This is a genomic window from Arthrobacter sp. Soil_C_60 (genome assembly GCF_057656375.1).
The window spans coordinates 621,609-800,710 of the sequence record NZ_JBDGKM010000001.1 but is presented as its reverse complement, the minus strand read 5'-3'; the positions used below and the strand labels follow the sequence as shown (position 1 = coordinate 800,710).

Annotated in this window: 166 protein-coding genes and 4 tRNA genes (1 of these 170 only partly in view); 73 read left to right on the top strand and 97 right to left on the bottom strand. The window is 64.9% G+C overall.

What is annotated here, in order from left to right:
- The coding region (locus AC3A4M_RS03845; protein ID WP_498734060.1) for an HNH endonuclease at positions 1-659 on the top strand (659 nt) is incomplete at its 5' end.
- Positions 660-790: 131 nt separating this feature from the next.
- On the opposite strand, the gene ftsY is transcribed toward AC3A4M_RS03845, so the two are convergent.
- Complete coding sequence (gene ftsY / locus AC3A4M_RS03840; RefSeq protein WP_498734059.1) at positions 791-1,996, bottom strand: signal recognition particle-docking protein FtsY; 1,206 nt, start codon at positions 1,994-1,996, stop codon at positions 791-793.
- Positions 1,997-2,175: 179 nt separating this feature from the next.
- On the opposite strand from ftsY, the gene AC3A4M_RS03835 reads away from it, so the two are divergent.
- Both AC3A4M_RS03835 and AC3A4M_RS03830 read left to right on the top strand, forming a co-directional pair.
- On the top strand, positions 2,176-3,696 hold the full coding sequence (locus AC3A4M_RS03835; protein WP_498734058.1) for a CYTH and CHAD domain-containing protein: 1,521 nt from the start codon (positions 2,176-2,178) through the stop codon (positions 3,694-3,696).
- Entirely contained in the window at positions 3,693-4,427 is a 735-nt protein-coding gene (locus tag AC3A4M_RS03830) for a glutamine amidotransferase (protein ID WP_498734057.1), read from the top strand. Before AC3A4M_RS03835 ends, AC3A4M_RS03830 begins: the two co-directional genes overlap by 4 nt.
- 56 nt (positions 4,428-4,483) lie before the next feature.
- Here the strand turns inward: AC3A4M_RS03830 and smc are convergent, their stop codons facing one another.
- On the bottom strand, positions 4,484-8,092 hold the full coding sequence (smc, locus tag AC3A4M_RS03825) for a chromosome segregation protein SMC (RefSeq protein WP_498734056.1): 3,609 nt from the start codon (positions 8,090-8,092) through the stop codon (positions 4,484-4,486).
- A gap of 248 nt (positions 8,093-8,340) precedes the next feature.
- Between smc and AC3A4M_RS03820 the strand changes: the two genes are divergently transcribed.
- From AC3A4M_RS03820 to AC3A4M_RS03805, 4 genes are read left to right on the top strand one after another with little or no spacing between them, the layout of a single operon-like run.
- Positions 8,341-9,366, top strand: coding sequence for a 3-oxoacyl-ACP synthase III (locus tag AC3A4M_RS03820; protein ID WP_498734055.1), 1,026 nt, complete (start codon positions 8,341-8,343; stop codon positions 9,364-9,366).
- Positions 9,360-12,059, top strand: a complete 2,700-nt coding sequence (locus AC3A4M_RS03815; RefSeq protein WP_498734054.1) for an alpha/beta fold hydrolase — start codon at positions 9,360-9,362, stop codon at positions 12,057-12,059. The genes AC3A4M_RS03820 and AC3A4M_RS03815 overlap by 7 nt, the downstream gene beginning before the upstream one ends.
- Complete coding sequence (locus tag AC3A4M_RS03810; RefSeq protein ID WP_498734053.1) at positions 12,056-13,084, top strand: NAD-dependent epimerase/dehydratase family protein; 1,029 nt, start codon at positions 12,056-12,058, stop codon at positions 13,082-13,084. Before AC3A4M_RS03815 ends, AC3A4M_RS03810 begins: the two co-directional genes overlap by 4 nt.
- A gap of 23 nt (positions 13,085-13,107) precedes the next feature.
- A complete protein-coding gene (locus AC3A4M_RS03805; RefSeq protein ID WP_498734052.1) occupies positions 13,108-13,923 on the top strand; it encodes a serine hydrolase domain-containing protein in 816 nt (271 codons plus the stop codon).
- Positions 13,924-13,989: 66 nt separating this feature from the next.
- On the opposite strand, the gene fmdA is transcribed toward AC3A4M_RS03805, so the two are convergent.
- From fmdA to coaD, 8 genes are all read right to left on the bottom strand, one after another.
- Positions 13,990-15,246, bottom strand: coding sequence for a formamidase (gene fmdA / locus AC3A4M_RS03800; RefSeq protein ID WP_498734051.1), 1,257 nt, complete (start codon positions 15,244-15,246; stop codon positions 13,990-13,992).
- A gap of 40 nt (positions 15,247-15,286) precedes the next feature.
- Positions 15,287-15,571: an FmdB family zinc ribbon protein gene (locus tag AC3A4M_RS03795; protein WP_139006516.1), complete on the bottom strand. Its 285-nt coding sequence runs from the start codon at positions 15,569-15,571 to the stop codon at positions 15,287-15,289.
- Positions 15,568-16,209 carry an AmiS/UreI family transporter gene (locus tag AC3A4M_RS03790; RefSeq protein WP_498734050.1) on the bottom strand — a complete coding sequence of 214 codons (642 nt, stop codon included), beginning with the start codon at positions 16,207-16,209 and terminating at the stop codon, positions 15,568-15,570. The genes AC3A4M_RS03795 and AC3A4M_RS03790 overlap by 4 nt, the downstream gene beginning before the upstream one ends.
- A gap of 150 nt (positions 16,210-16,359) precedes the next feature.
- Entirely contained in the window at positions 16,360-17,325 is a 966-nt protein-coding gene (gene mutM, locus AC3A4M_RS03785; protein ID WP_498734049.1) for a bifunctional DNA-formamidopyrimidine glycosylase/DNA-(apurinic or apyrimidinic site) lyase, read from the bottom strand.
- On the bottom strand, positions 17,318-18,013 hold the full coding sequence (gene rnc, locus AC3A4M_RS03780; protein WP_498732745.1) for a ribonuclease III: 696 nt from the start codon (positions 18,011-18,013) through the stop codon (positions 17,318-17,320). Before rnc ends, mutM begins: the two co-directional genes overlap by 8 nt.
- A gap of 11 nt (positions 18,014-18,024) precedes the next feature.
- Positions 18,025-18,228: a 50S ribosomal protein L32 gene (gene rpmF, locus AC3A4M_RS03775; RefSeq protein ID WP_055240805.1), complete on the bottom strand. Its 204-nt coding sequence runs from the start codon at positions 18,226-18,228 to the stop codon at positions 18,025-18,027.
- Positions 18,229-18,230: 2 nt separating this feature from the next.
- On the bottom strand, positions 18,231-18,806 hold the full coding sequence (locus tag AC3A4M_RS03770) for a YceD family protein (protein WP_498734098.1): 576 nt from the start codon (positions 18,804-18,806) through the stop codon (positions 18,231-18,233).
- Positions 18,807-18,921: 115 nt separating this feature from the next.
- Positions 18,922-19,404, bottom strand: coding sequence for a pantetheine-phosphate adenylyltransferase (coaD, locus tag AC3A4M_RS03765; RefSeq protein ID WP_498734048.1), 483 nt, complete (start codon positions 19,402-19,404; stop codon positions 18,922-18,924).
- Between the two features lie 75 nt (positions 19,405-19,479).
- Between coaD and AC3A4M_RS03760 the strand changes: the two genes are divergently transcribed.
- Both AC3A4M_RS03760 and AC3A4M_RS03755 read left to right on the top strand, forming a co-directional pair.
- Positions 19,480-20,721: an aminotransferase class I/II-fold pyridoxal phosphate-dependent enzyme gene (locus AC3A4M_RS03760; RefSeq protein WP_498732743.1), complete on the top strand. Its 1,242-nt coding sequence runs from the start codon at positions 19,480-19,482 to the stop codon at positions 20,719-20,721.
- Positions 20,722-20,723: 2 nt separating this feature from the next.
- A complete protein-coding gene (locus AC3A4M_RS03755; RefSeq protein WP_498734047.1) occupies positions 20,724-21,494 on the top strand; it encodes a spermidine synthase in 771 nt (256 codons plus the stop codon).
- Here the strand turns inward: AC3A4M_RS03755 and rsmD are convergent.
- The 4 genes from rsmD to AC3A4M_RS03735 form a co-directional block, all read right to left on the bottom strand.
- Positions 21,491-22,057: a 16S rRNA (guanine(966)-N(2))-methyltransferase RsmD gene (rsmD, locus tag AC3A4M_RS03750; protein ID WP_498734046.1), complete on the bottom strand. Its 567-nt coding sequence runs from the start codon at positions 22,055-22,057 to the stop codon at positions 21,491-21,493. The two genes, AC3A4M_RS03755 and rsmD, sit on opposite strands and share 4 nt — an antisense overlap.
- Positions 22,058-22,060: 3 nt before the next feature.
- Entirely contained in the window at positions 22,061-24,268 is a 2,208-nt protein-coding gene (locus tag AC3A4M_RS03745) for an ATP-dependent DNA helicase RecG (RefSeq protein ID WP_498734045.1), read from the bottom strand.
- On the bottom strand, positions 24,261-25,229 hold the full coding sequence (locus tag AC3A4M_RS03740; RefSeq protein ID WP_498734044.1) for a DAK2 domain-containing protein: 969 nt from the start codon (positions 25,227-25,229) through the stop codon (positions 24,261-24,263). Before AC3A4M_RS03740 ends, AC3A4M_RS03745 begins: the two co-directional genes overlap by 8 nt.
- 145 nt (positions 25,230-25,374) lie before the next feature.
- Positions 25,375-26,400 carry an LCP family protein gene (locus AC3A4M_RS03735; RefSeq protein WP_498734043.1) on the bottom strand — a complete coding sequence of 342 codons (1,026 nt, stop codon included), beginning with the start codon at positions 26,398-26,400 and terminating at the stop codon, positions 25,375-25,377.
- 143 nt (positions 26,401-26,543) lie between these two features.
- Here AC3A4M_RS03735 and AC3A4M_RS03730 point away from each other — a divergent pair, with 143 nt between their 5' ends.
- Positions 26,544-27,032, top strand: a complete 489-nt coding sequence (locus tag AC3A4M_RS03730; RefSeq protein WP_498734042.1) for a DUF3515 domain-containing protein — start codon at positions 26,544-26,546, stop codon at positions 27,030-27,032.
- 54 nt (positions 27,033-27,086) lie between these two features.
- Here the strand turns inward: AC3A4M_RS03730 and AC3A4M_RS03725 are convergent, their stop codons facing one another.
- The 6 genes from AC3A4M_RS03725 to leuC all read right to left on the bottom strand — a co-directional run bounded on the left by AC3A4M_RS03725 (position 27,087) and on the right by leuC (position 33,597).
- A complete protein-coding gene (locus tag AC3A4M_RS03725; RefSeq protein ID WP_498734041.1) occupies positions 27,087-28,235 on the bottom strand; it encodes a D-alanine--D-alanine ligase family protein in 1,149 nt (382 codons plus the stop codon).
- Positions 28,232-29,269 carry an NAD(P)H-dependent glycerol-3-phosphate dehydrogenase gene (locus tag AC3A4M_RS03720; RefSeq protein ID WP_498734040.1) on the bottom strand — a complete coding sequence of 346 codons (1,038 nt, stop codon included), beginning with the start codon at positions 29,267-29,269 and terminating at the stop codon, positions 28,232-28,234. Before AC3A4M_RS03720 ends, AC3A4M_RS03725 begins: the two co-directional genes overlap by 4 nt.
- Positions 29,266-30,051: a lysophospholipid acyltransferase family protein gene (locus tag AC3A4M_RS03715; RefSeq protein ID WP_498734039.1), complete on the bottom strand. Its 786-nt coding sequence runs from the start codon at positions 30,049-30,051 to the stop codon at positions 29,266-29,268. The genes AC3A4M_RS03720 and AC3A4M_RS03715 overlap by 4 nt, the downstream gene beginning before the upstream one ends.
- A gap of 16 nt (positions 30,052-30,067) precedes the next feature.
- Positions 30,068-31,384 carry a UDP-N-acetylglucosamine 1-carboxyvinyltransferase gene (gene murA, locus AC3A4M_RS03710; protein ID WP_074701999.1) on the bottom strand — a complete coding sequence of 439 codons (1,317 nt, stop codon included), beginning with the start codon at positions 31,382-31,384 and terminating at the stop codon, positions 30,068-30,070.
- Between the two features lie 110 nt (positions 31,385-31,494).
- A complete protein-coding gene (leuD, locus tag AC3A4M_RS03705; protein WP_074703369.1) occupies positions 31,495-32,094 on the bottom strand; it encodes a 3-isopropylmalate dehydratase small subunit in 600 nt (199 codons plus the stop codon).
- Positions 32,095-32,118: 24 nt separating this feature from the next.
- Positions 32,119-33,597, bottom strand: a complete 1,479-nt coding sequence (gene leuC / locus AC3A4M_RS03700) for a 3-isopropylmalate dehydratase large subunit (RefSeq protein WP_498734038.1) — start codon at positions 33,595-33,597, stop codon at positions 32,119-32,121.
- 158 nt (positions 33,598-33,755) lie between these two features.
- On the opposite strand from leuC, the gene AC3A4M_RS03695 reads away from it, so the two are divergent.
- Positions 33,756-34,475 carry an IclR family transcriptional regulator gene (locus AC3A4M_RS03695; protein ID WP_139006532.1) on the top strand — a complete coding sequence of 240 codons (720 nt, stop codon included), beginning with the start codon at positions 33,756-33,758 and terminating at the stop codon, positions 34,473-34,475.
- Positions 34,476-34,485: 10 nt separating this feature from the next.
- Here the strand turns inward: AC3A4M_RS03695 and AC3A4M_RS03690 are convergent, their stop codons facing one another.
- A complete protein-coding gene (locus AC3A4M_RS03690) occupies positions 34,486-35,472 on the bottom strand; it encodes a thiamine-phosphate kinase (RefSeq protein WP_498734037.1) in 987 nt (328 codons plus the stop codon).
- Positions 35,473-35,596: 124 nt separating this feature from the next.
- Between AC3A4M_RS03690 and AC3A4M_RS03685 the strand changes: the two genes are divergently transcribed.
- Positions 35,597-36,124, top strand: a complete 528-nt coding sequence (locus tag AC3A4M_RS03685) for a DUF1697 domain-containing protein (RefSeq protein WP_498734036.1) — start codon at positions 35,597-35,599, stop codon at positions 36,122-36,124.
- A gap of 35 nt (positions 36,125-36,159) precedes the next feature.
- On the opposite strand, the gene AC3A4M_RS03680 is transcribed toward AC3A4M_RS03685, so the two are convergent.
- From AC3A4M_RS03680 to AC3A4M_RS03630, 11 genes are all read right to left on the bottom strand, one after another.
- The gene (locus AC3A4M_RS03680) at positions 36,160-37,809 is read right to left on the bottom strand and encodes a GTPase (protein WP_498734035.1); all 1,650 of its coding nucleotides are present in this window, start codon (positions 37,807-37,809) and stop codon (positions 36,160-36,162) included.
- Positions 37,806-39,599, bottom strand: a complete 1,794-nt coding sequence (locus AC3A4M_RS03675) for a dynamin family protein (protein ID WP_498734097.1) — start codon at positions 39,597-39,599, stop codon at positions 37,806-37,808. The genes AC3A4M_RS03680 and AC3A4M_RS03675 overlap by 4 nt, the downstream gene beginning before the upstream one ends.
- A gap of 126 nt (positions 39,600-39,725) precedes the next feature.
- Positions 39,726-39,798: transfer RNA gene (locus AC3A4M_RS03670), tRNA-Glu, on the bottom strand.
- 116 nt (positions 39,799-39,914) lie between these two features.
- Positions 39,915-39,986, bottom strand: a tRNA-Gln gene (locus AC3A4M_RS03665).
- A gap of 150 nt (positions 39,987-40,136) precedes the next feature.
- The gene (gene gltX / locus AC3A4M_RS03660) at positions 40,137-41,651 is read right to left on the bottom strand and encodes a glutamate--tRNA ligase (protein WP_498732731.1); all 1,515 of its coding nucleotides are present in this window, start codon (positions 41,649-41,651) and stop codon (positions 40,137-40,139) included.
- 53 nt (positions 41,652-41,704) lie between these two features.
- A complete protein-coding gene (locus AC3A4M_RS03655) occupies positions 41,705-42,301 on the bottom strand; it encodes a hypothetical protein (protein WP_498734034.1) in 597 nt (198 codons plus the stop codon).
- 12 nt (positions 42,302-42,313) lie between these two features.
- A complete protein-coding gene (locus AC3A4M_RS03650) occupies positions 42,314-43,087 on the bottom strand; it encodes a fumarylacetoacetate hydrolase family protein (protein ID WP_498732729.1) in 774 nt (257 codons plus the stop codon).
- Positions 43,088-43,097: 10 nt separating this feature from the next.
- Positions 43,098-43,901 (bottom strand): MBL fold metallo-hydrolase, encoded by an 804-nt coding sequence (locus AC3A4M_RS03645; protein WP_498734033.1) that lies wholly within the window; start codon positions 43,899-43,901, stop codon positions 43,098-43,100.
- A gap of 140 nt (positions 43,902-44,041) precedes the next feature.
- A complete protein-coding gene (locus AC3A4M_RS03640) occupies positions 44,042-45,070 on the bottom strand; it encodes a M14 family zinc carboxypeptidase (protein WP_498734032.1) in 1,029 nt (342 codons plus the stop codon).
- A 198-nt stretch (positions 45,071-45,268) separates the two neighbouring features.
- Entirely contained in the window at positions 45,269-46,372 is a 1,104-nt protein-coding gene (locus tag AC3A4M_RS03635) for a branched-chain amino acid aminotransferase (protein WP_498734031.1), read from the bottom strand.
- Positions 46,373-46,426: 54 nt separating this feature from the next.
- Positions 46,427-47,494, bottom strand: coding sequence for a 3-isopropylmalate dehydrogenase (locus tag AC3A4M_RS03630; RefSeq protein ID WP_498734030.1), 1,068 nt, complete (start codon positions 47,492-47,494; stop codon positions 46,427-46,429).
- 117 nt (positions 47,495-47,611) lie between these two features.
- On the opposite strand from AC3A4M_RS03630, the gene AC3A4M_RS03625 reads away from it, so the two are divergent.
- The 6 genes from AC3A4M_RS03625 to AC3A4M_RS03600 all read left to right on the top strand — a co-directional run bounded on the left by AC3A4M_RS03625 (position 47,612) and on the right by AC3A4M_RS03600 (position 55,145).
- Positions 47,612-48,793 carry a sensor histidine kinase gene (locus AC3A4M_RS03625; protein ID WP_498734029.1) on the top strand — a complete coding sequence of 394 codons (1,182 nt, stop codon included), beginning with the start codon at positions 47,612-47,614 and terminating at the stop codon, positions 48,791-48,793.
- Positions 48,794-48,853: 60 nt separating this feature from the next.
- Positions 48,854-49,531 (top strand): response regulator, encoded by a 678-nt coding sequence (locus AC3A4M_RS03620; RefSeq protein WP_498734096.1) that lies wholly within the window; start codon positions 48,854-48,856, stop codon positions 49,529-49,531.
- An 87-nt stretch (positions 49,532-49,618) separates the two neighbouring features.
- A complete protein-coding gene (locus tag AC3A4M_RS03615; RefSeq protein WP_498734028.1) occupies positions 49,619-50,401 on the top strand; it encodes an ABC transporter ATP-binding protein in 783 nt (260 codons plus the stop codon).
- Between the two features lie 3 nt (positions 50,402-50,404).
- Positions 50,405-52,924: an FtsX-like permease family protein gene (locus AC3A4M_RS03610; protein ID WP_498734027.1), complete on the top strand. Its 2,520-nt coding sequence runs from the start codon at positions 50,405-50,407 to the stop codon at positions 52,922-52,924.
- A 197-nt stretch (positions 52,925-53,121) separates the two neighbouring features.
- On the top strand, positions 53,122-54,528 hold the full coding sequence (locus tag AC3A4M_RS03605) for an APC family permease (RefSeq protein WP_498734026.1): 1,407 nt from the start codon (positions 53,122-53,124) through the stop codon (positions 54,526-54,528).
- Between the two features lie 89 nt (positions 54,529-54,617).
- Positions 54,618-55,145 (top strand): hypothetical protein, encoded by a 528-nt coding sequence (locus AC3A4M_RS03600; protein ID WP_498734025.1) that lies wholly within the window; start codon positions 54,618-54,620, stop codon positions 55,143-55,145.
- Positions 55,146-55,152: 7 nt separating this feature from the next.
- Here AC3A4M_RS03600 and metG read toward each other — a convergent pair whose 3' ends face one another.
- The 8 genes from metG to ilvD form a co-directional block, all read right to left on the bottom strand.
- Positions 55,153-56,712: a methionine--tRNA ligase gene (gene metG / locus AC3A4M_RS03595; RefSeq protein ID WP_498734024.1), complete on the bottom strand. Its 1,560-nt coding sequence runs from the start codon at positions 56,710-56,712 to the stop codon at positions 55,153-55,155.
- A 122-nt stretch (positions 56,713-56,834) separates the two neighbouring features.
- Positions 56,835-57,539 carry an ABC transporter ATP-binding protein gene (locus AC3A4M_RS03590; protein WP_498734023.1) on the bottom strand — a complete coding sequence of 235 codons (705 nt, stop codon included), beginning with the start codon at positions 57,537-57,539 and terminating at the stop codon, positions 56,835-56,837.
- Complete coding sequence (locus AC3A4M_RS03585) at positions 57,536-60,343, bottom strand: ABC transporter permease (RefSeq protein ID WP_498734022.1); 2,808 nt, start codon at positions 60,341-60,343, stop codon at positions 57,536-57,538. Before AC3A4M_RS03585 ends, AC3A4M_RS03590 begins: the two co-directional genes overlap by 4 nt.
- A gap of 113 nt (positions 60,344-60,456) precedes the next feature.
- Positions 60,457-62,046, bottom strand: coding sequence for a phosphoglycerate dehydrogenase (gene serA / locus AC3A4M_RS03580; RefSeq protein ID WP_498734021.1), 1,590 nt, complete (start codon positions 62,044-62,046; stop codon positions 60,457-60,459).
- Between the two features lie 152 nt (positions 62,047-62,198).
- Entirely contained in the window at positions 62,199-63,224 is a 1,026-nt protein-coding gene (ilvC, locus tag AC3A4M_RS03575) for a ketol-acid reductoisomerase (protein WP_074701972.1), read from the bottom strand.
- Between the two features lie 36 nt (positions 63,225-63,260).
- Entirely contained in the window at positions 63,261-63,773 is a 513-nt protein-coding gene (gene ilvN, locus AC3A4M_RS03570; RefSeq protein ID WP_074701971.1) for an acetolactate synthase small subunit, read from the bottom strand.
- 3 nt (positions 63,774-63,776) lie between these two features.
- Entirely contained in the window at positions 63,777-65,678 is a 1,902-nt protein-coding gene (locus AC3A4M_RS03565) for an acetolactate synthase large subunit (RefSeq protein ID WP_498734020.1), read from the bottom strand.
- 352 nt (positions 65,679-66,030) lie between these two features.
- A complete protein-coding gene (gene ilvD / locus AC3A4M_RS03560) occupies positions 66,031-67,734 on the bottom strand; it encodes a dihydroxy-acid dehydratase (RefSeq protein ID WP_074701968.1) in 1,704 nt (567 codons plus the stop codon).
- Positions 67,735-67,822: 88 nt separating this feature from the next.
- Here ilvD and AC3A4M_RS03555 point away from each other — a divergent pair, with 88 nt between their 5' ends.
- Positions 67,823-68,266 (top strand): hypothetical protein, encoded by a 444-nt coding sequence (locus tag AC3A4M_RS03555; protein ID WP_498734019.1) that lies wholly within the window; start codon positions 67,823-67,825, stop codon positions 68,264-68,266.
- Positions 68,267-68,288: 22 nt separating this feature from the next.
- On the opposite strand, the gene AC3A4M_RS03550 is transcribed toward AC3A4M_RS03555, so the two are convergent.
- The gene (locus AC3A4M_RS03550) at positions 68,289-69,239 is read right to left on the bottom strand and encodes a 2-hydroxyacid dehydrogenase (RefSeq protein ID WP_498734018.1); all 951 of its coding nucleotides are present in this window, start codon (positions 69,237-69,239) and stop codon (positions 68,289-68,291) included.
- Positions 69,240-69,380: 141 nt separating this feature from the next.
- Here AC3A4M_RS03550 and AC3A4M_RS03545 point away from each other — a divergent pair, with 141 nt between their 5' ends.
- The 3 genes from AC3A4M_RS03545 (at position 69,381) to AC3A4M_RS03535 (ending at position 71,386) form a co-directional block, all read left to right on the top strand.
- Complete coding sequence (locus AC3A4M_RS03545; protein ID WP_498732713.1) at positions 69,381-70,094, top strand: hypothetical protein; 714 nt, start codon at positions 69,381-69,383, stop codon at positions 70,092-70,094.
- Positions 69,994-71,202, top strand: a complete 1,209-nt coding sequence (locus AC3A4M_RS03540; protein WP_498734017.1) for a PQQ-dependent sugar dehydrogenase — start codon at positions 69,994-69,996, stop codon at positions 71,200-71,202. The genes AC3A4M_RS03545 and AC3A4M_RS03540 overlap by 101 nt, the downstream gene beginning before the upstream one ends.
- Positions 71,203-71,313: 111 nt before the next feature.
- Positions 71,314-71,386 (top strand) — tRNA-Lys (locus AC3A4M_RS03535).
- 748 nt (positions 71,387-72,134) lie between these two features.
- On the opposite strand, the gene AC3A4M_RS03530 is transcribed toward AC3A4M_RS03535, so the two are convergent.
- Complete coding sequence (locus AC3A4M_RS03530) at positions 72,135-72,482, bottom strand: UBP-type zinc finger domain-containing protein (protein ID WP_498734095.1); 348 nt, start codon at positions 72,480-72,482, stop codon at positions 72,135-72,137.
- A gap of 260 nt (positions 72,483-72,742) precedes the next feature.
- Here AC3A4M_RS03530 and AC3A4M_RS03525 point away from each other — a divergent pair, with 260 nt between their 5' ends.
- The 7 genes from AC3A4M_RS03525 to AC3A4M_RS03495 all read left to right on the top strand — a co-directional run bounded on the left by AC3A4M_RS03525 (position 72,743) and on the right by AC3A4M_RS03495 (position 77,828).
- Positions 72,743-74,509, top strand: coding sequence for an NAD(P)/FAD-dependent oxidoreductase (locus AC3A4M_RS03525; RefSeq protein WP_498734016.1), 1,767 nt, complete (start codon positions 72,743-72,745; stop codon positions 74,507-74,509).
- Positions 74,493-75,380: a hypothetical protein gene (locus AC3A4M_RS03520; RefSeq protein WP_498734015.1), complete on the top strand. Its 888-nt coding sequence runs from the start codon at positions 74,493-74,495 to the stop codon at positions 75,378-75,380. Before AC3A4M_RS03525 ends, AC3A4M_RS03520 begins: the two co-directional genes overlap by 17 nt.
- 244 nt (positions 75,381-75,624) lie before the next feature.
- Complete coding sequence (locus AC3A4M_RS03515) at positions 75,625-75,768, top strand: hypothetical protein (RefSeq protein ID WP_498734014.1); 144 nt, start codon at positions 75,625-75,627, stop codon at positions 75,766-75,768.
- 121 nt (positions 75,769-75,889) lie between these two features.
- A complete protein-coding gene (locus AC3A4M_RS03510) occupies positions 75,890-76,141 on the top strand; it encodes a hypothetical protein (protein ID WP_498734013.1) in 252 nt (83 codons plus the stop codon).
- Complete coding sequence (locus AC3A4M_RS03505; RefSeq protein ID WP_498734012.1) at positions 76,141-76,485, top strand: hypothetical protein; 345 nt, start codon at positions 76,141-76,143, stop codon at positions 76,483-76,485. The genes AC3A4M_RS03510 and AC3A4M_RS03505 overlap by 1 nt, the downstream gene beginning before the upstream one ends.
- A 173-nt stretch (positions 76,486-76,658) precedes the next feature.
- Entirely contained in the window at positions 76,659-76,862 is a 204-nt protein-coding gene (locus tag AC3A4M_RS03500) for a cold-shock protein (protein ID WP_498732707.1), read from the top strand.
- Positions 76,863-77,060: 198 nt separating this feature from the next.
- Positions 77,061-77,828: a cyclase family protein gene (locus tag AC3A4M_RS03495; RefSeq protein ID WP_498734011.1), complete on the top strand. Its 768-nt coding sequence runs from the start codon at positions 77,061-77,063 to the stop codon at positions 77,826-77,828.
- Between the two features lie 265 nt (positions 77,829-78,093).
- Here the strand turns inward: AC3A4M_RS03495 and AC3A4M_RS03490 are convergent, their stop codons facing one another.
- The 3 genes from AC3A4M_RS03490 to AC3A4M_RS03480 all read right to left on the bottom strand — a co-directional run bounded on the left by AC3A4M_RS03490 (position 78,094) and on the right by AC3A4M_RS03480 (position 79,543).
- Positions 78,094-78,309 carry a hypothetical protein gene (locus tag AC3A4M_RS03490; RefSeq protein ID WP_498734010.1) on the bottom strand — a complete coding sequence of 72 codons (216 nt, stop codon included), beginning with the start codon at positions 78,307-78,309 and terminating at the stop codon, positions 78,094-78,096.
- A gap of 117 nt (positions 78,310-78,426) precedes the next feature.
- Complete coding sequence (locus AC3A4M_RS03485) at positions 78,427-78,840, bottom strand: hypothetical protein (protein WP_498734009.1); 414 nt, start codon at positions 78,838-78,840, stop codon at positions 78,427-78,429.
- 55 nt (positions 78,841-78,895) lie between these two features.
- Entirely contained in the window at positions 78,896-79,543 is a 648-nt protein-coding gene (locus AC3A4M_RS03480; RefSeq protein WP_498734008.1) for an HNH endonuclease family protein, read from the bottom strand.
- A gap of 532 nt (positions 79,544-80,075) precedes the next feature.
- Here AC3A4M_RS03480 and AC3A4M_RS03475 point away from each other — a divergent pair.
- Positions 80,076-80,930, top strand: coding sequence for an alpha/beta fold hydrolase (locus AC3A4M_RS03475; RefSeq protein WP_498734007.1), 855 nt, complete (start codon positions 80,076-80,078; stop codon positions 80,928-80,930).
- A 167-nt stretch (positions 80,931-81,097) separates the two neighbouring features.
- On the opposite strand, the gene AC3A4M_RS03470 is transcribed toward AC3A4M_RS03475, so the two are convergent.
- The 3 genes from AC3A4M_RS03470 to AC3A4M_RS03460 form a co-directional block, all read right to left on the bottom strand.
- Positions 81,098-81,463, bottom strand: a complete 366-nt coding sequence (locus AC3A4M_RS03470) for a VOC family protein (protein WP_498734006.1) — start codon at positions 81,461-81,463, stop codon at positions 81,098-81,100.
- Positions 81,464-81,909: 446 nt separating this feature from the next.
- Positions 81,910-82,290 carry an SdpI family protein gene (locus tag AC3A4M_RS03465; RefSeq protein ID WP_498734005.1) on the bottom strand — a complete coding sequence of 127 codons (381 nt, stop codon included), beginning with the start codon at positions 82,288-82,290 and terminating at the stop codon, positions 81,910-81,912.
- A 51-nt stretch (positions 82,291-82,341) separates the two neighbouring features.
- On the bottom strand, positions 82,342-82,566 hold the full coding sequence (locus AC3A4M_RS03460; RefSeq protein ID WP_498734004.1) for a hypothetical protein: 225 nt from the start codon (positions 82,564-82,566) through the stop codon (positions 82,342-82,344).
- Between the two features lie 20 nt (positions 82,567-82,586).
- Between AC3A4M_RS03460 and AC3A4M_RS03455 the strand changes: the two genes are divergently transcribed.
- Entirely contained in the window at positions 82,587-83,033 is a 447-nt protein-coding gene (locus AC3A4M_RS03455) for a hypothetical protein (protein WP_498734003.1), read from the top strand.
- A gap of 153 nt (positions 83,034-83,186) precedes the next feature.
- On the opposite strand, the gene AC3A4M_RS03450 is transcribed toward AC3A4M_RS03455, so the two are convergent.
- Both AC3A4M_RS03450 and AC3A4M_RS03445 read right to left on the bottom strand, forming a co-directional pair.
- Positions 83,187-84,005 (bottom strand): alpha/beta fold hydrolase, encoded by an 819-nt coding sequence (locus tag AC3A4M_RS03450; protein WP_498734002.1) that lies wholly within the window; start codon positions 84,003-84,005, stop codon positions 83,187-83,189.
- An 11-nt stretch (positions 84,006-84,016) separates the two neighbouring features.
- A complete protein-coding gene (locus tag AC3A4M_RS03445) occupies positions 84,017-85,468 on the bottom strand; it encodes an FAD-binding oxidoreductase (protein ID WP_498734001.1) in 1,452 nt (483 codons plus the stop codon).
- 431 nt (positions 85,469-85,899) lie between these two features.
- On the opposite strand from AC3A4M_RS03445, the gene AC3A4M_RS03440 reads away from it, so the two are divergent.
- A complete protein-coding gene (locus AC3A4M_RS03440; RefSeq protein ID WP_498734000.1) occupies positions 85,900-86,727 on the top strand; it encodes an alpha/beta fold hydrolase in 828 nt (275 codons plus the stop codon).
- Positions 86,728-86,778: 51 nt separating this feature from the next.
- Positions 86,779-86,994 (top strand): hypothetical protein, encoded by a 216-nt coding sequence (locus tag AC3A4M_RS03435; RefSeq protein ID WP_498733999.1) that lies wholly within the window; start codon positions 86,779-86,781, stop codon positions 86,992-86,994.
- 81 nt (positions 86,995-87,075) lie between these two features.
- Here AC3A4M_RS03435 and AC3A4M_RS03430 read toward each other — a convergent pair whose 3' ends face one another.
- Together AC3A4M_RS03430 and AC3A4M_RS03425 are read right to left on the bottom strand one after the other, a co-directional pair.
- Entirely contained in the window at positions 87,076-88,659 is a 1,584-nt protein-coding gene (locus AC3A4M_RS03430) for a nitrilase-related carbon-nitrogen hydrolase (RefSeq protein ID WP_498733998.1), read from the bottom strand.
- Positions 88,660-89,082: 423 nt separating this feature from the next.
- Positions 89,083-89,328 (bottom strand): hypothetical protein, encoded by a 246-nt coding sequence (locus AC3A4M_RS03425; RefSeq protein WP_498733997.1) that lies wholly within the window; start codon positions 89,326-89,328, stop codon positions 89,083-89,085.
- A gap of 280 nt (positions 89,329-89,608) precedes the next feature.
- Here AC3A4M_RS03425 and AC3A4M_RS03420 point away from each other — a divergent pair, with 280 nt between their 5' ends.
- Positions 89,609-90,025: a hypothetical protein gene (locus tag AC3A4M_RS03420; protein ID WP_498733996.1), complete on the top strand. Its 417-nt coding sequence runs from the start codon at positions 89,609-89,611 to the stop codon at positions 90,023-90,025.
- A 39-nt stretch (positions 90,026-90,064) separates the two neighbouring features.
- Here the strand turns inward: AC3A4M_RS03420 and AC3A4M_RS03415 are convergent, their stop codons facing one another.
- Complete coding sequence (locus tag AC3A4M_RS03415; protein ID WP_498733995.1) at positions 90,065-90,319, bottom strand: LuxR C-terminal-related transcriptional regulator; 255 nt, start codon at positions 90,317-90,319, stop codon at positions 90,065-90,067.
- A gap of 519 nt (positions 90,320-90,838) precedes the next feature.
- Positions 90,839-91,024 (bottom strand): hypothetical protein, encoded by a 186-nt coding sequence (locus AC3A4M_RS03410; RefSeq protein ID WP_498733994.1) that lies wholly within the window; start codon positions 91,022-91,024, stop codon positions 90,839-90,841.
- Between the two features lie 127 nt (positions 91,025-91,151).
- Here AC3A4M_RS03410 and AC3A4M_RS03405 point away from each other — a divergent pair, with 127 nt between their 5' ends.
- From AC3A4M_RS03405 to AC3A4M_RS03395, 3 genes are all read left to right on the top strand, one after another.
- Positions 91,152-91,778: a hypothetical protein gene (locus AC3A4M_RS03405; RefSeq protein WP_498733993.1), complete on the top strand. Its 627-nt coding sequence runs from the start codon at positions 91,152-91,154 to the stop codon at positions 91,776-91,778.
- A 326-nt stretch (positions 91,779-92,104) separates the two neighbouring features.
- Positions 92,105-92,341 carry a GIY-YIG nuclease family protein gene (locus tag AC3A4M_RS03400; RefSeq protein WP_498733992.1) on the top strand — a complete coding sequence of 79 codons (237 nt, stop codon included), beginning with the start codon at positions 92,105-92,107 and terminating at the stop codon, positions 92,339-92,341.
- A gap of 569 nt (positions 92,342-92,910) precedes the next feature.
- Positions 92,911-93,162: a hypothetical protein gene (locus tag AC3A4M_RS03395; protein WP_498733991.1), complete on the top strand. Its 252-nt coding sequence runs from the start codon at positions 92,911-92,913 to the stop codon at positions 93,160-93,162.
- Between the two features lie 408 nt (positions 93,163-93,570).
- Here AC3A4M_RS03395 and AC3A4M_RS03390 read toward each other — a convergent pair whose 3' ends face one another.
- Positions 93,571-94,944: an FAD-binding oxidoreductase gene (locus AC3A4M_RS03390; RefSeq protein ID WP_498733990.1), complete on the bottom strand. Its 1,374-nt coding sequence runs from the start codon at positions 94,942-94,944 to the stop codon at positions 93,571-93,573.
- A gap of 431 nt (positions 94,945-95,375) precedes the next feature.
- Between AC3A4M_RS03390 and AC3A4M_RS03385 the strand changes: the two genes are divergently transcribed.
- On the top strand, positions 95,376-95,552 hold the full coding sequence (locus tag AC3A4M_RS03385) for a hypothetical protein (RefSeq protein ID WP_498733989.1): 177 nt from the start codon (positions 95,376-95,378) through the stop codon (positions 95,550-95,552).
- Positions 95,553-95,642: 90 nt separating this feature from the next.
- On the opposite strand, the gene AC3A4M_RS03380 is transcribed toward AC3A4M_RS03385, so the two are convergent.
- Together AC3A4M_RS03380 and AC3A4M_RS03375 are read right to left on the bottom strand one after the other, a co-directional pair.
- A complete protein-coding gene (locus AC3A4M_RS03380) occupies positions 95,643-95,969 on the bottom strand; it encodes a hypothetical protein (RefSeq protein WP_498733988.1) in 327 nt (108 codons plus the stop codon).
- Positions 95,970-96,187: 218 nt separating this feature from the next.
- Positions 96,188-96,709, bottom strand: coding sequence for a DUF8548 family protein (locus AC3A4M_RS03375; RefSeq protein WP_498733987.1), 522 nt, complete (start codon positions 96,707-96,709; stop codon positions 96,188-96,190).
- Positions 96,710-96,878: 169 nt separating this feature from the next.
- Here AC3A4M_RS03375 and AC3A4M_RS03370 point away from each other — a divergent pair, with 169 nt between their 5' ends.
- Complete coding sequence (locus AC3A4M_RS03370) at positions 96,879-97,610, top strand: DUF72 domain-containing protein (RefSeq protein WP_498734094.1); 732 nt, start codon at positions 96,879-96,881, stop codon at positions 97,608-97,610.
- A 155-nt stretch (positions 97,611-97,765) separates the two neighbouring features.
- Here the strand turns inward: AC3A4M_RS03370 and AC3A4M_RS03365 are convergent, their stop codons facing one another.
- On the bottom strand, positions 97,766-98,248 hold the full coding sequence (locus AC3A4M_RS03365; protein WP_498732679.1) for a MarR family winged helix-turn-helix transcriptional regulator: 483 nt from the start codon (positions 98,246-98,248) through the stop codon (positions 97,766-97,768).
- A 96-nt stretch (positions 98,249-98,344) separates the two neighbouring features.
- Between AC3A4M_RS03365 and bcp the strand changes: the two genes are divergently transcribed.
- From bcp to AC3A4M_RS03340, 5 genes are all read left to right on the top strand, one after another.
- Positions 98,345-98,815 carry a thioredoxin-dependent thiol peroxidase gene (gene bcp, locus AC3A4M_RS03360; protein WP_498733986.1) on the top strand — a complete coding sequence of 157 codons (471 nt, stop codon included), beginning with the start codon at positions 98,345-98,347 and terminating at the stop codon, positions 98,813-98,815.
- A gap of 114 nt (positions 98,816-98,929) precedes the next feature.
- Positions 98,930-99,014: transfer RNA gene (locus AC3A4M_RS03355), tRNA-Leu, on the top strand.
- Between the two features lie 282 nt (positions 99,015-99,296).
- The gene (locus tag AC3A4M_RS03350) at positions 99,297-100,994 is read left to right on the top strand and encodes an ABC transporter substrate-binding protein (RefSeq protein ID WP_498733985.1); all 1,698 of its coding nucleotides are present in this window, start codon (positions 99,297-99,299) and stop codon (positions 100,992-100,994) included.
- Positions 100,995-101,118: 124 nt separating this feature from the next.
- Complete coding sequence (locus AC3A4M_RS03345; RefSeq protein ID WP_498733984.1) at positions 101,119-102,123, top strand: ABC transporter permease; 1,005 nt, start codon at positions 101,119-101,121, stop codon at positions 102,121-102,123.
- Positions 102,120-103,064 carry an ABC transporter permease gene (locus AC3A4M_RS03340; RefSeq protein WP_169998041.1) on the top strand — a complete coding sequence of 315 codons (945 nt, stop codon included), beginning with the start codon at positions 102,120-102,122 and terminating at the stop codon, positions 103,062-103,064. Before AC3A4M_RS03345 ends, AC3A4M_RS03340 begins: the two co-directional genes overlap by 4 nt.
- An 11-nt stretch (positions 103,065-103,075) precedes the next feature.
- On the opposite strand, the gene AC3A4M_RS03335 is transcribed toward AC3A4M_RS03340, so the two are convergent.
- Both AC3A4M_RS03335 and AC3A4M_RS03330 read right to left on the bottom strand, forming a co-directional pair.
- Entirely contained in the window at positions 103,076-103,348 is a 273-nt protein-coding gene (locus tag AC3A4M_RS03335; RefSeq protein WP_498733983.1) for a hypothetical protein, read from the bottom strand.
- Complete coding sequence (locus AC3A4M_RS03330; protein WP_498733982.1) at positions 103,323-105,044, bottom strand: ABC transporter ATP-binding protein; 1,722 nt, start codon at positions 105,042-105,044, stop codon at positions 103,323-103,325. Before AC3A4M_RS03330 ends, AC3A4M_RS03335 begins: the two co-directional genes overlap by 26 nt.
- Positions 105,045-105,169: 125 nt before the next feature.
- Here AC3A4M_RS03330 and AC3A4M_RS03325 point away from each other — a divergent pair, with 125 nt between their 5' ends.
- The 5 genes from AC3A4M_RS03325 (at position 105,170) to AC3A4M_RS03305 (ending at position 113,483) form a co-directional block, all read left to right on the top strand.
- Positions 105,170-106,849: an ABC transporter substrate-binding protein gene (locus AC3A4M_RS03325; protein WP_498733981.1), complete on the top strand. Its 1,680-nt coding sequence runs from the start codon at positions 105,170-105,172 to the stop codon at positions 106,847-106,849.
- Between the two features lie 138 nt (positions 106,850-106,987).
- A complete protein-coding gene (locus AC3A4M_RS03320; RefSeq protein ID WP_498733980.1) occupies positions 106,988-108,481 on the top strand; it encodes a malate:quinone oxidoreductase in 1,494 nt (497 codons plus the stop codon).
- A gap of 9 nt (positions 108,482-108,490) precedes the next feature.
- Positions 108,491-111,787, top strand: a complete 3,297-nt coding sequence (locus AC3A4M_RS03315; protein ID WP_498733979.1) for an efflux RND transporter permease subunit — start codon at positions 108,491-108,493, stop codon at positions 111,785-111,787.
- Between the two features lie 135 nt (positions 111,788-111,922).
- Complete coding sequence (locus AC3A4M_RS03310; RefSeq protein WP_498733978.1) at positions 111,923-113,029, top strand: LLM class flavin-dependent oxidoreductase; 1,107 nt, start codon at positions 111,923-111,925, stop codon at positions 113,027-113,029.
- Positions 113,022-113,483, top strand: coding sequence for a MarR family winged helix-turn-helix transcriptional regulator (locus AC3A4M_RS03305; protein ID WP_498733977.1), 462 nt, complete (start codon positions 113,022-113,024; stop codon positions 113,481-113,483). The genes AC3A4M_RS03310 and AC3A4M_RS03305 overlap by 8 nt, the downstream gene beginning before the upstream one ends.
- Positions 113,484-113,504: 21 nt before the next feature.
- Here AC3A4M_RS03305 and AC3A4M_RS03300 read toward each other — a convergent pair whose 3' ends face one another.
- The 8 genes from AC3A4M_RS03300 to AC3A4M_RS03265 form a co-directional block, all read right to left on the bottom strand.
- Complete coding sequence (locus AC3A4M_RS03300) at positions 113,505-114,311, bottom strand: transglutaminase-like domain-containing protein (RefSeq protein WP_498733976.1); 807 nt, start codon at positions 114,309-114,311, stop codon at positions 113,505-113,507.
- Positions 114,308-115,117 (bottom strand): hypothetical protein, encoded by an 810-nt coding sequence (locus AC3A4M_RS03295; RefSeq protein ID WP_498733975.1) that lies wholly within the window; start codon positions 115,115-115,117, stop codon positions 114,308-114,310. Before AC3A4M_RS03295 ends, AC3A4M_RS03300 begins: the two co-directional genes overlap by 4 nt.
- Before the next feature lie 107 nt (positions 115,118-115,224).
- Positions 115,225-116,367 carry a cysteine desulfurase family protein gene (locus AC3A4M_RS03290; RefSeq protein ID WP_498733974.1) on the bottom strand — a complete coding sequence of 381 codons (1,143 nt, stop codon included), beginning with the start codon at positions 116,365-116,367 and terminating at the stop codon, positions 115,225-115,227.
- A 20-nt stretch (positions 116,368-116,387) separates the two neighbouring features.
- Complete coding sequence (nadC, locus tag AC3A4M_RS03285) at positions 116,388-117,260, bottom strand: carboxylating nicotinate-nucleotide diphosphorylase (protein WP_498733973.1); 873 nt, start codon at positions 117,258-117,260, stop codon at positions 116,388-116,390.
- Entirely contained in the window at positions 117,257-118,885 is a 1,629-nt protein-coding gene (gene nadB, locus AC3A4M_RS03280; RefSeq protein WP_498733972.1) for an L-aspartate oxidase, read from the bottom strand. Before nadB ends, nadC begins: the two co-directional genes overlap by 4 nt.
- On the bottom strand, positions 118,882-120,174 hold the full coding sequence (gene nadA, locus AC3A4M_RS03275) for a quinolinate synthase NadA (RefSeq protein ID WP_498733971.1): 1,293 nt from the start codon (positions 120,172-120,174) through the stop codon (positions 118,882-118,884). The genes nadB and nadA overlap by 4 nt, the downstream gene beginning before the upstream one ends.
- A gap of 44 nt (positions 120,175-120,218) precedes the next feature.
- Positions 120,219-120,953, bottom strand: a complete 735-nt coding sequence (locus tag AC3A4M_RS03270) for an NUDIX hydrolase (RefSeq protein WP_498733970.1) — start codon at positions 120,951-120,953, stop codon at positions 120,219-120,221.
- A gap of 105 nt (positions 120,954-121,058) precedes the next feature.
- Entirely contained in the window at positions 121,059-121,550 is a 492-nt protein-coding gene (locus AC3A4M_RS03265) for an Lrp/AsnC family transcriptional regulator (RefSeq protein ID WP_498733969.1), read from the bottom strand.
- A 190-nt stretch (positions 121,551-121,740) separates the two neighbouring features.
- On the opposite strand from AC3A4M_RS03265, the gene AC3A4M_RS03260 reads away from it, so the two are divergent.
- From AC3A4M_RS03260 to hpaD, 11 genes are all read left to right on the top strand, one after another.
- Entirely contained in the window at positions 121,741-123,120 is a 1,380-nt protein-coding gene (locus tag AC3A4M_RS03260; protein ID WP_498734093.1) for an amino acid permease, read from the top strand.
- 207 nt (positions 123,121-123,327) lie between these two features.
- The gene (locus tag AC3A4M_RS03255) at positions 123,328-124,374 is read left to right on the top strand and encodes a thiamine pyrophosphate-dependent enzyme (protein WP_498733968.1); all 1,047 of its coding nucleotides are present in this window, start codon (positions 123,328-123,330) and stop codon (positions 124,372-124,374) included.
- Positions 124,375-124,489: 115 nt separating this feature from the next.
- Positions 124,490-125,470, top strand: coding sequence for an alpha-ketoacid dehydrogenase subunit beta (locus tag AC3A4M_RS03250; protein WP_498734092.1), 981 nt, complete (start codon positions 124,490-124,492; stop codon positions 125,468-125,470).
- Positions 125,463-125,792: a biotin/lipoyl-containing protein gene (locus AC3A4M_RS03245; RefSeq protein ID WP_074701752.1), complete on the top strand. Its 330-nt coding sequence runs from the start codon at positions 125,463-125,465 to the stop codon at positions 125,790-125,792. The genes AC3A4M_RS03250 and AC3A4M_RS03245 overlap by 8 nt, the downstream gene beginning before the upstream one ends.
- A 4-nt stretch (positions 125,793-125,796) precedes the next feature.
- Complete coding sequence (locus AC3A4M_RS03240; RefSeq protein ID WP_498733967.1) at positions 125,797-126,603, top strand: alpha/beta fold hydrolase; 807 nt, start codon at positions 125,797-125,799, stop codon at positions 126,601-126,603.
- Between the two features lie 144 nt (positions 126,604-126,747).
- Positions 126,748-127,704, top strand: coding sequence for a serine/threonine-protein kinase (locus tag AC3A4M_RS03235; protein ID WP_498733966.1), 957 nt, complete (start codon positions 126,748-126,750; stop codon positions 127,702-127,704).
- A 146-nt stretch (positions 127,705-127,850) separates the two neighbouring features.
- Positions 127,851-128,879, top strand: a complete 1,029-nt coding sequence (locus AC3A4M_RS03230; protein ID WP_498733965.1) for a GmrSD restriction endonuclease domain-containing protein — start codon at positions 127,851-127,853, stop codon at positions 128,877-128,879.
- 163 nt (positions 128,880-129,042) lie between these two features.
- Positions 129,043-130,509 (top strand): fumarylacetoacetate hydrolase family protein, encoded by a 1,467-nt coding sequence (locus tag AC3A4M_RS03225; RefSeq protein ID WP_498734091.1) that lies wholly within the window; start codon positions 129,043-129,045, stop codon positions 130,507-130,509.
- A gap of 10 nt (positions 130,510-130,519) precedes the next feature.
- Positions 130,520-131,209 carry a GntR family transcriptional regulator gene (locus tag AC3A4M_RS03220; RefSeq protein WP_498732655.1) on the top strand — a complete coding sequence of 230 codons (690 nt, stop codon included), beginning with the start codon at positions 130,520-130,522 and terminating at the stop codon, positions 131,207-131,209.
- 40 nt (positions 131,210-131,249) lie between these two features.
- A complete protein-coding gene (gene hpaE / locus AC3A4M_RS03215) occupies positions 131,250-132,767 on the top strand; it encodes a 5-carboxymethyl-2-hydroxymuconate semialdehyde dehydrogenase (protein ID WP_498733964.1) in 1,518 nt (505 codons plus the stop codon).
- A gap of 29 nt (positions 132,768-132,796) precedes the next feature.
- The gene (gene hpaD, locus AC3A4M_RS03210; RefSeq protein WP_498733963.1) at positions 132,797-133,870 is read left to right on the top strand and encodes a 3,4-dihydroxyphenylacetate 2,3-dioxygenase; all 1,074 of its coding nucleotides are present in this window, start codon (positions 132,797-132,799) and stop codon (positions 133,868-133,870) included.
- Positions 133,871-134,003: 133 nt separating this feature from the next.
- Here the strand turns inward: hpaD and AC3A4M_RS03205 are convergent, their stop codons facing one another.
- The 3 genes from AC3A4M_RS03205 to AC3A4M_RS03195 are packed head-to-tail and all read right to left on the bottom strand — an operon-like array spanning position 134,004 to position 138,008.
- Positions 134,004-135,548 (bottom strand): MFS transporter, encoded by a 1,545-nt coding sequence (locus tag AC3A4M_RS03205; protein WP_498733962.1) that lies wholly within the window; start codon positions 135,546-135,548, stop codon positions 134,004-134,006.
- A 30-nt stretch (positions 135,549-135,578) separates the two neighbouring features.
- The gene (locus tag AC3A4M_RS03200; protein WP_498733960.1) at positions 135,579-136,061 is read right to left on the bottom strand and encodes a hypothetical protein; all 483 of its coding nucleotides are present in this window, start codon (positions 136,059-136,061) and stop codon (positions 135,579-135,581) included.
- Between the two features lie 36 nt (positions 136,062-136,097).
- Complete coding sequence (locus tag AC3A4M_RS03195) at positions 136,098-138,008, bottom strand: primary-amine oxidase (RefSeq protein WP_498733958.1); 1,911 nt, start codon at positions 138,006-138,008, stop codon at positions 136,098-136,100.
- Positions 138,009-138,160: 152 nt separating this feature from the next.
- On the opposite strand from AC3A4M_RS03195, the gene AC3A4M_RS03190 reads away from it, so the two are divergent.
- From AC3A4M_RS03190 to AC3A4M_RS03175, 4 genes are all read left to right on the top strand, one after another.
- Positions 138,161-138,757 (top strand): TetR/AcrR family transcriptional regulator, encoded by a 597-nt coding sequence (locus AC3A4M_RS03190; RefSeq protein ID WP_498733956.1) that lies wholly within the window; start codon positions 138,161-138,163, stop codon positions 138,755-138,757.
- Positions 138,758-138,904: 147 nt separating this feature from the next.
- Entirely contained in the window at positions 138,905-139,852 is a 948-nt protein-coding gene (locus tag AC3A4M_RS03185) for an AraC-like ligand-binding domain-containing protein (protein ID WP_498734090.1), read from the top strand.
- A 178-nt stretch (positions 139,853-140,030) separates the two neighbouring features.
- Entirely contained in the window at positions 140,031-141,518 is a 1,488-nt protein-coding gene (locus AC3A4M_RS03180; protein ID WP_498733955.1) for an APC family permease, read from the top strand.
- Positions 141,519-141,809: 291 nt separating this feature from the next.
- Positions 141,810-142,685, top strand: a complete 876-nt coding sequence (locus AC3A4M_RS03175; protein ID WP_498733953.1) for an endonuclease/exonuclease/phosphatase family protein — start codon at positions 141,810-141,812, stop codon at positions 142,683-142,685.
- Positions 142,686-142,810: 125 nt separating this feature from the next.
- On the opposite strand, the gene AC3A4M_RS03170 is transcribed toward AC3A4M_RS03175, so the two are convergent.
- Positions 142,811-144,199 carry an MFS transporter gene (locus AC3A4M_RS03170; protein ID WP_498733951.1) on the bottom strand — a complete coding sequence of 463 codons (1,389 nt, stop codon included), beginning with the start codon at positions 144,197-144,199 and terminating at the stop codon, positions 142,811-142,813.
- A 557-nt stretch (positions 144,200-144,756) separates the two neighbouring features.
- Here AC3A4M_RS03170 and AC3A4M_RS03165 point away from each other — a divergent pair.
- Entirely contained in the window at positions 144,757-145,521 is a 765-nt protein-coding gene (locus AC3A4M_RS03165; RefSeq protein WP_498732644.1) for an IclR family transcriptional regulator, read from the top strand.
- Here AC3A4M_RS03165 and AC3A4M_RS03160 read toward each other — a convergent pair whose 3' ends face one another.
- From AC3A4M_RS03160 to AC3A4M_RS03145, 4 genes are all read right to left on the bottom strand, one after another.
- Positions 145,522-146,841 carry an MFS transporter gene (locus AC3A4M_RS03160; protein ID WP_498733948.1) on the bottom strand — a complete coding sequence of 440 codons (1,320 nt, stop codon included), beginning with the start codon at positions 146,839-146,841 and terminating at the stop codon, positions 145,522-145,524.
- 72 nt (positions 146,842-146,913) lie between these two features.
- A complete protein-coding gene (locus AC3A4M_RS03155) occupies positions 146,914-149,991 on the bottom strand; it encodes an AAA family ATPase (protein WP_498733947.1) in 3,078 nt (1,025 codons plus the stop codon).
- Positions 149,988-151,148 carry an exonuclease SbcCD subunit D gene (locus tag AC3A4M_RS03150; protein ID WP_498733944.1) on the bottom strand — a complete coding sequence of 387 codons (1,161 nt, stop codon included), beginning with the start codon at positions 151,146-151,148 and terminating at the stop codon, positions 149,988-149,990. Before AC3A4M_RS03150 ends, AC3A4M_RS03155 begins: the two co-directional genes overlap by 4 nt.
- 136 nt (positions 151,149-151,284) lie before the next feature.
- Positions 151,285-152,325, bottom strand: a complete 1,041-nt coding sequence (locus AC3A4M_RS03145) for an MIP/aquaporin family protein (RefSeq protein ID WP_498733942.1) — start codon at positions 152,323-152,325, stop codon at positions 151,285-151,287.
- Positions 152,326-152,499: 174 nt separating this feature from the next.
- Between AC3A4M_RS03145 and AC3A4M_RS03140 the strand changes: the two genes are divergently transcribed.
- Positions 152,500-153,552: an ADP-ribosylglycohydrolase family protein gene (locus AC3A4M_RS03140; protein ID WP_498733940.1), complete on the top strand. Its 1,053-nt coding sequence runs from the start codon at positions 152,500-152,502 to the stop codon at positions 153,550-153,552.
- 29 nt (positions 153,553-153,581) lie between these two features.
- Positions 153,582-154,508, top strand: a complete 927-nt coding sequence (locus AC3A4M_RS03135; protein WP_498733938.1) for an SDR family NAD(P)-dependent oxidoreductase — start codon at positions 153,582-153,584, stop codon at positions 154,506-154,508.
- Positions 154,509-154,513: 5 nt separating this feature from the next.
- Here AC3A4M_RS03135 and AC3A4M_RS03130 read toward each other — a convergent pair whose 3' ends face one another.
- The 4 genes from AC3A4M_RS03130 to AC3A4M_RS03115 all read right to left on the bottom strand — a co-directional run bounded on the left by AC3A4M_RS03130 (position 154,514) and on the right by AC3A4M_RS03115 (position 157,661).
- The gene (locus tag AC3A4M_RS03130; protein ID WP_498733936.1) at positions 154,514-155,533 is read right to left on the bottom strand and encodes a 3'-5' exonuclease; all 1,020 of its coding nucleotides are present in this window, start codon (positions 155,531-155,533) and stop codon (positions 154,514-154,516) included.
- Positions 155,534-155,653: 120 nt separating this feature from the next.
- Positions 155,654-156,343, bottom strand: coding sequence for a hypothetical protein (locus tag AC3A4M_RS03125; RefSeq protein ID WP_498733934.1), 690 nt, complete (start codon positions 156,341-156,343; stop codon positions 155,654-155,656).
- Complete coding sequence (locus tag AC3A4M_RS03120; RefSeq protein ID WP_498733932.1) at positions 156,340-157,275, bottom strand: ABC transporter ATP-binding protein; 936 nt, start codon at positions 157,273-157,275, stop codon at positions 156,340-156,342. Before AC3A4M_RS03120 ends, AC3A4M_RS03125 begins: the two co-directional genes overlap by 4 nt.
- The gene (locus AC3A4M_RS03115) at positions 157,272-157,661 is read right to left on the bottom strand and encodes a GntR family transcriptional regulator (RefSeq protein ID WP_498733931.1); all 390 of its coding nucleotides are present in this window, start codon (positions 157,659-157,661) and stop codon (positions 157,272-157,274) included. The genes AC3A4M_RS03120 and AC3A4M_RS03115 overlap by 4 nt, the downstream gene beginning before the upstream one ends.
- A 191-nt stretch (positions 157,662-157,852) precedes the next feature.
- On the opposite strand from AC3A4M_RS03115, the gene AC3A4M_RS03110 reads away from it, so the two are divergent.
- A complete protein-coding gene (locus AC3A4M_RS03110; RefSeq protein ID WP_498733930.1) occupies positions 157,853-158,455 on the top strand; it encodes an HAD family hydrolase in 603 nt (200 codons plus the stop codon).
- 16 nt (positions 158,456-158,471) lie between these two features.
- Here the strand turns inward: AC3A4M_RS03110 and AC3A4M_RS03105 are convergent, their stop codons facing one another.
- The 7 genes from AC3A4M_RS03105 to clpS form a co-directional block, all read right to left on the bottom strand.
- Positions 158,472-159,152 carry a DedA family protein gene (locus AC3A4M_RS03105; RefSeq protein ID WP_498732632.1) on the bottom strand — a complete coding sequence of 227 codons (681 nt, stop codon included), beginning with the start codon at positions 159,150-159,152 and terminating at the stop codon, positions 158,472-158,474.
- A gap of 74 nt (positions 159,153-159,226) precedes the next feature.
- On the bottom strand, positions 159,227-159,862 hold the full coding sequence (rdgB, locus tag AC3A4M_RS03100; RefSeq protein ID WP_498733927.1) for an RdgB/HAM1 family non-canonical purine NTP pyrophosphatase: 636 nt from the start codon (positions 159,860-159,862) through the stop codon (positions 159,227-159,229).
- Positions 159,859-160,629: a ribonuclease PH gene (gene rph, locus AC3A4M_RS03095; protein WP_074701717.1), complete on the bottom strand. Its 771-nt coding sequence runs from the start codon at positions 160,627-160,629 to the stop codon at positions 159,859-159,861. Before rph ends, rdgB begins: the two co-directional genes overlap by 4 nt.
- 28 nt (positions 160,630-160,657) lie before the next feature.
- On the bottom strand, positions 160,658-161,452 hold the full coding sequence (locus AC3A4M_RS03090; protein ID WP_498732630.1) for an MBL fold metallo-hydrolase: 795 nt from the start codon (positions 161,450-161,452) through the stop codon (positions 160,658-160,660).
- On the bottom strand, positions 161,449-162,417 hold the full coding sequence (murI, locus tag AC3A4M_RS03085; protein ID WP_498733924.1) for a glutamate racemase: 969 nt from the start codon (positions 162,415-162,417) through the stop codon (positions 161,449-161,451). The genes AC3A4M_RS03090 and murI overlap by 4 nt, the downstream gene beginning before the upstream one ends.
- A gap of 117 nt (positions 162,418-162,534) precedes the next feature.
- Positions 162,535-163,110, bottom strand: coding sequence for a DUF2017 domain-containing protein (locus tag AC3A4M_RS03080; protein WP_498733922.1), 576 nt, complete (start codon positions 163,108-163,110; stop codon positions 162,535-162,537).
- 2 nt (positions 163,111-163,112) lie between these two features.
- On the bottom strand, positions 163,113-163,463 hold the full coding sequence (gene clpS / locus AC3A4M_RS03075; RefSeq protein ID WP_498734089.1) for an ATP-dependent Clp protease adapter ClpS: 351 nt from the start codon (positions 163,461-163,463) through the stop codon (positions 163,113-163,115).
- Positions 163,464-163,553: 90 nt separating this feature from the next.
- Here clpS and AC3A4M_RS03070 point away from each other — a divergent pair, with 90 nt between their 5' ends.
- Positions 163,554-164,894 (top strand): nicotinate phosphoribosyltransferase, encoded by a 1,341-nt coding sequence (locus AC3A4M_RS03070; RefSeq protein WP_498733920.1) that lies wholly within the window; start codon positions 163,554-163,556, stop codon positions 164,892-164,894.
- A complete protein-coding gene (locus tag AC3A4M_RS03065; protein ID WP_498733918.1) occupies positions 164,891-165,523 on the top strand; it encodes an isochorismatase family protein in 633 nt (210 codons plus the stop codon). Before AC3A4M_RS03070 ends, AC3A4M_RS03065 begins: the two co-directional genes overlap by 4 nt.
- Positions 165,524-165,550: 27 nt before the next feature.
- Here AC3A4M_RS03065 and AC3A4M_RS03060 read toward each other — a convergent pair whose 3' ends face one another.
- From AC3A4M_RS03060 to AC3A4M_RS03025, 8 genes are all read right to left on the bottom strand, one after another.
- Complete coding sequence (locus AC3A4M_RS03060; RefSeq protein ID WP_498733916.1) at positions 165,551-167,332, bottom strand: DEAD/DEAH box helicase; 1,782 nt, start codon at positions 167,330-167,332, stop codon at positions 165,551-165,553.
- Positions 167,329-168,762 (bottom strand): MFS transporter, encoded by a 1,434-nt coding sequence (locus tag AC3A4M_RS03055; RefSeq protein WP_498733914.1) that lies wholly within the window; start codon positions 168,760-168,762, stop codon positions 167,329-167,331. The genes AC3A4M_RS03060 and AC3A4M_RS03055 overlap by 4 nt, the downstream gene beginning before the upstream one ends.
- An 84-nt stretch (positions 168,763-168,846) precedes the next feature.
- Positions 168,847-169,155, bottom strand: coding sequence for a DUF3039 domain-containing protein (locus tag AC3A4M_RS03050; protein WP_074701707.1), 309 nt, complete (start codon positions 169,153-169,155; stop codon positions 168,847-168,849).
- A gap of 99 nt (positions 169,156-169,254) precedes the next feature.
- Positions 169,255-170,826, bottom strand: coding sequence for a transporter (locus tag AC3A4M_RS03045; protein ID WP_498733912.1), 1,572 nt, complete (start codon positions 170,824-170,826; stop codon positions 169,255-169,257).
- Positions 170,808-171,671, bottom strand: a complete 864-nt coding sequence (locus AC3A4M_RS03040; RefSeq protein ID WP_498733910.1) for an ABC transporter ATP-binding protein — start codon at positions 171,669-171,671, stop codon at positions 170,808-170,810. Before AC3A4M_RS03040 ends, AC3A4M_RS03045 begins: the two co-directional genes overlap by 19 nt.
- A gap of 48 nt (positions 171,672-171,719) precedes the next feature.
- On the bottom strand, positions 171,720-172,832 hold the full coding sequence (locus AC3A4M_RS03035) for an NADH:flavin oxidoreductase/NADH oxidase (protein WP_498733908.1): 1,113 nt from the start codon (positions 172,830-172,832) through the stop codon (positions 171,720-171,722).
- 11 nt (positions 172,833-172,843) lie between these two features.
- Positions 172,844-173,812, bottom strand: a complete 969-nt coding sequence (locus AC3A4M_RS03030) for a co-chaperone YbbN (RefSeq protein ID WP_498732619.1) — start codon at positions 173,810-173,812, stop codon at positions 172,844-172,846.
- A gap of 59 nt (positions 173,813-173,871) precedes the next feature.
- Positions 173,872-175,593 (bottom strand): DUF8094 domain-containing protein, encoded by a 1,722-nt coding sequence (locus tag AC3A4M_RS03025; protein ID WP_498733905.1) that lies wholly within the window; start codon positions 175,591-175,593, stop codon positions 173,872-173,874.
- Between the two features lie 281 nt (positions 175,594-175,874).
- On the opposite strand from AC3A4M_RS03025, the gene AC3A4M_RS03020 reads away from it, so the two are divergent.
- On the top strand, positions 175,875-177,161 hold the full coding sequence (locus AC3A4M_RS03020) for an AI-2E family transporter (RefSeq protein ID WP_498733902.1): 1,287 nt from the start codon (positions 175,875-175,877) through the stop codon (positions 177,159-177,161).
- 21 nt (positions 177,162-177,182) lie between these two features.
- Here the strand turns inward: AC3A4M_RS03020 and AC3A4M_RS03015 are convergent, their stop codons facing one another.
- Positions 177,183-177,509 (bottom strand): Rv1322 family protein, encoded by a 327-nt coding sequence (locus tag AC3A4M_RS03015; RefSeq protein ID WP_498733898.1) that lies wholly within the window; start codon positions 177,507-177,509, stop codon positions 177,183-177,185.
- Between the two features lie 58 nt (positions 177,510-177,567).
- Here AC3A4M_RS03015 and nucS point away from each other — a divergent pair, with 58 nt between their 5' ends.
- Entirely contained in the window at positions 177,568-178,263 is a 696-nt protein-coding gene (gene nucS / locus AC3A4M_RS03010; RefSeq protein WP_139004891.1) for an endonuclease NucS, read from the top strand.
- 287 nt (positions 178,264-178,550) lie between these two features.
- Positions 178,551-178,754 carry a cold-shock protein gene (locus AC3A4M_RS03005; RefSeq protein ID WP_074701697.1) on the top strand — a complete coding sequence of 68 codons (204 nt, stop codon included), beginning with the start codon at positions 178,551-178,553 and terminating at the stop codon, positions 178,752-178,754.
- Positions 178,755-178,830: 76 nt separating this feature from the next.
- Here the strand turns inward: AC3A4M_RS03005 and murA (AC3A4M_RS03000) are convergent, their stop codons facing one another.
- On the bottom strand, positions 178,831-179,102 hold the 3' end of the coding sequence (gene murA / locus AC3A4M_RS03000; protein WP_498733894.1) for a UDP-N-acetylglucosamine 1-carboxyvinyltransferase. The gene runs 1,030 nt beyond the window's last position; the window shows 272 of its 1,302 coding nt (coding positions 1,031-1,302); its start codon lies beyond the right edge, outside the window — the gene reads right to left on this strand; its stop codon occupies positions 178,831-178,833.

Below are 179,102 nucleotides of genomic sequence, written 5' to 3'. Positions count from 1 at the left end.
GGAACGGCAGCGCCGATCACCCCGCGGCCAGTAATCCGGTACCGGGCGCCGCGGAAGACAAGATCGTTGCCGGCGCCGCGGATGCCGGCGCTGGGAATGGCGCTACCGGCGCCGGCCCGCCAGACACAGGCGAACCGATACCGGCGACAGGGCCTCCCGGTTCGAAGCGAAGAGACCCCGGCGATGCAGCCGTTGCTGGCGAGGTGGAGGTGTGGGTGCGCCGGCTTTACACCGCGCCGGGTACCGGGCAGTTACTCGGAATGGATTCGCGGGCGCGTTTGATGCCCGCCGGAATGCAGCGGGTCATCCAGGCCAGGGACCAGCTCTGCCGTACCCCGTGGTGCGACGCACCCATCCGCCACCACGACCACGTCGTGCCCTGGCGCGACGCCGGAAAGACAAACGAGGTCAACGGACAAGGCCTGTGTGAAGCGTGTAACCTCGCGAAAGAAGCCGACGGCTGGCACGCCCGAACAATCCCCGGACCCCGGCACACCGTCGAAACGACAACGCCGACCGGGCACACCTACCAATCCACCGCACCGGCACTGCCCGGCACACCACCGGCAACAGAACAACCGGACGAGACGCCGGAGCCGGTGTCAATCTTCGAACAGGCACTCGGCCGCATCGACTTCCTCTACCGCCCCGCCGCCTAACGAAATTTGAGGCCCGGCCAAAGCAGCTGCTCTAAATATGCCGAAGGGCGGACGTACTATCACGTCCGCCCTTCGGCATTGGTCATCGAAAACGTCCCGCCGGCAAGTGCCCGCAGGACGGTAGAACGCCCTTAGTTCAGGAGTGCATCCACAAAACCTTCGGCTTCGAACGGAGCCAGATCGTCCGCACCTTCACCGAGGCCAATCAGCTTGACCGGAACGCCGAGGCTACGCTGAATAGCTACAACGATTCCGCCCTTGGCAGTTCCATCCAGTTTGGTCAGCACAATGCCCGTGATATTGACGACCTCGGAGAAGACCTTGGCCTGGTTCAGTCCGTTCTGTCCGGTGGTGGCGTCCAGAACCAGCAGGACCTCGTCAACCATCGCCTGCTTCTCGATGACGCGCTTGACCTTCCCAAGCTCGTCCATCAGGCCCACTTTGTTCTGCAGGCGGCCGGCCGTATCAATCATGACGACGTCGACTTCCTGGTCAATGCCGGCCTTCACTGCTTCAAAAGCGACGGACGCCGGGTCCGCACCATCGACGTCGGACTTTACGGTAGGCACACCCACGCGCTGGCCCCAGGTTGCCAGCTGCTCTGCTGCCGCGGCGCGGAAGGTATCCGCCGCGCCCAGCAGCACATCCTTGTCTTCGGCCACCAGTACGCGGGCGAGCTTACCAACGGTGGTGGTCTTGCCCACGCCGTTGACGCCTACCACCATGACGATAGACGGGCGATCCGCATGGCGCTCGACTGCCAGCGAACGGTCCATGCCGGGATCAACAAGCTTGATGAGTTCTTCACGCAGCATCGCCTTGACGTGTTCCGGGTCCTGGCTGCCGGCGACCTTGACCCGGTCGCGCAGGGCGTCGACGAGCTCCATCGTTGGCTCGGTGCCGAGGTCCGCCATCAGGAGCGTTTCCTCGATTTCGTCCCAGACATCTTCGTCGATCTTGTCCCGGGAGAGCAGCGCCAGCAGGCCCTTGCCCATGGCGTTGTTGGACTTGATCAGGCGGGCGCGCAGGCGGGCCAGCCGGCCCTCAACCGGAGCAGGGGTCTCGACCGGTACGGTCTCGATGCCCGCCACATCGTCGGCAACTTCGACCTCGGTCGCGGGCAGTTCCTCTTCGGGAACGGCAACACGGGGTTCGGCCGGCGCGGGTGGCGCTTCCAAAGTATCGGTACCGCCGCCGCGCACCGGGTCGTTGGCGTCCCGAGTGGTGGTGTAGGTTCCCGGAGGAGTCTTGCGACCCTTAACCAAGAGGATGGCAACCGTACCGATCACGGCGATCGCGATGACAGCGTATATAAGGATCATGGTTACGTCGTTCACAATCCCTAGCTTCTCACAGCCCCTGCCACCTTCGGACGCACCGCCGCCGTTGGGACAGGAACCGGGAGGTGGGCGAATCCGGCGTGCGGGCTTATTATGGCGTCACCTCCCCTGCTGTGCCGGGCCGGTGGCCGCACCGCGCTCCGTAGCGGATTCAGGGCGAAAGCGAAAGGCCGGATATGGCCAGTGACTATGGGTACGGCACAAAGCCTGGACGTGCCTACGACGTCGACGAGTCGGCGCCGCTGCCCGCTCTGCATACTCTGCCGGGCGTTAGCCGTGTGGAGCAAGGCGTGGAAGCCGAGTTCGAGGCGGTGTACTTCGATACCGAGGATCTCGTGCTGGCCGCACGGGGCATCACGCTTGAACGTCGCACCGGCGCTCAAGCCGGTTGGCACCTGGAGCAGCCAACTAACGACGGCGAGCGCCCGGTCAGCTCTTCACCTCCCGGCCGCGGCACGGACGGGGTGCCGAAGATCCTACTGCAGTTGGTGCGTGTGCATGTGCGGGACAAGCCGTTGGTTCCTGTTGCCCGGGTCCTGACCAGACGAGTTTCGCACCGGCTCCGGGGTTCCGGGGATGAGGTGCTGGCCGACGTGCTGGATGACCATCTGCGGTCCGAGCAGGAGGGAAGTCCGTCCGGGGGCAGCCGGTGGCGGGAATGGGCGATTGAGCTGGTCGAGGGCAATCAGGACTTGCTGGACGCTTGTGACGCCCTGTGCGCCGGCTCCGGCGCACAGCGCGGATCCCGCGGATCCGCGCCGTTGTCGGAATTGGCTGGCCGTTCCCGCCAGCCGGAGCCGGCTGCGCCCCGTCCGAAGCGCAAAGGTGACGCGGCCGCCGTCGTACTCTTCTTTCTGGGTCAGCAGGTCCGCAGCCTGAAGGAACAGGATCCGCTGGTGCGGTCGGGTGAGCCTGAAGGGGTACACAAAATGCGCGTGGCTTCCCGGCGGCTGCGCTCGTGCCTGGCCACCTACCGCAAACTGCTGGCCGGCGATACAGCAGGTGAGCTGCGGGGTGAGCTGAAGTGGCTTGCGGGCCTGCTGGGCGAGGCCCGTGACGCTCAGGTCATGCAGGACCGGCTCCGGGACATACTTGCCGGGGAGCCCCCGGAACTGGTGCTGGGACCCGTTGCCCGCAGGATCGATGAGCAGCTCACCGCCGATCTGAAGGCAGCGCGGGCCAAGACCTTGCGGGCGCTCGATACGAAACGGTACTTCCGCCTGCTCGATGCCCTGGATGCGCTGCTGTCCGATCCCGCGCTGACGGCGGTGGCATCGGAGCCGGCGCGCGAGGTGATCGGCAGGCGCGTCAAGCGGGAGGCCAAACGGCTGCGCAAGTCGGTCACGGCGGTGGAGCGAGTTCCCGGCCAGGGCATCGATGCAGGCGCCCTGCACGAGGTCCGCATCCGTGCCAAACGGCTGCGGTATGCGGCGGAAGCTGCGGTCCCGGTAGGCGGAAAGCGCGCACAGCGGCTCGCCGATGCGGCGCACCGGGTGCAGCAGTCGCTCGGCGTGCACCAGGACACCGTCCTGACTCGCGACCTGCTGCGCCGTTTGGGGGCCGGGGCCGCCCTGCAGAATGAGAACGGCTTCACCTACGGCCGTCTGCACGCGCTGGAACAGTTTGCGGCCGAGAACGCGGAAGCGGCCTTCCGCCGTGAATGGAAACGGTTCCCTTCCACTAGCATCAACCCATGAAGCCGTTCCTGCTCCTGGCTACCCGGGCCCAAGACAAAGCAGCCGACGAAGAGTATGCGGCGTTCATGCGCTTCGGCGGCCTCGTGGAGGGGGAACTCCACCGGGTGCGGCTGGAGGCCACCCCGCTGCCGGACATTGATCTGGATGCCTACAGCGGGATTATTCTGGGCGGCAGTCCGTTCAACTCCAGCGATGCGCCCGCGGATAAATCGGCGGTGCAGCACCGGGTTGAACGCGAGCTCGGCCGCCTGCTCGATCAGGTCATCGCCACGGATTTCCCGTTTTTCGGTGCCTGCTACGGCGTCGGCACGCTGGGCCTGCATCAAGGCGGCGTAGTGGACAGGACCCATGGCGAGCCGATCGGCGAAGTAGAGATAGTCCTGACCGACGATGGCAGAAAGGATCCGTTGCTGGCGGGCGTGCCGGACCGGTTCCAGGCTTTTGTGGGACACAAGGAAGCGTGTTCGACACTGCCGGCCGGTGCCGTGCGGCTGGCCGGCTCCGCTACCTGCCCGGTCCAGATGTTCCGGCTGAAATCGAACCTGTACGCCACACAGTTCCACCCTGAACTCGACATCGACGGGCTGCTGACCCGGATCTCCATCTACCGTTTTGCCGGGTACTTTCCGCCGGCCGAAGCGTCGAGGGTCATGGAAAGTGTCCGTGGAAGCGTGGTCACCGATCCCCAACACGTGCTGCGCAACTTCGTGCGGCGCTACCGGCGGGACTAAACACCGCAGGCGGGACCGGCGCGGCCACGGGGCCGCCGCCGTCGTGCCTCGGATCGTTAGACCTCTGCCGCGGCAAGGCGCTGGGATATCACGGTGGAGACGCCGTCCCCCCGCATCGTCACGCCGTAGAGTGCGTCGGCGACTTCCATCGTGCGCTTCTGGTGCGTGATGACGATGAGCTGGCTGGATTCGCGCAGCTCTTCGAAAATGGTGATCAGCCGCCCCAGGTTCGTGTCATCCAGGGCCGCCTCAACCTCATCCATCACGTAAAAGGGCGATGGCCGCGCCTTGAAGATCGCCACCAGCAGGGCCACCGCGGTCAATGAGCGCTCGCCGCCGGAGAGCAGCGAGAGGCGCTTGATTTTCTTGCCGGCCGGGCGTGCCTCAACCTCGATACCCGTGGTGAGCATGTCGTCCGGGTCCGTGAGCACCAGGCGTCCTTCCCCACCGGGGAACAGCCGGCCGAAGACGCGTTCGAACTGTGCCGCAGTGTCATGGTATGCCTCGGTGAAGACGCGTTCCACCCGCTCATCGACTTCCCTAATGATGTCCAGCAGGTCCTTGCGCGTGGCCTTGAGATCCTCCAGCTGGCCGCTGAGGTACTGATGGCGTTCCTCCAGCGCCGCAAACTCTTCCAACGCCAGCGGGTTCACCTTGCCTAGGGAGGTCAAGTCCCGTTGGGCCTTCTTCAGCCGCTTCTCCTGTTCCGCCCGGACGAACGGCACTCCCTCGACCACGGGGTTACCGTCTTCGTCCACCTCCGCGCGCAGGGCCGCCCACTTGTCATTCGACGCTGCCGTGGCCACCGGAACCGGTTGGTCCGGCCCGTATTCAGCCACGAGATGGTCCGGGGTCAGGCCCAGTTCGTCGATCGCCTTTGTTTCCAGGGCCTCGATGCGCAGCCGCTGCTGGGCCCGCGCCATCTCATCGCGGTGTACGGAATCCGTCAGCTCCCGCAGCTCGTTGGCGAGCGCGTCGGTCGAGGTGCGGACGGTGGCCAGTTCGCGCTCCCGTGCTGCCCGGACCTCCTCGGCAGCATCAAGTTCGCGTACGGCCAGGTCCACTGAGACGTCCAGCCAGGCAAGCACCTGCTTGACGCCGCGTGCGACGGCGGCGGCTTTGGCCGCCTGCACCTGACGCTGACGTGCCCGCTCTGCTGCCTGCGCCCGGGCGTGCCGTTCCGTTGCCGCTGCCCGTTCCAGCGATGCGGCGCGGTTGCCAATGGCGTTCAGCTGCTCCTCGCCCGAGCGCAGGGCAAGTCTGGCTTCCATCTCGATCTGGCGCGCCCTGGTAGCGGCGGCTGCGAGCGCGTCGCGTTCTTCGGTTGAGGGCTCGGATTCTGCAGGAGCTTCCTGGGCGGCACCGAGCCGCTGGGTGATCTCCGCCAGTTTCTGCTGCTCAGTGGCAACGTTCGCTTCGGCAGCCTCAACCAGCCTGGCAATCCGCTCACTCTCCCCCACGGCCGAGCGCAGCGTCGAGCCAAGATGGCCCAGCCGTTCAGCCACAGCCGCCAGCCGGGCGTCCGATTCGTTCAGCTGTTCCAGCGCCGCCTCTGCCCGGGCGCCGGTTTCTGCACGCCGCGCCGTTGCGGCTGCGATTGCAAACTTGGCCCGTTCTGCCCTGGCTGTGGCCTGCGCCAAGCGTTGGCCCGTCTCCTCCACCGCAGCCTGCACCTCCAGCAGGCTTGGCCGGCCGGCCGATCCGCCGCGGGCACTATAGGCACTGAAGACCTCGCCGGCCCTAGTGACCGCGGTCAGCTCCGGACGGGCGGAAACAGCTTCCGCAGCCCCGGCAAGATCCTCAACAACGACGACGGAAGCCAGCAAGGCGCGTACCGCCGCGGCTTCTTCCTTCAACGTGACCAGGGAAAGGGCACGGACCGCACCACCCGGAAGGGCCAGGTCCGCCGAGGCCTGATCCGCGGAAGCCTGATTTGTCTGGGCCTGATCCGCAGTCCATGCGAAGACTAGCTCAATCCGTCCGGCGTCCTCGCTCTTCATCAGCTCCAACGCCTGCACCCCGGCATCCCGGTCTGCGATGACCACAGCTTCGGCGCTGCTGCCCAGTGCCGCGGCTATCGCGGGCTCGTAGCCGGGCTCCACCGAGATCAGCTCTGCCAGCGGCCCCAAGACGCCCTCTGAACCGGAGGCCAGCAGAGCCTCGCTGGCGTCCCGGCGGTCGAGGCCTACTTCCAGTGCTTCCTTTCGCGCGGACAGTGCATCGCGCTCACGTTCAGCTTCGCGTTCCTCCGCGACGAGGGCTTCGAGTTCTTCCTCGATGGCATCCAGCTCCTGCGATGCCTGCTCGTATTCGGCGTCGAGGCCCTCCTCCCCTTCCTCCACTCCGGCGACCTGGGATTCCAGGGCGCTGAATTCGGTCTGCGCTTTGCGGCGGCGTTCCTCGCCCTCACCGATCGAGGCACGCAGGCGTCCCAGCTCCGCTTCCGCTGCCTCCGCCCGCGAGCGGGCCGCAGCCACCTGTCCGGCGAGTTTCGCAAGACCTTCACGGCGGTCTGCGGCCGCCCGCAGGATGGCGGTCAGGCGTTGGTCTTCGGCGGCGGCGCCGGCTTCCGCATCGGCGCGGGCCTGCACCGCGTCCTCCAGGGCTTCCCTGCGGTCCTCCAGCTCGAACTCGAGCTCCGCCTGCTCTTCGCGTACCTGTGCGGCCTGCTGTTCCAGCTGGTCCGGATCCCGTCCGGTTTCCGGTTCCGCATCCGCATTGCCGAGCAGCCGCCGTCGTTCATTGGCTAGGTTGCCGAGTGATCTGAACCGTTCGCGGGCGGAAGAAAGCTGGTACCAGGCATCCCGGGCGGCATTCAGCCTCGGTGTGGCCTCTGCCGCCAGCCGTTCCAGTTCCGCGAGCCGCTGCCGTCCGGCCTCCAGCGTCCGTTCCACCTCGGCCTGCCTGGCTTTCATCGCGGCCTCGTCCGCCACTTCCTGTGCCAGCGCAGCGGACAGCTGGACCAAGTCATCTGCCAGCAGGCGCGCCCGCGCATCCCGGACCTCGAACTGCACCTGCTGGGCGCGGCGGGCCACCTCGGCCTGTTTGCCCAGCGGGGTCAGTTGCCGGCGGAGCTCCCCGGTGAGATCCGTCAGGCGGGCGAGATTGGCCTGCATCGACTCAAGCTTCCGGACCGTCTTTTCCTTGCGCCGCCGGTGCTTGAGGATTCCCGCGGCTTCCTCAACGAACCCCCTGCGGTCATCCGGAGTGGCATGCAGAATCCGGTCCAGCTGGCCCTGGCCCACGATCACGTGCATTTCGCGGCCGAGGCCGGAATCGCTGAGCAGTTCCTGGATGTCCAGCAGGCGGCAGTTGCTGCCGTTGATGGCGTATTCGGAGCCGCCCGTGCGGAAAAGCGTGCGCGAAATGGTGACTTCGGCATATTCGATGGGCAACGCGCCGTCGGCGTTATCGATGGTCAAGGAGACGTGGGCGCGGCCCAACGGCGAACGGCCGGAGGTCCCTGCGAAGATGACGTCTTCCATCTTGCCGCCGCGCAGAGTCTTGGCACCTTGTTCGCCCATGACCCAGGCCAATGCGTCGACGACGTTGGACTTGCCGGACCCGTTGGGGCCGACGACGGCCGTGACACCGGGCTCGAAATCGAAGGTCGTGGCAGACGCAAAAGACTTGAAGCCGCGCACAGTCAGAGATTTCAGATGCAAATTGTGTCTCCCGCAGCACTTTTTCCTTGAAACAATCTATCGTGTTTCCTATGCAGGCCGCGGCACAATGGGGCGCTAGTGTGCGCAACCCGGCCTCCCGGGTCTGCTGTGGAGGAGCGGTTAATCACATATGCATGCCGCAGGGTGCATGTGCAGGAACGGCCGCATTAGGTGCATAGTTAAGGTTTCGGGGTGCATCACAGGCGCGGACCGGTGCCGCGGACAGAAACACGAATAAAGGCTGGATATTGATCGGTAACGCGACGTTTCGACATGACAACACGGCACTGCTGGCCGTCACGAGTGTGGAGGCGCCGGTAGTCGTCAGTTCCGCGGAGTTCGACGAGCGCCTGGCCCCCAGCCTCAAGCGTCTGCGCCTTTCCAAGCGTCTGCTTGAGCGTGTTGCCGGAGTATCCGAACGCCGCTGGTGGTCGCCGGGCACAAGTTTCGACGACGCCGCCATCGAAGCCGGCGCCAAAGCCATGGCCGAAGCCGGGATCGAGCCGGACGAAATCGGCCTGTTGATCAATACCTCGGTGACCCGCAAGAACCTCGAGCCATCCGTGGCGGTGAAGATCCACCACAGCTTGGGTTTGCCGTCGTCGGCCATTAACTTTGACCTGGCCAATGCCTGCCTCGGGTTCGTCAACGGGATCACTTTGGCGGCCAACATGATCGACTCCGGCCAGATCAAGTACGCACTCATCGTCGCCGGGGAAGATGCGCAGCAAACCCAGGAAACCACCTTCAGACGGCTGAACGACCCGGAGTCCTCCCGGGAAGACTACCTGCGCGAATTCGCCACCCTGACGCTAGGCTCCGGTGCCGCCGCCGCCGTGATCGGCCCGGCGGACCTGCACCCCGGCTCGCACCGGATCATCGGCGGCGTCTCGCGCGCCGGAACGGAACACCACGGACTGTGCGTGGGCGGCCAGGACGGGATGTTCACCGATACCAAGGGGCTGCTGGAGGGCGGACTTGAACTAGTGGTCACAGCGTGGCATGAGGCGCATGACCACGGCTGGAACTGGGGGTCCATGGACCGCTACGTCACCCACCAGGTCTCCAATTCGTACACCAACGCCATCATCAAGGCGGTCAACCTCGTGAAGGAGAGAGTGCCGATCACCTTCCCGAAGTGGGGCAATGTGGGCCCGGCGTCGCTGCCGATGACCCTGGCCCAGGAGGCGCAGAGCCTCAACGCCGGCGACCGCGTCCTGTGCATGGGCGTGGGCTCCGGGCTGAACACGGCCATGATGGAGATTGCGTGGTAACTGAGCTGTGGCCCGGTGTCCGGGCTGTCTGGTCGCGCCGCGTCAACGTACCTTCGACGGCGGCAGCGGACCCGGACGGCAGCACGCACACCTGGCATCTGCTCGACAACGGCCCTCAGCTGGAAGAGCGAGGAATCACGCCCGTCGGCACGTTGCTCTGCGTGCACGGCAACCCAACGTGGTCCTACCTCTGGCGCAGCCTGCTGGCCGCAGCAACCGAGGCGGACCGGCCCTGGCGGGTTGTCGCCGTCGACCAGCTGGACATGGGCTTCTCCGCCCGCACGGGTACGTTCCGCCGACTTGAGGACCGCATCACCGATCTGGGCGACCTGACCCGGGAGCTGGACCTCACGGGCCCGGTCGTCACCGTCGGCCACGACTGGGGCGGCCTGATCTCCCTCGGCTGGGCAACACGCCACCGTCAGCAGCTCGCCGCCGTCGTCCTGACAAACACGGCCGTTCATCCGGCCGGCTACTCCGTCCCCGCCCCGCTGCAGCTCGCGCTGCACCCGGCCGTGCACAGCTGGGGAACGACGACGTCGGCCGCTTTCCTCCGCGTGACACATGCATTGGCGCATCCCTCGCTGGCCAAGGACGTCCGCGAAGCATTCATGGCACCGTACCGCAGCGCCGGACGCAGGTCCGGGGTGGGCAACTTCGTCGCCGACATCCCCGCGGATCCGTCCGCCCCCAGCTGGCGCACGCTCACCGGGGTAGCCGACGGCATCCGTTCGCTGGATGTTCCGGCTCTGGTCCTGTGGGGGCCGAAGGATCCGATCTTCTCCGACCGCTACCTGCGTGATCTGCTGCAGCGCCTGCCGCAGGCCGACGTGCACCGGTTCGAAGGTGCCGGCCATCTGCTCCCCGAAGACGCAGACATCTCCACCCCCGTCTTCAACTGGCTGGACAGATTGACGCCCGGCCTGGACCTGGACGGCGGCGGAAGCGGGCTGGCCCAGGCAGTGGCGCATGCCAGCGCTTCCGAAAGCGGCACCCTTGAAGCTGCACCGACGGTGCCCGCAGCAGGCACGGGCTCGTTCCGTCCCATGCTGGCCGAACTGGCGGAGCGCGCCGGGGACAGTTCGCCGGCCGTGGTGGACATGGCCCCGCTCGACGCCGAGCCGGGAACCGGCCCGCGGACGTTGTCGTGGGCCGAACTGGCCGCCGTAGTGGACCGTCTGGCGGCAGGCTTGTCGTCCATCGGTGTCAAGGCCGGAGACCGGGTCAACCTGCTGGTTCCGCCCGGCATCGAGCTGACCAGCCTGATCTACGCGTGCCTGAAGCTCGGCGCCGTCATCGTGGTAGCCGACGCCGGCTTGGGCGCCACCGGCCTCAGCCGTGCCATCAAGGGCGCCGGCCCTAAGTACATCATCGGAATTGAACGCGCCTTCGTTGCCGCCCGCCTCTTCCAATGGCCTGGGGTGAAGATCAGCGCCACAGCCATGAGCGCACCCAAACGCGCGCTGTACGGCGTCAGCCACACAGTGGAAGACCTGCTGCAGTCGGTCCCGGACACGCGCGGTACCGAGGCCGCCGCAACGGATCCGGAACCGGACGCGGATGCCGCTATCCTCTTCACTTCCGGCTCCACCGGACCGGCGAAGGGCGTGGTCTACACGCACCGGCAGCTGGCCGCCATGCGGGATACCTTGAAGGATACGTACAAGCTGCAGGCCGGCACCGCGCTGGTTGCCGGTTTCGCCCCCTTCGCCCTGCTGGGGCCCGCGCTGGGAGCCACCTCGGTCACCCCCGACATGGACGTCACGGCGCCCAAGACCCTGACCGCGGCGGCACTGGCCGAAGCTGCGGCCGCCGTGCAGGCGACGGCCGTCTTCGCGTCCCCGGCGGCGCTGAACAACGTCGTGGCCACCGCCGCCGAGCTGTCCGGCCCGCAGCGCGGCGCTTTGGGCGAGGTTGAACTGCTCCTCTCCGCCGGCGCGCCGATCCCGGAGCCGCTGCTAGCCAAAGTCCAGCGGCTCGTCCCCAACGCATCCCTCCACACGCCGTACGGGATGACCGAGGCCTTGCCCGTCACCGACATCAGCCTCGAGGAAATCCGGGCAGCAGGTAAGGGCAATGGCGTCTGCGTCGGCACTCCCGTGTCCGGTGCCAGGGTCGCCGTCACCGCCCTGAACCCGGACGGCAGCAGCACGGATGAACCCGTCACCCGGCCCGGTGTCACAGGCGAGATCCTGGTCAGTGCCCCACACGTCAAGGACCGCTATGACCGGTTGTGGATCACCGAATCGCGCAGCAGATCCGTTCCCGGCTGGCACCGCACCGGCGACGTGGGGCATCTTGACGACGCCGGACGCCTCTGGGTCGAGGGACGGCTGGCACACATCCTGACCACTGCCCACGGCGTCAGAACGCCCGTGGCCGCCGAGCAGGCAGCCGAATCGGTCCCCCAGGTGGCGCGGGCGGCCGTGGTGGGCGTCGGCCCCCACGGTGCCCAGGTTGCGGTCGCCGTCGTCGAAACGCAGCCGAAGGCACGGAAACCCGCGCCGGCCGCCTGGAAGCTCAGTGCCGAGGTGCGCGAGAGAGTCGCAGCAGAAACCGGTCTGGATCTTGCTTCCGTCCTGCTGGTGCCCGGGCTGCCTACCGATATCCGGCACAATTCCAAGATCGACCGGGCCGCATTGGCACAATGGGCTGCGAAGTCGCTGGCCGGAGGACGGATGGGCCAGCCATGAGCCCCGGAACCGCCCGGAACATCCTGGTCACTGGCGCCAGCGGCATGCTTGGCGGTGCCGTCGCCCGGCTGCTGATGGAGCAAGGCCACCGCGTGCGCACCTTCCAGCGGCGCCCGGCTGCCTTGGCCCGGAATGCGGCACAGGCAGAAACGGTTCGAGGGTCGCTGACCGACGAGCTGTCCGTGGCCCGCGCAGTTGCGGGCGTTGACGCCGTCGTGCATTTGGCTGCAAAGGTTTCCTTCACCGGCGAGTGGAACGACTTTGTCGCCACCAATATCGAAGGTACCCGGAGTCTGCTCAAGGCCGCCCGTGGCGCCGGCGTGCGCGACTTTGTGTTCGTCTCGTCGCCGTCAGTCGCCCATTTCGGTACGGCCATTGCCGGCGCCGGCGAGGGAACTGCGGATCCCGAACGCGCGCACGGAAACTATGCCAGATCCAAGGCTGCCGCCGAGCTGCTCGCCTTGGCAGAAGACTCCCCCGGTTTCCGGGTGGCCGCCGTCCGTCCGCACGTCGTTTGGGGTCCCGGGGACACCCAACTGGTCGAGCGGGTCGTGGCGCGGGCACGTGCTGGCCGGCTGCCCCTGCTGGACCATGGCAGCGCGCTGATCGACAGCACCTACGTCGACAACGCCGCCGCAGCCATAGCTCGGACGCTGGAGCGGATGGACCACGCCCACGGACAGGCGCTGGTGGTCACCAACGGCCAGCCGCGGCCGGTAGGCGAACTGTTGGCTGGCATCTGCGCGGCCGCCGGGGTGAGACCTCCTGTCTGGAATGTGCCGGGCTGGCTGGCCAGGGGTGCCGGCAGCGTGATCGAGCGCGCATGGACTGCAGCCGGCAAACGCGGCCTGGTCCACGACGAACCGCCGATGACAAGGTTCCTGGCCGAACAGCTCTCCACCGCGCACTGGTTCGACCAGCGCCGCACGCGCGAGGTCCTGGACTGGTCCCCTGCGGTCAGCATCGAAGAGGGCCTGGACCGGCTCGCGGAGCACTACCTCGGCCGGTCCGGCCGGCACGCCTAACTACCACCCGCAGGAGAATCAGCATGCAGAGTCTGAAACATATCGCCGACTGGCCGGTCCCGAATGCCTCCACCGCGGTAATCGGAAAGGACGGCGGATTGCTGGGCTCCCATGGAGACCAGGACCGCCATTACGCCCTGGCCTCCGTCACCAAACTGCTCAGCGCCTATGCTGTGTTGCTGGCAGTGGAGGAAGGCGCCTTGGAACTGGACCAGCCCGCAGGACCGGAAGGTTCGACGGTCCGTCATCTGCTGGCACACAGCGGCGGTTACGACTTCGGTGACCGCTCCGTGCGCTATCCTCCCGGCGAACGCCGGCTGTACTCCAACGCCGGCTTCGAGGTCCTCGGCGAAACAGTGGAACACGCAACCGGGATGGCCTTCGCCGACTATCTGCGCGACGGCGTCCTGCTGCCCCTGGGCATGCAGCGGACTTCGCTGGAGGGTTCCCCCGCCGCCGGAGCCACCTCCACCGTCGCCGATTTGTCGCGCTTCGCGGCGGAGCTGCAGCAGCCCCGGTTGCTGGATTCTTCCACGTTGTCCGAAGCCACCTCCGTGGTTTTCCCCGGGTTGGCAGGCGTGCTGCCCGGCTTCGGGCGCCAGAAGGATAATGACTGGGGCCTGGGCTTCGAAATCCGCAACGGCAAGCAGCCTCACTGGACGGGTGCAAACAGTTCACCGCGCACTTTCGGCCATTTCGGCCAGTCCGGCACGTTCCTCTGGGTGGACCCGGAAGCCGGCGCCGCCTGCGTCACGCTCACGGACCGGGACTTCGGCCCCTGGGCGGCCGAGGCCTGGCCGGCGTTCACCGATGCGGCGCTGGCCGACTTGGCCGGCTGAAGTTCCTCCAAGCGTGCGGTGCCGTGGACGTCGGTTTGGATGGACGTCCACAGCACCAATCCGGTATCAGCCCGCTGACGCCTTGGGGGCGCCGATGCCGGGATCTATCTGGAACGGTCCGGACGCCGATGGCCGCACATCGAAATCGAAGATCGACGTCGGCAGGTACACCGTCGAGCATGAGTTGGGGATGTCCACCACTCCGGACAACCGGCCCTCGATCGGCGCCGCGCCCAGAAGCAGGTAGGCCTGCTCGGGGCTGTAGCCAAACTTCGTCAGGTAATCGATAGCATGCAGGCAGGCGCGCTGGTAGGACAAGTGCGAGTCCAAATAGTGCTGCTTGCCATCCAATGTGACCGACGTGCCGGAGAAAGCCAGCCACTCGGAGAACTGCGGGTCCACGGTGCCGGGCATGAAGATGGCGTTCTCTCTGACGCCGTAGGTGTCCATTCCGCCCTTGATCACTTCGAAACGCAGGTCGATGAACCCGCCCATTTCGATGGCCCCGCAGAAGGTGATTTCGCCGTCGCCTTGGGAGAAATGCAGGTCTCCGAGCGAGAAGTTGGCGCCGTCCACGAACACCGGGTAGAAGACCCGCGATCCCTTGGTCAGATTCTTGATGTCCTGGTTTCCGCCGTTTTCCCGCGGCGGCGCTGTACGCGCGGCCTCGCCGGCAACCCGGTCAAAATCGGATTCCGGTACACCGCCAAGCAGCGCGGACCGCGGCTCCGGAGGCAGCGCCAGCGGCGGCACCCTATCCGGATCAGTCGCGATCAGATCGCCCTCGCGCTTGTTCCACTTGGCCAGCAGCTCCGCCGAAGGGGCGGTTCCCATCAGCCCCGGATGGATGATGCCGTTGAAGGACACATTCGGCACGTGTCGTGAGGTCGCTTTCTGGCCCGTGAAGTCCCAAATGGCCTTGTACGCATCCGGAAACTGCTCCGTGAGGAAACCGCCGCCGTTGGTCTTGGCGAAAATCCCGGTGTAGCCCCAGCCCTGGCCGGCCAGCGGCCCCGAATCCTCCTGCGGGATCGGTCCTACATCCAGAATGTCGACGACGAGCAGGTCGCCCGGCTGGGCTCCCTCGATGGCAAACGGACCGCTGAGTTTGTGCACGGTCAACAGCGGAGCATTGCGGATATCTTCCGCGGAGTCATCATTGACGATGGCCCCGTCGAACCATTCACGGCAGTCGATCCGGACGGACACACCTTGTTTAACCGTCGCCACCGGCGGGATCTCCGGGTGGTAGCGGTTGTGTCCAACTTTTTCCTGGTCTTCGAATTTCTTGCTCGAGTCGAGCGGGAAAATGACTTCTGGCATTAATCTCTACTCCCCTTATTGATGTTCTGCGTCCTGCGGATCAGGGCCGCGGAAGCTTCCGGTGCAGCGGATTGTGCGTATAACGTTGCTTGGGCGCCTTCCTGCCGGGCAGCCCGGAGACTACCTCAGGTTCGTGGGCGCTCTTGGCCGTGCTGTCCAGCAGTTTGTAGGCGCTGGTCCCGGCGATGGACAGTCTCGGCGGGCTGAAGACTCTGCGGACCTGACGTCCGCAGCCAGGACATTCGGCGCTCTGCGGTGCCTGTCCGATGGCGAAATTCAGCTCCACCGCATCGCACGCGGCACAGCGGTACTCGTAAAGGGTCATGAAGCCGCTCCTTGTGTTGTTGCCGGCCCTACCTGGTCCGCGTTGCTCTTTTGTCGCGGCCGCCCCAGGAACAGTGAGGCAGCAAAGGATGCGGCGAAAATCAGCGCACCGGTCCAGGCGGTGGTGGCCGTCGAGACAAAGCTGCCGCTGAGCAACAGCAGGGCGGGAATGGTACAGGTCAACCAGCCACAGAAGATTGCGAACCATCCAGTGGCGGCCGTGATCGAGTCCTTGCCCAGGGCCATGAGGAGGAAGAACATGAACCACAGCACGGCCCACGTAATCCAGATGACGCCGAACAGCGGATCCGAGATCAGGGTGAAACTGAGGACGCCGATAACTATCGCGACGACAGCCACGAAGAGGCTAAACCAGCCGAGTCCCTCGGCACTGATGCCGGTCAGCTGCAGGATGCCGACGTAGAGGTAGGTAAAGCCGAACAGGAACAGACCGGCTGCCGCAAACGTCGGGGCCAATTCGCCTTGGGCCTGGGACAGCAGTACAAGCGGCACCACGGTCTGCAGGGCGCCCACGAAGAGATTGAGTATTGCGGCTGATTTTCCGGGAATCCGGCCGAGCAGCATCAGCCCATTGATGAAAAGAATTGCTCCTACGTATAACAGTCCTGCACTAGCCATATTTGCCTCATCGCAAAGGAAGTGGAACTAACGAACGGGTATGGGCCGAACCTAACAACCCATGGTTGCCCAGGTCAATGGGAGACGTTGGGAAAACCCTATGGCATGGGCTTATTGCCGCTTTCGGGCGGGACAGGGGCGACGGCCAGGCTACCAGCGGCCGTTGCGCGGCCTCGGCTGGCACACCGGGCAGGAGTAGGAGGAACGGTTCATGAAGACATCCCGCCGGATCTTGGTCTCCAGTCCCAGCGCGGCGCAACGGTTGCAGTTTTCCCGCTCGCGCCCGTAGGCGTTCAGCGACCGGGCGAAGTACCCTGAGGCACCGTTGACGTTCACGTACAGGGAGTCAAAGCTGGTTCCCCCGGCGTCCAGTGCGCGGTTCATGACGTCGCGGCAGGCTTCGACCAGCCTTTCCGCTTCCTTGCGCCGCATCGTGTCGGTGGGCCGGGCATAGTGCAGCTTGGCTGCCCAGAGGGCTTCGTCGGCGTAGATGTTGCCGATCCCTGAGACCAGACCCTGGTCCAGGATGGCGCGTTTGATTCCGGTGCGGCGGGCACGCAGGCGGCGGTAAAAGACATCGAACGAGAAGGCAGGATCCAGCGGATCACGGGCGATGTGCGCGGCCTCCACCGGCACCAGCGGCATGCCGGTTTCCGACAGCCCTCCCGCGTGCCCGTCAGCCGTCGGCACCAGGTCCGACAGGAAAACCCCGCCGAAGATCCGCTGGTCGACGAAGCGCAGTTCGGCCGGCATGGGCGTGCCGTCGGCATTCGCGGCAGGGCTCAGGATGAGGCGGACCTTCAAGTGCTTTTCGTCAGGCTGGACGGAATCCTCGACCAGCAGTTGCCCGCTCATCCCGAGGTGGGCCATCAGCGCAAGCTGCGGCGCACCGCCGTCGTTGTTGGTTTGTTCGCGCAGCGGCAGCCAAAGGAACTTGCCGCGGCGCACCACGTCTTCCACCCTGGCGCCTTCGAGGTTGCCGCGCAGGTCCTCGGCGCCGAGCGCATGGCGGCGGATGGAACGTTCGTCCAGGATCTCGACGCCGGTAATGGTGCGGCCGCGAACCCACTGGGCCAGGCCGCGGCGGACTACCTCGACTTCAGGCAGTTCAGGCATCTGCGGGTTCGACGGAACGCAGCTGGCGCCACGAGACGGCGGCAGCTTCCTGCTCGGCTTCCTTCTTGGAGTGGCCGGTGCCCTGGCCATAAGCGGTGCCGCCGATGCGCAGCGTTGCCACGAACGTCCTGGCGTGGTCCGGACCGGAGCCCTGGACGGCATATTCGACGCTGCCCATTTTGCGGGCGGCGGCCAGTTCCTGGATGCTCGTTTTCCAGTCCGTGCCCGCGCCTAGAGCCTCGGCATCCGCGAGCAGCGGGGAAATGAGGCGCATGACCATCCCGCGCGCGGTTTCGATGCCGCTGACGAGGTAGGTAGCGCCGATCAGCGCTTCGACCGTGTCCGCCAGGATGGAAGACTTGTCTGCGCCGTTGGTCAGCTTTTCGCCCTGGCCGAGCAGAATGTACTGGCCCAGATCCAGGTCGCGGGCAACCCCTGCCAGTGCACGGGTGCTGACGACGGCGGAACGGCGTTTGGCCAGCTCGCCCTCGGGCAGATCCGGATTGTCGCGGTACAGCGCATCAGTGACGGAGAAGCCGAGAATGGAGTCGCCCAGGAATTCGAGGCGCTCATTGGTCGGCAGGCCGCCGTGTTCATATGCGTAGGAACGATGTGTCAGAGCAAGACGAAGCGTCTCGGCGTCGATTTCGACGCCGAGACGCTTCAAAAGCTCTTCAGTTGAAGGCATGCGGACGCTATTTAAACGTCGGCTACCTTGCGGCCCTTGTACTCAAGGAACAGCGCGGTGCCTGCCGAGTCGGTGACGACCTTGGCCTGGTGAGGCAGGCTGTAGGTGACACGGCCGTTCTCAACGGTCTTCACCAGGTTGGGCGCAGTTGCCTTCCACTGGGACCGGCGTGCGCGCGTATTCGAGCGGGACATTTTCCGCTTGGGAACAGCCACGACTAACTCTCTTCTCTCTCGTCTGACTCTGTACGTGTTGCTGCCTCATCGGCAGCTGTGCCAGCCAACCCGGCGAGGGCTGCCCAGCGAGGATCCAAAACCTCATGTTGGTGGCCCGGATCCTCTTCAAGGCGCATCCCGCATTCAGGACAAAGGCCTTTACAGTCTTCCCGGCACACCGGCTGGAACGGCAGGGCGGTTACCACTGCGTCCCGCAACACCGGTTCGAGATCGATTGAATCGCGCTCTACCCGCCGCTGCTCTTCAGCCTCTTCATCATCCGGGCCCTGATCCTGCGGATCGAAGCCCTCGTAGTAGAAGAGTTCCTGCACCCTGACGGAGAGATCATACTCGATTGCATCCAGACAGCGCCCGCACTCCCCCGTTACATCAACGGTGCAAGTGCCGGAAACCAGAATACCTTCGTGTACGGACTCAAGCCGCAGATCCAACTCCATATCGGAGCCTTCCTGCACGCCAATGAGTGCTGCACCGAACTGATCCGGTGCAGGTACATGCTCGTTCAGGGTCCGCATAGTACCCGGGCTGCGCCCGAGATCCTTGACCGAAATGGCCAGGGGCGAATTTTGATCATGATTCATGATCACAACGATGAGAACTCCTATAGAACATAGACCGACGTATTATCTTAGCGCGAAGATGCCCATACTCTCAAATGGACGCTCCGCAGGACTATTGTCCTTGTTCGTCCTGCTGGAAACGTTGCAGCACGGCCTTGGGAACAAAGTCCGCGATATCACCACCGAGCGCCGCCACTTCCTTGATCAAAGTGGATGAGAGGTGTGTGTAATTGTTCTCCGCCGGCAGGAACACGGTTTCGACGCCAGTGAGATGGCGGTTCATCCGGGCCATGGGCAGTTCGTACTGGTAATCCTGCGTGGAACGCAGTCCCTTGATGATGACACCTGCACCATGGCTGCGGCAAAATTCCGCCAGCAGCCCGTCACCCATCGGCTCCACGGTGATCCCGCGCAGGTACGACAGGGTCTGGCGCGCCATGCCCAGGCGCACGTCGAGAGAGAACCTGTATTTCTTCGCATAGTTGGTGGAGACGGCGACGATCACTTCGTCGTACATGCTGGCGGCACGGGCAATAATTTCCACGTGCCCGTTGTGCAGCGGGTCATAGGATCCAGGGCAGACGGCTCGGCGCATATCTATGAATCTAATCCATTCACTGCACAAGTCACAGCACGTGAGCCCGCGGTTGTAGTGATATTACTGGGAGACATGAGCAGAACGGACGAAAACCTGGCCCAAGGATCCGCCTCCGGGAAGCGCGCACCGTGGCTACGCACGGCCGAAGGCGCCAACCTCCTGGGTGCGGACGGCCATTTGGGCGTGACCATCTTCGAGGAGATCACCACGCTGGCCGTCCGCGTCGGTGCGATCAACCTTGGCCAGGGGTTTCCTGACGAGGACGGTCCGGAGCTGATGCGGGAGGCTGCCCGTGACGCCATCTCGGCGGGCGCAAACCAGTATGCCCCGGGCAAGGGAATCCCCGCGCTGCGCGAAGCGATCTCCGAGCATCAGCGGCGTTTCTATGGGCTGACGCCGGATCCGGAGACGGAAATCATCGTGACCACCGGGGCTACGGAAGCCTTGGCCGCCGCTCTGCTGGCCCTGACCGGGCCCGGCGACGAGGTCCTGACCTTCGAGCCGTTCTACGACTCCTACGGTGCTGTGATCGCGCTCAGCGGCGCAACCCACGTCACCTCACCGTTGCTGGCGCCCCGGTTCCAGCCGGACTTGGCCGCGCTTGAGGCCGCTTTTTCCGACCGGACGCGCGTCATCCTGGTCAACAACCCGCACAATCCGATGGGCAGTGTCTTCACGCGGGAGGCGCTCACACGCATCGTGGAGCTGGCCAACCGCCACGACGCCATCATCATCACGGATGAAGTCTACGAACACCTCACCTTCGGAGTAGCCCACATACCCGTGGCCACGCTGCCCGGCGCATCGGAGCGCACCCTGACCATTTCCTCCGCGGGTAAGACGTTCTCGCTCACCGGATGGAAAATCGGCTGGATGAGCGGACCGGCCGAGCTTGTGGCGGCGGCGCGGACCGTCAAGCAATTCCTCAGTTATTCCTCCGGCACCCCCTTCCAGGCGGCCGTGGCAGCCGGTCTCGCGCTGGACGGATCGTTCTACGAGGACCTAGCGGGCACACTGCAGCGCAAGCGGGACATCCTGAGCGAAGGCTTGCGGGCGGCGGGTCTGGACGTCTTCACCCCGCAGGGCACCTACTTCATCAATGTGGACGCGGCGCCGCTGGGCGTTACCGACGCAACCGCTTTGGCCCGCCGGCTCCCGGAGCTGGTCGGCGTGGCAGCCATACCGGTTCCCGTGTTCTGCCACCCGGCAGGTGCGGAACGGACCAAGTCGCTGCTGCGCTTCGCCTTCTGCAAGCGTGTGGATGTGCTGGAGGAAGCGGCGTCGAGGATCGCCACCTTGAAGGACAGGCTCTAGCGGTGCCGAATCGTTTTCTGCGCGGCAGCGGCCTGCATGCCTCCATTGACCCGGACAGCAGGGTGCCGGGAGCATACGTCCTGAGTATCGGCGGAGCCGAGCAGTCACATGTCGATCTGAAGCACCCGGAGCATGTCTTCTATGAGTACCTGCGCCGGATTGCCAACGTCGTGGACCTTGCCGGCGAACCGGGGCAGCCTCTGCGCTCGTTGCATCTGGGTGCCGGCGCACTCACGCTGGCGCGCTACCTCCAGGCCACCAGGCCCGGCTCCGAGCAGCATGCTGTGGAGCTGGAACGTGAGCTGCTGGACTACGTCATCGACCAACTGCCGCTACCCGAGGGAACCGATCTGACGGTTTATATCGGGGATGCCCGCCAGGAACTGACCTTTGGCGATATCGACGGCGAGTTCGACGTCGTCGTGCTCGATGTCTTCGCCGGCGAGGATGCCCCGGAGCATCTGGCCACGGGCGGTTTCTACAGCGAGCTGCTCGAACTGCTGGCGCCCGGCGGAGTGCTGCTGGTCAACGTTGGCGACGACCCTCCGCTGGCCTTTGCCAAACGTCAGATCGCGGAGCTGGCGGACTGCACGCCAGCGGTGGCCGTACTGGGCGAAGCGGGCATGTTCACCAGCCGCTATGCTGGCAATTTGGTGCTCGCGGCCAGACGGGATTCGTGGCCGGAGGACTGGACGCAGTCTTTGCTGGCTGCCGGTCCGCACCCGGGGAATGTGCTCACGGGCGCCGAGCTTGAATCATTCGTGCTGGCTTAGGCCGGCTCCGCGAACCACAACTGCGTCTCACCGTACTTACGGCCGGAAAAACACTCCAGCCCGGCTGGCCAACATGGTTCCGGCGAACGCGAGGAACGTTCGACGACGACCACGGAACCCTCCGCCAGGAACGGCTCCAGCAGGGCCAGGATCTCCGCCAGCTTGTCTTCGGCGAGCGGGTACGGCGGATCGATCAGCACCAGGTTGTAATGCCTGCCCTCCTGCAGCCTGCCCAGGTATCCCTCGGCGCCGGTACGGTGGACCTGCACGACGGCCCGGCGCAGCACGGAGTTGATCATCTCGGCGTTGCGCCGGCACACAGCCGCGGCCTTTTCCGCCAGCTCGACCAGTTCGACGCGGGCTGCTCCCCTGCTGGCGCATTCGGCCCCCAGGGCACCCGAACCCGCAAAGAGGTCCAGAACGACGGCGTCATGGATGATGTCGTACGACTCGAGGCGTGAGAACAAGGCCTCCTTGACCCGATCCGTCGTCGGCCTCGTCGCGGTGCCCGGCACGTTGGCCAGCGTCATGCCGCCGGCGGCCCCGGCCACCACCCGGCTCATTGCTTACCCCCGTTCAAGGAAAGCCTCTTTCTCCGGGTTGAGATACAGTTCGATGGCCTCGGCCAATTCCGGGTAGTCCGCCAGCTGCGCGTCGTGTTCGATGATCGCCGCGGCGTCCATGCGGGCGTGTTCGATCACGGCTTCGTCTTTGATGACGCGCAGCAGCTTCAGCGTGGACTTGCCACCGGACTGGGATGACCCCAGAATGTCGCCTTCGCGCCGCAGCTTGAGGTCGTCCTGTGCCAGCCGGAATCCGTCAGTGGTCGCCTCCACCGCTTGCAGCCGCTCCCGGCTGGGGTGGCCCGGCTCCAGGCTTGTGACCAGCAGGCAGGTGCCCAGCAGCGAGCCGCGGCCCACCCGTCCCCGCAGCTGATGCAGCTGGGAAATGCCGAACCGGTCCGCATCAAGGATCACCATCATCGTGGCATTCGGCACGTCCACACCGACTTCGATGACGGTGGTGGAAACAAGCAGGTCCAGCTGTCCCTCGGTGAAAGCAGCCATGGTGGCGTTCTTTTCCGTCGAGTCCAGCCTGCCGTGAAGCACACCGATGCGCACTCCGGACAAGACCGGCAGCTCCCCGAGAAACTCGGCAATCCGTTGGACGGAAGCCAGCGGGCGGCCTTCCTCTCCGGCATCGGCAGTCGGCTCAAAACTGGCCGGATCCTCACCTTCGTCGTCGCCGATCTTGGGACAGACCACGTACACCTGCCTACCGGCGTCGACCTCCTCGCGCGCCCTGGCCCAGATCCGGTCTGCCCACCCAGGGTTCTCCACGAGTCCCACCAGATAGGTACGGATCGGGGCGCGTCCGGCCGGCAGTTCCCGCAGTACCGATGTTTCCAAATCGCCGAAAACAGTCATGGCTACGGTGCGCGGGATCGGTGTGGCGGTCATGACCAGCAGGTGCGGCGGCTTGATGGCCTGTGCGCGCAACTGGTCGCGCTGCTCGACGCCGAAGCGGTGCTGCTCATCCACGACGATCAGGCCGAGATCGTTGTACTCGACCTCTTTGGAGAGCAGGGCATGCGTGCCGATGACAATGCCCGCCTGACCGCTCCCGATATCCAGCAAAATACGACGCCGGGCAGCGCCCGCCACGGAACCGGTCAGCAGTACGACCTGGGTCCCGTTTTCATCGCCGCCAAGCATGCCGCCCTCGGCCAGGGGCCCCAGCATCCGCCGGATCGATTCGTAGTGCTGGCCGGCCAACACCTCCGTTGGCGCCATCAGGACGGCCTGGCCGCCGGCGTCGATGACCTGGAGCATGGCGCGCAGGGCAACGAGCGTTTTGCCGGACCCCACTTCCCCCTGCAGAAGCCGGTTCATCGGGTGGTTCTCCGCGAGCTCCGCGGCAATGGTGGCTCCGACTTCCTGCTGGCCACCGGTGAGGGTGAAGGGCAGCGAGGCATCGAAACGCTCCAGCAATCCAGCACGGCGGTGCGGCCTGGCGGTTGCTTCCTCGGCGGCCGCTTGTGCCCTGCGCCGAGCCAGCGCGGTCTGCAGGATCAGCGCTTCCTGGTACCTGAACCTCTCCTGGGCTTTAGCCACCGATTCCAAGTCCTGGGGGCGGTGGATCTGCTGGTAGGCGTCCTCCAGCGAATATAGCCGGTCGCGGATGGCGATATCGGCCGGCACCGGATCCTCGACCCGGCTGAAGTCCACGACGTCGAGCAGAGCTTCGACGGCGGCCTTGATCCGCCAGCTGCTTAGCTTGGCGGTGGCCGGATACAGCGGGACGGGGCGCCGGGCTTCCTCGGCGTCAAAACCGCTCTCGTCCTCAAGCAGCACGTAGTCCGGATTGGTCAGCGTCAGCTGGCTTTGGTAAGTGGTGACCTTGCCGGCAAACATGGCCAGCGTGCCCGGCAGCAGTTCCTTGTCCGCACGGTACGCATTGAAGAATGTCAGATGCACCTGGTTCAATCCGCGGACGGAATCATCGCTGACGACGACGTCGGTCAGGGTACCTTTCCGTGCACGCATCCGGCGTGTAGTGCAACTGACAACGCGGGCCACCAAGGTCACGTTTTCATCCCGCGGGAGCTCGGCAATACTGGTCAGCTCACCGCGCTTCAGGTAGCGGCGCGGGAAATAATTCAGCAGTTCGCCGACGGTGGTCAGGCCAAGGTGCTTCTCCAGCGCCGAAGCGCTGCGTTGGCCGAGCCGCCGCTTCAGTTCGAGTTCGACTTCTGCCGGCAGATGTTCAGTCATGGGCCTCGTACACCGGGGCGGAAAGATCGGTCACGGACAAATTGGATGGTTCGGCGAAGGCCCGGATCGCGGCCAAGGCGGGCTCCGCTGCCGGGACATGGGCGTGGACCCGCCAGCGGTAGCCGGCCTCCGACTCGGTCACCGCACTCAGGATCACGGAATCGCCCAGCTCGTCCAACTGCAGTCGCAGGGTGGCCGCATCCAGCGGACTCAAGTTGATGGTGCACATGACTTCCACGCCTTCGTGCGCCTGGCCGAGGTGGATGTGCGGATCCTGCAGGTTGTAGCCGTGCAGCCCGTCCAGCAGTTCCGGCTGCAGTTCCACCCCGAGGGCGCTGGAGCGCAACGTGTCCATGATGAGCAGGAAGCCGACTGCTCCAGCGTCCACCACCTGTGCGGCAGCCAGCGCGCCGAGCTGGTCTTCGGTCTGCACGACGGCGTCGAGGGCGGCCTCCACCACTGCTTCAAGCGTGACTGCCAGACCGTGGTTCGAATCGTCCCCGTTGTGGGCGGCTCCCTGGGAATTAGCAGCGCGTGAGACTGCTTCCATGGCCGAGAGCATGGTCCCGGGCACCGGATCGCTTAACGCCGACCAGCAGCGGATTTCCGCCCGCTGGAGCGCCGCGGCAAGCAACGGCCCGGTCATCCTGGTGGTGCCTTTCAACGGTTCCGCCATCGCGGAGAGGAAGACCGCGAACAAGGTGCCGGAGTTTCCGCGCGCTTCTTCCATGGCTGCCTGCCCGCTGGCCGCCAGCAGTTCGCCCACATCCGCGGTATCCGTCTCGGCGGCCGCCAGGGAAGCTGTCCTCACCGTCAGGTACAGGTTGGTGCCCGTGTCCCCGTCCGCAACGGGAAAGATGTTGATGGCATTGAGCCGGTCGCTGTGGTTGCCGAGCACCTCTTCCGCTTTCGCCAGCCAGCGCTTGAGCGCCTGTGTGTTCGCGGCTATCTTTGCGTGCAAGGTGTTCCAATCCCGCTGCCGCCGGCGCAAAAAGGCCAACGGACTCTTTCAGTTCTCCGGCGTTAACCGAGCCTACCGTAGCCGGAGCCCGACAGTGCGTAACGTTTCGGGCATGGCTGCAAAACAGGTGCAGTTCTCCGAGCTTCTAGCCGGTCGAGGCGAGATAGTCAGCCATCGACCCATTGCTCATTGCCTCGGATATTTCGGCGATGGCGGCTTCATCCTTGAGCACAATGGACTGGCCGTCGGCAGACATGCCGGTACCCAATGACGGAAGCGTAAACATCTCGATGTCATTACCGCGTACCTTCCACAGACTGGCGCCAAGGAAGGCTGCCGCCGGGCCGCTGAATTCCGAATCAACGCTGATATAAGGGGAGAACTCGGAGACGACTCCGCTCATCCGCAGCGGATTGGCCAGTGTGGCCGGTGAGAGGATTTCGGATACCAGGGCTTTCACGAACAACTGCTGGTTGGCCACACGCTGGTAGTCGCCGTTAGTGAACGACTTGCGCTCCCGGACGAAATTCAGGGCGGACTCGCCGTCGAGGGTCTGCACACCTTCCGGGAACGATTCGCCGTTTCCGCCGGTGATCTGGAAGGCGGCAGGATTATCGATCTCCACCCCGCCAAGAGCGTCCGTCAGCGACCGGAAGCCAGCAAAATCAACAGAGGCCACATGGTCGATGCGCGCGTTGAACAACGTCTCCACCGTTTCGACGACCAAGGGGGTACCCCCGAACGCCATGGCGGAGTTGATCTTGTGCTCTCCGTAACCGGGGATCGTGGTCCAGGTGTCGCGCATGATCGACATGACGTAGACCTTGTCGCGGTTTTCCGGAACATGCACGAGCATCATCGTGTCCGTCCGGCCGCCATTGGGCACCCCGGCCAGGTTTTCACCCTCGCCGCTTCCGCCGTCAGCGTCAGTTCCCATCAGCAGGATGTTCTTGGAGCCATCACCGGCTGCCTTGCTGACACGGTTCTCCGGGAACGCATGCTCAATTTTCTGCGAATTGTTGTCGAAGACGTTAGCCAGGTAAAAGACATAGCTGCCGCCGATGACGATGGCCACGGCCAACAGTGCCGCCAGCACGGCGAGCAGCTTGCGCACGGGTCGGCGCTTGGGGCGGCGGGGAGGGGCGTAGTCATAGTCGTAGTCAGACGTCATTCATTCACTTTCTTGATACGGGCCACGGACGAGCATAGTGGCCGAAACTGGACGGTTCCTGCAAAGCCCGCGTTCAGCAGCGAGCACGGGGGCTGGGAGGCGTCCCGTTACTGTCCGTCCCGGCAAGCGGATAGGCTGGATTCATGTCCCGGATGAACACCCTGCGCCGAAACCTGCCTGCCTTGTTGCTGGGGGCAGGGATAGTTTTCACAGCAACGGCCTGCTCTCCCATCGTGCAGGTTGATGCCGCCGAAGACGCCGCCAATCCCGCCTGTGCTCCGATGATGGTGATCCTGCCGGAGTTCGTTGCTGACGGTGAGCGCCGCGAGACCTCCAGCCAGGCCACCGCTGCCTGGGGCGACCCGTCCAAAGTCATCCTGCGCTGCGGCGTCCCGGTCCCCGGACCGACCACGGACCGGTGTGTCACGGTCAACGGCATCGATTGGGTCCTGCACGAGGGCGGAGAGACCTGGACTGCCACTACTTACGGCCGTGAGCCGGCAACGGAACTTATTTTCAATCCTGACGAGGTGGCCGAATCCACCATTCTGGTGGATCTGGCCGACGCGGCCGCGGAGATTCCGCAGACGAACAAGTGCATCAACCCGACGGACACGCTCGACGCCTCGTAGCCACGGGACGCCGAGCGGGAGCCGCACCTGTGGTTAGTGCGTCCGCTCTAGCGGTTAGCGCAGTCCCGTTTTGCGGTTGAGGGCGAGATAGATCAGTTCGTCGATCAGTTCGGTGTAGGGCAGGCCTGACTTGGCCCACATCTGCGGGTACATGCTGATCGGGGTGAACCCGGGCATCGTGTTGATCTCATTGATGATGAGATTGCCGTCCGGCGTGTAGAAGAAGTCCACACGGGACAGGCCCTCTCCCGCGACGGCGTCGAATGCCTTGCCGGCAAGTTCGCGGACACGGTCCGTGGCTTCCGAGGGCAGGTCCGCCGGGCAGCTGAGTGCCGCAGCCGCACCGTCTACATACTTGGCTTCGAAATCGTAGAAGTCATGGACGCCGGGCTGCACTGCAATCTCACCTGGGAGGCTGGTGCGCGGATCGTCGCAGCCGCGCCCCTGCAGGACGGCAACTTCGATTTCACGGCCGGCGATCCCCGCTTCGACGACGATCTTCGGATCGTGCTCCCGTGCGGCGTCGATGGCGGTACGCAGTCCGGCTGCGTCGGAAACCTTGCTGATACCCATCGAGGAACCGGCGCGGGCCGGTTTCACGAAGACCGGGAAGCCCAGTCCCGCCACACGTGCCAAGGCCGAGTCCGGGTCCTGCTGCCACTGGCGGTCGGTAATGACTTCGTAGGGTCCGACTTCGAGCCCGGCGGCTTCGAAGACCACCTTCATGTAGTGCTTGTCCATCCCGACGGCGGATGCCAGGACGCCCGCGCCCACGTAGCGTACGTCGGCCATTTCCAGCAGGCCCTGCAGGGTCCCGTCTTCACCGAAAGGCCCATGCAGCAGCGGCAGCACCACGTCGACCTGTCCCAGGTTCCGGATGGCGTCAGAGGCAGAACGGACAACCAGTTCGGTGCCGGAATTCCCTGCGGCCAGCAGCACCGATTCCGCCGCCGGGGCGACCTCCGGCCGGGTCTCCGAGGTCAAGGTCCAGCGGGCGGGATCCTCGGAGACCAAGGTCCACTGGCCGTTGGGAGCAATGCCGATCGGAACGACGTCGTACTTTTCCTGGTCGATGGCGGCCAGAACGCCTGCCGCCGTCACACAGCTGACCGAGTGCTCGCTGGAACGGCCGCCGAAGAGGACGGCGACACGCGGCTTCCGCGCGCTTGCCGGGGAATTCGGGCTGTTCGCTTCTTTGTTCACTGTTCCTGTTCGCCTTCGGATTTGAGCTCACGGGTGAGCAGTCGCGGGGCCAGGTCCTCGACGGAGATTTCTCCTTCGAGGACGGCGACCACGCTTTCGGTAATCGGCATTTCCACACCTACCTGGGTGGCCAGGTCGAGCACCGCGCGCCCGGACTTGATACCCTCCGCGGTCTGGGTCATGCGCTGGTTGACCTCGTCCAGTGTCAGGCCTTCGCCCAGCAGTCGGCCTGCAGTGTGGTTGCGCGAGAGCGGGGACGAGCACGTCGCCACCAGATCCCCCAGTCCGGCCAGGCCCGCCATCGTTTCCAGCTCGCCGCCCAGCGCCAGCGTGAGCCGCGTGGTCTCCGCCAGCCCGCGGGTGATCACGGAAGCCTTGGTGTTGTCGCCCATGTGCTTGCCGTCGCAGATGCCCACGCACAAGGCGATCACATTCTTGACGATCCCGCCGATCTCCACGCCCACAACGTCCGTGTTCGTATACGGGCGGAAGTACCGGGCGGTGCACGTGTTGGCGATCCATTGCGCCACATCGCGGTCGGTACAGGCCACTACCGAGGCAGTGGGTTCCTTGCGCGCAATCTCCATGGCCAAGTTGGGGCCGGAAATCACTGCGATCCGCGAATCGGGCAGCGAAAGTTCTTCCTTGATGACTTCGCTCATCCGCGAGTCAGTGCCGCGCTCCAGGCCCTTCATGAGGGAAACAACGACGGCGGTGTCCCCCAGCAACGGCTTCAAGGCCGCCAGCTGCGGACGCAGCGTCTGCGCGGGAACGGCAAGAACCACCAGCTCCGCCCCGTCCATGACCTCGGCCACCTCGCCGGAGGCGGTCAGGTTGTCCGGCAGGCGGATGTCGTTGAGGTACTGGCTGTTCAGGTGGCGGTTGTTGATTTCCTCCGCCACTTCCGGCCGCCGTGCCCACAGCCGCACCTGGATGCCCGGATGGGCGTCCGCCACGACTTTGGCAAATGTTGTACCCCAGCTGCCGGCGCCCAGAACAGCCACTACAGCGGGCAGATCCTGGTGGTTGCTCACGGTTTTTCCTCCGGTGGTGTGGGTGGCAGGTCGGCAGGCGGGGACACTTCGAAGTTCCGGCCGGTGGCGCTTTGGCCGCGCATGGCCGGGTCCCAGCGCTGGGCCGGGGGCTGCTCGCCGCGGAGTCCGGCCAGCAATTCCGTCACGGCGTCCAGGATCCTGGTCGTCGCCTCCTCGAGCACGGTTTTCGTCAGCGGCTGGCCGATGAATTCGCTCAGATCCACCGGCGGTCCGGCCACCACTCTTGCCGTCTTGCGCGGAAAGATATGGAGCTTCTTTGCGTAGCGCGGGAACAGTTCGTTGGCGCCCCAATGGGCAACCGGCACAACCGGGGCCCCGGTCTGGAGCGCCAGTCTGGCCGCGCCGGTCCGGCCGCGCATGGGCCACAGATCCGGATCCCGGGTCAGAGTGCCTTCCGGGTAGATGATCACGGCACCGCCCTGATCCATCACCTCCCGGGCCACGCTGAGGGAACGGTTTGCGCCGGCGCTGCTGCGCTCCACGGGGATCTGCTTGGCGGCCGACAGGATGGCGCCGACCACGGGGACCTTGAACAGGGAGGCCTTGGCCAGGAAGTGCGGAAAGAAGCCCTGGTTGTAGACGAAGTGGCCCACCACCAGGGGGTCTATTTCCGTATTGTGGTTGGGGCAGACGATGATCCCGCTGCCTTGCGGCAGGTTCTCCGTCCCCTCCCACTTACGCCTGAGGACCAGGTTCAGCACCGGGCGCACCAAGGCGGCCAAGGTGCTGAGCGTGGCCCGTTCCTTCATGGCCGGCCTCATCCTTCGTCCTGCCGCTTCAGGCAATGTCGAAGTCCGCGCCGAGGTTTTCCAGTTTGGACTGGAACCGCTCGTAACCCCGGTTGATCAGCTCAATCCCGGTTACCCGGGACGTGCCGTTGGCTGCCAGCGCCGCAATCAGGTGGCTGAAGCCGCCGCGCAGATCCGGAATGTCGATGTCTGTGCCCTGCAGCTGGGTGGGGCCCGAGATGACGGCCGAATGCAGGAAATTGCGCTGGCCGAAGCGGCACGGGATGCTGCCCAGGCACTCGCGGTGCACCTGGATGCTGGCGCCCATCCGGATCAGGGCCTGGGTGAAGCCGAAGCGGTTTTCGTAGACCGTTTCGTGGACGATGGACACGCCGGCTGCCTGGGTCAGTGCAACCACCAGGGGCTGCTGCCAGTCCGTCATGAAGCCGGGATGCACGTCCGTTTCGAGGACAAGCGGCGAGAGCTTCCCGCCGGTGTGGTAGAACCGGATGCCTTCGTCGTCGATATCGAAGGCGCCGCCGATTCTGCGGTAGGTATTCAGGAACGCGGTCAGATCCGGCTGCATCGCGCCCTCGACATAGATGTCACCCTGGGTGACCAGCGCGGCCGAAGCCCAGGATGCGGCCTCGTTGCGGTCCGGCAGTGCGCGGTGGTTGAAGCCGCTGAGGTGCGGAACGCCCTCGATCCGGATGACCCGGTCCGTCTGGACGGAGATGATGGCGCCCATTTTCTGCAGGACCGCGATCAGGTCCATGATTTCCGGCTCGATCGCCGCCCCGCTGAGTTCGGTGATGCCCTCGGCTCGGGTGGCGGTCAGCAGCACCTGCTCGGTGGCGCCGACGCTGGGGTAGGGCAGCGAGAGCTTGGCGCCCTTCAGGCCCTTGGGAGCGGAAATGGAGATACCGCCCTCGCGCTTCTCCACCACGGCGCCGAACTGGCGCAGCACATCCAGGTGGTAATCGATCGGGCGGTCGCCGATCTTGCAGCCACCCAGGTCAGGGATAAAAGCTTCCCCGATGGCATGGATCAGCGGCCCGCAGAACAGGATCGGGATGCGGGAGTCACCGGCATGCGCGTCGATGTCCTTCATCTGGGCCGTCTTGACCTTGGTGGGGTCCAGGGACAGGTCACCGGTGACAGGATCCTTGGTGACCTCGACTCCGTGCAGGCGCAGCAGGCTCGTCACTACCTCGACGTCCTTGATCTCCGGAACGTTGCGCAGCAGTGAAGGATCGTTGCCCAGCAGGGAGGCAACCATGGCTTTTGGTACGAGGTTCTTGGCTCCCCGGACGGACACCTTTCCCCTAAGAGGGACTCCTCCGCGGATGGTCAGAACGCTTGCCATATACACCTGTTTCCTCGATCTGCAACGCCTCCATACTTCGCGAAGGCCTCAGCTAAGCATAGAAGCTACCGTGACCATCCCGAAATAAAGTGCGATTAGCCACGCCGATGTTAGGACCGCGCCGGAAGAGTTTTCGGCTTCCAGGACGGACGGGTTGCCTCGTAGCTGGTGATGTCCTCTTCGTGCTGGAGCGTCAGCCCGATGTCGTCCAGCCCTTCGAGCAGGCGCCAGCGCGTGTAGTCATCGATCTCGAACGGCGCCGTGAGGGTTCCGCAGACCACCGTCTTTGAGTTCAGGTCCACCGTGATTTCGGTGCCCGGATGGTTCTCCAGTTCTTTCCAGATCAACTCGATGTCGTCCTGGGCGACCTGCGCGGCGAGCAGGCCCTGCTTGCCCGAGTTGCCCCGGAAGATGTCCGCGAAGCGCGACGAGAGGACCACCCTGAAGCCGTAATCCTTCAGCGCCCACACCGCGTGCTCGCGGGAGGAGCCGGTGCCGAAGTCGGACCCGGCCACTAGCACCGAGCCGCGGTTGAACGGCTCCTGGTTCAAGATGAAGTCTTCCTTCTTGCGCCAGGCCGAAAACAGCGCGTCTTCGAATCCGGTACGGGTGATGCGCTTGAGGTACACCGCAGGAATGATCTGGTCCGTGTCGACATTGGACTGCCGCAGCGGAACGCCGATGCCGGTGTGGGTGGTGAATTTTTCCATAGTCATTGTTTCCCCTAATCCGCGTTAAGCTGCGCTGGTTTCGCTCAGGCGGCGAGCCTGGCCCTCGTCAACAGGATCCAAGTCCGACGGCGAACTCAAGGTGCCGCGTACTGCGGTCGCCGCTGCGACCACAGGCGACACGAGGTGCGTGCGGCCACCTTTGCCCTGGCGCCCCTCGAAGTTGCGGTTGGACGTGGAGGCGCAGCGTTCGCCCGGCGCCAGCTGGTCCGGGTTCATGCCCAGGCACATGGAGCAGCCGGCAAAGCGCCACTCGGCACCGAAGTCCTTGAAGACCTGGTCCAGTCCCTCGGCCTCGGCTTCCAACCGGACGCGGGCAGAACCGGGCACCACCATCATGCGGATGTTCGGGTCCTTGCTGCGGCCGCGGATGATGTCTGCGGCGATGCGCAGGTCCTCGATGCGGCTGTTGGTGCAAGAGCCGAGAAAAACGGTATCCACCCGGATGTCCTTCATCGGCGTGCCGGCCTTCAGGTCCATGTAGGCCAGGGCGCGTTCGGCCGATGCCTTTGCATTCTCGTCCGCGAAGTCCTCCGGCGAAGGGACCGACTCGGAGAGGGAGACGCCCTGTCCCGGGTTGGTGCCCCACGTGACGAACGGTTCCAGCGTGTCCGCGTCGAGGAACACCTCGGCGTCGAATTCGGCGTCGTCCTCGGTGCGCAGCGTCTGCCAGTACTCGACGGCGGCGTCCCAGTCCGCACCCTCGGGTGCGTGCGGCCGGCCCTTGAGGTATTCGAAGGTGGTCTCGTCCGGCGCCACCATGCCGGCGCGGGCACCGGCTTCGATGGACATGTTGCAGATGGTCATCCGCGCTTCCATCGACAGGTCCCGGATGGCCGAGCCGCGGTATTCCAGCACGTAGCCCTGTCCCCCGCCGGTGCCGATCTTGGCGATGACGGCCAGGATGATGTCCTTCGAGGTCACGCCCGGGCGCAGGGTGCCTTCGACGTTGATCGCCATGGTCTTGAACGGCTTCAGCGACAAGGTCTGCGTGGCCATAACGTGCTCGACCTCGGAGGTGCCGATGCCGAAGGCCAGCGCACCGAAGGCGCCGTGCGTGGACGTGTGCGAGTCGCCGCAGACCACGGTGAGGCCCGGCTGGGTCAGGCCCAGCTGGGGACCGACAACGTGCACAATGCCCTGCTCGGCGTCGCCCAAGGAGTGCAGCCGGACGCCGAACTCCTTGCAGTTGGCCCGCAGCGTCTCGATCTGGGTGCGGCTGGTCGGATCCGCGATCGGCTTGTCGATGTCCAGTGTCGGAGTGTTGTGGTCCTCCGTGGCGATGGTCAGATCCGGGCGGCGCAGCGGGCGGCCGGCCAGGCGTAGGCCTTCGAACGCCTGCGGGGACGTGACTTCGTGAACAAGATGGAGATCGATGTAGAGCAGGTCAGGCTGCTGCGCGGCTCCTTCGCCGTCGCCCTTGCGCACCACGTGTGCATTCCACACCTTTTCAGCGAGCGTCTTGCCCGCAGTTGTACCGGCCATAGCCAGCTCCCTCCATCAGTGACAGCGCGGGCCGTTTCAACCGGTATTCAGCTGCCATCGGCGCCCGCAGAAGTATGTACTTCAACTCTCCCAGCCCGTATCGTCGCCCGCTACTTTTTCGACTTGCATCTCAGATAATGAGACGGCAATATCATGTTATGGACAAATCAAGCGGCGTCGGAGTCATCGATAAGGCAGCCATGGTGCTGGATACACTGGAGGCCGGGCCCACAACATTGGCCCAACTGGTAGCCGCTACCGGGCTCGCGCGGCCTACTGTCCATCGTCTGGCGCTGGCCCTGGTCCACCACCGGTTGGTCAGCCGCGACATTCAGGGCCGGTTTGTCCTGGGCAGCCGGCTGGTCGAGCTGGCTTCGGCCGCCGGCGAAGACCGCCTGATCGCCTCCGCCGGCCCGGTGCTGCTTGCGCTGCGCGATGCCACCGGCGAGAGCGCGCAGGTCTTCCGCCGGCAGGGCGAATGGCGTGTGTGCGTGGCCTCGGCGGAGCGGCCGATCGGCCTGCGCGACACCATCCCGGTGGGCACCCAGCTCTCCATGAAGGCCGGCTCAGCCGCCCAGGTCCTGCTGGCGTGGGAGGACCATGAGCGCCTGCTGGAGGGGTTGAAGAACGCCCGCTTTACGCCGACGGTACTCGCAGGGGTCCGGCGCCGCGGTTGGGGCCAGAGTCTGGGCGAGCGGGAACCCGGCGTCGCGTCCGTTTCCGCGCCCGTGCGCGGACCTTCCGGCCGGGTGATCGCGGCCGTCTCTATTTCCGGACCGATCGAGCGGCTCAGCCGCCAGCCCGGCCGCATCCATGCAGAAGTGGTGGTCCAGGCCGCACAGCAGTTGACCGACGCGCTGCGCAAGACCACAGACTGAACGCCGCAGGTCAGCCCTTGAAGTGGTCCCAGCCGAGCACGTCCGGGACCTCGCCGTCCACGGTCACCTCGGCGGCACCGGCCGCCGCTTCGGCGACGCTCCCGATGTGCACGAACCCCTCGGGCAGCTCCGCGCCGGGCGGGAAAACCGCCAGCAATCCATGGTCCTCTCCCCCGCCCAGCACCCAGTGCCGCGGGTTCGCGTCCAGCATGCGGGCCGCCTGCCGAAGCGGAATCTCGAAACAGTCCAGCCGCTGGTAATCAAGGGCCAAGGCGGCGCCGCTCGCACGGGCCAGCCTTCCGGCATCGCGGATCAGTCCATCGGAGATGTCCATCATGGCGTGCGCTCCGGCCTGCGCAGCCCGCGGCCCCAGTGCCAGCGGCGGCAGCGGCCGCGACTGCGCGGTGGCCAGAGCCTGCAGCTCGGGCGGCATTCCGCCGTAACCCGAAGTTCCCTCGAGCAACGCCAGCCCGGCGGCCGCCCTGCCCAACGATCCGCCGACCGCCACTAGGTCTCCCGGGCGCGCCCCGGACCGCAGGACCGGTGCCCTGCCCTGCAGATCCCCGGTAACCGCTGCCGTCACCACCAGGACGGCGCCCCGTCCCAGGTCCCCGCCCACCACGGCGCACCGCTCCGCCTCCAGTTCGTGCAGCGCCGTGCGGAGTCCGTCCGCCATGTCCTCCACCCAGCGCACCGGAGTGTCCGCGGGGAGGGTCAGGCTGATGACCAGCGACGTGGGCACGGCACCCATGGCATTGATGTCCGATACGTTCTGCGCGGCGCATTTCCACCCGACGTCGAACCCTGAGCTCCGGTATCCGCTGGCCCACTCGAGCCGGAAGTCCTGATCTTGGACCAGCGTGTCGATGGAGATCACGGTACGCCCGTCGGGAGCTTCGATCACGGCGGCATCGTCCCCGGGGCCCACCGGCACGTCGGCCGTACCCAGCCGCGGGAAAATCCGCTCCAGCAGTGCCCGCTCGTCCAGTTGAGCCACCGTGAGATGTTCCGCCACTTCTCCGCTTCCCCGTTCCGGCCCCGGAAATTCCTGCGCGGCCTTGTTTGCGTTTGGTCCTGACTAGATCATTCACTACCGCCGCGCCAACCGGTAATCTGCCCCCATGACCACCTATGCCATCTTCCTGCGCGGGATCAACGTCGGCGGCATCAACATCAAGATGGCGGAGCTGAAGGCGGCCCTGGCCGAGCTGCCCCTCTACGATGTCAGGACGCTGCTGGCCAGCGGCAACATTGTGTGCGCCAGCGATGGCTCAGCCAATGAGGTGAAGCAACTGGTTGAGGCGAAACTGCGCGAGCGCTTCGGCTACGACGCCTGGGTGGTGGTGCTCACTGCTGAACGGCTGGACGAACTGGTGGCGGCGTGCCCCTACCCGGCCGACAACGCCGGCATCCACGCCTACGTCACCGTCACATCGGATCCGGCCGAGTTGCAGGAACTGCACGAGGCAGCCGCTGCCGCGGACGGGGACGGCATTCTGTTGGGACCCGAAGCGATGGCCTGGACGGCGGCCAAGGGCGGCACGCTGGACAGCCCGGTGAACAAGCTGGTGGCACACAAGAGATTCAAAAGTACGACGACGACACGCAACCTCCGTACGATGCTGAAGGTCCTGGCTGCCGCCGGTTAAGACGCCGCCACAGGCCTCGCTGGTCCCTGCCGCCCCTATCCCGTGCCCCCGCGCGCGGCCGCCAGGGCCTCCCGGAAGCTGTTGTACCGGCGGATCTCTTCCTCCACCGGAGCCACCACTTTCCTCTCCGCCACCTGCGCCACCGCGGACCTAAGCCGCCGTCGTGCTTTAGCCGCCCTTGATGCCGCTGCCACGCGGGCCACCAATCCCGATGCCAGCCCCAGCACAATGCCCAGCAGGACGCCGGCCACCAGCAGCAGCGTGGGCACCGGGAAGCCCTCGACCCGCGGCGCCGGAGGTACTTCGAACTGGAAGTAGCCCAGGACGGCCAGTCCCAGAAGCCAGAGGGCGCCGGCGGCCGCGGCGGCCAGGGCGATCCACTGGAGAATGCCGATCACCGGCCACCACCACGACTTCCGGTTTGAGCCCAGGTCCGTCCCGGCCATGGCTTGGTCGAGGGCATCGGGCAGCTCGGGTGCGCTGGCGCGTGCAGCCCTGCGGATGGAGCCGCGCCATAGGTCCGGTGCCTGGCTGCCGGCCGCATCGGCGAAGGCCCGGACCGCGGAATCCGCTTGCGCCCGCTGCGCGGGGCCCGGCTCAGGCAGGGAAGACCGGTTCACCGCAGGGTTGACGTCCCGGCGGTCGAGGTTGAGCCGCTTCAAGGGATCGCGGCGGAGTTTGCCCAGCCACCGGGTGACCGGCCAGCCGGTGTTGGCGTGCGACTGCCTGCGGTAGGACTTGCGCACCGCTTCCGCCACCACGTCCACGCTCGCCGACTGGGCGAGGTGCTCGGACAGCATCTGCTTGGCTTCCTTCGGCACGGCCGGAAGCGCCGGGCCGGACGCGCCGTCCGCCAGCGCGGCGGCAGAAGCGTCGATATCGGCCAGCAGGCGTTCCGTGCTGGCGCGGCGCCGGTCGACCACGGTACGGATGGCCGTGCGCAGCTCCTTGACTCCCGCGCCGGTCTTCGCAGAGGCCGGGTAGACCGCCACGCCATCGAGTCCGTCCTGCGCCAGGATCTGCTTCAGCGAGTCCAGCACCGGCCGCACCTCGCGCGTAGCCAGCCGGTCGATCTGGTTGAGCACCACCATGGTGACGGCTCCGTACGAGGCAAGCGGACGCAGGAAACCCTGGTGCAGGGCAGCATCGGCGTATTTCTGCGGGTCTAGCACCCAGACGAGGACGTCCACCTGGCCCGCAAGCCGTTCCACGATCTGCCGGTGTTCGACGGCGGTGGAGTCGAAATCAGGAAGATCGAGCAGGATCAGTCCGCCGTAACCATCCTCGTCGGCACCATGATCCTGGCGGCCGCTGGCCGGCGGACCGTCCATTAGATGCCGTTGCTTGACCTGGAGCCAATCGAGCAGTGGCTCGCTTCCGACAGGATTCCAGACGCCTGCCAACGGCTCGGAAGTCGTCGGCCGGCGGGCGGCAGCGGTCGCTACTTCCTGTCCGGCAACCGCGTTGAACAGGGATGACTTGCCGCTGCCCGTGGCGCCGAAGAAACCGACAACGGTATGTTCGGCCGACAACGAGCGCCGTGTGCCGGCCCGGTTCAATACCTCCGTGACGGGTGCCAGGGTTTCATCCGGCAGGCGTTCTTCGGCAAGTTCGCGCGCTGTGTTCAGGGCCTCCAGCCGGCTGCGCAGCGGCGAGCGTTCATTCTCTCCCCGGTGCCGGCTCATGCGGCGCCCCCCGCTCCGGTCCGTCGGGCCAGTGCGGACAGCTGGGCCGCCTGGCCGCGCAGTCCGGCGGCCAGCGCCGCGGCGTCCTGGTCGTCGATCAGGGACAGGAAACGTGTTGCTTCCTCCCGCATCAGGTTTTTGGTGCGTTCCTTCAGCCCTTCCCGGGCCTTGCGGGCGAGGCGGCGGACCGCATCCTCGCCGAAAACGGCCTCCAGCAGTTTTTGGCCGACCACCGCGGTTCCGCCGGCAACGCCGATCTCGATACCGGTCAGGCCACCGGTGGCGGCGAAGACCACAACCATCAACGCCACGCCCAGACCGTTCACCCCGAAGGAAAGCATCCTGGCCGTAAGCCTCTTGCTGGCGCCCTCCGTCTGGATCATCGCCAGCAGGTCACCCTGCCAGGCGCGGATTTCGGCCGAAGCCTTGTCGCTGAAACCGTCGCTGACGGTAGACAGATCCTTGCTGCCCAGCAGCTGCCGCCCGGCCGGATCGTTGCGCCACCGTGCATCGGCGTCCTCGGCGCCCTTGGCTGCCTCGTCCACAATCACGGCCTGCAGCCCCGTTTCGATTGCCGCCTCGACGTTGACGGAGGGTGCGGGCTTACCGCTGAAGAAGGCGCCGATCCGGTCCCGCAATCGGCCTACCCCGCTCTCGATCGAGCGGAAGAACTCACCCGTTCCCACGAAGTCCTGCCACCGGGCCAGCACCTCGCCGCGCAGCAGCGTGCCGTCCTGGGTGGAGTCGAGCGTCCGCCGGGCTGCATTGTTATAGGCGTCCAGCACGTCGTCACGCAGTCTGGCCGCCGCGACGGACTGGGCGTCCAGCGCATCCGCCACCGACGCGGTCGTGGCGGCCAGCGATGCCACTGCCCCGCTGAGGGTCCTGCGCGCGATGGCGGCCCTGCCCGCGGCATCTGCGGAAATCTCCAGCAGCCAGCCGCGGATGTCCGCCACTGCAGCGTGCGGCAGCATGCCCATCTCGTCCAGGGGCGACTCGGGGACGACGAAGAGCCGCGCGTTGCCCAGTCCTTCGCGGTTCAGGAGTCCGGCGAGGTCCGCCCGGACCTCGTCCTCCACGCCGGCCGGAACACGGTCCAGCACGACGGCGACGAGGATGTCCCGCCCGGCGGCTTCCAGCAGCAGCTTCCACGGCACGGCGTCCGCATAGCGGTTTGCAGTGGTCACAAACAGCCACAGGTCTGCTGCCGACAGCAGCTGGCCGGCCAGCTTGCGGTTATCGTCCGAAATAGAGTCAACGTCGGGTGCGTCCAGCAGGGCGATGCCGGGCGGGATCGTGGTTTCTGAGACGAGGACAAGGGAGGACATGGCCCGAGGATCCGGGTCGGCGCCGGCCCGTTCCGCCGGCAGTGCACCAGCAGGCTCCGCGGCCGAAGTGATGCGGCTCAGGGCGGGCAGGACGCGCTGGTCCGCAAACCAGGAACGGTCCCGCGGATTGTGCAGCAGGATAGGTTGGCGCGTCGTCGGCCTGATCGCGCCTGTGCGGGTGACCGGGCGTCCGGCCAGCGCGTTGACCAGCGTTGATTTGCCGGCGCCGGTGGATCCGCCCACGACGGCCAGCAGCGGAGCGTCGAGGCTCCGGTAGCGCGGCAGGACATAGTCCTCCAGCTGGTCCAGCGCTGCATGGATGTCCTGGCGGGCTTGCGCGGCTCCCGGCAGATGCAGCGGAAGCGTCAGCTCACTGAGCGCATCGCGGACCGCCTCCGCCAGCGCCAGCCCGTCGGAGGCCTGCTCCGGGCGGCTGTCTGTTGTACCTGTCACAGATTCCATCATGCCAGCACTCAAGGCATTCACCGCTGACATGGGAATACTGCCACAAAAGCGTTGGCGGAACAGGACCGGAACGTGCACACGAAAAAACCGGTCCCAGACAAAATGTCCGGGACCGGTTATCGGTGACCCCAGCGGGATTCGAACCCGCGTTACCGCCGTGAGAGGGCGGCGTACTAGGCCGCTATACGATGGGGCCTTGCACTTTTTACCGGCTTTCGCCGATCGAGCTTCATGAGTATTTCACACACTTTGCCCGGCTGCCAAATTCATTATTTGGCCGGAACTACACTCTAAACAGCGCAATTCCCAGCGCTGGGATACCAGGACTCGAACCTAGAATGACGGTACCAGAAACCGTTGTGTTGCCAATTACACCATATCCCAAAGGTACTTTCGGGCCCTGCTGGAAGCTTCTTGTTTGCTTCCTCAGCGCCTCAGCACGAGTAATTACTTTACCGGAGGTCTCCCGTTTACACAAAACGGTTAGCCGGTTACCCGCTGAGGCGTCCGTCACATCGCCCGAAAGCCCCTGTTCTAGGCGTTCTGGAAAGCCTTGATGCGGGCCAGCGAGGAGTTCTTGCCAAGGATGACCATGGACTCGAACAGCGGCGGAGAGATCCGGCGGCCGGAGACGGCGGTCCGGACCGGGCCGAAGGCCAGCCGCGGCTTAAGCCCGAGTTCTTCCACCAGCGCCGTACGCAGGGCAGTCTGGATGTTCTCCGCGGTCCACTCCTCGATCGGCTCCAAGGCAGCCAGGGCCGCGTCCAGGACTTCCGCCAGATTTTCCGGCAGTCCCTTGCGGGCATCGTCCGCGATGTCGATCTCGTCGTCCTTCTTGAACAGGAAAGCGATCATTTCCGGCGCTTCCCCCAGCAAGGTGATGCGTTCCTGGATCAGCGGGGCGGCTTCGGCCAGCACCATGTGGTCCCGCTCGGTGAGGGTCTCCCCTACCAAGGAGGCATGCTGCAGGTATGGGACCAGGCGCAGCCTGAAGTCCCCCGGTTCCAGCAGCCGCACGTGGGTTCCATTGATGGCCTCGGCCTTCTTCAGGTCGAAGCGCGCGGGGTTGGAGAGCACATCGTGGATGTCGAAGTTCTCCACCAGTTGGTCCACCGTGAAGATGTCTTCGTCCGCGGACAGGCTCCAGCCCAGCAGCGACAGGTAGTTCAGCAGCCCCTCGCGGATGAAGCCGCGTTCGCGATGCAGGAAGAGGTTGGACTCCGGATCTCGCTTGGACAGCTTCTTGTTGCCCTGGCCCATGACATAGGGCAGGTGGCCGAACAGCGGCATGTAGCGCGCCACGCCGATGTCCACCAGCGCCCGGTACAGGGCGATCTGGCGGGGTGTGGAGGAGAGCAGATCCTCGCCGCGCAGGACGTGGGTGATGCCCATCAGCGCATCATCCACCGGGTTCACCAGCGTGTAGAGGGGTTTGCCGTTGGCGCGGACGACGACGAAGTCCGGTACGGTCCCGGCCTTGAACGTGATTTCGCCCCGGACCAGATCGTTGAAGGTCAAGTCCTCGTCCGGCATCCGAACGCGCAGTACGGGCTCGCGTCCCTCTGCCTTGAAGGCGGCAATCTGTTCCTCGGTCAGGTCCCGGTCGAAGTTGTCGTAACCGAGTTTGGCGTCGCGGCCGGCTGCCTTGTGGCGGGCCTCGACCTCTTCCGGCGTCGAGTAGGACTCGTAAACGTGGCCGGCTTCCTTCAGCTTGGTGATGACATCCTGGTAGATGTCGGCGCGCTGGGACTGGCGGTAGGGTTCGTGCGGACCGCCGACTTCGACGCCCTCGTCCCAGGTGATGCCGAGCCACTTCATCGCTTCCAGCAACTGCTGGTAGCTTTCCTCGCTATCGCGGGCGGCGTCCGTGTCTTCGATCCGGAAGACCATGGTGCCGCCGGTGTGCCGGGCATAGGCCCAGTTGAACAGGGCGGTCCGGATGAGGCCGACGTGCGGAGTTCCCGTGGGCGACGGGCAGAACCGTACCCGGACGGGTGTTTCGGCATCGACAGTGGGCAGGTCAGCGGGAAGCGCAGATGCATTAGTCATGATGGACACCAGTTTAGCCCGTGCCTCAACGTCTTCCCCCGGTGTACGGGACGCTACCGCACCGCCTGCTCCAGGAGCGCGTAAATCCCGCCGCAGGCCGCAGCCCCGGCCAGCGCCGAAACCACCAAACGCCCGGCCCTTGGAGGCTGCAGAAGCGCCTGGGCCCAGACGCCGAGGGCGAGCAGCATCGCGCCGATCAGTCCGGGCATTCCTGCCATCAGGACGAGGATGACCGAGGCTCCGCCATAGGTCATGCAGGTCCAATCCGGGCCGAAACGGCGGAAGATCAACAGCAGGGCAAAGCCGCCGTAGATGGCGAAGATTACGGCGGCAAGACCCAACGGACCATTGAGCCACTGGATGGCACGCAGTGTCCCGTACATCAACACCCCGGTACAGATCATCAGCGGGCTGAAGCCGAGCCGTTGAATGCCGCGGCGCAGGTCCCCGCGCTTATCCAGCCAAGTAACGATGGCCCACGGCACGAAGCACAGCAGGAATGCCGCCCCGGCTCCCCACCAGGCCAGCCGGCCGAGACCGTACTCGAGCACAGGGCTCAAGATCAGGACCACGGCCCAGACGACGGCGGGCGGCAGCACCGCTGTGATGGTGCGGGCCGCAGCCGGACCGCGTGGCGCCGTCGTCGTCATCTTTCGTCCAGGCTAGCGGCGGGCGGTGTTGGACAGCCGTCCGATGCCCTCGATCTCAACCTCGTAGCGCTGTCCTGCCTCGATCGTCCCCACGCCGGCCGGAGTGCCGGTCATGATGATGTCGCCGGGCAGCAGGGTGAAGGCCTGGGAGACATAGGCCACGAGTTCCTTGACACTCCAGATCATCTGGGCCGTGTTGCCGTCCTGCTTCAGTTCTCCGTCGAGCCAGCCCTTAACCGCCAGGTCTTCGGTGTCCAGCTCGGTTTCGATCCAAGGTCCGATCGGTGCCGAGCCGTCGAAGCCCTTGGCGCGAGCCCATTGGTTGTCCGTGCGCTGGGCATCGCGGGCGGTCAGGTCATTGCCGCAGGTGTAGCCGAAGATGACTTCGTGGACCCGCTCGGCCGGGACGTCCTTGCAGATGCGGCCGATGACCACGCACAGCTCCGCCTCGTACGACACCTCTTCGGAGAACTCCGGCAGCACCATCGGCTCGTTCGGACCGATGACGGAGGTGTTGGGCTTCAGGAACATCAGCGGCGCGGCCGGGGTTTCGTTGCCCATTTCCTTGATGTGCTCGGCGTAGTTGCGGCCGATGCCGACCACCTTGCTGCGGGGAATGATGGGGGCCAGCAGCCGCACGTCCTCCAGCTTGTGGCGGGCGCCGGTGAGCTGGATACCGGAGAAGAACGGGTCACCGGCGATGACCGCGACCTCTTCATTTCCTTCGTCACCTTCGACGATGCCGAAAGCTGGGTCAGAGTCAAGTACAAATCGGGCGATACGCATGGGAACTACCCTATCGGCTCGGGCGCTGGTTTCCGGAGCGCAGGTAATCCAGCTGTGCCGCGACGGACGCTTCGGCGGCCCCGCGCACGGACGGATCGACGTCGTTGTAGACATGGTCGGTGACTGCGTCGACGCCGGCCTGCTCGCCGAGCTCTTTCAGAGCGGCGCGGATCTGGTCCAGCCGCAGCTGGCGGTGCTCCGCGTATTCGCGGCAGATGGCTGAAAGATCAGGAAGGAGGGGGCCGTGGGCCGGCAGGACTTTCGCCGGCCCGAGCGCGGCCAGTTTCTCCAGCGATTCCAGATACGGCCCCAGCCGCCCGTCCGGGTAGGCGATGATGGTGGTCCCCCGGCCCAAAATGGTGTCGCCGGTGAGCACGGAGCCATCCGGCCCGTCGTCGGGAAGGTGGAAGGACGCGGAGTCCGCCGTGTGTCCGGGAGTCGCCAGGACCGAGATGTCCACGCCGGCGGCGCGGATGGTTTCGCCGTCGGTGAGCGGGTCGCCGCCGTGGCACTGGGCCCGGTCCAAGGCACGCACGGGTGCTCCCGTCAGCGCATGGAACCGGGCACTGGCCTCGGTGTGGTCGATGTGGTGGTGCGTAATCAGCACCAGCTCGACTTTGCCGGCGGCGGCCAGTTCCTGCAGGTGCGTCTCGTGCAGCGGCCCCGGGTCCACGACGACGACGCCGGGCTCGCCGGGAGCGCTGATCAGGTAGGACTGGGTCCCCTCCAGGCTCATCGCCCCGGGATTCGGCGCCAGCCGGTAGCGGGTGAGCGTGCTGCTGCGGACCAGGTTCGGATTCGATGCTGCGTTCACGTCCCTATCCTTGCATCCCGGGCACACGAACCGGGATTTCTGGCGGGGTCAAGGAACGAGGAGCGACGACGGCGGTGACCGGCTCTCCCAAGCCGGGCATCGCCGTCGGACTTAAAATGTTGCCTACGTGCCGGCCAGGGTTACTCGCTGCGGGTGTTCTGCTCGGCGAGCGAATCCCAGAAGGAGGTGTCGGCGTCGTCGATGGAGCGGTCCGAAATGGCCCGGACAGCGGCGTCGAGCGTGGTGACGGTTTGCTTGATCAGGTAGCCGTTGGATTTCTGTCCCAGTACATAGTCCTCGTAGAAGTGGTCGCTCATGCCGCGCATCTCGAACAGCAGTGTCGAGATGCCGTATTCGACGGCGATGCCGTTGCGGCTGATCGTTTCGGCGGTCCCTCCGACGTACTTGCCCAAATGGCCCCAGCCCGTGGAGTCGATGGCGTTGAAGACGACGGCGCCGAGCTTCTTCGAGCCTTCCAGCACATCCGCTTCCACGTTCTCCGTGGTCGGGTACAGGATGGAGCCGGAGACGAGCTGGCCGTCCCGTTCGCTTTGGGCGCCCTGGTGGTGCAGGTCGATCATGTAGTCGATGTTGTACTTGCCCAGGACATTGTCATGCAGCGCCTGGGTTTCCGGCTGGATCCTGGTGATGTGGTCCCGGTTGATGTCCGCTTCATTTGCGTTGTACCGGGTCAAGTGCCGGTCACCGGCGGCAACGTAATCGTCCAGCGGAAAGTTGACGTCCCCCATGGCACCGTCCGCGTTGAGCATCGGCACAATCAGGACGTTGACCCCGTCCAGCACGCCCTTGGTCTTGGCCGTGCCCAGGTGCTTGATGAATTCCAGGGCGCCTTCCGTGGTCAGCTGCTCGTTGCCATGCTGCTGCGTAAGGAAGAGGACCGTGGGGTCCTCCGGATTGCTGATGTACTTCGCCAGGAAGATGTCGCGGCCCTTGACGGTCTGGCCGATGACGTCAACGTCCAGCCGCGGCTGTTTGGCGTCCTGCACCTTTAGCTCAGCCGCCAGTTCCTCATAGGTATGGAGAATCGAGGTGTTGACGGTTTCGTTGCCGCCGTAGTTGGGGCCTTCGCCGGCTACGGCGGCGGGTGCCGTGACGGCGGTCAGGGCGAGGGCTCCGGCAAGGGCTGCTGCGGCAAGTGGTTTTCTCATGGACGAGGTTCCTCCTGGTGCGATGTGCGGGTGATCTTTGCAAGCTATCCGCCCAAGCGCGGCGGCGATAGGTTAAACGATCAAATCCACACTCCAGACTCCAAACTTTCCTTCCAGGGGCCTACGTACCAACGGCAAAAGGCCCCGTCCGCGTTGTGCGAACGGGGCCCTTGCCAACCTGATCCGGCCTGGCTGTGCCTAGGCCAGGCGGGTCAGCCAGCCGTGGGTGTCCTCCACAGCGCCGGTCTGGATGCCCAGCAGCTGCTTGCGGATGGACATCGACACTTCACCGGCGTTGCTGCCCGGAGAGCCGATGGAGCCGTCCTTGGTCTTCAGTTCCCCGATGGGCGTGATGACTGCCGCCGTACCGCAGGCGAAAGCCTCCGTGATGTCGCCGGAAGCGACCCCATCACGCCACTCGTCAATGGTGATCTTGCGTTCCTGCACGTCGAGGCCGCGGTCCTTGGCCAGCTGGATGATCGAAGAGCGTGTGACGCCGTGCAGGATGTTCCCGTTGAGCTCGGGCGTGACCAGCGTGCCCTCCTTGAACACGAAGAAAATGTTCATTCCGCCGAGTTCTTCCACGGCATTGTCATTGAACGGGTCCAGGAACAGCACCTGCTTGCAGCCGTGCGCCTCGGCTTCCATCTGCGGGGCCAGCGAGGCTGCATAGTTGCCGCCGCATTTGGCTTCCCCCGTACCGCCGCGGCCGGCCCGGGCATACTGTTCGGACAACCAGATCGACACCGGCTTCAGCTCGCCGCCGAAGTAGTTGCCGACCGGCGAGGCGATGACGCGGAAGGAAACTTCCCGCGCCGGCCGCACGCCGAGGAACGCCTCGGTGGCGATCATGAACGGGCGCAGGTACAGCGCTTCGCCGTCGCCGTTGGGCACCCAGTCCTTGTCCACCTCCACCAGTTGCCGCAGGGACTCCAGGAACGTCTCCTCCGGAATCTCCGGCAGCGCCAACCGGCGGGCGGAGCGGTTCATCCGTTTCGCGTTGGCCTCGGGGCGGAAGGTCCAGACCGAGCCGTCCGCGTGCTTGTAGGCCTTCATCCCCTCGAAGATTTCCTGGCCGTAGTGGAGCACGGCGGCGGAGGGATCGAGGGCGATGGGACCGTAGGGCTCGATCCGTGCGCCGGACCAGCCGCCGTTCCCTTCTGCGTCGACCTTGTAATCGACGACGGCCGTGTGGTCCGTGAAGTAGTTGCCGAAGCCCGGGTCGGCCAGAATGGCAGAACGTTCTTCGGCGCTCTTCGGGTGGTCCGAGAGCTGCTGGGTGAATTCCAGCGTTTGGGTCATGGTTCCTCCACGGTCTTAGGGCACGACGTTGTGATTCGAGTTAAGGGCTGCTAACTAGCCTACTGCCAAAAGTGAGGCAATAGCATCGCCGATCTCCGACGTCGTACGCGGCTCGGTGCCGCGGCCGGCAATGTCCTTCTCCACCGCATCCTGCACCCGGGCGGCGGCAGCGTCCAGGCCAAGGTGCTCCAGCAGCAGGGCAACAGACAGGATGGCCGCGGTGGGATCGGCCTTCTGCTGGCCGGCAATGTCCGGGGCGGAGCCGTGGACCGGTTCGAACATGGACGGGGCGGTGCGGTCCATGTTGATGTTGCCCGAGGCGGCCAGGCCGATGCCGCCGGTGATGGCGGCGGCCAGATCGGTGATGATGTCGCCGAAGAGGTTGTCCGTGACGATGACGTCGAAGCGGGCCGGGTCGGTGACCATGAAGATGGTGGCCGCATCGATGTGCAGGTAGTCGACGGCGACCTCGGGGAATTCGCGACCCACTGCCTCGACCTGGCGGCGCCACAGATGGCCGGCATGGACGAGCACATTGTGCTTGTGGACCAGCGTTAGCTTCTTGCGGCGGGCCGACGCGCGGCGGAAGGCATCGCGGACCACGCGCTCCACGCCGTGTGCGGTGTTGACCGAGACCTCGGTAGCGATCTCGTGCGGCGTGCCCACGCGAAGCGCGCCGCCATTGCCGACGTACGGGCCTTCGGTGCCTTCACGCACGACGACGAAATCCACCTCGCCGGGGTTGGCCAGCGGGCTGGGCACGCCGGGGAAGAGCTTGGACGGGCGCAGGTTGACGAAGTGGTCCAGGCTGAAGCGCAGCTTAAGCAGCATCTCGCGTTCGATGATGCCGGAGGGAATGCGGGTGTCCCCCGGGGCGGCACCGACGGCACCGAACAGAATGGCGTCGTGGCTGCGCAGTTTGTCCAGCGTGTCTTCGGGCAGGGTCTCCCCCGTGGCCAGCCAGTGCTCGGCACCGAGCTTGTACTCCGTCAGCTCAAAGGTAGCGTCTTCGTTGGCGGTCGCCGCCTTGAGAACCTTGACTCCTTCGGCCACCACCTCCGGACCGATTCCGTCTCCGGGGATGATTGCCAGTGAAAATGCCTGTGCCTCTGCTGCGTTCATGCCTCCAGTCTAGGGAACAATCCCACATCCTGAGCAAGCCATCTCACTTTATGAACACAGGAAATCAGACCTGGGCATGACGCGGGCAGCCCCGGCCGCGGCATAGAGTTTTGAATCATGCGCGTGCACCACAGGATCTACAACTGGTTCCAGGAGAATCCCGGCAAGGTAGACCTCATCATCATGCTGTCGGCCTTCGCCGTCTCCGCCCTGCCTTACGTTGCCGCCGCCGACCTGCCGGCTTTTGCACTCTCGGCCCTGCTGATCATCCCGCTGGCATGGCGGCGCACGTATCCGTGGCAGTCCGGCGCGGCGATGGCAATGGCGGCACTGCTCAATGTCGCCTTCCTGTCCGTGCCCGTCCCCGCGCAGACCCTGGTGCTGGTCATGGTGTTTTCGCTGGCGGCCTATGCCCCGCGCTGGGCCAGCCTGGGCGGTCTGGTGCTGGCGCTGCTCGGCGGCGCCATGTTCGTTGTCCGCTTCTCGTTCATTGCCAACGGGTCTACCGGCAGCATCCCCACCTTCCTGATTACGTTTGTGGCGATCGACGCCGTGGTGCTGGTTTCCTGGACCCTGGGCGACCTGGTGCGCAACCGCCGGCTGACCGTGCAGGCGCTGCAGGACCGGGCGCACCGGCTGGAGATCGAGCGGCAGCAGGAGCGCGATCTGGCTGCGGCGGACGAGCGCAGCCACATCGCCCGCGAGATGCATGACATCGTGGCGCACTCGCTCTCGGTCATCATCACGCAGGCCGACGGCGCCCGGTATGCGAGCGCGCAGGACCCGGCGGTGGCGACCGAGACGCTGGGCACCATCGCGGAAACCGGACGCGCCTCGCTGCGGGACATGCGACGTCTGCTCGGTGTGCTGCGCGGCGACGACGTCGCTTCCGTCCGGCCGCTCCCTACGCTGACGGACGTGGAGACGCTGGTGGATACGGTCCGCCGTTCCGGCCTGGAAGTTGCGCTGGAGCGGGCGGGCGAGCCGCGGCGTGCGATGCCAAGCGGCGCGGAACTCACCGGCTACCGCGTGGTGCAAGAGGGCCTGACCAATGTCCTCAAACATGCCGGCCCGAACGCCTCGGCACAGGTGCTGCTGGAATGGACCGGACGCGGCCTGCAGATCCGGATTGACGACGACGGCCGCGGCGCCGGTGCGGATCCTGCCACCGCGGGCAGCGGGCAGGGCATCACCGGCATGGCCGAACGCCTGTCGCTCTACGATGGGACGGTGGAAGCCGCCCCGAAACCCGGCGGCGGATTCCGCGTCCGCGCATTCATCCCCTACACGGAGGCCTAAAGAGTGAGCTTTCCAGCTGCCGAAGCCGAATCCAGCCGCGCCGCCCAGGAACCGATCCGCGTGGCCCTCGTCGATGACCAGCAGCTGGTCCGCGGCGGCTTCAAAATGCTGATCAATTCCCAGCCCGACCTTGAGGTGGTGGCCGAAGCCGGCAACGGACAGGAAGCGGTGAACGCACTCGCGGTGGTTCGTGCCGACGTCGTTCTTATGGACGTCCGGATGCCGGGCATGGACGGCATCGAGGCGACCGGCAAACTCCTGGCGCGGGCAGCCCGGAACGGTGGACCCGAGGGGCAGGATTTGAAGGTCGTGGTGCTCACCACCTTCGACCTGGATGAGTACGCCCTGTCGGCGATCCAGGCCGGGGCCAGCGGTTTCCTGCTCAAGGACGCGCCGCCGGAGGAGCTCCTCGAGGCCATCCGGACCGTGTACCGGGGCGACGCCGTGATCGCGCCGTCCACCACCCGCCGGCTGCTGGACCATGTGGCCCCGCTGCTGCGCGCGCCGAGTCCCGAGGTCAGCCGCCATGCCGCCGCGGTGGACACGCTTACGGCCCGCGAGCGCGAGGTGTTCACGCTGATTGCCCAGGGACTGTCCAACCCGGAGATCGCCACTACTTTATTCCTCTCCGAGGCCACGGTGAAGACGCACGTGGGGCATATCCTGGCCAAGCTCAATGCTCGGGACAGGGTGCAGGCTGTGGTCATCGCCTACGAAACCGGGATTGTCACACCCTGACTTCTCAACCCTGGGTATGAGACGGGGCTGCAGAACACCAGACCGGGGGCCGATCCGCCGGGCGTCCTTGGTTCGTAACGTTGGAGTATGAAAACCAGCACTGAGCAATCACTCGCGTCCGCGGCCTCGAACGGCTCCGGGAATTCCACCGCTGCGGCAGCCACGCAGGCCCTCAACAAGACCTACGGCACGGGAGATACCCGCGTCCACGCGTTGAAGAATGTCGATGTGGCGTTCCAGACCGGCAAGTTCACGGCCATCATGGGCCCCTCCGGCTCCGGCAAGTCCACCCTGATGCACTGCCTGGCCGGTCTGGACACCGCCGATTCGGGAAAGATCTGGATCGGCGGCACCGAGATCACCGCCCTGAACGACAACCAGCTGACCAAGCTGCGCCGCGAGCGCGTGGGCTTCGTGTTCCAGGCCTTCAATCTGGTCTCCACCCTGACGGCCGAACAGAACATCACGCTGCCGATCGCGCTGGCCGGCGGCACCGTGGACAAGGATTGGTTCCGGTACGTGACCTCCACCCTGGGGCTGGCGGAGCGGCTGACGCACCGACCGCACGAGCTCTCCGGCGGGCAGCAGCAGCGCGTCGCGGTGGCCCGGGCGTTGCTCACCCGGCCGGATGTGATCTTCGGTGACGAGCCCACCGGCAACCTCGACTCCAAGGTCGGTGCCGAAGTGCTCTCGCTGCTGCGCCGCTCCGCCACGGAGATGGGCCAAAGCATCATCATGGTTACCCACGATCCCGTCGCCGCCTCCTATGCCGACCGCGTGGTCCTGATGAACGACGGCGCGCTGGTAGGCGAGCTCGAGCGCCCGGACACCGAGCACATCCTGGCCGCACTGGCGAAGCTGGGGGCCTGAGCCATGCTGCAGGTAGCACTCGCACAGGTGAAGCAGCATGCGCGCCGGTTCATCGCCGTCGCACTCGCCGTGGTGATGGCCGTCGGCTTCCTCACGGCCACGCTGATGGTCAACGCCTCCACCGAAGCCTCGCTGGGCAACAGCGTCGGCGCCGGTTTCCGCAACGCGGACCTGGTGGTCGGCGCCGGTCCGGAAAAGCCGCTGGATGAACAGGCCGCCGAAGCCGTGGCGGACGCTGACGGCGTAGCAGAGGTTTTTGTCCAGCAGCAGACCCACATCGCCTTCGGCACGGCTGGTGAGACCGGTTACGGCGCGCTGCAGAACACTGCGCCGTCGGCCGGTCTGGACAATCTGGAACTGATCGAAGGTACGCTGCCCGGCAGTGGCGAAGTGGCGGTGGACGATGCCACCGCCGAGCGCCTCGCCCTGACTGTCGGCAGCAAGCTCGAACTTGCACCGGGCGCCGGGCCGGGGGCCGCCGAGGACGTAGCCGCCGGCGGCGTCCCCGCGACCGTCTCCGCCATCGTGAAGGCGTCGAAGGACCCGCTGATGATGGGCCAGCCGCAGTTCTTCGGCACAAGCGGACTCATCACGCTCGCCAGCGAGCAAGCTCCGGTCCAGGTACGCAGCATCCAGCTGGATCTGGCCGCCGGCACCGACGTTGCAGCAGCCAAGGACGCCGTCGCCGCTGCCCTGGCCGGCGCCGGCTTTGCGGACTCGACCGTGAACACCGCGTCCGAGCAGACCAAGGAAGTCGTGGCCAGCTTCACCGGGGGAACCGACCAGCTGACCATAGTGCTGCTGGCGTTCGCCTTGGTGGCGGTCCTGGTGTCCGCCCTCGTAGTCGCCAACACCTTCTCCGTGCTGATCGCGCAGCGCACGCGGGAGCTGGCGCTGCTGCGCTGCATCGGTGCCGATCGCGGGCAGATCCGCCGCTCGGTGCTGGTGGAGGCACTGCTGGTGGGCGTTGTGGCCTCTGTCATCGGCGTGCTCGGAGCCGTGGGCCTGATGGCCGGCATCATTGCCGTGCTGCAGGGCCGTCCGGACACCGAGTTCGCTGCCCTGGCTGTCCCGCCGCTCGCCGTTGCGGTCGGCCTGGTCACCGGAGTAGTGATGACGGTCCTCGCCGCGCTCGCCCCGGCCCGCGCCGCAACAGCCGTCGCACCGCTGGCGGCCCTGCGCCCGGCCGAGGATGTCCGCGTAGGCAACCGGAAAGGCAAGATCAGGCTCGGGTTCGGCATCGCGCTCGTGGTGGGTGGCGCCGTCGTACTTGGCTTGGGTGCACTCAGCGCCAACCTGCTCATCGCCCTGCCCGGTGGCGCCATGTCCTTCATCGGCCTGCTGCTGTGCGCCACGCTCTTTGTGCCGCCGCTGGTCACCGCCGTCGGTGCCTTGGCCAAGCCCCTGGGCGTGCCCGGCAAGCTGGCCGCCGTCAACGCGGTGCGCAACCCCGGCCGCACCTCAGCCACCGCCACCGCACTGCTGATCGGCGTGACGCTGGTGGTCATGATGATGACCGGCGCGCAGACCGCCCGCACGGCGTTCGAATCCGAGCTCAGCGCGCAGTACCCGGTGGACATCAGCATCGGTGACCTCGACGAAGACGGCGGGCCGCTCGATGAGGCAGCCGCGCAAACCGCCCTGACATACGACGGCGTGGCTGCCGCCGGCTTGGTCACGACCGGCGGCTACGCCACGGTGAACGGCCAGCGGACGGGCGTCTACCAGCTGGAACCGGCACAGCGGGAGCTGTTGCAGGACCAGTCCCTGCCGCTGGACGCCGATACTGTGCTGCTGGCCGAAGGCTCGGGCCTGGACACGCTTACCGTCACCGGCAGCAGCGGCGCCAAGGAGCTGCAGGTGGTGGAGGTCAGCAGTTATTCCTTCCCGCCGCTGATGTCCTCCGCCGTGGCCGAAGAGATCGGCGTGCCCGCGCCCGCTGCCGCCGACAGCGAGGAGTACTATTCGTCCCTGCCGCAGCTGTGGCTGTCCGTGGACCGGGATCTCGACGCCACGGCGCTGATGGAACTGCGCAGCGGACTGGCCGCCGGGCTGAACGTGCAGGACTACCAGATCTCCGGGGCAGCCATTGAGCGGGCGGCGTTCAACCAGATCATCGACGTGCTGCTGCTGGTGGTCACCGGGCTGCTGGCCGTGGCGGTGCTGATCGCGCTGGTGGGCGTGGCGAACACGCTCTCGCTCTCGGTGCTGGAACGGACGCAGGAGTCATCGCTGCTGCGGGCGCTGGGCCTGACCCGGAACCAGCTGCGCGGCATGCTTGCCCTGGAGGCAGTCCTGATCGCGGGCGTGGCGGCGTTGATCGGGTCCGGGCTGGGCATCCTGTACGGCTGGCTCGGCGCACAGTCCGCGCTGGGCACGTTCACCGCCGTCGTGCCGGACGTACCGTGGCTGCAGCTGGCCGCTGTGCTGGCGGTCGCCGTGGTGGCCGGCTTGCTGGCCTCCGTTATGCCGGCCCGCCGCGCGGCACGGCTCTCCCCCGTCGAGGGGCTGGCCACCGTCTGACATGCCCGGCACGGCAGCATCGTGGCGGCGCTTCCCTCAACGGAAGCGCCGCCATATCCTTGTCCGGCTGGTTCTCCGGCGGGAAAGCCCGCTCGGTTCACCGGTCACCGCTGACCCCGCGACACGGCAGTGGCAGCGTGCTACGTTGACTGTGAAGTCTCTGACCGTAGGCACCACGCTTGGACGGGAGTTCAACGATGAGCAGCACCACCGAAACCCATGAGCAACCGGAACTCAAACGGGCCATAGGTCCGAAGCTCCTGCTGTTGTTCATCGTCGGGGACATCCTCGGCACGGGCGTTTATGCGCTGACCGGGCGGATTGCCGGCGAGGTAGGCGGCGCCGCGTGGGCGCCGATCCTCCTGGCCTTCGTCGTTGCCACCATCACGGCTTTTTCCTATCTGGAACTCGTCACCAAGTATCCGCAGGCCGCCGGCGCGGCCCTCTACACGCACAAAGCCTTCGGTATCCATTTCCTGACCTTCCTGGTCACTTTCGCGGTCCTCAGTTCCGGCATAACGTCTGCTTCCACCGCGTCCAAGTTCCTGGCGGAGAACTTCATTGTGGGGTTCAACCTTGACTGGGACCAGGACGGAGTCACGTGGGTCGCGGTGATCTTCATGGTCGTGCTGGCGCTGATCAACCTGCGCGGCGTCGCCGAGAGCATCAAGTTCAATGTGGTCCTGACCCTGGTTGAGTTCACCGGCCTGATGATCGTGATCTTCATCGGGTTCTGGGCCATGTCCCAGGGCAACGTGGACTTCAGCCGGGTGCTGATCTTCGAAACGTCGGCGGACAAGGGCGCTTTCCTGTCCATCACGGCGGCCACGTCGCTCGCCTTCTTCTCGATGGTGGGGTTCGAGGACTCGGTCAACATGGCGGAGGAAACCAAGGATCCGGTCAAGATTTTCCCCAAGGTCATGCTGACGGGCCTGGGCATCACCGTCCTGATCTACATCCTGGTATCCATCGCCGCAGTGGCGATTGTCCCCATCGGCGTCCTCTCCGAAAGCACCACGCCGCTGCTCGAAGTGGTGCAGGCCGGGGCGCCGGGCCTGCCGGTGGACGTCATTTACCCGTTCCTGTCCATGTTCGCGGTGGCCAACACCGCGCTGATCAACATGTTGATGGCCAGCCGCCTGCTCTACGGCATGGCCAAACAGGACGTGCTGCCCCGTTCGCTGGGCAAAGTGCTGCCGAACCGCCGCTCGCCGTGGGCCTCTATCATTTTCACCACGCTGATCGCCGTGGGGCTGATCATCACGGTCACCAATTTCATGGGCACCGACACGGTGAGCGCGCTGGGCGGCACCACGGCACTGCTGCTGTTGTGCGTTTTCACCGTGGTGAACGTCGCCGTCCTCGTCCTGCGCCGGCGGCCGATCGACCGGGAACACTTCCGCGCACCGAAGATCCTCCCGTACCTGGGCGTCCTGACCTGCGGGTTCCTGGTGGGGCCGTGGGCGCAGGATCCCGTCGAATACCAGATCGCCGGCGTGATGATCGGCGTAGGCCTCGTGCTGTGGCTGCTGACCTGGCTTTGGAACCGGGGTGTGCGCGCGAAGAAGACCCGCATCAGGCATCCCGAGGACCTGGCCGGCTAAGCCCTTCCGCCACCGGGTCCACGACAACCCGATCAGGATCTGCAAAAATAGCAAGCATGCTGATGACCGACGATCGGGAGGATCATACGATGGACCAGGACCACAAGCAGCCCGTCCGCATGGACAATGACGAGTTCGCCGCTTATCTGGACGATCATCTGCTGGGCGCCAAGACCGGCATCAAACTCTTCGGCTCGGCGCGGGAATCCTGGGCCGGAACCGAGTTCGAGGCCGATCTCCAGCGCCTGCGCAACGAGGTCATCGCCGAACGCCGCGAGGTCAAGGAACTGATGGGACAGTTCGGCTACCGGCGGAGCACCTTCAAGAAAGTCGCTGCCGCCGGCGGCGCCGTGATGGGCAAGATCAATCCGCTCAATCCGCTGCGCAACGGCGGCGGCGCAGGAGCGCAGCTGGAACTCGAAACGCTCCAGTCCGCGCTCCGCGGCAAGGAATGCCTGTGGCGGACGCTGATCGTGCTGGCCGAAGCTGAGCCGCGGCTCGATGCCCAGCGTTTCCGACAGTTGCTGGACCAGACCCACCGCCAGCTGGACACGATGGCCCGCATCATGGAGCAGACGGCCAAGGACCGCTTCCTGGCCAGGCCGGAAGCTACCTAGGCAACCGTTATCCGGCCGGCTCTTCGTACTTCGGGAAGATCGGCGTGGGCGCCGGCAGATCCGTACCCGGCACCAAAGCCTTGGCGATGGCTGCGAAGTCGCGGGCGCCGTCGTCGTTCTGCCCCAGTACCTCGAGCAGCTTGGCGGCCGAACCGGGCATCACCGGCTGGACCAGGATGGAGACGATCCGCAGCACTTCCAGCGTGACGTAGAGCACGGTGTTCATCCGCTCCACGTCGGTCTTGCGCAGCACCCAGGGGGCCTGCTCGGCGAAGTAGGCGTTGGTGTCCCCGAGCACGGTCCAGATCGCCTCGAGCGATGCGTGGAAATCCTGCACCTTGTAGGCCGCACGGGACTTCTCCAGCAGCCGCTCGGCCTGGGCCAGCAGTTCATGGTCTTCGGCGGCGAGCGTGCCGGGCTGCGGGACCTTGCCCTCGCAGTTCTTGGCCACCATGGACAGGGAGCGCTGGGCCAGGTTGCCCAGGTTGTTCGCCAGATCCGCGTTCATCCGGCCGACGATGGCCTCGTGGCTGTAGGAGCCGTCCGCACCGAACGGCACTTCGCGCAGCAGGAAGAAGCGCATCTGGTCCAGACCGTACTGCTCCACCCAGTCCGACGGCGCAATCACGTTGCCCAGCGACTTGGACATCTTCACGCCCTGGTTGTACAGGTGGCCGTGGATCATCACGCGCTTGGGCAGTTCCAGCCCGGCGGACATCAGGAACGCCGGCCAGTAGATGGCATGGAAGCGGGAGATGTCCTTGCCGATCACGTGCACGTCGGCCGGCCACCACTTGCGGAACGCGTCCGCCTCGGTGTCCGGGAAACCGACGCCGGTGAGGTAGTTGGTCAGTGCGTCCACCCACACGTACATCACGTGCTTGGGGTTGCCCGGCACCGGAATACCCCAGTCGAAGGTGGTGCGGGAGATGGACAGGTCCATCAGGCCGTGCTTGACGAAGCTGATGACCTCGTTGAAACGGGTCCGCGGGGCGGCGAATTCCGGCTGGTCTTCGTAGAGCTTGAGCAGCTTGTCCTGATAGGCCGACAGGCGGAAGAAGTAGGACTCTTCTTCGGTCCAGGTGACTTCGGTGTCGGTCTGGATCGAGTAGCGCTTGCCGTCCTCGCGGACCTCGGTCTCGTCTTCGCCGTAGTACGCCTCGTCGCGGACGGAGTACCAGCCCTCGTACTTGTCGAGGTAGATGTCCCCGGCCTCTTCCATCCGCTTCCAGATGGCCTGCGCGGCGGCGTAGTGGTCTTCGTCCGTGGTGCGGATAAAGCGGTCGTAGCTGATGCCCAGGCCGTCCTGGGTAGCCTGGAAGACGTCCGAGTTGCGCTTGGCCAGGGCCAGCGGGGTGATGCCTTCCTTCTCCGCGGTGTGCAGCATCTTCTGCCCGTGCTCGTCCGTCCCGGTCAGGAAACAGACGTCGTAGCCGTCCAGCCGCTTGAACCGCGCCATGGCATCCGTGGCAATGAACTCGTAGGCATGTCCGATGTGGGGCACGCCGTTGGGGTACGAAATAGCCGTGGTGATGTAGTACGGGGGCTTATCAGCTGAAGAGGTCACCTATAGAAATTACCGCGTGTGCTCCGCGCTTGTCGAAAGCGGCCGGCCACCGCCGTCTTCGTGACAACGACGGCGGCACCCGGCTCCTCCGGTTGGGGCGCCTTCGGCGGTGGTTGGCCGCCTCAGTACATGTGGGTGCGGCTGTCCGCCACCTTGATCAGTTCCTCGTCGTGGGACGCCACCAGGACCGCAATCCCGTCCTTGGTGGTGTCCTTGAGGATGCCGATGATCTGGTTGGCATGCTCGCGGTCCAGGCTGGCCGTCGGCTCATCCACCACGAGCACCCGTGTGCCCAGGATCAGCGCGCGCGCAATCGCCACCCGCTGCCGCTCGCCGCCGGACAGCTGCGCCGGGTAGTGCCGCATCCGGCGTCCCAGCCCCACCAGGTCCAGCAGATCCTTGGCCATCTCGGTTTTCGCTTCAACCTGCTTGTCCGGCACCGCGGGCAGCAGCACGTTTTCCAGCGCGCTCATCCCGTCGATCAGCGCCCCGCCCTGATCCACATAACCAATGAGGGCGCGGCGGCGGTCGGAGATTTCGTCGTCGTCCATCTCATCGAGCGAATCGCCCTGCCAGAACACCTCTCCCGAGGTCGGCAGCGTCAGGCCGGCCGCCACGGTCAGGATGCTGGTCTTGCCCGAGCCGCTTCGTCCGGCCAGGCAGTGCATGCTCCCCGCCTCGAGGCCAAGGTCGAAGTCCTCCGCGACCACCAGCGGCTCGCCGCCGCCGCCGTCGTAGCGGATGGTGATGCGACGCAGCTCCAGCGGCATCGCATGGTCCGCGGTACGCCCGATCTTCTCGGCACGCGTCTGCGGTTGTTCAATCATTTCCGTGTCCTTGTCATCAGGATGAACCAGAGAATCACTGCCAGCACACCGGCGGCCACCGCACGCAGTGCGGCATGCGGCGCCACGGCCAGGGAAACGCCGACGGCGCCGAGGACGGCCAGCGGCAGGGCCATCACCGCCAGCAGCCCCGTTTCGCTGCGCCGCAGCGAGAGCAGCAGCGTGGGAGTCCAGCCCATCGCCTCGAGAATGTCCCACTGCTCGCGTTTGCGGGCCAGGTCGAAACGGCCGGTCATCAGCGTCAGCACCAGTGCCGTCACCACGCCGAGCACCGCCAGCGCGATGTTCACGCCGCCGGTCTCGCTGAGCGCCAGCGAGCCGAGCGCCGTGCTGCCGGCCGCACGCGGAAGGTCAAGGATAACCGCCGCCAGCGCGCCGGCCGCCGCACCGAGCACACCCACGCCCACAACAACAGCTCCAGCGTTGAACCGGTTGGTGTTCACCTGCCGCAGCGCGAATTTCAGCGGCGTATCGACCATGGGCGCGGTGCCCGAAGACGACGGCGCATCCCCGGCGGGCGGCACCGGCTTCAGCAAGGCGGCGGAGATGAAGGACGCCGCCACATAGACCAGGAGTACGACGCCGGAAACCACCAGCGTGGTCAGCGTCCGGCTGAAGGCGTTGACCACTACCGCCACGGCCAGCAGCGCCGCGGCGCCGACGAGCAGTTCGGCCAGGAACCACGAACGGATCCTGGGCCGTGTCCAGCCCATGGCGCGCAGGGTCACCGCTTCGGTACGGCGCGAACGGGTGAACGCAACAGTGCTAGCTGCGGTCAGCAGCGCGGCCCCGCCCAAGGTCAGGAAGAGCAGTGCGGAGCTGGCCTGGCCCAGTGAGCTCTGGACGGCCGAGGCAGCGCCCTGGCGGACCCAGGACTGGCTGACCGTGCCCAGGTCGGAAACCGTACCGTCAGCCTCCTGGTGGTACTCGGGGACATAGATGGAAACGTCCTCGCGGGCGGAACCGGCAACAACCTGGACATCCAGGCCCAAGTCACCGATGGCGGCCGCGACGGCATCGATGTTCGGTGCGGCGTCGGCCCAGCTGCCGCCGGCATCCACCCGTACGCGCACGGCGTCAATGACCGGATCGGTGTCCGAAGTTCCGCGCACGGCGGCCAGCCCGTTGAAGTCCGTGATGGCACCGGCGGACTGTACCGCCAGTCCCGCACCGCTGAGGCCCGGCTTGAGCTCGGTGTCGTCGACGTCGTTGCCTTCGGCGTCTTCCGTCAGTGTCACCGGCGCCGGGTCGTAGCCGCCCAGCGGCAGGTAGTTCACGTCTCCGGCAGCATCGCGCACGGCATTGGCGTCGAAGGTGCCGTAGACAAACGGAAGAGGTGCGGCGGCGTCGGCCGGATCGTCGAGGCTGGTCCGGTAGGACTGCTCGTTGACCGGCTCGCGCTGGCTCTGGTCCGGCTCCAGTTGCCACTGCAGCGTCTTTTCCGGCAGCTCGTTCACGGTGACCCAGCCCTGCGGGGTCACCGTCTGCTCCACGCTGCCGTCGGGGTTAGCTTCGCCGGCCACGTACTCGGGGGTTGAGAGGAAGTCGGTGGTCCATTCGGCCGGCTGGTGCAGACCCGCGACCACCTGGACCCCGCCGGAACCCAGCAAGTAGTTGTAGTCCTCGCCACCGGGCCAGCGCAGCTGGAAGGGCTTGGAGGAGGCAAACGGGAGGTACTCCTCCCCCAGCTCCTTGCTGACGGTACCCACCTGCGCAACGGTATTGCCGGCGTCGTCAATCTCTTCGATGTCAACGGAGTACGTCAGATCAAGATCGGTGCCGGAGCGGACCACCAGCGGGATCACCTTCGAATCCTCGGTCAATGTTCCCGCTTCCACCGCCGCCCGGTACTGCGTCAGGAAGGGACTCCAGAACCTGAACGGGTGCCCATCGATTTCGGCAGAGTCGGTGCCTTCAGCGAAGAGACCCGGCGTCATCTGCTGCGAAAACTTATCCCCCAGTTCCATGGCGCTGCGGCCTGACGGCGCTGGGGCCTTGGCCAGGGGCGCGAGGAAGCCGCCGGCCTCGCCCAGCAGTGCCTGCTCGGCGGCGGGGTCAACGGCTACAACGGTCTCGGTGATCTGGGGCAGCATCGGCAAGGCAACGGTGAGGTCGAAATCGCCGTGGGCACTGCCGCCGGCGGGGTCCGGGAACTTGATGCCCGTCTCCCCCTCCGGGGCCACGGTGCGCAGGCTGCTGCCGCCCGGAACCTTCAGTTCCTCCAGCTTGGCCTGGCCCAGTGAGCCTTCCGCCGCGGTTTCGAACAGGACAGTGTCGCTGACGCCGTTGGAGGTGACGGCCTTGGCCGTGATCCGGTAGTTCTTTGGTTCCTCGCTGAGCACGGAATCCGGCTCAGGCCATTCCTCGGCCGGCACCGCGTCGGTAATGTTCTGCTGTTCGAGGTAGCCTTCGATGTTTTCGTTGTAGCCCACGTAGTCCGTGGCCTTCAGCTGGGGAAACTCGATGTCCTGGACAACCTTGGAGACCAGGCTGATCGGCGCGGCGACACCAACATCGGCGAGGCCGCGGATCTGCCCGAGCTGTTCCTGGGTGATGCCGCCGGTGCCGGAAACGTAGTCCGGCTGTTTCAGCGTGTCCGCGTCCGGGCCCTTGCCTTCGGGGAGTACCAGGATGTCGTAGAGTCCCCGGGAGTTGGTATCCACTACTTGTCCCAGGGATGACTGGGCGCGGTCCTGGATGAACACCGATAGCAGCATGGCCGCGACCAGGACCACTACCGTGACTACGAGCGAGCGGCTACGCAAGAATCGTGCTGCTGCGTTCAACTGTATTCCCCCACATAAGGACTGGACGGTACGAAAAAGAGAGGAGATAAGCGCAAAGGCCCGTTGAGCCGACGCGAAAGCCAACCGCTCAACGGGCCTGCACTACGGCTGGATCAGTCTTGCAGGTCGACTACCCGGGCCAGGGTTGCGCCGATGGTCTGGCGCAGTTCCTCCAGCAGATCCTGCGGCACCGAGCTGTCCACAGCCAGCAGTGCCAGGGCCTGCTTTTTGTCTTCGTTGCGGGATACCTGCATGCCGGCGATGTTGATGTCGTGGGTGCCCAGCAGCTGGCCGAGGGTGCCGATGACACCGGGGCGGTCTTCGTAGGTGAAGACCAGCAGGTGCTCGCTGATCGGGATTTCAACTTCGTAGCCGTTGACGCCCACGAGCTTCTGGATCTGCTTGGGCCCGGTCAGCGTGCCGGCAACCGAGATCCGGCTGCCGTCGGAGAGCGCACCGCGGACGGTCAGGACGTTCCGGTACTCCTCGGATTCAGTGGTCGTGATCAAGCGGGTGCTGATGCCGCGCTGTTCGGCCAGCACCGGCGCGTTGACATAGGAGACCTGTTCCGAAACGACGTCCTGGAAGACACCCTTCAGCGCGGCCAGTTCCAGTGCCTTGACATCCAGCTCGGCGATTTCGCCGGCAACTTCGACATCGATCTGGGTGACCGAGTCATGCGTCAGCGCAGTGAAGATGCGGCCGATCTTCTCGATCAGCGGGATGCCTGGGCGGACCTCGGGAGCAATAACGCCGCCGGCAACGTTGACCGCGTCGGGGACGAGCTCACCGGCGAGGGCCAGGCGCACGGACTTGGCCACGGAGACGCCGGCCTTTTCCTGTGCCTCCTCCGTGGACGCGCCCAGGTGCGGGGTGACCACAACGTTGTCGAGGGCGAAGAACGGCAGGTCCGTGCTGGGCTCCTTGACGAAGACGTCAATGGCGGCGCCGGCGATCTTACCTTCCTTCAAGGCCGTGTACAGCTCGTCCTCGTCGATCAGACCGCCGCGGGCGACGTTGACGATGTAGGCGGAAGGCTTCATCTTCTCGAAAGCCTCGGCGCCGATCATGCCGATGGTTTCGGGCGTCTTGGGCATATGGATGGAGATGAAGTCGGACTGTTCAAGCAGTTCGTCCAGGCTCACCAGCTGGACGCCGAGCTGGGCGGCACGTGCGCTCGTGACGTACGGGTCGTAAGCGAGAATCTGGGTTTCGAACGCTTGGAGGCGCGCAGCGATCAGGGCACCGATCCGGCCCAGGCCGATGATACCGACCTTCTTTTCGTAGAGCTCGGCACCGGTGTACTTCGAGCGCTTCCACTCACCGTTCTTGAGGGCAGCATTGGCAGCCGGAATGTGGCGTGCCAGCGAGAGGATGTGCCCGACGGTCAGTTCCGCCGCGGAAACAATGTTCGACGTCGGCGCGTTGACCACCATGACGCCCGCCTGCGTCGCCGCCTTGATGTCCACGTTGTCCAGGCCGACGCCGGCACGGGCGATGACCTTCAGGTTCTTGGCCGCAGCGATGGCTTCCTCATCCACTTTGGTGGCGGAACGGACCAGGATGGCGTCAACATCTGCAATGGCGGCGAGCAGCTGGGAGCGGTCCGCCCCGTCTGTCTGGCGGATCTCGAAGTCGGGACCCAGTGCCTCGACGGTGGCTGGCGACAGTTCTTCGGCAAGGAGAACTACAGGTTTTTCCACAGGGGTGTTCCTTCGCTGCGTTGCATGGTGGGGTGAGTACAGTCTAAGACCGACAAGGGGGCCGGACGCGCATTGTTAAGGATACCAATGTGCGTCCGGCCCCGATGCCGGTTAATTCAGGTTGCGAGCGGCGCGCAACGCCGCGATCTTCCTTAGCGGGCTACGGAGCCCTCGGTGTAGTCATCGTTGGTCTTGATCCACGAGAACAACTTGCGCAGTTCGCGGCCGGTGGCCTCGATCGGGTGGTCCTCGCCCTTCTTGCGCAGCGCGGCGAATTCCGGCGCGCCGGCATCCTGGTCGTCGATGAAGCGCTTGGCGAAGGCACCGGACTGGATGTCGGCCAGCACGGCCTTCATGTTTTCCTTCACGTGCTCGTCGATGACGCGCGGCCCGGAAACGTAGTCGCCGTACTCGGCGGTGTCCGAAACGGACCAGCGCTGCTTGGCGATGCCGCCTTCAACCATCAGGTCAACGATGAGCTTGAGCTCGTGCAGCACCTCGAAGTACGCAACCTCCGGCTTGTAGCCGGCCTCGGTCAGGGTTTCGAAGCCGTACTGGATCAGCTGCGACGCACCGCCGCAGAGGACAGCCTGCTCGCCGAACAGGTCGGTTTCGGTCTCTTCGGTGAAGGTGGTTTCGATGACGCCCGCACGGGTGCCGCCGATGGCCTTCGCGTAGGACAGTGCCAGTTCCTTGGCCTTGCCAGAGGCGTTCTGCTCCACGGCGATCAGGTCCGGCACGCCGCGTCCTGCTTCGAACTCGCGGCGGACAATGTGGCCCGGTCCCTTGGGGGCAACGAGGGCAACGTCAACGTCTGCCGGCGGCTTGATGTAGCCGTAGCGGATGTTGAAGCCGTGGCCGAAGAACAGGGCATCGCCGGACTGCAGGTTCGGTGCGATGTCCTCGGCGTAGACGTGGCGCTGGACCTGGTCCGGGGTCAGCACCATGATCAGGTCGGCTTCGGCAACTGCCTCGGCAACGCCGAGCACGCGCAGGCCCTCGGCCTCCGCCTTCTCGCGGGACTTGGAACCTTCCTTGAGTCCAACGCGTACGTCCACGCCCGAGTCGCGCAGGCTCAGCGCGTGGGCGTGGCCCTGGCTGCCGTAACCGATGACGGCAACGGTGCGCCCCTGGATGATCGAGAGGTCGGCGTCGTCGTCGTAGTAGAGCTCAGTCACTTGTATTTCTCCTGTTTGAGGTTTCTTGATAAGGGTCTAGGCGGAACGCAGGGCGCGGTCGCTCATGGACCGGGAGCCGCGGCCGATGGCCAGCGTTCCTGATTGAACAATTTCGCGGATGCCAAACGGCTCAAGCACCGACAGCAGTGCGTTGAGCTTTTCGGCGGTGCCAGTGGCTTCCAGGACCAACGAGTCGGTAGACACGTCGACCACGGAAGCGCGGAATAGATCTGCTGCCTGGGTTACTTGCAGCCGAGTCGCGGCATCCGCACGAACCTTGACCAAGATGTGGTCGCGTTGCACGGAGGATTCGGGAACCAGCTCGACAATCTTGATGACATTGATGAGCTTGTTCAGTTGCTTGGTGACCTGCTCCAGCAGATCACCTTCGGCTTCAACCACCACGGTAATGCGGGAGAACCCGGACGTTTCCGTGGGGCCTACGGCCAAAGAATGGATGTTGAACGCCCGGCGGGCAAAGAGGCTGGCGACACGGGTCAGGACACCCGGAACGTCTTCAACCAGCACTGAAAGGGTATGGCGTGCCATTGACTAGTCCTCTTCTTCCCATTCCGGGGTCATGTCGCGGGCGATCTGGATCAGGTCGTTGCTGACGCCCGAGGGCACCATCGGCCAGACCATGGAGTTGGGGCTGACGACGAAGTCGATCACCACCGGACGGTCGTTGATCTCCAGCGCCTGCTTGATCGTCGCGTCGATGTCCTCGGCGCGTTCGCAACGCAGTCCGACGCAGCCGTAGGCATCGGCCATCTTGACGAAGTCCGGAATCCGGACCGTCTCGTGGCCGGTGTGCAGGTCGGTGTTGGAGTAGCGGCCGTCGTAGAACAGCGTCTGCCACTGCCGGACCATCCCGAGCGAGGAGTTGTTGATGACAGCAACCTTGATCGGGATGTTGTTCAGCGCGCAGGTGGCCAGTTCCTGGTTGGTCATCTGGAAGCAGCCGTCGCCGTCGATCGACCAGACCACCCGGTCCGGGTTGCCGACCTTGGCGCCCATGGCGGCAGGCACGGAGTAGCCCATGGTGCCCAGGCCGCCGGAGTTCAGCCAGGCCTGCGGCCGCTCGTACTTGATGAACTGGGCGCTCCACATCTGGTGCTGGCCCACGCCGGCAACGTACACGCCCTCCGGACCGGTGAGTTCGCCGATGCGCTCGATGACCTGCTGGGGCGCCATCAGGCCGTCGTCGGGCTCGGTGAAGCCCAGCGGGTAGGTGTTCTTGAGCCGGTTCAGCTGGGTCCACCACTCGGTTAGATCCGGGGCACCCTCGGCGGCAAACCGTTCCCGGCAGGCCTGGGCGAGCTCCGGAATGATCTCCTTGACCGAACCGACGATCGGCACATCGGCGGTGCGGTTCTTTGAGATTTCGGCCGGGTCGATGTCCGCATGGATGACCTTGGCGTCCGGTGCGAAGGTGCTCAGGACACCGGTCACCCGGTCATCGAACCGGGCGCCCAGGGTGATGAGCAGGTCCGACTGCTGCAGCGCCGTGACGGCCGAGACCGCGCCGTGCATACCCGGCATGCCGACGTGCTGCGGGTGGGAGTCGGGGAACACGCCGCGGGCCATCAGCGTGGTGGCCACCGGTGCGCCGACCAGTTCCGCCAGTTCGAGCAGCTCCGGGGACGCATTGCCCTTGAGCACGCCGCCGCCGACGTAAAAGACGGGACGTTCCGCGGCGGCAATCAGCTTGGCTGCCTCGCGGACCTGCTTGGAGTGTCCGCGGACCACCGTACGGTAGCCGGGAATGTCGATCTTCGGCGGCCAGGAGAACGTCATCTTGGCCTGCTGGGCATCCTTGGGGATGTCCACCAGGACTGGGCCGGGACGGCCGGTGGTGGCGATGTGGAATGCCTCGGCCAGCACCCGCGGAATGTCTTCCGGGTTCGTGACCAGGTAGGAGTGCTTGGTGATCGGCATGGTTATGCCGACAATGTCCGCTTCCTGGAAGGCATCCGAGCCGATAACGCTGGTGGCTACCTGGCCGGTAATTGCCACCATCGGGACGGAGTCCATGTGGGCGTCCGCGATGGCCGTCACCAGGTTCGTGGCGCCGGGGCCGGAGGTGGCGATGCAGACGCCTGCCTTGCCGGTGACCATGGCATAGCCTTGGGCGGCATGGCCTGCTCCCTGTTCATGGCGGACCAGGATGTGGTTAATCTTGGTCGAGTCCATGAGCGGGTCGTAGGTGGGGAGGATGGCCCCGCCCGGCAACCCGAAGACGTCATCGACGCCCAGTTCTTCCAGTGAACGGACAACGGCTTGTGAGCCGGTCATTTCTGTGGGCGGCACGATGTTGTTGGGCCCCTGCACGGGGTTGACCGCATCCACGATGGAAGAGACAGAAGCAGCATCTTTGTTCTTGACAGCGTCGCCGGCCGCGGCCGGCGCTTTTTGGGCCATCAGCGAGGGGCTGATTGGCGATCCCTTACTCATCGGATTTCCTTTGCGGATCTTCTGTAATTTCGGATGTGCCTGCCGGTTCCCTATGTCGGGAGAGCCGGCTCTGTTCTCTTCTGCAAATAAAAAAACCCCGTCGAGCCGGTTGGCTCCGATGGGGTTTCGCGCGTGACGTGGTCTTACCAGCCGGGGCTTACGCCACGCGCTTGATAAGGACGACCACGGATACGTTCTGCATGACTTCAGTGTTCTACCACACAGATATCAGTGTCAACCGGAGACTACGTTGTCTCATTATACGGACATTGCTGTCCAGTTAGTGGACTCTAACCCGGTCCACCGGAAGGTGGACGACGGCGGGTGGTTACCCGCCGCCGTCGTCCTTTGGTTAGCCGCAGTAAGCCCCGGTGGAGGCCGAGTGCACAAGCTTCGCGTACTTGGCCAGCACGCCGGTAGTGAACTTGGCCGGCAGCGGCTCCCAGCCGATCTTGCGGCCTTCGAGCTCGGCCTCGTCGACCAGCAGGTCGAAGCTGCGGGCGGCAATGTCCACGCGGATCCGGTCGCCGTCCTTGACGAACGCGATCGGACCGCCGTCCACCGCTTCCGGCGCCACGTGGCCGATGCACAGGCCGGTGGTGCCGCCGGAGAAACGGCCGTCGGTCAGCAGGAGGACGTCCTTGCCCAGGCCGGCACCCTTGATGGCGCCGGTGATGGCCAGCATTTCGCGCATGCCCGGACCGCCCTTAGGGCCCTCGTAGCGGATAACGACGACGTCGCCCGCCTTGATTTCGCCTCGGTCCAGCGCTTCGAGCGCACCCTGCTCGCGTTCGAAAACGCGGGCGTTGCCTTCGAAGACGTCGGCATCGAAGCCGGCGCTCTTGACGACGGCGCCTTCGGGAGCCAACGAGCCGTGCAGCACCGTGATGCCGCCGGTCTTGTGGATCGGGTTGTCCAGCGCGCGCAGGATCTTGCCGTCCAGGTCCGGCGGATTGATCTCCGCGAGGTTCTCCGCAACGGTCTTGCCCGTCACGGTCAGGCAGTCGCCGTGCAGCAGGCCGGCGTCCAGCAGGGCCTTCATGATGACCGGCACGCCGCCCATCTTGTCCACGTCGAACATGACGTAGCGGCCGAACGGCTTCAGGTCGCCCAGGTGCGGGATCTTGTCGCCGATGCGGTTGAAGTCCTCGAGCGTCAGGTCCACCTGCGCTTCGCGGGCGATCGCCAGCAGGTGCAGCACGGCGTTGGTGGAGCCGCCGAAAGCCATGGTGACGGCAATGGCGTTCTCGAAGGCCTTCTTGGTCATGATGTCGCGCGCGGTGATGCCCAGGCGCAGCAGGTTGACCACGGCCTCGCCGGACTGCCGGGCGAACATGTCGCGGCGGCGGTCGGCCGAGGGCGGGGCGGCGGAGCCCGGCAGGGACATGCCGAGGGCTTCGCCGATGCAAGCCATGGTGTTGGCGGTGTACATGCCGCCGCAGGCGCCTTCGCCCGGGCAGATCGCCCGCTCGATGGCGTCCAGGTCCTTCAAGCTCATCTTGCCTGCAGCGCAGGCGCCAACGGCCTCGAAGGCGTCGATCAGCGTGACTTCCTTCTCCGAGCCGTCCTCCAGCTTGGCGAAGCCGGGCATGATCGAGCCCGCGTAGAGGAAGACGCTGGCGAGGTCCAGGCGCGCGGCAGCCATGAGCATGCCCGGCAGGGACTTGTCGCAGCCGGCCAGCAGCACCGAGCCGTCGATCCGTTCGGCCTGCATCACCGTCTCCACCGAGTCGGCGATGACCTCGCGGGACACCAGCGAGAAGTGCATTCCCTCGTGTCCCATCGAAATGCCGTCCGAAACGGAGATGGTGCCGAACTGCATCGGGAACCCGCCGCCGGAGTGGACGCCTTCCTTGGCGCCCTGGGCCAGCCGGTTCAGCGACAGGTTGCAGGGGGTGATTTCGTTCCAGGAACTGGCGACGCCGATCTGCGGCTTGGCAAAGTCGTCATCCCCCATTCCCACTGCTCGGAACATTCCGCGTGCCGGTGCTGCGTGAATGCCGTCGGTGACTACCCGGCTACGGGGCTTGATATCAGGAGTTACGTCCGCGCTCATGACTTCGATTCTATGGCCAGCCCCGCTGCGCTCATGACCATGTGACACGCAGGCGCAACACAATGGAGCGGTTCCCTAGGATGGAAACATGCACCCCACCACGCCCAGCAGCGACGAACTCAAGGACATACTGAGCGGCATTTTCGACGCCCAGATCCCCAACCACGGCGACTACAACTTGGTTTTCGGCAGCGCAGGGGCGGACCGGACGGCACAATTGCCGACGGGTTCGAGGAAGGGCCGGTATTACGTCATCGGTTATCGCTGGCGTCCGCAGGAGCTGATCATCGCTCCATTCAACGGGCCCACGCTCACGGCAGGAAGCACCCCCGTGGCGATCAACATGACCAACCTCTCCCACGCCGTCCGGCTGGCGGAGGGTGACTACGAAGTCGGCACGAGCACGGGGAAAACCTTCCGGTTCACCGTCCAAGGCCGTGGCCTGCTGCCGATTCCAGGGCACGTTATCGAGCAGGAAGAGGACGAAGCGGATTTCCGCAGCTTCATGGCTGGCCTGCTCGAAGTCGCCTGAGTACTCGAGGTCGCCGACATATTTAGGCGAAGGGTCCGGGCTGAACCAGGTTTTCCGGCAACTCCCCCTCGGACAGCCGCTGCAGCTGGCCCTGCAGCAGCTTGACGATCCGGGGCCAGAACGCCGTGGTGTTGCCGCCCACATGCGGGGCGATAATGATGTTTTCGGACTGCCAGAGCGGGTGGTCGCGCGGGATCGGTTCCGGGTCGAAAACATCGACGGCGGCTTTGAGCCTGCCGCTGAGAATCTCCGCCGTCAGTGCCTCCGAATCGACCACAGCTCCCCGCGCAACATTGACCAGCAGGGCGCCGTCAGGCATGGCGGCGAGGACGTCGGCGTCGATCAGCTGATGGGTGGAATCATTGAGCGGGGTGATGACGATCATCACGTCGCACTTTGCGGCCAAGGCGGTGAGTTCGTCCGCGCCGTGCACCCGGCCCTCGCCATCGACCCGGGCGGTGTTTCCCACGCGCGTGAGTTCAACCTCGAAAGGCTGGAGCCGGCTGGCAATTTCCCTGCCGATACCGCCGACCCCAACCAGCAGGACCCGGCTGTCGGCCAGGGATTGGCGCCGTACCGAATTCCACACGGCCTTGGACTGGTCCCGGACCATCTGGTCCACGCCGCGCAGCGACGCCAGCGTCAGCCCTACCGCCAGTTCCGCCGTGGCGGCCGCGTGGACACCGGCCGCACTTACCACGGCGACATCCGGTCCCACCAGTTCCGGCAGGCCGTCATAACCCGTTGACTGGGTGTGGACCAGCTTCAGCCGAGGCAGGTCCTTCAACGCATCCCAATCGGTGCCTGCGGCATACGGCAGGATCACGGCTTCGATGTCGGCGGCTGCAATCCCCTGCGGCGGCCCCTGCAGGTCCCACACTCCGGCCTGCAGTCCGGAAGGCAGCGGCCCCACCGCCTCCAAGAGGGATGCATCCGGAAAGGTAACCGTGTTAATCAAAGTCTGCTGAGCCATGTTCGGAACTTTAGCCCGGCTGCCGTGGCCGGCCCAAAGCAGCCGGCCTGCCGGCCCGGCACCTGGCTATGGACATGCTCTGGGGCGGGAACTAACGTACGCATCAGACGCTCCACGCCGCCAACCGAAGAAGGTCCCGTCATGGAATGGTTCATTTGGGTACTGATTGTCGTCATCGTCGCTGCGCTGTTGTGGTGGCTTTTCACCCGGGGCTCCTCCGCGGGACAGGTGCCGGCATCGAGCGGCCCGCTGGGCCACGCACCGACCAACATGGCGCACGGGCCCTCCGATGCGGCCGCACAGGCTCCTACCGTCGGCAGGATGGGCGTGACGGATGATGACCCGAAGCCGCGGCAAGGCAATGTAGCGCATCGGTCCGAACCGGCGGCCGGCGGCGTCGCCGCCGGCGCGGCCACAGGCGGACTCATTGCGGGGCACACCAATCAGACGGGCTCGAACGACAAGGGCCCGGAACCCATCGACGGCTGGACCGAGAGCGCCGCGGAAACAGCGCACTCCGAACCCGCCGTCGAGGACGAATACATTGAAGACTCCGACGCCCCGCCACCTACGCACGGCAAACATGCCGCACCGGTGGAGCCGGATGCGCCCGCCGGCTCCCTCACCGGAGCCATCGGAGACCAGGCGAAGGATCAGGCTCCATCGCAGGCAAGCCCGGGCGCTCCGGAGACCGGGGCCGAGCGGAAGCCGCAGGAACGCGGCAGCACCGCGGACAGTCAGGACCCGCTTTACGATGAAACGCAGTGGCCCGCGCACGATGGCGAAACCGTCATCGAGCCGCGGGTGGACAAAGTTCAGGACAACGACGGCGGCCGCGGCACGAATGCCACCTAAGCCGCTGCCTCCTGCTGACACCTCCGGCCGCGGCGACCGGCGGCGCAGGCGCATTCTTCGGCGCAACCAGCTCCCAGCCACCGCTGCGGTCTTGGCGCTGGGCCTGGCGGCTTGCACCGGTCCACCCGAAAGCCCCGCACCAGACGCCGGCAGCACCTCGTCATCAGGGGGCCGGGTCACAACGGCAGCCACGGACTTGGAGACGCCTTGGTCCATTGCCGTCCTTCCGGATGGGAGTGTACTCATCTCAGAGAACGACACCGGGCTGATCAAACACGTCAGGGACGGACGCACCGTGGCTTCGGTGCCAATTGACTCCCCGCTTGAAACAACGGGAGAGGGCGGCCTGATGGGTCTGGCCATAGGCCCGGACTTCGCCGACCACCAGCGCCTCTTTGTCTATCTGACGTCGCCTCAGGACAACAGGGTCATCAGCTACCGCTGGGACAACGGCGCCCTGTCGGACGTACAGGAAGTTGTCACCGGGATCCCCAAATCGCGGATCCACAACGGCGGTCGGCTGGAGTTTGGCCCGGACGGCCACCTCTATATCTCTACCGGCGACGCGAGCAATTCCGACACGGCACAGAACCTGGATTCCCTGGGCGGCAAGATTCTCCGGGTCACTACGGATGGGGAGCCCGCGCCGGGCAATCCCTTCCCGGACAGTCCCGTGTACAGCTATGGCCACAGAAACGTGCAGGGAATGGACTGGGATTCGCAGGGCCGGATGTGGGCAACCGAATTCGGCCCCACCGAGGACGACGAACTCAACCTCATCGAGCCGGGGCAAAACTACGGCTGGCCCGCCGTCACCGGCGCCCCCGGCGACGAAAGGTTTGTGGACGCCGTCGTTGTTTGGCCTTCGACGGCGGAGGCCTCCCCCAGCGGCATGGCGATTGCGGATGATGTGGCCTGGATAGCGGCGCTGCGGGGCGAGCGCCTGTGGCGCGTAGAACTGACGGAGGAAGGCGCAGGTGAACCTACGGCGCTCTTGACGGACAAGTACGGCAGGCTCCGCGACGTGACGCTGTCACCGGAAGGAGACCTGTGGGTACTGACGAATGGAGGCAATCCGGACCGCATGCTGACCGTTTCTGTGAAGTAGCCAACAATCGCCCGCTGGATTTCGCATTCCCCAAAAAGTCCTGCTAGAGTTACATGTCGTTGCGAGGGAGAAAACGGAAACGAAAAAGTCCGAAACTCTTCCAAACACACTGCACCTCTAGCTCAACTGGCAGAGCAATTGACTCTTAATCAATGGGTTCCGGGTTCGAGTCCCGGGGGGTGCACACATAAACCCCGTCTGACTAGGCAAATGCTAGTCAGGCGGGGTTTTCTCTTTGCTCAAAAGCGGATAGGGCTACGTGAAAGACTAGCGGGCAGCTTCCATAACCGAGTCTGGGGCTTCCTCAAGTAGATCCACCGGCCCGGCACCATCAAGGTTAGCCCGCGAGAGTGTTCAGCCATGGGGTAAAGCTGGCGTCGCTGCGACATGCTTTGCGAGCCGTGCATATCAGATCCTTCGTATCAGGGCGGACCGTCCTGTTGACCGGATCACATTGGCAGCCGGGGAAGCGCAGTCCCTCCGGACGCGAGACCGCTATCAGTCTTCCTGCCATCCTCTGGTAGTAGGCGAAGCTGCGGTTCGGTGTTGAGCAGCCTACAGCGGTCGATACTGCTAACACGGCAACGCCATCGAAGGCTGGCAGAGCCGCCAGTCTCCGCTCTTGGAGGAGGCGCTGCCCCGGGAAACCGCCCCCAACCCCCTGGGCAGTGCCCTGTTCCTAGACGCATATGGTTTCTCCAAGGTCTCCCGAATAACGTTTGCTGACCAAGGGGCAGTCGGTGCCAAGCGGGAGGGGAGCCCTGCTCAAGGAGGAGCAGGGCTTTCTGCATGCTGGCGACCAGATTTCTCGGGTCAGGTCCGACTTGCCGGCCCAGCCGATTTTGCCACCGAAGGCCGTGATGTTGCCGAGCGCGAGCGCGGCGTCTTCCTTTGTCTCATCCCGGCGTCAGTGCTTGGTTCGGCTTCCGGGGCTATCGGTGTATGCGCTCTCGCCAGTCTGTCGGTACCTTTTCTACCGGTGCTGGTACCGGCTGTTCCGGTGGTCGGGACTGAGGATCCGGAAGTCGCGGGCCGCGGAAGAACTTCTTCGTGTTCGTCTCGTAGAACCAGTCCTCCTCCGGTTCATAGGACGTGATGACAGGGTGGCCGAGGGCGCGGGCGTGGGCACTGGCATGCTGTGAGGGTGATGAATCGCAGCATCCAATATGGCCGCATTGGGCGCAGCGGCGAAGATGTACCCACCATCCCGGCTCAGCACCGCTGAGGCACTCCAGACAACCGGTTCCACTCGGTACGGCGGATAGGCTGATTCCCGCCATGGGGCGATCATTCGAGCGGTTCTCCATTTCCATCCCTCCGTTTTCTGAGCAGACCATCCTGTGTGTCCTGCTGACGGGGACCATTCTGGCAGAATCCCTGCCCTCTGGGAATGAGAGAAACCGAGGCAAAACCCGGTCCGCCGATGCAGTTCCGGCGCCGCGCTGAAGGCCTTCCCTGAGACGACGAGCACCCCTTGTCTCCCATGTCCCTGCGCGAGTATCGTGAGCGCCACCGAACCTTAACCAGAAAGACTGCGGCCATGGATCAATCGGTTCCGGTCATGCTGCTGGCTACCACAGACCCGACCTCTCGGCGCATTCTGGGAGATGAACTGCGGCGACGCTACGGCGCCGACTATGAGGTAGTGGACTGCGTCGACCGCGCCCACGGACGAGCGGTGCTCGAGGGGCTCCGGCGCTGGGGTCGCCCGGTCGCACTTATCCTCGGGTGCTACGGGCCTGATGATCGCGGTGGACTCGATTTTCTGCGGCGCGCCTACGGCTATCACCCGGCCGCCAAGCGAGGCGTTGTGGTGACATGGGGTGACTTCTCCAGCGCCCCCACCGTATTCCGGGCGGTCGCCCAGGGGCACGCCGACTTGGTGATCATACGTCCCGAGCGGTTGCGCGATGAAGAGTTCCATGGAGCTATTACCGATGCCCTCGATGACTGGCATCTGGCCCAGGGAGGCGGCTTCGAGGCGGTCCGGCTGATCGGTAAGACCGGCGACTCAAGGACTCACGCATTGCGCGACTCCTTGAGTCGAAACCATATCCCCGTGAGTTTCCACCCGGTCGGGTCAGAGGCCGCAGAGCGGACGCTGGCAAGTCTAAACCTGCGCGACCCCGTCCTGCCGGTCCTGGTGCTGGAATTTACCGCTTCCCCAACTGTCCTCGAGAACCCCAGTGACCTGGAGATCGCCGAAGCCCTCGGGGTGACACGCCCTCCTCCGGCGGACAAGATCTTCGATGTGGTGGTCGTGGGGGCCGGCCCCTCCGGTCTCGCTACAGCGGTTTACGCAGCCTCCGAGGGCCTCTCCACCATGGTGGTGGAGGGGGAAGCCGTGGGAGGCCAGGCCGGCACCAGTTCCCTGATCCGCAATTACCCGGGCTTTTCCCGCGGTGTCAGCGGTGCCCACCTGGCCTACCGCTCATTCCACCAAGCCTGGATTTTCGGCACCGACTTCCTCTTCATGCGGAAGGTGGAGACGCTCGGCGTTGATGGGGCCCTGCGTACTGTGTCAATTTCCGACGGCACCACCGTGCGGGGCCGCACGGTGGTGGTGGCCACCGGGGTGGACTACCGGCGCCTCGGCATACCGCAACTCGAGGAGTTGGTCGGCAGGGGCGTCTTCTACGGGGCCACGGTTTCCGAGGCCCCGTCGATGGCCGGGAAGCACGTGTGTGTCGTGGGTGGAGGCAACTCGGCAGGGCAGGCGGCCCTGCACCTGGCGAAGTACGCGAAGAAGGTGTCGCTGCTGGTGCGTGGCCCCACGCTGGCTGTCAGTATGTCTGACTACCTCATCGCCCAGCTTGAGGCCACCCGGAATGTAGCGATCCGTTATGGCACCGAGGTCGTGGGAGTCCGCGATCTGGACGGATTCCTTGCGGCCGTCGAGGTCTCGTGGCGCGGGGCTGCAGGTGCAGCATCGACTGAGGAGATTGAGGCGGGCGGCTTGTTCGTGCTAATCGGTTCGGTGCCGCGGACCTCCTGGCTGCCCGACACAGTCCAGCGGGACCCCTCAGGTTTTCTACGCACGGGCGCCGCCCAGGAAGTCAGTGATGCCGAATCCGCCAGGCCGGGCAAGTCGCCCCTGGCGCTGGAAACCAGCATGTCGGGCGTTTTTGCGATCGGCGACGTGCGCGCCGGTTCCATCAAAAGAGTCGCGACCGCGGTCGGTGACGGCGCCACCGTAGTCTCGATGCTCCACGCCTACCTGGCCGAGCATCCCCTACCTGCGTCGATGGCGGCCACTGGTGGAGCGGCCGCCCCCGAGGAGCCGTCCGGTGATGTCCGCTTCAGTTGAGGTCACACCCTTGATTCCACCGATGCGGTGGTTGCTCTACATCGCGGCATTCCTCGTGTTTCTTGCCGGCTTGGTGCTGTTCGTCTTTCCGCTCCGTACCGACGATTGGTTCGCCTGGACGGTCAACCCGCCCATGACCGCCGTGTTCCTCGGGGCTGCATACTGGTCGAGCGCCGGACTGGAGGTCGCCGGAGCCCGCGCAGCGAACTGGGGTCTGGCGAAGCTGGCAGTCTGGCCTGTATTCGTCTTCACCTCTTTAACCCTCGTGGTCACCCTCATCCACATCGACCGCTTCCACCTGTCAGCAGACGCTCCGCCGCTAGCCCGGGTAGCCACCTGGATGTGGCTGGCCATCTATGCCATGGTGCCCGCGGCCATGCTCATCATCAGCTGGTTGCAGACCCGGTCCCGGCGTCCAGGCTCAAAAACCGTAACGGCGGAACGCCCGGCGCTACCGCTTTCGCTCAGGCTACTTCTGGTGGGAATCGCCGGAGTGCTGCTGATATTTGGCACAGCGCTGCTGGTGCTGCCCATACCTACCGCGATGCTCTGGCCATGGCCACTGACCGAGCTCACAGCGAGGGCGATCGGTGCGTGGCTGGTCGGTCTCGGGTGGGCGGCGATGCAAGGCCAGCTGAGTGGGGATGCCCGGGCCGTCCGCTCCGTCGCGCTAACCTCCGTCATCTTCGTACTCCTGCAGTCGTTTGCCCTGCTGCGGTATGGCGACGGTTTGACATGGCCGAGCGCGCCGGCGATCGGCTTCGTAACCGTCCTACTTGCCATCGGAGTGGCCGGAGGATGGGCACTCGCATTGTCCCCTTCGCCGATCGCCCGGACAGCCCGACCGGGTCGTTGTCCGCCTCCGTTTTAGGTCGAAGCATTGACCGACAACCCACCAGGCGATGTGTTTTCCCGCAGATTACGCTCCGGAAATGTGTAGGCAATATGCAATCGCGAGAATTAAGGCACGGTCAAAGACGACTCCAGCAGCTATCAACCTGGAGGTGATCGTGCAGCACTCAAGAAATCTCACACCTGTCCGGGACGTCTCACTCATCCGCCGCGGAGACTGGATCGAGGCCTGCCGCGGCGGTCAGACTTGCTATCGGGGAGACGTGACAGAAACAGCACCGGCGCTGGGCATCATTTGGATTCGCGAAGACGGCAGGCACGGCCGCCGGGCGGTCTCCCTGAACGACTTCACTGTCCTGAGGTCTCCGCGGCAATCAGTTGGCTTCCAAGGGCAGGACCATCTTTAGAAACTCCGGTGCGCCGACGGTCGTGGGGGTGCAGCCGGCGCACCGGTTCAACTCGCTTTGGGCTAGGAACTCAACGTGCACCAATACCGAGTGCGGCAAGTCCATGCGACCCAAGGACACTTTGAAGACCGACTACCCGGGGACCGTCGCGTCCGGGCGCTCCGGCGCGTGCAAGACCTGCGTGAAGCCCGTCGTGGACAAGCCCAAGGAGCGCAAGCCCCGCAAAGTCCGTACCGACGAACAGAAGGACGTCCGGTTCGAGAACACCGTCGACGGCCTGGATCGTTTCCTGTCCCGCCGGTTCGCCCGCGGCGTCAAGCCCGAAGACATCCACTACTTCGACAGCCGCCCGCTCGGTCGCAAGGCCGCCTGATGACTGAAATTACAGGCCCAGGGAAAGGCGCACCTGCGTACAAACGTATCGATGCAACGATCCTTCCCATCTGGGACTCGCTGGGCACCCTCTACGCCGACAACCCGGAAGACCCGCTTCGACCGCTCAACATCGGATACGAAGTCCTCCGCCGCCGGTTCTCCGATGCCGAGTTAGCCGCCCAGTACTGGATGGCCAACGGCTCCTCCAGCATCCGCGCATACAAGCGCGACGAAAAAGGGAACATCATCGACATCCACGGCGAGGGGTGGGAGTACGAATGCGAAGTGATGCTCCGCTTCGCGACAACACCGGATGCCTTCGATCCCCTGAAACCCCGATAATCAGATCCAGATCGGGACGGACTCGAACTCTCGGTGCTTACCGGCGCCCAAAGCTCGAATGAGTTAGCGGTTTATCCTTGCAGCGAGGCCCCGTTTCCGCTTAGCGTTTCACCTAGGCAGCGGGAACGGTGTTTGCATATGGAACACGCGAAGCATGCCTAGAAGGAAGCAACATGGCAACTGGCACTGTGAAATGGTTCAACTCGGAAAAGGGCTTCGGCTTCATCGCCCCGGATAACGGAGGCGAGGACGTCTTCGCGCACTTCTCCGGTATCAGCGGAGGCGGCTACAAATCTCTCGATGAAGGCCAGAAGGTCGAATTCGAAGTCACCCAGGGTCAGAAGGGCCTGCAGGCGGTCGACATCCGTCCGCTCTAGGACAAAGCACTGAGAGGTGCCCGGGCGCAGCTGGCGGCAGTCGGCGGACGTCCGCGTATTCTCTTTGTCTCGCGACTGCTATCCGGCCGTTACAGACCGAGGTGTTCGCCGACCTGCATCATGGTTCGGGGCGCCTTGGTTCTCCAGCGGGCAGGCACGGCCTTGATTCCCGGCCCGTACGGCCGCACTGTTGTTTTCATGGCACGGAACAATGAACGGGACCTTGACCAGAAGTCGGCCGAAGCGCTGCGGGATACCCTGAGTGCCTACCGGATCATTGACCTCAGCCGAGAGCTGACTCAGGGCATCCCGACCATCCCCGCCCATCCGAAGTTTTTCCTGCTGCCGTTCCCCTCGATGACGGACCCAGCGGAATTCAACCAGCTCGTCATGGGAGACCATTCCGGCACCCACATGGATGCGCCGGCGCATTTCGTGCCCGATCCCAACGACGAGCGGCGCGTCTACACCCACGAGATCCCGTTGACCGGATTGATGGGCCGCGCGGTCAAACTCACCTTCGGCCCTTATGATCCCGTCAGCTACAGCATCGGCCGCGACGAGATCATCGAGTGGGAAACCCAAAACGCTGCCATCGAACGTGATGACATCGTCTTGTTGCACACGCAATGGGAACACCGCTGGTCGCTCGTTCCCGAAGGGTTCGACTACCTGCGCGGCTGGCCCGGACTCACCGGTGAAGCAGCGCAGTACCTTCGTGACAAGGATGTAAAGGCCGTCGGCATTGACTGCATCAGCATCGACCCGGGGGACAAATCCGGATCCGACCTCCGCGCACATTACGAGCTGCTCGCCGCAGGGGTGATCGTCGTGGAGAATCTGTGCAATCTCTCCGAGGTCCCCCGGATCAGTTATTTCATGGCACTCCCGCTCCGACTCACGGGAGCCACCGGATCTCCCATTCGCGCGATCAGCCTGGTCCCAAACACGAGCGGCAGCCGGTGACATGGGACGCTTTGTCCTGCCAGGTCCTACTACCGGCTTTGGCGCGTGCCGCGGCTGCTTACTTGCGCGGCGCAGGGGTCCGACGGCGGGCGAACACCGGCTTCACCGCCCTTCAGCTGGACATCACCCTCGTACTGGGCCTGGTGTTCACCGCGCTCTTGACTGTGCTGTGTTCTGGTTCGCGTTTGCCTACGGGCTGCTGGTCAACGCGTGGCTGCGGTAGCCTCGGTCAGCCAAAACTGCATCGGCGAATGCGATGCCGCCTTTAGCTGCGACGCACCTTCAAATGCGCTGGCGGATCAACAGCTAGAGGAACTTCTGCCTCGATCGTCACGACTCCCTCTTCTTTCAAGCCGTAGAGGTTGAAGTGAATAATTCCATCCTTGATGAAGACGGCGTCAGGGTCCGCCACGCCCTCCGGTACTTTGATCCCGTTTTTCGATAGCCAGTCGATTATGGCCTGCTGAAAGTTGTCTTCCATGAAAATCACCATAGAGGGACGGGGAACCCGGTTCCCCGTCCCCAAACCGATGAGGGTTCCTTCGAGGTACCCGGTGCGGCCCGGAACCATCAGCTGACCTGCAGCTAAGGGCTAGGCTCAGCTTGCGGAGGAAGCTAGTCCGGGCTGATGCGTGAGCTGTCCCAGGGCAAGCACCGCAGCAGACAACGCGAGACCGGCGGCGCCCCACAGATTCGGGGCAACACCGATGAAGAACAGAGCCGTCACGATGAGGCTGAGGACGCCGTGTGTCATGAGCAGGGTCAGTCCCGGCTGCCATCCGGTGGCGGCGATTGCGATGACTCCGCTGGCGAGGGAAATCGTCCCGACGGTGAGTAAGGCGATGAGCAGCAGGGCCAACGGGTCGCTTGGATGGGGCATGACCGCGTTGAGGCCGGCAAGCGAGGTCAGCAGGGACCAGACAGCCAGGACGAGCGCGGCGACACCCGCGCCAATCCTGAAACCGGTACGCACGGTATGCGTCTCAGTGGCAGCCGTTCCGCCGTCAGTCATACTGCCCTCTCCTTCACCGGGTTCTCGTGCGGATGATGCTACCCGGCTGGAACGGTCAGCTTTCGCAGCCGACCCCGTCGCCGTCGCCGTCGCGGTCGAACTTCTGATCCCAGCCAAGGTCGCCGACCTTGATCGGGGCGGCGCCGTTGGTCTTCACGTCGGTGCAGTTCTCGTACACGGTGGTCGCCTCGTCCGAGCCGGGTGCTTCCTGCTGAGCCTGCTTGGCCGGGGCCTGTTGCTTCGGTGCTGACTGTTTCGCGGGAGCCTTCTTAGCCGGGGCTTCCTTCGCGGCGACCGACGGCCACACCCCCGTTGTCGGCGGGGACGGTTGGTCCGGGCAGGACGAGGTGGGGATGTTCTCGATGGCGTTGTGCTCGGCCTGGGTCATCCAGAGGTCGTATTTTGCCTTCACCGCGGTCTGCAGCGCCATGTACTCGCGGCGGAACGCCTTGTTCGGCGGCAGCCAGCTCGTAGCATCCGAGTCGGACTTGGCGCCATTGGTGGGGCCGTCGACGGCCATCAGGTTCAGCGGATCATTGACGAATGCTTCACGCTGCTTGGCCGTGAGCTGTTGGGCGCCTTTCTGCCAGCCGTCGGAGAGGGCGACGACGTGGTCGATCTGGACGAGCGTGCTGGTCTTGTTGCCGCGGACGAAGTCGATGCTGGTGGCCGTGAAGGGGTCGGCCAGGGTGCCGGTCAGCACCACGCAGTTGCTGGCCGGGCTTGAAGGTCTCGTTGGTCAGGTCGCGCTTGAGGATGTCGTTGCGCGCATCGCACCCGTTGCGGTCCGGGTCCAACCAGCCGTCGCCGAACTGATCGCGGTCGTAGCCGGTCTTCGGGGCGCGGCCCTTGATATCGATGGTGGCCAGCTGCTCCAGCCCGGTTCCGGCGGCAGCCGGCGCCACAACCTTGTCCTTCTCGGATTCCTTGGCCGGCTCCTTGGCCAGTGCCGGGGTTTTCGTAGCCGGCGATGTAGTGGTCTCGGCGGGCTGGCCGGCGCGGGGAGCTCGGTCTCGGAAGGAGTGCATGCTGCCAGCTATATAGCTGCGAGCAGGGCGGCAGTCAGCGACAGGGTGCGGGTGCGGTTCTTCTGCATGGTCCTCATGTGTACGGGAGACCGGGGCGGATCTCACCGATCAAGCCTAGTAGCGGGACGTCCGGCGGGAGTGAAGGCTCGCGGCGGCAGCATCGTGGTCGTACTCTGGCTGTACCGGTTGGAGGCAAGGAGGCAGCCGATGGAAGAGGAACGTCGCACCGTGATCCGGCCGGGCGCCACGCTGGCCGTCTATAGCTACGGCCCGGCTCCAGCCCCCGGAATACCAATCATCCTGTTCGTTCACGGTTACCCGGATGACCATACGCTCTTCGAATATGCCGTACCGGCTTTGAGCACTGACTGCCGTGTCATCACCTACGACACCCGCAATGCCGGTGCGTCCCGCACCACTAGTAAGAACCTCGACTACTACCGGCTGCCGGCCCTGGTCGATGACCTCTTCGCCGTGATCGACACAGCGGGGGCAGGACCGGTCCATCTGGTCGGCCACGACTGGGGATCCATCCAGGGCTGGGCGGCGGTCCAGGATCCCCGAGCCGAGGATCGGATCCTGAGCTTCACTAGCGTCTCCGGTCCGGACCTTGAACATCTTCGCCGCTGGTTCAGCCACCGGCTGCGCCGGCCAATGCTGTGGCCGCAGGCTCTGGGACAGCTGCTGCGCAGCTCCTATGTCGCCTTCTTCCAGGTGCCGGTGCTGCCCGAACTTCTCTGGAGGAAAATCCTCACACGCCGCTTCGAGAAGTTTGCCGGCCGGAGCATCAGCGACAACGGGGCCCGCGGCCTGGTTCTCTACCGGGCGAACTGGTTCCGCCGTCAGCAGCTGTCAGGCCGGTGCAGTATGCCTGTGCAGGTTGTCGTGCCGCGACACGACCCATTCCTGTCGCCGCGCCTGGTGGACGGGCTGGAGGAATGGGTCCCCCAGCTGGAAGTCGTGGAGGTGGACGCCGGGCACTGGTGGCCGCCCGAGCATGTGCGGTCCTTTGTCCAGCACCTGCGGAAGTGGATAGCAGCGCCGGGGAGTTCATTGGAGTGAGGTGCTTGCGCTCTGCCCCTACCCGAACGTGCACCGCAGGTGGGGGTGAGACGTGGATCCGGTGGTCGCTGCAGCGAATTGGGTCAAAACCGAACGAACCATCAAAGGTGACCCGTCCACACGCACTTCGGTGGCAACAGGGCATTCCAACCGCGTTTCCCGGGACTTCAAGCTTCGGGACTGGCCTTCCTTGCTCCCAGGATGCAGAATTCGTTACCCTCCGGGTCAGCGAGCACAACCCACGGCTGCTCGCCTTGACCGATGTCGACCTTGCTGGCGCCGAGAGCCAGCATGCGTTCGACCTCGGCCCCTTGGTCGTCGGGGCGGAAGTCCAAGTGCAGGCGATTCTTGGCGTTCTTCGAGTCGGGCACTGGTGCAAAGAGTATCCCCGGCATCCGGTCAGGGGCGGGTCGAATCTCGTACTCGTCGTCAGACTCAATCGTCACTACCCAGCCCAAGGCGTTGGCCCACCACCGACCGAGTTCGGCCGGCCGTGCCGTGTCGACAACCACTTGTTCCCATTCAAGACTCATGAACTCACTATACGGAGAGGCGGCCAGCTGACCGCTCAACGATCCTCTACCGAAGATCGTGCCCGCCATGGACAGCTCACCGAAAGTCGCCAGACCGCATCAAATCCACACCTCTTGGGCCTTTTGCAAGGCGGCCCGTCTTCGGCCAGACTTGGGTTGGCCATGAGCCTTCATTCCTGCGTGCCCTTCGACGTCGAAGAAGAACAAGCAAACCTACTAGGTTTGACAGAGCCAAACCGAAGCACGCGACAACGAGTACAACCTTTAGTGTCACCCAGCCAGGTTCGGAAGCAGGTGTGAAGAGTGCAGACGCTCCTATGGCACTTCCTAATACGAAGTACCAGACACGGGGGAAATCATTCTTAAAGAACGTCTGCCTCGACATGATCGGAGCGTACATCCAGCCAGGCGAATTGCGCCGAAGCCGCGAGTTCTCTGGAACGATGTCAGGCGTCTGCCTTGGCGGCCACGGCCTTTGCCGCCCTGTCCGCCCGCTTTGCCCCGATGAAGATCCAGACGAACAGCCATGAGGCGCCGGCGAGTACCGAAGCCAACGAAACCGACGTTGTTTCCTTGAAGCAGGACGGCCAGCACGCCTGACAGCCCATGCCGACGGCGCCAATATCCGTGGGACGGCGGGCCGCCTGGTGCCCGGCAAGCCATGCCTCATCGCTGGCCAGCGTAGACCGAATCCTGATGCCCATCGTGTAGTTGCGGGCCAGCTTTCCCTCCGCGGCCCGTTTTCCCAGCACAAGCAGAAGCAGTGCGGCAGCGACCAGGGTGACAGCGACGGCCAGAACCGCCGCCAGTGGTACCTGTTCTTCCAAGAATTTCTCCATCATCCATCGTTTGCTGCCGCAGCCAGTATCCCATTTGACCTAGCGCATCAGGCAGCCGAGGTGCGGCGAGACGTGGATTCGGTGATGGCTGCAGCAGTAGTTCACGTAGTCGCAGCCAGCGAAGTCGTAGTCGTCCTCAAGTCCGTCGGCTGGCGTATAGTCGCGCACCTCGCACCCCGGACCGTCGGCGTCATGAAGCAGGCAGACCCGACGCTTGGAGCGCAGGCCGGCCAGGATCCAGGTCTTGCCCGTGGACGCAGACATCCCTCACCCATAATGACTGCATGACGAACGATGTCCTGGCCTTGAAGGAACAGCTTGTGCCGACAACAAGCTGGCAGCGCCGGTTCATCTTCTTCCGGCGGGAAATGAAACGCGTCGATGTCCATCTGGACTTCGTCATCAACGGCATGCCACTCCGCACCTGGATCCAGGAATGGGAGGGCGAGGACACGCCACCTGGGGAAGTCTCGCTGATGATGGCGGACCGGCCCGACCTGGCCGTTCAACAGATCGAGCGGCTACTGGGGCTCCGGCCCCCACCAGTACTGGAACCGGGGCTGTCTCCTGTTCTGCAAAGCGTGCTGGGACGAAGGATGCGGCGGAGTAACCGCGGACATCCGGAGGGAGAACCGAAAGGTGTACTGGTCGCACATCGGCTGGGATGTCTCGTACGAGGAAAACACCGGCCGGATCGAGAACGCAGTAGATTTCATTTTCGACGAGACTGAATACGAGCGGGTTCTGCTGGAGGCCCGAGAACGGTTCACTGACAAATAAACGGGCATCCGCCTGCTCACAGATCGAGAACGACCGGGCCTGCCCTTCCCGGCCCGCCGCACCGTTCACTGCCACCGACCCGCAGGCAGGTTTGGATAGCAGGATCACGTGGCCTGTTGGCCTTTCAGGAATGCGACGAGATCGCGTGCCACCAACTCCGGACACTCCCAGTGGGGGGTGTGTCCGGTTTCCGGGTAGATCATTAGTTGGGCGCCCGGGATCCTTGCCAGCAGTGCCTCTTGCTCCGGCTGGGAGAAGAACTCGTCCCGCTCACCCCCAAGGAGGAGCGTGGGCACGGCGATGTCACGGAGCTCGGCCGCATCGTCCACCGCGAGAAGGCCATCCAGCGCGCTCTTCCAGACGTGGGCCGGCACCTTGAGACTCTCCGTGACGGCCCTCTCGAAGAACTCCTGCGGCAGAGGCAAGTACGCGTTGGCTGACTGGAACTCGCGCACGAACTCGTCCGGCACCGGGTCCTCCAGGTCGTGCACCGCCTGCTGCAGTTCCCTGGTCCCGTCATTGAGCGGGGTGATTGCCGAGCCGATAAGGGTCAGGCCTGTAACCCGCTCTGGGTAGGACAGCGCCACCCGCCGGGCCGTGTAGCTGCCGCCGGAATGCCCAACAACCGCGGCCCGTTCGATCCCGACGGCGTCCAGGAAAGCGACGACGTCGGCCGCGGTATCTGCCACCGTGTAGCCGTGGCTGGGCCGTTCGGAGTCCCCATGGCCGCGCAGGTCGGGTGCGACTATGCGGTAGCGGGGCGGCAGCAGGGGCATGAGCCTGCTGAAAGAGAACCAGGAGTCGGTGTACCCGTGAAGGAGGAGAAGTGCCGCCTCGCCGTCCAGGGGTCCCTGCTCGGCGTAGTGCAGGCGCGGACCCGACTCGAGGAACGTCATCGAGTCGCGGGGCGCACTCGATGCCATCTCGCCCCGGTTCATGGCGACGTAGACGGCCGGGACCCCGCCGTTGAGGCGATCGGCACGATGTTGTGGTTGAGGCGGAACAGGTTCTGCGGGTCGAAGCGGTTCTTCAGGGCCACCAGCCGATCGTACGTTTTCGGCCCGTAGACCTGGCGTGCGGCTTCTGCGGTGCCGTAACCGAGTTCTGCACCGAGGAAGTTGACGTACTGGCCGTGCTCGGCAAGCGGCTGCATGTCGGCGTAGGCCTTCCGGGCGAACCCGCTGAGCCGCTCGTCCTCCGCTGGGTCTTTCCAGAAGCCGTAGACGTTCAGCCAGTACTTCGCCGAGCGGTTGGGAAACGCGGTCGCGTCCTCGGGCACACGCCCGAAGGCCCCTTGCATGTGGTGGATGTCGATCCCCGTTCCGAACCACGTCACCTCGGAGGCGAATCCGACCAGGACGTCGACGGCCTCGTCATCCATCCGGGAAAATGACACGTTCTTCCAGTATCCGCGGGCGCCCTTGGGAAAGAGGCTGTCCATGGCGGTCTGCCACTCCAGCCAGGCCGTGGGTCCGACTTCCTCTTCGTCCGGGGGAGCCGCTTCCCGCAGCTGTTCGATCAGCTCGAGCCCTGGCTGGTGGTTCTCGGAGGCCCAGGCAAAGCCGATGATCATCCACGGCTCCTCCCCCATCTCGAAGTCGGGCGGCAGCACCAGGATGGAGATGATCGGATTCATCTCCACGGGCAGGTCCTGCGTCCAGCGGTCAAAGGCGCGAAGGGCGTCCTTCCATTGCTCCGGGCGGTAGAAGAAGTTTCCACCCAGTACGGCAGCCGGCAACGGACGGGCCCGGAAGGTGAAGGATGAGACCACTCCGAAGTTCCCGCCCCCGCCACGCAGACCCCAGAACAGCTCGGGGTTTTGCTCCCCGCTGGCCTGCAAGTGCTCGCCTGTGGCGGTGACGACGTCGGCGGAGACGAGATTGTCCAGGCTCAGCCCGTTGGACCGGGTCAGCCAGCCCACACCGCCGCCAAGGGTCAGCCCCGCGACCCCCGTCGCGCTGATCACCCCGAGCGGTACGGCAAGTCCGTGCGGCACAGTGGCATGGTCGACGTCTGCCAAAGTCGCCCCGGGTCCGACGGTCACAAGACGGTGCTCCACGTCAACCTCCACACCGCGCAACTGCCCCAAATCCATCACCAGACCGCCTTCGACCGTGCCATGGCCGGCGATGTTATGCCCGCCCCCGCGCACAGCCAGCGGCAGGCCGGTGCTCCGTGCCGTATCCAGGACGTGGTCGATGTCCGCAACCGTGCCCGCCCGGATGACCGCCCTCGGGTGCACGTCGATCATGCCGTTCCACACTGCACGGGCTGCATCAAAGAGCGGATCCTGCGGTTCAATCACCGACCCCGCCAGATGGCTGCGCAGCTCCTGCAGTGCGCGGTCCGTTTCGCCGTCCTGGTCGCCATGATGCATTGTGTTCATCGGTCTGTCGCTTCCCTGACGCGGGGATTGGATGTCCCCTAATCCAGCAGCGGATTTAATTTCGCCGGTGTCGGCAATGCCGGGCGGTGGTGCCCAGGACGCGCCCTGAGGTGTCCCGGCCCGGGAATACGGTCCAGCCGACAAAGCACTGGAACAGCTCGTGGTTGCCCCAAGTATAGATTCGCCCGAGTCACCGAACAACGGACCCATCGGAGTGCCTACTTTCAAAAAAGTGCGCTTCTCAGACAAGCTGAGGGTGGCCGGGGAAGCCGCCGTCTGCCGTCATGATGCAGGAACGACAGCCCCTAGGCAGCCCGGACAGCGCGGAGTAGCATACCGAAAATGGGTTACCTGGGAGATGCCGGGCAAGGGCTGGCGCCGCCACTGCCAGGGGCCGTCCAGCCGGCAACTGCACTAGCTTGGAGGGTCGTATGGGACAGCATGTGAAGGCCGGGGAGCTGGAGATCTGGACGGAGCAGGTCGGCGAGGGGCCCGACGTGCTGCTGGTTGGCGGGCTCGGGGACACGGTGGAGTCCTGGCAGTTCCAGCTGGACGGGCTGGCGGACCGTTACCGGATGACGGCGTTCGACAACCGCGGGGCGGGCCGGACGGCCATGCCGGAGGGGCAGCCGACCGTGGAGGCGATGGCTGATGACGCTGCCGCGGTGCTGCGCTCGTTGGGAGTTTCCTCGGCCCATGTGGCCGGGTTCTCCGGCGGCAGCATCATTGCCCAGGAGCTCGCGCTGCGCCACCCAGATGCCGTCCGCAGCCTGGTCCTGCAGAGCAGTTGGTCAGCGATGGACGACTTCATGAAGACGATGATCCGAGCCTTCCACTGGCAGGCCGAGCTGGCGCCCAGCGAGCGTGACTTCCTTGAAGGGTTTTTCATTTGGGTCTACACCGCCAGGGCCCACAATGACGGGACGGTCGACCGGTTCATCGAGGACGCCATGGCGTTCCCGCACAAGCAAAGCACAGAGGACTTCCTCGCCTTCGCCGACGCCTGCATGCGGCACGTGACGGCTGGTCGGCTGGATGGCATTAAGGTTCCAGTGCTGGTGCTCGCCGGCGGCGCGGACAGGATGAGCCGCCCTGAGCTCGGCAAGGCGGTGGCCGATGAGATCCCCGGCGCCCGGTTCGAAGTGATGGAGGAGGAAGCGCATCAGCCCTTCCAAGAGGTCCCGGACGCATGGAACGCGCGGGTGGATGAGTTCTGGCAGGAGGCCGAGAGGCTCCGCTCGGGTACGACGTCGGGCTGAACCGAGCACCCGGTGTCCTCCTTATTGTCAGAACGCCAACAATCCCCCGCAATGTCGCCGTCCGACCTGCCGGTTTCGGAGGTGTTCGACCGTGCCACGGTGCCTCGGCGAGCCGAGGCAGACGAACTGGTCGCTGTCCACGGCGGGATCAGCGAGCAGCCGGTCGTGTGGGCGGGCCGCATCGTTGGCTTCGGAGAGTACGAGTGCCGCTACGTCGGCGCAGCCGACAAGGCGAAATTGCCGGATCGGCTGCGAGTCACAGGCTGAGGGGGCGTCCGAAGGTGTTGACCATTTCGGCGCGCCTCGGGGGCCGAAGAGCTCCTGACTGGGCCAATCCCGCCCGCCGCATCAACGGTCCCGGTGCCGTCTTGGTCGCAAGCCTGCGGCGATGAGGACCAGAAGGCCTGCGGTACAGGCCCAAGCAAATGCGTCGCCGCCCACCGAGTACCAGGTGCTGGCGCCCTCCACCGGCACCGATGCCACCAGCGTCTGCTCCTCGGCGACGAAGTAGTCGGGTTTGTAGCCTAGGAGACGTCCCTGCGAGTCGGTTGCCAGGGAGGTGCCCTGGCGGGTGGGGCGGACGACGCTGGCGCCGTTCTCGATGGCACGGAATGGTGTCTGTTGCGCGTGCCATTCGGCGACGCTGTCCCAGTCGCTTGAGGGCAGCAGGAGGATGTCGACCTGCGCGGCTCCTGCCTGGCGGACCAGATCGGGGAAGAAGTCGTCCTGGCAGATGATCGTGGCCAGGCGGCCGTAGGGCGTGTCGACGGTCGGGATGATGCCTGGGCCAGGGTCGTGTCCGTCGCCGGGTGTGGGCTTGGCCTTCTGGTAGTCCCATACGACTGCACCGCTCGGGTCGAGGAGGACGGCGTGGTTCTCGTTCTCCGGGCCGCCGCCGTCATTGGGGCGATCCTCGGCAAGTTGCATGATCATCGAGACCTGCAGGTAGACACCGTGTTCGCGGGCAAGGTCAGCTGCCCGGGCGACGACGTTCGCCTGGTCCTCTTCCAGCGTCCGTGCTGCAGCCTCCGACCACGCGATGATCTTCGCGCCGCCGATCGCTTCTTGCTCCGACCGGTCGAACAGCTCGTCGAGCACGGGTGTGAAGTGTTCGTCCCCTATCGAGACTCGTTCCGCCGGACTCGCCCCTGCGAGGTCAGGCGCGGAGTAGGCGAGCTCGGACAGGTGCCGGTCGGGTGCCAGCGCGGCAACGCGGACTGTTTCCGCGTCCGGCGCGCCGAAGGCCAGCCGGACCCCGCCGAAGAGCAGCGCCGAAACAGTGACGGCCGCGAACAGGCCAATCGCAGAAATCGCCCCGGCGCTTGACGGCCCTCTCTCCCAGGCCTCGTTGACCACCGGCGCGAACCAGCTGACCAGAAAGGTCAGTCCCCAAATACCCGTGACGGACACCAGTTGCAGGAGCGGCAGCCCGGCATACTGCGAGTACGCCGTGCTGCCCGCGGCCCCGAAGGGGTTACCGATGGTGCCCAGGAACTCAACGGTTGTCACCGCCGCGGGGAACACCAACGTGCGGGGGATGCCGGCCAGTCGTGGTGCCAGGACGCGGTCGACGGCGAACGGCAGCGCACCGCCGATCCCGAGTGTTGCGACGAAAAGGTAGTACCCGGGCCCGTCGAGAACCGGGAAGAAGCCATTCCGCAGTGCAACGAACAGGGCACCTGACATTGCCAGAACCAGGACCGGATACCCCACAAGCAGCCGCTGGTCGCGGGTGAAGCGCAGCAGGAAGACGGGCGCAAGCCAGGCCGTCAGCGGGATGAGGGTCTGGAGGTTCGCGAAGGGCAGCAGTGCGGTACCGATGGCAAGCCAGACCCAAGGCCATTGTCCGCGGCGGAGGGGCCCAGGTGCACGCTGCCAGCGGCGCTTTGAGCCAACGCGAGGCGTGATGCTCTCAGCAGCGGCCTTGTTCATGGTAGCTCCAAGGGATGGTGTTCGGCGGCGCGCAACGGTCACGAGCTTCCCGGGACAAGGAACCTCCTTCACCGTGGACGCTTCCGGACGGCCCGTCTTGAGAACATCATCGCGGCAGCATCGCCCGCTGCCAATAGCTAGGTTTCCCACCGCGAGGTGAGTAGAGAAGAGACGATGGATGAGGCGCTGTAGTCAAGCAGCCGGCTGCGGCGCTTCACAGGCTGCCCTCGGAGCTTGCAGTTTCGGCCGGCATCGGCCGGACGGTGAAATCGGTTATCTTCGCGGACCGGCGTCGAGCTCGTGCACAAGGCGCCGGCCCGACCGGAAAAGTTCCAAGGCCGCGGGCTCGGCCAGGCAGTCGGCGCCGCCGGGAAGGCCAAGCTCCCGGACAGGCTGCGCCTAACCGGCTAATAGAACCGGGACCTAATTCTTCCAGCCTGCGGTCCTCGGCCCCTGGACTGCGGGCGGGGCCTCCACACGAGGCAGGACGACGATAAGGAACGTCGCGACAGGTCCCAGGAACAACGACAAGAGCCACCACCCGAGTCCGCTTCGGCCCTTGCCTTGAGCCAGTCCGGCATTGACGAGGGAAAGCGACCCGCATCCGGCGACGTAGTTTCCGGATTCCTCCACGATGCTCCCCGTGGGTTTCTTGAAGTTTGCTGGCACGTACACCCAGCCTACTTGCGGCAAATATGAACCCCGAGGTCTCGGATACCGTGCTTGCTGATCCGAGTCACCGGCTCGCAGGTCCAGCACTAGGTTGAAGTGTCGGATGATGAGTTCAGCGGTGAGGCTGTTGGACCGGCCGATGGCCGGGCACGCAACGGGCAAGCACCCGTGAGGGTTGCAGCCAACATCACGACGGGGGTAACCGCCGTCTCCGCATGGGAACAGCCTCCCGAACTTACAGCTGTCCGGGATCAGTAGTGTCGGCTAGGCTGCCGTTATGACTCTTCGACCTGCGCTCGGCGCCTTGGCCGCGGCGCTGCTCCTGTCTGTGACAGCCTGCGGGCCGAGTCCCGACCCGGGTGAGTGGGCCAAACAGCAGTTCAGCGAGAAGCGCTGGGGAGCGCCCGGAGTTCTCAGCGCAGCCGGCGGCATTGGGCCCGGCGCGGGAATGGACTTCACGCCCGGGAACGCAGGCTGGTACGACATCGGGATGGCCTGCGAGGGAACCAACTCCATGACCGTGACCGTAACAGCGGCGGATGGTGAACTCGGAACCGGAAACACGGACTGTGGCTCCTCGGTGACAACCACCATGGAACTTCCCGCCAGTCACATCACTATTGCCGTCGAGGGCACGGAAACACAAGGCCAGTGGGCTATCGCCATCGCACCGGCGGAGGCACCCAAGCTATAACACGGCGCCCCGACGGCTTGGCCAACCCTGTGGTGGCCGTCAGGCAAGCAGCTGCAGCCGACGGGCAGAGGCTACGATCTGCAGCTGGGAGTGTGCGCCGAGCTTAGCCAGGATTGATTTCACGTAGCCCCGGCAGGTGTTCTGGGTGATGCTGGGCTTTCTGGCCGTGGTCGGCACGTCGCTGCCTTCAGCCAGGAAAGTCAGCACGTGCTTCTCCCGCCGGTTGAGCACGGGGACCTGCTCTGAGCTGACCGGCTCAACCACGGGCACCAGCAGGGAAGGATGAACGGTCATTGCTCCCGGACGTGCACGGCGGATCGCGTCCAGCAACCCGCCTAACGGTCCGTTCATCGGGAGCAGCCCGCTGACGCCTGCGTCAGCGGCACGCGACAGGACGTCACGTGCAGGGCCCGTTGTCAGCAGAATGATTCTCGCCGACGGAACGACAGCAAGGATCCGCTCGCCTGCATCAAGTCCATCTCCGTCAGGAAGCGTAGAGAGCAGCCCCGGCACACAGCACGACAGCTTTCGATAGTCACGGCGAACCCGGCCTGGTTCAGATCCTCTTGACCGTCGACGGTCTCGCATAGCAGCTCCGCAAACATTGTTTGGCCGCTGACCACTAATACATCCGAAGCTGTATTCCCCCGAGTGCTCATCGCGACTGTCCCGTCCCCGGCAACGACCCCGCTTACGGCTTCCGCGCCGTACTTACGTGACCCTGCTTCTTCTGCAGCAAAGCATCAGTATTGCTCCCCCGGTGCTGGACCTTCACCTGCTTTTCCTCAGAATTTGCTCAAGAATCAAGTCTGCCTAGGCGCCGAGTAGAAGCGCCGCTCCCACAATCACGAGCAGCAGCCCGATCAAGCTCAGGCTCAGCAGAACCGTCCGCACATGTCCGAACGGTTCGCCTGGCCGGCGCGGCCGCGAGTACCGGTAAGCGATGGTCGGAAGTCCCAGAATCAATCCGACCACGATGAGCACTACCGACAGCTGCATGAACCAAGACTAGGACAAGCTCTGGAACATGGGTTGGCTCGAGGCCAGAAGGTACTTATCGGTTGCCGGCGGCCTCCAGCTTCATAGACTGGTCGCACCAGTCGGCACTCCACAGGACGGGACAACAATGATCGACATTGATCCTGAATACCTGATCCTGACCTACCGGTTGACATACCTGGGCGTACCTGACCCTCACGAGTCCCCTGAGACTTACCCGCTGGCGTGGCATGTCGACATTCGAGCCACGGTCTTTCCGGATGACGAGGAAGACGGGGAAGAACACAGCGTCGGTTCCGCCCTGGTCTACACGGTCCTTGACGCCGGGCTCATTGATCTGTTCAATACTCTGAAAGTCCATCGGAGGCTTGCATCGTTCGGAGAGGTCCTCGGGGTCTTGCGCCCCGATCTTTTGGACGAGGCCGGCATGCGGGATTTCGGCGGGGATCTGATGATCCTGGCCAGCCTGCTGATCAAACCGGAGTACCGGGGACAATGGCTCGGTCATCACGTGTTGTGGGCGGTACTGGACACCATAGGGCGCAGCGTCGCCCTCGTCGTCCTGCGCGTTGCGCCCCGGATCAAAGATGATGGACCACAGGAGGGAACCCCGGAACATGATGCTGCCGAGGCAGCCCTGCGGTTGTACTGGGAGTCCTTCGGGTTTATCCCGGTGCTAGATGGCGAGTTCGGTGACTACATGGCCTACTTCACCGGTCCTCGAGCGCTTTCAGATGAGGTACTGCCTCCTTGACGCGTTTCCGCCAATCGGACTGTCCGCCTAGGCCGGGCAACGTCGACGCTGTCCATAAGGAGTCCATGTATGCGAGATCCGGCCCGCCCTTATCGCCTGGGCGGCGAGCACTTCGGTGAGCAGCTTCGCGGACCGCAGATCGGCCATAAAATGATCCGCGACCTGTACACGTTCCCCAGCCGTTCCCAGAAGCGAAAGCCCAATCGAGCGGACTTCAGCGACAAGTCATGGGAGGACGAAGCCTGGAGGTATAGGGACGAGGAGCACACCCGGCACTCGGACGCATATCTGCTGGTACAGCGCGACAAAGCCCTGAGGAACTCGACTTGTCCATGCGGTATTTCGAGTCCCTGGACGCGGACGAATTCGAGGCTGCGTTGGAGCATGTCCTGACCAAGGGTCGGACGTTCAAGCCCGTCGAGTCGCTGCCCGATTGGGACGACGTTGAGGGCGCATACGTGATGGTCTTCGACAAGTACAAGCAGTTCTATATCGGTCAGTCGAACAACGTCGGCAAGCGGATCAAGCAGCATTGGGTCGGCAGTAAACCGTCGACCGGCTGATCAATGGCGACGTGTACAACTCGATCTTCCCCGTGCACGAGCTCCGGGCCCTGGACACCACCAGGACCTACGCTGCCCGAAGCACCAACCCGTATGCCCCTGAAGAACGCGCGGAAAAGCTGCCGACCAGCGCTTTTGCCTTAACCGGATGGCAGGCGGCGAGGTTGATCCGTTGGGGCAGATGCTCACGGCCTTTAATCCGCGCAGCCGGAGGCACGGAGTAGTCCACATGATCGCGCAGACAAAGCCACCGCTCAGGGCACGTTGATAGCGGACCTCGCCGGCATGGATATGACGATCTATTCAGTAAAACCTGAGACCGGGGCGCCGTTCATGTGGTCAAGGCGGGACGGCGCAGCCAGTGCTGTCACCCGCGATGAGCTGGGCGTGGAGGAATTCACCTCGTTCCTGGAACTGATGGGAAGAAAGTTACCTGGCCTAAAAAATGAACCAGCCCCCCCCCGGATCCAGGACTGCGTTCAGTGAGGGAGCATCCTGCTGGACGTCTCCCCCCCTATTGTCCGCCGCATGGATTCTCCCTACGCTGAGGTCAACGACAGGAGTTCAACATGGGATTCGCCATCGTCATGATCGTCCTCGTAGTGGCCGCCATAGTTTGGCTGGTGCTGTCCACCCGTGCTGACCGCCGGCCGGCCACGCACGTCCAGCCCTGGCAACGTTCGGACTGGTCCTCCCCAGGTGCCCACACCATGGGCCCGTTTGGCGGGCATGTCGACTCAAGCGGCAGCTCCGGCGGTGACTCTGGCGGGGCGGCGGCGCATAGTAAGCTCAGCGCTCGGGATTGCCTGGACCGGATGTAAATAAGTACCCCTGACTTGTGCGTTACGGCATAGTGGCTGCCATGGAATCATCCGTCACCGCGATCCTCACAATTTCTTTGGGCGGCGTTTTCGCAGCCGTCATCGTATCCATGCTCGTCCATGGCCAAGCGAAAGAAAAGCAGCTACCGACAGACGACTGGACGGCGGGCCCATCTAGCATAGCGATGCCTTCGCATGCGCAGTGGCGCCGACCTTCCTGGCCTCAGGCTTCATGACCGACGACGCGTACTCGGATGCCGGATCATCCTCCTCCCTCAGACGGCGGTGGCGGCGGCGGAGGCTGCGACAAAGAGCTCCTGTTGAATCCGGGTCTCCCAGGAGTTGTCCTTCGTCGTGGCTCAGCAGCCAAGCGGTTTCCGATGCACAGCGCTCAGCTGGGTTGATTTTCTACGGCTTCGGCAGAATGTTCTGATTGGACCGAAAGAGGTTTGTTGGGTCGTAGGAAGCCTTAATTGCCGCCAGTCGGTCATAGTTCTCCCCATATGCGGCCCTCACCCGATCCTGCCCTTCTTCGCCCAGGTCGTTGACATAAACCCCGCCTGCCGCGAACGGCTGCATCGACTGGAAGAAGTTGCGGGTCCAGGAGACATTCTGCTCGGTCCCGGACGGGTCACTCCATTGAGACAGGATGAGCAATTCGTTCTGAGGCCGGCGATGCCGGAACGCCGTGGCATCGGGCGACACCCGAGCGGCCGCCCCGTGCACTTGCTGCATCCCGATGCCAGTATCCGGTGACGGCAATTCAGCTGCGTAGTGGAGCATGACGTCAAGGGCGTCTTCGGGAAGATCGGTGATAAAGCTAGATTTCCAATAGTGGTACTGGCCAGGTGGAAAGCCCCAATCGTGGGCTCTTTGCCACACGTCATAATCCATCGAAGCCACCTCATCAGATACTGGACCGAATTCGCGCAACGGCGCCAATGCCGCATCAACATCGTCGCCGATGCCGCACCAGCAAACAGCAACACCGAAAATGGGGCGACCCAAGCCGTCAAGCGACAGACTGGCTGACATCGAGAGGTCATCTGGGCAAGAGGCAGCGAACCCGGGATAGAACTGCAGGACCTCCCTGGTCCCTTCGGCCGGAAACGAGATTGCGCCGGCTAGGACCCTTCCGACGGGATGCAGGCGGTATGTGAACGCGGTAACCACTCCGAAGTTGCCGCCTCCTCCACGGATCGCCCAGTACAGGTCTGCGTGCTCGTCAGGGCTTGCCGTCAAAAGGTCGCCTTCCGAGGTCACGATCTCGGCGGAAATCAAGTTGTCACAGGCGAGGCCGTGCCTGCCGCTGAGCCAACCGATGCCACCGCCGAGGGTTAGTCCGCCGACGCCCGTTACCGAGACAACTCCCAGCGGCGTAGCCAAGCCGTACACCTGTGTCGCTCCGTCGAGGTCGGCCAGAAGCGCGCCAGCCTCGACCTGCGCAACTTGCCGAACTGGATCAATTCTGGCTGCCCTCATGCTCGAGCAATCCAGCATGAGGCCACCGGCTCCGACGGCGCTTCCCGCTACGTTGTGACCGCCGCCCTTAACGGAGACGGGGATATGGTTTTCACGGGCAAAGACCACCGCACGGCGGACGTCGTCGGCGTCAACGGGGCGTACGATCACGGCCGGACGCCTATCGATCATGGCGTTGAAGACTTTCCGGGCATCGTCGTAGCTGCTTTCACCAGGACGAAGCATGGGGCCAGCAAGTGCCGTACTTAAGTCGTTCAGGGCGGCGGGATCGAGCGAAGGTGAAGGGGTCTGGATAGCCACGGGCACGCACCTTTCACGAAGCGGAGCGGCTGCTATCAGCAGGCGCCCTGCACGGCCATGCTTACTGTTGGTGGATCGAGCGTACGCCCTATCTCCGGGCTGTCAAGAAGGACAGGAAAGGCATACTCGCCGGGGCACTGTTTGGCGGATGGCTGCCAGGGGAGGTGCGTAGTACAGGAGCTGCACTTCGCCGTGGACTCCACAGTCCGAAGACTGGCCCGAGAACTGGGCCTCGTGACTGCAGTCAGGGGAAAGTCAAGATCGGCGCCGTACACACGGCGTTCATGGGAAACGCCGTCACCTACTCCGCCCTCACCGCCGCCTCAGCGGTGCCGTTGTCTGGGCCGGCCAATACGTCCACAGCCACATCCTGTCGGCGTTCGCCACGGTCACCGCAGTGCTCGACGGCATAGGCTGATCTCACGGAGAGCATGAAGCTAGGCCTGATGCTCGCCCTCTGGCTGCTGGTCGCCTCCATGGCGGTGCCAATGCTTGAGAGCGCCGGCGTCCTCGACGGCAGCTTCCTCAACGGACTCCTCGGCACCGCCTTCAATTACCTGGGCATGGACGAGCAGGCTACGCATTTCTTCGAGCTTTACAGGCAGTGATCATATCTGGACGGCCGATTTGAATTTTCGGCACCATTTCCCGCTCGGCTTCCCGTAGACCGGGGCCGCCCAACCGCAGCTATGGATCCGCTACGCGGCGGCCTGGCTTGACCCCGAGGGATGGGCAACTTCCATGGGTGGGACTACGACAAGTCTGCAGCCGGCCTGCTTTGCTCCTACGGACTGAGGCAGGTGGCAGGACGCCGAGCCTCGCGTAAGCTGCTCCAGAGCCTCCGGTGTCACGCGTGAGCCGCCGAGGTCTAGGACAACCTCCAGGCTAGGGATGATGGAGCTGGCGCGCTTGGCGAGAATGAAAAGAGCCTGAACATTTCCGGCGTTCACCAAACCGATGACTTCGATGCGTGCCGACTTGCATTTCAAGTCGACTTGTATGAGCACTTTGAGCTTGTCGCTCATTCCAAACCTTTCCTTCGCTGACCGCGGCGCTGCGGCCGCTGACAAGCGTATGAAGGATGGCGGGTCCGCACAATAACTCTGCCCATAGTGGGAGCCGCAGGAACCAGCCGTACAATCGGCGTGGTTCGGCAGAGCCACGCCCGCGCAAGCACCCGGCACTGCCTTTGGGCATGGACGAGCAGGCCACTCACCTCTTCGAGCTCTACCGGCAGTAGCTCCTACTGCCGCTCCCCCACCCGCCAAGGAGCGGCATCAAGATCACCGGGACGCCAGCCGCGTTCGGCCGCCGCAGCGCGGATGACGGCAGCAAGGTGGTCATAATCCGTCCGCTCGATACCGGCACCCTTGGTGACCCGGGCCAGGCGGCTGTCCACCGCCACCGATGAGATGCCCACGATGATCTCCAGGTAGTCCAGCGTCTTGGGGCCGACGTTCCTCACCCGGTCCAGGTCCTTCCGCAGCACCGGTCCGCGATCCCTGTCTTCAAGCGCCTCGCCGAAGTCGCCGACCGTTTCAACCCCGTGGAGCTCCAGTACAGCGGCCATCTCGTCGACCTGCAGGGTGCGCGCCTGCTCGTCGTACTTGATCACCTCTGCGAGGTCGTGCTCTTTCAGCCGCTTCCGCAGCCCCGACGTGGTTTCAGCGTCCGGCCAAACTGCCTTCACCCTGCGTGCCGCCGGCAGGACAACCCGCTCGTGGTGCCGCTGCCGCTGCAGCGCGGCCGTCGTTCCCCCGGCCATCTGCCACGTACTCGATTGTGGCGAAGGACCGTTACTCCCCCGTCATCAGGGCCTCCGACCCGCAGGCAGGCGAAGGCTGGCACAAGGTGGATCGAGCGGCACAGTAAGCTCACCGTGTGAAGAGCGTGAAGACTCCGAAAAATGTGACGCGCAGCGGAGGTGGCAGCGACTGAGCATCCGGATCGGCACCTCCGGTTGGAGCTATGCCCACTGGGACCACGTCCTGTACCCGGGCGGCACCTTATCCGGGGACCGGCTGGGCCATTACGTGCGCCGGTTCGACACCGTTGAGCTGAACGCCAGCTTCTACCGTTGGCCGCGCGATGGCACGTTCGCCGGTTGGCGCCGGCGGCTACCCAATGGATTCGCCCTTTCGGTCAAGGCACCCCGTGGGCTCACCCACGCCAAGAAGCTCTATGCGCCGGAGCTTTGGATTCAGCGGCTCATGTCCTCCTGGCACGAACTGGCCGACAAGCGCGCCGTCCTGCTGGTGCAGCTGCCGCCGGGCATGGAACGAGACGATGCCCGGCTCGGCTACTTTCTGGACCGGCTACCGGAATGGATCCGGGTCACTGTCGAGTTCCGGCACCCCAGCTGGCACCACCCGGACGTATACGCGCTGCTGGCACGCCACGGCGCCGCTTACTGCATCATGAGTGGTGCCAACCTGCCGTGCGTCATGGAAGCCACGGCGCCTTTCGTCTACGTGCGCTTGCACGGCCCCGACCACAACCATCTCTATGCCGGGTCCTACTCCGATCAGGACCTAGGCTGGTGGGCGGACAGAATCCGCGAATGGGAAGCCGACGGGAAGGACGTCTTCGTGTACTTTAACAACGACGGCCACGGGCACGCCGTCCGCAACGCAGCCACGCTGCGCCACTTCCTCGGCCAAGACTGAGACGATGTGGGCAATCCCGGCGAATCGTCATGATGCGAAGCCCTTCGTCGGGCCGAGTGCGGCTGAGAAAACGGGAACGCCCCGCGGCCGGAACCTGTCCGGCTCGGTGCGTTCCCGCCTCGAAAAATCCTGCAAGCTACAACTAGCCTGGCGCGTTAACTCTTGTCGGGCAGACGCTCGTCAGCCGCCATCGGCATGGTGTCCGGCAAATCCCCGCCCCATCGCGTGGAACCAAGCCGTCGGATCACGGCCGCCAGCCGGTCCCGCAGTTCCTCAACTCCAATTTCTCCGCCGGGAGTCAGGTTCCGTTCAAGCTCCCGAGCCTGTTGAAGCGCCGTCTGGCCCAGTTCGGAAACAGCTACCTGCTGCGACCGCCTGTCAGCTTGGTTGCGAACGCGGGTAATGTGCCCGTGCGCCTCCAGCCTGGACAGCGTCTTCCCCATCGTCTGCGCCTGCACCCGGACTTTGGCGGCCAGTTGGGCCTGCGCCAGGGGCCCTTCACCGTCCAGGACTTCCAGCGCGATGACCCCCGCGTGGGTCAGGCCCAGGGAGGCGAGCTTTTCATTCCAAGCATGCTCGACCAATCGCGCGGCAGTTGACAGCAACCGTGGCGTCGGCCAGTTGTTTAAATCCGGCATTATCCGATTATAGCCAGCCTGCTTCTCTCTTGAGGGCCCATGTGCAGAATTGGCTAAGCTGGGTGCGACGCACGAACCTACAAAGGAGCTGCCGGAATGGCCGAACGATTGACCTCAGGCGACGACGCCCCCGCTTTTACATTGCAGGATTCCACCGGGAGCAATGTCTCCCTGGCTGATTTCCGCGGCCGCAACGTCGTCGTCTATTTTTACCCTGCGGCGTCCACGCCGGGCTGCACCAAGGAAGCCTGCGATTTCCGCGACAACATCGCGTCTCTGCAGGGAGCCGGTTACGACGTGGTCGGCATCTCCCCCGATCCGCTGCCGAAACTCGTGAAGTTCGCGGAAAAGGAAGAACTGAACTTCCCGCTGCTCTCTGACGAAGACCATTCCGTTGCCGAGTCCTACGGCGCCTGGGGTGAAAAGAAGAACTACGGGAAGACCTATGAGGGGCTGATCCGCTCCACTATTGTGGTGGACCCCGAGGGCAGGGTCTCGGTGGCGCAGTACAACGTTCGGGCTACGGGACACGTAGCCAAACTGCGCCGGGACCTTGGGCTCGACTAACCCGGATCGCATGACCCCGGCGTCCGGCTTCAGTGGTATGTGACCAACCTGCACAAGCCGGATGCCGGGAGCAGGTACAATTGATGCTGGCTTGCGGCTACACCGCACAGCACTGCGCGAGTGGCGAAATTGGCAGACGCGCTGGATTTAGGTTCCAGTGTCTTCGGACGTGCGGGTTCAAGTCCCGCCTTGCGCACCAGATGAAGAAACGGTTCCCGTTCTGACGGGAACCGTTTCGTGGTTCAAGCTGCGACCCGGCGTCGTCGTTCGCTTTGCCGGCACCCAGGCTTATGGTCGGCAGCCAACCCGGGCCGCGTGACCAAATTGTGATGGTATTTGGGCCGAACCAAAGTGTGAAAGCGATGCTTTCCTTTGAACTTGTGACTAGGCTCTCAACAAGCAGACCCGCGTACAACACGGGAGGCCCGGGCGCGCAGACATCCGCGCTGTCCAGACATCACTCGTTGACGAGGAGAAATTCATGTCGTTCAGGGGCACAATACCGGGCAGATGGCTGCGCGCACGCAGGCGCCCGGCCGCGATCACAGCAGGGCTTGCCGCCAGCGCCCTCATACTGACCGGCTGCGCCGAAAGCGAGCGCGGCGCTACGGGAGGAACCGGGGAGGACACGGGCGTCAACTCCACGTTCATTTTTGCCGCCTCATCCGATCCGAAGTCCCTCGACCCGGCCTTCGCCAGCGACGGTGAGTCCTTCCGCGTCAGCCGCCAAATCTTTGAAGGCCTCGTGGGAGTGGAACCAGGCACCGCGGATCCGGCTCCCTTGCTGGCCGAATCGTGGGACAGTTCCGACGACGGCCTCTCCTACACCTTCCAGCTCAAGGAAGGCGTTAAGTTCCACGATGACACCGCGTTCAATGCCGAAGCGGTCTGCTTCAACTTTGACCGTTGGTACAACTTCGAGGGGCTGCAGCAGTCCGAATCGGTCAGCTACTACTACAACTCGCTGTTCCGGGGCTTTTCGGACAGCCCGGACACCGCCGTTTATGATTCCTGCGAAGCGGTGAGCGAGACGGAAGTAACCGTCAATCTGGCACAGCCATTTGCCGGCTTCATCGCAGCCCTGTCCCTCCCGGCCTTCGCGATGCAGAGTCCGGCGGCCCTCGAGGAATTCAACGCCGACGACATCGGCGGGTCGGCCGAAGCCCCGGTCCTGAGCGAGTATGCCAAGGCGCACCCCGTGGGCACGGGGCCGTTCAAGTTCGACAGCTGGGACGTCGGCCAGCAGGTCGAAGTTTCCGCGTTCGACGGCTACTGGGGAGAACAAGGCCAGGTCCAGAAGGTCGTCTTCCGGGTCCTGGATGATCCGCAGGCTCGCCGCCAGTCCCTCGAAGCCGGGACTATTGACGGCTATGACCTCGTGGCTCCTGCCGACACGAAGGCGCTGGCGGATGCCGGTTTCAAAATCATCAACCGCGACCCCTTCACGATTCTCTACCTTGGCATCAACCAGGAAGTAGAGGCGCTGGCAGATCCTTTGGTCCGCCAGGCACTGTCGCACGCGATCGACAAGGAAGCCTTGGTGCGGCAGACGCTGCCCGAAGGGACGCAGGTTGCCAGCCAGTTCATCCCCCCGATCGTCAACGGTTACAACGAAGACGTGCCCACGTACGAATACAACCCGGAACGCGCCAAGGAGCTGTTGGCAGAAGCAGGTTATGGCGACGGCTTGACCTTGGAATTCAACTACCCCACGGGTGTCTCCCGGCCCTACATGCCTACTCCGGAACAGGTCTTCACCAACCTCAGTGCCCAGCTTGAAGAAGTGGGAATCACCATCGAAGCGGCCCCGGACAAGTGGTCTCCCGATTATCTCGACCGGGTGCAGGGCAGTTCCGACCATGGGATCCATCTGCTGGGCTGGACCGGGGACTACAACGACACGGACAACTTTGTGGGTGTATTCTTCGGCCGCGAAAAGCCGGAATTCGGTTTCAGCAATCCGGACCTCTTCAATGCCTTGGACGAAGCGCGTCAGGTCAGCAAGCTGGAAGAGCAGACGCCGCTGTACGAAGAGATCAATGCGGACATCGCGGAATACATCCCGGCGATCCCGCTGGCACACCCGGCTCCGTCCCTGGGCTTCGCTCCGCGGGTGGAATCCTACCCGGCCAGCCCCGTCAACGACGAGGTCTTCAACATGATCAAGCTCAGCGAATAGCGCCGGCGCAACCAGTCAGAAACGTGCTGCTCCGCATTCGTCCGGCCCGGGCCTAACGTGCCCGGGCCGGACGAGCGGGTCTGTTCAAAAGTCCACACCGTAAACAGCCGGGCGAAAGGACACAGTGTTAAGAGTTATCGGCAAACGTCTGGCGTTGCTCGTTCCGACCCTGCTGGGGTTATCGATCCTGTTGTTCCTCTGGGTGCGGAGCCTTCCCGGCGGACCCGCCACTGCCCTGCTTGGTGACCGCGCAACACCGGAAGCCGTCGAAAGAATCAATGAGCTGTACGGCTTCAACCGCCCGCTCATCGAGCAGTACTTCATCTACATGGGCAAGCTCCTCCAGGGAGACTTCGGCACGTCTCTGCTGACCGGCCGTCCGGTCCTGGAAGAATTCGCCACGCGTTTTCCCGCGACTTTGGAACTAACGATCGTGGCGCTCATCTTCGCCATCGGGATCGGCATTCCGCTCGGCTACCTTGCCGCGAAGCACTACGGCCGCTGGCCGGACCACGGCTCCGTTGTCCTGAGCCTGATCGGCATCACGATCCCGGTGTTCTTCCTGGCCTTCATCCTGAAATGGCTCTTCGCCATCAAGATCCCCATCTTCCCCACGGATGGGCGGCAGAACGCCCGGATCAATGCCACCCATGTGACGGACTTCTATGTACTCGACGGCCTCCTGACCCGGGAATGGGATGCCTCCTGGGACGCCTTCATGCACCTGATCCTGCCTGGCGTTGCCTTGGGAACCATCCCGCTGGCTATCATCGTGCGCATTACCCGCGCCTCGGTTCTGGAGGTCCAGAACGCCGACTATGTGAGGACAGCAAAGGCCAAAGGATTGCTCGAAAGAACCATCCGCAACCGGTTCATTCTGCGCAACGCGATGCTGCCGGTCACCACCACCATCGGCCTGCAGTTGGGTCTGCTGATATCCGGTGCCGTTCTGACCGAAACAGTCTTTGCTTTCAGCGGCATCGGCCGTTTCCTCCGAGATGCCATCTTCAACCTCGATTACCCGGTTCTCCAGGGGTTCATCATCTTTATTGCCATCCTCTACTCACTCATCAACCTCGTTGTCGATATTTCCTACAGCATCATTGACCCGAGGGTGCGTGTCCAATGAGCACAACTCTTCCCCCAGCTCCCGGCGGGAACGACTCCGCCAGCAAAGATCCGGCGTTACCTGACTCCGGCGGGACGAGCCTCTGGAAGGACGCGTTCTACCGGCTGCGCCGCAATCCGCAAGCCATTGCCGGAGCCATCATCGTCATGGCGTTCCTGCTCGTCGCTGCGCTGGCACCGGTGCTGGCTCCGTACGGCGGCGAGGACCTACCGGGACGGACCCACATCACACCGACCCATATCCCAGGGCCGGGTGAAGTTCCCGGATTTGTGCTCGGGTTGGACCGCTTCGGCGGAGATCTGCTCAGCAAGCTCATCTGGGGTGCGCAGTCGTCGCTGCTGATCGGTGTTGTTTCCACCGCCCTGGGCCTAGCCGGGGGCATGCTGCTGGGAGTGCTCGCGGGCGGCTTCGGCGGCTGGGTGGACAACGTGATCATGCGGCTGGTGGATATCCTGCTGTCGGTCCCGAACCTGCTGCTTGCCGTGTCCATTGCCGCTGCCCTCGGACAGGGAGCCTACGCGATCATGATCGCCATCGGGGTGTCCCAGGTTCCGATTTTCGCCAGATTGCTCCGATCTTCCATGATTTCCCAGCGCGGCGCGGACTACATCCTGGCAGCACAGACGCTCGGTCTGAGCCGCGGCACCATCACCATGAGCCATCTGCTGCCCAACAGCGTGGGCCCTGTCATTGTCCAGGCCACCCTGACCTTGGCCACCGCAGTCATCGACGCGGCTGCGCTGTCCTTTCTCGGTTTGGGCGGCGGCCGGCCGCAGACAGCCGAGTGGGGCCGCATGCTGACCTATGCCCAGGACGAGCTCGGCATTGCACCTCAGCTGGCCTTCCTGCCAGGTCTCTGCATAGCCATCACGGCCTTGGGCTTCACTCTCCTCGGCGAGTCTTTGCGGGAAGCACTGGATCCCAAGTCACGCCAGAAATAAACGCCGACCGGTCAGTCGCGGCGCGGCCGGTGGCGTTGTTTAGCCATATGCAGCATTGCAACGAACCCGGCGATGAACAACAGCTCCAGGACCGCCAGCCCGAGCACAAAGCCCCACTGCCCCTCCCCGGCGAAAATCACGGCGCCGATAATCAGCAGGACCGTGCCGAGGACGAGGACGAACACGGCACACCCGACAGCAACGGCCTCACTGCGGACTCCGGTCCTGAAACCAAAACCCTCCGGACGGTGCTCGTCGTCAGGAGGCAATGCCGGCGTCGTCACCGTAGATCTCCAACTCATTGCCCGGGATGGAGGCAAGCAGCTGCCGTGTGTAAGGGTGGCGGGGATTCGTAAAGACCTCCTCCGACGTGTCGGACTCGACGATTTCGCCGTCCTTCATCACGCAGACATAGTCTGAAATCAACCGGACCACGGCCAGATCGTGTGAAATGAAGAGGTAGCTGAGGCCCATTTCGGCTTGCAGGTCGCCCAGCAGCTTAAGGATCTGGGCCTGGACCAAGACGTCCAGGGCCGAGACGGGTTCATCACAAATCAACAGTTCCGGCTTCAACGCCAAGGCACGGGCGATGGCCACGCGCTGGCGTTGGCCGCCGGAGAGTTCGGAAGGGTAGCGGCGAAGCATGCTGTGCGGCAGGGCCACCTGGTCCATCAGCTCACGCACGCGCACCGCACGCTGCTGGGCGTTACCTCTTTTATAGGTGTTCAGGGGTTCCTCGACGATGCGGCCGACGGTGAACATCGGATTCAGCGAAGAATACGGATCCTGGAATACCGGTTGGACGCGCTGCCGGAAATCACGCAGCTGGACCTTGGTCAGTCTGGCCACGTCCATCCCGTCAAACATCATGGTGCCGCTGGAAGGCTCGATCAGCTTCAGCAGCATCCGTGCCGTGGTCGTCTTCCCGGATCCGGACTCCCCCACGATGGCCACAGTCCGTCCCCGCGGCACATCCAGCGTGACGTTTCTGGCCGCGTAGAAGTCCTCCGATTTGCCGCGGATCTTGTAGATCTTGGTGAGGTCGCGCAGCTGCACGATGTTGTCGGTCCGCTGCGGTTCGGTGGCGGTTGCCGCGTGCTCGGAGAACGTTTCTTCCGCATGCCGGATCCGTTCGTCTGCACTTGCCGTGTAGGCGCCAGGCTGCAGCCGCACGGCGGCCACGCTCGGTGCGGCCTTCACCAGAGACTGGGTGTAGGGGTGCTGCGGGTCATTCAGCAGCTGTTCGGCGGGCCCGGTCTCCACAACCTTGCCGCGGTGCATCACCACAAGATCGGATGCGCGTTCCGCAGCTAGGCCCAGGTCGTGGGTGATGAGCAGGACGGATGTACCCAATTCCTCGGTCATCCGGTCGATCTGGTCCAGAATGGTCCGCTGCACCGTCACGTCCAGCGCCGAGGTCGGCTCGTCGGCAATCAGCAGCCGTGGCCGGCAGGCCATGCCGATCGCGATCAAGGCCCGCTGTCGCATTCCGCCGGAGAATTCGTGCGGATACTGTTTGGCCCGTTCGGCCGCGTCCGGCAAGCCGGCGGCCTGCAGTACTTCCACCACCCGTGCGTCGACATTCCTGCCCGTTGCCATTCCGTGAACCAGCAGGGTTTCGGCCACCTGGGTGCCGATTTTCGTGACCGGATTAAGGTTGGACATTGGATCCTGCGGCACCAATCCGATCTGGCGGCCCCGGATCCTGCGCATTTTATCCTCGGGCAGGCCCACAAGTTCCTGGCCGTCGAAGACGATGCTGCCTGCCGTGATGCGTCCGTTTTTCGGCAACAGCCCGATGACCGCCATGGCCGTAGTCGATTTGCCCGAACCGGACTCGCCAACGATGGCCAGCGTCCTGCCCGCGTGCAGGCGAAGACTCGCATCCTGGACGGCGGACACGTCACCGTAGGTGGTCCGGAAATCAACGGCCAGATTTCTGACCTCGAGCAGCGGCGCGGCCTCGGCAGATTCGCTCATTGCTCTATCGTGCCCCATCTACGCTGGATGTGGCCTGCATCTCGCTAAGGTTTTACGGCTTCTTTATCTCACCGCATGTCAATTAGACTGGGAATTCCGCAAATTCGGCCACGAGGAGCTCACGAGTGTCACACCTGCCCGCGCGCCGCAGCTTTCTGAAGGCTGGCGCGGCGGCAGCTGTTGTCCTGCTCACCGGCTGTACGGGCGAGCCCGGTTCGCCGTCGACGGGCACGGCCATACCCTCAGGGACACCCGTACCGGCCGCTAATCTGACTTTCACCATGGGTACAGCAGCCAATCCCGCCGGCCTCGACCCCGCGCTGCTGCTGGACTCGGAATCGTTCCGGGTGACCCGGCAGATTATGGAAACGCTGATCGGCGTCGACCCCGACACGGGAGTCCCCAAGCCCCTGCTCGCTACCGAGTGGGAAGAGCTCGACGACGGCCGGGCCTACCGCTTCACGCTGCGCGAAGGCGTCGTGTTCCACGACGGCACGCCGTTCGATGCCGAAGCTGTGAAAGCCAATTTTGAACGCTGGTACAGGCTGCCCCGGGATGCCCGGCCGGCTGAAGGGGCCTTGTCCTTCGCATCGGTGTTCGAGGCCTTCGCTGATGAAGATGAAACCTCCCTGTACAAGGATTGCGAGGTACTGGCACCGAACGAACTGCGGCTGAACCTCAACCGCAGGTTCTCCGGGCTGGTTGCAGCCATGTCCACGCCGGCCTTCGCCATAGCGTCGCCGGCTGCTCTCGCAGAGGGAAATGCCGACGAGCTGAATCAGGAGCGCGGAGGAATCAGGCTCTCCTCGTTCGCGCAGCACCCCGTTGGGACCGGTCCGTTCCGATTCAAAGCCTGGTCCGACGAACAGGTCAGCCTCACCGCCTTCGAGAACTACTGGGGCCCGGCAGCACAGGTAGGAATGGTTGTCTTCCAGACATTGCCCCATCCGGCTGCCCGGTTGCGGGCGCTGCAGTCCGGCAGGATTGACGGCTATGACCTAGTCACCCCGGAAACGTATGCGGGGCTGGCCCGCAGCGGGATGCAGATTCTGCAGCGGGATCCCTTCTCCGTGTCCTATCTGGGCATGAACCAGGAATTCGGCCTGCTCGCGGATCTGCGGATGCGCCAGGCGATCGCCCATGCCATCGACCGCTCGGTGCTGATCGAGGACTTCTTCCTGCAGGGGACCACGGAGGCCAAGCAGTTTGTGCCCCGCAGCCTGGGCGTGACCAGTGAAGACATCCCTTACTTCGAGTACAACCCTGAGCGCGCCCGGGAACTGTTGGAAGAAGCCGGTTACGACGGCGAAGAAATCCCTTTCTACTACCCGCTGAACGTGACGCGGGCCTATCTGCCGACACCGGAGAAAATCTATGCCGAGCTCAGCCGCCAGCTGACCGCCGTCGGCATCAATATCCAGCCCAAACCCCTGGCCTGGGAAGACGGCTATCTGGACCGGGTGCAGACGTCCTCGGACCATGCTCTCCATCTCGGCGGGTGGAGTGGCAGCTACCGGGATCCGGACAACTTCCTGGGCCCATTGTTCGGTGCGCCCAGCCCCGAGTTCGGTTTCAGGAATGCCCAGCTGTTCAACCGGATTGCCCGTGCCCGGACCCTGCCCGCCGGCGAGGAACGCAACCAGGCGTACCTGACCATCAATAACCAGGTGGCCCGGCTGGTACCGGCCGTCCCGCTGGCGTTCCCGGTTTCCGCCCTTGCCATGGGGTCCAGGGTGGTCAGCTATCCGGCCAGTCCCATGCTGGACGAGGTCTACAATCTGGTCAGGCTGCGGACGGACGCCTAAGAGCGGTGCGGCGCATATTAACGGTACAGCGCCGAAACGTCTGTCTATTGGGTCACAATGAGCTCGGGCAATTTTAGTCTCGCCACAGGGGCGCGGTAGTCTTCTAAGCGCTGGCAAAGCTGCTATGGGAGATGGAAGTTGACTGCTAATACCCCTTCGGGATCATCCAAGAACATCGACGTTGCCCTGATCGGCGGCGGCATTATGAGCACCACGCTCGGCTCCTTGATCAAGCAGCTGCAGCCCGAGTGGAGCATCAATCTTTACGAGAACCTGGCGCAGGCCGGGCTGGAGAGTTCCGACCCGTGGAACAACGCGGGAACAGGACACGCTGCACTCTGCGAGTTGAACTACACCCCGGCCGCTGCGGACGGCTCCGTGGCGACGGCCAAAGCGGTGGGCATCAACGAGCAGTTCCACGTTTCGCGCCAGTTCTGGTCGCATATGGTTTCCCAGGGACACATCGGATCCCCGAAGGGATTCATCAACCCCCTGCCGCACATGAGCTTCGTTTGGGGCAACGACCACGCGGACTACCTCAAGCGCCGCTACGAAGCGCTCCGCGCCGAGCCGCTGTTCCAGGAGATTGAGTTCTCCGAAGACCACGCCGAGCTGGAAAAGTGGATTCCGCTGGTCATGCAGGGCCGCGATCCGCAGCAGCGTGTGGCCGGCTCCCGCGTAGCTGGCGGCACTGACGTCGACTTCGGGGCACTGACCCGCGAACTGGCCGGGTTCATGGACGCCCAGGGCGCTGAACTGCACTACGGACACAAGGTGCTCGACGTCTCCCGGGCCACCGACGGCCGCTGGGACGTGAAGGTCAAGAACAACTCCACCGGCGAGGTCTCCACGGTCTCCGCTCGTTTCGTCTTCGTCGGCGCCGGCGGCGGAGCGCTGCACCTGCTCCAGCGCTCCGGCATTCCCGAGGCCAAGGGCTTCGGCGGCTTCCCGGTCTCCGGGCAATTCCTGCGCTCCACCGATGACGCGGTCATCGCCCAGCACAACGCCAAGGTCTACGGCCAAGCATCCGTGGGTGCCCCGCCCATGTCCGTGCCGCACCTCGACACCCGTTTCGTCAACGGCAAGCGCTCCCTATTGTTCGGCCCGTACGGCGGCTTCTCCCCGAACTTCCTGAAGTCCGGCTCGTTCCTGGACCTGCCGCTGTCCGTGCGCCCCCACAACCTGATCCCCATGCTGGCCGTCGGCAAGGACAACCTCGGCCTGGTCAAGTACCTGATCACCGAGGTCCTCAAGAGCAGGCCGAAGAAGGTCGCCGCCCTGCGGGACTTCTACCCTGAGGCCAACGGCGATTCGTGGGAGCTCATCACGGCGGGCCAGCGCGTCCAGGTCATCAAGAAGGATGCCAAGAAGGGCGGCGTCCTGCAGTTCGGCACGGAGGTCATCACTTCCGCCGACGGCAGCATCAGCGGCCTGCTCGGCGCTTCGCCGGGCGCGTCCACGGCAGCACCGATCATGATCCAGGTGCTCCAGCGCTGCTTCCCCAGCGAGTTCAAGGGCTGGGAGCCGAAGCTCAAGGAAATGATCCCGGGCTACGGCGCCAAGCTGAACGAGAACCAGTCCCTGCTGGCGGATATCACCGCGGATACCAACCGGGTCCTCGAACTCGGTTAAGCTTCAGCCATGCATAAGCTGGCCACGCTGTCCCTGGCCAACAGGGCCCTGATCGCTCTGATCACGGTGTTTGTGGCCGTCTTCGGTGTCATCACCATGGGTTCGCTCAAACAGGAGCTGATCCCGTCGCTGGAGTTCCCCCGGGTCACGGTAGTCACCGCCATGCCGGGGGCGTCTCCGGAGGTAGTGGACAAGCAGGTCAGCGAACCGCTGGAAAACGCGCTGAATGCGGTCGAGGGGCTTGAATCCTCGGCCGCAACGTCGCGGACCGGTCTCTCCACCGTGAACCTGACGTTCGTTTATGGCACCAACCTGGACCGGGCGCGCAGCCAGGTGGACCGGGCCATCTCGAATGCGCAGCAACTGCTGCCCGAGGATGTCTCCCCGCAATCGGTGGCCGGCAGCATCAACGACTTCCCGATCGTCTTCATGGCGGTCTCCTCCGACCTGCCGCTGAGCGAACTCAATACGGAACTGCAGCGGCTCACCGTCCCCCGGCTGCAGAAGCTGGAGGGCGTCCGCAGCGCCGAAGTCACCGGCGGTGCCGGCCAGCACATCGCCATCCTTCCCGATGATGACGCCTTGGCCGAACGCAATGTCAATGTGTCATCCATCGTCGACAGCCTGCGGAACAGCGGCGGCCTCGTGCCCGCCGGCACGGTCCAGCAGGATGAGAAGACCCTTTCCGTCCAGATCGGCAGCCCGCTGGACAGCTTGGAAACCATCGAGAACCTCCCCCTGGCGCCCGCTCAAACAACGACGGCGGAGCCCGCCCGGCCGTCGTCGGTTTCCGAAATACCGGGACGGGTTCCCGGCCAGTTCCCCGGCGAATCCCAGCCCGCACCGCCTGCCCCGGTGAATCCAACTCCGGTGGATCCCGGCCCGGAACCTTCCGGGGCCCAGGAGCCCGGTGCCGAGGCTGCAACCGGAGATCCGGTGACCATTGGCGAGGTCGCGACAGTCCGGATCGTCGACGACGAGCGGACCTCGATTACCCGCACGAACGGCGAAGAAACCCTGGCCCTGGCCGTGACGAAGACGCCGGACGGGGATACGGTGGCCATTTCCCATGCCATCAACGACCTGCTCCCCGAGCTTGAAGCGCAGCTGGGCAACGGGGCAGCTTTCACCACCATCTTCGACCAGGCGCCCTTCATCGAGGAGTCCATCAAGAACCTGACCACCGAGGGGCTGCTGGGACTCGGCTTCGCCGTGCTGGTCATCCTGGTCTTCCTGCTCTCGGCCCGCTCCACCCTGATCACCGCCATCTCCATTCCGCTCTCCCTGCTGGTCACGTTCATCGGTCTCAGCGCGCTCGGCTATTCGCTGAACATCCTGACACTGGGCGCACTGACCATCGCCATCGGCCGGGTCGTCGATGACTCGATCGTCGTCGTCGAAAACATCAAGCGGCATCTGGGCTACGGCGAGGATAAGCGCACCGCCATCGTGACGGCCGTCCGGGAAGTGGCCGGTGCCGTGACCGCCTCCACCCTCACGACCGTCGCGGTGTTCCTGCCGATCGCGTTTGTCGCCGACCTGGCCGGCGAGCTCTTCCGGCCCTTTGCCATCACCACGGCCCTGGCCCTGCTGGCGTCCCTGGCCGTGTCCCTGACCATCGTCCCGGTGCTGGCCTACTGGTTCGTCAAGTCCCCCTCGCAGCGGGAGGATCCGGCCGAGGTACGTGCCGCCGCTGATGCCAAGGAACGTGCCTCGCGGCTCCAGCGCGGGTACCTGCCGGTGCTGTCCTCCACGCAGCGGCACCCCGTCATCACGTTGGGTGCGGCGGCCCTGGTTTTGCTGGGCACGGTGGCCATGGTGCCGCTGATGCAGACCAACCTGCTCGGCGATACCGGGCAGAACAGCTTCAGCCTGCGGCAGGAACTGCCCGCCGGCACCAGCCTGGAAGTCACCGACGAGGCAGCGTCCCAGGTCGAGGATCTGCTGGCCGGCACCAAAGGTATCGACGACGTTCAGGTCACCATGGGCAATTCCACGTCAGGGCTCGGCACGTTCCTTTCCGCCGGTGCCTCCGTCGCCCAGTTCACGGTCATCACCGAAGAGGGCGCAGACCAGGTGGCCTTGCGCGAACGGGTACGCACCGACGTCGAAAAGCTGCCGGATGCCGGAACCATCACGCTCAGCACGCGGGGCGGCGGCTTCGGCACCTCCAGCTCGGTGGACATCGACATCTCCGCCAGCAACTCCGACGAACTGCAGTCGGCCTCCGACACGCTGGTAGAAGAGCTGCAGGAGGTGCAGGGGGCGGCCGAGGTGTCCAGCAATCTTGCCGCCGCCGAACCGGTGGTCCAGGTCTCCATCGACCGGGCCAAGGCCGTGGCGGCCGGGCTCAACGAGGAAGAAATTGCCGGCCTGCTGGCCTCCACCATCAGTCCGCTCCCCGGCGGCACGGTCCGGATCGATACCACGGACTATCCGGTGTTCATCGGTGCAGGGACGGACTTCGCCAGCGTGGATGAACTGCGCGACGTCGAAGTGCCCACGGCTTCCGGCCCGGTGCCGCTGACCGAGGTGGCCACGGTGGAGGAAACCGAGATTCCGACGTCGATCACCAGCTCCGGCGGCGAGCGGACCGCCGTTGTCTCCATCACCCCTGCCGGCGACAACCTCGGCGCGCTGAGCAGCGAGGTCCAGACGGTGCTGGACTCCGTCGAACTGCCGGCCGGCGTCGCGGCATCCCTGGGCGGGGCGGCGACCCAGCAGGCCGAGTCTTTCGAGCAGCTCGGCCTGGCGCTGCTCGCGGCGGTGGCGATCGTGTACGTCATCATGGTGGCGACATTCAAGAGCCTCGTCCAGCCGCTGATTCTGCTGGTGTCCATCCCCTTCGCCGCTACCGGCGCCATCGCATTGCTGGTCATCACCGGGATTCCGCTGGGACTGCCCTCCCTGATCGGCATGCTGATGCTGGTGGGCATCGTCGTGACCAATGCGATTGTCCTGATCGACCTGATCAACCAGTACCGGCGGCCCCGCGGCGGCCGCCCCGCTATGAACGTTGCGGACGCCATCCGGCATGGCGCGCGCCAGCGGCTCCGGCCCATCCTGATGACTGCGTTGGCGACAGTCTTCGCGCTGACGCCGATGGCGCTGGGACTCACCGGTGAAGGCGGCTTCATCTCGCAGCCGCTCGCCGTCGTCGTTGTTGGCGGTTTGATTTCGTCGACGGCGCTGACGCTGGTTCTCGTGCCCGTGTTGTATCGGCTGGTCGAGGGCCGCCGCGAACGCCGCGCCCTGGCCAAAGTCGAGGAGCTTCAGATCCGTGAGCCGGCCGCCGTGGGAAGCTGACGTCTCGGTCCTGCCTGCGTGTGGTGGGCCCCACGCTGCCGCCGCGGAATGATTTCCGCAGGCCGTCGGTTGTGTCAGTAGATGCAAAAGTATGTAAACTGATTCGAGACTTTGCAGCAGAGAAAGAGGCACAGCATGGAAATCGGCGTATTCAGCGTTTCTGATATCACCCAGGACCCGACCACCGGCCGGACCCCAACCGAACGCGAACGCATCAAGGCAGCGGTCAGCATCGCCAAGAAGGTCGAAGAGATCGGGATGGATGTCTACGCCACCGGCGAGCACCATAACCCGCCGTTCTATGCCAGTTCGCCGACAACCCTGCTCGGCTACATCGCTGCCCAGACGGAGCGGATCACCCTCTCCACCGCGACCACGCTGATCACCACCAATGATCCGGTCAAGCTCGCCGAGGACTACGCCATGCTGCAGCAGCTGGCGGACGGCCGGGTGGACCTGGTGCTGGGCCGCGGCAACACGGCTCCGGTCTACCCGTGGTTCGGACGCAACATCCAGGATTCGCTGGAGCTGACGGTGGAGAACTATGCCCTACTGCGTAAGCTCTGGGACGAGGACGTGGTGAACTGGCAGGGCAAGCACCGCACCCCGCTGCAGAACTTCACCGCCACGCCCCGCCCGCTGGACGGCGTTGCGCCCTTCGTCTGGCACGGCTCCATCCGCACCCCGCAGATTGCCGAGCTGGCCGCGTACTACGGTGACGGGTTCTTTGCCAACAACATTTTCTGGCCCAAGGAGCACTACATGCAGCTCATCGGCCTTTACCGTGAACGCTACGAGCACTACGGCCACGGCACGGCGGACCAGGCGATCGTGGGCCTCGGCGGACAGTTCTTCATGCGCAAGAACTCGCAGGACGCGGTGAACGAGTTCCGCCCGTACTTCGACAACGCCCCGGTCTACGGCCACGGGCCGTCGATGGAAGACTTCACCGCGCAGACCCCGCTGACGGTGGGCAGCCCGCAGGAGGTCATCGAAAAGACCCTCAGCTTCGCCGACGCCTTCGGCCACTACCAGCGACAGCTATTCCTGATCGACCACGCCGGCCTGCCGCTGAAGACCGTGCTCGAGCAGCTGGACCTTTTCGGTGAAGAGGTGCTGCCGGTGCTCAAGCGCGAGTTCGCCGCCCGCAAACCTGCCCATGTTCCGGACGCGCCGACCCACGCCAGCCGCAAGGCAGCACGGGATGCGGCCTTGGCCGGGGAGACGGTGTCCAATGGCTGATCAGGAATCCCAGCCGCAAATCAGGACCACGTCGGAAGCCTGGGAGTCGCTCTTCCGCACCCAGGTGGCAGTGATGCGCCGGATGCAGCAGTTGCCGGAGTTCAAGAAGCTGGCCATGCGCGAATACGATGTGCTGTTCAACCTCAGCCACTGCCCTACCGGGTGGACCAGGCTCAATGAACTCAACGAGGCCCTGCTGATCAGCCAGCCGAGCCTGAGCCGGATGGTCGAACGGCTGGAAGCCAAAGGCCTAGTGCAGCGCCGAACGGCGGAGCGGGACCAACGTGGCATCGAGATCGCCCTGACCGAAGAAGGCCGCGCCCTGCAGCAGGAGATCGGCCGCGTGCACGTCCGCCATCTGCACGAGATGCTCGCGCCGGCCCTCAGCGAGGAGGAGTTCAAGCAGCTCCAGTTCCTCACGGACAAGCTCCGCACCGGGCTCAAAGACCGCTGACTCCTTGCCGGCGGCCGGCTCTCAGCGCAGCTGCACGGCCGCCGCGGGGTCCGATTCGGGCACGAAGTCATCCACCACGGCGGTCACTTTCAGCTCCTTCAGGGAGAGGCTGCCGCCCACGGTGGACAGGAAGGCCGTATCCGAGGCATCCCGCCCGGTCGCGATGCGCAGCAGGCTCTGCCGCGGGGCCATGCCGGTGGCGTCCACCACGTGCCAGGCGCCGTCGATGTAGGCCTCGGCAACGGCGTGGAAGTCCATCGGGTCCAGTCCCGGGGCGTACACCGCGGCGAGCCGCGCCGGGACGTCCTTGGCCCGCAGCAGCGAGACCACCAGGTGCGCGAAGTCGCGGCAGACTCCCCGGCGTTCCAACAGGGTTTCCACTGCTCCGTCCGTGGGCCGGGAGGATCCGCTGACGTAGCGCAGCTCCCGCCCCACCCAGGTGCGCACGGCGTTGAGCAGTTCGATCCCGTGCAGCGACCCGAATTCGGCGTACGACGTCGGCAGTAGTTTGTCGGACTCGCAGTAGCGGCTGGGGCGCACGTACCGGATCAGTTCGGTCCGGTCGATGCGTTCCGGCCCCGCCAGGCCTTCCACGGTGACCGAGTAGTCCACCTCAACCGTGGACGGTTCATCCACGTGCAGGGTGTGCAGCCGGCCGGAATGGTTATCGGCCAGTTCCTCCAGCTGTACCGGAGCGCCGTCCACCGTCACGGTGAAGGTCTCGTCGAAGGCGGTGTAGCCGGAGTTCCGGGCGGCCGCAATGGCAAAGACCATGGACGTGTTGGCTGTGGTCCTGGCGACGAGACGGGCCGAGGCGGCTCGTTTCATGAACTCTCCCTTTGGCTGGATGGGGCGGAGGCCTGCTCTGCGATCCGCAGGGAGGTGATCATCTCCCGCAGCTGCACAAAACGGTCTGTCTCCAGATACTCCAGCGCTTCCTGCACGCTGTTGTAGCTCTTCAGCTCCCCGGCGGGCTCGTCCGCCGATGGGACGCCGTGCACGGGGGTATCCGAAAACGAGTAAAGGCCCACATTATCCGGTCCCGCGACCGCGTTCTGAATGGCGCAGGCCTTGTTGTCCACACCGCCAACCTTATTCGTGATGCCCATCGAGGCGAAGAACTTATAGCCGCGCAGCATGCGGAACACGAACCGCGGTTCGATGTTGCCGGCTCCGTCCACGGCCGCCACATCGAGGGGTTCGCTGGCCAGCACCACATAGTCGGTCACGTTACCGGGCGTGCACTGGGTTTCCGCCAGGATCAACCGGGTATGCAGCTGGGCCGCCGGCCTGCCCCCGCCGTCGCGAATGTCCAGATGGATGCCGCCGTCCGATGGCTGCGTCGGCTCGCGCTGGTGCTGCACCGTCCAGTCTTCGGGCAGGTCGAAGCTCAGGGTGCCGGCCGGGTCCGTGTAGGTCTTCCAGCCTTCCCTGGCTGTCCCGGACGGTTCGGCAGAAGGGCGCGGCATGGTCATTGACGACGGCGGCGCGGCCTGCGCCGGTGGACCTGCGGCTCCCGCGGCGGCTCCTGCATCCGGGGCAAGGTCCAGCAGGCCGCAGCCGGAGAGTGTTACGCCGACGACGGCCAGGGCGGCAACTGACCGCAGGCGGCGGATGCGTCGCGCTGCAGGCAAGGGATCACGTTCCTTCGGTCGCGGCAAGGGGTATCCTTCCACGGTACCGATCCCCCGCCGCCAAACTGCCGTACCACGGGGCGTGTCTGCGAAGTCCGGCAGACCGGCTAGGGCGCCAGGTTCCGGACGTCTTTCACCGCGCTCACCACAGCCCGTGCGGCCAGCGCGATCTCGGCCTCCTTGACCGCTGCAGTGAAGGTCAGCCGCACCGCGGTCTGGGCCACCGCCGGATCAATTCCCATGGCCAGCAGCACCGGGGACGGCTCATCCGAACCGGCCGCACAGGCCGAGCCGCTGGAACACACCACGCCCCGTCGCTCGAGCTCGAGGAGAACGGCTTCTCCCGAAGTGCCCGGAAAACAAAAGGAGGCACTGGCCGGCAGCCGCCCCGTCCGGTGCCCGGTCAGCTGGGCCTCCGGCAGCGCCTTCAGCACCTGCTCGATCAAGTAGTCGCGGTAACCGGTAACCCGCGGCACCGTCTCGGCCCGCTCCTTCTCGGCCAGGGACAAGGCAGTGGCGACGGCGACCGCGCCGGCGACGTTTTCGGTGCCGGACCGGCGCCCGTTCTCCTGGCCGCCGCCATGGACCAGCGGCTCCAGCGGCCGCCGGCCGGAGACGTACAGCAGCCCGCAGCCCTTGGGTGCACCGAGTTTGTGCCCCGAAATACTCAGCGCGTCGACGCCAAGGCGGCCAACGTCCAGGTCCAGCCAGCCTGCGGCCTGCACCGCGTCGGTATGGAAAGGAACCTTCGCCTCGCGGCACAGCCTGGCAATCTCTTCGACCGGCTGGATGGTGCCCACCTCATTATTGGCATACATCACCGTGCACAAGGTGGTCTCCGGCGTGAGCTCGGCAGCCAGGGCTCCAAGATCGACGACGCCGTCCGGGCCCACCGGAACGCGGACGAGCGTAAAGCCGTGCAACCGTTCCAGGTACTCCACGGCCTCCAGAACAGACGGATGCTCCACTGCACTGGCTACGATGCGCTTGCCGCGGGGCGTTGCCAGTGCCAGCCCTTTGATGGCGAGGTTGTTGGCTTCGGTGCCCCCGGAGGTGAAGATGATCTCCCCGGGCCGGCAGCCGAGGACCTGCGCCGCGGTTCTGCGTGCATAATCCAGGGCCCGCCCTGCTGCTTCGCCGACCGTGTGGTGGCTGGAGGGGTTGCCGAAGTCCTGCGTCAAGGCAGGCCACATCGCTTCCAGCACCTCCTGGCGCACGGGAGCAGTGGCGGCGGCATCCAGGTAAATCATGGGGTCAGGTACTGCTTTCGTCAGTGGGAGATGTGGATGTCCAGCCCCAGGTCCAGGGACCTGACGCTGTGGGTGAGTGCGCCGGAAGAGATTACGTCCACTCCGGTGCGGGCGATCTCCCCCACCGTTTCCAGCCGGACATTGCCGCTGGCTTCCACCAGGGCACGTCCTGCCACCTGGGCCACGCCGGCGCGGAGCCCCTCAAGCGGGAAGTTGTCCAGCATGATCGTATCCACCCCGGCTGCCAGCACGGGTTCGATCTGCTCGGCCCGGTCCACTTCGACTTCAAAGTGGACCGTGTGCGGCAGCCGCGACTTCGCCTCCCGCAAGGCCTCGGTCAAATCCTTGCGGCCGCCGTCGGTAATCACGGCGAGGTGGTTGTCTTTGGCCATCACGGCATCGGAGAGCGAATAGCGGTGGTTGTGCCCGCCGCCGCACCTCACAGCGTAGCGCTCCAGCGCGCGCAGCCCGGGGGTGGTCTTGCGGGTATCGACCACCCGGGCCGCCGTTCCGGCTACCGCCGCGACGAAGGCAGCCGTCTGGGTGGCAATGCCGCTCAGTCGCTGCAGCAGGTTCAGTCCCACGCGTTCGGCCAGCAGGATGGAGCGGGCGTTGCCGCTGATCACCGCCAGTACCTGGCCGGCGTCGAACGTGTCCCCGTCCTGGACCTTGAGCTGTACGGACACGGACGCGTCGACCTGCCGCAGGACGGTTTCCAGCACGGGAACGCCGGCGAACACGCCCGGCTCGCGGGCTGCCAGCTCCGCGGTCGCCGTGGCGTCCGCCGGGATCAGGGCGTTCGAGGTGATGTCGCCCCACGGGGCGTCTTCTGCGAGCGCAGCGGCGACAATGCGCTCAAGCGTCGGCTGGTCGGGCGGAAGAATGTGGTTCATGGCTGCTCCTGGCTGGCGCTGCGGCCGGGGACACCGGCACGGGGATTGACAAAACTGAGGCGGCCGTTGCCCGCCGGACGGTTTTCGAAATCGGTGCGGTAATGGGCTCCGATGGAGTTCTCTCGGGCGCGGGCCGCGGCAACCACCAGACGGGCGGCGGTGAGCAGGTTTGCGTCTTCGGCCCTCGCCTGGTCCGCCGGCTCCGCGGCCCACTCTCCGAGCTGCTTGGCGGCGAGCTCCAGGGTTGCTCCGTCCCGTGCCACGCCCGCTGCCGAGGACATTAGGCGCTGCAGGTCGGCACGGGTGCAGGGCACGGTGCCTTCCGAAAGCTCCAGCGGGAGCGCCTCGAACGCCGGGGTCCGCTCCCCGGCGGCGAGCGCCCGGACAGCCCGGCGGGCAAAGACCAGCCCTTCCAGCAGCGAGTTCGATGCCAGCCGGTTGGCCCCGTGCACTCCGGTGCACGCGGCCTCCCCCACGGCGAACAGGCCCGGCACGGAGGTCCGCCCGGCGAGGTCCGTACGGATCCCGCCCATCCAGTAATGCGAGGCGGGCACCACCGGCAGCGGCTGGGTGTTCCAGTCCAGGCCCAGCGCGGTCACCGTGTTGTGGATGGTGGGGAAACGCCGCGCCAGGAAGTCCGTCCCTTTGGGCCGGCTGATGCCGGTGGCGTCCAGGTAGACCCGGGGCGCTTCGCCGCGGGACTCAAGCAGCAGCCGTTGCCGGCAGATTGCGCGCGAGACGACGTCCCGGGGCGCGAGCTCGGCATCCGGGTGGTAATCCGGCATAAAGCGGTGCCCGGTGGAATCCACCAGCAGGGCGCCCTCCCCGCGGACCGCCTCGGAAATCATGAAGGCCGTTCCGTTGGCGGCGGCCGGATCTAGCAACGTGGGATGGAACTGGATGAATTCCAGGTCTGTCAGGACCGCCCCGGCTGCCCACGCGAGCGCGACGCCGTCACCGGTGGCAGCGTCCGGATTGGTGGTTGCTTCGTAAAGCTGCCCGGCCCCGCCCGTGGCGAGAACAACGACGTCGGCCGGCAGCTGCGTGCGCAGCGCGCCTTCGGGCGCGTCGAAGAGTTCAACGCCGGTGACTTGGCCGCCGGTTTCCAGCAGGCGGGTCACGAAGCTGTGCTCGCGGAGCTCCAGCCGTCCGGCGCCGGCCAGGGACACTACCCGGCGGATCAGCACCTCGGCAATGGCGGCACCGGTGCGGTCACCGCCGGCATGCAGGATGCGCGCCGCCGAATGGGCGCCCTCGAGTCCCAGCGCCAGCAGTGTCCCCTTCCGGTCGAAGGGCACTCCCCACCGGAGCAGGGTGTCGATCTCGGCGCCGGCAGCTTCGCACAGAAGCCGCACCGCGGCGTCGTCGTTCATTTCCGCACCCGCACGGAGCGTGTCCGCCACGTGTGCATCGACCGAATCGCCCGCGGCCTCGCCCTGCCCGGTCACGGCGGTGATCCCGCCCTGCGCGAACCACGTGTTGCTCTGCGCGAGTGCCCCCTTGGTCACCAGCGTCACCTGGTGCCCGTCCGGTTCCTCGGCGGCGAGCGCCGCCGCATACAGTCCGGCTATGCCGGAACCGACGACGACGATCCGCCGGCTGCCTGTCCGACGCCGCGTGTTCACGGCTTGGCTGCCAGCATCCGCTCGAGGGCCACGCGCGCCGGTACCGCCACGTTGTCCTCAACGGTGATCTGGTTCAGGACTTCGCCGCGCTCGGCGTAGGCCTCCAGGACCCAGGCCAGGTAGCCGGGGTGGATCCGGTACATGGTGGAGCACGGGCAGACCACAGGGTCGAGGCAGAAAATGGTGTGCTGCGGATACTCCGCGGCCAGCCGGTTGACCATGTTGATCTCGGTGCCGACGGCGAAGACGGTGGGCTCGGTGGCGGCGTCGATGGCCTTGCGGATGTAGTCGGTCGATCCGGCCTCGTCTGCTGCATCGACGACCGGCATCGGGCACTCGGGGTGCACGATCACCCGCACGCCGGGGTAGTCCGAGCGTGCCTTCTCGATCTGGTCCACCGTGAAGCGCTTGTGCACCGAGCAGAAGCCGTGCCAGAGGATGACGCGGGAATCCTGCAGGGCCTGCTCGTCGTTGCCGCCCAGCGGTTTGCGCGGGTTCCACATCGGCATCTGCTCCAGCGGCACGCCCATGGCCTTGGCGGTGTTGCGGCCCAGGTGCTGGTCCGGGAAGAACAGCACCCGCTGGCCCCGTTCGAAGGCCCATTCCAGCACGGTTGCGGCGTTCGATGAGGTGCAGACGATGCCGCCGTTTTCGCCGCAGAATCCCTTCAGCGCGGCGGAGGAGTTCATATACGTTACCGGGATGACCGGCAGCTTTCCGTCCTCGTCCGGTTCCGCACCGAGTACGTCCGTGAGCTGGTCCCAGCAGGCCTGCACGGAGTCGATGTCCGCCATGTCCGCCATAGAGCAGCCGGCGGCCAGGTTCGGCAGGATGACGGACTGGTCCGCGCCGGAGAGCAGGTCCGCGGTTTCGGCCATGAAGTGCACCCCGCAGAAGACGATGATTTCCGCCTCCGGCTTTTCCTTGGCGGCCCGGGCCAGCTGGAACGAATCCCCCACGAAATCCGCGTATCTGACGACTTCGTCCCGCTGGTAGAAGTGACCCAGCACCACCAGCTTTTCGCCCAGCTTTTCCTTGGCGGCCATAATCCTGGCATGCAACTCGTCGTCGCTGGCCAGCCGGTATTCCTCGGGGATCTGGCCCTGCCGCGGGGTTGCGGCCGGGGCGATATCGGCCATGGAGGCACCGGGGCCGTACGCAGGCGTGGCGCCGCCGTCGAAATTCCACGGCGCCTTGACCAGGTCGGGACTGCAGCTGCCGGCGGCCGCCGGGCGCGCCTCGGCTTCCTCGCGGGTGATGAGCTCGATGGTGCTGTTGGTTGATGCCATGGTCTCTCTCCGATTTCTGGCGGTTGGCAAAAAGTTCCGGTTGTTTAGCCGAGGGGTCCGTTTCCGGGGCTGGTGCTCCCGGTGTAGCGGTAGAGCCGGGGCGGCCGGTGCCGGCCGCCCTGCAGGTATTCTTCGGTGGCCTCGATGTCCGTAGCGGCACGCAGCTGGCGGCGGAAGTTGGCCGGGTCCAGTTCCTTGCCCAGAACGGCCTCGTAGACCTCGCGGACCTGGGCGAGGGTGAACTTTTCGCCCAGGAAGGCGTAGGCGATGGAGCTGTACTCCACCTTGTTCCGCAACCGCCACAGCGCATAGTCCACAATCTGGTTGTGGTCGAAGGCGAGCTGGCCGAGGTGGTCGGCGCGGAACCACCTCACGTTTTCCGTTTCGCGGGCCAGCGCCGCGACGTCGGGCTTGACCAGCGCCCAGTAGACAATCGAAACGACGCGTTGGACCGGTGACCTGTCCAGGCCGCCGAAGGCGTACAGCTGTTCCAGATAGCTCGGCTGCAGCGATGTGGTGTCCTGCAGGTTCCGCCGGGCTGCGTCCGGCAACGACTCCTCCGGACTGAGCGGTCCGCCGGGCAGAGCCCAGAGATCGCGGTAGGGCTGCCGCGTGCGGCGGACCAGCGGGAGCCAGATCGTGGGGCGCGCAGAATCCTCATCCGGACGCAGCGCGAAGATGACGGTGGAAATGGCAAGCTCGGGCGGCTGCTGCCTGCGCTCCGACACGTTCGCCGAGTAAACCACTTCCACACCTCCTTGCCCACCAGTAAAAGTCATTATGACCAGAACACATTCTAGCTGTTAAAGTCGAAGTGACACAATCTCTTTCGGTGGCGGGGGTTTTTATGAAGCTGGTCCGAGACCGAGCCCGGTAGCTGGGCGCTAGTCGGAGTCGGGCGGCTCCGCGGCAGCACCTGCCGCCTGCACCAGCGGCAAAGTGCGGCCCTCGAAATGGCTGTTCAGGACAATGACCGACGACGACCGCAGCACGGTATTGGTGGCGGTCATTTCGTCAAGCACTCGCTGCAGGTCGGCATTCGATCTCGCCACCACGCAGGCGAGCAGGTCGCTCTCCCCCGATACTGTATGCAGTTCCAGGACTTCGGGGATCCGGGACAAGGCTTCGGCCACCGCATCGTGCCCGGATTCCTGCCGGATAACCAGCGAACAATACGCCTTCACCACGTAGCCGAGCTCGGCCGGCGACAGCCGCGGACCCCAGCCGGCAATGACCCCGTGGCGTTGCATTTTATCCAGCCGCGCCTGTATTGTGGCACGGGCCACTTTTAGCACCCGCGATGCCTCCAGTACGGACATCCGGGGGTCCTCCGTGAAGAGCGTGACGATCCGGGAATCCAGTGAGTCAATATTCACGGCGCTGCTTAACCCTTCCAATCTGAGGCACCCACGGCTGCAGGAGTATACAAATTGTCAGCCGCGGCGGCGCATTCACCAAATGCTTTCGCCACAGGTCCTTGGATCTACAGTTATAAGGCCACAGCCGATGACAGGAATCCGCATGACTCGCACGAGCCCCCACCACTCCACCTCCGACGGCGGACAGATGCAGTCCAGCACCGATGAAGCAGGCACATCCCGCCAGGGTCTTGGCCAGTCCATGACCTCGCGCCAGCTGACCATGATGGGCCTGGGCAGCGCAATCGGCGCCGGGCTCTTCCTCGGCTCCGGCGCAGGCATCCAGGCCGCGGGACCGGCAGTGCTGATCTCTTATCTGCTCGCCGGAACGCTGGTCATCATCGTGATGTGGGCGCTGGGCGAAATGGCAGCGGCCCACCCTAGCAGCGGCGCTTTCTCCACCTACGCCGAAAAAGCCATGGGCCGCACGGCCGGGGCAACCATCGGCTGGCTGTGGTGGCTCCAGCTGGTGACCGTCATTGCGGCCGAGGCCGTCGGCGCCGCGGCCCTGCTCGCCTCGGTCTGGCCCGTGCTGCCGTCATGGCTGCTGGCCCTGGTTTTCATGGTCGTTTTCACCGCCATCAACCTGATGGGCGTCAAGAACTACGGTGAGTTCGAGTTCTGGTTTGCCATCATCAAGGTCGCCGCCATCGTGGCGTTCCTGGCCCTCGGCGCAGCCCTGATCTTCGGCTGGCTCCCCCATGCCCCCTCGCCCGGACTGTCCAACCTGTTTGGCGGCGACGGTTTTGCTCCCGCCGGTCTGGCCGGCATTGCCGCAGGCCTGCTGGTAGTGATTTTTGCCTTTGGCGGCACCGAAATCGTCGCGGTGGCCGCGGCGGAAACACAGGATCCGCAGCACAGTGTCTCCCGGGCCATCAAGACGGTGGTGTGGCGGATTCTGGTCTTCTACTTCGGCTCGGTACTGGTCATCGCCACCGTGGTCCCGTGGGATTCGGAAGCCCTCGCCTCCCCCTTCGCCGCGGTGCTGTCCGTTGCCGCCATACCGGGGGCGGACGTGGCCATCACGATCATCGCCGCCTTTGCCTTGCTCTCGGCCCTGAACGCCAACCTGTACGGCGCCTCCCGGATGATCTTCTCGCTTTCCCAGCGCGGCGAGGCACCGGCCCTGCTCCAGCGGATAGGCCTGCACCGCGTCCCCATCGCGGCGGTCCTGTCCTCTGTGGCCTTCGGCTTCGTGGCGACGGTCATGGAACTCCTGTTCCCGGAGAAGGTCCTGCCCGTACTGCTGAGCTTTGTCGGTTCGACCTGCCTGGTTGTCTGGGGCATGGTCCTGACATCGCAGCTGATCCTCCGCCGCCGCGCGGACCGCGAGGGCCAGGACCTGCCGATGAGAATGCGGGGCTTCCCGGCCATCACCTATCTGGGTCTGGGCCTGCTGGCTGCAATCCTGGCCGTCGGGTTCTTTTCGCCCGGCACCAGCGCGCAACTGGTTTCAACGGCAGTGCTCATCGCCGGCATCGCCGTTCTGAACAAGCTCTTTGCCCGCCGGCGGTCGACAGTCCGCTAACCGACACTCGGCTACGGCCTAGCAAATTGCCACGCCTTAGCCCAGCATCGTCGCCTTAACTGTGCACGCTGCACGGTGCTTTTCTTCCATATTGCACACCCCTCCTGCCCGTGACTATGGTCACTTACAGGACGGCCGCCGGGCCGCCTGCGGCTCTCGGCCGCGGGCAGGGCACCGCGGCCACGCAGAGGATATGGAGGAAACAGCATGGCTGATGTTCTTGCTCTGGACGGGACAGGCCGGGCCGAGCTGGCCGGTGAGGAGCTCAGGGAGCTGTACCGGCTGATGGTGGCGGTCCGCCACCTGGACGAATCCGCGATCCGCTGGCAGCGCCAGGGTCTGATCCCCGGATACGCTCCGCAGCTGGGCCAGGAAGCGGCGCAGGTCGGCAGCGGCTACGCACTGGACATGAGCCGCGACTTTGTCTTCCCCACCTACCGCGAAATGGGCGTTGCCCGCACCGTCGGTGTGGACATGGTGGAATATATGTCCACCCACAAGGCCACCTGGCACGGCGGCCTGTATGACCCCAAGGCCTCGCGCTTCGCCCCGATCCAGGCCGTTGTGGCCGGCTCCGTGCTGCATGCGGTCGGCTGGGCGCACGGCCAGACCCTGGACGGAACGCCGGCAGGAGAACTCGGCGTGGCCATCACCTACTTTGGCGACGGCGCCAGCTCGCAGGGCGACGTCCATGAGGCGATGAATTTTGCCGCTGTGATGAAGGCCCCCGTCGTCTTCTTCATCCAGAACAACGGTTGGGCCATCTCGGTCCCGACCGAGCGCCAGGTAGCCGGCGGCTCGGTGGCCGGCCGGGCGGCAGGGTACGGCATGCCCTCCCTCCAGGTGGACGGGAACGACGTCGTTGCCGTCACCCAGGCGACCGCCGCAGCGCTGGCGCATGCCCGTGCAGGCAAGGGACCGGCGGTAGTCGAGGCCATGACTTACCGGCGCGGGCCGCACTCCACCAGTGATGATCCGGGCCGCTACCGCACCCTCGAAGAAGAACGTACCGACGGCGGTGAGGACCCCTTGGCGCGGATGCGCGCCCGGCTGCTGGCAGACGGGATCGCCGACGAAGCCTTCTTCGAAGAAGCCCTGGCAGAGGCCAAGGCCGAGGAAGAGCAGATCCGGGCAGGCATCAACGCGCTGGGTCCGCGGCCCGGCACGGAAATGTTCGACTTTGTCTACCAGGAACCCACACAAGCACTGAAGGCACAGGCCAGCGCCTGGCGGGAGGAATCGGAACATGTCTGAGCACACTACCCTGAGCGATCTCGAAGCCGCCCAGGACAACACCGCTGCCGCCGACGTCCAGCAGGAATCCGTGCAGGACTTCCCGGAGCCTGCGGACGCCGGAGCCACCGAAACCATGTCCATGCAGCAGGCCCTGAACCGGGCCCTGGCCGAAGTCATGACGGAGAATCCGCGCGCCCTCATCCTGGGTGAGGACGTCGGACAGCTCGGCGGCGTCTTCCGCATCACCGACGGCCTGCAGAAGAAGTTCGGCGAGGCGCGGGTTTTCGACACCCCGTTGGCCGAGTCCGGCATCCTGGGCATGTCCGTGGGGCTGGCCATGGCCGGCTACCACCCCATCCCGGAAGTGCAGTTCGATGGTTTTGCCTACCCTGCGGTGAACCAGATCATCTGCCAGGTCGGCCGGATGAACTACCGCAGCCGCGGCAAACTGCCGATGCCCATTACGCTGCGCGTGCCGAGCTTCGGCGGCATCCGGGCACCGGAACACCACGGCGAATCGCTGGAAGCAATGTTCGCCCACGTACCCGGACTCAAGGTTGTTTCCCCCTCGGGACCGAACGAGGCGTACCACCTGCTCAAGTACGCGGCCACCCGCCAGGACCCGGTCATCTTCATGGAGCCGAAGTCCCGGTACTGGCAGAAGGGCCGGGTCAACACCGGCGCCGACGCGGCAGGTTACAGCCCGACCGGTTCCCGCGTGGTCCGCGAGGGCAAGCACCTGACCCTGGTGGCCTGGGGCGCCATGGTGGCCCGCTGCCTGCAGGTTGCCGACCTCGCGGCCGAGGACGGTATCGAGATCGAGGTCCTGGACCTGCGCTGGCTCAAGCCGATCGACGCCGAGGGCCTGGCGGCTTCCGTGGCCAAGACGCGCCGCGCCGTCGTCGTTCATGAAGCGCCCCGGACCTCCGGTCTGGGCGCAGAAGTCGCCTCGATCATTAGCGAGCGTTGCTTCGGCACCCTGAAGGCACCCGTTGAGCGGGTGACCGGTTTCGACGTACCGTATCCCTCAGGAGACCTCGAGGACGAGTACATCCCCAACATTGACCGCATCCTGTACGGGATCCAGCGAGTATTGGAGTATCGCCGTGGCTGAAATTTCCTTCCCCCTCCCGGACCTGGGCGAGGGCCTGATCGAGGCCACCGTGCTTGAATGGCTGGTCACCGAGGGCGAAATGATCGAACGCAACCACCCGCTGGTGGAAGTGGAGACGACCAAGTCGGCGGTGGAGCTGCCCTCGCCGCAGGCCGGCAAGGTGGTCAGGACCTACGGCGAACCCGGCGAGACCATCAAGGTGGGCGACCCGCTGATCGTCTTCGAAGTTCCGGACGACACGGCAGGCATCGTCGGCACCGTGCCGAAGGAGGAGGCGCCCAAGCGGCGCGTCCGCCTCAGCGCCAACCTGGACGAGGACTAGTCCGGTGGGCAGGCACCGGGAGCAGACCGTCGAGGGCGTGGATCCGCACCTGAACGTGCGGATCCACGAGGCCGCCGAGGGCACCACCGGTCCGCGCCGGCCGGTGATCCTGCTGCACGGTTTCGCGTCCTCCGCCAAGCTCAACTGGGAGGACGCGGGCTGGATCACCGCCTTGACGCAGGCCGGACGGCGGGTGGTCACGGTGGACCTGCCCGGCCATGGCGGCAGCCCTTCCCCCGAGGAAATGGACGCGTACTCCCCCAGCCGGATCCGCGCGGATCTGCTGCAGTTGATCTACAACGCCCACGTCCGGCCGCTAAAGGACGACGACGATTCCACCGGAGTGGATCTCATCGGCTACTCGCTGGGCGCACGTCTGGCCTGGGAGTTCGGCGCCACGCAGCCGGAAATGGTGCGCCGGATGGTCCTGGGCGGGCCCGGCGTCGGGGATCCGCTGGCGGACTTCGATCTGCGCGCGGCGCAGCAGTACCTGGCCGACGGGACGGAGATCGCCGACCCGACCACGGCCGAACTGCTCCGGATGGCCACATTGGTGCCCAGCAATAACGTCTTCGCGCTGCTGACCATGATCGAGGCCATCAAGACCGAGCCCTTCGTTCCGGCCGAGGCGGTGCCGCGGATGCCGGTGCTGCTGGTGGCAGGCGAGAAAGACGAACTGGCCGTCACGGCGCCGGAGCTGGCCAAGCTCAGCGGCAACGCAGAGCTGCTGTGGCTGCCGGCGCGGACCCATGCCAACGCGGTCACCAGCCGCGCGTTCAAGAATGCCGCCATCGAATTCCTCGCCGGCTGAACGGTCCGTCACGGTACGGCTAAAACGGAAGGCACGCCCGATGTGGTGTGCCTTCCGTTTTGGCGTTATGGCGCCTACTGCTCCGCCCGGGAAGGTAGACTACTTACTAGATAAAAACCTTTCATACCCGGCCCTGGAGGCTTAGTGGAATTATTCCTCGGGGGACGCTACAGGACCGGTGACCTTATCGGTACCGGTGGTGCGGCCTCGGTATACCGTGCGACGGATGAATCACTTGGACGTGAAGTTGCCGTCAAAATGTTCGCCCCCACCACCCCGGACGACGATGAATACCGGCGCCAGCACACTGAGACGCTGCTGCTGGCCACGCTGAGCCATCCTGTGCTTGTCACGCTTTTCGACGCCGGCCTCTATCAGTCGGACGACGGAGCCACCACAAGCTATCTGGTGATGGAGTTGATCGACGGCCGGGATCTGCGCAAAACGCTGGCGGCAGTCGGACGGCTGGATCCAACGACGACGGCGAACATTGGCGCGGATCTGGCGGATGCGTTGAACTACATCCACGAGAACGGCGTAGTCCACCGGGACGTCAAGCCGGCCAACATCCTGATCGCCGATACCGGCAGCCAGGACACCCGTCTGCATCCAAAACTCTCCGACTTCGGCATCGCACGCGTAGTTGACGCTTCAGTCTCCACAGTTCACGGCGCCACAATCGGAACGGCAAATTACCTGAGCCCGGAACAGGCACTGAGCCATCCGGTGACGCCGGCTTCCGACATCTATTCGCTTGGCCTGGTCTTGCTGGAATGTCTGACCGGCGAGAAAGCCTTTCCGGGGCCGATCGTCGAAGCCGCGGTTGCCCGGTTGCTGCGCGATCCTGAAATCCCTGAGGATCTCGGAGCGGCATGGGGCCAGCTGCTGCGTGACATGACCGCCAGGGAACCGCAGGACCGCCCGACGGCGCACGATGTCGCCTTGACCTTGCGGTCCTGGACGGAAACATCCATGCCGTCCCACCCTGCTCCTGAGCTTGCCCCGGAACCGGCCGCCCACAACGGGGTAGACACGGGCAATGTCACCACAGGCAACGTCATCATTCCGGCTCCGCCGAACCGGGCCCCCAGCGTCGGTTAACTCCGGCGGCCTCGGCTACGCGGAGGTTTTCAATGAGTCATCCCGAGGGGCTACGCCCGCCGAGCCAGACGGCGTAGAATCCGGGTAGAACCCATGACGGGCAACAGTTGGGCACGGCAATGAGTCGAGCTTTAATGCACTGCACGATGTTGGCTACTGCCATTTCCCTTGCGCTCTGTGCGAGCGGGGCGGCCGGCTTCACCGAAGGGCTCCCGGTAACCCCGACGGCACTCCAGCTCAGCGATACCGCGTCCGACGGCTACCCTCCCCGCGGGATTGCTACGGGACGTGCCCTGCTCAACACCTTGGTCAGGCGGGCCCCTGCGGGTCCGGAATTCCGGCAAGCAGCCTTCGACTACCCCGTGATGCGACCGGACGGCTGTACTACTGAGGAACACGTCCTGATCGCCAACGCCAGCGACCCAACGATGTCCTCCCCCTGCACCGTCAGCAAGGCGCAATGGCCCGCCGTCTGGGACATGCAGGTCTTAGAGGATCCGGCCCAGGTGGATGTGGCGCACCTTGTTCCGCTTGAAGAGGCCTGGCACTCCGGGGCCTGGGCATGGACGCCTGAGCAGCGCCGCGACTTCGCCAACGATCTGACCAACAGCCTGACCCTGACCATCCTGTCGACCGGCGCCAACCAGGAGCGCGGCTCCTCGGATCCCGCGCACTGGTGGCCGCCCTATTTCGGCGTGCACTGCAAATACGCCCAGGAGTGGGTGTGGATCAAGGCGCGCTGGAACCTGAGTGTCGATCCTGCTGAGTACGACGCGCTCATGATCCAGCTGGACGAGGCGGAGACCAACATGTGCCGGAACATCCCGGTCGGAGTCCCTCCGCTCGGACTGGACCCGGGTGTCGGACCGGCCGCGATCATTGGGGCCGTCGTCGCAGGGCCGCCGGGCATCCCCTTCAAGGGAATGGCCGTGCAGGCGTACGACGCCGACCAGTCGCTGGTGCGGGAAACGCACGTCCGGCTGGAAGGCGACTTTGAGCTGACAGGCCTGCCGCCTGGCGGCTATACCGTCAAGTTCCTCGGCGGCGCCACGGGCGCGGCCGACCAGTGGTACAGCGCGTCGGGTCCGGGCGGACCGGCTACGGTCATTACGCTGTCAGCCGGCGGTGTTGCCAGCGGAATCAAGGCGGGAATGACCGCCGTCGTAACTCCTTAGCCGCCGATGATTCCACGTTCCGTGAACAAGCGGCCGGAAAACTTCGGCCAGGGGTTGACGTGACGATCGGCACAGGCCATGATGGATCGTATACGATTTCATACATAAGCAGGAGGATGTCTTGTCTGAAGCACATGTCGCTCAGGAAACCGAAGCGGTCACGCTGCAGCCCGTCGATTCTGCCACGCTGAAAAGCGCCGGCAAGGTGCTCGCAGTGCACCTCTCCTACTCTTCCCGGGCAGCCCAGCGCGGACGCGTTCCGGCCAACCCGTCCTACTTCATGAAGGCCTCGTCCTCGTTGAGCCTCAGCGGCGGCACGGTGGAGCGGCCTGCCGGCACTGAACTGCTTGCATTCGAAGGCGAAGTTGCCCTGGTCATCGGCAAGCCCGCCCGCCGCGTCAGCGTCGAGGACGCCTGGAGCTACGTCGGCGCCGTAACCGCCAGCAATGACCTCGGCGTCTACGACATCAAGTATGCGGACAAGGGTTCCAACATCCGGTCCAAGTCCGGCGACGGCTTCACCCCGGTAGGCCCGGCCCTCATTCCGGCCGACCAGGTAGACCCGGCGGCACTGCGCGTCCGCACCTGGGTCAACGGCGAACTGGTCCAGGATGACACCACCGAGGCACTGATTTTCCCCTTTGCCCAGATCATCGCCGACCTGTCCCAGCTGATGACGCTGGAACCGGGCGACATGATTCTCACCGGCACGCCGGCCGGTTCCTCGGTCATCGTCCCGGGTGACGTCGTCGAGGTTGAGGTGGATTCCCCGTCCACATCGCTGAGCAGCGGCCGTCTCGTAACCACCGTCACCCAGGGCGAGGTACCGTTCGCGGAGTTCGGCAACACCCCCAAGGTCACCGACAAGGACCGCGAGGATGCCTTCGGGTCGGCAGAAGCCGCCGGACTGGCCGCCAAGAAACCGGTTTTGACCGAGGAACTGAAGGCCAAGTTGGCTTCCGTCGCCACGGCCACCATCTCCGCCGCGCTGCGTAAGCGCGGGCTGAACAATGTCAGCATCGATGGCCTGCAGCCGACCAAGACGGACCGCAAGGTCATCGGTACCGCCCGCACCCTGCGGTATGTGCCCAACCGCGAGGATCTGTTCAAGAGCCACGGCGGCGGCTTCAACGCCCAGAAGCGCATCATCGATGATCTGAACGAGGGCGACGTCCTGGTCATGGAGGCCCGCGGCGAAAAGGGCGCCGGCACGCTCGGTGACATCCTCGCTCTGCGCGCCCACAAGCGCGGCGCCGCCGGTGTGATTACCGACGGCGGCGTGCGTGACCTCACCGCCGTCGCCGGCCTGGATATCCCGGCCTTCTACGCCTCGGCGCATCCGGCCGTACTCGGGCGCAAGCACGTTCCGTGGGACACCGACATCACCGTTGCTTGTGGCGGAACCACCGTACAGCCGGGCGACATCATCGTGGCGGACGCCGACGGCATCCTGGTGCTGCCGCCGTCGCTTGCCGAGGAAGTAGCTGACGAGGCCGTCGAGCAGGAGCGTCGCGATGCCTTTGTCTTCCAGATGGTTCAGGAAGGGCACAAGGTGGACGGACTTTTCCCGATGAATGAGGACTGGGTCGCCAAGTACCACGAATGGGTCGCCGCCGGCGGCGGGCAGTAACGGCAAGACGATGTCCACCACTGCCATCCCCGCACGTACCGAGGCCCGATCGAAGTCGGAACAGGCCTACGAGGTGCTCAAAGACCGGATCACCGGCGGCGCCCTCGTGGCCGGCTACCGCCTGGTGCTGAGCAGCATTGCCGAAGAACTCGGCTTCAGCGTGGTGCCGGTCCGGGAAGCCATCCGCCGGCTGGAGGCCGAGGGACTGGTCAAGTTCGAGCGCAATGTCGGGGCCACGGTGGCCGGCGTCGACGCCACGCTCTACCTGCACACCATGCAGACCCTGAGCGTGATCGAAGGAGCCGCGACCGCCCTGGCCGCCCCGCTGATCACTGCGGCGGACATCGACAACGCCCGTCGGCTCAATGCCGAACTGCGCCGGTGCCTGGAAGACTTCGAACCGCAACGCTTCACGCGGATCAACAACGAACTCCATGCCATCCTCTACGGCCACTGCCCCAACCCGCACATCCTGGACCTGGTCCACCGCGGCTGGAACCGGCTGAACGCCATGCGGGCCTCCAGCTTCGACCTGGTACCGGGACGGGCGCGCAAGTCAGTTGAAGAACATGACCAGCTCATCGCCCTGATCGAATCGCGGGCCGACGTCCACGAGATCGAGATGGCCGCCCGGGCACACCGGACGGGCACGCTGAACGCCTACATGGCTCAGCACAACCAGCCAGCGTCAGCCATCTAGCCGAACAAGCGCAAGAACAACCCAGAAAGAAAGGTGCATCGTGGCCGAACACTACGTTCCCGAGGACCTGCCCACCCACATCCAGCACTTCATCAACGGCAAGTTCGTCGACTCGGTCGGCGGCCAGACGTTCGACGTGCTGGATCCGGTGACCAACAAGACCTACGCCACCGCGGCAGCTGGCCAGAAGGAAGACATCAACGCCGCTGTCGCCGCCGCCCGAGAGGCCTTCGTCAACGGCCCCTGGCCAAAGATGAAGCCGCGCGAACGCGCCCGGGTCCTGAACAAGATCGCCGACGCCGTCGAGGCCCAGGAAGCACGTCTGGCCGAAATGGAGACCTTCGACACCGGTCTGCCGATCACTCAGGCCAAGGGCCAGGCGCTGCGCGCCGCCGAGAATTTCCGCTTCTTCGCGGACCTGATTGTCGCCCAGTTCGACGACGCCATGAAGGTCCCCGGCTCGCAGATCAACTATGTCAACCGCAAGCCGATCGGTGTTGCGGGCCTGATCACGCCGTGGAACACCCCGTTCATGCTTGAGTCCTGGAAGCTTGCCCCGGCCCTGGCTACCGGCAACACCGTGGTGCTCAAGCCGGCCGAGTTCACTCCCCTGTCCGCTTCGCTCTGGGCCGACATCTTCACCGCGGCCGGCGTACCGGCCGGCGTCTTCAACCTGGTCAACGGCCTGGGCGAAGAAGCAGGCGACGCCTTGGTCAAGCACCCGGAGGTCCCGCTGATCTCGTTCACCGGGGAGACCACTACCGGCCAGACCATCTTCCGCAACGCGGCCGAGAACCTCAAGGGCCTGTCGATGGAGCTCGGCGGCAAGAGCCCCTGCGTCGTCTTCGCCGACGCGGACATCGACGCCGCCATCGATTCGGCACTGTTCGGTGTCTTCTCGCTCAACGGCGAACGCTGCACCGCCGGTTCTCGCATCCTCGTGGAGCGCCCGGTCTACGACGAGTTCCTCGAGAAGTACGCCGTCCGGGCAAAGAACATTGTAGTTGGCGACCCGCATGACCCGAAGACCCAGGTGGGCGCCCTGGTCCACCCCGAGCACTACAACAAAGTCATGAGCTACGTGGAAATCGGCAAGTCCGAAGCCCGGCTCATCGCCGGCGGCGGCCGCCCCGAAGGCCTGGAGGAAGGCAACTACGTCTCCCCCACCGTCTTCGCCGACGTCAAGCCGGATGCCCGGATCTTCCAGGAAGAGATCTTCGGCCCGGTTGTTGCCATCACGCCGTTCGACAGCGATGAGGAAGCCCTGGAACTGGCCAATGGCGTCAAGTACGGTCTGGCTGCCTACATCTGGACCCAGAACCTGACCCGCGCGCACAACTTCTCCCAGAACGTTGAAGCCGGCATGGTCTGGCTGAACAGCCACAACGTCCGCGACCTGCGTACGCCATTCGGCGGGGTGAAGGCATCCGGTCTCGGCCACGAGGGCGGCTACCGCTCCATCGATTTCTACACCGACCAGCAGGCCGTCCACATCACACTCGGCAGCGTCCACACCCCGAAGTTCGGCGCCGAGGCGGCGTCCGAGATCGATTACTGAACCGCTTCAGCGACGAAGGAATGAACACCATGAGCAACGAAATTCCCAAGCCCAGCGTCCCAGCTCCGGACATTGTCCGCTGCGCGTACATGGATCTGGTCGTGACGGACCTGGCCAAGTCCCGCGAGTTCTACGTGGACGTCCTCGGCCTGCACGTGACCGAAGAGGACGAGAACACCATCTACCTGCGCTCCTTCGAGGAGTTCATCCACCACAACCTGGTGCTGCGCAAGGGCCCGGTCGCCGCCGTGGCATCGTTTGCCTACCGGGTGAAGTCCCCGGCCGAAGTGGACGCCGCCGAGGCGTACTACAAGGAACTCGGCTGCCGCACCGAGCGCCGCAAGGACGGCTTCTCCAAGGGCATCGGGGACTCCGTCCGCGTGGAGGACCCGCTGGGCTTCCCGTACGAGTTCTTCTACGACGTCGAGCACGTCGAGCGCCTCACCCAGCGCTACGACCTCTACAGCGCCGGCGAACTGGTCCGCCTGGACCACTTCAACCAGGTCACCCCGGACGTACCCCGCGGGCGCAAGTACCTGGAGGACCTGGGCTTCCGCGTCTCCGAAGACATCAAGGATTCCGACGGCGTCACCTACGCCGCCTGGATGCACCGCAAGCAGACCGTCCACGACACCGCCCTCACCGGCGGCGACGGCCCGCGCATGCACCACGTTGCCTTCGCCACGCACGAAAAGCACAACATCATCCAGATCTGCGACAAGATGGGCGCCCTGCGCATCTCCGACCGGATCGAACGCGGCCCCGGCCGCCACGGCGTCTCCAACGCGTTCTACCTGTACATCCTGGATCCGGATGGCCACCGCATCGAGATCTACACTCAGGACTACTACACCGGAGACCCGGACAACCCCGCCGTCACCTGGGACGTCCACGACAACCAGCGCCGCGACTGGTGGGGTAACCCGGTGGTGCCGTCCTGGTACACCGAGGCCTCCCTGGTCCTGGACCTGGACGGCAACCCCCAGCCGGTCATCCAGCGTACCGACGCCTCCGAAATGGCCGTGACCATCGGAGCCGACGGCTTCTCCTACACCCGCGAACCGGGCGAGGAACGCGGCTTCAAGGTCGGCGCCCAACTCTAGCCAAGCTGGAGCAAAGCCGTAGCAAAGAACGACGGTGGGGTGCGGCACACAGCCGGGCCCCGCCGTCGTGCATTTAATCGCCTTAGCCGCCGTGCGTTCCGGCGGACGTTCAAGACACCGTACGGTGGCGCCTTTATGCGGCGCCGGCTACTTCGACCAGCCGACGCCGGTGGTCCTTGACTGCTACGGCCAGCGCTACCAGGACCACGCAGGCGATCGCGCCGAAGCCCACGGTAATGGCCGTTTGCCAATCCGTTTGGGCCAAGGTGGCAAAGGCGATTGCCGTCATCATCGCGATCCCTACGGAGGTTCCGATCCGCTGTCCGGTCTGCTGCACTCCCCCGGCGCTGCCCGCATAATCCAGGGGAACGTCGGCAAGTGTCAACGTCTGGTTCGGGCTGATCACCAGCCCCTGGGCCGTGCCCACGAAGGACAGCGTAAACAGCAGCCACCAAAAGTTCAGGCCGAACGCCGTCTGCCAATGGATGACCAGCACGCTCGAACCCAGCCCGAAGAGGGCGCACAGGATTCCCCAGATCACTACCCGCCGCCCGTACTCCATCACCTTTCCGCCGGACCAGTGGGACCCCACGGCTGCCATGATGGCTGCGGGCAAGCTGATGAGGCCTGCCTCCAACGCGGTACGTCCCAACCCGTTCTGGACGTAGAGCGCAACGAGAACCCAGACACTGGTCATGCCGAGCATGTAGAGCCCGGAAATGATGGTGCCATTGGTGAAGCCTGCGCCGCGGAACAAGTGCAGATCCACCATCGGACTGCGGCCGCGCAGTTTGTAACGGTGCTCCCACCACGCCCACAGGGCCAGGACCGCCAAACCGGCGGGCAGCATCGCCCAAGTCCAGGCCGAGCCGCGAGACTCGACGAAGGGCAGCAGCACAATAAGGACGGCAAGGCCCAGCAGGAACGCCCCGAAAGGGTCCAGGTCCCGCGGTTGATAGCCGGGCGGCCGTGCTTTGGTAAACGGCAACCATGCCCGGCCCAGCGGGATGGACTCGGGGTCGGCGACCTCCACAGGTGCGGCACGTGCCGGAGGTGAGCCGTTCAGCATGGGCTTCGGGAACCAGAGGAAGGCCAGAATCAGGGCCAGGATGCCCACGGGAACGTTGACTAGGAACGTCCAGCGCCAACCGTGCTCCACACCGAAAATCTGGACCAGCAAACCTCCCAGCAACGGCCCGATGGCAACCGAGACACCAATGGCCGTGCCCATCAGGCCAAAAGCCCGGGCCCGCTCGCCATCCCGGAAGTACTGCTGGATCATTCCGATTGCCTGCGGGTTGAGCAGCCCGGAGCCAATGCCCTGGATGAACCGGGCGATGTTCAGTGTGAACGCATCGGGGGCCAGGCCTGCGGCGATCGACGAGAGGGTAAAGATCACCAACCCTGCTATGAAAATCGGACCCCGGCCGAAGATATCGCCGGCGCGCCCGGCGGCCACCAGCACAATGCCGAAGGTCAGCGCATACCCGGAGAGCACCCACTGGATATCGGATTGGCTAGCACCCAGCCCGGTCTGGATCGAGGGCAGCACGACATTGACAATGCTGACGCCCACCAGCGCCATGAAGACAGTGACCAGCAGGACCCCAAGAATGCGCCAACGGCCAGGATCCGGAACATAGTCCGGATCCTGGGACGGATTCAGCGGTGCGGTCACCCTCCATTCATACGCCCGCACCTGTCGGGGTCAAAACTTCCGCTGTAATGTCGGCGAGGCGCCGCATCGGTCTACCATTGGAGCTTCAGCCCAGCTATAGTTGAGCGTTTCCCTTCGGCGCCGGAGCCAGGTTGCCGCCAGCATCCCGGTTACGATTTCCCAGCTGATCAGCACCAGCATTCCGCCCGATCCGGCGCCAGCTGCCGTAGCGGCCGGAGCCAAGGCAGCTGCTTCGGCGTGATGGCTGTGGCTTACCCCGCCGTTCGGCGCCAGCAGGAGCACGGCGTGGAACGCCGCCATCGACAGGGCTGCAAGCATCAGCATCTTCGCCGGCCCCGCCCCGCCCGCCCGCCACAGGACGAGGGCGCAGGGCAGGCAGGCAACAGCCATCGCCAGCATCACCCCGGCCTGCCACCAACTGTCCCGGTGCGCCCATGCCATCCAAAAGTGGGCGGCGACCGCGACGAAGGCGGCGAGGGAGCAAAGACGGGCGTGCCATCCGGTCTCAGCCACCGCCTTCGGCCTCATCAGCTGCAACATCAGGACCCGCTACCGGTGGCAGTGCCCGCCGGCCGGCTTGCTCGGCGGCACGTCCAGAACGGGGCTGCGGTCGAAGAAACCGTCGGGGCGGAGCTTGAAGCCCGCCGTATCGACCGGCATGATCGGCCAGTCCTCAACCCGGGGGTAGTGCGTCAGGCCGAAAGTATGCCAGACGACAATGTCCTCGCCGTCGATATTCCGGTCCTGGGCAACATAGGCCGGCAGGCCTGCCCCACCCGCATGCTGGTTTACGAAGTCTCCGGTGGGGTACCGCTCGGCGTCGTCATAACGCGTGACCCAAAGATCCTTGGTGGCGAAAGCCGCGCGCCGGGCTACCGAAGAACCGGGATCCGCCAGCAGGGTCGGCTGGCCCTCCGGGTACAGCTTGTAGGCCACTGGCTCGCCGAGACGGTTCAGCGATTCGGGATTGGAAATGTGCCAGGTACGCCCCGCTGCCATGTTCGCTTCCCTGGCCGCCTCCGACTCCCTGGCCAGCAAAGTACGACGTCGAGTGAAGGCATTGCCGCGTTCGTTGCCTTCACCGGTAGGCACCCTTACCGCTTCTTCTTCCTCCACCCGGTTAGTAAAGCCGTCCAGAGCCATGTCCAGCCGTGCGCTGAAGAGATGCTGGTGGTACGGCGCACCGAGTCCTGGTGCCATCTCGGACGCGTACTCGTACCCCTTGCCTGGGTACGCACTGGTGAACACGATGCCGGTGGCCTTGGCCTCGAACTCGATGGTTCCGTCCAGATACAAGTACCAGTAGAAGCCGTAATCGTAGTTGCCGATGGTGGTGAAGAAGGAGACCACCATGCGGCGGTTGCGGCGGGTGTAGTTGATACCCGTCCATAGGTCGGAGTGCTTGGCGAGAATGCCTGAGTCCTCTTCATGCATGCAGATGCCGTTGCGGATCTCGCGTGGGTTGCCGAAGCCGTCGGCAATGACCGGCGAGAGGTAGGTGATGTCGCCCAGGCAGTCGCAGCCCAATTCCAAGGAGTTGGCGTACTGGCCCACCTGGTATTCGCCCGTGTCGAAATAGTTCTGCCACGAGCGCACAGGTGACGGATCACCGTAGGGGACAACCATCTCCGCAATGGAAGCGCGCTTGATGATGGAGCGGTGGCGTTCGCCGTCCCGGAACGCGATGTTGTGCAGCACCACGCCTTCGCGGGCGTCGAAACCAACATCGAAGCTCCACTTTTCCCATTCGATGTGGTTGCCGCCGGTCACGGTGAAGCTCGGCCCCTCCGGCTGGGTGATCTCGATCGGCTTCTGGGTGGTGCGCAGTTCCCCGGTCAGTTCCGGGTCCGTGTAGTTGCCGTGCTCGGCGGGGACCGGCACTGCGCCGAAGTCCAGCACCTGGTCCACGCTCTTATCGACTACGTCAACGTAGGCCACCAGGCCATCGATCGGGTGGGCCCAGGCGCTGTCCTCGGGGAACTCCTGGTAGAAGGCCAGGCCACGCAGGATCCGGCGGCCCTTCTCCTCCGGGTACTCGAATACCCCCGCGGATAGCGGGGCCACCCGCACCTTGTCGACGTCGAGCCCCCGCTCCGCGAGCGCTTTCAGCCAGCGTCCGTCCTGGGCAAGAATCTGCTCAACGATCTCGAATTCTTCCTCCAGCACGGGCAGTTCACCCGTGAGCGAAGTATCCAGTTCAGCCACGGACAGCACGCGGTTCTCCGTGACCGAGACAGTGACATCCTGGGGCGCGGCACCCGAGACATCATGCAAAAAGGCGCGGAAGCGCCGGTCCTCCGCGCCCTGGGGCCCGCGTGGAGGATCAGTCAGTCCGAGGTACGCAAACCTCGTCGCGTCGCGTACCAGACCGTGGTCGGCAAGGATTTCGCGGACCCGGCTGATTTCATCGGCCGTAGCCAAAGCGTAGGCAGTGTTGGTGACTCCCGCTGAGGTGGTCATGGCTACCCTTTCAAATAGGAAGTTGCTGGCCGTATCGATGCCCTTAGTGACGGCCTCGGCTACGAACTTTGTTTTTCTATGTCTGTAGAGAATAACGGCCAGTAAGATGCATCACAAGGGGTGAGACCCAAAATTTTCCAAGGGAGCAAGAAGTGCCGAAGATCGTCGACCACGACCAACGCAGGTTGGAACTGGTGAGCGCCACCTGGCGGATCATCGCCCGTCTTGGTATGGATGCCGCTACCATGCGTGAGATTGCAGCCGAAGCAGGCTTTGCCAATGGTGCGCTCAAGCCCTACTTCCCCACGAAAGATGACTTGCTCGCGTTTGCGTTTGAGCACGTCTTCAATCAGACCAACCGGCGCATGGCCGCTGCCACCACAGGCAAGACCGGCTTGGCCGCGCTTCGCGCGTACTGTAAGGAAATTCTTCCACTGGACGAAGACCGGCTGAACGAGGCCCGCATCGTGATTCCGTTTTGGCAAAAAGCCTTGACCGACGAGTCCAAGGCGGAACTTCACGATTCCTCAATGGAACAGTGGCGGACAAGCTTGGTCGAGCAGTTGCAGCAGGCGCGATCCGACGGCGAGGTTTCAACCGCCGTCAGCGATGAAGCAATCGCAGGGCATGTCATGAACATGGTATTGGGCGCGCAAATTACTGCTGTACTGGATCCGGGCCACTACTCCCCGGCCCAGCTGGCCGCCCAGCTGGATGGCTATCTGGAGCTGCTGGCGGCTCGCTCCTAACCGCTGCATTTTTCGCCCGCTGTCGAAAAACATGGCGGCGACCGATAAAAGCCGCTAGATTGGACGGAGTGTGCTTAACCACACACGCCGCAGCTAAGGGCGGGTAGAAGTAAAGGGGACGTTGTGGCAGCAACTACAGTGCGCAGCATGCGGGGACAGCAGTCCGGTGACGTGCAGACAGCCGTCGCCGATAACTTCAGCCAGTGGCACCACTTGGTGTCCGAATCCTTCGTGCCCCTGGAGGTCCGCTCGGACAAACGCCAGGATTTCAGTGGGGTGCTGCGTTCGCGGGTGCTGGACGAACTTTCCATCGTAGAGGTGACTGCAAAAGGCCATCAGGTACTGCGCACTCCGGCGCTGATCGAACGGTCCGACCGGCTGTTCTTCAAGTTGAACCTGCAGCTCTCCGGCCACGGCATCCTCATCCAGGACAACCGAGAAGCCGCACTGTCTCCTGGCGACATTGCCGTGTACGACACCCACCGGCCTTACACCCTGGCGTTTGAGGAGGACTTCCGGACACTGGTGGTCATGTTTCCCCATGACGTCCTGGATCTCTCCCCCGACGAGGTGGGTCAGCTGACTGCCGTGCGGATGGCCGGAGACCAAGGTCTGGGTCGAATGATCAGCCCGTTCATGATGCAACTGGCGGAAAACCTGGAAGTACTCACCGGACCGAGCGGCCATCGGCTGGCGCACAACGCCGTCGACCTGATCGCCACCATGTTCGACAACGAACTCAGCACCAGACGAAGCACCGAGGAAGGACGACATAGCGAACTGCTGGTCAGGATTCGACAGTACATCGAAGCCAACCTCGGCGATCCGGGCCTAGCTCCGGCGAACATTGCGGCTGCCCATTACATTTCCACCCGCCAGTTGCACAACATCTTCCACCATGCCGATGCCACTGTCGCCACCTGGATCAGGGCACGGAGACTGGAACATTGCCGGCGGGATCTGCGCGATCCCATTCTTGCCGACCGGCCCGTCGGAACCATTGCCAACCGGTGGGGCTTTGTCGATGCAGCGCACTTCAGCCGCATCTTCCGCAGTGCCTACGGACAAACGCCCAGCGCCTACCGCCTGGGCTGAACAACGGGCATCCGAGCACCAAGCTCCCAGCATCAGCTAGAGCCCGCGCATCACCGCGATCAGTACCGTACCGCAAGCTGTGCACGCTTAGACAAGACCGCTGCCCGCGACGACAACCCCTTGCCGAGTGATTGATGCCACAATCGAGACATCTTTTATTCTCCCGTCGGAGGTTTTAATGACACAGCAACGAGCACTGCAAACTCCACCGAGCACAGAGACTCGAGGCTTAAGCCGCCGGACTCTGGGCGTCCCTGCCCTTGTTTTCATGATCATTGCCGCGTCGGCCCCGCTGACTGTAATCGCCGGCGGCACACCCAGCAACTTCGCCGTTACCGGTGTGGTGGGAATTCCGGCGTCCTTTCTGGTCCTTGGGGTCTGCCTGGCAGTCTTTGCGGTGGGCTACTCGGCAATGAGCGCCCACATCCGCAACGCCGGGGCCTTCTACGCATACATTGCCCAGGGGTTGGGACGGGCGGCCGGAGTCGGCGCGGCGTGGGTGGCGCTGGTCGCCTACAACGCCATGCAGATCGGCATTTACGGCTTGTTCGGCTTCGCGTCCGCCTCGTTCATCGGCAGCAAGATCGGCACCGAAGTTCCATGGTGGCTGACCGCCGCCGTCGGATTCTTGATGGTCGGCTGGCTCGGCATCAACAAGGTGGATCTGTCGGTCAAAGTGATCGCCGTTCTGGTGGGTCTCGAATTCCTGGCTGTCATTGTGTTCGACATTGTCGCCTTGGCCGTGCAGCCGGAAGGTATCTCGGCAGCGGGCCTGGCCCCATCGAACCTGTTTACTGCAGGAGTGGGCGCAGCTTTGGCGTTCAGCATTGCCGGATTCATGGGCTTCGAGTCGGCCGCCATCTACAGTGAGGAGGCCAAAGATCCCAAACGTTCGATCGGGCGGGCTACGTTCATCGCCATTGCCGTCATCTCACTCTTCTACGGGTTTTCGGCCTGGGCAACAACCATCGCAACAGGGCCTAGCCAGGTTGTCGCTCAATCCCAGGAATTCGGCCCCGACCTGATCTTCGTCTTTCTGAGCGCGCATGCGGGTACTGTCGCAGCGGACATCACGCAGGTCCTGTTCATCACGAGTCTTCTGGCCGCGCTCATTGCCTTTCACAACGCCGTAGCGCGGTATGTCTTCTCGCTGGGACGGGAAGGAGTCCTCCCAAGGCGACTGGGTTACGTCGGTCCGCAAAGCCATGCTCCCGTTGCCGGCTCGCTCGTCCAATCCGCGCTTGCCCTGGTGATGCTGTTCATTTTCGCCGTCGCTGGCATCGGGTCCGAGCTTGGCCCGCTGTATCCTGTCCTGACCTTCTTTACCTGGCTGACGAACACCGGGGCATTCGGTCTTGTCCTGCTGCTCGTCCTGATTTCGCTGGCCGTCATCGGATACTTCCGCAGGCACGGTGAAGGATATTCCGTCTGGACGCGTATCGTGGCTCCGGCACTCGCTGCCGCACTCCTGGGCGCCGTATTCGTCATGATCGTTGTCAACTTCGATGTACTCATAGGCACCGTGGGAACGTCACCGCTTTCATGGATCCTGCCCGCAGTCGCGTTGGTGCCCGGCGTACTCGGAGTGCTCTGGGGACTGTATCTGAAAAGTGCCAGGCCACAGGTTTACAGCGGCATCGGTAGCGGCGGAAACGGGGATGACTAGGCCGGCGCTTGCCAGCCAGAGTACAACACAATCACGGCGTTAAACAGAAGAACCGGGGCTGCAGAGGTTGGGGGGCTGTGCAGCGCCGGTTTTTCTGTCTCAGGCCTCTCGTTCAAAGACCCGGGATCAGACGAAGCGGGCTTCTTCCCAAGCCCGGCTTCCTCCCCTAGCCTATGGACTTGTGCAGAAAACTGCGATGGGGAGAACTACCCATCGTGTCGGCTTGACCTCTGGCAGGAATGCTGGCATGAAAGTAGCAGCGCCAGATCCAGCACTCGAATAAGGAGCTCCATGCCGGCTCACGAGAGACCCGGGCAGCCACGGCGCCCGACCACCATTCTGCGCATCGCCACGATGAACGTGCTTTCCCCCTCCCACGCCCATTGGCTGGTCCGGCGTCCGCTGCTCAAGGAATGTTTATCACGGTTGGAAGCCGACGTATACGCCCTGCAGGAAATCGACGCCACCGGAACCCATGACGCGGCCGCCGAACTCATCGGATCCGGGTACTACATCGTGCGGCACACCAGGACGGCTCCTGACGGCACAGGTTCTGTGATTGCTTCCCGCTGGCCCATCGTCGTGCTCCACGAGCTGGACTTGGATGTTTCGCCACGAACTTCTGCTGACAGTTGGTACTCGGCCGTGATTGCCGAAATCCACGCACCAACTCCCTGGGGCACGTTCCTCATGGTCCATCACAAGCCCGTTGGGCAGCTCGGCTACGAACGTGAACGTGAGCTACAGGCAGTGGCGACCGCACGCGAGGTGGAAAGACTGCTGGACAGCGCAGGCCGCCATGTCATACTCGCCGGAGACTTCGACGCCGCACCGGACTCTGCCAGCATCAGGTTCTGGACCGGCCTGCAGTCTTTGGAAGGAATCAGCGTCGCTTACCAGGACTCCTGGACCGTTAAGCATCCGCATGAACCCGGCCACACCTTCAGCCCGCGCAACGTCCTGGTCCGCAACGGCGACATGCCGTTGGACCCCGGCCGGCGGATCGATTACGTCATGAACCGCTGCGGCGTCCACGGACCGTCGCTAGCCGTAGCCCAGTGCAGGCGGATAGCGGAGCCAGATGCGGCAAGGCAGCCAAGTGATCACTACGGCCTGTACACGGACTACCAGATTCCCGTGCGGCCCGTTGGCACTCCACCTCCGTAGCAGGAGGACGCAGATCTCCACTCGTACTGTCAGGGATGCAACCATCGGCGGTGCCAGGCTGAAGGCGGGCCGGCTGCTACGTGGAGATCCGCAACAGCCCGCCCGCCTTCATGGCCCGAGAACTTCTAGTTCTGGCGAGCCTCAGGATGCTTCTGCAGGTATTCCCGGTGCGCTTCTTCCACGCGCAGATTGGCGCCCCTGGTTTCCTTGACCACGGACACCGCCACCAGCGAGATCACAGATAGCACCGCGATGTAGATTCCGATGGAAATGGTGGTGCCGGTCCACCCCAGCAACAACTCAGCGATCATCGGAGCGAAAGCGCCACCCAGAATCGCGCCGATCGCGTAACCGATCGAGACACCGGAGTAGCGAACGTTGGCAGGGAACATCTCCGCGTACAGTGCCGACTGGGGGCCATAGGAGAGGCCGAGCCCGATGGTCAGCACAAAGGCCGCCACAGTGAACCAAATGATGCTGGCGGTGTCGATCAGCAGGAACATCGGAACGGCCCACAGCAGAACCCAAACGTAGCCGATCTGGAAAGTGCGGATTCGCCCGATCTTGTCGGAAAGGATGCCGCCATACATGGTGAAGGCCAGCCAGCCGAACGCTGCCAAGGTGCTCGCCAGCAGCACGGCGGAGCGGTCCATGCCCAGCCCGCCATCGGCGATTTCTTTGGTTGCGTAGGAGGCGAAGAAAGCGATCAGCAGGTAGCCGGCAGCGTTGTTGGCAATGAAGATCAATGCCGTCAGGATGACTTCTTTCCAGTTGTGCTTGAACAACTGGCCCAGAGGGGCAGCAGATTCCTTCTTGCGCTCCTGCATCTCCTTGAAGACAGGGCTCTCATCGACTGTCCGGCGAATCAGATAGCCGACAACAATCAGTACCACGGAGAACAGGAACGGAATACGCCAGCCCCAACTCAGGAAGGCCTCCTCCGTCATGAACGTGGTCAAGAGCCACATAACACCGGTGGCCAGGATCATCCCGCAGGGAACACCGATCTGGGGGAAGGCGCCGAAGAAACCACGCTTGTTGCGTGGAGCATGCTCCACAGACATCAGAGCGGCACCGCCCCATTCCCCGCCCGCTGAGAAGCCCTGCAGGATCCGGAGGAAGACCAGGAGGATCGGAGCCCAGATACCAATCTCCGCGTAAGTCGGCAGGACACCGATCAGGGTTGTAGCCAGACCCATCAGCAGCAGGGTAAAGACCAGCATAAGCTTGCGCCCCAGCCGATCGCCCAAATGGCCGGCAACGATGGCACCCAGCGGCCGGAAGAGGAAGCTGATGCCCAGCGAGGCCCAGGCCACAATCTGGGCCAGGCCCGCACTCTCCTGCGACAGCGGGGCGAAGTAGAGGCCGGCGAGCACCATGCCGGCCGCCTGGGCATAGATAAAGAAGTCGTACCACTCGATGGTGGTGCCGACCAGCGTTCCGGCTAGAACCTTCCGCTCCTCGTGCCGTGTAGCGGGAGGAAGGTTGTCTGCCAGTTCTTCTGACGTTGACATGAGAAACTCCGATTGTCCGAACGGGAACATTACTTACAGAACGGTCGGTAATGTGACTCTGGCAATATTACACGATGGTGACTTGGGGCACAGTCCGAAGCCTAACGATTAGGCAACGGCGCTTCAGTGCCAGCAGTGGCGACAGGAGCTAGCAGCATTCCACGCAACGGGTCCACCGGCTCCGGCCAAAAGCGGAGGTTCAGGCCCAGGAAGAAGGCGCCCTTGACGACCGCATTGGCGACAACCTGATGCGCCACAAGTGCACCGGCACCGGGTTACGCCACGACGGGCATTGCACGGCTACGGCCGGCAGGATGATGCGCCCGATCGGCACGAAGAGGCCCTCGAAGACACGACACTGTCCTTCTCATCGAAGTGCGCGGCCATTCATCATGATGCTTGGTGTGCAGCAATGCACTGTACCGCATTGGTCGCGCACCCCTGCCCATCCGTTCTATATTTGAACATCGCGTCCCGATATAGAACAATGTAGGAATATGAGCGCAGACACAATTCTGTGTGCGATGGTTCTCTCCGACGGAAAATAGGATGGGCTGATGAGTGAGGCTCGTATTTCAACACCAGCGGTTCCCGCTGGTGTCTCGGCGCGCGCGGAGGGATCAGCCAAAGCGCCCGCCCACTCGCAGACTTTGTCCCGCGGGATTCGAGCTCTTGAGATATTGGCCGAGGCACGGTCGCCGATGACGATCGCGGAACTCTCGGAGGCTCTCGGCGTCCACCGGTCGATCGCCTACCGGATTCTACGTACGCTCGAGGACCATTCGCTGGTGCTGCGTGATTCCGCCGGGCGAGTTCAGGCCGGACCGGGTCTGGCTGCACTGGCCCGCGGGGTCTCACGTGATCTTCAATCGGCAGCGCTTCCGGAGCTGACTGCCTTGGCTAATGGACTGGCCATGACGGCGTTCCTCGCCGTATGGGACCAGCGAGACTGCGTCACGCTTATCACGGTGGAACCGCGCCATGCTTCAGCCACCTTGGCCCAGCGGCCGGGCACGCGACACTCCTTCAGCGCAGGCGGTCCGGGTATCGCCATCCAGTCCGCCCTAACCGAAGAGCAATGGGAACAACTGGCCTCGGGACAGGCGTACCGTCCCGAGGCCAGGAAAGCCCGCGAAGTCGGCTACAGCGTCAGCCACGAGGAGGTCATACCGGGAACCTCCTCGGTGGCGGCGCCTATCCGCATTCCCGGACAGTTGCCGGCTGCGGTCGCCGTCGTTTACGTCCGAACTGACAAGCCGGAGGCTGAGTTGGGGGCAGAATTGATCCGGGCAGCTGCCGCAATAGAGGACGAACTCCGCTGACTACCTCCGGTTGCGGACCAGCATGGCACCGAGAATGCTCACGGCCAGCATGGCCACGGACGCGGCGGCCGCAACCACGAAGGCACCCTGGTACCCCGATGTTTCGGCAATCGCCCCGGCAACTCCGGAGCCAAGGGCCGAGCCGAGCACTACCCCGCTAGCCAGCAGGGTCATAACGGTGCCCAGCCGCTCGTCCGGAGCGACCTTTCCCCCGATGGTGAAGATCGTGACCATCGTCGGTCCGACGGGCAGACCCACGAGCAGCAGTACTACGAGCATCGGCACCACTTCAGTTGGCAGGAACAGCAGCAGGCTCAGGACGGCCATTGCTGCGGCGCTGGCGATCCAGCGTGAGGCGTGGGAAAACGTCTCCGACCAGTACGCGACAGACAACGCCGTCACAGCGGAACTCAGTCCGAGCACGGCATAGAGCAGGCCTGCCGTGTCCGCCGCGCCAAAGCTACCGCCGAACGCATTCAAAGCATTCTGGGTGGCGCCGAAGAACGTCCCCATGGCAATCATCCCGGCCACAGGAACAATGACAACTCCCCAGTTCACCGGGGTCTTCCGCGCCGCGGCCGCTGCCTGCGGGTGCCGTTCAACCAGCTTCGGGGTCACTGGTTGGACGCTGCGGTAGGTCGGGTGGACGGCGAAGGCCGAAACCATCACGATGGTCAGGGTTGCCGCCAGCGCAAACGGCAGCCAGGGTGCTACCAAGGCCGCCAGCAGTCCCACCAGTGCCGGCCCCAGCACGAAGGTCAGCTCGTCGGCAGTACTTTCGTAGGACAGGGCCGTATCGAGTTCCTGCTTGTTGTTCCTCGTCATCGCCATCCACCGCACGCGCGCCAGCGGACCCACTTGCGGGCAAGTGGCTCCCATAAGCAGCGCAGCGCAGAGGGCGAAAAAGATCTCCGGCCCGGCGAAATTGGCAGTGAGGTAGGCTGCGGCAAGGACGAGGCCAATGCTCAGTGTGTGGGCAACAGCCGAAATCAGCAGGACAGGGCGTTGGCCTGCCCGGTCGGCGAAATAGCCGATCGCCGGGGCGCCGATGGCGGATCCGATGCCGACCGCCCCGGCGGCGAAGCCACCGATAGCGTACGACCCGCTTACGGCGGTGAGCAGAGTCAGCGCTCCCACCGTGAGCATGGCCAAGGGAAGCCGTGCGAGGAAGGCAATGGGCAGGAAGCTTGGTCCCGCCAAGGCTGGCAGGCGGGCGTAACGGCCGAAAATACTGCCTGACGATGATACTTCCGGCACGTCGCCCGTGGCCTCAGCCGCTGGGGCGTTGGGAGTTGGAGTTGAGTCCGCACTTCGTGTCATGTCATTTTCCGATAGCAAGAACCGCGCATCGTCCCGCCTCCCGATGCGCCCAACCCGGATAACGGCACTATCCTACACCGGCTGCAAGATCGGTGATTCCGCCGTCATCATCCGCACGGTGGAGCCATCGCGGCCTTTGCTGATCTGCAGCTGCGCTCCGATGCGCTGCTTCATTTCGGCCACATGGCTGACCAGTCCTACGACCCTGCCGCCGTCGCGGAGGCCTTCGAGGGCGTCCATCACCTGTTCAAGCGCCTGTTCGTCGAGGCTGCCGAATCCTTCGTCCACAAAGAGAGTTTCGATATCGACCCCGCCTGCCTCAGCCTGGACCACATCCGCCAGCCCCAGGGCAAGGGCAAGCGATGCCATGAAGGATTCACCGCCAGAGAGCGTCGAGGTATCGCGGCGTTGTCCGGTCCATTCGTCACTGACATGGAGTCCAAGGCCCGACTTCTTGTTGCCCGACTTCGAGTCGTCATGGACGAGCCGGTAACGTCCATCCGTCATGGCAGTCAGGCGTTCCGAGGCCGCCGCGGCGATCTGCTCGAGCCGGGCAGCAAGGACGTAGGTGGTGAGCGTCATTTTCCGTTCATTTTCACCCAGGCCACGGACCGTGTCGGCAACGGACTGCACCAGCTCGAAACGTGCCCGGACCGGCTCCAACGATGCTGCTGCTGCCTCCAACCGCCGGCAATAGCCGAGGAGCTGTTCCTCGGACTCCCGCAGCACCCCGTGCCGCACGGCCGCGGCCTGCAGCTCCGTTTCCATAGCCAGCGCGTTGTGCCGTAGATCCTCCAGCTCCGCTTCGTCCGGCAACGGTTCCCCATCAGTTTGAGCTTGCCGAGCACGGGCGACGCGGTCCGAGGCCTGCAGCAGTTCGATGCGCTGGCCAAGGGAGGCATACGCACGGTCCTGCAGCTGCACCTGTTCAAGCTCGCGGGTCGGAAGGAGCGCGGCCAGGACATCCGCTTCCGAGCCAAACTCCGAACCGGCTATGGCGTCCTCAAGCTCACTGGTGCACCGTTCCAGGGTTGCCAGCGCGTACGAGTACTCCCCCAGCGACTGACGGCATTGCCTGAGCAGGCCGTCCAGTGCGGTCAAGCCCTCCGCCAGCTCCTGCAGTGTGCCGCCCGACGGGAGAACCGATGCAATCTTCTGCTCCAGTTGGTCGGCCTGCCGCGCCGCGGCCTCGGCATCCGAGCGGGCACCGGCAGCAGCGACAGCCAGTTCCGCTCCCTGGCTCAACAGCGCCGCGAGCTCGTCCCGGCTCTTTTCGATCAGGCCGCGCAGACGCTCGCGGTATTGTGCGGCCTCCTGTGCCTGGTCAAGGAGCTCCTGCAGGTCGCGGACAGCGGCAGCAGCCGCTTCCGGTTCGGTTTCCCCGCCTTGAGCCGCCAGGGCCGCCAACTTATTCCCGAGGGCAGCAAAACTTTCTTGCGATTTCGCGTAGGCAGTCTCGGCCTGGGCATGCTCCCGACGGGCTGCGGCTTCCTCTTCCCGGCTTACCATGCTGTCGCTGTCTGCTGTTGCCAGCCGCGGATGTTCGTCCGATCCGCAGACCGGGCACAATTCGCCCTGTTCGAGTGTGTGGGCGAGCTCAGCGGCTGATTGCTCCAGCCGCCGCTCCAGAAGGTCGAGCCAGTGCTGTTTCAACTGCAGTTGCAGTGCATTGGCTTCATCGCGCACCCGCCTGGCAGAGTCAGCCCGGGCGCGGCAGGCGCCGTAGGCGGACACCGTTTCCGCGACCGCCTCTGCCACTTTCAACTGCTGCCTGAGCCTTTCGACGTCCGAGTCCGTGCCATCGGCAGCGGCCAGGTCGACGGCGAATTGTTCGCCGGCAGCGCGGGTAGCTTCTGCCTCCGCATCCACCTTTTCGTAGCGGCGGTCAAGCTGATCCGCAGTCTGCAGCAGCCTCTCCGCCTGGGTCCTGGCCTCCTTGAGACGGGCTTCCTCAGGTAAGAGCACGCGGATTCTGCCCAGTTCATGACCGATGGTGCCTGCAGCAGTTTCGATCAATGCCTGGGCCCGGTCGGCTCCCGTAGCTGGCAGTTCCAACTTCCCGGATGCGAAATCGGGCGCGTAAATGCCGCATAGCGGATGGCGCGCTGCGCGTTCGAATGCTGCCTGTGCCGCGTGGAGACTGTCCCCGGTCCTGGATGAAGCCTGGTCCCGGTGCCGGATGCTGGATTGCAGCAGTTCCGCGGCCCGGTGGGCCGTAAGTACCTGGGCGCGCCGGCTGGATCCGTTCGCCCCTGCCGTCTGCTCGGCTTCCAGACTCTGCAGGAGAAGCCAGTCCGCGTGGTCGGCCAGGCGCATTTCCTGACGCGCAATGCCGCTCCTGAGTTCTTCGAGTGTCCTGCGGCCGCTCCCGACGGCGTCCTCTGCCTCCTGCGCGAGCCGCTCGACGGACGAGTGCAGATGCTGCAGCTTCTCGGCGGCCGGTGCACCGTCCTCCGGCAGTTGTTCGGGCGCCAAGTGACGGTTCGCTTCTTCCTCCGCACGGCGCAGCAGGTGTCCCACCTCCGATTCGGCGGTTAAAAAAGCAGCCCGTGCCGCGGCGGCGTCTGCCGCCAGGGATTCCTCGATCAGCTCATAGCGGTCCGTGTCGAACAGACGCTGCAGCAGCGGACGCCGCTCTTTGGCATCCGCCCTGAGGAAAGCCGCGAATTCGCCCTGGGGCAGCATCACCACTTTGGTGAACTGGTCGAGGCTCATGCCCAGCACGTCGCCAAGTTCGATGGCGGCTTCGTCATTCCTGGCCGATTTGTCGATCCAACTGCCGTCGACGAGTTCGCGCAGAAGGGTACGCGCCTGTTCGGTAACACTGCCCTTGCTTGACCTGGTGGAGGGCCGGTCCCATTGCGGCGAGCGCGTCACTTCAAAGCGGCGGCCCCGGGCGCTGAACTCACACACTACTTCCGGTGCCAAGGCCGGGTCCGCGTGGTCGCTTCGCAACCGTTTGCCGCCCTGCCGGGCACCGGGAACGGATCCGTACAGGGCGAAACATACCGCATCCAAAATGCTGGTCTTGCCTGCGCCGGTCTTGCCGTTGAGCAGAAACAGACCGTGGGCACTGAGCTCATCAAAATCCACGCTCTGGCGTTGCGCGAACGGGCCGAAGGCCTGGATCTCCAGCCGGTGCAGCCTCATGCTGACACCTCCGCGGCTTGCACTTTGGCCAGGGTTTCCATCAGCAAACCTCGTTCCGCATCCCCCGCTGACCGGGACCGTACATGGTCAAGAAAACCGCAGCAGACCTCCAGATCATCCTGTGCTTTGGCGATACGTTCGCTGTAGGTTAGGCGGTCCGTCCGTGGGCCTCCTTCCGGCTCGAAAGCGAGGACCAGCGTATGGGCGAAACGGGCGCGGAGCCGTTCCATCGCTTTCAGCGGCCGCTCGGCATCCGTAACCGTGATCTGGCAGTAGGAATCTTCTGCCGCGGCATGCTTGTCGGATTCCAGCAGGTCCACCATGCTGCCGCGCAGCACGGCGAGCCGGCGCCCGGTGTCCCAACTGACGTTCTCGGCGCCCACAAAGCCGCCCCGGTCAAATTCAAGCAGGATACCGCCCTTGTGGTGGCCGGCTTCGGAAAACGAATACGGCAGGGGCGAACCGGAATAGCGCACCGATGCGCTCAGCTCCTGGCGCCCATGCAGATGGCCCAGCGCCACATAGTCGAGGCCATCGAAGAGATCCAACGGGACTGCCCCTACTCCGCCGATGCTCAGGTCCCGCTCGCTGTCCGAGGTCAATCCGCCGCTGGCGAAGGTGTGGGCCATGACCAGCGAACGGATCGGCCCGTGTGCCCTGCGGCTCTCCAGATCCTGGTGGATGCGTTCGAGTGCGGCACGCATCACGGCAGTGTGCGTGGGCGCGGCTGCCTCCAGTTCCTCTGCCGTCAGCCGCGGCTCCAAGTATGGAATGCCGTAAACGGCCAGGGTGGCGCCGTCCAGCTCAAGTTCCACTGGGGTGGCCAGTTCGGCAATCCGGGTCCGCAGGTGGACGCCGCCGTGGGCCAGAATGGCGCCGCCAAAGCCCAGGCGCGAGGCCGAGTCATGGTTGCCGCTGGTCAGGATGATCCTGGCGCCGGCCGACCGGATTCTGGACAGCGCGTCCGAAAACATCGTCACGACGTCCACCCCCGGCAGGGCACGGTCATACACATCCCCGGCAATGAGCACGACATCCACGCTGTGTTCCCGGACCGTATCCACCAGCTGGTCGATGAAGTGCTGTTGCGCTCCAAGCATGCCGACGCCGTGGAAAGACCGGCCAAGGTGCCAGTCCGATGTGTGCAAAAGCTTCATGGCTTCAAAGCTACCTGCCGGCTCTGACAGTTTTTCGCAGACCTGCCGTTATCCACAGGTGTCCTTTTACACAGCTGTGTCCCGCCCCTGCGGCAGGGACGGGACACAGCTACTCAAAGCAGGCGGCGGTAGCGCCTTACTCGGTGGAGTCCTTGCGGCCGGCGTCCTTGGGAGCCGGTTTCTGGTCGAAGAAGTCGCGGGCTTCGGCGGCACCGAGATCATCCCGGCCAGGCTTGCCGTCAGCAATCTTCTTGTCGTCTTCGACGGTATCTACCACCGCTTTGCCCCCGGCGACGCCTTCGCCGGCTGTGGTGCCCGTAGGCGTACCGGCAACGGAACCGGCAGTGGAGGTATCGGCAGCAGCCGAAGCCTGCCGTCCGGCGTCGTCCGCATTTTTCGTCTTGACGGCAGGCACGGTTTCAGCACTGCGGTACAGCAGTCCGGCAATCACGGCGCCCAGCACCGGGGCGACCCAGAAAAGCCACAGCTCGCCCAGGGCGGCCGGCTCGGCGAAGTAAACCGCGGCGGTGGAGCGTGCCGGGTTCATGCCTGCGTTGGAGATCGGCAGCAGGGCGGCGGTCAGCACGGCGAAGGCCAGACCCACGGCGTAGGGAGCGCTGCGCAGGCGGTCGCGCGAAGAGGTGGCACCGAGGTAAATGGCCACGAGCATCGCGGTGCCGATCGTTTCCGCGAGGAAGACGCCGGCCATTGTGAAGCCGAGGTCTTCGCCGGAGGCATACCCATTGGCCACGGAGGAGAATACCTGGGCGGCCTGGGATCCCACCGGGTGGCTGCGCATGATGACCCACAGCACGACGGCGGCCAGCGATGTCCCGACCAGCTGGGCGATGATGTACGGCAGAACGTTTTTCCAGCTGGTCCTGCCCGCGAGCGCACTGCCCAGCGTGATGGCCGGGTTGAACTGTCCGCCGGAGATGTGGCCGAATGCCAGCATGCCGGCGATCACGGCCAATCCGAACCCGAACGGTACGGCGAATCCGCCCTGCGGGTTGAACATGCCGATGCCCAAGGCACCGAAGAACAACAGAAAGGCACCCGCAATCTCGGCGGCGATCCGCGCCGACATCCCATAGCCCTCCCCGAGCCGGGGAGGCAGCTCCCTCACGGCCGGCGGTGCGGGACGTGGCTGGGGGTTCTCAGCCTGCTCTGTCGACATCTGGTTATTACCTCCTTGGGCCGGTACTGGACCGGCATCCGATCACAAAACGACTACAGCGTTTCACCTGATGCTGGGAAAAAGCTGAACGTTCGCTGAACAGCCTGGGCGACGCTTGTTGAAGCCCCGCCCTGCCCCGGCCAACCGGTGATGGGGCACGGATAAGCTGGAGGGGTGATTACCGACTTCGCTTCCCGCGTCCGCGGCTGCCTGCTGGGCGGTGCCCTCGGCGACCAATTGGGCTATGCCGTTGAGTTTTCCCGCTGGGACCAGATCCAGGAACGTTTCGGCCCGGACGGGCTGCGCGATTTCTCCCAACTGGATTCCCCGGGCCATATCTCGGACGACACGCAGCTCACCCTTTATACGGTGGACGCCCTGGTGGAGGCACTGGAATGGGCCAACGACGGCACTGCCGCCGACGAGACGGCACTCCTCTGGCTGGCCTATCTGCGCTGGTACGCCGGCCAGGAAGGCGCATTTCCCGAGTCGGCCCCGGAGCCGGCCCCGCGCTGGATCGACGCCCAGCCGGTTCTCAAGCAGCGCCGCGCGCCGGGCAAGGCATGTTTGTCGGCGCTTGCCACGGGCGACATGGGGACACTGGCCCGGCCGCTGAATCCACGGTCCAAGGGCTGCGGCTCCGTGATGCGCTCCGCCCCGTTCGGGCTGCTGCCGTTCGTCACGCCGGAAACGGTGTACATCCTTGCGGTCAACGGCTCTGCCCTGACCCACGGCCACCCGGCAGCACACCACAGCGCCGCGGCCTTCGCCTCCCTCATCCGGCTGCTGGTCCACGAGAACGCCGGCCTCGCGGGCGCCGCGTCTGCCGTTTTCACCCGCGCCGAACAGGAAACATCCGCCCCCGAGCTCGCCGCCAGGCTCCGCGAGGCGATCGGCCTGGCGGAGCAGGGTGTGGTGGCCCCGCCGGAACTCACCGCAGCGCTGGGTGAGGGCTGGGTCGCCGAGGAGGCACTCGCCGTCGCGCTTTATGCGGTCCTGGTTACCGAAGGGAGTACGACGCCGGAAGAGCACTTCCGCAGCGCCCTCGCCATAGCCATTAATCACGACGGCGACAGCGACTCCACCGGGAGCATCACGGGGAACATCCTCGGGGCTTTCTACGGGGAGGCGGTGTTGCCCCGGTCCTGGGTTGATGCGGCAGAAGCGCCGGAGGTGGTTCTCGGCATGGCGGCCCGCTTCCTGGCCCAGACCGAGGCGCCGGCGTAAGCAGCCGGAGCGGCCGATACGCTGGTTTCATGACTCAGGACTGGATCCCCAACGCATTGCCGCCCTTGCACGGAAAAACGGTGGTCGTCACCGGCGGAAACGCGGGCCTGGGCTATTTCACCTCGGAGCAGCTGGCCGCAGCAGGCGCCAAGGTCGTCATCGCCGCGCGGAATCCGCAGAAAGCCACAGCTGCCATCACCGCGATCAAGGCCCACTGTCCGGAAGCAGCCGTGACCTACCAGCATCTGGACCTGGCGAGTCTGGCCTCGGTACGGCACGCGGCTGCGCAGCTTTCGGAGCTGGAGCATATCGACAGTCTCGTGGCCAATGCCGGCGTTATCGGTTCCCCGCTGCGGCAGAACACTGCGGATGGCTTCGAGCTCCAGTTCGGCACCAACCACCTGGGCCATTTCGCGCTGGTCGCCGAACTGATGCCCGCGCTGGCCGCGCACGGCAGCCGGATTGTTCATGTGGGCAGCGTCAGCCACCGCTGGGTGAGGCCGGACTTCACCACAGCGGCACATCCCCGCAAGTACTCGAGCTACCACTCCTATGCCCTGTCCAAGCTGGCGGTCATGAGTTTCGGTTTTGAACTGGCGCACCGGCTGGAATTGCTGGGCTCCCCGGCCACCTCGGTGGTGGCCCATCCCGGCTACTCCCGCAGCATGTTCACCCCGCACCGGCCCGGCGTGGCTACCTATCGGCCCGCCCCGGGTATGCAGCGGCGGTTCAGCCGCCCCTTCGCACAAGGCAAGGACGCCGGCGCCTGGCCGCTGGTGCGCGCTGCCGTGGACGACGAGGTCCGCAACGGGGACTACTGGGGGCCGGACGGGCCGTTCCAGCTCCGGGGCCAGCCCGCGCTGGTACGGCCGCAGTCCCATGCCTTGGAACGGAACGCCGCGTCAAGGCTGATCGATCTCTCCCAGGAGCTGACCGGGTTCCGGCTGGATCTTTAGCCCGGTCAGGAGCTAGTGGACGGCCATTCGCCGCCGAGCATCTGCAGGAACTCCCCCTCGGAGAGGACCTCGACCTGCTGGCCGCGCCCGTGCAGCGCCAGGACTTTCTGGGCCTTGGTGGTAATCCGGCCCCGCTTGAGGTCCGCCGCGACGAAGCCATCCCCCACGACCAGGACACTCGTCTTGCGCGTTACGGTGCTGGCCGGCTGGGCGCCGAGTGCGGCCGCCCGGATCTTGGCCTGCTGGCGTTCGATCCCGAGGTTGCCGGTGAACACGATGGTTTGGCCGAACAGCGGATGCGTCTCGTCCGCCTCGCGGTTGGCCGGCGGATTGGTGCCTTCCTGCGGCCAATAGGTCCAGGCGGTACTCGGCGCCGCTCCCCCGGCTGTGCCGGCGATTTCCTGGCGGTTGCGGGCGTTGACTGTCGGTTTGGAGAGGCCGTCGCGGCCCGGGACGTATTCCTGCAGCCGCGATGCCGGCAGCTGCATGGCGACCAGAAGTTCGGCAACGCTGGCCGCCGAGTTCCGGGCGGCAATGTCCACCATGATGCCGGCGCAGGCCCGTGCATCGGCGACTGCATCGTGATGGTTCAGCAGCGGAACGCCGGCGGCTTCGGCGACGAACGGCAAAGAATAGGACACCAGCGAGTAGCTGCGCCGCGAAAGAATGACGGTGCACGCGTAGTCATAGGCGGGCCCGGAGAGCTCCGAGACTTCCAGCGCCGACCGGATCACGCCCATATCGAACGCCGCATTGTGGGCCACCAGGACATCCGCACCAATAAAGCCGGCCATCTCGGGAAAGATCTCCCCGAACCGCGGACTGCCGGCGACCATATCAGCGGTGATGCCATGGATCTGGACGTTGCGGGGATCGAAGTGGTCGAAGCCGTCCGGAGGACGCATCAGCCAGGAGGCTTCTTCCACCACTTGCCCGTCACGGACCTTGGTCAGACCCACGGAGCACGGAGAGCCCCTGAACCCGTTTGCTGTCTCAAAGTCTATGGCCGTGAACTCGATTCCCACGCCCTCAAGAGTACCGGCCCGCCAGGACAGTTCCTGCCATAAACACGACGGCGGCTGCCGGCACCAAGGCCGGCAGCCGCCGTCGTTATTTTGGGTGTCGCTGAAGCGCAGCTCTGCTTCCTACGGCTCGGCCCGGCGCAGGGTGAGGTAGGAGCCCGCGGCGAGGACGGCGCAGAAGAGTGCAACCCAGCCCGAGACGCTCAGCGGCGTCTGCGCCACGAACCACGCGCCGACCGCGGGCCACCAGCCCTGCCATGTGGCCAACGCCACCAGGCCCAGCAGCACCAAGGCAATCGCAATCCAGACAATCAGCATGCCCGTGGCCCGCCAACGTTTGTAGACGGTGGCGAACCAGAAGCCGACCATGAACAGGGCCAGCATGGCGATGAAGTAAAACAGGATCTGGACTACGCCGTGGCTGTCCGCAATCCAGCCCAGGGCATAGAGCTGCCCGTTCTGGCCCCAGCCGTTGGTGGCTACCTCGACGAGACCGAGTATGTAGTACAGGACGCTGATGGCCAGGGCGACGACGGCGAACAAGCCGACGGTGCCCAGATAGAACGTCCTGCGGCTGACGCTCATGGCCTGCGAGAACGGGAAGGTGAGGGTCAGCGACTGGATCCCCAGGGCCAGGAAATACCACATGACAGCCTGCGCTGCCCCGGAGTACACGGTGGACTCGCTGTCCGGAATCAGCGCCCAGATGGCATAAGTGACCAGGAAGGCACCCGCCATGATGACCGCCGGGATGCCCAGGAAGGTCCACTTATTGATGAGCTGCATCCTGGCAACGTTGGCAATGCGGTTCATGGTGAGACCTCCAGTTCGGTAGCCGCCCCGTTCATGGACAGTTCGGCGCCAGCGCCCATGGTCCGGCGGACGATGAGTTGCTGCAGGGATACCGGCGCCACTTCCAGGCCGAGCTCCGCCGCTTCGGTCCGCTCGGCTACGCTCAGGCGGCCCTGGACGGTGACCGAAGCCAGCGAGGCCAAGGACTCCCGGTGCAGGATTTCGCGGCCAGAGGTAAAGGCAGCGACCCTGGTGCCCGTGCCGACTACGGTGAACGCCGAGCCGCGGATGGCCTCGGCGTCGTCGTCGATCATGATCTTGCCTTTGTCGATCACGATCACGTGCTCAAGCAGGTTCGCCACCTCATCGATCAGGTGCGAGGAAAGAATGATGGTGCGCTGATGCTCCGAATAATCCTCGACAAGCCGGTCGTAGAAAATCTGCCGGGCCACAGCGTCCAGTCCCAGGTACGGCTCATCGAAGAAGGTGAGCTCCGCGCGGGACGCCAGACCGATGATGACTCCGACCGCGGACAGCTGGCCGCGAGAGAGCTTCTTGATCCGGCGCTTGAGCGGCAGCTGGAAGTCCTGGGCGAGCCGTTGCGCAAAGGCCTTGTCCCAGTTGCGGAAGAACAGCGCGGCCGAAGCGAAGGCCTGTTCAGCGGTGAAATCATCCGGGTACTTCTGCGACTCGCGGATGAAGCAGATCCGGCTCAGGACCCTGTCGTTTTCGTAGGGATGCTCGCCGAAGATCCGGATTTCCCCGGAGGTCTGGAAACCCTGTGCGGTCAGCACCGACATCAGTGTGGTCTTGCCGGCTCCGTTCCGTCCGAGCAGACCGTAGATCTTGCCGCCGTCGATCTTCATGCTGACGTCGTCGAGGGCCGTGGTGTCTTTGTAGCGCTTGGTGACATTGCGGATTTCGATGATGGTCGAGTCGCCTGGGGCTGTCACTGTGCCACACTCCTTTCACTGGTTTCCGTGTCTGTTTCGCTGCGGCTGAGCATTTGCGCCAGCTGCTCCTTGCTGATTCCGAGCTTGCGTGCCTCCCGGGCGAGCGGCTGGACATATTGGCGGAAGAATTCTTCCCTTCGCCTGTCCAACAGCAGAGCCCGCGCGCCCGTGGCTACAAACACGCCTATTCCCCGCTTCTTGTAGAGGATGCCCTCGTCCACCAGCCGGTTGACGCCCTTGGCTGCCGTAGCCGGATTGATTCGGTAGAAGGCCGCAAATTCGTTGGTGGAAGGAACCTGCGCCTCTTCCGCCAGCGCCCCATCAACAATGTCGTTCTCGATGAGCTCGGCAATCTGCATGAAGATCGGACGTGATTCATCGATCATCTGCCCACCTACCCTTCCAACCTCCGTTCACCTCGGCGAGGTTAGGGGGTTCATTACTCATGTAGCTAACCATACAACACCTCCTGCACCGGAGGTCAAGAGATGTGGCTGGGGAAAACGGAGAAGAAGCTTAATGAAGTGTTAACACAGGAGCTCTTAGAAGCCGGCGGGCGCAGCGCTACCCTTGAGACATGGCTACTCTCACCCCCGGGCCGCAGTGGTATTTGTTCGACTACGGCATGGTGATTTCCACCGCCCCGGAAGAAGCTGACTGGCAGGCGTTGGAAGAGGCGGCAGGCCTGAATCTGCGGCAGGTGGAAAGCGCTTACTGGCTGCACCGGCTGCAGTACGACGAGGGGCGGCTCTCCTCGAGAGACTACTGGACACGGGTAGTCGGCTCGGCCGTCTCCGAGGGCAGAGCCATGGAACTGGATTCCCTGGACGCCATCCAGTGGTCGCATCTGAATCTGGACACACTCGATGTCCTGGATCTGCTCAGTTCGCGCACCGCACAACTGGCCGTGCTGTCCAATATGCCACTGGCCATGGCAGACGAATTTTCTTCCGCAGCATGGACCCGATACTTTTCACAGTGCTTTTACAGCTCCAGGATCGGCAAGGTCAAACCCAATCCCGGCGCCTTCCAACACGTGCTCTCGACACTGAACGCGGATCCGGCCGCGATCGTCTTCATTGACGACAAGGCCGAAAACATTGCGGCTGCCAAGGCGCTCGGAATGACCACGGTCCATCACGTCCCGGGCACGGATCTGCTGCGCGAGCTCGGACTTTAGCCGCCGGCAGTCGAAGTCAGGAGGCTGAATTCCGGCTGTTGCGGATCTTCACGATCTTGGAAATGAGCCAGTAGGCCGCAAAGATGACCACTGCGGCAATGACGATCTTCTGGAAGATGTCGGCGTACTGCTCCACGAAGTGCCAGTTTTCGCCGAGGTAGAACCCGGCGAAAACAAAGATGGCGTTCCAGATCAGGCTGCCGGCCGTGGTCAGGAGCAGGAACTTCCACACGGGCATTCGTTCGATACCCGCCGGAATGGAAATCAGGGACCGGAAGATCGGGATCATCCGGCCAAAGAAGACCGCCTTGTAACCGTGCCGGTTGAACCAGGCTTCTACCTTTTCGACGTCCTCGACGTCGACCAGCGGGAGTTTGTCAGCAATGGCGTACATCCGCCGTCGGCCCAGCCAGGCACCCAGCCCGTAGAGCAACCAGGCGCCGAGCACCGAACCCAGTGTGGTCCAGAGCAGCGCCTCGATGAGCGTGAAGTTTCCCCGGCTGGCGGTGAAGCCGGCCAACGGCAGGATAACTTCGCTGGGAAGAGGCGGAAAGAGGTTTTCCAACGCGATGGCCAGGCCCGCGCCGGGAGCCCCGATGGTCTCCATCATGTTCACGGCCCACTGGGCCACGCCCGTAAGGTTCGCGGCGGAGTCAGTGGACTGGGCGGAAACGGCAGCGGGGAATTGGATGCTCATGATGCCTTCAAGTGTGCCTTACGCTCCTCCGCTTCGCCGAACGGCACGTCTGCACCGTGACGAACCCCACTGCATCAGCTCAGGGCTTTGACCAGGTGCGGCAGCAGTGCCCGAAAGGCCTGTCCGCGGTGGCTGATGGCGTTCTTTTCCTCCGGCGACAGTTCGGCACAGCTGCGGTCCATTCCCTCAGGCTGAAGGATCGGGTCATAGCCGAAGCCGCCGGCGCCGCGGGGCTCGGCCAGGAGTGTTCCCCGAAGCCTGCCCTCCACCACGGCGTCCATGTCGGCCGAGACGACACTGGCCGCGCAGACGAAGGATGCCGCACGGTGTTCCGGCCCAATGTCTTCAAGCTGGGCCAGCAACAGCTTCAGGTTGGCCGCATCGTCACCGTGCGAACCGGACCAGCGGGCCGAAAAGATGCCCGGAGCCCCGCCGAGGACATCGACTTCGAGACCGGAATCATCGGCGACGGCGACCAGCCCCGTCGCTGCCGCCACCGCCCGCGCCTTGAGCAGGGAGTTCTCTGCGAAGGTGACACCGGTTTCCTTCACATCGGGCACGCCGGCGGTGGCTGCGTCGATGACCTGGGTGTCGACGTCGAGACCCGGAACTTGCCCCCGCAGCAGCTCGCGCAGTTCACGCAGCTTGCCGGGGTTCCTGGTGGCCAGGACCAGGCGGGCCGGACCGCTGTGCTGGGTTGAGCCGCTCATGCACTTTCCCCGAGGGTCTCGCGCTGGATCTGTGCGAGCTCGACGGTGCCGGCGAGGGCCAGATCCAGCAGCGCGTTCAGTTCGTCCCGGTCAAACGGCGCGCCCTCGGCGGTGCCCTGGACTTCGACGAACTTTCCGGATCCTGTAACGACGACGTTCATGTCCGTTTCGGCGCGTACATCTTCGACGTAGGGCAGATCGAGCATGGGCACGCCGTCGATGATCCCCACGCTGACGGCTGCCACGGTATCGATCAGCGGCTGGGCGTTGCGGCCCACCAGCTTGTTTTCCTTCGCCCAGCGCAGTGCGTCGGCCAGCGCCACATACGCCCCGGTAATCGCCGCGGTACGGGTTCCGCCGTCGGCCTGCAGGACGTCGCAGTCCAGCACAATCGTGTTTTCGCCCAGGGCCTTGAGGTCAATGATAGAGCGCAGGGAACGGCCGATGAGCCGCGAAATCTCGTGGGTGCGGCCGCCGATCTTACCCTTGACGGATTCGCGGTCGGAGCGGGTGTTCGTGGCCCGGGGCAGCATGGCGTATTCGGCGGTGACCCAGCCGCGGCCCTCGCCCTTGAGCCAACGCGGCACTCCTTGCGTCAAGGATGCGGTGCACAGCACGCGAGTGTTGCCGAATTCGATCAGCGCCGAGCCTTCGGCCTGGTTGGACCAACCCCGGGTAATGCTGATGGGCCGCAGCTGGTCCGGTGCGCGCCCATCGGCACGGACGATGGCGGCGGGCAGGGCGGAGCTCGAGTCAACTGAAGTCATGAATCCAGCTTATCCGCACGGCCAACGCTCAGACGACGTAGCTGACTCCGGCCACGGCTACGGCCAAACCGCCCGAGTAGGTCTCACGGGCTTCCTCGACCGTACGCACGGAGTCGTTCCACACCGGTAAATGGGTCAGCAGCAGCCGGCTGACATTGGCCTTGGTCGCCGCTGCACCGGCCCGTTTTCCCGTCAGGTGGATTCCTTCAATGGCGTCATCGCGGCCCTCATGGTAGGCCGCTTCGCAGAGAAACATATCCGAATCCTGGGCCGCTTCGACCAGCGCGTCACAGCTGTCCGTGTCGCCGGAATAGGTCAGGATCTTGGTGACCGGACCGTTGGGGCCCGGCTCGGTGGCCTCGACGCGCATGGCGTATGCCTCGTCCACGGGGTGGCGCACGGCGTATGGCGTGATGGTGAAGGGCCCCAGCTTGACGCTTTCCCTATCCGTCCAGTTGTGGAAATCGAATTCTTCGTGCATGCCCGGATCCAGTTCGAGACCGTAGGCGGTTGCCATCCGGTCCGCGGTGGCGGCCGGGCCCCACACCGGGATGCGGCCCTTTGACCAGCCGTCCGGATGCCAGCGGACGGCAACATGCAAGCCGCACAGATCCATGCAGTGGTCCGGGTGCAGGTGGCTTAGGAAGACCGCGTCGATGTCTTCCAGGTCCATATAGCGCTGGGCCGTTCCGAGCGCACCGTTGCCCAGGTCCAGCAGGATCCGCCAGGTCCTTTCGCCGTCGTGAGCCGACACCAGATAGCAGGACGCAGGTGACAGCGGCCCCGGGAACGAACCGGTGCAGCCAATAATGGTCAGGTTCATATCCCCGCGTCCTCACGTCCGGCACCGACGAAATGCGACAGCCGGGACCCCTCGTTCCCGTCGTTCCCGGACTTCGCCGCGGCGATCATCTCGTCGGTAATCCGCGCCATGGCTCCGGTGGGATACTGCGCCGCCACGCGGTCCACGTGCTCCACGGTGCGGACCTCGGGCCCCAGGAAGCGTCTGGCCAGCACCTCGAACGCGGCCGCGTCGCCTGTGGCAATGAAGTGGTGCTGCGGCGGCAGGCCATCCTGGCGCAGGAGGCCATGGCGCACCAGAGCGCGGTAGACATCCTTCGCGGTTTCCTCTGCGCTGGAGACCAGGGTGACGCTGTCCCCCATCACGTAGGAGATGACGCCGGTCAGCAGCGGATAGTGGGTGCAGCCGAGCACCAGGGTATCGATCTCCGCCGTCTTCAGCGGCGCAAGATACTCCTCAGCCGTGGACAAGAGCTGGTCCCCCGCCGTCACGCCGGCTTCCACGTATTCGACAAACCGCGGGCAGGCAACCGAGGTGACATCCAGATGCGGCGCGGCGGCGAAGGTGTCTTCGTAGGCGCGGGAGCCGACGGTTGCGGAAGTACCGATGACGCCGATCCGGCCGCTGCGGGTCGAGGCAACGGCGCGGCGGACTGCCGGCTGGATAACTTCGATCACCGGAATTCCGTAGCGGGCGGTATAGCGTTCCCGCGCATCGCGCAGCACGGCCGCGGAGGCCGAGTTGCAGGCGATGACGAGTAGTTTGACGCCCGAATCCACCAGTTCATCCATGACGCCCAAGGCGTTGGCCCGCACTTCGGCGATCGGCAAGGGCCCGTAGGGGCCATTCGCGGTATCCCCGACGTACAGCACGGACTCCTGCGGCAGCTGGTCGATGACAGCACGCGCAACGGTCAGCCCACCAACGCCCGAATCGAAAATGCCGATGGGGGCAGAGGGTTGGCTGTTCTTCAAAGTCGCACTCACGTCCGGGCTCATGATCTAACGAGGATAAGTCCTGGGCGTGCTATTGCAGAACTTCCGCGCAGCGGCTGTAAGCCATCTCACAGTCTGATGACGCGGCGGGAAGCCCGCCGGCGGGCATCAACTGTTCGATCCGGGCCTGCCCAGCCCATCCAGCAACGCCTGCATCAAAGTCTCCTGCAGCCAGGTCATGAAGTTGTAGACCAGGGCCAGGTAGGTGTCCAGATCCTCGGCCTGGGACCAGTCGTCGATGCCGTGCAGGGCCTGGGCGTCTTCATCTGTCTCGATCTTGAGCCGGTCCGCCAGCACCAGCCGCACATCATTGACCGCGCGGGCGAAGAGCCGGGCCTGCTCGGCAGTCAGCTGGACGTGGCTCTGCTCCAGCAGCAGCGAGCTGGCACGCAGCGCCGCTACCTTGTCTTCCCGCAGGGAACGTTCGGTGAGCCGGCGGAACTCGAGCGCCTCGCCGTCGTCGTTCTTCACCGCATCCGGCAGCAGGCGCAGCAGGGCGCTGTCCTCAGGCTTGACGGCCTTGCTGTCCAGGCCGACCATCGCCGCCAGCGGGTCCTCGTCGGCGATCCCCTCGCGCTCGAGCATGCTGATGATGTCCTCGAAGAGCCGGCGGATCAGATCCCGCTCCGCCGCTTCCAGCTCGCCGGTAATGCCCTTGCGCGTGTTCCTGAATGCCTTGGCCATACTTACGCCTGGTCCGCCTTCTGGTACGTGGCCCACAGGCCGAATGAATGCATTGCCACGGTGTCCCGCTCCGCCTTTTCCCGGCTGCCGCTGGCCACTGCCGATTTGCCCTGCTGGTGCACCTCGAGCATCAGTTTGTTGGCCTTGGCTTCCGAGTAGCCGAAGTAGCTTTGGAAGACGTAGCTGACATAGCTCATGAGGTTGACCGGATCATTCCAGACAATGACCACCCAAGGCACGTCCGTTGCGGAGAGCTCCTCGACTTCGGCGTCCCGGGCCGTTTCTGCTTCGGCGTCGACAATGGTGTTGACCACCACCGCGGGCAGGGCGAAATCAGGGTAAATGCTCGACATCATGGATTCCATTGTAGGCTTCAGGACTCCCCGCGCCGCTTTGGCCGTGCCGGGTACTCAGACGGCGAACACCGGATTAGAGTTTGTGGTGTGAGTACCGAATCCGGCTGGGTTCCTCCCAGCACGTCCTTGTATACCGACCACTACGAGCTGACCATGCTGCAGGCCGCCCTGCGCTCCGGAGCTGCCCACCGGCGCTCCGTCTTCGAAGCGTTCGCCCGCAGGCTGCCGGACGGCCGCCGCTACGGCGTGGTTGCTGGCACCGGCCGGATCCTCGAGGGCATCCAGAACTTCACCTTCCCCGCAGCCCAGCTCGATTTCCTGGCCCGTACCAAGGTCGTCGACTCTCCCACGCTCGACTGGCTGGCGGATTTCAAGTTCAGCGGGGACATTTACGGCTATGCCGAAGGCGAAGCCTACTTTCCGTACTCGCCCATCCTCATCGTCGAAGCTTCATTCGCCGAAGCATGTGTGCTCGAAACCTTCATCCTGTCCGCGTTGAACCATGACAGCGCCATCGCCTCGGCGGCCTCCCGGATGACCAGCGCGGCCGGTGCCCGGCCCTGCATCGAGATGGGTTCCCGGCGCACGCAGGAAGAATCCGCCGTGGCGGCGGCGCGCGCGGCGGTGATCGCGGGGTTCACCAGCACCTCCAACCTGGAAGCGGGCTTCCGCTACGGCATCAAGACGGTGGGCACCGCGGCCCATTCCTTCACCCTGCTCCACGACAGCGAGCGGGCCGCCTTCGAGGCCCAGCTGGCTTCCCTCGGCAAGGGCACCACGCTGCTGGTCGATACGTACGACGTCGAAAATGCCGTCCGGACGGCCGTTGAGCTGGCCGGTCCGGAACTCGGCGGCGTGCGGCTGGACTCGGGCGATCTGGTCACGCAGGCCCAATGGGTCCGCAAGCTGCTGGACGATCTAGGCAACCACAACACACACATCACCGTCACGTCGGACCTGGACGAATTCGCTATTGCGGCCCTTGCCTCCGCCCCGGTGGACTCCTACGGCGTAGGCACGGAACTAGTCACCGGTTCCGGGGCCCCGACAGCGAGCATGGTGTACAAGCTGGTCAGCCGCGAAGATGACAACGGAAACCCGGTGCCAGTGGCCAAGGCGGCCAAGAACAAGGTCTCCGTCGGCGGCCGCAAATACGCCCTGCGCCGGCTCAATGAACGCGGCACCGCCACCGCGGAAATCGTCGGCATCGGCCACCGGCCGAAGGACGACGGCAATGACCGCCCGCTGATCGAACAGTTCATGAAGAACGGCGAGCTGCTGCCGGGATGGACCGGCGCCGAAGGCGTCGAGCGTGCGGCCGAGCGGCACCACAAGTCAATGGCCGAACTGCCCGGCACCATCCGCCGCCTGCAGCGCGGCGAAGCGGTAATTCCCACTGAGTTCGAGGAGTTTGAGGAGGAATCATGACCCGTGCACTGGTCATTGTGGATGTGCAGAACGATTTCTGCGAAGGTGGCTCGCTGGGTGTCGACGGCGGCGCCCGGGTTGCCGCGGACCTGAGCGAGCATCTGGAGGTCCACGGCATCAACTACGACTTCGTCGTGGCGACCCAGGACTGGCATATCGATCCGGGGACCCATTTTTCCGAGACGCCGGACTTCGTGGACAGCTGGCCGCCCCACTGCGTGGCCGGCACCAAGGGCGCACAGCTGCACCCGGACCTGGACACCGACGAGATCGACGCCTACTTCCGTAAGGGCGCCTATGCGGCGGCCTACTCCGGCTTCGAAGGCCTGCTTGCCCCGGAGGACGAGGTGGCCACCGGCGACCTGGAGGACGACGGCGACGAGGACGATGCGGAGGTACTCAGCCTGGACGACTGGCTGCGCCAGAACGAGGTGGACGAAGTGGTGGTCACAGGCATCGCCACGGACTATTGTGTCCGCGCCACTGCCCTTGACGCCGTGCAGGCCGGCTACTCGACGTCCGTCCTGCTGGACCTGACGGCTGGTATCAACGAGGAGCGGGTGGCCGAGACCATCGCGGAGCTCGAAGACAACGGCATCGAGGTTGTGCAGGAACAGGTACAGAACTGACCATTGCCTACAGGGCCTGCTTGAGGCCTATTTGCGGCCGATAAACCAGTCCTGGAGCTTCTTCAGCCGCTTGTTGAGCTGTTCCTCGTTGGCCTGGGCAACTGCCGGGCCGCCGCAGATCCGGCGCAGTTCGGAATGCACCATGCCGTGCGGCATGCCGGAGCGAGCGGACCAGGCTGATACGTTCTTGGCCAGCTGGCCGCGCAGTTCCGTCAGCTGCCGGTGGTCCACCACCTGCGGCTCGGGTTCCGGGGCGGCGCCGCTGCGCAGGCGTTTGCGGGACTGCTGCTCCTGCTGGCGCTGGCGCAGCAGCGTGCCCACCTGATCCGCATCCAGCAGGCCGGGAATGCCGAGGAAGTCCAGTTCGTCCTCGGACCCGATTTCGCCGCCGGTGCCGAATTCGCCGCCGTCGAAAAGCACCCGGTCGAACGACGCCTGGGATTCCAGCGCCTCGTACTTGCCCTTGGTCAGTGAGTCCGAAGCCTTGTCCTCCCGGTTGGCGGCCTCCATCAGGCCTTCTTCGGGAATGAAGCCCTCGTCGTTGTCCTTGTCCGGGCGGTCCAGCGCATGGTCGCGCTCCAGCTCCAACTGGTTGGCCAGGGCCATCAGGTTGGGCACGGAGGGCAGGAACACCGAGGCGGTCTCGCCGCGCGTCCGGGCACGCACGAAGCGTCCCACGGCCTGGGCGAAAAACAGCGGGGTCGCCGTGGAGGTGGCGTATACACCTACGGAGAGGCGCGGCACGTCGACGCCTTCGGACACCATGCGCACGGCAACCATCCAGCGGGTGTCAGAGGCAGAGAACTCTTCGATCTTCTCGGAGGCCCCCGCGTCGTCGGACAGGATCACCGTGGGCGATTCGCCGGTGATCCGGCTGAGCTGTCCGGCGTAGGCGCGGGCGTCCTCGTGGTCCGTGGCGATCACCAGTCCGCCGGCATCCGGGACGGCACGGCGGACCTCGGTCAGCCGCTTGTCGGCCGCCGCCAGCACCGAGGGAATCCACTGCCCCTGCGGGTTCAGCGCGGTCCGCCAGGCCTGCGCGGTGATGTCTTTGGTGACTGCCGCTTCACCAAGGGAGGCGGCATACTCTTCGCCCGCGCTGGTGCGCCAGCGCATCTGCCCCGAATATGCCATGAAGATCACCGGGCGGACCACATGGTCGCGCAGCGCATTGCCGTAGCCGTAGGTGTAGTCGGACTTGGAGCGGCGGATGCCCTCCTTGTCCTCGGCGTATTCGACGAAAGGGATGGCTGCCGTATCCGAGCGGAAGGGTGTACCGGTCAGGGCCAGGCGGCGGGTAGCCGGCTCGAATGCCTCGCGGATGCCGTCACCCCAGCTGAGCGCATCGCCCCCATGGTGGATTTCGTCCAGGATCACCAGCGTCTTGGCGACCTCCGTCTTGGCCCGGTGCAGCATCGGCTTCATCGCCACCTGCGCATAGGTTACGGCCACACCGATGAAGTCACGGCCGTGGGCGCCGTCGGAATTCTTGAAGTTCGGATCGATGGACAGTCCCACCCGCGCCGCGGCGTCGGCCCACTGGCGCTTCAGGTGGTCGGTCGGGGCGACGACGACGATGCGGTTGATCGTCCCGCGCTCGACAAGCTCTGTCGCGACCCGGAGCGCAAATGTGGTTTTACCGGCGCCGGGAGTAGCAACGGCCAGGAAGTCCTGCGGCGCCATCGAGAAGTACTTCTCCAGCGCTTCGGCCTGCCACTGGCGCAGCTTGGGCGCGGTACCCCAGGCAGCCCGTTCGGGGTAGGCGGGGGGTAGCGCCGGTCCGGAACCGAAGAGAGTGTCCTGGCTCATACTTTGCGAAACTCCTTGCGGTTTGCAGCTAATTGATCCTGTTCAGCACTGCGCCAGCCAGTGTACATGGCGGCCGCGGCGAAGACGGCCAGTGCGAGCCAGATCACCACGTACACGCCGGCGTCCGCAGGGTTGTCCGGGTTCCGCAGCAGCGCGAACAAACTCCCGGCTCCCGCGGTGCCGACCACGCCGCCGAGCTGGTCCGCCAGCTGCAGCGACGCCGAGTTCCGGCCCCGCTCGGCCGGATCGGACATCTTCAGAATCATGACCGACGTCGTGGACAACGCCATGCCCATGGAGAAACCGGCGATTCCCCACACGAGAATCAGCAGCCAGAACGGTGCCTCCGGGTTGGTCAGCAGCGACATCAGTCCCATGGCGGCGGCGAGCACGCCGGAACCGATGACCAGCAGCCAGTGCCGGTCTGTCCGCACGCGCGCCTGCACGAACGAGCCGATGCTCCAGCCCACCGCGCCCGAGGTCAGTGCCAGGCCTGCGGTCGCCGGCGAGATGCCGTGGGAAGCAACAAGCATCAGCGGGATGAAAGCCTCGGCGCCGAAAAACGCGAGGTTGATGAAGCCTCGGGTGGCGACGACACTGGGCAGCCCGCGCTTCAGGCGCAGCGTGCCGGCCGGCATGAGACCCGGCAGTGCCAGCAATGCCAGCACTGTACCTACGCCCGCCACGGCATAAAGTGCCGCGGCCGTTCCTGCCTCCGGCGTCTGGACTGCCTGGTACAGCGCCCACTGGGCCAGGAACACGCCGCCGGCCAGAACCAGCCCGCGGACAACCTGCTGCTTGCCCAGGCGCCGGTCCATGGTCGGCTTTTCCGGGGCGCCGAGATGGCGCACCGAGGGCCAGATCACCAGCACCGCCAGCAGCACGATTGGTGCCACGCCGTAGAAGACCAGCCGCCAGGACAAGTACTGCGCCAGCAGTCCGGCCACGTAGGGGCCGATCAGCGACGGCACCACCCAGGCCGCCGCGAGCCAGCCGAAAATGACCGGCTGCACCTGCTGGGGGTATGCCTGCCCGATGATCACGTAGACCGCCACGATCAGGAAGCCGCCGCCGAGCCCGGCAATGGCCCGGCCGGCGGTGAAGAGCCAGAACGTATCCGCCACGCCGGAGAGCACCAGGCCCGCCACCATCAGCGCCAGGCCAGCGCCCAGCGAGGGCGTCGGGCCCCTGACGTCGCACCAGATGCCGGCGATAACGGTGGCCAGCAGCGAGGCGGTCAGGAACATGGAGAACGCCAGCCCGTAGCTGGACTGACCGTGCAGCTCCTGCGCGACCACCGGCATCGCCGTGGCGACGGCCATCGCTTCGAACGCGGTCAGCGTGATGATGGCCAGCAGCCCGAGGGTCAGCGACCGATAGGCAGCCGACATCGCTCCCTCTGCGGCTGCGGCGGCTGGTGGTTCGGTCATCTGGTAATCAGCACATACTTTCAGGCAGCGGGCAACGGCCGCCGGATGGAACCTCCGACGGCCGCAGGTGAATGGAAGACAGGCTTACTTCTTGCCGGAATCGTCGTTTCCGGGACGCAGGCCCTCGTAGATTTCCTTGCACTCGGGGCAGACCGGGAACTTCTTGGGGTCGCGGCCCGGCGTCCAGACCTTGCCGCACAGGGCAATCACCGGCTCGCCGGAGAGCGCTGACTCCATGATCTTCTCTTTGCGCACATAGTGGGCAAAGCGCTCCCGGTCTCCGGGCTCGAGTTCCTCGCGCTGCTCTTCGCGCTCAATGGTCGCGGTGGAACCGCCCGGCCCCGAGGGATCGCGGTACGGGTCGTTTTCGAAGGGATCAGGAGGCAAAGTCATGTGTCCATCTTACCCGCCGCTTCCCCGCGCCCGGGGTAGGGACGACGGCGGAACCCAAGGCCCCGCCGTCGTTATTTGGACTTTTCTATGCAGCGGAGGCTACTTGTTGACGGCCACGGCCTGCAGCAGTTCGGGGGCACGGCGGTCGTACCACTTCCCGCCGGCCCGCAGTCCGATAAAGAGCAGCACAGCACCCAGCAGCAGGCCGACAGCCAGCGCGGCCCAGCTCCAGATCGCATCGCCGGTGAGCATGGCCGCCAGCAGCAGACCGCCTTCCGGGAGCACCAGCAGCAGTTGGACCGCCATGCCGCCCATCTGCACAATCATCATCCGGGCGGTCGAGCCGGGCGGAGTCTTGAAGGGGCTCTCCCCCGGCAGCGGCACGTTGTAGGTGTAGCGGGCCGACACCACGCTGGAGAGCCCGAAGCCGGTCAGCAGGGTGCCCAGCGACAGGCCCAGCACGCCGGGCAACAGTTCCCAGCTGCCCAGCCATATGAAGGGTACGACGGCGAAAACCAGCGTCACCGGCAGCGCAAACACCGCGCAGGCCAGCACGCGCCCGGCCCGGTCCGCGAGGCCGCTGACGCCGGTGGTCAGGTGCAGGGCAAAGGCGGTGTTGTCGTAGGAGATGTCGGCCGAGATGCCGAAGGCGAGCAGGAACGCCATGATCGGCCCGAGCCAGATCATGAAGCCGAAATCGCCGCCCTGCGAGAAGGCGAAGAACATCACCACCGGGATCAGCGGAACGGAAATCAGCGAAGCGCCATACCGCGGATCCTTGAACCAATAGGTCAGGGCCCGGGCCGCGACGGCGCCCGTGGGCGTGGCCGGAAAGCGGGAGAAGAAGCCCAGGCGGCCGGCGGCCCGGCGGGTTACCGAATTGTACGGCGGTGTCACCAGCGCACGGGCCAGGCTGATTTTCCACAGCCAGGCGATCAGGGCCAGGAACGCCGCACCGATGGCGAAACGGGCCGCCGCCACGCCCCAGTTCCCCAGTGCCAGGTCGCCGGGCACTGCCCAGATGCTCCCCAGCGGGGTCCACGCGAGGGTGTCGGCCAGCAAGGGGAGGAAATCGCGCGAGCTCTGCAGCCCCTCGGTGACGCCGATGATGATCGGGCCCAGGAGCATCAGCGGAATGATGCCGATGATGCCGCTGAAGTCTTTGAACCGACGGGAACTTGCCAGCGTGGTCGACGCGGACGTAGTCAGCCGGGAAAGCACAATGCAGGTCAAAACAGCGACGGCGGCGCAGGGTACGGCGGCAACCATCGCCACGGGCTGGCGCCACCACATGGCCGCTTGGCCCAAGGCCGCCAGCAGGGTGACCAGGCCCGGAATACCGATGACGCCGCCGATGGCCAGGCCCAGCAGCAGCTGCCGCATGGGCACGGCGAAGGTGACAAAACGGGCCGGATCCAGCGTCATATCGACGCCGGTAGCCACCATGGGGATCAGCGCCCAGCCCAGGAACGCGGCCGCACCGCCGAGGATGACGGCCATCCGTCCAATGCCGGGTTCGTGCGTGGCCAGCAGGACCAGCCCGGCGACGAGCAGCACCAGGACACCCAGCGCATAGAGGCCGCCGAGGATGACGCCGACCAGTTGCCAGGGGCTGCGCTTGAAGCCGTTGCGCAGCAGGGTCAGCTTGAGCCTTACGAGGTGCGCAACCACTCGAGCCCCTCCGCCTGGTTCCGGCCGCCAACCAACTGCACAAACCGGTCCTCCAGGCTGGCGCCGGCCCGGACCTCGTCCACGGTGCCGGCCGCCAGCACGTTGCCGTTGGCGATGACGGCGACGTGGTCGCACATGCGCTGGACCAGGTCCATCACGTGGCTCGAGACGATCACGGTGCCGCCGGAGTCCACGTAATCGTGCAGAATGTCCCGGATGTTGGCCGCCGAGACCGGGTCCACCGCCTCGAACGGCTCATCCAGCACCAGCAGCTTGGGCGCATGGATCAACGCCGAAGCCAGCGCGATTTTCTTGGTCATACCCGCAGAGTAGTCCACCACCAGCGTGCCTGCGTCATTAGTCAGGTCCATCGCCCGCAGCAGGTCCGCCACCCGGCCGGCCACGGTCTCCCGGTCCATCCCGCGCAGCAGACCGGCGTAGGTGACCAGCTGCTCGCCCGTCAATCGGTCAAAAAGCCGCACGCCGTCGGGCAGCACTCCCATCAGCCGCTTGGCTTCTAGCGGCTGGGCCCACACGTCGACACCGTGCACCCAGACCTGGCCGTAGTCCGGACGCAACAGCCCCGTTGCCATGGACAAAGAGGTCGTCTTGCCAGCGCCATTAGGTCCCACCAGGCCGTAGAACGATCCCGCCGGCACATCCAGGTTCACGCCGTTGACGGCGATCTTCCCGCCGAAGCGCTTCGCCAGACCGCGGACTGCCAGCGCCGGTGCGCGCGGCGGAACTGCGGCTGTCCCGGCCGGCCCGGCCGGCTCGGGGTAGTCAGATGGTGCAGGAGATGCCGTGCCGGATTCGGCGGGCGGCCAGGCGTCGGGGGATGTCATGAACCCACGGTAACAACGCCGGTTCCCTGTTCACATCATCCGCAAGGACTAAAAATTCTCCCTCACGGCAGCCCGCTCGTACTGCGGAGCCCAGGGCAGATCATGGCCGAGTTCGACGGCGGCGCGCTGCCACCAATGCGGGTCACGCAAGGCGGCGCGCGCGATCAGGACGGCGTCGGCCTCGCCGTCGGAAATAATGCGGTCGGCATGCCTGGCCGAGGAAATCAGCCCCACCGCACCGACGGGCATCCCGGTCCGCTGCCGGAGTTCTGCGGCGAAGGGCACCTGGTAGCCGGGAGCCAGCGGAATGCGGACACCGGGCACCGCGCCGCCGCTGGAAACATCGACGAAATCCACTCCATGCTCGCGCGCGGCAGCCGCGATCCGCGAAACCGAATCCGGGTCCAGCCCGCCCGGGGCCCAGTCCGAGGCCGAAACGCGCAGCAGCAGCGGCATGGCATCAGGGATCACCCCACGGACTGCGTCGATGACCGCAAGCAGCAGCTTTGACCGCTTCGGCTCGGATCCTCCCCAGGCATCGTCCCGGTTATTGACCAGGGGGCTGAGGAACTGGTGCAGCAGGTAGCCGTGGGCGCCGTGGATTTCGATGGTGTCGAACCCGGCCCATACGGCACGCGCCGCGGCATCCCTGAAGTCAGTAATGACCTGCTGGATTCCGTTTTCATCCAGAGCCTCCGGTGCGTCCAGTCCGCCGAACGGTTCGCTGGTCGGGGCGAGAGTCTGCCAGCCGCCTTCCGAGCGCGGGACACTTCCATGCTCGACGGCGAATGGCCAGTAGGTGGACGCCTTGCGGCCGGCATGGGCAAGTTGAATGCCGATCTTCGCACCTGCTGCCCCGTGCCGGTGGACAAAATCCGTGATCCGGCTCCAGGCATCTGCCTGCGCGTCGGTCCAGATGCCGGTGTCACGGCCGCTGATGCGTCCTGCGGCGCTTACCGCCGTGGCTTCGGTCAGGATCAGTGCTGCTCCCCCGACCGCGAACTGGCCCAGATGCATCAGATGCCAGTCGTTGGGCACCCCTGGAGCGTCCGCGCCATCCACGGAGTACTGGCACATGGGTGCAACCCATCCGCGGTGCGCCAGCTCCAGGCCCCGCAGGGTAATGCGGCTGAACAGTCCGGTTGTCGCGTCGGCAGCCACCGGGCCCGCCTTTAAAAGAGCGCCCGGGCCAAGGCCTGGCGGGCTTTGGAAACCCGCGGGTCCGTGGCTCCGACAACCTCGAACAGGTCCACCAGGCGCGCGCGTGCCGCTTCGCGGTTATCGCCTGCGTTTCGCGCGACAAACTTCACCAGCCGCGCAAATGCATCTTCGATATGGCCGCCGGATACGTCCAGGTCCGCCACCGCCAGCTGTGCTGCAAGATCATCCGGGTTCTCCGCAGCGGCGGTGCGGATAGCTGCGCCATCGGCACCCTCCAGGCGCTGCATCAGTTCAACCTGCGCCAGCCCGGTCTTGGCTTCATTGTCGGCGGGCTGCTCGGCCAGTGCCTTGCGGTAGGCGGCGGCAGCGGCGGCATAGTCGCCGGCTTCGATGGCATCGAACGCCTCCTGATGCAGTGGCGGCAGCGGCGGTTCGGCCGGGGCTTCCTCCTGGCCATCGGCAGAACCGGCGCGCCCGGTCACTCCGTTGGCTTCAGCCACCTTGAGCAGTTCCTCGACGAACGAACGCAGCTCCTCTTCGCTGGCGAGGCCCTGGAACAGTGGAATGGGCTGGCCCTTCAGCAAGGCCACGGCCGCTGGCACGCTCTGCAGCTGGAACGCCTGCCCGATGCCGGGGCTGGCCTCCACGTCAACCCGCGCCAGGATGAACCGGCCGGCGTATTCGTCCGCCACCGTCCGGAACACGGCGGACAACTGCTGGGCGAGATCGCTGTATCCGGCCGTGAGTTCCACGATCACCGGAACCTGCGCGGAAAGCTGCACCAGGGAAGAGAAGCTCTCCTGATTGACGTCTACGATGTAGGGCACGCGGGCGCCGTTGCCGTCCTGACCGGCAGGCGCCGCCGTACCGGGCGCGTTGCCCGCAGGCTGCTGCGGCCGCTTGAGCGCGGACAGATCCACGGCTCCGCGGAGATTAAGGGATGACGGCGCAGGGCCCTGCCCTGAAGCTGGAATGCTCATGACATCACACTAATACGTATCCTCGGGGCGTTCCGAATTCGGCGGGCCGGTATTCGGTCTTACTTCAAGCGGACATCCACCAGGTCCTGGGCCACGCCGATAACGGTGATCGGCTCCTTCGATCCTGCCGGCGGAACATAGATGGCTACGGACTCACCGTAAGTTACGTCCACGCCCTCCGTGGTGGACTTCTCCCCTGCCAGCGCCGCGAACTCTTCAGAGAGTCCGACGGTGGCTCCCGGTTCCGAAGGAACGCTGCTCATGACGTTGCGCATATAGCCGTAAACCATGGCACCGCCGTCGGCCGTCTTCAGCGCCCGCACGGACTTTCCGTCGACGCTGCGGCTGAAGGAGATCTCCGCATTGTCATTGGATGCGACCTGGTCCTTCTGGAAGGACGTGATCTGTTCGGCGAACGTATTCTCCGCGACGGCTTCCTTGTTCTTGCCGTCCGTCAGGTAGCTGGCCAGCAGGTTCAGGGCCTCCTGCGGCGCGTGCAGCAGTCCGTCCTTGCTGTCGGCCGGCACGGATGGGGATCCGCCCTTTTCGGTGGAGACCTGGGGGAAGGTTGTACCGGGCAGCATCTGCACGGCGTGGACCATCTTGTAGTTCTCCCGCGGCGTTTCCTGCGAGAGCACCACTACCTGCGGAACCGGATTGTCGTCGCCCCGCGTCACCGCCACCACGGTCCGGGGCCATTCCGGGCCGCTGTCGACCATGGAGGTCAGAACCGGATCGGCGGCAACGGGCACGGGTGCCGCCATATCGCCGTTCTCTGCACGCACCTTGTAGTTGGCCTCGCGCAGTGCGAGGGCTGCGCCGCCGACCCGGGCGTTGAGTTCGCCGGCGTCGCGGGCAGCGTCACCCGCGGTGACAGCTCCGGCCACTGCATCCATAATGCGGTTCAACTGCCCGTCCAGCACGACGGGGTAGCCGGCCGCTGCTGCCTCGGGCGAAGCGGCAGGCTCGCCGGCGTGCGCCGGCAGGACCTGCGCGGTCAGCGCCGTTCCGGCAGCGAGCACGACGGCCAAGGCACCGGCGCCGGAACGACGTGTAACGGCACGCGATTCAGCCCTTCCGGCAGAGTCACGCGGACCGCCTCCTGCTGCCACACGGCGGCCGCCGACAACTGCGGTCTCGTCCAGGCTGCCGGTCGGCCGGTTACCCTGCCCACCGGCCGGGGCAGCTCCGCCGCTCCGGCGGGAAATGATGGCGATCGCCAGTCCAAGTACTGCCAGCAGCGCGCCGATAATGATCAGGGCAATGCTGCCGGGAGAAGAGGTGTCGTTCGGCCAGCTGACCGTAACGTTCGTGGGGGCCGGCTTGGTACCGTCCGCGGCCAGCAGGATCGACCACTCGCCCTCGGCCGGCGCGATCCACCGGTGCTCGGTGCTTTGCTCGGCGGTCTCCTCGCTGACCCACAGGTCCGATCCTGCGGGGTTGGGAACCTTGGCGTCCCCCTCTACCGCGCTGCCCTGCAGTTGTCCGTCTTCGATGGCGGAAATGGAAGTATGCGCGGCTTCGCCGACCCATGCGTCGATGTCGCCGGCACGGCCCACAGCCAGGAAGAACTCTCCCTCGCCTTCAACCGTGATGTCCACGCGTTCATCATCCACGCCCAGTACGCCGGGCTCGATCACCGTCACCGGTGCCGTCGATTCAGCCGCTGAATAGTTCGCGGAAACTGTCTCCGGAGGTGCCCAGACGGTTCGCAGGGCGATTCCGAGCACCACGGCGAGGAGGCCGGCTGCAATCAGGGCCACTGCAATTTTTAAACGCACAAAAATACCTATCAATCGTCGCTGCGGGGCATGACGCCCGCGTCAAACCGCGGCAGGAGAGGGTCAGTCCGCGGGTAGAAATGTCATCGCTCGTCATCGGCCGATCTTTTATAACCCTATGGTAACGAAAAAGACTGTTAGAGTGCCTTCTTGGTGACAGCGGCCACCCGGGCACCGGCGTTCCTGCCCTGCCACCATGGTTGCTGCTGACAACCGCTGATACTCTTCGACAAAGTCCATCCCGTCTACGTTCGCGGGCTGAGGGAAACAGGTTAATACGCGTGAGGGAGCATACAGGAAATCCGGCTGGTGCCGAGGGCAACGACAACTCCAGTGAACCGAAGGCCCAGCTTCCGGTCCCGGTCACCACGCATGCCCGCCGGAAATCCGTCCTGACCGCCCTCGGCCGGATCGGCGCCTCCATACCGCGCGCCCAGCCACGTCTCCGGTTCGAAATGCCGCCGGAAGCCCAGACACCTGATGAGGCTGACGACGTCGAGCCACCCCCTCCCGCCGCTGTCTCCGGCTATACCGCTGCCCACCATCCCATCCACTTCGGTTTCATGGCGACTATCGGTGTCGGTATGGCGCTGCTGTTGTATTTCATCCTCACCAACATCGGCGAACTGCTCGGCTGGATCACCGCCGCGCTCTTCATCGCGCTCGGCCTGGATCCGGTGGTGCGGTGGCTGGAGCGCAAGGGCTTGCCACGGCCTGCCGGAGTTGTCGCCGTCGTGCTTGCGTTGGCCGGGCTCCTGGCGGCGTTCTTCTCAACGCTCATTCCGACAATCGTCAACCAGACAACGCAGATCGTGGCCAACGCGCCGAGATACGTAGACGAATTCCTGGAGTCGCCGGTATTCCAATCCATCGACGAACGGTTCCAGGTCCGCAACCGCGTGGATGAGGAAGTGGCCAGGTTCTTTGCCAACTCCGACGCCGTCACCGGCATCTTCGGGGGCGTGCTAGGCGTCGGCAGCAGGGTCTTCCAAGGTGCCTTCGGGGCACTGATCGTGCTGGTTCTGACCCTGTATTTCCTCGCCTCGTTGCCAGCGATGAAGGTCTGGGCTTACCGGCTGGCGCCGAGATCGCGGCGGCAACGTGTCCAGTTCCTCGCCGAGGAAATCACCGGCAGCGTCGGCAGTTATGTGATCGGGCAGGCCTGTGTCGCCCTCGTCAACGCGCTGGTGGCCTTCATCGCCATGTCCATCGCCGGCGTTCCATTCAGCGTGTTGCTGGCATTCCTGGTAGCACTGCTGGCCTTCATCCCACTGGTGGGCGGCATGATCGCTGGAATCATGGTCTCGCTCGTGGCGCTCACCGTGGACTGGCAGACGGCAGTGCTCTTTGCCATCATCTACTTCGCCTACCTGCAGTTCGAGGCGTATTTCGTCTCGCCCCGGATCATGCAACGCGCGGTCGCCGTGCCGGGTGCCGTAGCGGTCATCGCCGTCATTGCCGGCGGCCTGTTGATGGGCGTCCTCGGTGCCCTCATGGCGATTCCTGCAGCGGCAGCCGTAATGCTGCTGCTCAAGGAGGTCATCATCAGCCGGCAAGACCAGCGCTAGCCTGCCGCGGGAATTCCTCGGCTAGCGGTAACGGAAACTTCGGGTCTTCCAGCAATGCGGGTGCCAGTGCCGCCGTTCGGCCAGGGCCGTTTCCGCACCAAAGAGCGAGTCCTGCCGCCATGCCACCAGGTGTTCCACGCCGGGACGGATCATCTGCCCGCATCCCGGGCAGGTGTAGTCCTTGGCAGCGCTGCCCGGCGTTATCCTCCGCACGTTCCACTCCCCGTCCGGCGCGCTCTGCCGTTCCGGGATACCCGCCCGGGCCCGGTCCAGGTCAAGCTCGGCGCCCTGCGCCCATTTACGTGACGCCGTCCCAGTGCGGCGGCGGGGACGGTTTGAACGGGGCATGGGTCAATTCTGCCCCACCACACAGGGGCCCGCACAAACTAACGTAAAGTGGCCTACTGTGCGTTTAGTTATTGCCCGCTGCTCAGTTGATTACATCGGCCGTCTCCGCGCCCATCTGCCGCTGGCCACACGCCTGCTGATGGTCAAGGCGGATGGCTCCGTTCTCATCCATTCCGACGGCGGCTCCTACAAGCCGCTGAACTGGATGAGCCCGCCCGCCAGACTCCGTGTCGAGGCTCCGGACGAAACCGATGCTGCCGACGGAGTAGCCGAAGTCTGGCACGTCCAGCATGCCAAGAGCGACGACAGGCTCGTCATCCAGATCCACGAGCAGCTCCACGAGTTCAGCCACGAACTCGGCGTCGACCCGGGCCTGGTCAAGGACGGTGTCGAAGCAGACCTGCAGCGTTTGCTGGCCGAGCAGATCCACACCCTCGGCGAGGGCTACAGTCTGATCCGCCGGGAGTACATGACCGCCATCGGTCCCGTCGATATTCTGGCCCGCGATGCCACCGGCGCGACCGTGGCCGTCGAGCTCAAACGCCGCGGCGATATCGACGGCGTGGAGCAGCTGACCCGCTATCTTGAACTGCTCAACCGCGACCCCCTGCTGGCGCCGGTGAAGGGGGTCTTCGCGGCCCAGCAGATCAAGCCCCAGGCACGGGTGCTGGCATCGGACCGCGGCATAGACTGCCTGACCTTGGACTACGACGCCATGCGCGGCGTTGACGACAGCGAAGCACGCTTGTTCTGAGCCTGAACGGGCCGCCTGTGAAGCGGGGATGGGCACTCCCGCAACCGCGGGAGAACATTTGCTTAACAAACGATTGAATGCGCCCACAGGCCGTTGACCTGCCCTTTTACGTATGTGATGCTTAACGCAGTCTTTGTGTATGTGTGTTTTTCATGCTCGCAAGACATGTTGCGAGTGTGAAGCTCCTCACGGTTTCGGCGACCCGCCGGACATGAGGTCTTCCACGGAGTGACCCCGGTCCGGTACGAGGTGTGCCGGACTAAAAGTTCCACTATGAGGAGAAATAAATGGCACAGGGGACCGTCAAGTGGTTCAACGCTGAAAAGGGCTTCGGCTTCATCACCCCGGATGATTCCGACGGCGATGTTTTCGTCCACTACTCTGAAATCCAGACGGGTGGTTTCAAGACCCTGGACGAAAACCAGCGCGTGACCTTCGAGATCGGGCAGGGCGCCAAGGGACCGCAGGCCACCGGCGTAACCGTCATCTGATTTCGAATACCACCTCGCGGCACCGCTGCGACGGACTTGCACAGAGGTCCCCGGAGGAATCCGGGGACCTCTGACGTTAACGCAATCTCCCGGCCAACGCACCAGGCTCCGGCTCGCTCCCCTGCCGGGCCACGGCAGCACCCAAGGAGCGCAGCTTCTCGTCGAAACGCTCATAGCCGCGGTCTATATGGTCCACGCCCCGGACCTCGGTCACGCCGTCAGCTACCAGGCCGGCAATCACCAGGGCGGCCCCGGCACGGATGTCGTTTGCCACCACGGGCGCCCCGGATAGCTGCGGCACTCCCCTGATCAAGGCATGGTGCCCATCCAACCGGACCACAGCGCCGA

Coding starts and splice junctions, on each gene's coding strand:
- hpaD (WP_498733963.1), top strand. CDS start 132,797: ATGAGCAACGAAATTCCCAAGCCCAGCGTCCCAGCTCCGGACATTGTC.
- AC3A4M_RS03365 (WP_498732679.1), bottom strand. CDS start 98,248: ATGCCGGATTTAAACAACTGGCCGACGCCACGGTTGCTGTCAACTGCC.
- AC3A4M_RS03145 (WP_498733942.1), bottom strand. CDS start 152,325: ATGTCGACAGAGCAGGCTGAGAACCCCCAGCCACGTCCCGCACCGCCG.
- AC3A4M_RS03485 (WP_498734009.1), bottom strand. CDS start 78,840: ATGACTGACGGCGGAACGGCTGCCACTGAGACGCATACCGTGCGTACC.
- AC3A4M_RS03615 (WP_498734028.1), top strand. CDS start 49,619: ATGAAAACCAGCACTGAGCAATCACTCGCGTCCGCGGCCTCGAACGGC.
- AC3A4M_RS03125 (WP_498733934.1), bottom strand. CDS start 156,343: ATGAACCGCATTGCCAACGTTGCCAGGATGCAGCTCATCAATAAGTGG.
- AC3A4M_RS03410 (WP_498733994.1), bottom strand. CDS start 91,024: ATGCAGCTGTCGGTAGTGCTCATCGTGGTCGGATTGATTCTGGGACTT.
- AC3A4M_RS03040 (WP_498733910.1), bottom strand. CDS start 171,671: ATGACATCCCCCGACGCCTGGCCGCCCGCCGAATCCGGCACGGCATCT.
- leuC (WP_498734038.1), bottom strand. CDS start 33,597: ATGGCCGGTACAACTGCGGGCAAGACGCTCGCTGAAAAGGTGTGGAAT.
- AC3A4M_RS03395 (WP_498733991.1), top strand. CDS start 92,911: ATGGGATTCGCCATCGTCATGATCGTCCTCGTAGTGGCCGCCATAGTT.
- AC3A4M_RS03685 (WP_498734036.1), top strand. CDS start 35,597: ATGACCACCTATGCCATCTTCCTGCGCGGGATCAACGTCGGCGGCATC.
- AC3A4M_RS03745 (WP_498734045.1), bottom strand. CDS start 24,268: ATGACTGAACATCTGCCGGCAGAAGTCGAACTCGAACTGAAGCGGCGG.
- AC3A4M_RS03555 (WP_498734019.1), top strand. CDS start 67,823: ATGCACCCCACCACGCCCAGCAGCGACGAACTCAAGGACATACTGAGC.
- AC3A4M_RS03490 (WP_498734010.1), bottom strand. CDS start 78,309: ATGGAAGACAACTTTCAGCAGGCCATAATCGACTGGCTATCGAAAAAC.
- AC3A4M_RS03135 (WP_498733938.1), top strand. CDS start 153,582: ATGACTCAGGACTGGATCCCCAACGCATTGCCGCCCTTGCACGGAAAA.
- AC3A4M_RS03005 (WP_074701697.1), top strand. CDS start 178,551: ATGGCACAGGGGACCGTCAAGTGGTTCAACGCTGAAAAGGGCTTCGGC.
- AC3A4M_RS03180 (WP_498733955.1), top strand. CDS start 140,031: ATGACACAGCAACGAGCACTGCAAACTCCACCGAGCACAGAGACTCGA.
- AC3A4M_RS03220 (WP_498732655.1), top strand. CDS start 130,520: ATGTCCACCACTGCCATCCCCGCACGTACCGAGGCCCGATCGAAGTCG.
- AC3A4M_RS03350 (WP_498733985.1), top strand. CDS start 99,297: ATGTCGTTCAGGGGCACAATACCGGGCAGATGGCTGCGCGCACGCAGG.
- AC3A4M_RS03505 (WP_498734012.1), top strand. CDS start 76,141: ATGACTGAAATTACAGGCCCAGGGAAAGGCGCACCTGCGTACAAACGT.
- AC3A4M_RS03450 (WP_498734002.1), bottom strand. CDS start 84,005: ATGGCATCGAGTGCGCCCCGCGACTCGATGACGTTCCTCGAGTCGGGT.
- AC3A4M_RS03445 (WP_498734001.1), bottom strand. CDS start 85,468: ATGAACACAATGCATCATGGCGACCAGGACGGCGAAACGGACCGCGCA.
- AC3A4M_RS03495 (WP_498734011.1), top strand. CDS start 77,061: ATGGCACGGAACAATGAACGGGACCTTGACCAGAAGTCGGCCGAAGCG.
- rph (WP_074701717.1), bottom strand. CDS start 160,629: ATGACTTCAGTTGACTCGAGCTCCGCCCTGCCCGCCGCCATCGTCCGT.
- AC3A4M_RS03550 (WP_498734018.1), bottom strand. CDS start 69,239: ATGGCTCAGCAGACTTTGATTAACACGGTTACCTTTCCGGATGCATCC.
- AC3A4M_RS03790 (WP_498734050.1), bottom strand. CDS start 16,209: ATGGCTAGTGCAGGACTGTTATACGTAGGAGCAATTCTTTTCATCAAT.
- AC3A4M_RS03340 (WP_169998041.1), top strand. CDS start 102,120: ATGAGCACAACTCTTCCCCCAGCTCCCGGCGGGAACGACTCCGCCAGC.
- nadC (WP_498733973.1), bottom strand. CDS start 117,260: ATGAACCACATTCTTCCGCCCGACCAGCCGACGCTTGAGCGCATTGTC.
- AC3A4M_RS03380 (WP_498733988.1), bottom strand. CDS start 95,969: ATGAGCGACAAGCTCAAAGTGCTCATACAAGTCGACTTGAAATGCAAG.
- rdgB (WP_498733927.1), bottom strand. CDS start 159,862: ATGAGCGGCTCAACCCAGCACAGCGGTCCGGCCCGCCTGGTCCTGGCC.
- AC3A4M_RS03805 (WP_498734052.1), top strand. CDS start 13,108: ATGCAGAGTCTGAAACATATCGCCGACTGGCCGGTCCCGAATGCCTCC.
- AC3A4M_RS03310 (WP_498733978.1), top strand. CDS start 111,923: ATGGAAATCGGCGTATTCAGCGTTTCTGATATCACCCAGGACCCGACC.
- AC3A4M_RS03030 (WP_498732619.1), bottom strand. CDS start 173,812: ATGAGCATTCCAGCTTCAGGGCAGGGCCCTGCGCCGTCATCCCTTAAT.
- AC3A4M_RS03050 (WP_074701707.1), bottom strand. CDS start 169,155: ATGACTTTGCCTCCTGATCCCTTCGAAAACGACCCGTACCGCGATCCC.
- AC3A4M_RS03160 (WP_498733948.1), bottom strand. CDS start 146,841: ATGACACGAAGTGCGGACTCAACTCCAACTCCCAACGCCCCAGCGGCT.
- AC3A4M_RS03435 (WP_498733999.1), top strand. CDS start 86,779: ATGTCGCCGTCCGACCTGCCGGTTTCGGAGGTGTTCGACCGTGCCACG.
- AC3A4M_RS03155 (WP_498733947.1), bottom strand. CDS start 149,991: ATGAGGCTGCACCGGCTGGAGATCCAGGCCTTCGGCCCGTTCGCGCAA.
- AC3A4M_RS03655 (WP_498734034.1), bottom strand. CDS start 42,301: ATGACGACGACGGCGCCACGCGGTCCGGCTGCGGCCCGCACCATCACA.
- AC3A4M_RS03375 (WP_498733987.1), bottom strand. CDS start 96,709: ATGGCCGGGGGAACGACGGCCGCGCTGCAGCGGCAGCGGCACCACGAG.
- AC3A4M_RS03110 (WP_498733930.1), top strand. CDS start 157,853: ATGGCTACTCTCACCCCCGGGCCGCAGTGGTATTTGTTCGACTACGGC.
- AC3A4M_RS03115 (WP_498733931.1), bottom strand. CDS start 157,661: ATGATCGATGAATCACGTCCGATCTTCATGCAGATTGCCGAGCTCATC.
- AC3A4M_RS03430 (WP_498733998.1), bottom strand. CDS start 88,659: ATGAACAAGGCCGCTGCTGAGAGCATCACGCCTCGCGTTGGCTCAAAG.
- AC3A4M_RS03730 (WP_498734042.1), top strand. CDS start 26,544: ATGTCCCGGATGAACACCCTGCGCCGAAACCTGCCTGCCTTGTTGCTG.
- AC3A4M_RS03415 (WP_498733995.1), bottom strand. CDS start 90,319: ATGACCGTTCATCCTTCCCTGCTGGTGCCCGTGGTTGAGCCGGTCAGC.
- AC3A4M_RS03520 (WP_498734015.1), top strand. CDS start 74,493: ATGTCCGCTTCAGTTGAGGTCACACCCTTGATTCCACCGATGCGGTGG.
- AC3A4M_RS03795 (WP_139006516.1), bottom strand. CDS start 15,571: ATGACCCTTTACGAGTACCGCTGTGCCGCGTGCGATGCGGTGGAGCTG.
- AC3A4M_RS03080 (WP_498733922.1), bottom strand. CDS start 163,110: ATGGCCAAGGCATTCAGGAACACGCGCAAGGGCATTACCGGCGAGCTG.
- AC3A4M_RS03150 (WP_498733944.1), bottom strand. CDS start 151,148: ATGAAGCTTTTGCACACATCGGACTGGCACCTTGGCCGGTCTTTCCAC.
- AC3A4M_RS03600 (WP_498734025.1), top strand. CDS start 54,618: ATGGACCAGGACCACAAGCAGCCCGTCCGCATGGACAATGACGAGTTC.
- AC3A4M_RS03260 (WP_498734093.1), top strand. CDS start 121,741: ATGCAGTCCAGCACCGATGAAGCAGGCACATCCCGCCAGGGTCTTGGC.
- nadA (WP_498733971.1), bottom strand. CDS start 120,174: ATGGCATCAACCAACAGCACCATCGAGCTCATCACCCGCGAGGAAGCC.
- AC3A4M_RS03250 (WP_498734092.1), top strand. CDS start 124,490: ATGTCCATGCAGCAGGCCCTGAACCGGGCCCTGGCCGAAGTCATGACG.
- AC3A4M_RS03405 (WP_498733993.1), top strand. CDS start 91,152: ATGATCGACATTGATCCTGAATACCTGATCCTGACCTACCGGTTGACA.
- AC3A4M_RS03675 (WP_498734097.1), bottom strand. CDS start 39,599: ATGGAATCTGTGACAGGTACAACAGACAGCCGCCCGGAGCAGGCCTCC.
- bcp (WP_498733986.1), top strand. CDS start 98,345: ATGGCCGAACGATTGACCTCAGGCGACGACGCCCCCGCTTTTACATTG.
- AC3A4M_RS03605 (WP_498734026.1), top strand. CDS start 53,122: ATGAGCAGCACCACCGAAACCCATGAGCAACCGGAACTCAAACGGGCC.
- AC3A4M_RS03090 (WP_498732630.1), bottom strand. CDS start 161,452: ATGAACCTGACCATTATTGGCTGCACCGGTTCGTTCCCGGGGCCGCTG.
- rnc (WP_498732745.1), bottom strand. CDS start 18,013: ATGCCTTCAACTGAAGAGCTTTTGAAGCGTCTCGGCGTCGAAATCGAC.
- AC3A4M_RS03830 (WP_498734057.1), top strand. CDS start 3,693: ATGAAGCCGTTCCTGCTCCTGGCTACCCGGGCCCAAGACAAAGCAGCC.
- ilvN (WP_074701971.1), bottom strand. CDS start 63,773: ATGGCACGCCATACCCTTTCAGTGCTGGTTGAAGACGTTCCGGGTGTC.
- AC3A4M_RS03315 (WP_498733979.1), top strand. CDS start 108,491: ATGCATAAGCTGGCCACGCTGTCCCTGGCCAACAGGGCCCTGATCGCT.
- AC3A4M_RS03330 (WP_498733982.1), bottom strand. CDS start 105,044: ATGAGCGAATCTGCCGAGGCCGCGCCGCTGCTCGAGGTCAGAAATCTG.
- AC3A4M_RS03500 (WP_498732707.1), top strand. CDS start 76,659: ATGGCAACTGGCACTGTGAAATGGTTCAACTCGGAAAAGGGCTTCGGC.
- AC3A4M_RS03610 (WP_498734027.1), top strand. CDS start 50,405: ATGCTGCAGGTAGCACTCGCACAGGTGAAGCAGCATGCGCGCCGGTTC.
- AC3A4M_RS03680 (WP_498734035.1), bottom strand. CDS start 37,809: ATGAGCCGGCACCGGGGAGAGAATGAACGCTCGCCGCTGCGCAGCCGG.
- AC3A4M_RS03630 (WP_498734030.1), bottom strand. CDS start 47,494: ATGAACGCAGCAGAGGCACAGGCATTTTCACTGGCAATCATCCCCGGA.
- AC3A4M_RS03460 (WP_498734004.1), bottom strand. CDS start 82,566: ATGTCTGCGTCCACGGGCAAGACCTGGATCCTGGCCGGCCTGCGCTCC.
- AC3A4M_RS03735 (WP_498734043.1), bottom strand. CDS start 26,400: ATGACGTCTGACTACGACTATGACTACGCCCCTCCCCGCCGCCCCAAG.
- AC3A4M_RS03530 (WP_498734095.1), bottom strand. CDS start 72,482: ATGGCGGGAATCAGCCTATCCGCCGTACCGAGTGGAACCGGTTGTCTG.
- ilvD (WP_074701968.1), bottom strand. CDS start 67,734: ATGAGCGCGGACGTAACTCCTGATATCAAGCCCCGTAGCCGGGTAGTC.
- fmdA (WP_498734051.1), bottom strand. CDS start 15,246: ATGCCAGAAGTCATTTTCCCGCTCGACTCGAGCAAGAAATTCGAAGAC.
- AC3A4M_RS03650 (WP_498732729.1), bottom strand. CDS start 43,087: ATGCGTATCGCCCGATTTGTACTTGACTCTGACCCAGCTTTCGGCATC.
- AC3A4M_RS03760 (WP_498732743.1), top strand. CDS start 19,480: ATGAGCAGAACGGACGAAAACCTGGCCCAAGGATCCGCCTCCGGGAAG.
- AC3A4M_RS03065 (WP_498733918.1), top strand. CDS start 164,891: ATGACCCGTGCACTGGTCATTGTGGATGTGCAGAACGATTTCTGCGAA.
- AC3A4M_RS03270 (WP_498733970.1), bottom strand. CDS start 120,953: ATGACTTTTACTGGTGGGCAAGGAGGTGTGGAAGTGGTTTACTCGGCG.
- AC3A4M_RS03255 (WP_498733968.1), top strand. CDS start 123,328: ATGGCTGATGTTCTTGCTCTGGACGGGACAGGCCGGGCCGAGCTGGCC.
- AC3A4M_RS03715 (WP_498734039.1), bottom strand. CDS start 30,051: ATGAGGCCGGCCATGAAGGAACGGGCCACGCTCAGCACCTTGGCCGCC.
- AC3A4M_RS03015 (WP_498733898.1), bottom strand. CDS start 177,509: ATGCCCCGTTCAAACCGTCCCCGCCGCCGCACTGGGACGGCGTCACGT.
- AC3A4M_RS03195 (WP_498733958.1), bottom strand. CDS start 138,008: ATGACCACCTCAGCGGGAGTCACCAACACTGCCTACGCTTTGGCTACG.
- AC3A4M_RS03565 (WP_498734020.1), bottom strand. CDS start 65,678: ATGAGTAAGGGATCGCCAATCAGCCCCTCGCTGATGGCCCAAAAAGCG.
- AC3A4M_RS03230 (WP_498733965.1), top strand. CDS start 127,851: ATGTTGGCTACTGCCATTTCCCTTGCGCTCTGTGCGAGCGGGGCGGCC.
- murA (WP_074701999.1), bottom strand. CDS start 31,384: ATGGCAAGCGTTCTGACCATCCGCGGAGGAGTCCCTCTTAGGGGAAAG.
- AC3A4M_RS03175 (WP_498733953.1), top strand. CDS start 141,810: ATGCCGGCTCACGAGAGACCCGGGCAGCCACGGCGCCCGACCACCATT.
- leuD (WP_074703369.1), bottom strand. CDS start 32,094: ATGGAAAAATTCACCACCCACACCGGCATCGGCGTTCCGCTGCGGCAG.
- AC3A4M_RS03290 (WP_498733974.1), bottom strand. CDS start 116,367: ATGATTTACCTGGATGCCGCCGCCACTGCTCCCGTGCGCCAGGAGGTG.
- AC3A4M_RS03440 (WP_498734000.1), top strand. CDS start 85,900: ATGGGACAGCATGTGAAGGCCGGGGAGCTGGAGATCTGGACGGAGCAG.
- AC3A4M_RS03635 (WP_498734031.1), bottom strand. CDS start 46,372: ATGACCCAAACGCTGGAATTCACCCAGCAGCTCTCGGACCACCCGAAG.
- AC3A4M_RS03300 (WP_498733976.1), bottom strand. CDS start 114,311: ATGAAACGAGCCGCCTCGGCCCGTCTCGTCGCCAGGACCACAGCCAAC.
- AC3A4M_RS03420 (WP_498733996.1), top strand. CDS start 89,609: ATGACTCTTCGACCTGCGCTCGGCGCCTTGGCCGCGGCGCTGCTCCTG.
- AC3A4M_RS03470 (WP_498734006.1), bottom strand. CDS start 81,463: ATGAGTCTTGAATGGGAACAAGTGGTTGTCGACACGGCACGGCCGGCC.
- AC3A4M_RS03305 (WP_498733977.1), top strand. CDS start 113,022: ATGGCTGATCAGGAATCCCAGCCGCAAATCAGGACCACGTCGGAAGCC.
- AC3A4M_RS03165 (WP_498732644.1), top strand. CDS start 144,757: ATGAGTGAGGCTCGTATTTCAACACCAGCGGTTCCCGCTGGTGTCTCG.
- rsmD (WP_498734046.1), bottom strand. CDS start 22,057: ATGAGCCGGGTGGTGGCCGGGGCCGCCGGCGGCATGACGCTGGCCAAC.
- AC3A4M_RS03695 (WP_139006532.1), top strand. CDS start 33,756: ATGGACAAATCAAGCGGCGTCGGAGTCATCGATAAGGCAGCCATGGTG.
- clpS (WP_498734089.1), bottom strand. CDS start 163,463: ATGTCGAGCATTTACCCTGATTTCGCCCTGCCCGCGGTGGTGGTCAAC.
- AC3A4M_RS03640 (WP_498734032.1), bottom strand. CDS start 45,070: ATGAGAAAACCACTTGCCGCAGCAGCCCTTGCCGGAGCCCTCGCCCTG.
- AC3A4M_RS03590 (WP_498734023.1), bottom strand. CDS start 57,539: ATGATTGAACAACCGCAGACGCGTGCCGAGAAGATCGGGCGTACCGCG.
- AC3A4M_RS03545 (WP_498732713.1), top strand. CDS start 69,381: ATGGAATGGTTCATTTGGGTACTGATTGTCGTCATCGTCGCTGCGCTG.
- AC3A4M_RS03055 (WP_498733914.1), bottom strand. CDS start 168,762: ATGACCGAACCACCAGCCGCCGCAGCCGCAGAGGGAGCGATGTCGGCT.
- AC3A4M_RS03105 (WP_498732632.1), bottom strand. CDS start 159,152: ATGAGCATCCAATTCCCCGCTGCCGTTTCCGCCCAGTCCACTGACTCC.
- AC3A4M_RS03060 (WP_498733916.1), bottom strand. CDS start 167,332: ATGAGCCAGGACACTCTCTTCGGTTCCGGACCGGCGCTACCCCCCGCC.
- AC3A4M_RS03810 (WP_498734053.1), top strand. CDS start 12,056: ATGAGCCCCGGAACCGCCCGGAACATCCTGGTCACTGGCGCCAGCGGC.
- AC3A4M_RS03540 (WP_498734017.1), top strand. CDS start 69,994: ATGAAACGCAGTGGCCCGCGCACGATGGCGAAACCGTCATCGAGCCGC.
- gltX (WP_498732731.1), bottom strand. CDS start 41,651: ATGACTAATGCATCTGCGCTTCCCGCTGACCTGCCCACTGTCGATGCC.
- AC3A4M_RS03525 (WP_498734016.1), top strand. CDS start 72,743: ATGGATCAATCGGTTCCGGTCATGCTGCTGGCTACCACAGACCCGACC.
- AC3A4M_RS03385 (WP_498733989.1), top strand. CDS start 95,376: ATGAAGCTAGGCCTGATGCTCGCCCTCTGGCTGCTGGTCGCCTCCATG.
- coaD (WP_498734048.1), bottom strand. CDS start 19,404: ATGCGCCGAGCCGTCTGCCCTGGATCCTATGACCCGCTGCACAACGGG.
- AC3A4M_RS03835 (WP_498734058.1), top strand. CDS start 2,176: ATGGCCAGTGACTATGGGTACGGCACAAAGCCTGGACGTGCCTACGAC.
- AC3A4M_RS03170 (WP_498733951.1), bottom strand. CDS start 144,199: ATGTCAACGTCAGAAGAACTGGCAGACAACCTTCCTCCCGCTACACGG.
- mutM (WP_498734049.1), bottom strand. CDS start 17,325: ATGCCTGAACTGCCTGAAGTCGAGGTAGTCCGCCGCGGCCTGGCCCAG.
- AC3A4M_RS03625 (WP_498734029.1), top strand. CDS start 47,612: ATGCGCGTGCACCACAGGATCTACAACTGGTTCCAGGAGAATCCCGGC.
- AC3A4M_RS03185 (WP_498734090.1), top strand. CDS start 138,905: ATGCGGGGACAGCAGTCCGGTGACGTGCAGACAGCCGTCGCCGATAAC.
- AC3A4M_RS03455 (WP_498734003.1), top strand. CDS start 82,587: ATGACGAACGATGTCCTGGCCTTGAAGGAACAGCTTGTGCCGACAACA.
- AC3A4M_RS03475 (WP_498734007.1), top strand. CDS start 80,076: ATGGAAGAGGAACGTCGCACCGTGATCCGGCCGGGCGCCACGCTGGCC.